The organism is Chryseobacterium lineare, assembly GCF_977014045.1.
Genome location: NZ_CDRNIQ010000001.1, coordinates 1,730,145 through 1,960,830 on the forward strand (window position 1 = coordinate 1,730,145; position 230,686 = coordinate 1,960,830).

Annotated in this window: 191 protein-coding genes and 1 CRISPR repeat array (2 of these 192 only partly in view); of the genes, 88 read left to right on the plus strand and 103 right to left on the minus strand. The window is 37.2% G+C overall.

Translation table 11 applies throughout. The annotated features are described in order from the left end of the window. The 5 genes from ACWNCI_RS07575 to gyrB form a co-directional block, all read right to left on the minus strand. On the minus strand, positions 1 to 256 hold the beginning of the coding sequence (locus ACWNCI_RS07575) for a transglutaminase-like domain-containing protein (RefSeq protein ID WP_449387829.1). Its footprint begins 1,676 nt before the window's first position; 256 of the gene's 1,932 nt are visible here — the first part of the coding sequence; the start codon lies at positions 254 to 256; its stop codon lies beyond the left edge, outside the window. Positions 257 to 259: 3 nt separating this feature from the next. Then, the gene (locus tag ACWNCI_RS07580) at positions 260 to 2,152 is read right to left on the minus strand and encodes a DUF3857 domain-containing protein (protein WP_449387830.1); all 1,893 of its coding nucleotides are present in this window, start codon (positions 2,150 to 2,152) and stop codon (positions 260 to 262) included. 104 nt (positions 2,153 to 2,256) lie between these two features. Beyond that, positions 2,257 to 4,185, minus strand: coding sequence for a transglutaminase domain-containing protein (locus ACWNCI_RS07585; RefSeq protein ID WP_449387831.1), 1,929 nt, complete (start codon positions 4,183 to 4,185; stop codon positions 2,257 to 2,259). An 18-nt stretch (positions 4,186 to 4,203) separates the two neighbouring features. Further along, positions 4,204 to 6,099 carry a DUF3857 domain-containing protein gene (locus tag ACWNCI_RS07590; protein ID WP_449387832.1) on the minus strand — a complete coding sequence of 632 codons (1,896 nt, stop codon included), beginning with the start codon at positions 6,097 to 6,099 and terminating at the stop codon, positions 4,204 to 4,206. Positions 6,100 to 6,224: 125 nt separating this feature from the next. Next, positions 6,225 to 8,159, minus strand: a complete 1,935-nt coding sequence (gene gyrB / locus ACWNCI_RS07595) for a DNA topoisomerase (ATP-hydrolyzing) subunit B (RefSeq protein WP_449387833.1) — start codon at positions 8,157 to 8,159, stop codon at positions 6,225 to 6,227. Between the two features lie 230 nt (positions 8,160 to 8,389). Here gyrB and ACWNCI_RS07600 point away from each other — a divergent pair, with 230 nt between their 5' ends. The 3 genes from ACWNCI_RS07600 to ACWNCI_RS07610 are packed head-to-tail and all read left to right on the plus strand — an operon-like array spanning position 8,390 to position 11,254. Further along, positions 8,390 to 9,733 (plus strand): cytochrome ubiquinol oxidase subunit I, encoded by a 1,344-nt coding sequence (locus ACWNCI_RS07600; protein WP_449387834.1) that lies wholly within the window; start codon positions 8,390 to 8,392, stop codon positions 9,731 to 9,733. Beyond that, positions 9,730 to 10,734, plus strand: coding sequence for a cytochrome d ubiquinol oxidase subunit II (locus ACWNCI_RS07605; protein ID WP_449387835.1), 1,005 nt, complete (start codon positions 9,730 to 9,732; stop codon positions 10,732 to 10,734). The genes ACWNCI_RS07600 and ACWNCI_RS07605 overlap by 4 nt, the downstream gene beginning before the upstream one ends. 16 nt (positions 10,735 to 10,750) lie before the next feature. Further along, positions 10,751 to 11,254: a ClbS/DfsB family four-helix bundle protein gene (locus ACWNCI_RS07610; RefSeq protein WP_449387836.1), complete on the plus strand. Its 504-nt coding sequence runs from the start codon at positions 10,751 to 10,753 to the stop codon at positions 11,252 to 11,254. Positions 11,255 to 11,320: 66 nt separating this feature from the next. On the opposite strand, the gene ACWNCI_RS07615 is transcribed toward ACWNCI_RS07610, so the two are convergent. The 5 genes from ACWNCI_RS07615 to ACWNCI_RS07635 all read right to left on the minus strand — a co-directional run bounded on the left by ACWNCI_RS07615 (position 11,321) and on the right by ACWNCI_RS07635 (position 15,602). After that, on the minus strand, positions 11,321 to 12,088 hold the full coding sequence (locus ACWNCI_RS07615; protein ID WP_449387837.1) for an OmpA family protein: 768 nt from the start codon (positions 12,086 to 12,088) through the stop codon (positions 11,321 to 11,323). A gap of 162 nt (positions 12,089 to 12,250) precedes the next feature. Then, entirely contained in the window at positions 12,251 to 13,951 is a 1,701-nt protein-coding gene (lysS, locus tag ACWNCI_RS07620) for a lysine--tRNA ligase (RefSeq protein WP_449387838.1), read from the minus strand. A 124-nt stretch (positions 13,952 to 14,075) separates the two neighbouring features. Beyond that, positions 14,076 to 15,002 carry a 23S rRNA (adenine(1618)-N(6))-methyltransferase RlmF gene (rlmF, locus tag ACWNCI_RS07625; RefSeq protein WP_449387839.1) on the minus strand — a complete coding sequence of 309 codons (927 nt, stop codon included), beginning with the start codon at positions 15,000 to 15,002 and terminating at the stop codon, positions 14,076 to 14,078. 1 nt (position 15,003) lies between these two features. After that, positions 15,004 to 15,378 (minus strand): c-type cytochrome, encoded by a 375-nt coding sequence (locus ACWNCI_RS07630; RefSeq protein WP_346984809.1) that lies wholly within the window; start codon positions 15,376 to 15,378, stop codon positions 15,004 to 15,006. After that, positions 15,378 to 15,602: a hypothetical protein gene (locus ACWNCI_RS07635; protein WP_346984808.1), complete on the minus strand. Its 225-nt coding sequence runs from the start codon at positions 15,600 to 15,602 to the stop codon at positions 15,378 to 15,380. The genes ACWNCI_RS07630 and ACWNCI_RS07635 overlap by 1 nt, the downstream gene beginning before the upstream one ends. A 339-nt stretch (positions 15,603 to 15,941) precedes the next feature. Here ACWNCI_RS07635 and ACWNCI_RS07640 point away from each other — a divergent pair, with 339 nt between their 5' ends. The 11 genes from ACWNCI_RS07640 to lipB all read left to right on the plus strand — a co-directional run bounded on the left by ACWNCI_RS07640 (position 15,942) and on the right by lipB (position 24,327). Beyond that, positions 15,942 to 17,366, plus strand: a complete 1,425-nt coding sequence (locus tag ACWNCI_RS07640; RefSeq protein ID WP_449387840.1) for an anthranilate synthase component I family protein — start codon at positions 15,942 to 15,944, stop codon at positions 17,364 to 17,366. A 56-nt stretch (positions 17,367 to 17,422) separates the two neighbouring features. Next, complete coding sequence (locus tag ACWNCI_RS07645) at positions 17,423 to 17,647, plus strand: four helix bundle protein (RefSeq protein WP_449387841.1); 225 nt, start codon at positions 17,423 to 17,425, stop codon at positions 17,645 to 17,647. Further along, positions 17,580 to 17,780, plus strand: a complete 201-nt coding sequence (locus ACWNCI_RS07650) for a four helix bundle protein (protein WP_449387842.1) — start codon at positions 17,580 to 17,582, stop codon at positions 17,778 to 17,780. Before ACWNCI_RS07645 ends, ACWNCI_RS07650 begins: the two co-directional genes overlap by 68 nt. Then, positions 17,781 to 18,413 (plus strand): anthranilate synthase component II, encoded by a 633-nt coding sequence (locus ACWNCI_RS07655; protein ID WP_449387843.1) that lies wholly within the window; start codon positions 17,781 to 17,783, stop codon positions 18,411 to 18,413. Positions 18,414 to 18,452: 39 nt separating this feature from the next. Beyond that, positions 18,453 to 19,439, plus strand: a complete 987-nt coding sequence (trpD, locus tag ACWNCI_RS07660) for an anthranilate phosphoribosyltransferase (protein ID WP_449387844.1) — start codon at positions 18,453 to 18,455, stop codon at positions 19,437 to 19,439. A 13-nt stretch (positions 19,440 to 19,452) separates the two neighbouring features. Beyond that, positions 19,453 to 20,232 carry an indole-3-glycerol phosphate synthase TrpC gene (gene trpC / locus ACWNCI_RS07665; protein WP_449387845.1) on the plus strand — a complete coding sequence of 260 codons (780 nt, stop codon included), beginning with the start codon at positions 19,453 to 19,455 and terminating at the stop codon, positions 20,230 to 20,232. Between the two features lie 17 nt (positions 20,233 to 20,249). Beyond that, positions 20,250 to 20,930, plus strand: a complete 681-nt coding sequence (locus tag ACWNCI_RS07670; protein ID WP_449387846.1) for a phosphoribosylanthranilate isomerase — start codon at positions 20,250 to 20,252, stop codon at positions 20,928 to 20,930. A gap of 70 nt (positions 20,931 to 21,000) precedes the next feature. Further along, entirely contained in the window at positions 21,001 to 21,453 is a 453-nt protein-coding gene (gene tnpA / locus ACWNCI_RS07675; RefSeq protein ID WP_346984803.1) for an IS200/IS605 family transposase, read from the plus strand. Between the two features lie 97 nt (positions 21,454 to 21,550). After that, the gene (gene trpB, locus ACWNCI_RS07680; protein WP_449387847.1) at positions 21,551 to 22,729 is read left to right on the plus strand and encodes a tryptophan synthase subunit beta; all 1,179 of its coding nucleotides are present in this window, start codon (positions 21,551 to 21,553) and stop codon (positions 22,727 to 22,729) included. 57 nt (positions 22,730 to 22,786) lie between these two features. Then, complete coding sequence (gene trpA, locus ACWNCI_RS07685; protein WP_449387848.1) at positions 22,787 to 23,566, plus strand: tryptophan synthase subunit alpha; 780 nt, start codon at positions 22,787 to 22,789, stop codon at positions 23,564 to 23,566. Between the two features lie 32 nt (positions 23,567 to 23,598). Then, positions 23,599 to 24,327 carry a lipoyl(octanoyl) transferase LipB gene (gene lipB / locus ACWNCI_RS07690; protein ID WP_449387849.1) on the plus strand — a complete coding sequence of 243 codons (729 nt, stop codon included), beginning with the start codon at positions 23,599 to 23,601 and terminating at the stop codon, positions 24,325 to 24,327. Positions 24,328 to 24,479: 152 nt separating this feature from the next. Further along, a CRISPR array of direct repeats spans positions 24,480 to 26,451; the repeat unit is 47 nt; unit sequence GTTGTGAATTGCTTTCATTTATCCGTATCTTTGGGATACACAACAAC. A 58-nt stretch (positions 26,452 to 26,509) separates the two neighbouring features. Here lipB and cas2 read toward each other — a convergent pair. From cas2 to ACWNCI_RS07715, 5 genes are all read right to left on the minus strand, one after another. Beyond that, complete coding sequence (gene cas2, locus ACWNCI_RS07695) at positions 26,510 to 26,848, minus strand: CRISPR-associated endonuclease Cas2 (protein WP_042721221.1); 339 nt, start codon at positions 26,846 to 26,848, stop codon at positions 26,510 to 26,512. Beyond that, complete coding sequence (gene cas1 / locus ACWNCI_RS07700) at positions 26,845 to 27,738, minus strand: type II CRISPR-associated endonuclease Cas1 (protein WP_449387850.1); 894 nt, start codon at positions 27,736 to 27,738, stop codon at positions 26,845 to 26,847. Before cas1 ends, cas2 begins: the two co-directional genes overlap by 4 nt. Positions 27,739 to 27,750: 12 nt before the next feature. After that, on the minus strand, positions 27,751 to 32,001 hold the full coding sequence (gene cas9, locus ACWNCI_RS07705; RefSeq protein WP_449387851.1) for a type II CRISPR RNA-guided endonuclease Cas9: 4,251 nt from the start codon (positions 31,999 to 32,001) through the stop codon (positions 27,751 to 27,753). A gap of 307 nt (positions 32,002 to 32,308) precedes the next feature. Further along, positions 32,309 to 32,950 (minus strand): DUF6266 family protein, encoded by a 642-nt coding sequence (locus ACWNCI_RS07710; protein WP_449387852.1) that lies wholly within the window; start codon positions 32,948 to 32,950, stop codon positions 32,309 to 32,311. A gap of 284 nt (positions 32,951 to 33,234) precedes the next feature. After that, on the minus strand, positions 33,235 to 33,498 hold the full coding sequence (locus ACWNCI_RS07715; protein WP_449387134.1) for a helix-turn-helix domain-containing protein: 264 nt from the start codon (positions 33,496 to 33,498) through the stop codon (positions 33,235 to 33,237). 609 nt (positions 33,499 to 34,107) lie between these two features. Here ACWNCI_RS07715 and ACWNCI_RS07720 point away from each other — a divergent pair. From ACWNCI_RS07720 to ACWNCI_RS07760, 9 genes are all read left to right on the plus strand, one after another. Beyond that, on the plus strand, positions 34,108 to 35,850 hold the full coding sequence (locus ACWNCI_RS07720; protein ID WP_449387133.1) for a T9SS type A sorting domain-containing protein: 1,743 nt from the start codon (positions 34,108 to 34,110) through the stop codon (positions 35,848 to 35,850). 6 nt (positions 35,851 to 35,856) lie between these two features. Then, entirely contained in the window at positions 35,857 to 39,225 is a 3,369-nt protein-coding gene (locus ACWNCI_RS07725) for a DUF5977 domain-containing protein (RefSeq protein WP_449387853.1), read from the plus strand. Between the two features lie 37 nt (positions 39,226 to 39,262). Beyond that, positions 39,263 to 42,991 carry a DUF6443 domain-containing protein gene (locus ACWNCI_RS07730; protein ID WP_449387854.1) on the plus strand — a complete coding sequence of 1,243 codons (3,729 nt, stop codon included), beginning with the start codon at positions 39,263 to 39,265 and terminating at the stop codon, positions 42,989 to 42,991. A gap of 362 nt (positions 42,992 to 43,353) precedes the next feature. After that, a complete protein-coding gene (locus ACWNCI_RS07735) occupies positions 43,354 to 43,614 on the plus strand; it encodes a hypothetical protein (RefSeq protein WP_449387855.1) in 261 nt (86 codons plus the stop codon). Positions 43,615 to 43,795: 181 nt separating this feature from the next. Beyond that, positions 43,796 to 44,530: a M91 family zinc metallopeptidase gene (locus ACWNCI_RS07740; protein ID WP_449387856.1), complete on the plus strand. Its 735-nt coding sequence runs from the start codon at positions 43,796 to 43,798 to the stop codon at positions 44,528 to 44,530. A 54-nt stretch (positions 44,531 to 44,584) separates the two neighbouring features. Next, positions 44,585 to 45,675, plus strand: a protein-coding gene (locus tag ACWNCI_RS07745; RefSeq protein WP_449386732.1) for an IS3 family transposase whose coding sequence is annotated in 2 segments (ribosomal slippage) — positions 44,585 to 44,837 and positions 44,837 to 45,675 — 1,092 coding nt in all. Because the reading frame shifts where the segments join, the coding sequence is not laid out codon by codon here. Positions 45,676 to 45,710: 35 nt separating this feature from the next. Continuing rightward, positions 45,711 to 46,106, plus strand: coding sequence for a hypothetical protein (locus tag ACWNCI_RS07750; RefSeq protein WP_449387857.1), 396 nt, complete (start codon positions 45,711 to 45,713; stop codon positions 46,104 to 46,106). Then, positions 46,103 to 46,501 carry a hypothetical protein gene (locus ACWNCI_RS07755; RefSeq protein WP_449387858.1) on the plus strand — a complete coding sequence of 133 codons (399 nt, stop codon included), beginning with the start codon at positions 46,103 to 46,105 and terminating at the stop codon, positions 46,499 to 46,501. The genes ACWNCI_RS07750 and ACWNCI_RS07755 overlap by 4 nt, the downstream gene beginning before the upstream one ends. A 230-nt stretch (positions 46,502 to 46,731) precedes the next feature. Continuing rightward, positions 46,732 to 47,430 carry an IS1 family transposase gene (locus ACWNCI_RS07760; protein WP_449387859.1) on the plus strand — a complete coding sequence of 233 codons (699 nt, stop codon included), beginning with the start codon at positions 46,732 to 46,734 and terminating at the stop codon, positions 47,428 to 47,430. Between the two features lie 64 nt (positions 47,431 to 47,494). Here ACWNCI_RS07760 and ACWNCI_RS07765 read toward each other — a convergent pair whose 3' ends face one another. Beyond that, complete coding sequence (locus ACWNCI_RS07765) at positions 47,495 to 48,172, minus strand: YceI family protein (protein WP_449387860.1); 678 nt, start codon at positions 48,170 to 48,172, stop codon at positions 47,495 to 47,497. 448 nt (positions 48,173 to 48,620) lie between these two features. On the opposite strand from ACWNCI_RS07765, the gene ACWNCI_RS07770 reads away from it, so the two are divergent. After that, complete coding sequence (locus tag ACWNCI_RS07770) at positions 48,621 to 50,744, plus strand: Tex family protein (RefSeq protein ID WP_449387861.1); 2,124 nt, start codon at positions 48,621 to 48,623, stop codon at positions 50,742 to 50,744. Positions 50,745 to 50,753: 9 nt separating this feature from the next. Continuing rightward, positions 50,754 to 51,332, plus strand: a complete 579-nt coding sequence (locus tag ACWNCI_RS07775; protein ID WP_449387862.1) for an RDD family protein — start codon at positions 50,754 to 50,756, stop codon at positions 51,330 to 51,332. A 68-nt stretch (positions 51,333 to 51,400) separates the two neighbouring features. On the opposite strand, the gene ACWNCI_RS07780 is transcribed toward ACWNCI_RS07775, so the two are convergent. The 5 genes from ACWNCI_RS07780 to ACWNCI_RS07800 form a co-directional block, all read right to left on the minus strand. Beyond that, positions 51,401 to 51,577 carry a histone H1 gene (locus ACWNCI_RS07780; protein ID WP_346984781.1) on the minus strand — a complete coding sequence of 59 codons (177 nt, stop codon included), beginning with the start codon at positions 51,575 to 51,577 and terminating at the stop codon, positions 51,401 to 51,403. Between the two features lie 318 nt (positions 51,578 to 51,895). Next, entirely contained in the window at positions 51,896 to 52,384 is a 489-nt protein-coding gene (locus ACWNCI_RS07785; protein ID WP_449387863.1) for a MaoC family dehydratase, read from the minus strand. Positions 52,385 to 52,446: 62 nt separating this feature from the next. Further along, a complete protein-coding gene (locus ACWNCI_RS07790; RefSeq protein WP_449387864.1) occupies positions 52,447 to 53,268 on the minus strand; it encodes an alpha/beta fold hydrolase in 822 nt (273 codons plus the stop codon). A gap of 179 nt (positions 53,269 to 53,447) precedes the next feature. Then, positions 53,448 to 54,881, minus strand: coding sequence for an SDR family oxidoreductase (locus tag ACWNCI_RS07795; protein ID WP_449387865.1), 1,434 nt, complete (start codon positions 54,879 to 54,881; stop codon positions 53,448 to 53,450). Positions 54,882 to 55,150: 269 nt separating this feature from the next. After that, on the minus strand, positions 55,151 to 55,735 hold the full coding sequence (locus ACWNCI_RS07800; protein ID WP_449387866.1) for a CinA family protein: 585 nt from the start codon (positions 55,733 to 55,735) through the stop codon (positions 55,151 to 55,153). 540 nt (positions 55,736 to 56,275) lie between these two features. Here ACWNCI_RS07800 and ACWNCI_RS07805 point away from each other — a divergent pair. The 4 genes from ACWNCI_RS07805 to ACWNCI_RS07820 all read left to right on the plus strand — a co-directional run bounded on the left by ACWNCI_RS07805 (position 56,276) and on the right by ACWNCI_RS07820 (position 59,042). Further along, positions 56,276 to 56,908, plus strand: coding sequence for an NAD(P)H-dependent oxidoreductase (locus tag ACWNCI_RS07805; protein ID WP_346984777.1), 633 nt, complete (start codon positions 56,276 to 56,278; stop codon positions 56,906 to 56,908). Positions 56,909 to 56,926: 18 nt separating this feature from the next. Next, positions 56,927 to 57,361, plus strand: coding sequence for a MarR family winged helix-turn-helix transcriptional regulator (locus ACWNCI_RS07810; RefSeq protein ID WP_449387867.1), 435 nt, complete (start codon positions 56,927 to 56,929; stop codon positions 57,359 to 57,361). Then, positions 57,361 to 57,783, plus strand: coding sequence for an organic hydroperoxide resistance protein (locus ACWNCI_RS07815; protein WP_346984775.1), 423 nt, complete (start codon positions 57,361 to 57,363; stop codon positions 57,781 to 57,783). The genes ACWNCI_RS07810 and ACWNCI_RS07815 overlap by 1 nt, the downstream gene beginning before the upstream one ends. Positions 57,784 to 57,920: 137 nt before the next feature. After that, positions 57,921 to 59,042: a lactonase family protein gene (locus ACWNCI_RS07820; protein ID WP_449387868.1), complete on the plus strand. Its 1,122-nt coding sequence runs from the start codon at positions 57,921 to 57,923 to the stop codon at positions 59,040 to 59,042. A gap of 10 nt (positions 59,043 to 59,052) precedes the next feature. On the opposite strand, the gene ACWNCI_RS07825 is transcribed toward ACWNCI_RS07820, so the two are convergent. From ACWNCI_RS07825 to ACWNCI_RS07865, 9 genes are all read right to left on the minus strand, one after another. Further along, positions 59,053 to 59,682 (minus strand): peptide deformylase, encoded by a 630-nt coding sequence (locus ACWNCI_RS07825; RefSeq protein ID WP_449387869.1) that lies wholly within the window; start codon positions 59,680 to 59,682, stop codon positions 59,053 to 59,055. A 349-nt stretch (positions 59,683 to 60,031) separates the two neighbouring features. Continuing rightward, the gene (locus ACWNCI_RS07830) at positions 60,032 to 60,904 is read right to left on the minus strand and encodes a ChaN family lipoprotein (protein WP_449387870.1); all 873 of its coding nucleotides are present in this window, start codon (positions 60,902 to 60,904) and stop codon (positions 60,032 to 60,034) included. Between the two features lie 560 nt (positions 60,905 to 61,464). Beyond that, complete coding sequence (locus ACWNCI_RS07835; protein ID WP_449387871.1) at positions 61,465 to 62,493, minus strand: hemin-degrading factor; 1,029 nt, start codon at positions 62,491 to 62,493, stop codon at positions 61,465 to 61,467. 5 nt (positions 62,494 to 62,498) lie between these two features. After that, on the minus strand, positions 62,499 to 63,149 hold the full coding sequence (locus ACWNCI_RS07840; protein ID WP_449387872.1) for a class I SAM-dependent methyltransferase: 651 nt from the start codon (positions 63,147 to 63,149) through the stop codon (positions 62,499 to 62,501). Next, entirely contained in the window at positions 63,149 to 63,919 is a 771-nt protein-coding gene (locus ACWNCI_RS07845) for a heme ABC transporter ATP-binding protein (protein ID WP_449387873.1), read from the minus strand. Before ACWNCI_RS07845 ends, ACWNCI_RS07840 begins: the two co-directional genes overlap by 1 nt. Further along, positions 63,916 to 64,959: a FecCD family ABC transporter permease gene (locus ACWNCI_RS07850; RefSeq protein WP_449387874.1), complete on the minus strand. Its 1,044-nt coding sequence runs from the start codon at positions 64,957 to 64,959 to the stop codon at positions 63,916 to 63,918. The genes ACWNCI_RS07845 and ACWNCI_RS07850 overlap by 4 nt, the downstream gene beginning before the upstream one ends. Next, complete coding sequence (locus tag ACWNCI_RS07855) at positions 64,943 to 65,821, minus strand: heme/hemin ABC transporter substrate-binding protein (RefSeq protein WP_449387875.1); 879 nt, start codon at positions 65,819 to 65,821, stop codon at positions 64,943 to 64,945. Before ACWNCI_RS07855 ends, ACWNCI_RS07850 begins: the two co-directional genes overlap by 17 nt. 131 nt (positions 65,822 to 65,952) lie before the next feature. Continuing rightward, positions 65,953 to 67,080: an HmuY family protein gene (locus tag ACWNCI_RS07860; protein ID WP_449387876.1), complete on the minus strand. Its 1,128-nt coding sequence runs from the start codon at positions 67,078 to 67,080 to the stop codon at positions 65,953 to 65,955. Positions 67,081 to 67,091: 11 nt separating this feature from the next. Next, the gene (locus ACWNCI_RS07865) at positions 67,092 to 69,227 is read right to left on the minus strand and encodes a TonB-dependent receptor plug domain-containing protein (protein WP_449387877.1); all 2,136 of its coding nucleotides are present in this window, start codon (positions 69,225 to 69,227) and stop codon (positions 67,092 to 67,094) included. A gap of 94 nt (positions 69,228 to 69,321) precedes the next feature. On the opposite strand from ACWNCI_RS07865, the gene ACWNCI_RS07870 reads away from it, so the two are divergent. Continuing rightward, complete coding sequence (locus ACWNCI_RS07870; protein ID WP_449387878.1) at positions 69,322 to 70,128, plus strand: choice-of-anchor J domain-containing protein; 807 nt, start codon at positions 69,322 to 69,324, stop codon at positions 70,126 to 70,128. 212 nt (positions 70,129 to 70,340) lie between these two features. Further along, complete coding sequence (locus ACWNCI_RS07875; RefSeq protein WP_449387879.1) at positions 70,341 to 71,648, plus strand: T9SS type A sorting domain-containing protein; 1,308 nt, start codon at positions 70,341 to 70,343, stop codon at positions 71,646 to 71,648. Between the two features lie 187 nt (positions 71,649 to 71,835). Here the strand turns inward: ACWNCI_RS07875 and ACWNCI_RS07880 are convergent, their stop codons facing one another. The 6 genes from ACWNCI_RS07880 to ACWNCI_RS07905 form a co-directional block, all read right to left on the minus strand. Beyond that, positions 71,836 to 72,126 (minus strand): putative quinol monooxygenase, encoded by a 291-nt coding sequence (locus ACWNCI_RS07880; protein WP_346984764.1) that lies wholly within the window; start codon positions 72,124 to 72,126, stop codon positions 71,836 to 71,838. Positions 72,127 to 72,216: 90 nt separating this feature from the next. Next, positions 72,217 to 73,101 carry a sulfite exporter TauE/SafE family protein gene (locus ACWNCI_RS07885; protein WP_449387880.1) on the minus strand — a complete coding sequence of 295 codons (885 nt, stop codon included), beginning with the start codon at positions 73,099 to 73,101 and terminating at the stop codon, positions 72,217 to 72,219. Between the two features lie 26 nt (positions 73,102 to 73,127). Continuing rightward, positions 73,128 to 74,372, minus strand: a complete 1,245-nt coding sequence (locus ACWNCI_RS07890) for a sulfate adenylyltransferase subunit 1 (protein ID WP_449387881.1) — start codon at positions 74,370 to 74,372, stop codon at positions 73,128 to 73,130. 75 nt (positions 74,373 to 74,447) lie between these two features. Further along, entirely contained in the window at positions 74,448 to 75,356 is a 909-nt protein-coding gene (cysD, locus tag ACWNCI_RS07895) for a sulfate adenylyltransferase subunit CysD (protein ID WP_449387882.1), read from the minus strand. A gap of 22 nt (positions 75,357 to 75,378) precedes the next feature. Further along, positions 75,379 to 76,071, minus strand: a complete 693-nt coding sequence (locus ACWNCI_RS07900; protein WP_449387883.1) for a phosphoadenylyl-sulfate reductase — start codon at positions 76,069 to 76,071, stop codon at positions 75,379 to 75,381. Positions 76,072 to 76,160: 89 nt separating this feature from the next. Then, positions 76,161 to 76,568, minus strand: a complete 408-nt coding sequence (locus ACWNCI_RS07905) for an RrF2 family transcriptional regulator (protein ID WP_346984757.1) — start codon at positions 76,566 to 76,568, stop codon at positions 76,161 to 76,163. 180 nt (positions 76,569 to 76,748) lie between these two features. On the opposite strand from ACWNCI_RS07905, the gene ACWNCI_RS07910 reads away from it, so the two are divergent. The 4 genes from ACWNCI_RS07910 to ACWNCI_RS07925 all read left to right on the plus strand — a co-directional run bounded on the left by ACWNCI_RS07910 (position 76,749) and on the right by ACWNCI_RS07925 (position 79,815). After that, the gene (locus ACWNCI_RS07910) at positions 76,749 to 77,177 is read left to right on the plus strand and encodes a DUF4268 domain-containing protein (protein WP_449387884.1); all 429 of its coding nucleotides are present in this window, start codon (positions 76,749 to 76,751) and stop codon (positions 77,175 to 77,177) included. A 71-nt stretch (positions 77,178 to 77,248) separates the two neighbouring features. Continuing rightward, positions 77,249 to 77,821, plus strand: a complete 573-nt coding sequence (locus ACWNCI_RS07915) for a Crp/Fnr family transcriptional regulator (RefSeq protein WP_449387885.1) — start codon at positions 77,249 to 77,251, stop codon at positions 77,819 to 77,821. A gap of 216 nt (positions 77,822 to 78,037) precedes the next feature. After that, positions 78,038 to 78,775 carry an SDR family oxidoreductase gene (locus ACWNCI_RS07920; protein ID WP_449387886.1) on the plus strand — a complete coding sequence of 246 codons (738 nt, stop codon included), beginning with the start codon at positions 78,038 to 78,040 and terminating at the stop codon, positions 78,773 to 78,775. 200 nt (positions 78,776 to 78,975) lie between these two features. Continuing rightward, positions 78,976 to 79,815 carry an SDR family oxidoreductase gene (locus ACWNCI_RS07925; protein ID WP_449387887.1) on the plus strand — a complete coding sequence of 280 codons (840 nt, stop codon included), beginning with the start codon at positions 78,976 to 78,978 and terminating at the stop codon, positions 79,813 to 79,815. Positions 79,816 to 79,899: 84 nt separating this feature from the next. Here ACWNCI_RS07925 and ACWNCI_RS07930 read toward each other — a convergent pair whose 3' ends face one another. Together ACWNCI_RS07930 and tpx are read right to left on the minus strand one after the other, a co-directional pair. After that, the gene (locus ACWNCI_RS07930; protein WP_449387888.1) at positions 79,900 to 81,111 is read right to left on the minus strand and encodes a DUF763 domain-containing protein; all 1,212 of its coding nucleotides are present in this window, start codon (positions 81,109 to 81,111) and stop codon (positions 79,900 to 79,902) included. Between the two features lie 320 nt (positions 81,112 to 81,431). Then, positions 81,432 to 81,932 carry a thiol peroxidase gene (gene tpx / locus ACWNCI_RS07935; RefSeq protein ID WP_449387889.1) on the minus strand — a complete coding sequence of 167 codons (501 nt, stop codon included), beginning with the start codon at positions 81,930 to 81,932 and terminating at the stop codon, positions 81,432 to 81,434. A gap of 164 nt (positions 81,933 to 82,096) precedes the next feature. Between tpx and ACWNCI_RS07940 the strand changes: the two genes are divergently transcribed. After that, positions 82,097 to 84,316, plus strand: coding sequence for an NADP-dependent isocitrate dehydrogenase (locus ACWNCI_RS07940; RefSeq protein WP_449387890.1), 2,220 nt, complete (start codon positions 82,097 to 82,099; stop codon positions 84,314 to 84,316). Between the two features lie 83 nt (positions 84,317 to 84,399). On the opposite strand, the gene ACWNCI_RS07945 is transcribed toward ACWNCI_RS07940, so the two are convergent. From ACWNCI_RS07945 to ACWNCI_RS07955, 3 genes are all read right to left on the minus strand, one after another. Continuing rightward, complete coding sequence (locus ACWNCI_RS07945) at positions 84,400 to 85,590, minus strand: MFS transporter (RefSeq protein WP_449387891.1); 1,191 nt, start codon at positions 85,588 to 85,590, stop codon at positions 84,400 to 84,402. Positions 85,591 to 85,657: 67 nt separating this feature from the next. Next, positions 85,658 to 86,659: an aldo/keto reductase gene (locus ACWNCI_RS07950; RefSeq protein ID WP_449387892.1), complete on the minus strand. Its 1,002-nt coding sequence runs from the start codon at positions 86,657 to 86,659 to the stop codon at positions 85,658 to 85,660. Between the two features lie 86 nt (positions 86,660 to 86,745). Then, positions 86,746 to 87,639 (minus strand): helix-turn-helix domain-containing protein, encoded by an 894-nt coding sequence (locus ACWNCI_RS07955; RefSeq protein ID WP_449387893.1) that lies wholly within the window; start codon positions 87,637 to 87,639, stop codon positions 86,746 to 86,748. Between the two features lie 201 nt (positions 87,640 to 87,840). Between ACWNCI_RS07955 and ACWNCI_RS07960 the strand changes: the two genes are divergently transcribed. Next, positions 87,841 to 88,128 carry a GNAT family N-acetyltransferase gene (locus ACWNCI_RS07960; RefSeq protein WP_449387894.1) on the plus strand — a complete coding sequence of 96 codons (288 nt, stop codon included), beginning with the start codon at positions 87,841 to 87,843 and terminating at the stop codon, positions 88,126 to 88,128. Here ACWNCI_RS07960 and ACWNCI_RS07965 read toward each other — a convergent pair whose 3' ends face one another. Beyond that, the gene (locus ACWNCI_RS07965; protein WP_449387895.1) at positions 88,129 to 89,229 is read right to left on the minus strand and encodes an MBL fold metallo-hydrolase; all 1,101 of its coding nucleotides are present in this window, start codon (positions 89,227 to 89,229) and stop codon (positions 88,129 to 88,131) included. Positions 89,230 to 89,369: 140 nt separating this feature from the next. Here ACWNCI_RS07965 and ACWNCI_RS07970 point away from each other — a divergent pair, with 140 nt between their 5' ends. Next, positions 89,370 to 90,923 carry a S41 family peptidase gene (locus ACWNCI_RS07970; RefSeq protein WP_449387896.1) on the plus strand — a complete coding sequence of 518 codons (1,554 nt, stop codon included), beginning with the start codon at positions 89,370 to 89,372 and terminating at the stop codon, positions 90,921 to 90,923. 128 nt (positions 90,924 to 91,051) lie between these two features. On the opposite strand, the gene ACWNCI_RS07975 is transcribed toward ACWNCI_RS07970, so the two are convergent. Further along, positions 91,052 to 91,648: a hypothetical protein gene (locus tag ACWNCI_RS07975; RefSeq protein WP_449387897.1), complete on the minus strand. Its 597-nt coding sequence runs from the start codon at positions 91,646 to 91,648 to the stop codon at positions 91,052 to 91,054. Between the two features lie 17 nt (positions 91,649 to 91,665). Beyond that, positions 91,666 to 92,175, minus strand: a complete 510-nt coding sequence (locus ACWNCI_RS07980) for an RNA polymerase sigma factor (RefSeq protein ID WP_449387898.1) — start codon at positions 92,173 to 92,175, stop codon at positions 91,666 to 91,668. A gap of 246 nt (positions 92,176 to 92,421) precedes the next feature. On the opposite strand from ACWNCI_RS07980, the gene ACWNCI_RS07985 reads away from it, so the two are divergent. After that, positions 92,422 to 93,252 carry an alpha/beta fold hydrolase gene (locus ACWNCI_RS07985; RefSeq protein WP_449387899.1) on the plus strand — a complete coding sequence of 277 codons (831 nt, stop codon included), beginning with the start codon at positions 92,422 to 92,424 and terminating at the stop codon, positions 93,250 to 93,252. Positions 93,253 to 93,832: 580 nt separating this feature from the next. Here the strand turns inward: ACWNCI_RS07985 and ACWNCI_RS07990 are convergent. After that, a complete protein-coding gene (locus ACWNCI_RS07990) occupies positions 93,833 to 95,461 on the minus strand; it encodes an NADP-dependent glyceraldehyde-3-phosphate dehydrogenase (protein WP_449387900.1) in 1,629 nt (542 codons plus the stop codon). Positions 95,462 to 96,031: 570 nt separating this feature from the next. On the opposite strand from ACWNCI_RS07990, the gene ACWNCI_RS07995 reads away from it, so the two are divergent. From ACWNCI_RS07995 to ACWNCI_RS08005, 3 genes are all read left to right on the plus strand, one after another. After that, positions 96,032 to 96,655, plus strand: coding sequence for a hypothetical protein (locus ACWNCI_RS07995; protein ID WP_449387901.1), 624 nt, complete (start codon positions 96,032 to 96,034; stop codon positions 96,653 to 96,655). 326 nt (positions 96,656 to 96,981) lie between these two features. Next, positions 96,982 to 98,574 carry a fibrinogen-like YCDxxxxGGGW domain-containing protein gene (locus ACWNCI_RS08000; RefSeq protein WP_449387902.1) on the plus strand — a complete coding sequence of 531 codons (1,593 nt, stop codon included), beginning with the start codon at positions 96,982 to 96,984 and terminating at the stop codon, positions 98,572 to 98,574. Between the two features lie 133 nt (positions 98,575 to 98,707). Next, positions 98,708 to 99,442, plus strand: coding sequence for a DNA-binding domain-containing protein (locus ACWNCI_RS08005; RefSeq protein ID WP_449387903.1), 735 nt, complete (start codon positions 98,708 to 98,710; stop codon positions 99,440 to 99,442). Between the two features lie 343 nt (positions 99,443 to 99,785). Here ACWNCI_RS08005 and ACWNCI_RS08010 read toward each other — a convergent pair whose 3' ends face one another. After that, a complete protein-coding gene (locus ACWNCI_RS08010) occupies positions 99,786 to 100,517 on the minus strand; it encodes a TonB-dependent receptor plug domain-containing protein (RefSeq protein ID WP_449387904.1) in 732 nt (243 codons plus the stop codon). Between the two features lie 329 nt (positions 100,518 to 100,846). On the opposite strand from ACWNCI_RS08010, the gene ACWNCI_RS08015 reads away from it, so the two are divergent. From ACWNCI_RS08015 to ACWNCI_RS08025, 3 genes are all read left to right on the plus strand, one after another. After that, positions 100,847 to 101,614 (plus strand): hypothetical protein, encoded by a 768-nt coding sequence (locus ACWNCI_RS08015; RefSeq protein WP_449387905.1) that lies wholly within the window; start codon positions 100,847 to 100,849, stop codon positions 101,612 to 101,614. Between the two features lie 501 nt (positions 101,615 to 102,115). Next, a complete protein-coding gene (locus ACWNCI_RS08020; RefSeq protein WP_449387906.1) occupies positions 102,116 to 102,538 on the plus strand; it encodes an endonuclease domain-containing protein in 423 nt (140 codons plus the stop codon). Positions 102,539 to 102,784: 246 nt separating this feature from the next. Further along, positions 102,785 to 103,420 carry a hypothetical protein gene (locus ACWNCI_RS08025; protein WP_449387907.1) on the plus strand — a complete coding sequence of 212 codons (636 nt, stop codon included), beginning with the start codon at positions 102,785 to 102,787 and terminating at the stop codon, positions 103,418 to 103,420. A 202-nt stretch (positions 103,421 to 103,622) separates the two neighbouring features. Here the strand turns inward: ACWNCI_RS08025 and ACWNCI_RS08030 are convergent, their stop codons facing one another. The 4 genes from ACWNCI_RS08030 to ACWNCI_RS08045 form a co-directional block, all read right to left on the minus strand. Beyond that, positions 103,623 to 105,608 carry a urocanate hydratase gene (locus ACWNCI_RS08030; protein ID WP_449387908.1) on the minus strand — a complete coding sequence of 662 codons (1,986 nt, stop codon included), beginning with the start codon at positions 105,606 to 105,608 and terminating at the stop codon, positions 103,623 to 103,625. Positions 105,609 to 105,888: 280 nt separating this feature from the next. Then, complete coding sequence (locus ACWNCI_RS08035) at positions 105,889 to 106,179, minus strand: hypothetical protein (protein WP_346984727.1); 291 nt, start codon at positions 106,177 to 106,179, stop codon at positions 105,889 to 105,891. A 52-nt stretch (positions 106,180 to 106,231) separates the two neighbouring features. Then, positions 106,232 to 107,215: a 2-hydroxyacid dehydrogenase gene (locus ACWNCI_RS08040; RefSeq protein WP_449387909.1), complete on the minus strand. Its 984-nt coding sequence runs from the start codon at positions 107,213 to 107,215 to the stop codon at positions 106,232 to 106,234. Between the two features lie 126 nt (positions 107,216 to 107,341). Then, the gene (locus tag ACWNCI_RS08045) at positions 107,342 to 107,995 is read right to left on the minus strand and encodes a protein-L-isoaspartate(D-aspartate) O-methyltransferase (RefSeq protein WP_449387910.1); all 654 of its coding nucleotides are present in this window, start codon (positions 107,993 to 107,995) and stop codon (positions 107,342 to 107,344) included. A gap of 131 nt (positions 107,996 to 108,126) precedes the next feature. Between ACWNCI_RS08045 and ACWNCI_RS08050 the strand changes: the two genes are divergently transcribed. Beyond that, positions 108,127 to 109,089, plus strand: a complete 963-nt coding sequence (locus ACWNCI_RS08050; RefSeq protein ID WP_346984724.1) for a Gfo/Idh/MocA family protein — start codon at positions 108,127 to 108,129, stop codon at positions 109,087 to 109,089. A 60-nt stretch (positions 109,090 to 109,149) separates the two neighbouring features. Here the strand turns inward: ACWNCI_RS08050 and ACWNCI_RS08055 are convergent, their stop codons facing one another. From ACWNCI_RS08055 to rpsA, 5 genes are all read right to left on the minus strand, one after another. Next, positions 109,150 to 110,142 carry an alpha/beta fold hydrolase gene (locus ACWNCI_RS08055; RefSeq protein ID WP_449387911.1) on the minus strand — a complete coding sequence of 331 codons (993 nt, stop codon included), beginning with the start codon at positions 110,140 to 110,142 and terminating at the stop codon, positions 109,150 to 109,152. A gap of 91 nt (positions 110,143 to 110,233) precedes the next feature. Next, positions 110,234 to 111,205: an EamA family transporter gene (locus ACWNCI_RS08060; protein WP_449387912.1), complete on the minus strand. Its 972-nt coding sequence runs from the start codon at positions 111,203 to 111,205 to the stop codon at positions 110,234 to 110,236. Between the two features lie 131 nt (positions 111,206 to 111,336). Next, positions 111,337 to 113,934 (minus strand): T9SS-dependent M36 family metallopeptidase, encoded by a 2,598-nt coding sequence (locus tag ACWNCI_RS08065; protein WP_449387913.1) that lies wholly within the window; start codon positions 113,932 to 113,934, stop codon positions 111,337 to 111,339. Positions 113,935 to 114,178: 244 nt separating this feature from the next. Further along, a complete protein-coding gene (locus ACWNCI_RS08070) occupies positions 114,179 to 115,678 on the minus strand; it encodes a T9SS type A sorting domain-containing protein (RefSeq protein ID WP_449387914.1) in 1,500 nt (499 codons plus the stop codon). Between the two features lie 127 nt (positions 115,679 to 115,805). Continuing rightward, entirely contained in the window at positions 115,806 to 117,605 is a 1,800-nt protein-coding gene (gene rpsA / locus ACWNCI_RS08075; RefSeq protein WP_346984719.1) for a 30S ribosomal protein S1, read from the minus strand. A gap of 348 nt (positions 117,606 to 117,953) precedes the next feature. On the opposite strand from rpsA, the gene ACWNCI_RS08080 reads away from it, so the two are divergent. The 3 genes from ACWNCI_RS08080 (at position 117,954) to ACWNCI_RS08090 (ending at position 122,655) form a co-directional block, all read left to right on the plus strand. Continuing rightward, a complete protein-coding gene (locus ACWNCI_RS08080; protein ID WP_449387915.1) occupies positions 117,954 to 120,140 on the plus strand; it encodes an alpha-N-acetylglucosaminidase in 2,187 nt (728 codons plus the stop codon). After that, positions 120,141 to 121,250: an acyltransferase family protein gene (locus ACWNCI_RS08085; RefSeq protein ID WP_449387916.1), complete on the plus strand. Its 1,110-nt coding sequence runs from the start codon at positions 120,141 to 120,143 to the stop codon at positions 121,248 to 121,250. It abuts the gene before it with no gap. Positions 121,251 to 121,347: 97 nt separating this feature from the next. Further along, complete coding sequence (locus tag ACWNCI_RS08090; RefSeq protein WP_449387917.1) at positions 121,348 to 122,655, plus strand: DEAD/DEAH box helicase; 1,308 nt, start codon at positions 121,348 to 121,350, stop codon at positions 122,653 to 122,655. 86 nt (positions 122,656 to 122,741) lie between these two features. On the opposite strand, the gene ACWNCI_RS08095 is transcribed toward ACWNCI_RS08090, so the two are convergent. Then, a complete protein-coding gene (locus tag ACWNCI_RS08095) occupies positions 122,742 to 123,635 on the minus strand; it encodes an SMP-30/gluconolactonase/LRE family protein (RefSeq protein WP_449387918.1) in 894 nt (297 codons plus the stop codon). Positions 123,636 to 123,848: 213 nt separating this feature from the next. Here ACWNCI_RS08095 and ccoG point away from each other — a divergent pair, with 213 nt between their 5' ends. Further along, on the plus strand, positions 123,849 to 125,291 hold the full coding sequence (gene ccoG, locus ACWNCI_RS08100; RefSeq protein WP_449387919.1) for a cytochrome c oxidase accessory protein CcoG: 1,443 nt from the start codon (positions 123,849 to 123,851) through the stop codon (positions 125,289 to 125,291). 4 nt (positions 125,292 to 125,295) lie between these two features. Here ccoG and ACWNCI_RS08105 read toward each other — a convergent pair whose 3' ends face one another. After that, positions 125,296 to 126,177, minus strand: coding sequence for an AraC family transcriptional regulator (locus tag ACWNCI_RS08105; RefSeq protein ID WP_449387920.1), 882 nt, complete (start codon positions 126,175 to 126,177; stop codon positions 125,296 to 125,298). Between the two features lie 160 nt (positions 126,178 to 126,337). Between ACWNCI_RS08105 and ACWNCI_RS08110 the strand changes: the two genes are divergently transcribed. Together ACWNCI_RS08110 and ACWNCI_RS08115 are read left to right on the plus strand one after the other, a co-directional pair. After that, positions 126,338 to 126,682, plus strand: a complete 345-nt coding sequence (locus tag ACWNCI_RS08110) for a MerR family transcriptional regulator (protein WP_029294276.1) — start codon at positions 126,338 to 126,340, stop codon at positions 126,680 to 126,682. A 128-nt stretch (positions 126,683 to 126,810) separates the two neighbouring features. Beyond that, positions 126,811 to 128,112, plus strand: a complete 1,302-nt coding sequence (locus tag ACWNCI_RS08115) for a helix-hairpin-helix domain-containing protein (protein WP_449387921.1) — start codon at positions 126,811 to 126,813, stop codon at positions 128,110 to 128,112. A 46-nt stretch (positions 128,113 to 128,158) separates the two neighbouring features. On the opposite strand, the gene rluF is transcribed toward ACWNCI_RS08115, so the two are convergent. The 6 genes from rluF to ACWNCI_RS08145 form a co-directional block, all read right to left on the minus strand. Beyond that, positions 128,159 to 128,881: a 23S rRNA pseudouridine(2604) synthase RluF gene (gene rluF, locus ACWNCI_RS08120; protein WP_449387922.1), complete on the minus strand. Its 723-nt coding sequence runs from the start codon at positions 128,879 to 128,881 to the stop codon at positions 128,159 to 128,161. After that, positions 128,881 to 129,453: a hypothetical protein gene (locus ACWNCI_RS08125; RefSeq protein ID WP_449387923.1), complete on the minus strand. Its 573-nt coding sequence runs from the start codon at positions 129,451 to 129,453 to the stop codon at positions 128,881 to 128,883. Before ACWNCI_RS08125 ends, rluF begins: the two co-directional genes overlap by 1 nt. Then, positions 129,450 to 130,148: a tRNA pseudouridine(55) synthase TruB gene (gene truB / locus ACWNCI_RS08130; protein WP_449387924.1), complete on the minus strand. Its 699-nt coding sequence runs from the start codon at positions 130,146 to 130,148 to the stop codon at positions 129,450 to 129,452. The genes ACWNCI_RS08125 and truB overlap by 4 nt, the downstream gene beginning before the upstream one ends. Positions 130,149 to 130,190: 42 nt before the next feature. Next, entirely contained in the window at positions 130,191 to 131,009 is an 819-nt protein-coding gene (locus ACWNCI_RS08135) for an undecaprenyl-diphosphate phosphatase (protein ID WP_346984707.1), read from the minus strand. 73 nt (positions 131,010 to 131,082) lie between these two features. Continuing rightward, positions 131,083 to 131,382 carry a DUF3098 domain-containing protein gene (locus tag ACWNCI_RS08140; protein WP_346984706.1) on the minus strand — a complete coding sequence of 100 codons (300 nt, stop codon included), beginning with the start codon at positions 131,380 to 131,382 and terminating at the stop codon, positions 131,083 to 131,085. Between the two features lies 1 nt (position 131,383). After that, positions 131,384 to 132,283 (minus strand): cell division protein FtsX, encoded by a 900-nt coding sequence (locus ACWNCI_RS08145; RefSeq protein ID WP_449387925.1) that lies wholly within the window; start codon positions 132,281 to 132,283, stop codon positions 131,384 to 131,386. A 91-nt stretch (positions 132,284 to 132,374) separates the two neighbouring features. On the opposite strand from ACWNCI_RS08145, the gene rsmA reads away from it, so the two are divergent. Further along, the gene (gene rsmA, locus ACWNCI_RS08150; RefSeq protein WP_449387926.1) at positions 132,375 to 133,145 is read left to right on the plus strand and encodes a 16S rRNA (adenine(1518)-N(6)/adenine(1519)-N(6))-dimethyltransferase RsmA; all 771 of its coding nucleotides are present in this window, start codon (positions 132,375 to 132,377) and stop codon (positions 133,143 to 133,145) included. Positions 133,146 to 133,218: 73 nt separating this feature from the next. Here rsmA and ACWNCI_RS08155 read toward each other — a convergent pair whose 3' ends face one another. Continuing rightward, complete coding sequence (locus tag ACWNCI_RS08155) at positions 133,219 to 134,379, minus strand: THUMP domain-containing class I SAM-dependent RNA methyltransferase (RefSeq protein WP_449387927.1); 1,161 nt, start codon at positions 134,377 to 134,379, stop codon at positions 133,219 to 133,221. Positions 134,380 to 134,513: 134 nt separating this feature from the next. On the opposite strand from ACWNCI_RS08155, the gene ACWNCI_RS08160 reads away from it, so the two are divergent. Both ACWNCI_RS08160 and ACWNCI_RS08165 read left to right on the plus strand, forming a co-directional pair. After that, positions 134,514 to 135,239, plus strand: a complete 726-nt coding sequence (locus ACWNCI_RS08160; RefSeq protein WP_449387928.1) for a class I SAM-dependent DNA methyltransferase — start codon at positions 134,514 to 134,516, stop codon at positions 135,237 to 135,239. Next, the gene (locus ACWNCI_RS08165; protein ID WP_449387929.1) at positions 135,236 to 135,964 is read left to right on the plus strand and encodes a ZIP family metal transporter; all 729 of its coding nucleotides are present in this window, start codon (positions 135,236 to 135,238) and stop codon (positions 135,962 to 135,964) included. Before ACWNCI_RS08160 ends, ACWNCI_RS08165 begins: the two co-directional genes overlap by 4 nt. A 70-nt stretch (positions 135,965 to 136,034) precedes the next feature. Here the strand turns inward: ACWNCI_RS08165 and ACWNCI_RS08170 are convergent, their stop codons facing one another. Continuing rightward, on the minus strand, positions 136,035 to 137,414 hold the full coding sequence (locus ACWNCI_RS08170) for an OmpP1/FadL family transporter (protein WP_449387930.1): 1,380 nt from the start codon (positions 137,412 to 137,414) through the stop codon (positions 136,035 to 136,037). 53 nt (positions 137,415 to 137,467) lie between these two features. Beyond that, complete coding sequence (locus ACWNCI_RS08175) at positions 137,468 to 138,535, minus strand: prolyl-tRNA synthetase (protein ID WP_449387931.1); 1,068 nt, start codon at positions 138,533 to 138,535, stop codon at positions 137,468 to 137,470. Between the two features lie 146 nt (positions 138,536 to 138,681). Here ACWNCI_RS08175 and proS point away from each other — a divergent pair, with 146 nt between their 5' ends. The 5 genes from proS to dnaJ all read left to right on the plus strand — a co-directional run bounded on the left by proS (position 138,682) and on the right by dnaJ (position 145,035). Beyond that, entirely contained in the window at positions 138,682 to 140,157 is a 1,476-nt protein-coding gene (gene proS, locus ACWNCI_RS08180; RefSeq protein WP_449387932.1) for a proline--tRNA ligase, read from the plus strand. A gap of 126 nt (positions 140,158 to 140,283) precedes the next feature. Beyond that, positions 140,284 to 141,579 carry a DUF937 domain-containing protein gene (locus ACWNCI_RS08185; protein ID WP_449387933.1) on the plus strand — a complete coding sequence of 432 codons (1,296 nt, stop codon included), beginning with the start codon at positions 140,284 to 140,286 and terminating at the stop codon, positions 141,577 to 141,579. A gap of 106 nt (positions 141,580 to 141,685) precedes the next feature. Next, a complete protein-coding gene (locus ACWNCI_RS08190) occupies positions 141,686 to 143,026 on the plus strand; it encodes an Nramp family divalent metal transporter (RefSeq protein WP_449387934.1) in 1,341 nt (446 codons plus the stop codon). A 273-nt stretch (positions 143,027 to 143,299) separates the two neighbouring features. Beyond that, the gene (locus tag ACWNCI_RS08195; protein ID WP_449389486.1) at positions 143,300 to 143,839 is read left to right on the plus strand and encodes a nucleotide exchange factor GrpE; all 540 of its coding nucleotides are present in this window, start codon (positions 143,300 to 143,302) and stop codon (positions 143,837 to 143,839) included. Positions 143,840 to 143,916: 77 nt separating this feature from the next. Further along, positions 143,917 to 145,035, plus strand: coding sequence for a molecular chaperone DnaJ (dnaJ, locus tag ACWNCI_RS08200; RefSeq protein ID WP_449387935.1), 1,119 nt, complete (start codon positions 143,917 to 143,919; stop codon positions 145,033 to 145,035). Positions 145,036 to 145,128: 93 nt separating this feature from the next. Here the strand turns inward: dnaJ and ACWNCI_RS08205 are convergent, their stop codons facing one another. Beyond that, positions 145,129 to 146,016, minus strand: coding sequence for a DUF808 domain-containing protein (locus ACWNCI_RS08205; RefSeq protein ID WP_449387936.1), 888 nt, complete (start codon positions 146,014 to 146,016; stop codon positions 145,129 to 145,131). Positions 146,017 to 146,563: 547 nt separating this feature from the next. Here ACWNCI_RS08205 and ACWNCI_RS08210 point away from each other — a divergent pair. Continuing rightward, complete coding sequence (locus ACWNCI_RS08210; RefSeq protein WP_449387937.1) at positions 146,564 to 147,436, plus strand: alpha/beta hydrolase; 873 nt, start codon at positions 146,564 to 146,566, stop codon at positions 147,434 to 147,436. Positions 147,437 to 147,540: 104 nt separating this feature from the next. On the opposite strand, the gene ACWNCI_RS08215 is transcribed toward ACWNCI_RS08210, so the two are convergent. The 3 genes from ACWNCI_RS08215 to ACWNCI_RS08225 all read right to left on the minus strand — a co-directional run bounded on the left by ACWNCI_RS08215 (position 147,541) and on the right by ACWNCI_RS08225 (position 150,853). Then, positions 147,541 to 148,245 (minus strand): DedA family protein, encoded by a 705-nt coding sequence (locus ACWNCI_RS08215; protein WP_042720913.1) that lies wholly within the window; start codon positions 148,243 to 148,245, stop codon positions 147,541 to 147,543. Between the two features lie 85 nt (positions 148,246 to 148,330). Then, the gene (prfB, locus tag ACWNCI_RS08220; RefSeq protein ID WP_449387938.1) at positions 148,331 to 149,443 is read right to left on the minus strand and encodes a peptide chain release factor 2; all 1,113 of its coding nucleotides are present in this window, start codon (positions 149,441 to 149,443) and stop codon (positions 148,331 to 148,333) included. 39 nt (positions 149,444 to 149,482) lie between these two features. Beyond that, entirely contained in the window at positions 149,483 to 150,853 is a 1,371-nt protein-coding gene (locus ACWNCI_RS08225) for an AAA family ATPase (RefSeq protein WP_449387939.1), read from the minus strand. Positions 150,854 to 150,971: 118 nt separating this feature from the next. Between ACWNCI_RS08225 and ACWNCI_RS08230 the strand changes: the two genes are divergently transcribed. The 4 genes from ACWNCI_RS08230 to ACWNCI_RS08245 all read left to right on the plus strand — a co-directional run bounded on the left by ACWNCI_RS08230 (position 150,972) and on the right by ACWNCI_RS08245 (position 154,133). Beyond that, a complete protein-coding gene (locus ACWNCI_RS08230; RefSeq protein ID WP_449387940.1) occupies positions 150,972 to 151,874 on the plus strand; it encodes an ABC transporter ATP-binding protein in 903 nt (300 codons plus the stop codon). A 2-nt stretch (positions 151,875 to 151,876) separates the two neighbouring features. Further along, entirely contained in the window at positions 151,877 to 152,722 is an 846-nt protein-coding gene (locus ACWNCI_RS08235) for an ABC transporter permease (RefSeq protein ID WP_449387941.1), read from the plus strand. Positions 152,723 to 152,844: 122 nt separating this feature from the next. Next, on the plus strand, positions 152,845 to 153,489 hold the full coding sequence (locus ACWNCI_RS08240) for a hypothetical protein (protein WP_449387942.1): 645 nt from the start codon (positions 152,845 to 152,847) through the stop codon (positions 153,487 to 153,489). After that, positions 153,486 to 154,133, plus strand: coding sequence for a hypothetical protein (locus ACWNCI_RS08245; RefSeq protein WP_449387943.1), 648 nt, complete (start codon positions 153,486 to 153,488; stop codon positions 154,131 to 154,133). Before ACWNCI_RS08240 ends, ACWNCI_RS08245 begins: the two co-directional genes overlap by 4 nt. Positions 154,134 to 154,211: 78 nt before the next feature. Here ACWNCI_RS08245 and msrB read toward each other — a convergent pair whose 3' ends face one another. Then, positions 154,212 to 155,315, minus strand: coding sequence for a peptide-methionine (R)-S-oxide reductase MsrB (gene msrB, locus ACWNCI_RS08250; RefSeq protein ID WP_449387944.1), 1,104 nt, complete (start codon positions 155,313 to 155,315; stop codon positions 154,212 to 154,214). Positions 155,316 to 155,976: 661 nt separating this feature from the next. On the opposite strand from msrB, the gene alaS reads away from it, so the two are divergent. Then, positions 155,977 to 158,580 carry an alanine--tRNA ligase gene (alaS, locus tag ACWNCI_RS08255; RefSeq protein ID WP_449387945.1) on the plus strand — a complete coding sequence of 868 codons (2,604 nt, stop codon included), beginning with the start codon at positions 155,977 to 155,979 and terminating at the stop codon, positions 158,578 to 158,580. Between the two features lie 248 nt (positions 158,581 to 158,828). Here alaS and ACWNCI_RS08260 read toward each other — a convergent pair whose 3' ends face one another. After that, positions 158,829 to 159,521, minus strand: coding sequence for a hypothetical protein (locus tag ACWNCI_RS08260; RefSeq protein WP_449387946.1), 693 nt, complete (start codon positions 159,519 to 159,521; stop codon positions 158,829 to 158,831). 898 nt (positions 159,522 to 160,419) lie between these two features. Between ACWNCI_RS08260 and ACWNCI_RS08265 the strand changes: the two genes are divergently transcribed. The 3 genes from ACWNCI_RS08265 to ACWNCI_RS08275 all read left to right on the plus strand — a co-directional run bounded on the left by ACWNCI_RS08265 (position 160,420) and on the right by ACWNCI_RS08275 (position 165,508). After that, positions 160,420 to 162,873, plus strand: a complete 2,454-nt coding sequence (locus ACWNCI_RS08265; protein ID WP_449387947.1) for a DUF5686 family protein — start codon at positions 160,420 to 160,422, stop codon at positions 162,871 to 162,873. 168 nt (positions 162,874 to 163,041) lie between these two features. Next, a complete protein-coding gene (locus ACWNCI_RS08270; protein ID WP_449387948.1) occupies positions 163,042 to 165,249 on the plus strand; it encodes a hypothetical protein in 2,208 nt (735 codons plus the stop codon). A gap of 22 nt (positions 165,250 to 165,271) precedes the next feature. Further along, positions 165,272 to 165,508 carry a hypothetical protein gene (locus ACWNCI_RS08275; RefSeq protein WP_346984682.1) on the plus strand — a complete coding sequence of 79 codons (237 nt, stop codon included), beginning with the start codon at positions 165,272 to 165,274 and terminating at the stop codon, positions 165,506 to 165,508. Between the two features lie 183 nt (positions 165,509 to 165,691). Here the strand turns inward: ACWNCI_RS08275 and folP are convergent, their stop codons facing one another. Beyond that, entirely contained in the window at positions 165,692 to 166,465 is a 774-nt protein-coding gene (folP, locus tag ACWNCI_RS08280) for a dihydropteroate synthase (RefSeq protein WP_449389487.1), read from the minus strand. Positions 166,466 to 166,805: 340 nt separating this feature from the next. Here folP and ACWNCI_RS08285 point away from each other — a divergent pair, with 340 nt between their 5' ends. Genes ACWNCI_RS08285 through tpiA form a run of 4 tightly spaced genes read left to right on the plus strand, consistent with a single transcriptional unit; the run spans position 166,806 to position 169,696 of the window. Then, positions 166,806 to 167,369, plus strand: a complete 564-nt coding sequence (locus tag ACWNCI_RS08285; protein ID WP_449387949.1) for a DUF1599 domain-containing protein — start codon at positions 166,806 to 166,808, stop codon at positions 167,367 to 167,369. Between the two features lie 4 nt (positions 167,370 to 167,373). Continuing rightward, complete coding sequence (locus ACWNCI_RS08290) at positions 167,374 to 168,483, plus strand: BT_3928 family protein (RefSeq protein ID WP_449387950.1); 1,110 nt, start codon at positions 167,374 to 167,376, stop codon at positions 168,481 to 168,483. Positions 168,484 to 168,529: 46 nt separating this feature from the next. Further along, positions 168,530 to 168,880, plus strand: coding sequence for a TerB family tellurite resistance protein (locus ACWNCI_RS08295; RefSeq protein ID WP_449387951.1), 351 nt, complete (start codon positions 168,530 to 168,532; stop codon positions 168,878 to 168,880). A gap of 57 nt (positions 168,881 to 168,937) precedes the next feature. Beyond that, positions 168,938 to 169,696 (plus strand): triose-phosphate isomerase, encoded by a 759-nt coding sequence (tpiA, locus tag ACWNCI_RS08300; protein WP_346984678.1) that lies wholly within the window; start codon positions 168,938 to 168,940, stop codon positions 169,694 to 169,696. Between the two features lie 180 nt (positions 169,697 to 169,876). On the opposite strand, the gene ACWNCI_RS08305 is transcribed toward tpiA, so the two are convergent. From ACWNCI_RS08305 to dnaG, 4 genes are all read right to left on the minus strand, one after another. Next, positions 169,877 to 171,142: an esterase-like activity of phytase family protein gene (locus ACWNCI_RS08305; RefSeq protein ID WP_346984677.1), complete on the minus strand. Its 1,266-nt coding sequence runs from the start codon at positions 171,140 to 171,142 to the stop codon at positions 169,877 to 169,879. Between the two features lie 131 nt (positions 171,143 to 171,273). Beyond that, positions 171,274 to 171,822: a type 1 glutamine amidotransferase domain-containing protein gene (locus tag ACWNCI_RS08310; protein WP_449387952.1), complete on the minus strand. Its 549-nt coding sequence runs from the start codon at positions 171,820 to 171,822 to the stop codon at positions 171,274 to 171,276. 676 nt (positions 171,823 to 172,498) lie between these two features. Beyond that, positions 172,499 to 173,185, minus strand: a complete 687-nt coding sequence (gene clpP, locus ACWNCI_RS08315) for an ATP-dependent Clp endopeptidase proteolytic subunit ClpP (protein ID WP_042720891.1) — start codon at positions 173,183 to 173,185, stop codon at positions 172,499 to 172,501. A gap of 111 nt (positions 173,186 to 173,296) precedes the next feature. Next, on the minus strand, positions 173,297 to 175,276 hold the full coding sequence (gene dnaG / locus ACWNCI_RS08320) for a DNA primase (RefSeq protein WP_449387953.1): 1,980 nt from the start codon (positions 175,274 to 175,276) through the stop codon (positions 173,297 to 173,299). A 124-nt stretch (positions 175,277 to 175,400) separates the two neighbouring features. On the opposite strand from dnaG, the gene tsaE reads away from it, so the two are divergent. The 8 genes from tsaE (at position 175,401) to ACWNCI_RS08360 (ending at position 184,453) form a co-directional block, all read left to right on the plus strand. Continuing rightward, positions 175,401 to 175,808 carry a tRNA (adenosine(37)-N6)-threonylcarbamoyltransferase complex ATPase subunit type 1 TsaE gene (tsaE, locus tag ACWNCI_RS08325; RefSeq protein WP_449387954.1) on the plus strand — a complete coding sequence of 136 codons (408 nt, stop codon included), beginning with the start codon at positions 175,401 to 175,403 and terminating at the stop codon, positions 175,806 to 175,808. A 67-nt stretch (positions 175,809 to 175,875) separates the two neighbouring features. Next, positions 175,876 to 177,069, plus strand: a complete 1,194-nt coding sequence (locus ACWNCI_RS08330; protein WP_042720888.1) for an alanine dehydrogenase — start codon at positions 175,876 to 175,878, stop codon at positions 177,067 to 177,069. After that, positions 177,069 to 177,440: a hypothetical protein gene (locus ACWNCI_RS08335; RefSeq protein WP_449387955.1), complete on the plus strand. Its 372-nt coding sequence runs from the start codon at positions 177,069 to 177,071 to the stop codon at positions 177,438 to 177,440. Before ACWNCI_RS08330 ends, ACWNCI_RS08335 begins: the two co-directional genes overlap by 1 nt. A gap of 67 nt (positions 177,441 to 177,507) precedes the next feature. Continuing rightward, positions 177,508 to 178,278 carry a histidine kinase gene (locus ACWNCI_RS08340; protein ID WP_449387956.1) on the plus strand — a complete coding sequence of 257 codons (771 nt, stop codon included), beginning with the start codon at positions 177,508 to 177,510 and terminating at the stop codon, positions 178,276 to 178,278. Further along, entirely contained in the window at positions 178,256 to 178,966 is a 711-nt protein-coding gene (locus tag ACWNCI_RS08345) for a LytR/AlgR family response regulator transcription factor (RefSeq protein ID WP_449387957.1), read from the plus strand. The genes ACWNCI_RS08340 and ACWNCI_RS08345 overlap by 23 nt, the downstream gene beginning before the upstream one ends. Before the next feature lie 103 nt (positions 178,967 to 179,069). Continuing rightward, positions 179,070 to 181,343, plus strand: a complete 2,274-nt coding sequence (locus tag ACWNCI_RS08350) for a cation:proton antiporter (RefSeq protein WP_346986642.1) — start codon at positions 179,070 to 179,072, stop codon at positions 181,341 to 181,343. Between the two features lie 284 nt (positions 181,344 to 181,627). Further along, positions 181,628 to 182,473, plus strand: a complete 846-nt coding sequence (locus tag ACWNCI_RS08355) for a prephenate dehydrogenase (protein ID WP_449387958.1) — start codon at positions 181,628 to 181,630, stop codon at positions 182,471 to 182,473. Between the two features lie 330 nt (positions 182,474 to 182,803). Then, complete coding sequence (locus tag ACWNCI_RS08360; RefSeq protein ID WP_449387959.1) at positions 182,804 to 184,453, plus strand: serine hydrolase domain-containing protein; 1,650 nt, start codon at positions 182,804 to 182,806, stop codon at positions 184,451 to 184,453. A 61-nt stretch (positions 184,454 to 184,514) separates the two neighbouring features. Here ACWNCI_RS08360 and ACWNCI_RS08365 read toward each other — a convergent pair whose 3' ends face one another. The 7 genes from ACWNCI_RS08365 to ACWNCI_RS08395 form a co-directional block, all read right to left on the minus strand. Next, positions 184,515 to 185,933 carry an L-serine ammonia-lyase gene (locus tag ACWNCI_RS08365; protein ID WP_449387960.1) on the minus strand — a complete coding sequence of 473 codons (1,419 nt, stop codon included), beginning with the start codon at positions 185,931 to 185,933 and terminating at the stop codon, positions 184,515 to 184,517. A 362-nt stretch (positions 185,934 to 186,295) separates the two neighbouring features. Further along, a complete protein-coding gene (locus tag ACWNCI_RS08370) occupies positions 186,296 to 187,639 on the minus strand; it encodes an ammonium transporter (RefSeq protein ID WP_346984670.1) in 1,344 nt (447 codons plus the stop codon). Between the two features lie 109 nt (positions 187,640 to 187,748). Then, on the minus strand, positions 187,749 to 188,390 hold the full coding sequence (locus tag ACWNCI_RS08375; RefSeq protein WP_346984669.1) for an alpha/beta hydrolase: 642 nt from the start codon (positions 188,388 to 188,390) through the stop codon (positions 187,749 to 187,751). A gap of 81 nt (positions 188,391 to 188,471) precedes the next feature. Continuing rightward, positions 188,472 to 189,107 (minus strand): YceI family protein, encoded by a 636-nt coding sequence (locus tag ACWNCI_RS08380; RefSeq protein WP_449387961.1) that lies wholly within the window; start codon positions 189,105 to 189,107, stop codon positions 188,472 to 188,474. Between the two features lie 78 nt (positions 189,108 to 189,185). After that, entirely contained in the window at positions 189,186 to 189,752 is a 567-nt protein-coding gene (locus ACWNCI_RS08385) for a YceI family protein (protein ID WP_346984666.1), read from the minus strand. 135 nt (positions 189,753 to 189,887) lie between these two features. Next, on the minus strand, positions 189,888 to 190,937 hold the full coding sequence (locus ACWNCI_RS08390; RefSeq protein ID WP_449387962.1) for a glucokinase: 1,050 nt from the start codon (positions 190,935 to 190,937) through the stop codon (positions 189,888 to 189,890). Between the two features lie 114 nt (positions 190,938 to 191,051). After that, positions 191,052 to 191,615: a hypothetical protein gene (locus ACWNCI_RS08395; protein ID WP_449387963.1), complete on the minus strand. Its 564-nt coding sequence runs from the start codon at positions 191,613 to 191,615 to the stop codon at positions 191,052 to 191,054. 257 nt (positions 191,616 to 191,872) lie between these two features. On the opposite strand from ACWNCI_RS08395, the gene ACWNCI_RS08400 reads away from it, so the two are divergent. Both ACWNCI_RS08400 and ACWNCI_RS08405 read left to right on the plus strand, forming a co-directional pair. Then, complete coding sequence (locus tag ACWNCI_RS08400; RefSeq protein WP_449387964.1) at positions 191,873 to 193,252, plus strand: DUF1800 domain-containing protein; 1,380 nt, start codon at positions 191,873 to 191,875, stop codon at positions 193,250 to 193,252. 46 nt (positions 193,253 to 193,298) lie between these two features. Beyond that, complete coding sequence (locus ACWNCI_RS08405; protein ID WP_449387965.1) at positions 193,299 to 194,483, plus strand: DUF1501 domain-containing protein; 1,185 nt, start codon at positions 193,299 to 193,301, stop codon at positions 194,481 to 194,483. A 62-nt stretch (positions 194,484 to 194,545) separates the two neighbouring features. Here ACWNCI_RS08405 and ACWNCI_RS08410 read toward each other — a convergent pair whose 3' ends face one another. From ACWNCI_RS08410 to ACWNCI_RS08420, 3 genes are all read right to left on the minus strand, one after another. After that, positions 194,546 to 194,680, minus strand: a complete 135-nt coding sequence (locus ACWNCI_RS08410) for a hypothetical protein (RefSeq protein ID WP_262486333.1) — start codon at positions 194,678 to 194,680, stop codon at positions 194,546 to 194,548. Between the two features lie 59 nt (positions 194,681 to 194,739). After that, positions 194,740 to 195,756, minus strand: coding sequence for a helix-turn-helix transcriptional regulator (locus ACWNCI_RS08415; protein WP_449387966.1), 1,017 nt, complete (start codon positions 195,754 to 195,756; stop codon positions 194,740 to 194,742). Between the two features lie 299 nt (positions 195,757 to 196,055). Beyond that, positions 196,056 to 196,385, minus strand: a complete 330-nt coding sequence (locus ACWNCI_RS08420; protein WP_449387967.1) for a HopJ type III effector protein — start codon at positions 196,383 to 196,385, stop codon at positions 196,056 to 196,058. 99 nt (positions 196,386 to 196,484) lie between these two features. On the opposite strand from ACWNCI_RS08420, the gene ACWNCI_RS08425 reads away from it, so the two are divergent. Next, positions 196,485 to 197,867 carry an RtcB family protein gene (locus tag ACWNCI_RS08425; RefSeq protein ID WP_449387968.1) on the plus strand — a complete coding sequence of 461 codons (1,383 nt, stop codon included), beginning with the start codon at positions 196,485 to 196,487 and terminating at the stop codon, positions 197,865 to 197,867. Positions 197,868 to 198,283: 416 nt separating this feature from the next. Here the strand turns inward: ACWNCI_RS08425 and ACWNCI_RS08430 are convergent, their stop codons facing one another. From ACWNCI_RS08430 to ACWNCI_RS08465, 8 genes are all read right to left on the minus strand, one after another. Then, positions 198,284 to 200,656, minus strand: coding sequence for a choice-of-anchor L domain-containing protein (locus ACWNCI_RS08430; RefSeq protein WP_449387969.1), 2,373 nt, complete (start codon positions 200,654 to 200,656; stop codon positions 198,284 to 198,286). 120 nt (positions 200,657 to 200,776) lie between these two features. Further along, entirely contained in the window at positions 200,777 to 204,361 is a 3,585-nt protein-coding gene (locus tag ACWNCI_RS08435; RefSeq protein ID WP_449387970.1) for a choice-of-anchor L domain-containing protein, read from the minus strand. A gap of 169 nt (positions 204,362 to 204,530) precedes the next feature. Next, entirely contained in the window at positions 204,531 to 206,906 is a 2,376-nt protein-coding gene (locus ACWNCI_RS08440; protein WP_449387971.1) for a choice-of-anchor L domain-containing protein, read from the minus strand. Between the two features lie 196 nt (positions 206,907 to 207,102). Then, positions 207,103 to 207,633, minus strand: a complete 531-nt coding sequence (locus tag ACWNCI_RS08445) for a DUF1003 domain-containing protein (RefSeq protein ID WP_449387972.1) — start codon at positions 207,631 to 207,633, stop codon at positions 207,103 to 207,105. Between the two features lie 11 nt (positions 207,634 to 207,644). After that, positions 207,645 to 208,415: a TIGR02757 family protein gene (locus tag ACWNCI_RS08450; protein WP_449387973.1), complete on the minus strand. Its 771-nt coding sequence runs from the start codon at positions 208,413 to 208,415 to the stop codon at positions 207,645 to 207,647. Between the two features lie 6 nt (positions 208,416 to 208,421). Then, a complete protein-coding gene (locus tag ACWNCI_RS08455) occupies positions 208,422 to 209,336 on the minus strand; it encodes a ribonuclease Z (RefSeq protein WP_346984654.1) in 915 nt (304 codons plus the stop codon). A 121-nt stretch (positions 209,337 to 209,457) separates the two neighbouring features. Further along, positions 209,458 to 210,030 carry an RdgB/HAM1 family non-canonical purine NTP pyrophosphatase gene (gene rdgB, locus ACWNCI_RS08460; RefSeq protein WP_449387974.1) on the minus strand — a complete coding sequence of 191 codons (573 nt, stop codon included), beginning with the start codon at positions 210,028 to 210,030 and terminating at the stop codon, positions 209,458 to 209,460. A 97-nt stretch (positions 210,031 to 210,127) separates the two neighbouring features. Continuing rightward, positions 210,128 to 210,958, minus strand: a complete 831-nt coding sequence (locus ACWNCI_RS08465) for a CPBP family intramembrane glutamic endopeptidase (protein WP_449387975.1) — start codon at positions 210,956 to 210,958, stop codon at positions 210,128 to 210,130. Positions 210,959 to 211,476: 518 nt separating this feature from the next. Here ACWNCI_RS08465 and ACWNCI_RS08470 point away from each other — a divergent pair. Next, on the plus strand, positions 211,477 to 213,072 hold the full coding sequence (locus ACWNCI_RS08470; RefSeq protein WP_449387976.1) for a peptide chain release factor 3: 1,596 nt from the start codon (positions 211,477 to 211,479) through the stop codon (positions 213,070 to 213,072). 111 nt (positions 213,073 to 213,183) lie between these two features. On the opposite strand, the gene ACWNCI_RS08475 is transcribed toward ACWNCI_RS08470, so the two are convergent. After that, positions 213,184 to 215,451, minus strand: a complete 2,268-nt coding sequence (locus ACWNCI_RS08475) for a reprolysin-like metallopeptidase (protein WP_449387977.1) — start codon at positions 215,449 to 215,451, stop codon at positions 213,184 to 213,186. A gap of 3 nt (positions 215,452 to 215,454) precedes the next feature. Continuing rightward, positions 215,455 to 215,931, minus strand: coding sequence for a hypothetical protein (locus ACWNCI_RS08480; RefSeq protein ID WP_449387978.1), 477 nt, complete (start codon positions 215,929 to 215,931; stop codon positions 215,455 to 215,457). A 322-nt stretch (positions 215,932 to 216,253) separates the two neighbouring features. Here ACWNCI_RS08480 and ACWNCI_RS08485 point away from each other — a divergent pair, with 322 nt between their 5' ends. Further along, entirely contained in the window at positions 216,254 to 217,180 is a 927-nt protein-coding gene (locus ACWNCI_RS08485; protein WP_449387979.1) for a DUF4349 domain-containing protein, read from the plus strand. A gap of 230 nt (positions 217,181 to 217,410) precedes the next feature. On the opposite strand, the gene ACWNCI_RS08490 is transcribed toward ACWNCI_RS08485, so the two are convergent. Beyond that, a complete protein-coding gene (locus ACWNCI_RS08490; RefSeq protein WP_346984649.1) occupies positions 217,411 to 218,550 on the minus strand; it encodes an acyl-CoA dehydrogenase in 1,140 nt (379 codons plus the stop codon). Between the two features lie 277 nt (positions 218,551 to 218,827). Between ACWNCI_RS08490 and ACWNCI_RS08495 the strand changes: the two genes are divergently transcribed. Further along, positions 218,828 to 220,606 carry an AMP-dependent synthetase/ligase gene (locus tag ACWNCI_RS08495; RefSeq protein ID WP_449387980.1) on the plus strand — a complete coding sequence of 593 codons (1,779 nt, stop codon included), beginning with the start codon at positions 218,828 to 218,830 and terminating at the stop codon, positions 220,604 to 220,606. Positions 220,607 to 220,830: 224 nt separating this feature from the next. Here the strand turns inward: ACWNCI_RS08495 and ACWNCI_RS08500 are convergent, their stop codons facing one another. Then, entirely contained in the window at positions 220,831 to 221,607 is a 777-nt protein-coding gene (locus tag ACWNCI_RS08500; RefSeq protein WP_042719937.1) for a zinc ribbon domain-containing protein, read from the minus strand. Between the two features lie 3 nt (positions 221,608 to 221,610). Continuing rightward, the gene (locus ACWNCI_RS08505; protein ID WP_449387981.1) at positions 221,611 to 222,708 is read right to left on the minus strand and encodes a Nif3-like dinuclear metal center hexameric protein; all 1,098 of its coding nucleotides are present in this window, start codon (positions 222,706 to 222,708) and stop codon (positions 221,611 to 221,613) included. Positions 222,709 to 222,769: 61 nt separating this feature from the next. Between ACWNCI_RS08505 and ACWNCI_RS08510 the strand changes: the two genes are divergently transcribed. Further along, positions 222,770 to 223,597, plus strand: coding sequence for an ion transporter (locus ACWNCI_RS08510; RefSeq protein ID WP_449387982.1), 828 nt, complete (start codon positions 222,770 to 222,772; stop codon positions 223,595 to 223,597). Between the two features lie 279 nt (positions 223,598 to 223,876). Here the strand turns inward: ACWNCI_RS08510 and ACWNCI_RS08515 are convergent, their stop codons facing one another. The 3 genes from ACWNCI_RS08515 to dnaE form a co-directional block, all read right to left on the minus strand. Then, positions 223,877 to 225,847, minus strand: a complete 1,971-nt coding sequence (locus tag ACWNCI_RS08515; protein WP_449387983.1) for a T9SS type A sorting domain-containing protein — start codon at positions 225,845 to 225,847, stop codon at positions 223,877 to 223,879. A gap of 315 nt (positions 225,848 to 226,162) precedes the next feature. Then, on the minus strand, positions 226,163 to 228,874 hold the full coding sequence (locus ACWNCI_RS08520) for a choice-of-anchor J domain-containing protein (RefSeq protein ID WP_449387984.1): 2,712 nt from the start codon (positions 228,872 to 228,874) through the stop codon (positions 226,163 to 226,165). Positions 228,875 to 229,181: 307 nt separating this feature from the next. Continuing rightward, positions 229,182 to 230,686: the end of a DNA polymerase III subunit alpha gene (dnaE, locus tag ACWNCI_RS08525; RefSeq protein WP_449387985.1), read on the minus strand. The gene runs 3,169 nt beyond the window's last position; only the last 1,505 of its 4,674 coding nucleotides appear in the window; its start codon lies off the right edge, out of view; it ends in the stop codon at positions 229,182 to 229,184.

Sequence of the window (230,686 nt, forward strand, 5' to 3'; positions counted from 1 at the left end):
ACCAGTCTTCAGCCTTGTCTTTATCATAAATTTTCACTCTGTAAAAAGCTTGTTTAATAAGATTTCCTGTATTATAATCAATGCTGAAATGTAAAGATTTGTAAAGAATTTCAGCCGGTGCATTTTCATCCAGAACTGATTTTTGTTTAGACAAATCTGCATCATTGAATTTTGGGGCATCAAGAAACTTATGCTTCTGGGCTTCCACAAAAATGAAATTCACAGAGCAGAAAGCGATAAATAATATTTTTTTCATGTGTCAAATTTTAGATATTAAAATTTTTGAGTTATCGATATTAATAGTTTTTTTTCTGAAATTGACGTAATCGTTGTATTTCTCCTTCGGATAAAGCCCTTTGTTGATTCTGATGGATCTGTTGACCTTTAGACCGTCACCGTTTTTCACAAAGCTCAGTTTATAAGTTCCGAATTCAGAGTTCAGAACAACGTTTTCAGGGAGCTCATCCACTTTATAATTCTGTGGCAAAGTAAAGTTGATTTCATAATCATCTTCAAACGACTGTCTCAGTTCAAAAGGCAGTTCTCTATTGTCCTCTTTTTTATATACATTATCAGAGTAAATCGGGACTGCTCTGAAAATCATACTGCTTCCGGCATTTTTAGAATAGTTGTTTGCCTTGAAGTCAAGATCATATTTGGCAACAGCATTATCCTTATCATTAAGGAAATTCTTCAGTTCGATCTTCTCAAAATGCAGAACATCCAGCATATTTTTCACTGCTTCTGTTCTTTCTTTCGGAGACAGAGTGGCAAGAATAAGATTGTTGTCATACTGAAGTCCCGTATAGGAAAAGTTACCTTCACCGAGAATGCTGTTATCTTCATTGACTTTAATTTTAAGCAATTGCTTTTCTTTGCTTTGCTCGGCAGGATAAGAAGGAGTATCCATAACTTCTATTCCGTCTTTTTTTACAACAAGAACATTTCTGTCGGTTGTCGTATAACCCAAATGATTAAAAGCAATCTGCTGAGATGTATTTTCCAGCCAGATCTTTCCTTTTTCTGTAGGTACCATTAATATGATATGATTACCTCCCATTTTCGGAAAATCTTTATCAAACGAAACCGGAGACAAACCTGAATTAATTTTACAATAATAGGAAGGAATTCCGGCTTCATCCAGCATCGTTTTCATGTACGTAGACAATCCTTTACAATCACCATAGCCTTTTTTCTGAACCTCATCCGGAAGCATCGGCTGCCAGCCGCCAATTCCCAATGCAACGAAAATATATCTCGTTTTACTCTGCATGTACTGATAGATTTTCTTAACCTTTTCTTCAGTAGTTCCTTGTAAATTCAACGAAGCAACTTCAGCCTTGATAGCCGGAGTGGATACAAATACCGGCTCCAGAATATTTTTGTAATACCAGGTGCCAAAATCTTTCCAGTCGTTAATCGTTCCTTGTTTTCCTTCAAGATTGAACTTCGTTAAAGCAAAACTTACTTTAGGTAAAATTTTTACCGGCTGAGGCGATAAAAAGACATCATCAATTGCAGGAACATTTTTATAGGTATAAATCTTTTCGCCGGCACTTTCGGATTCACTAACCGCAGTGTAATTGTATGACGAGGGATAAATTTTTGATTTCAGCTCAATTCCCGATTTATTGATGATCTTCATCTGTGCTTCTTCCAATGAAACTTTTGTAGTATTGAAAGGGATAAAATCCGGTAAAAAGACCGTATTTTCATCACTGATCTGATAAGAAAACTCAACGGTGTACGGATATTGTGTCGGCGTATAAGACAATGCCATCACACGGTTGTCTGAATAAAAAGTTCCTTGATTATTATTGGCAAAGTCCCCGAAATCTGATTTGGAATATGATTTTATTTTTTTACCGGATTCATCGTATATATTAACTTTCACATCGGAAATGCTGTTCCCTTTCTCGTAAGGAATATATACCTGCGCATCTGACTCTCCGTCTTTATTAAGAACAGTTTTTACGGTATAAAACTGATACCTGATATCATCTATCTTGTTGATCTGAATGGTAGTAAGATCTTTTCTGATGACTGCATCGGCGTTTTTTTTTAAATTTTCAGGAATTGCTGAAGCCGGAAAGCTTTGGGAGTAATATAAGGATGCCACGGAAAGGGCCACGGTACAAAGTATTTTAATCATGGTTATTAAAATTTAGCAAAAATAATAAAATCTCTGCGAGTCTTAAAATTAAATTTAATACATCAAATGTGAAAATCAAAAAAGACCTAATGAGGTCTTTTTAATTAAATTTTTACTAAGCTTATAACTTGATTTTCACTTTCCGTAATGATTCTCCAAATCTGTTTAAAAAAAGTATAATATTCTTTAGGATAATTTTGACTTGCTACTTCTACTTTGGAAACAACAAAAAGTTTATTACTTTCAAATTCTACTTTATAGGTGTAGGCAAGTTGTTTATCATCGGTTATAATTTTTTTAGGTTTAGGAAGGTCTCCGACTTTGTAACCATTCGGAATTATAATTTCAACTTTCTTTTCTCTAGTAAATGCCGAGATAAAATCTATCTGATTTTTTCTCTCTTCTTTCTGATCGAAGTTCTCATTTCCTATATTTAAAAACAAAAGGGGATTTAAAATAATTTTGTTTCCCACAATATCCATTAAGCTGTTGCTTGAAAACTTCATTTGAGATTCAAAATCGCCGTTATCCAACAATTTTGTTTCTACATCTTTCATATTGGTATTGAATTCTGTTTTAAAAGATTGATTATACTTATCTTTATTTTCATCAAATTCATCATAGGATTCAATAGCGTATAGGCCGTTTTCTTTTTGTGTTAATGTTCCTGTGATTTCAGAATTTTCAATATCTAGATTTGCTTTAATGATTAGATCTTTTTTACTGATGTTTGTATTAGAGAAGGATAAATCTGTCCCTTTAGTACCTTCAATTAGGATCCCAAAATCATTCCAGTCTCTTCTAGGAAGCATATTTACTTTCGATGCAAAAGAAGTAGCATCATAAAAATAAAGTTGATTATTGATTTTAACGGAAGCTAACACCATATTTAAATTTCCCGGATTCGGTGAAAAAATATTTAGAATACCATTATCTACAGTAGAAATCAAAAGTGGATTCGCCTGTAAACCTGCATCCCTAAGAAGAATTACCAATAAAAGATTAATATCTGCAGCACTTCCAGACTTTGTTTTGATAAGTTGTCTTAATTTTTGACTTGTAATAATTCCATCTTTTTTATTCCATTTATAATTATTTTTTACGAAATCAAAAATCTTATTGGCTCTTTCAAGAGGATCGTAGAAAGTTTTAATATTGTCGGGTAAAATATCTTTCACATTATTCTTTAAATAAGCACCAAATTCATCGTTATTATTCAACCTGTCTGCAACTTTACTCCAACTTTCAGCAGAATCATATGAAAAATATTTAGTTGAATATTTAGTAAGCTCTGGTTTCACACGCGCTCTATATCGTTCATTATCTTTTACAAATAATTCTTTAGGAACAGAAGGAGTGTTTTCGTATCCAAATCGAAAGACTTCAAAACCTCCTCCAAAGTGGTCTTCATTTTTATTTACGCTATATTTCGGCTTTAGAATATTTGTTCCTGTATTGTTGAATATATAACTCATTAAAACAGGATACTCAAAATTATACTCCTGATAAACAACAGGGATATTATACTGTAAATAATATGTTAAATTAAAAATATTATTATTTTCTAATTTGTAATTATATTCAATTACAGATCCATCCAGTATATTTGGAATTGCTAATTTGTAAATTTTTATTCCTTTTACTAAATTTTCTTTGAGCTGATCTTTCTTATTAATTATCATTTTTTCTACTTTCCCGTTTTGATAATTGTAAACTGTAAGTTGGAAATCAGCCAAACTTTCATTATCACTTACAGGGATTTCAATATTTAACCATTCTTCAGCATTTTTTTTATCATAAATTTTTATTTTAGAAAAGAATTTTTTAGTTACTAAAAACCATCCTGATGGAGCAACAACATAACTTACGCTATTATAAAGTATCTCAGCTGGAGCATTTTTTTCAATCAAAGAATTTGTTTTTTTCAAATCTGCCTCATCAAAATGCGGATAAGACATGAATTTATGTCCCTGAGAAAAGCAGAGATTAGCAAACAGTATAAAAATAAAACTCAGTGCATTTATTAGTTTCATAGTTTTTCGAAATAATTTTTAAGATTTTTTAGATATTAAAATTTTAGAATTATCTGCATTTAAGATTTTTTTTCTAAAATCTATATAGTCACCATATTTTTCCTTAGGATAAAGTCCTTTGTTGATCTGAATCTCACGTTTAACAACTAGTTTATTGTCTTGCTTTTCAAAAGATATTTTATATATTCCAAACTCAGAGATTATATTACCATTTTGAGGCATTTCTTCTACAAAATAATTTAAAGGTAAATCATATATAATTTCTGATTCATCCTGATAAGAAAATTTACTCTCAAAAGGCAGTTCTCTTGCAGGATCTTCATGATATATTCCATCTTTATAAATAGGTACTGCTCTAAAAAGTAAGCTATTTCCTACCAGTTTGGAAAAATTTAAAGCTTTAAAATCTAGATCAAAATTGATTATCGCTACATCTTTATCATTTTTAAAGTCCCTGATTTCGATATTTTCAAAATCCAATGTAGAATATACCTTTTTCATTACATCGGTTTTTTCTTTTTCTGAAAGCATTAAGTAAATAAGATTAAAATCATACTGCATTCCACGATAAGAAAACTTACCTTTTCCTGTTATCGTTTTATCTGGATTTATTTGAATATTCAAAACCTGTTTTTCTTTATTTTCTTCTGCAGAATAACTTGGAGTTTGCATAATATCAATCCCATCAGGCTTTACAGTAAGTACATTTCTATCTGTTGTACTATAACTTAAATGATTGAAGGCCATCTGTTGTGAAGTATTTTCCAACCAAATATTTCCTTTTTCGGTAGGAACTGTCAAAATAACATGATTCCCAGCCATTTTCGGAAAATCTTTATCAAAACTTATAGGCGAAGGATTAGAATTAATAATTGAGTAATATGACTTAATCCCCGCCTCATCCAATAAAGTTTTCATATAGTTTGTAAGACCCTTACAATCTCCATAACCTTTTTTCTGAACCTCATCAGGAAGCATTGGTTGCCAACCACCAATACCAAGCGCCACAAAAATATATCTTGTTTTATTTTGCATATACTGATATATCTTTTTCACTCTTTCTTCCGTTGAACCTGATAAATTTAAAGAAGCTATTTCAGCTTTAATCTGCGGAGTAGAAGCAGAAACAGGAGTAAGAAGATTTTGATAGTACCAAGTCCCAAAATCCTTCCATGTAGCAATACCTCCCTGTTTTCCTTCAAGATTGAATTTATCTAAAGAAAAACTTACTTTAGGAAGCACTTTTTGTGGAGTTGGAACCAATTGACCATTATTTATTGCAGGAATATTTTTGTATGCATAGGACTTGTTGTCTCCATTTGAAACAATAATCACTGACGAGTAATTAAAGGGCGAGTCATATACTTTCGAACGAAGATTGATTCCAGATTTATTTATTATGCTATAATTACTTTCTTCCAAAGAAATATTGTATTCATAAAACGGAACAAAGTCCGGAATAAAAATGGTATTTTCATCATTTAATTCATAACTGAATTCAACAGTATATGGAAAGCTGGATGATGTAAAAGGCAAAATAAGCATTCTGCTGTCAGAATAAAAAGTACCTTGTGGGTTTGCAGCAATATCTGTAAAATCACTTTTTGAGTAACTTTTAATTTTTGCTCCTTTTTCATCATAAACAACAACTTTTACATTAGATATATTATCTCCTTTTTCATATGAAATTCTTGGGATAGAATAAGGAATTGCATCTTTATTAAGAATTGTAACTACAGATGTTTTTTTATAAATGACATCATCAATTTTATTGATTTCTACTGCTGTATTTTCCTTTCGGATCACAACACTTGCGTTTTTCTTTAAGTTTTCAGGAATTGCTGAAGCCGGAAAGCTTTGGGAGTAATATAAGGATGCCACGGAAAGGGCCACGGTACAAAGTATTTTAATCATGGTTATTAAAATTTAGCAAAAATAATAAAATCTCTGCGAGTCTTAAAATTAAATTTAATACATCAAATGTGAAAATCAAAAAAGACCTCATTAACTGAGGCCTTTGTATATTTAGTAAGTGCTAACTATGCATCAATTTTTGCATATTTGGCATTCTTTTCGATAAATTCTCTTCTCGGAGGCACTTCATCACCCATCAACATGGAGAAAACACTATCTGCTTCCACAGCGTTGTCAATAGTTACCTGCTTAAGAATTCGGTTTTCAGGATTAAGGGTAGTTTCCCAAAGCTGCTCAGGATTCATCTCCCCAAGACCTTTATAACGCTGTACTTCTACACCTTTTCCGTCCGGAGAGATTTCCAATGTAAATTCTTCACGTTCCTTTTCGTTGTAGGCATATACCTTTTTGTTGCCTTTTTTCAATAAATATAAAGGTGGCTGAGCGATATAAATATAACCGTTCTCAATCAGTTCCTTCATATATCTGAAGAAGAAGGTTAAGATCAATGTAGAAATGTGAGATCCATCGATATCGGCATCGGTCATGATAACAATTTTGTGGTATCTTAACTTCGCCATATTCAACGCTTTACTGTCTTCTTCTGTTCCTACTGAAACCCCGAGAGCAGTATAAATATTTTTAATCTCTTCATTATCATAGACTTTATGAAGCATTGATTTTTCTACATTCAGGATCTTACCTCTTAACGGAAGAATAGCCTGAAAGAAACGGTCACGTCCCTGCTTTGCTGTTCCACCCGCGGAATCTCCCTCTACCAGGAATATTTCTGATTCTGCAGGATCTTTTGAAGAACAGTCAGACAATTTACCCGGAAGGCCGGAACCTCCCATTGGGGATTTTCTCTGAACCATTTCACGGGCTTTTTTTGCAGCCTGTCTTGCTTTTGCCGCTAAAACTACCTTTTGAACGATAATTTTTGCTTCATTGGGGTTTTCTTCCAAAAAGTTGGTCAGCATTTCACCCACAATCTTGTCTACAGCACCGGAAACTTCAGAGTTCCCCAGTTTTGTTTTAGTCTGTCCTTCAAACTGAGGTTCCATTACTTTTACGGAGATCACTGCTGTTAATCCTTCACGGAAATCATCTCCAGTAACCTCTACTTTTTCCTTTTGAGGAATACCCAGATCATCGGCATATTTCTTAAGAGTCCTCGTTAAAGCACGTCTGAAACCTGCAAGGTGAGTACCTCCTTCATGTGTATTGATATTATTAACGTAAGAGTGAAGATTTTCGGTAAACGATGTATTGTAACGCATGGCTACCTCCACCGGAATATCATCTCTTTCACCTTCCATGAAAATCACATTTTCCATAATGGATTCACGGTTTCCGTCGATATAAGCAACGAATTCCTTTAAACCTCCTTCAGAATGAAAAACTTCAGTTTTGAAAGTGCCGTCTTCAAGCTGCTCTCTTTCATCAGTTAATGTAATGGTAATTCCTTTATTAAGATAAGAAAGTTCTCTTAAGCGGCTTGCCAGAGTATCATAATTATAAACCAGTTCTGTAAAGATAGAATCATCCGGCTGGAAGAACTGTTTTGTTCCTCTCTGATCGCTGTGGCCGATTTCTTCAACTCCGGTCTGCGCTTTTCCTCTTGAATAGATCTGCTGATAAACGTTTCCGTCTCTGTAAACGGTGGTTACCATTTCGTTGGAAAGTGCATTCACACACGATACCCCCACTCCATGCAGACCTCCCGAAACCTTGTAAGAATCTTTGTCGAATTTACCTCCGGCTCCGATTTTCGTCATTACAACCTCAAGAGCAGATTTTTGTTCTTTTTCATGAAAATCTACCGGAATACCTCTACCGTTATCACTTACTTCAATTCCGTTTCCCTCTTTAATGGCAACGAAGATTGTATCGCAGTATCCTGCCAAAGCCTCGTCAATAGAATTATCCACTACTTCATAAACCAAATGATGGAGACCTCTCACTCCCACATCACCAATGTACATTGAAGGACGCATACGAACGTGTTCCATCCCTTCCAATGCCTGAATACTACTAGCTGTATATTGTTTCTGACTCATATAAAATATTAAAAATCCTGCTATATGCAAAGACCCACAAATATCGTGATTTTTTTCGAGGTATGAAAGTTAAAATACATCAAAAAAGTATTGTCTTTTCCACAGAAATAAGAGGTAATTTATTTTAAAGGGATTAAAGTTAAAACCTATTTTTCAAACTATTACTGTCGTAAATCATGCTTTATATCTCTAATTTATGCGTAAATTTATTAATTCAAAAATTGATAATTATGGACGACTTTCTTGCAGCCCGCGCCCAAATGGCAATGTCCCTCGGTTTTCATATTATTTTTTCATGTGTCGGCATGGTAATGCCTTTTCTGATGGCATTTGCGCACTGGAAATATTTAAAAACAAATAATGAAATCTATAAAGGGCTTACCAAAGCATGGAGTAAAGGTGTTGCCATACTTTTTGCAACCGGTGCCGTTTCCGGTACGATGCTTTCTTTTGAGCTTGGACTTCTCTGGCCACAATTCATGAAGCATGCCGGCCCTATTTTCGGGATGCCTTTTTCTCTGGAAGGAACAGCCTTTTTTATTGAAGCCATTGCGATAGGATTTTTTCTGTATGGCTGGGACCGGTTTAATAAATGGTTCCATTGGTTTTGCGGGTTCCTGGTGGGGGTAAGCGGACTGGTGTCCGGTATCCTTGTGGTTGCTGCGAACGCCTGGATGAATTCACCGGCGGGTTTTGATTATGTAAACGGACAGTATTTAAATATAGATCCCATAAGAGCAATGTTCAATGACGCATGGTTTCCCCAGGCACTGCACATGACGGTTGCAGCTTTTTGCGCGACAGGGTTTGCTGTTGCCGGTGTTCATGCGTATATGATTATACGGAAAAAAAATATTGAATTTCATACCAAAGCCTTCAAAATTGCTGCCGGATTTGCTTTGATCGGAGCATTTGGAGCACCTTTAAGCGGTGATGTTGCGGCCAAATCCGTAGCAGAAAGACAGCCCATAAAATTAGCCGCTATGGAAGCTCATTTTAAAACAGAAAAAGGCGCCGCTTTTGTGATTGGCGGCATTCCGGATGAACAGAAAGGAGAAATAAAATATGCCGTGAAAATCCCGAAGGTTCTAAGCTTTCTGGTAAGTAATGATTTTAACGCTGAAGTAAAAGGACTGAATGATTTTCCAAGAGATGAATGGCCTCCCGTGATAGTTGTTCACTTTGCTTTTCAGATTATGATTTTCTTTGGTGTTATCATGATAATTATAGGAATTATTTATTTGTATGCCATGTTTTTTAAAAAGGAATGGCTGAAGAAAAACTGGCTGCTGAAAACATTTTTAGTTGCCACACCTTTCGGATATATCGCACTGGAAGCAGGCTGGACAGTAACTGAAGTAGGCAGACAACCCTGGATCATCTACGGAATCATGAGAACAGTAGACGCGGTAACGCCGATGCCGGGAATACAGTATTCTTTCTATTTCTTTACGGCGGTTTTCGTTTCGCTATCTTTTGTCATTATCTTTCTTTTAACAAGACAGATCAAAATGGTTCCGAAGCTTTACGATCCTACCGATCCTCAGTTTAACGATAAACAAAAAAAATTATGATATATGTAGTCATAGGTTTTCTCTGGCTGTCGATATGCCTTTATGTGATTTTGGGCGGAGCAGATTTCGGAGCCGGAATTGTAGAACTTTTTACCAGAAAAAAGAACCGCTCTAAAACAAAGGCCATCATGTACGAATCGATAGCGCCGGTCTGGGAAGCCAACCATATGTGGTTGATTATTGCCATCGTTATTCTTTTTGTAGGCTTTCCGGAGATTTACACTACACTATCAACGTATCTCCACATTCCTTTGGTTTTAATGCTTATTGGAATTATAGCAAGAGGAACCGCATTTACGTTCAGGCATTATGACGCTGTGAAAGATGACTGGCAAAATGTATATGCACAGATCTTTTATTTTTCGAGTCTTCTGACGCCTTTTTTCTTAGGATTAATTGCAGCTGCCACAATTTCACATTCTATTAATCCTGATGCTAAAGGGTTTTTAGATTTATATATTTTCAGCTGGCTGAATTGGTTTGGGGTTGCTGTCGGACTCTTCACCATTGCGATCTGTGCCTATCTGGCTTCCATTTTTGCTTTGAGAGAAACAGCTGACCGAATGGAATTAAGTTTAATGATCAGAAAATCAAAACAGACCATGATTTTTGTAGTGATTACAGGCATATTGGTTTTCCTGACCGCTTATCTTTCTGATATCCCTTTAATTATGTGGGTGTTTTCAAAACCTTTAGGTATTATGGCAACTGTTTTTGCAACGATTTGTCTTATATTAATTCTAAGGGCTATGAATAGGCAAAAGCTTCTTCCTGTAAGAGCTTTAGCAGGATTTCAGGTGATTATGATTCTGGTTGCCGCAACCTATCAACATAACCCGAATATTATTCTTTTCGGAAACGGACAGCACCTTTCTTTACTTGAACACGTTGCTGCTCCGAAAACCATTTCTGCTTTGGGGTGGGCATTAATGCTGGGCTGTATATTTATTTTACCCTTTTTGTTTTATCTGATGGCATCATTCAGTAAGCTAAGGAAATAACTTAACAAGTTCGGAAATGCAGGAATATTCAAGTAAAAAAGAACTTACAGCATCAATACAAAAAGCATATATTCTTTATGATCAGGAGTTTGATGATATTCATGAGCATGAAAAAGATTTGCTTAAAGTAAATGTTGACAAAACCCCTTCGCAGAACTTATCTTATCAGATCGGATGGACTGGTTTGCTTTTAGGCTGGGAATCAGATGAGTTAAAAGGCATTGATGTAAAAACTCCGGCTCCTGAATACAAATGGAACAACCTGAAAGAGCTTTACCAGTCCTTTTATAAATCTTACGGCTCATACAGCCTCCAAGAGCAACGTAAAATATTATCTGATCAGGTAAAAGAAATTGTAGAATGGATAGAAAATCTTGACGACGACGTATTATTTCTTCCTGAAAAAAGGAAATGGGCAACAACACCGGCAAAATGGCCTGTCTGGAAATGGATTCATATCAATACTGTCGCACCGTTCAAAAGCTTCAGAACACAGCTTCGGAAATGGAAGAAGGGATAGAAATATTATAATATGAATAATATTAATGAGTTTCGGGCGGAAGCTTCGCTTCCGCCCGAAACTTTATCACTTTTTAAGCAAAACAATCTCAACTCTTCTGTTTTTAACAAAATCTTCTTCTGTGCGTTCAGGATATGCGACAGGATTAAGATGCCCCATTCCGGTAGCTTTTATTCGCTCGGATTTTATCCCCTGTTTTTCAAGAAATTCCTTGATAGCATTTGCTCTTGTAAACGAAAGATTAAACGTTTTCAAATCAAGATCTTCCCCATCAAAATTATCATAATCACAACAAATATGTCCCTGTAGTTCAACCTCCAACGATGGATTATTTTTCAAAACATCAGCAAGTTTTGCCAAAACTTTATTTCCTTTTGGAAGCCAGGTGTGGCGACCTCCGATAAAATTAACGTCCGGCAAAGAGAATGTATCCTTTACTTTCATTTCAGAAATTCTGCGGCTGAAGAAGCTTTCGAATGTTTTGCCTGACCTTATCTCTCCTTTTGCCATAACTCTATCAATAAAGATATCTACTCTCCTGTTTTTTTTGCGTAATTCTTCAGTACTGTTGTCATTGATCTGCTTTTCTTTTCCCAGACCGGTTACGCTTTCAAGGTTAATATTACTTTTAATTTTTGACTGTAAATATTTACCCACCGCATTGGCTCGGTTTTCAGATAATTTCTTATTGTATTCCGAACTTCCGGAAACATCACAATTCCCCAAAATTTTAAATTTTAAGTTGCTTTTTAATTGTGATAAACTGTCTAATTTTCGTTGAGAATCTTTAGTAAGCTTGTAGCTGTCATAGTCGAAATAGACAGAGGTTAGCATTTGTGCTTTACAACTTATACAACAAAAAAGCAGCAATACAAGAATTTTCACTTTAAAGTTTTTGAAAGAACGTAAAATCGGCAAAAATAGTTTGTAATATTAAAAAAGGTTAGGGCGGAAGCTTCGCTTCCGCCCTAACCAAAATTATATGAATTGATAAACTTAAACCAGTTTCATCAAAATATTTTCATCCGTCTTCTCTACTTTCACCAAATTATTTTTAGTCAAAGTTTTTGACGCCTTATCCCATTTTTTACCGGAAAGCTGACTTCTTTCTTTCACTTCGGCTAATGAAAACGGCTCTTCCTGAGAGTTTAAAATTTCAAGAATTACTTTTTCATCTTCTCCCAATTCGATCTGCGGAGTCACTTTCTCAGGCTTCATCTGAGGGAAGAACAATACTTCCTGAATGGATGCATTATTCGTTAAGAACATAATTAATCTGTCCATTCCGATTCCCAGACCTGAAGTTGGCGGCATTCCGTATTCCAAGGCTCTTAAGAAATCTTCATCGATAAACTGACCTGCTTCATCATCCCCTTTTTCAGATAATTTCAGCTGATCTTCGAATCGTTCCCTCTGATCAATCGGATCGTTTAGCTCAGAATAAGCATTGGCAATTTCTTTACCGCAAACCATTAATTCAAAACGTTCTGTAAGACCTTCTTTCGTTCTGTGCTTTTTGGTTAAAGGAGACATTTCGATAGGATAATCGGTAATAAAAGTAGGCTGGATAAAATTTCCTTCACACTTTTCACCGAAAATTTCATCAATCAGTTTTCCTTTACCCATTGTTTCATTGACATCAATACCAATAGATTTTGCAAAGTCGAACAATTCCTGTTCTGTTTTCCCTGTGATATCAAAACCTGTAAATTTCAGGATTGCATCCGTCATTGAAATTCTTTCATAAGGCGCTTTGAAATCCACTTCATATTCCCCGAAAGTAGCTTTACTGGTTCCGTTCACCTGAATGGCACAGAATTCCAATAATTTTTCTGTAAAATTCATCATCCAGTTGTAGTCTTTATAGGCTACATAGATCTCCATCGCTGTGAATTCCGGATTGTGCGTTCTGTCCATCCCTTCGTTTCTGAAGTTTTTCGAGAATTCATAAACACCGTCAAAACCACCTACGATCAATCTTTTCAGATACAATTCGTTGGCAATTCTTAAATATAAAGGAATATCCAAAGCATTATGATGGGTGATAAAAGGCCTTGCTGCCGCACCGCCAGGAATCGACTGTAAAATAGGAGTTTCCACTTCAAAATATCCGGCATCATTGAAGAAAGTTCTCATGGCATTGAACAGCTTTGTTCTCTTCACAAAAACTTCTTTCACCTGAGGATTTACCGTTAAATCTACATAACGCTGTCTGTATCTCATTTCAGGATCGTTGAAAGCGTCATGTACTACTCCGTTTTCATCTGTTTTAGCCTGAGGCAACGGTCTTAAAGCCTTTGTTAAAAGGGTAAAATTCTTTACCAAAACCGTCTTTTCACCGACCTGAGTGGTGAATAATTCCCCTTCAATACCAATAATATCTCCGATATCTAAAAGATGCTTGTAGACTTCATTATATAACGTTTTATCTTCACCGGTACAGATTTCATCCCTGTTGAAATATACCTGAATTCTTCCTGTAGAATCCTGCAGTTCAGCAAAAGAAGCTTTCCCCTGGATTCTTCTGGACATTAATCTTCCTGCAATCTTAACCTGTTTCTTATCAGCGAAATCCTGTTTTATAGATTCTGTAGTATCTGTAATTACATATTCATCTGCAGGGAACGCGTTGATTCCCATTTCAACAAGCTTGTTCAGCTTTTCTCGTCTAATGATTTCTTGTTCTGATAATTGCATTGTATTTATTTAAAATAACGTGCAAAATTAGTGATTTTTGAATTGATGGTCAACGACTTTTTCCAGAAATATAATTTATTTCCGTTAAAATTAATTCAGCTTAAAAATTTCAATCTAAATTTTATCAGAACCAATCGGTGCGATTTTGTTGAGGAATGAACGTCCAGGCTAACATTCTGCTTACTTTCTGTCCCTGAGCCATATCAATCGTTTTGAATTCTATTGCCTTCACTTTTTTCAGAAGTGTCGTTAACTTATACAGGTTCTCCTTTTTTGAAACTAAGCATGTAAACCAAAGAACCTGAGACTTATACAAACAGCTTTCATGAATCATTTTTGTGATAAAAGCCAATTCGCCGCCCTCACACCAAAGTTCAGATTGCTGTCCGCTAAAATTAAGTAAAGGTTTGCTGATTTTTGATTTGTTGAGATTTCTTGTTTTTCTGAGATTTCCTTTTATGGCAGACTCTTCAGAATCATGAAAAGGCGGATTACACATCGAGAATGTAAAGCGATCTTCAGGATTGATAACATTCTTAAATATGTATTCAGGTTGAGACTGCTGCTTTAAATGAATTTCAGATAACAACTCCGGATTATGATCTAAAATCTGTTGGGCATTCTTTAAAGAATCTTCATTAATATCCGTTCCTAACATTTCCCAACCGTAAGATTGATGGGCTATTAAAGGATATACAAGATTTGCTCCGACACCAATATCCAAACCCTTTATTTTTGAGCCTGTCGGAATTTCTCCCTGCCGTTCAGCCAATACATCAGCCATGTAATGAACATAGTCTGCCCTGCCGGGGATGGGAGGACAAAGATTATTCTCCGGAATGTCCCAGTTTTTAACATGATAAAAACTTTCTAATAAAGCTTTGTTAAGCAGTTTTACAGCTTTGGGAATACTGAAGTTTATGGTTACCGTTTGATAAGAATTGGTAAACACATATTGTTTCAGTTCTGGCACACAAGAAATAAGCCGATCAAAATCATAAGGATCACGATGCAGATTTCTTGTATGCAGACTGGATTTTTCGGCAGACATTTTATTTTTTCTGTCTTAAAATATATTCTACCATTTTTTTAGCTTCATCTTTCGACACCTGTGTATGAGGAGTCATCGGAACATTTCCCCAGACACCACTTCCACCTTCTATGATTTTTGAAGCCAAGAGTTCAATATCTTTATCAGAATATTTACCTGCGATTTCCTGGTAAGAGGGTCCTATCATTTTTTCGCTCACCGAGTGGCAACCTGAGCAATCCAGTCTTTCGATCAGCTGTTCCCCTGAAAGATTGGTCTTAGCAGATTCTTCGGCAGTTATTTTTTCAGAAGATGCCGTATCGACCGTTGTCCCTTCTTTTTTAGAACAGGAAAATATCAGCAGGCTAAAAATTCCTGTCAAAAATAATTTCTTCATTATTTGGTAAGCGTATCTGCTTTTGCATCTTTTGCAGGAACCGATACGGCAGCATTCACATCAGCTTCCGGCGTATCTCTTGTTGTTGCGCTTGAATCTACTACAGTTGGCGCATCCGGTTCTGGTAACATCGTGTTGCTGTCTTGTAAGTCATGATCCGGCTTTTTTGAACAGTTAGCCACTAATAAACCTCCGATAAATGCGATTGCTAATACTTTTTTCATTTTTCTCTATAAAATTATTAAGCAAAAATATAAAAAATAAAGTTTTAAAATCATGATAAATATTCATTTTAAGGATATTTTCTGATTGTCAGATCAATTAAAATAGAATTAAATTTTTCGTTTTCATTTTTTGTATTGAAAAAAATATATACATTTGTGGCATGTTTAATATCAGCAACAATAATTGGTGGTGGCTTTCAAACTCTTCGTCGGGTCTGAAGTTATTGTCGTGTTGTTGATTATGATACAGCGATTTTAATTTAAAATTATATAATATAAAGACTTTGACGTATGCCGTTGAAGTCTTTTTTTTGTTTAAATCATTAAAAATAAACTGTAATGTTCAGTAAAAAAATAAAAATAAAAACCGTTTCTGAAAAAACACTGGGAGATCTCCGGACTCCGATGAATATTTATCTTCAGGTACGCGACAGGTTCAGGGACACCATTCTACTGGAAAGCTCTGATTCTAAGAATATTGACAATAATCTTTCGTTCATTGCCATTAATGCAGTCGCCGGAATCGAGATTAAAAACCTCAGTGAATTTGAAATAAAACTTCCCGGACAGGAACCTGTAAAACAATTGATTACAGAGAAAAAAATCACAGATATTTTAGAAAGCTTTTCTCATGTTTTCGAATGCGAAAAGACCGATGATCCGATTGAAAAAACAGCGCAAAGCCTTTTCGGATATACAAGTTTTGAAGCGGTTCAGTTTTTTGAGAACTTAAGTTTTAAAGCGCAAAGTCCTGAAGTTGAGATTCCAATCCTTCGTTACCGTTTGTATCAGTATGTCATTGCCATAAACCACTACAATGATGAAATGCACATTATTGAAAATCAGATCGAAGGCGTAAAATCTGAACTCTATTTTTTGGAAAGCTTAATCAGGAACCATAATTCCGTTATTTATCCTTTCGAAAAAAATGGTGAGGAGACTTCAAATATTACCGATGAAGAATATATTGAACTGGTAAAAACAGCACAGAAACACTGCATGCGAGGTGATGTATTTCAGTTGGTTTTAAGCAGAAGATTCGAGCAGAAATTCAAAGGTGATGAGTTTAATGTTTATAGAGCATTAAGGAATATCAATCCTTCACCTTACCTGTTTTTCTTTGATTACGGAAATTACAAATTATTCGGATCAAGCCCTGAAAGTCAATTAATTATTAAAGAAAACAAAGCCATCATTCATCCGATTGCCGGAACTTTTAAAAGAACGGGACATCTTGAAACCGACCTGCAGTCTATTGAAGCCTTAAAAAATGACGAAAAAGAAAATGCAGAACACACAATGCTCGTCGATCTGGCGAGAAATGACTTAAGTAAGCTCGGAAAAAATGTGACGGTCACAAAATTGAAAGAAATTCAGCTTTTTTCCCACGTCATTCACATGGTAAGTGAAGTCACCGCAGATTTACAGGAACACACAAATCCTTTTGAAATGGTCGCCACCACTTTCCCTCAGGGCACTTTAAGCGGAGCGCCAAAGCATAAAGCATTACAATTAATCGATACCTATGAAAAAGATTCCCGCGGTTATTACGGTGGCTGTATCGGAATGATCGGTTTAAACGGAGATTGTAATCAAGCTATCATGATCCGGACTTTTTTGAGCAAAAACAATACTTTATACTATCAAGCCGGCGCAGGATTGGTTGCAAAATCAAACCCGGAAAGTGAATTACAGGAAGTAAACAACAAGCTGAATGCATTGAAAAAAGCAGTAGAGAAAGCAGAGAAACTGAAGGATCGTTGATTGTTGATTGTAATTAGTTGTTAGATTTAATTAGCAAAATATATAAAATACAAATTATGGAATATACCAATCTGGATGTTTGGATTGAGTCAAGAAAACTTACTAATCTTGTTTATGATTCAACTAAAAAATATCCGAAAGAAGAAATTTTTAGTCTACAAAATCAAATCAGAAGATGTACCGTTTCTATTCCCTCAAATATTGCAGAAGGTTGTGGAAGAAACAAACACCAACAAAGAAACAATACATTTTCTGTTTATTGCAAGAGGTTCCTTATATGAATTAGAGACGCAGCTTTATTTGTCTTCCGATCAAAAATATGTCAATGAAACAGAATATACAGTAATCTTAAATCAAATAATTCTTTGTAAAAAATTACTGAATGGATTTATTAATTATTATAAGAAAAAATAAATGAAACATACCATACCAACAACCGACCACCATCAACCATCAACTAATAACCAACAACCATCACCCAAAGTCCTGGTATTCGATAACTACGACAGTTTCACCTACAATCTGGTTCAGATTATCGAAAGAATTCTTGACACCAAAGTAGACGTGGTAAAAAACGACCAGATCACGTTAGAAGAAATAGATCAGTATGATAAAATTGTTCTTTCTCCAGGACCGGGAATTCCTGAAGAAGCGGGAATTTTACTGGATTTAATTAAAGAATATGCTCCTAAAAAAAGCATTCTGGGCGTTTGCCTAGGTCAGCAGGCGATTGCAGAGGCTTTTGGAGGAAGCTTAATTAACCTTTCAGAGATTTTTCACGGTGTTGCCACTCCTGCGGATATAGTGAGAAATAATACTAAAATTTTTAAAGATCTTTCAAGCGGGTTAGAAGTCGGAAGATACCACAGCTGGGTCGTGAGTCGTGAAAACTTTCCTGAAGAACTGGAAATCACGGCAGTAGATAAAGACGGAATGATCATGGCATTACAACATAAGACGTATGATGTACATGGAGTACAGTTTCACCCGGAAAGTATTTTGACGCCGCAGGGAGAAATTATTATTAAAAATTTTCTGTTTCATTAAGAACAATACCAATTTCCATTCATCATAAAACCTCATTCAATGAAAGAAATCCTTGAATATCTTTTCAACCATTATACTTTGTCAAAATCTGAGGCAAAGGCGATCATGATTGAAATTGCTCAGAATAAATTTAATGCCACAGAAGTAACGGCTTTCATTAGTGTTTTCCTGATGCGGAATATTACTCTGAAAGAACTGGAAGGCTTCCGTGAAGCACTGCTGGACATGGCAGTTCCCGTAAATATTGACTCAAAAGATGCGATTGACATCGTAGGAACCGGCGGCGACGGAAAAAACACGATCAATATTTCAACACTGGCGAGTTTTGTAGTGGCAGGAACCGGGCAAAAAGTTACCAAACACGGAAATTACGGAGCTTCAACGATTACCGGCTCATCCAATGTGCTGGAAGAACTGGGTTATGAATTTAAGAACAATTCAGAAAGGCTGCAGGAAGATCTTGAAAAGGCCAACATCTGCTTTTTGCATGCCCCCTATTTTCATCCTGCACTTCAGTCTGTCGGAGCATTGCGGAAATCTTTAGGTCTAAGGACTTTTTTCAATCTTCTCGGTCCTCTGGTAAATCCCGCAAAACCACAGTTTTCGATGATGGGCGTGTACAATCTGGAGATTGCCCGGATTTATCAGTATCTGCTCCAGAAAGATGACCGTCATTTCACGTTAGTTCACGGAATGGATGGATATGACGAGATCAGCCTGACACACGACAGCAAAATTATGACTAAAAAAGGAGAGGAAGTGTATTCACCGGAAGATTTGGGCTTCAATTCTGTAACAAGTGAAAGTATAAAAGCAGCAGATACACCAGTAGAAACAGCAAAAATATTCAGGAATATTCTCCACGGAAAAGGGACGGAACAACAAAATTCTGTCGTTCTCGCCAATGCAGCAGTTGCCTTGTATCACACCGATAAATTCGGCAGCTATGATGATTGTCTTTTAATGGCTAAAGAAAGCCTATTTGCCGGAAAAGCATTAAAAAGTCTCGAATTATTGTTGAATTAACAGAGAAATAGTTATGAATATTTTGGATAAAATCATTCGGAGAAAAAAAGAAGAGGTCACTTTCTTAAAATCGAAGATTTCCTTAGAGCAGCTGAAAGATTCCGAATTTTTTGGGAGAAAAAGTTTTTCTTTAAAACAAACTTTAAAAAGCAAAAGCGGAATTATTGCAGAGTTTAAACGAAAATCACCTTCAAAAGGCATCATCAATGATAAAGTTTCGCCTGTGGAAGTCGTTTCTGCCTATGAAAATTTCGGAGCAAGCGGAATTTCTGTTTTGACGGACCGGGATTTTTTCGGCGGAAGTTTTGAAGATATTCTGAATGTAAGAAATCATATCAATATCCCGATTCTGAGAAAGGATTTTATGATCGATGAATATCAGTTTTATGAAGCAAAAGCCATCGGAGCCGATGTGATATTGCTGATTGCAGCCTGCCTTTCCCCTCAACAGGTTCAGGAATTTACGGAGCTTTCGCATGAACTTGGATTGGAGGTTCTGCTGGAAATTCATTCCGAAGAAGAATTAAAACACATTAATAAGCACATTGATTTTGTAGGAATAAACAACAGGAATCTCAAAGACTTCAAGGTTGATTTACAACATTCCATTGATTTGAAAAACCAGCTTCCATCAGATATTTTTTCCGTTGCAGAAAGTGGAATTTATAATGAGGAAGATTTCAGGTTCCTGAAAGAAAAAGGCTTCAACGGATTTTTAATGGGTGAATATTTTATGAAAGATAAAAACCCTGGAAATAAATTTTCTGAATTTATTTCAAATGTAACAATGTAAAAGGTTATTGGTATAATATGACTGATCACAAAAAACAGATAGTAAACAGCCATAAATTAAAACTCAAGGTTTGTGGATTGACTCAGTTACAACAGATTCAGGAATTAATTTCTCTGGACATCGATTTTCTAGGTTTTATTTTCTATGAAAAATCACCGAGATATGTGCTGAATCATTTAAGTTTAGAACAAATTTCAACGATAAACCATAATGGCAAAACCGGAGTTTTTGTGAATGAAAATATTGAGAAAATTACTAAAACAGCAGAAACGGCAAAGCTGAATTTTATACAGCTTCATGGTGACGAAAACGAAAACTTCATTGTTGAATTAAGAGAAAAATTAAATCCCGAAGTCGGAATTATTAACGTCATAAGAATCGGAAATCAAAATCCGGATGAATTACAAAAAACCATCAACGATCAGCCATCTACAGTTAATCATTTACTTTTTGATACCGACTCAAAGGCCTTTGGGGGAACAGGAAAAACTTTTAACTGGAATCTATTGAATGAAATTGAAATCCCCCTTCCCTATTTTCTGAGCGGCGGAATTTCAGAGGAAAATATTCAAAATATAAGTATTCTGCATCAAAAGCCATTCGCATTGGATATTAATTCAAAATTTGAAACAGAACCTGGCATTAAAGATGTAGAAAAGATAAAAATGTTAAAAATAATATTGAATGAATTAGAGTAGTGAAGGGACGATTTACAATAGGATCGGATGTCAATCCGATTTATATCAACAATTAATAAAAACACAAAAGATGTCACAATCATTGGTAAAAAATTATGTTCACATTGTTTTCAGCACAAAGCACAGAGAAGATTTCATAGACGAAAAAATAGAAAATGAACTCTTTTCCTACATTACAGCCTTATGTAAAAATTTGGAAAGCAATGTTTTACAAATCGGAGGAACAGATAATCATATTCATATTCTTTGTTCGCTTTCGAAGAAAATTGCATTAATGAAATTAGTTCAGGAAATTAAAGCATATTCATCAAAATGGATGAAAACAAAAGGTAAAGCATATGAGAATTTCTTCTGGCAGGATGGCTACGGAGCGTTTTCAGTAACTGAAGAAAATGTATTTTCAATCAAAAACTATATTCAAAACCAAAGACAACATCATCAACAGATTCATTATAAAGATGAACTGATTGGGATTCTAAAAAAACATAAAATGAAATATGATGAAAAATACTTATGGGATTAACAGGTGATTGGATTATATCCAATCCTGATATAAAACGTCCCTTCGGGACTTAATCCATGAAGATTATTTAAAACTTTTAATAGATAAAAAACAAAATATGAATTATAGAAATCCAGATGAATTCGGATATTACGGAGAATTCGGAGGTGCTTTTATCCCTGAAATGCTTTATCCGAATGTAGAAGAGCTGCGGAAAAACTATCTTGAAATCATTGAATCTGAAGACTTTCAGCGAGAATATCAGGATTTGTTAAAAAATTATGTTGGACGTGCAACTCCGCTTTATTATGCAAAAAATTTAAGCGGAAAATATAAAACAAAAATATACCTCAAAAGAGAAGACCTCAACCATACCGGAGCACATAAAATCAACAATGCTTTGGGACAGGTTTTATTGGCAAAACGGCTTGGAAAGACAAGAATTATAGCAGAAACCGGTGCGGGACAGCACGGCGTTGCAACGGCTACAGCATGTGCTTTACTTGGTCTGGAATGCATCGTGTATATGGGAGAAATCGACATTCAAAGACAGGCTCCTAATGTGGCAAGAATGAAAATGCTCGGCGCCAGGGTAATTCCGGCAACTTCAGGTTCAAAAACCTTAAAAGATGCTGTAAATGAAGCCTTAAGAGACTGGATCAACAATCCTGTAACGACACATTATGTGATCGGAAGTGTTGTCGGACCTCACCCGTTCCCGGATTTAGTGGCGAGATTTCAGAGTGTGATTTCAAGAGAAATTAAAGAGCAGCTTTTGGCACAGACCGGCAATGAAAATCCGGATTATATTATTGCATGTGTTGGCGGTGGAAGTAATGCTGCAGGGGCTTTTTATCATTTTGTCAACGAAAAGGAAGTTAAAATCATCGCGGCCGAAGCCGGAGGTTTTGGCGTTACATCCGGAAAGTCCGCGGCCACTACATTCCTCGGAACCTTAGGCGTTCTGCATGGAAGCAAAAGCCTGGTCATGCAGACCGAGGACGGACAGGTCATCGAGCCGCATTCGATTTCCGCAGGACTTGATTATCCGGGAATTGGGCCTTTTCACGCCCATCTTTTTCAGGAAAAAAGAGCCGAATTCTTCAGTATTAATGATGAGGAAGCCTTACAATCAGCATTTGAGCTGACAAAACTTGAAGGCATTATTCCCGCTTTGGAAAGTGCGCACGCCTTGGCTGTTTTAGATAAAAAAGAATTTAATGAAAATGATACCGTGGTCATTTGCCTGAGTGGCCGTGGTGATAAGGATATGGAAACGTATCTCAAACATTTATAAATTGTTCCCTAAAAGGCGAAAATTCAATTCAGAAAGATAAATTCTTAAATCAAATTTATGAATAAAAATAATCTTGAGTCTCAAACTTCAGGCATTCAGCCTCAAAAAAAACTAAATATATACTTCACTGCTGGAATTCCCAGGCTGGAAGACACCCCTGAAATCATCAGACTAATACAAAGTTCCGGAGCAGAAATGATGGAGATCGGAATGCCATACTCGGATCCCGTTGCTGATGGTCCTGTCATTCAGGAGGCGCACGAGCTGGCCCTGAAAAACGGAATGACGATCGAAAAACTTTTCTCTCAGTTAAAGTCCATTAAAAATGAAATAAAAATCCCGGTGATTTTGATGGGCTATATCAATCCTGTTTTACGTTTCGGATTTGAAAATTTCTGCAGAGAATGTTCGGAGAGTGGTGTTTCGGGATTAATTATTCCCGATTTGCCGCCCGTTGAATTCGAAAAAAACTACCGTGAAATTTTAAAACTGTATAATTTACATTTCACCTTTCTGGTAACTCCTGAAACCTCGGACGAAAGAATTTTATACCTGGATTCTTTAAGTTCGGGATTTCTATATGCGGTAAGCTCGTCTTCCACCACAGGAAATGATAATGCTGTTTTAAAAAACGAAAACTATCTTTCGAGGTTAGCCTCACTGCCACTGAAAAATCCTGTAATGATCGGTTTCGGAATCAAATCTAAAGAAGATTTCAACAATGTCACCGAAAAGGCCGACGGCGGAATCATCGGAACGGCGTTTGTGAATATTTTATTGCAAAATAGAGATTGGAAGAAGAAAGCTATAGATTTCATCCATTCTATTAAAGCTTAAAAATCACTAAATTTGAAGAGTCAAAAAATGATATGAATACAATTCAGAATAAAGTCGTAGAATTTGAAGATCTGGGAACCCGGGAATATCAATCGGCCTGGGACTATCAGGAGTCTCTGATGAAAAATATTATTGATCTCAAAATCAAAAACCGCGATCTTCCTGCCGAACAGAACGTTATAACACCCAACCATTTTTTATTGGTAGAGCATCCTCACGTTTACACCCTGGGAAAAAGCGGCCATGAAGAAAATATGCTTGCGGGAATGGATCAATTAAAAGAAATAGACGCCACTTTTGTAAAGGTAAACCGGGGCGGGGACATTACCTATCACGGCTACGGACAAATTGTCGGTTATCCCGTTCTGGATCTTGAGAATTTCTTCACAGACATTCATAAATACATGAGAAACTTGGAGGAAGTCATCATCAGAACCATCGCCGAATATGGCCTGCAAGGAGAACGTTCTCCCGGTGAAACCGGTGTATGGCTGGATGTAGGGAAACCGTATGCGAGAAAAATCTGCGCAATGGGCGTAAAAGCTTCCCGCTGGGTAACGCTGCATGGCTTTGCTTTGAATGTAAATACCGATATGCGGTATTTCGAATACATCATTCCCTGCGGCATCAAAGACAAACAGGTAACTTCTCTGAAAAGAGAACTGGAAAGGGAACTGACTCCCGAAGAAATGGAAGATATCAAAACGAAGATCAGAAAACATTTTGAAGACGTTTTTGAAGCGGAAATTAAATTCAGTTAAGCCCTAAACTTTTCACAAGCATATTGGCATTTGCTATAAGAATTAAAAATCCAACCGTAAAGTTCAATCTACGGTTGGATTTTTATTATTATCATTTCCGTATCTTTGGGATACACAACAACAGGCAGCAGTTGCAGAAGCTATTAAAGATGGTTGTGAATTGCTTTCATTTATCCGTATCTTTGGGATACACAACAACTAACGGAAAATTCGGCAGATCTAAACGCTCGTTGTGAATTGCTTTCATTTATCCGTATCTTTGGGATACACAACAACTTCGGATTTTCGAACAAATCGGAAGAAATTGTTGTGAATTGCTTTCATTTATCCGTATCTTTGGGATACACAACAACTTCTTAATTTTTCAGCAACCTCATAGCCTTGTTGTGAATTGCTTTCATTTATCCGTATCTTTGGGATACACAACAACACTGTCGAACGCCTAGAAAAAGGATCCGTAGTTGTGAATTGCTTTCATTTATCCGTATCTTTGGGATACACAACAACGCTGCAGGTTATAGATGGTTGGCCGCTGATGTTGTGAATTGCTTTCATTTATCCGTATCTTTGGGATACACAACAACATCTCACTTATTTTGATCACTGGATTAAAGGTTGTGAATTGCTTTCATTTATCCGTATCTTTGGGATACACAACAACTTGAGCTTGTTTTATCCTCTATTAGTTCCTGTTGTGAATTGCTTTCATTTATCCGTATCTTTGGGATACACAACAACCCAGTATTGCTCTTGGCTTATAAGGAGATCGTTGTGAATTGCTTTCATTTATCCGTATCTTTGGGATACACAACAACTATTGCTTTTTCGTGATCAGTCATTTAATTGTTGTGAATTGCTTTCATTTATCCGTATCTTTGGGATACACAACAACCAAATATTGTTCCTTCATTATTCCAAAATTGTTGTGAATTGCTTTCATTTATCCGTATCTTTGGGATACACAACAACTTAATCGACGAGCGTTTAGGCTTAATCGACGTTGTGAATTGCTTTCATTTATCCGTATCTTTGGGATACACAACAACTTAACGTCGTATTTAACCTCTTTCTCGAAAGTTGTGAATTGCTTTCATTTATCCGTATCTTTGGGATACACAACAACGAATTTCGAAAAGGCCCGTAAACGTATGGTGTTGTGAATTGCTTTCATTTATCCGTATCTTTGGGATACACAACAACTATTCCCCCGAAATGGAAGAGTACGTCGATGTTGTGAATTGCTTTCATTTATCCGTATCTTTGGGATACACAACAACAAATCGGGAGGCGGGAATATCGAACCCGAGGTTGTGAATTGCTTTCATTTATCCGTATCTTTGGGATACACAACAACCATCTTCTTTCTCGTCACCTTCTCTGGCGGGTTGTGAATTGCTTTCATTTATCCGTATCTTTGGGATACACAACAACACAAGCATTAATTCATCGGAGATCTCATCAGTTGTGAATTGCTTTCATTTATCCGTATCTTTGGGATACACAACAACGTCCGGAAATAGCTATTGAACTACTTGGATGTTGTGAATTGCTTTCATTTATCCGTATCTTTGGGATACACAACAACACAATTCGCTCATAAAACTTCATTAACCTTGTTGTGAATTGCTTTCATTTATCCGTATCTTTGGGATACACAACAACAAGAGTGCCGAAAGCGATTTCCTAAATCCAGTTGTGAATTGCTTTCATTTATCCGTATCTTTGGGATACACAACAACTCCGAATCTGGCTTTCCCGTCGTTTCTATCGTTGTGAATTGCTTTCATTTATCCGTATCTTTGGGATACACAACAACCCCGCATAAAGTATCATTCTAAGCTTCCACGTTGTGAATTGCTTTCATTTATCCGTATCTTTGGGATACACAACAACGAGCCGATGTCAATTCAGCACGGGACCATTGTTGTGAATTGCTTTCATTTATCCGTATCTTTGGGATACACAACAACTTATTGGTTCTAGCCATCATTGCACCGCGGGTTGTGAATTGCTTTCATTTATCCGTATCTTTGGGATACACAACAACACACCTTTAATACTGCTGGTGGTTCATCCGGTTGTGAATTGCTTTCATTTATCCGTATCTTTGGGATACACAACAACCTCAAAATTTAACCCACTGTAATTCAGTGGGTTTATTTATTATTTAGGATTTAAAAAATCAGAATAATTCGAGTTGCTGAAAGGTCGGAGGCGGTTCTTCTTTATTCCTGGCAAAAAAGATTTCGATATCTCCAAACTGTTTATCCGTGATGCACATAATGGCTACTTTTCCTGCTTTAGGAAGCATAAATTTAACTCTTTTAATATGTACTTCCGCATTTTCACGGCTCGGACAATGGCGGACATACATTGAGAACTGAAATAAAGTAAAACCATCATCTATAAGAGCTTTCCGAAATCGGTTGGCATCTCTCATATTGGCTTTGGTCTCGGTCGGGAGATCATATAATACTAAAACCCACATAATTCGGTATGCATTAAACCTTTCGGCATTCATAGCAATTCAGGATAAGAGATCAGCCGCTTTTCTCCTGTATAACACTTATAAAGTGAAGATGCGGTAGTTTTAACAGCAACTAACAAAGGCCTGGTTTTATCATCAATGCGCACGTCCTTTGTTGCAATCTGCAGAATATGAGCCTTAAACTCTTTTGTAAGCTCCTCTTTTTCAGGATTTAGCTTCAGCCACTTCATGACCAGTATATCTACAAACGGACGGTAAGGCTCCATAAGATCGTCTGCCAGACAGTACGGATTGTACTTATTCTTATGAAAAATCCCCAGAACAGGAAGCAGTCCTGTCTCAACAATCGCCCTGGCGACGATACTTCTGAGGACCGCATATCCGAAATTGAAAAACTGATTGGGTGAATCCCCAAAACGCTGTCTCAAAAAATCCAGACTGATCAGATATTTCCAGTAATGCTGGGCGGCGATGCCTTCCATATTGGTGATATCACCTGACTTTACATTTCTTTGATATTCCAACATCGGTTCATAATAATTACCCAATTTCATCAAAACGTTTTTCTGGTTTTCGATCTTACATTCCACCGTCTGTTTCCATAATTGTTTCTTTAACGGTTCACTGGCTTCCAGCTGGTCTTTTACCCGATCCGAATGTTCGGTATGTCCATACAATGGTAACATGATTCCGTGCGGTAAATGATGGGAATCACAACTTATTACCACCACATTATTTCCCATCATTTTCTGAATGAGATGGTGTGAAATGGTAATCTGATAATGATCCAACATCAGCAAACCCAGATCTTCCACCGGAACACTCCCCTTTTCCGTTTTGGTTTCCGGACAGAGGATTTTCAATTGCTCATCTTTGAGCTTAAGATAAGCGGGATTGCCAATGTAGATGGTGCGGGTGATCATATTGTGAAAATTTTAATATTCTCCTACCTGAACTATTTTTCCCAAATGATTTAGACGAACTTTCACTATATTTCTCAAGCCTTCTAAACTCTTTAATTGGATATAAGAAATATTACGAAGTTCTTTTCTATCTTCGACTGAGGTTTCCAGATGATGTCTAAATACAAAATCTCTAACAAAAGAATTACCATATCCAACTTTTGAAATTTTTTGGACTCTGAAAAGATTTTTAGAAATATTATTTAAATTTTTATCATCAAGTAAATCGATTTCTTTTGGATTAAAATCTTCACTTGGAAATAAAAACAATTCATTTTGTTTTAAGGTAAATAAAAATTGATATCCATCACTTTGCTTGTATGATTTGTCAACTATATCTAAACCCTGATTAACTCTTTCTACTGCTTCATATAATGAAACTATTTTATCATCTAGTTCTTGATTATTATTGATATAGATTGCTAAATGATGATTGTTTCCTGTACTTACAAAATCAACGGCTATCCTTTGATCATTTTCGTCTAAAATTTCTTTTCCTAAATGATCTTTTTTATAATGTAAAGCTTCGGCATTATTAACTCCTGTAATAGTAACCGTCTTTATTGAAATTCCTTTTGATCTGTTAAGCCAAATCGGATTCTTTTCTAAATTGGAAAAGGCTTCTTTAGAGTTCCCCTTAAATTCTTTTAATCTTTCGGTTAGAATATCACGAATTCCTTTATCAATAACTTTTTCAATATTTTTAAAATCTTTAAAATTATCAGCATTAACAACTTTTCTGATGGTATAACCTGTTTCATACCAAGCTAAAGTTACGGTTTCAGGTAATTGCTCAGTTTTTTCAGCATTAAGAAATATTGGATTTTTAGAAATAACATTTTTTCCGGTGAATGCTTTTTTAGAATCTCCGCCGAACTCCTGTAATCTTTTTAGCAGAGCATTTCTATATTTGTCATTTTGAACTTTCTGAATCGTTTCTACATCAAATTTTCCAGATATTTTTTCTTCTTTTGTTTTTAAGAATTGAGCACTTCCGTAAATTGTTTCTTTATGAAGCTGTCCTCTCGGAGTCAGCTCTGTTTTCGCAATTATACTTCCTTTTTTCTTAATTTTATTGATGTTTTTGGTAACTACTTTATTTTTAGCTTTATGAGAAACCAGAACTTCTTCCAATTGTTTTTTGGCTTCAGTACGGAAATTTTTAATCGGTAATTTGAATCTTCTTTCTTTTGATCCGTTTTTCTTTTCTACAATTTCTGTAATGCTATTTTCAATATTTGTAATTATTTTATGTTCTTTATGAGCTTCATTTTTTCTTGCATTCAAATAATTCAGATATTGGATGTGATTGTGGGTGGTAAAGGCAACTGTTAAAGCATCCATTGCGTGGTGACGATGGTCATTTCTCTTCGTCCAATCAATGATTCTTTCTTTTTCCTCTCCTTTGGAATTTGCAATTAATTCCGTCAAACCTAATTTTCTATACTTTTCGAGATTAAGTTCTTTCATTGTATTAACAAGATTCCAGTCTTCCCGAAGTTTATCTGTTATTCTTCCCGAAGTGGGAACCACAGAATTAGTAATTCCAAAAAGGATTTCCTTAGATTTTTTGGCAATATATTGTGTATTTCTTAAATCTCTTTCAATGAATCCCTCTCCTATTTCAGAGCCTTTTTTCTGTAGCTTTTCATATTTCGCTTTGCTAATAATACCTTTGTCATAAAGATCTTTTATGACATTAAGAAATTTCTCCAATTTTTCTTTTCCTTCATTCTCAAGATAATCGAAAGCCGTAAAATTTCCTTTTTTAAGATTAGCAGTTCTCGGAACTAAGACTTTATTGGAGAAACTATCATCAAAGAATCTGGATTGAGGAATGATATGATCAATATCGTACTTATCTGTAAATAAATTTTCTCTTTCAATTTTTGCATCCGTATACAGATCTTTAAAGCCGTTATTTGCCAATTCCAAGTATAATTTATAACGGATAATATCATTTCTTGAAGGACTTTTTATGCCAAATTCTCTTTGCAAAACTTCTGCATATTTTTGATGTTGTATAGTGGCTTTGTTAATTTCAGAAGTCATCGTAGCTCGTTCTTCCGCATTAAGTTTGAGTTCTCGCGCCAATTCAATTCTTACTTCATCAAATTTGAAATATTTAACAATCTTCCCTTCATCATCTTTTTCACTATAATCATCAATTAATGTGTTCACAAGATTGATCATTTGATTCAAAATCTTTTCAACTACTGGATTTCGTAAAGAATTTTTTGGAAGAATATCTAATTGCTCTTTCAAAACTCGATTTTCCAATTGTTCTTTGGTCAATGAATTTTTAGAATGATTGTAACCTGCATAGTTACAGGCTACGCTGTATTTATGCTCTTTAACATAAGGATAAATTTTTCGCATCGCCTTAGAACTAAGACTTCCATAATCCTGAGGAAAACCAATATCCGCCAATATTTTGGAATGTTCTTTTTTGAAACCGAATTTCTTTTCTAAAAGTTCGTACAGTTTTTCATTTCCCGAAGGAGAATCATCGCCTTCATAGGAATACAACAAATGCCAAAGCTGATAAGAAGCCTGTTTTTCAAAATCACTCCCTTCCAATTCAGGATTAAAATCCAAAACAGAAGTATTAATTCCTAATTCTGACAGTTTTTCTTTAACAAATAATTTGATGATTTCCGCAGACGCATTTATTTTAGAAACTTTGATTTCATCATCAATCGTCAGTTTAAATTCTTTTGGAAATTCTATTCCTTCACTGGCAATTATTTTCAGGAAAGCGGTATAGAAATTCTCATTGGTATAATTTCCTTCAATATCTTTAAAGTTAGTTTTCCATTCTTTTCCTGAATATCCAATAAGATCTAAAACATCTTTTGCAGAAATTTTTCCTTTTATATTGACTTCATCAAAAATGGATTGCTTGAAATCTAAATCTATTGGGAATATTTCCTTTGTATCTACATTTTGAAACTGTAAATTATTCAGAACCTGCCAGATTTTAAATTCCTGAAACAGAGGAGAAGATTTTGGCGCAACTTTTAACCCAACTGTTTTCTTTTTTATTTTTCGATTTTCTGTAATTTCAATTTCTCGGTTTTCAAACTCACAGATACTTATTAAGCCTTTCTGTGATTTGAGCTTCCTCTGATAGAAAATGATAATATCCCGAATTTCTTCCTTTAATTCTTTCGTTAATTCTTTATAATATTTTGATTGAGTTTCCCATATCTTCTCAAATTCATCTAAGTAATCCTGTCTGTAGAAAACCTGATTTTTAAGCTTTGTATGTGGGTTCGCTTTTAACTGCTGAAATAAATATTCTCCGACCGTTTGATTATGAAAATAAAGCTCTTTACTTCGATCACTAATCGCCCCTAAATAACCGCTCGAATTATTCAGATTGCTGCTAATTTCCTGAAATACTACAGCTAAACTTTCAAAATCCAATTGTTTCTTTACCGCTTCACTTCTCCAAAAGTATTTTTCAACTTTTTTCTCCTGCATTGTTCCGGTTTGCTTAATCCCAACGAGAGAAAATGGCTCTTTCAGAATTGCCCAAGTTGCATTTTTATTTTTGCCTTGTAATTCTTTATAAAGGTCATCGGTTAAAATTTCTGAATAATATTGTTTTTGAAAATTCCATACTTTATCAAATTCAGCCTGTAAATCTGAACGGTAAAAATCAGGCAATTGTTTTTTTCCCTGCTGCAAAAGTTGATATGAATATTCTCCAGGTGTTAAGTTTTCTTCATACAATTTTTTAGCAACAGCCATTCCATCTACAATTTGACCGTCCTCTTCATTTTTAGCTTTACGGCTGCTTTTATATCCTCTTTTTTTATTGATAAGAAGCAAAACTCTCGCAAATTCTGAAAGCTCTATTTTTTCTTTTGCTGCCTTTGCTCTTAATTCCTGAGTCTGAAACGTAGAATTTCCACCAATCTCAGTAAGCAAAGCTCCTTCTTTAAGAATATTATTTTTCTTTAAAACATCAATAAGATTGGCTCTTCTTAACTTAAATCTCTGAAGATTTCTTCTCGCACTTCTGGCTAAAGTTCTTCCTGCATTGGTCGTAATCGGTTTTCCTTTTTCAAAATTCAATTGCTCATCAACTGTTAGCGGATTTACACGAACTCCAAGTTTAATGATTCTATTATTTTCAGGATTTTTATAATCTTCCTGAACATAAGCCCAACCAATTGAGTTTGTCCCCAAGTCTAATCCAAGTATATTTTTTGTCATATCTATTAGTTTTTTGAAATTGTATAAAAATAAAGAGAAAAAAAATAAGTATTTTGTGGAAAACCATAAAATAATTAAAAAAATAATTTTTAGATTTGTATTCGAAAGCAATTCACAATAAGGATTATTCCGTTGTGAAAACATTTAGCGCCTCGCCTATCTGCGGGGTATTTTTATTTCTAACAATAATCAAGAGATCTATAGTGTAAATAACCTGCGCAAGCATTCAAGCCAGCGCAACTCCCATTCATTGATTTAACCTACATAAACAAAAAAGCCGCCTCACTCTTGAGGCAGCTCATCATTTCTAGATCAGGGTAACAGCACCAATATGCACACTGTTAGAAGCCGAAGTCCCTTTGGCATTGTGAAGGTAACTCCAGACCTGAACCTCTTTCCCGGTATACGCTGTGGGAAGCGTGACCTCTTTCGTCAGATCGGTGCGAACGGCTACGGATTCAAAGATTTCAAAACGGTCCAGTTCCTCGCAGTAGCAGATCACGTTGACAGTGTCGGTTTCCGAAGCGTTGCCCTGGGTGGAATTATTCTCCCACGTCAGCCGGATGACATGGCCTGTTTGCGGCTGGGCGGTGATGTTCTGAAAACCGGTAAGGTCGCCTTTGGTGATCAGCACCTTGTTGTACACCAGTTCGGGAACATCGCCTGCCATCTGTACCGCCTCACTGATGGTGTAGGATACCGCCATATTCACTCTGGATTTTGATCCGCTCCCCGATCCGAAATATTTCGTCTGAATACTTTTGAGCGGCTGGAGAAAGGCGATGACCATTTTGAATTTCTCCTGCTGAAGCTGCTGCTTCTCACTCGGTGGTCTGTTGCTGGGTTTGGGGATACTCCTGATGATATCCTGTCCGCGCCAGTTAGCGCCTACAATTGTTCCTACTTTGCCTGAAAATCCTCCCAGGATTCCTTTGGTTATTCTTGCCATCTTTTTGTATTTTTAAGATTAGTGAAACGAAGATAGAACGGAATTTCACATTTTCAAGCACTTGTGAAAGCGATGACCGGTTTTGACGCTTTTTGACCGGTTTTGACCGGTTTCCGAGGTACTTTCTTCGGGTCTTCTTCGGATCACCTTCGGGTCGGCTTCGGAAAAACGGTACTTTTTCCGAAGAGCTTCCGAAGAACGCCCGAAGGATTGCAGGAAAATATGACGGGTTTTGACCGGTGACTTACGAACCCTCACCTGCCATTCAAATAAAAAAAATACCCTCATTTTTTGAGGGCACTGTTGAAAAACGATTTCGGATAAAATATTTTCCGTCCGATCCGGACATGTGGAATACTCTGTGATTTCCTGATCCGGAACAAAGTACTGTCGCTGATATTCAGCATTCTTTTGACATCCGCACTGTCGTAATACAAGGAATCCTTCCCATGCGGTTTTTGAAGATTGACCAGAATTTCTGAAAAAACATCCAAAACAAAACGCATCAGATGGTCGTCATACAACGGAACATTGGGTTTATTTCTCATGTTGTGTTTTTTAAAATTAAACAAGAATAATGATCGTTATTTTTTAACTCAAACGTAAGGGATATAAAATTATTGTTCAGGTTTTACTACAAAAAATACCGGCATTAAAGTTTCATTTTTTTCATTTAACCGCTTCTGCTTTATGGTAGAATATTATTCGTTACAACGCCCCTATTTCATCTCAAAATCATCTCAATAACTGAAGTAATAAAATTTTATTCAACGTCATTTTTTAAAGTTTTTTACCAAGATTAATTTTTAACAATGTATCATTGTTTTATGATTTTTTTTCTCTAATTTCGCCCCGGATTTAAAGAATAAGATTTTCACTTCTGAACAAAGAACTGAATATTCATGATCATACGACACGGCTTGTCGTCTCTGAGGAATAGTTTTGTATATCTGATTGAAAAATGATGTTTTTGAATCTAAAATAATAAACAAAAAACCATGATAACAACCATTCATCACAGGGCCATTCTTCCTTATTACAAAAGTATTCTTGCAAACAATTATTCTTTAAGGATGAGGTTTTCCTTATTTTCTTAAGAAAAAACCTTTCTAATTTCGCCAAAAAGATCATAACAGTTTAACCATTCAACACTACGTATGAAAAGACTCTATTCCAGTGCGTTCATCTTATGCACATTCCTGAGCGTTTCTGCTCAGGAAGTCATCTGGCAGAAAGACATCCAATCTTCAACACAGGATTTTCTTTCCCAGATCACCACAACCATCGATCAGCAGTATCTGATAACCGGGAGTTCTATCCCTTCGACAGGCTCAGGGACCACTCCTTCGAGAGCCGCAGGCAAAAGCCAGCTGCCAGCAGCCAACAGCCAGCAACAAAATAACGGTTACGATTTTCATTTGATAAAACTGAATCAGCAGGGAGAAGAAGTCTGGGAAAAGTATTTCTCGGGACAGAATCATGATTTTCTCTCTGCTACGGTGAATACGCAGGAAGGAGGGTTTCTTCTTGCTGGAACGAGTTTCAGTTCGAAAGGCCTGGATAAAAAAGACGATTCCAAGGGCGGATCTGATATCTGGCTGATTCGGATCAATGAATTCGGCGATGAATTGTGGCAGAAAACGATTGGCGGCGCTTCAGATGAAGAAGCCAGAGCGGTGATTCAGACCACGGATATGGGATTTTTTGTGGCGGGGAATGTTGCCTTCGGCTCTGCTCAGGCAACGGGAAAAAATTCCCTTCGAGAGCCTCAGGGAACGGTTGGTTATGGTTCTAAAGATGTTCTGGTGGTACGGTTGGATAAAAACGGAAAAGAATTATCACAATTGGTGTTAGGCGGAAAAGGATTGGATGAGGTGGAGAAAATGATTCCGACGAAAGATGGCGGGGCGTTGTTAGGCGTGTATTCGAGAAGTGCATCCTCCCCCAGCCCCTCCAAAGGAGGGGAGCAAGACGCTTCAACCCAAAATTCAAAATCACTTTCCGGTTATGCAAAGTCTACCGAAAATTTCGGTGAAGGCGATTATTGGATCATTAAGCTTTCCAAAGACGGAAAAGTAGAATGGGAAAAGAACTTTGGAGGTAAAGGAGATGATCATTTGAGAACATTGGCTTTAACTTCTACAGGATATTTGATCGGGGGTGAATCGAGATCGGAAAGATCAGGCAATAAAACCGTCGGCATTGAAGAAGGAACGGATCTGTGGTTGATTTCACTGAATGAAAGAGGAGAAGAGATCTGGCAGAAATCATACAACTTTAAAAACAGGGATGTGCTGATGGGAATGAGTGTGATATCCTCCCCTAACCCCTCCAAAGGAGGGGAACCCGGCAACCTGACTAAAGGCATTTTGCTGGGCGGCTACACCCAGGCTGAAGGACGGATCGAAAGTGATGATGAAACGTTCTGGATGCTGTACCTGGACCAGAACGGAAATGAGCAGTGGAGAAAGCATGTCATTGGAGACAAGAGACAAAGAGAAGAGAGACTTTCGGATATTAAGCTGAATCGGGACGGTTCGATTGTACTAGCCGGAACAAGCGCAGAGGAATTAGGAAAAGAGAACTGGAAAATTGTGAAGCTTGGAGATAAGCAGATTGACCAGCTGATTGAGAAACAGGATATTAAGATCTATCCGAATCCGGTGAGTGAGTATGCTTATGTGGAGATTGGAACCTCCCCCAGCCCCTCCAAAGGAGGGGAGCCTCCGTTCGAAGCGGAAATCACGGTGTATGATATGGGTGGAAGGCAGCTGCAAAGCCTGAAAACCAAAAATAAAGTGACCAAAATTAATACGCAGGCGCTGGTGCAGGGGGCGTATCTGGTAACCGTGAAAACTAATGATAATAAAACAGCAAGTGCTAAACTGATTAAGAAATAAACTAAGATGAAGAAGAATATTTATAAAATTTTATTTGTGGCAAGTGTGCTATCATCCGGCACATACAAAGGCCAGACAGAAACAGCGGAGTTTCAAAAAAATACTTTTCTGACTAATGCAGAGAGTAATATCCATACCGGGGTTCCTAATATAAACCTGCCATTAACCAATATAGCCGTAGCTTCTGATAATATCAATATCGGTGTATCATTGGCCTATTCTACCGAAGGGATATCTGCTTTTAAAATGATCAGTGATGTGGGAAAAGGATGGAGCCTTCAATATGGCGGAAGCATCTTTAGAGGTACCAGCATATATGATAAAGATTATATCGTTGAAAGTGCTTATCCAACAGAGACCATATCACTGATATATAGTTACAATTTTTTAGGAAATTCGGGAAAGTTTTACATTAGTAAAGATGAAAATACAGGGCAGTTAATTGCTGTGCAGTCGCAGCCGTCGAATAATAAGATAACGCTTGTCAAAGACACCAGTAATCCGGGTAAGATTTTATCATTCACCATTACTGATGACAATGGAAATACCTATCTTTTTGATAAGATCAATATAGATTATATGAAGTTCCTTGATATGTCTGGTAATAATTCAAGTCAGGAGAAACTTTATAACAGCGAATTTTTATTAACCCAAATCAGAAATAGCAAAAACCAGCAGGTCGCGACATTTGAATACGAAACAACAACTGAACTGGTAAATCAGGCGGTAGGAACTATACAGGAACATAAGATTAAAAAAATTAATGTTAATAATTATGGAAGCATCAATTTTTCATATGTTCCTAATAATATGCCTCATTCTCTAAAAAATAAAGGAGATAAGGACTGGTATCAGATGGATAAATTGATATTAAAAGATAAAAGCGATAATATCATCAGTCAATATTCATTCTCAATGGGCTTAAATAGTTTATTAGATGTGCTTTCCAGTTTGGATAAAAGTAATAATGTTCTTCAGAAATATTCTTTTAACTATACCCCCAATAATGGTTCCGGAACAGATGCTGCCGGATACGTGAATGGTTTTACTCCATGCAATATAAGCGGAGGCGTTTTAATGACTCCGGATATTACCACTCCGAGTACAGTCGCTTCCAATTCCCTGAAAAGTATTACTCTGCCAAGCGGGGGGAGAATAGAATATGAATTTGAGAGCAATTCTGTAGCTGTAAACCCTACTCCATGTACAAACGGCAACTGCTACAATTATTATGATCTGGATAAAATATATACATGGACATTTGATAGTTCGCAATCGGCTTCCAGTGAAGTTTTTAACTTTCCAAGCGGATACCAGGGCGATGTGTATGTAGTCCCTCATATCTCATCTTATCCGCCGCTTCACGCACCGCCTCCCGGGGTGACCTATTCGGTAGATGTGAATCTGCAGAATTTAAGTGGAAGCATTTTACCTTATGTTCCCTTCGTTAATGCCAACAATTCATTCAATTGCTCTTCATCGATAAGGGTTTATAAAGTTCCTTTGGCTCAAATCAATAAAGGTCTTGTGACGGGAAATATTCAGGGATATGGTACAGTAGATTTTTATTCAACTAAACAAACAAGACAACATAATAATGCGTTCGGTAGTGGCTTGAGAATAAAAAGTATCAAAAACTTTGATGCAGGCGCAACAACTCCGGCTAAGTGGGTACAATATGAGTATAATAAATTTTCAGATCCTTCTGTTTCCAGCGGATTAACTTTAGAACCTGACAATTTGGGCGAAATGGCAATTCTGGGAGGGAATAATGATATTAATGTCATGCAGTATGCCAATGTAAAAGTTACCAACATGCTGGATAACAGCTTTACGAAATATACCTATTATGATGAAACAGATTTGAATAATTTAACAGGATTAAACAACACCTTAATTGATCTTGGGAGTTATTTAAAAAGAGATGGATTATTAAAAAAACAGGAAGTCTATGGCATTACTAATAATCTCTTGCAGGAAACAGTATTTTCATTTGAATTGGGTGTCACCCCGGTGGCTAATGTAAAGTATCACGGAGAGCCTGTAAAGAGAGTTTTTATTATAAAAGAAAGTAAAACGATAAAAGATTATGTAAACGGAAGTACACAGGCATTGACAAGCTCCGGTGAAAAAACATATGAAAGCCAGTACAACAACCTGGTGTACAGTAAGGAAAATCTGTATGATGGTACTGTTGTTGAAAAAAGCCTGAAGTATGCCTTAGAGAAAAATAATCAGAAGCTTCTGAATGCCAATATAGTAAGCACTCCTTTGGAAACCGAAATTAAAAATGACGGAAAGGTGATCAGCAAAGCAGAAACCAAGCTTGATGATGCTGCGACATTATACCCTACTTCTGCACTCAGCTATGATATTACCAACCAAAGCTCATCAAAGAAAATTACTTTTGATAATTATGACGATAAAGGTAATTTACGCGAATTTAAGTCGGAAAACGGGATCCCTACTGCGACGATCTGGGGCTATCACGGAACACAGCCTATTGCTAAAATAACAGGAGCAACCTATGCTGCTGTTTCAAATCTAAGTTCAGTAACAGCTGCTGTTTCCGCATCAGATGCAGATGATACTAATCCGGCGAACGAGCCTGCTTTAATTCAGGCACTGGATAATGTGAGAAAAGATGAAGCTTTAAAAGGGTATCAGATTGAAACATACACCTATGATCCTCTCATAGGGATTACCAGCAAAACCGCAGCAAATGGATTAAAGGAAACCTATCTGTATGATTCATCCCACAGAATATCCAAAGTTTTGGATAAAGATGGGAAAACAATCAAAACGTATGATTACCATTATTCTCCGCAGATTTTTGCTAATGACGCTATGAGTGGTGATTATGTTGTTACCAATTGCGGAGCCGGGCATTTACCCAATACTTATACATATACCGTTCCTGCCAATACCTATTTCTCCTATATCAGTAAAGCAGATGCCAATCAGAAAGCAGGTCAGGATATTGAGACGAACGGTCAGAATGTAGCCAACCAACAAGGAGGATGCACACCGGTATCATGTACGATTACCAAAGGGTATGACATTGCGACTTTACTTAGTGGCTCTATTACCATGCCGGATTCTTCTCATTACAGACTACAGATGAGCTTTCCTTACGACAGCAGTATCAGCTGGATTGCAGAAAAATCGATCGGAAAACTGGACGTAAATTGTCTTACTGCAACAGGCGGAACTGTGACAAGAAGTATAACCTCCGGAGATTGGAAAATCACCATCTATCCCAACGGAAATATCAGAGCAAAACGTCCTTCGACCACTGCCATCCCTAATGGTACCATCATTACGATAGACAGTACCACCCCGGTAGACTATATTCCTGATATTGATGTCCCTTAAAATAGAACCTCTGCTTAAAATATTAAATTAAAGAATTATGAAAAACATACTAATAATCGGAGGTTTGTTACTGTCCCTGGGGCAATTATCAGCCCAAAGCACCTCGCCTACCGATACTAAAAATTATATCTATACCAAAAACTGCCTTGATGCTGATTGCGTAAAAAAAGCGGAAACGGTTCAGTACTTTGATGGCCTGGGAAGGCCTAATCAAATTGTTGCCATCAAAGCATCTCCTTCACAGAAAGATGTGGTCAGCCATATCGAATATGATCAATATGGAAGACAGTCTAAATCTTTTCTTCCGGTTCCTCAGACAGGAACACAAAACGGAGCATTCTATGAAAACGCTTTGGCTAATGCGACCAATCCTGATATTTACGGAACAGAAAAAATATATGCTGAGCAGATTATAGAGAATGCTCCATTAACGAGGGTAAAGAAAAGCTACAATGTCGGAAACGCATGGGCAGACAAACCCGTTACCTACAACTACAACACCAATACTTCAGCCACTGAAGTAAAAAAGTTTGCGATTTCAACAACATGGGCAGAAAGCAGGACTGACTCTCAGCTAAGTTTCCCAGGAACCTACTACCCTGTTAATTCCTTAATGAAAACCGCTGTTACCGATGAAGATAATAATACAACAACAGAATACCGGAACGGAAAAGGACAGACGGTACTCATCAGAAAGAATGACGGAACACAGAATGTTGATACGTATTATATTTACAATGAGTACAACCAATTGGCTTTTGTGATCCCGCCTCTGGCAGCAGCGAAGACAACCATTGATGAAACCACGCGAAACAGCCTGTGCTACCAGTACCGTTACGATGAATTTGGAAGATTGGTTGAAAAGAGAATACCGGGGAAAGGTTGGGAATACTTAGTCTACGACAAGCAGGACAGAGTTGTACTGACGCAGGATGCGATGCTCGGAACAACCACCAATACCTTTACCAAAAAGGGTTGGCTCTTTACCAAATATGACAAATTCGGAAGAGTGGTCTATACAGGATTCTTTGCCAGTACCGCTACCAGAGCAGCCATGCAGACGGCTGTTAACAGTGTGACTGCCAATCCCTCAAACAATGAAGAAAGAAGCACGACTCCGTTTACCTTAAATGGGATGGATGTGTATTACACAAAAAATGCTTTCCCGACAGTAAGCATGACGATTCTAAGTATAAATTATTATGACACCTATCCGCCACTTCCGGCTGATGTAAGTATTCCGGCTCAGGTACTGGGGCAGACTGTTTTAAGCCAGGATGCGCAAAATGCTGCTGTGAGTACCAAAACATTACCCACCGCTTCTTATGTGAAGAATATAGAAAATAATAGCTGGACGAAAGATTTTATCTGGTATGACGAGAAAGGAAGAGCAATTGGCTCACACTCCATCAACCATTTAAGTGGATATACCAAAACCGAATCCCTGCTGGATTTTGCAGGAACTATTCAGAAAACCGATACCTATCATCTGAGAAAGCAGGGTGAAAGCGGAGTGACCGTAAAACAAAGGTTTGTGTATGATTCCCAGAACAGACTGCTCAAACATTTTCACCAGGTGGATAGCATGCCTGAGGAATTACTCACTGAAAATACCTATAATGAGCTCTCGGAACTTACAAACAAAAAAGTAGGAAATAATCTTCAGAGCATCGACTATGCTTACAATATCAGAGGCTGGCTTACGGAGGTAAACAGGGATCAGATGGGAGCTGCCGACCTGGGAGGAAAACTCTTTGCCTACAAAGTAAAATATACCCAGAGAGAAGGTATTAATAATCCTGATCCGGTTTTATTTCCCAACAAAAATGTAACGGCCAAATACAACGGGAATATTGCGGAAGTAGACTGGAGATCAGTAGAAACGATAGGGGTAAATGCTTCGTTAACGCCAAAAAGATACGGATATGCATATGATCAACTAAACCGTTTGTCTGCAGGATATTATCAAAACCCGGGCAATCCGTACAGCAAAGAAAATACGGAAGCCCTGAATTATGACCTGAACGGCAATATCAGTAATCTGTACAGAACTTCTGTGATGGAGTACGGAAATACAACGGCTAAAGTAATTGACAACCTTACTTATACCTATTCAGGTAACCAGGCGACAAACATTACCGATGCCACACAAAACTCCACGGGATATGAAGGCGGTGGAAATACCATTGTATATGACGGCAATGGAAATATGACCAAAATGCAGGATAAAGGGATCAGCTCCATTAAATACAATTTTCTTAATCTCCAAAATTCAATTGAACTAAGCAGAGTTGGGAATGAATACCTTTCTGTTAAAACAATGTACGGTGCCGATGGGACAAAACTTAAAAAAGAAAGTACAACCACTATTGTGGGAATTGCGGGATCTACAGTTTCTAAGCAAACAACAGATTATCTTGACGGTTTTCAGTATTTAACGGTTGAAAACTCAGGAGGAGGCTCTGAAACATTGATGCTGGCTTCAGAATCCCGCAGAGCCATGGAGCCGGAGGCATTTTCCCCGGATTTTTCGGAGCCCGTTGGAACCCTTGCGCTAAAGACCGAAGATCTTCAGTTTTTGCCAACCGCAGAAGGATTTTACGATTACGTAAATGATCAGTATATTTACCAGTACAAAGACCATTTAGGAAATGTAAGAATAAGTTTCGCAAGAAACAGCGCAGGCGCTCTTGAAATAACAGATGCCAATGATTATTATCCGTTTGGGATGAATCATTTAAAGACCGGGAATACCTACTTTGCACAGGGAAGTTATAAAAGTTATAAGTTCAATGGTGTAGAACTTCAGGAAACTGGGATGTATGCTATGGATTGGAGGAATTATCTAGCAGATATAGCAAGATTTTCCGGAATTGATGAGCTGTCTGAATCTTACCTTGATTTTTCTCCATACCATTTTGCGATGAATAATCCTGTTTCTTTTGCAGATCCTACAGGAATGTATTCTACAGATCACAATGGAAATTATAGCACAACCAATACAGGAGAAATAAGAAAGTTGCAAGATTATTTTGGCAGCGGAGGAAGTGTAGATGCTGTTGGAGACTTTATAAGTGAAAATGAAACATTTAAAAAGGACATTCCTGAGCTTGTAATAAATGTTTCCAAATGGCATTATGCTTTTACGGGTGACTATTTAACCAATGGAGATAAAAAAACTATTTTTGATCATTTAAATAAGCATATTGGAGCAATGGAAACTATAACTCAATGGGATGGAGATAGAGGATTCAAAGGCAATTGGGCTAATTCTGATAATTTTTTTGCTAGCTTATCTTATAGTATGGTAAACAATTTTTATTTAGCATTACAAACGATAGATACTTTTAATTGGTTAGGAGCTAAACGAATGTCAGGTTATACAGGACGAGAAGCATTTAGTAATTTGGATGGGACTTCGCAATTTGATTCAGGCAATAGATTAATGGCTTTTATAACAACATTTAATCCTTTTGGACCTAAAATAACCTTAAATGTACCAGCTACATTTGGAGCTATTGGAAAAAGTGTACTACCACAAGCTGCTTTTAGAATGAGTGAGGATTTAGCCCCTCTAAGTGCATCTCAGTTTTCAATGCTATTTAAAGGAACATCTATCGCCAGAGCAGCACCCGCAACAAGAGGATTATTAAATACATATTTAAATAAAGGATTAAATGGAGTAAATAGTATAGGATTATTCCGAACTGTTTATCCAACCACTGCAAAAGCAGTTTTACCACATAATGATCATAACAATAGATAATGGGAATTTTTGAAGTTATTTTTCAGCTTATTTTCACTCATCTCATAGGAAATAATATTTATTATCTTATAAGGAAATTGGTGGGTGATAAACGTAATTACAAAGAAATAGTTAATAATGAAAAAGAAAGCGGGTTAAGATATTTCACAGGAATTCTTGTAATATTAGCATTTATTATTTTTTTAGTCAAGTGTACTTCTTAGCTTAAACAGCGCAGGTGCTCTTGAAATAACAGATGCCAATGATTATTATCCGTTTGGGATGAATCATTTAAAGACCGGGAATACTGGAGTACCTAAAACAATGTTTAGACCTAGTGAAGATATGCAATATTGGTTAAAACAATAATAAAATATAAAATAATGAGTGAACATAATTGTAGAGTATGTGGGTTATTCATTGATGATCTTCCTTGGGGAGAAGATGGAAAAAGTCCAACATATGAAATCTGCCCATGTTGTGGAGTTGAATTTGGTTATGAAGATTATACAGTAGAATCCACGAAAAAGTATAGAAAAGAATGGCTTATAAAAGGAGCTAAATGGTTTGATAAAAGCGAACAACCTGAAAAATGGGATAAAGAACAGCAATTTAAAAATATTCCAGCTCTGTATCAAAGTTAATGATCACAGTTTTTGGTCATGTTTCAGATGTGTTGGTTTTCTCTATTGATCGACATTAATGAAGAAATTTTAAATAAAATTAATAGAAAGCAGATGGTCATTTTGATCATCTGTTTTATTTGTCCAAAAATAATAATACCGGGCAGAAACTGAATGAAATGATTACAAGGTAATAATGTGTATGTCTAATATCGGAACATGGACAGGAATAGATGCTTTTGCTGAAGCTTCCAGAAGATTAAGTCCTTACAATTATGCATTCAATAACCCAATAAGGTTTATTGATCCAGACGGGAACCTAATCACAATTAATGACGGGCAGAATGAATATAGGTATGAAAATGGAAAAACAGAGGTCTACAATCCCGAAACTAAAAGCTGGGAAAGTATGGCAAACAGCAAAATAAAGATGTCACCATTTGTTATTTCAATAATAAGTTCTTTATTTTTACTCGAAAATGGAGATGGAACAGGAAGTAAATTAGTCGGTTACTTCGAAGGTAAACAACATGATATAAAAATTGAATCAACAAAGGATGAGAATAAACATGCAAATGGAACAGCTTATATCAATACATCTTTAAATGTTGAAACGAGTACTGTAGATGGTTTACAAGGTGCTCCCTTATTTATTAAATTAGCCCATGAGATGGCTCACGGAATGGATCCCATAAAAAATTATACCTTAATGGGGGCTTGGAGCGATAATGGTACTCCAGATTATCCTGAAGATGATATAAGTAAAGGGGAGATTTATGCCTCTCATATTGAAAATAAAATAAGGGCAGAATGGGGATTATCTCTTAGGAGTTCTTATGCTTTACTTCAGTCAAACGTGTCAATGGGAAAAATGGATTTAACAACTCTTCTTATGGATCGTAAAGGAAATAGCTTATGGTATTGTAAACTTCCCTGAAAATGTATCCATTTAAAGATAGAGTTTTTGCTTTAAAAAACTTTAAATTTAAATATGAAAAAGAGTAAGTATTCAGAGAGTCAGGTTTTTGGAATTTTGAAAGAACAAGAACTTGGGAAGAGTGTGATAGAAATATGCCGTACTCATGGTATTACACAAGGTACATTTTATCGTTGGAAGAGTAAATATTCTGGGATGGAAAGTTCGGATATTCAAAAGATGCGGGATCTGGAATCCGAAAATTCTAAACTTAAAAAACTTTATGCAGAAAGATGTTTAGAGATTGAAGCTTTAAAAGATGTTCTGTCAAAAAAGTGGTAAAGCCTTCTGGACGGCGTGAAATTGTCAACTTTATCCGGGAGAAATATAATTTCAGTGAGAGGAAAAGTTGTTTAACAATTGGTATCAGCAGGCGCAGCTATCGGTACAAAAGCAGAAAGAACGACGATGAATTAATTGATGCTCTGACCAGACTTTCGCAAGAGCATCCAGGTTATGGTTTTTGGAAGCTATATCATAAACTTAGGAATTTGGGATATATTTGGAATCATAAACGGGTTCATAGGGTTTATGTGGCCTTAAAAATGAGCATTCGCAGAAGGGTAAGAAAAAGACTTCCCACCAGAATCAAAGAAAACATCAATATTCCTCTGGAGCCTGATGAATGTTGGAGTATGGATTTTATGAGCGACAGTTTATATGACGGGAGAAGATTCAGAATATTAAATATTGCTGATGATTATAACCGGGAATTACTGTCTATGGAAATTGATACAAGTATCTGTTCTGCAAGAGTAGTGAGAGTTTTAGAACAGTTAAAACAACAAGGGCGTAAGCCTAAACGCATAAGAGTTGACAATGGCCCTGAGTTTATATCTAAAAATCTTCAGCTATGGGCTCAGGAAAATAAAATAGAGATCCATTATATACAACCAGGGAAACCTACACAAAACAGCCTTATTGAAAGACTGAATAAAAGCTGTAGAAATGAGCTTCTCAATATGTATGTCTTTAAAAATCTACAGGATGCCGAAGAAAAAGCAAATCAGTGGTGGATAGAATATAATTACAACAGACCGCACGAAGCATTAGGAAATATAAGCCCTAAAAAATATAAACAAAAAATGAAAGAATCTATCATTTAGAATGGTCACAAAATTGGGTAGCTTACATAAAAATTTTGGCAGCTGAAAAGGGATTACTAAAGAATACACTACCAGTAAGTACTGAAGGAAAATTATTGGGATCAATAACTAATGGACAAGTAATAATGAATGGTAATACGCAAGCTTCAGGAATGTTTGATTTTGTAATAACTCAATCAGGAGAAACACTACTAGGCAGAAAACATACATTTTTATCAAAAGGAGCCGACGTCTTTGCAGCAGGGGAATTAAAAATGAGAAATGGTAATATTGTAGGTATTAATAATTTATCTGGTCATTACATTCCTAGCCCCAATGTAGCAAATACGTATTTAGATATTTTTAAAGCTGTACATATAAATGTTTCCAAGGCTCATTTGAAAGTCTATAACTCTCAAGAACAAATAATTAATCATATATTACCAAAATGAAAAAAATAATTTTAAAAAATAAGAATTCGGAAATAATTGTTGATTCTACCTTTTCGTATTATTTATTTTCAATTTTTTTTATGTTTTTTATTAAAGATGAAAATGCATTTGAAAAATATACACTTTCAAAAGATACAATAAAAGATTTACATAATGTTTTAGAGAACTATTTAAATAAAATACTGGAAAAATGGTATAAAGAACCTAGTGAGAAAGAACTTCAAAAATATTCGACTCGATATGAAAAAATTAAATTAAATACGAAAGTTTATAGAGTCAATTATAGAATGTCTGAAATAGGACGGTTAGCATTTTTATTAAATGAGATCTTAAAAATGCTTAACGAATCATACGCTAATAATGAAGAATTAGATATTACAATTAATAATATATAAATATTGGTCATGTTCCAAATGTGTTGGTCTTCTTTATTGATCGACATTAAAGAAGAAAATTTTAAATAAAATTAATAGAAGACAGATGGGGTCGTGTATCAAAGTTAGTGATGCCATAACTCCTAATCATTAACTCGCTTAAAATCAATAAAAATCAAAAGTAGATTAATAGAAAATAAGAGTAGGTATTCCCTACTCTTGTTTATTTTTGTCGATAAAAACATATGCAAATGATTGAGAATCATTCCTCGTGTATCAGAGTTAGTGATAAAGAAATCTGTAAAAACTGTTTCTCCTATAATATTATTAAAAACGGAACTACAAAAACGGGAAAACAACAATATTTCTGCAAGAACTGCCATAAAAGGTTTTTACCGTTTTACAGTTACAAAGCCTACGAGAAGCATATTAATTCCCAAATTATCAGGCTTACCAAAGAAGGTTTAGGAATAAGGAGTATTTCAAGAATATTATACATTTCTACAACTACCTTGCTTAAAAGAATTATCAATATTTCCGCTTTTATAGTACAGCCTGGAATTCCTTTCTATCAATCCTACGAATTAGATGAAATGAGATTTTATATTGGTAATAAATCAAACCAGATGTGGTTGGCTTATGCCATTGATAAAATAACTAAAAAAATTGTAAGTTTTCATGTAGGAAAAAGAACTAATAAAACTTTAAAGACAATTATTAAAACTTTAATTAATTCACAAGCAGAAAAAATATGTACGGACAAACTTAGAAATTACCAATATTTAATTCCCAAAGAAATCCATTCTAGCAAACGATTCGGGACAAATTCTATTGAAAGAATGAACCTTACCATAAGAACAAATCTCAAGAGATTCAACAGAAGAAGTATTTGTTTCAGCAAAAGTATAATTATTCTTAATGCTATTCTTAAAATCTATTTCTGGGCATAAAACTAAAATGTATAAAAAAAGCTACCTTAAAAAGGTAGCTCCCAAGATTTTATATCTAACAATATTATTTTTTTGCTTTTACGTCAACAGCGATTTCGATGTCTTTGCTGATCATCCATTCTGCCGGGTCGGCTTCGGAAGTTCCGAACTTGATCCCCCAGTCGGCTCTGTTTACCGTGAACTTAGCCTGGATGGAAGCAGAAGTTTCCGTTACGTCGACCTTTGCAGGGAACGTTACATTCATTGTTTTTCCTGATAAAGTCAAATTTCCGCTAACGGTTTTATTGGCTCCGGCAATGGCATCTGCAGGGGCTTGTTTAAGATCCGCTACATTCGTGATTTTAAATTCTGAAGTAGGATTTTTTGTTGTATCAAAGAAATCAGGGTTTTTAAGATGTGCTTCAAGATCTGCCGGCTTTTTATCTTTTTCGGTTACTGAAGCCGGATCTACTTTAAGAGAATTCATATCGATCACGAAATTTCCCGCTGCAACATTTCCGTTTTCAATGTTTAGATCACCGGATTTCACCATCAAAGTTCCCCAACGTGGCGCCATTCCTCCTTTGTGGAAGGCTTTCCAGTTTACGACAGATGCTACTGTATCGACAGCCAATACTTCCCCTTTGCTTTCCGCAACTTTCTGTTCTGTAGATGTTGCTGCGTTTTCCGCAGATTTTTCCTTATTACAAGATGCTGCAAGCAATCCTACTCCTACTAATGCAATGATGCTTAATTTTTTCATATTATCTAATTTGTTTTAAAAGTTTATTATTTATAACCGAAGAATCCTAATTTAACTTCTCCTGTTCTGATATCCAAAAATAGAAAACTCCATTTCGGAACTTCTTATCATACATCAATAAATTAAATTTCATTGAATATTTCCGGTAAAAAGCTAAAATAATAAAAAGATGCTTAATCCGAAATACTTTAGCCCATAAGCTGTTTAAACTTTTTATATAACCACAAAAGTGACAAAAGATGAGCTCAATTTTATCTAAAGTTGATGACTATAAATGAAAAAAAGGGCACAATAGTTTTAAAAATCTTCGATTTTTATTCTTTTGAGAACTTTGATTGTTCTAATCATTGCGTTAAGATTATCTTTTGTGACTTTTGCGGTTAATTCTGAAATTAGTTTAAACAAGTTTCATATTAAAAATGATTATTTTAGCCGTTTAAATTTTAAGATGAACGCGACTCTTTATATACAGCAATCTCTCAATATATCCGAAAAAAGCATCTCCTCTACCCTTCAGCTGCTTGCAGAAGACTGCACGATCCCTTTTATCGCCCGATACAGGAAAGATAAAACAGGAAATCTCGATGAAACACAGATCGAGCAGATCTCAAAAATCAATAAGCAGTTTGAAGAGATTGTCAAAAGAAAAGAATCTATTCTGAAATCTATTGACGAACAAAATGCCCTGACACCGGAATTAAAACAAAGAATTCAAGAAAGCTTTGATCTGCAGGAGCTTGAAGATCTGTATTTGCCTTTTAAGAAAAGAAAAAAAACAAAAGCAGATGCTGCCAAAGAAAAAGGACTGGAACCTTTAGCTAAAATCATCATGAGCCAGAAAGCCCAGAACTTGGATTCTTTAGCTTCCAGATACCTCAACGATCAGGTCGGGACGGAAGAAGAAGCCCTTCAGGGGGCAAGAGATATTATGGCAGAATGGATCAATGAAAATATGTATGTCCGCAAAAATCTCAGAAGGCTATTCCAAAGGAAAGCGGTAATCACATCAAAAGTGGTCAAAGCGAAAAAAGATGAAGAAGACGCCCAGAAATTCTCACAGTATTTCGAATGGGAAGAAAGCCTGAACAGAACGCCGTCACACCGTCTTTTGGCTATGCTAAGGGCTGAAGCAGAGGGTTTCGTCAAAACCAATATCGGAATCGATAAAGATGAAGCCATCGAATTCATTGAAAATGCCATTATTAAATCAAACAACGAAACAGCCGGACACATTTCACTTGCTATAAAAGACAGCTACAAAAGATTACTGGAACCCGCCATCTCCAATGAAACACTGCAGGAGGCCAAAGAAAAAGCAGATAAAAAAGCCATCGAGATTTTTTCTGAAAACCTTACGCAGCTGCTTTTAGCACCTCCTCTCGGGGAGAAAAGAATTCTGGCGATCGATCCCGGTTACAGAAGCGGATGTAAAATAGTCTGCATGGACGAAAAAGGCGATCTTCTGCATAATGAGACTATTTATCCGCACGCTCCACAGAATGAATCCGGAATGGCGATGAAGAAAATACGGTCGATGGTGAATGCCTATCATATCGAAGCCATCTCCATCGGAAACGGAACCGCAAGCCGCGAGACAGAGTTTTTCATTAAAAAAATTGCATTCGATAAACCGCTGCAGGTTTTCGTAGTTTCGGAGGCCGGCGCTTCAGTATATTCCGCAAGTAAAATTGCGAGAGAGGAATTTCCAACGTATGATGTAACGGTTCGTGGAGCCGTTTCCATCGGAAGACGATTATCAGATCCCCTGGCAGAACTTGTGAAGATCGATCCGAAGTCTATCGGTGTCGGACAATACCAGCATGACGTAGATCAGACCCAGCTGAAGAACGAACTGGATTCCACGGTGATGAAATGTGTAAATTCTGTAGGAATTAATTTAAATACTGCCAGCAAGTCTTTATTAAGCTACGTCTCCGGGATCGGTGAAAAGATGGCAGAAAATATCGTGAATTACCGCGCAGAGCATGGCGCTTTTGAAGACCGCAAACAACTGAAAAAAGTTCCGAGACTGGGCAAGAAAGCGTTTCAGCAGGCGGCCGCTTTCGTAAGAATCAGCAATCCTAAAAACCCTTTGGATAATTCTGCAGTACATCCTGAAGCTTATGGAATCGTTGAAAAAATGGCAAAAGATCTAAATATTACCACTCATGAACTAATTGCCAACAAAGAGAAAATTTCTCAGATCAATCCTGAAAAATACATCACGGAAGATATTGGAATTTTGGGAATCAAAGATATTTTAAAAGAACTGGAAAAGCCCGGATTAGATCCCAGAAAAGCTGCCAAAGTTTTTGAATTTGATCCGAACGTTAAAAAAATCACTGATCTCAAAATCGGTATGATTTTACCGGGAATCGTTAATAACATAACTGCTTTTGGATGCTTTGTAGATCTGGGTATTAAAGAAAGCGGACTCGTACACATTTCCCAACTGAAAGACGGATTTGTTTCTGATGTGAATGAAGTAGTAAAGCTTCATCAGCATGTTCAGGTAAAAGTAACTGAGGTAGATGAGGCACGAAAAAGAATTCAGCTGAGTATGATTCTGTAAAAAATTGTTGTGAAAATATCAGAAATTAAAGAAAGAAAAGTGATTCACAGACCGACTCCTGATTTTGACAGGTATGGAAAAAGAATCTATCATGCTTATGAGTATTATTTGCCTTATAATCCTGGATTTAAAGGAAATGAGACGATAAGGCTATTTGCAAAATGGATAGATATGGCAATATTCGCTATCATTTTCTTTTATCTGTTTAATAAAAATCCTGTTGTAGCCGTTCTGCTATCAATTCCCTGTGTGATTGTTTCGGGTGCAATAACCGAATATTATTACGGAACAACATTAGGTAAGAAAATATTCAGAATAAGAGTAATTGACGATGAAGGAAACAATCCTTCGCTTCTTACCTCATTAAAAAGAAATTTTCTGTGCCTGGCAAACTTTTATCCTGTTTTTTCTGAGTACACATCAAAAACCGTTGCCATGGGGTGGAGAAGAGGACCACAGGTTAATTTTAGCATGCACCTCAACAATAAAATCTGTACAACCTATATTGTAAAAGAAAGCAGGATGGAGGAAATCAGAAGTCTATTGGATAGCGAACAGCCTGAAAATAAAAAACAGATAGAATCTTAACGTAATTGCAATACAAATGCAATATTCATATTAAAAAACAAAGCCGGCTTCGTGAGCCGGCTTTATTATTATTTTTTAGATTCTTCAACAGAAACTTTTCTGAATTCTTTGAAAAGTTTGCTTAGCTCTAAAGCTGATTTACGAGCTCTTGTTCCAGCTGCTTTGTTTCCTTTTTCTGCTTGTTGGTGTGCTTCAGCTGCAAAAGCTTCAAATTCCGCGTTGATTTTTTCAATTAATTCTTTCATTATTTTTAAAATTTAGGCTGCAAATATATGTTTTATGGTAATTCCAGCCTAATACAGAAGAAAAAATTTATGATAATTAATTAAATTTAATAGTTATCCCCTCCTTTCAGTTTAATTTTTAAATGAAATACTTATTTTTAATGGTTTTTTTACAGCATTCACCGAGCCATTTTGCCCCATTCATCGAAATTTTATCATTCCGCCGATTTCCTACATTTTAACTATAAAACAATCGATTCCCGCAGTCTGTTTCGAATCAAAAAAATAAAGCCTTTAAAACTTAATTTAAAGACTTTAATCATTTTTACTTTTCAGGATTTATCTCTTCAGTAAGTATTTGTGCTGACCTTCCAGTACAAGTTCTGATTTTTGGTTATACACCGTCACCTTTGTTGTTACCACTCCTTTATCTCCCTGAGGTTCCAGATTGGTAATCGCAATAGACGAATAGAGCGTATCTCCGGAATGAACTTCTTTCAGAAAGTGGCAGGAAAGCTCTAAAAAACTGATAAAGACATTTCCAAAATAATGCGGAAGCAATGTTGCACCCGGCGCAGTGAATGAAAGAACCTGCAAACCGTGTACTACCGGCGCCTCATGGCCATATCGTCTGGCATACTCCGCATCATAATGAATAGGATGATTGTCGCAGGATACCGTCTGAAAGGCTGAGGCATGAGCATCCGTAAGCGTTCTGCTCGGCGCTCTGAACACCTCTCCTACCTCCAGCTCGTCGAAACCACGTTGCGGAACAATAGAGAAATCTTCAGGATCAAAATTTGAATTTTCAATATTTAAATTTTCCATAAAACCTGGGTGTTTGAATAAACAATTGTCTTACATATGACCAATCGCCATAATCTTAAGAATTACTTTTTAATAAACTCCAAAATATCTTTGTTGATTGTTTCGTGCTCTGTAGTCGGCATTCCGTGGGGAAATCCCGGATATGTAATCAATTCGCCGTTCTTTAATAATTTAGCTGATTTTATCGCAGAATTTTCAATCGGCACGATCTGATCATCTTCACCGTGTAAAACAAGAACCGGAATATCAACAGCTTTCAGATCTTCAGTAAGATCAGTTTCAGAAAACGCTTTTATACCGTCATAATGCGCTACGATTCCGCCCATCAGTCCCTGTCTCCACCAGTTTCTCTGAACACCGTCTTTTACATTCGCACCTTCTCTGTTGTATCCGTAGAAAGGGAAAGTAAGATCATAGTAAAACTGATTTCTGTTATTTAAGGTCTGATCTCTGATATTATCGAAAACCGACATTGGTACGCCATCAGGATTGTTTTCACTTTGTACCATTACCGGAGGAATAGCACTGATCAAGACTGCTTTTTTAGCTCTTCCGTTTGCATATTTGTTTACATAACGGATCACTTCGCCACCACCTGTAGAGTGCCCGATGTGTACTACGTCTTTCAAATCTAGGAATTCAACCAGTTCAGCGGCATCGGAAGCATATTGTTCAATCGTGTGATTGTAGATATTCTGACTTGAACGTCCGTGACCTCTTCTGTCGTGTGTTACGACTCTGTACCCTCTCTGCAGGAAGAAAATAACCTGTGCATCCCAATCGTCAGCAGATAAGGGCCAGCCGTGGTGAAACATCAATACTGGTCCTTCTCCCTGGTCTTTGTAAAAAATCTCTGTTCCGTCTTTTAATTTTAGTGTACTCATTGTTGTAATTTGTTTTTGATTAATAATTCAACTCAAACTCATAATTACAAAAACTGGCACTAAGGAAATAAAATACTTAAAACCAACAATTTAAGCAAATACACAATAGAATTAAAATACGAAATACCGTAATATTATGATGCTATTATTTTAATATGGTAAATTTCATTTAAAAATCATCAGGAATTGCTGGTAAGGCTTTTAAGCATCCCTTTAAAAATAATTCCATGGAATGGAAGGACTGCGTACCAATATAATCTTCCGGAAATTCCGTGAGGACGAAAAACGGCTTTCTGCCAAAGCTTTCCCCTGTATATTTTGAACATAAGCCAGGCTTCTCCCGGCAGTTTCATTTCGGCAAAAAGAATTAATTTTCCTTCTTCACGGTCGGCATACAATACTCTCCAGAAATCCAGCGCGTCGCCTTCATGAAGCCTGTCAGGATGAGTACGTCCGCGCCTTAATCCAGGTCCGCCAACCATAAGATCCATAAAACCCCGGATTTTCCATAAGCCCTGTCCGTACCAGCCATTATTTCCGCCGATCCTGAAAATTCTTTCAATACATTTTTCACGGTCGTCATACACTGCGCTTCTCAGATCCGTAAAGCATCCGTAATGGGGAACTTCCATAAAATCTTTCAGGCTGGTATCTCTCCGACTGCTGATAAAGCTGTCTTTCCAGCTGGAAACAATCTCATTTGCCTGAATTTTTGCTAAGGTTCTTTCTAAAGCTGTCTCATAAGAAAAAGGCTGTACACCGGTAATTCGTTTTATTTCAGCAAGGCTTTCGGGTCTGCAGATCACCTCGATCTTCATACTTCCGACCAGGGCTGTTGCGAGATTGTATGAAGTGGAAGTAATAAAGTAAAGCCAATATGATGAAAGTTTAGGAGTCATCACCGGCAAGGTAAAAATCTTTCTTTTTAGATGCCTTATCCTGGCAAATTCCAGAAGCATTTCTTTATACGTCAGGACATCATCGCATCCGATATCAAAACTTTTCTGATAGCTTTCTTCTTTAAAGAGAACAAAAATCAGGAAATCAAGAACGTTCGCAATCCCAATGGGCTGACATTTGGTATCGAGCCATCTTGGAGCCACCATTACCGGCAACTTTTCGACAAGATCTCTGATAATTTCAAAAGAAGCACTTCCTGATCCTATAATGATGCCCGCCCGCAAAACCGTAACCGGTACTTTAGATTTCATCAATGTTTTTTCAACCTGAAAACGTGAATTGAGATGCCTGGAAAGTTCTTTTTCATTCACAAGTCCTGAAAGATATACGACATGCCGGCATTCCGTGGTTTCAATAAAATTGGCAAAGTTCTGTGCGCATTCTCTTTCGGAATCTTCATAATCGTTTGAATTGCTCATAGAATGCATCAGATAATAAGCTCCTGAAATATCTTCAGGGATGTTTTTAAGCGTTTCGGGCCGCAAAAAGTCTACCTCCACAACTTCTATGAGCGATTCATCTATATTCACATCTTTCGAAAAACGGCTCGCATCTCTACAGCAGCAAACGACCTTATATCCCTGCGCAGCAATTACGCTTATCATTCTTTTGCCAATATATCCGGTGGCTCCTGTGAGTAGTATTTTTTTCATAGTAAGTTGCGTAGATTAGTTTAAATGCTTTTTGAAAACGTTTAATTTCAACAGATTAAAAGTATTATAAAAACCGAGCCAAGTGTACAGAAGTAACAACTTTTATAAAAATAAAACAATACAGCATATAAAAAGCCCCTCATTAAACGAGGAGCTTATAAATGACTGCAAAAATGAAGTTATAGACAGATCAAATTTATCTGATATGTCATTAGCAGTTTATGATTTTTGTCATAATAACGCGCATTTCATTAGTTTTTTCAGCAGGATTAATTCATGGATTCAGATCGTCTTTCAGCATGCTTATCCAGCTCAAGCTTAAAACATCCGAGTATAAATTCAGTATAGTACAGCTGAGCGTTTACCTGTTTTGTTCTGGAATTAAGATCAAGCTTCTCCGACAGAATAACCCGGCCTTTGTACACAATGGAAAAATAGGCAAACAACCTTTGCTTTGATTCGGGAACCGGCGTTGCATAGCCTGTAACAGCAATTGACCAATCGGTTTTAAAAAGCTTTGCAACATTGAGTGCCATCGTTTCTGAAATATGGGGCGATACACAATTGCAGGTGTCTGCTTCAGCCTCGTCGACATTCAACAGTCTTACTTTTTCATCCAGTGTATAAGCGGTGACCCCTCCTTTGAAAAATTTTGAGGCTTCTTTCATCTGTGAAAACGAAAACTGCAGAAACCCAGAGGTCACACTTTCAGCTACGGTTATTGTTTCGTCTACCGAAAGTAAATATTTGCCGATGTAATCAAAAAGGTTCTGCAGTTCTATAATAAAATTTATAAGAGATCTCACGGAGAGTTCTTCTGAACTTACCCCGATGCGTGATGGTTTTAAAATCATTAATTCTTTTTATTTGTAACATTTTTATTTAAAATAAAGAGCTTTTCATCTTCATTTTTCTGCAAGTAGTCTTAATTTTCATAAAAATTATCCATCTGCTCCAACGCTTGTATTAATTTATGCTAATACATTCTGACCAATCAAACATGAGGCCAGCAACGATGTAAATAACATTAAAATAGCCTGCTTAGACACAGCAGTATAACAAGATTGAAAAATATATGAGCCGGTTTAAAGCTCAATTGCAGATTGTAGAATTGCTCTTATATAATGGAATATGGATCAGATTAATCGAAATTACTCAATATCACATATAACTTTTATGATCTTAATCAACCGGAAAAATGTTTTAATTATTTATTTTAAAAGAAGGATGAAAGTATTACAAAAAATAAACCTGTTTCCACACACAGAAATAAAGTAGAAATTGAATAAGTTTTGGCACTAATTATTTAAATAAAATTTAACAAAATTAAATTGCACACAATTTAATTTGGCAGTATTTTTGCAATGTAGAATTCAAATAAAATAATTAATAAAATGTCATTAATAGAAGATTTAAACTGGAGACATGCTGTAAAAGCGTATGATCCGTCAAAAAAAGTTTCAGAAGAAGATTTAAATAAAATTTTAGAAGCAGCAAGGCTTGCTCCTACGTCATCAGGTTTACAGCCATTCCGCGTGATTGTTGTGGAAAATCAGGAGCTCAAAGAAAGAATGGTTCAGGGAGCATTGAATCCTGAAGTGATGAGAGATTCTTCCCACGTGCTGGTTTTTGCTGCCTGGGACAGCTATTCTGATGAAAAAATTGACAAAGTTTACGATCATCACACCGATGTAAGAGATTTACCAAGAGGCCGTTTCTCCAGCTATACCGATAAAATTAAAGAAATCTATGGAGCGCAGACTCCTGAACAACATTTTATCCATACGGCAAGACAAACTTATATTGCTCTGGGTCTTGCCATGGCCCAAGCTGCAGAGCTGAAAATCGACAGTACGCCAGCGGAAGGTTTCAGCAATGAAGTGGTAGACGAGATTCTTGGACTCAGAGAATTGGGACTAAAAAGTGTAAGCTTATTATACCTCGGCTACAGAGACGAGAAAAACGACTGGCTTTCCCACATGAAAAAAGTGAGGATTCCAATGGAGGAATTTATCATTAAAAAATAGTAAACATTTAATTCGATTATGGAAAATCAGGAATCTTTAAAACTGGAAAATCAGCTCTGCTTTCCTTTATATGTGATTGCAAAAGAGATTACGGGATTGTACCGCCCGTTTCTTGACGAGCTTGATCTTACGTATCCTCAATACCTCGTGATGATGGTATTATGGGAGAATGACGGGCTTCCTGTAAATCATATCGGAGAAAAGCTTTACCTGGACAGCGGTACACTGACACCACTTCTGAAAAGGCTTGAAGCCAAAGGTCTTATCCTTAGAAAACGAAAAAAAGAGGATGAAAGAGTCGTTGAAGTATTCATCACGGAATCCGGAAAAGCTCTTCAGTCAAGGGCCTGCGAAATTCCTGAAAAAATGTACAGAAAACTGGATCTGTCTCAGGAAGAGTGGCTTGATCTGAAAAAAAGCGTCCAGAAAATATTAACCAAAATAGGAAAATAATGAAAACCTTATATACAACAAAAGTAACAGCAACCGGCGGAAGAAACGGCCATGTAAAAAGCGACAACGGAGTTCTTGATCTTGAAGTAAAAATGCCAAAAGCACTCGGCGGAGCTAATGATGATTTCGCTAACCCTGAAATGCTTTTTGCTGCTGGATATTCAGCATGTTTTGACAGTGCATTGAGCAGAGTGATCTCTTTATCGAAAATCAAAACAGGAGAAACAACGGTAACAGCAGAGGTAAGTATTGGCCAGCTGGAAAACGGAGGTTTCGGTCTGGCTGTTCAGCTTGACGTAAATATTCCGGGAGTTTCCATTGAAGAAGCGCAGTCTTTAACCGAAAAAGCCCATGAGATTTGTCCTTATTCTAATGCTACTAGAAATAATATTGAGGTAAAACTTTCGGTAACTAATAATTAGAATTATTTCTTATCCCTATAATAAAATCTGCTTCCTTGGAAGCAGATTTTGTTTTTTAAACCAATATTGGCTGAAGCCATTATTTGTATTCTACGGAAATCATTTATATGTTTGCGCTTTTAAATAGTATTAAAAAGTTGAAAAATATTTTAGCCTTATTTATTACCGCCTGCAGCTGGGTTACTTTGTATTCTCAACATACATACGCTTTTTTTGGTTCATTTAATTGGGACAAGGATACAGAAGGAATTTACGTTTATGAATTGGATATTATTAAAGGAAATTTATCAAAAATTACTTCTTTTAAAGGTATAGCAAATCCTTCTTTTCTTACAATATCGCCGGATGGAAAGTACATTTTCGCCTGCACAGAAAGCAAAACCGAGAATGGAGGAAGTGTAAGCAGTTTTGAATTCAGTCCTGAAAAAAAAACGTTGACATTCATTAGTACACAAAAAAGTGGTGGTGAAAATCCTGTATACCTTACAGTACATAGAAATGGAAAATGGCTTATCAACGGAAATTATTCGGAAGGAAGTGTTTCAGTTTATCCTATTTCAGACAACGGAAAGATTGAACCTTATGTCCAAAATTTTCAATTTTCAGAGGGAAGTATAAATCATGACAGACAAGATCGTGCACACATCCACTCCACTGTTTTTTCTCCGGATTTTAAATACATTTTTATGCCGGATTTAGGCGCTGATAAAATAAGAGCTTATCAATTTCAAGATGAAAAAGAAAAACCGTTACAGAAAGCAGAAACTCCTTTTGTACAAACTTTTCCTGGAAGCGGACCGAGGCATTTGACCTTTCATCCGAATGGAAAATTTGCCTATTGCATTGAAGAAATGGGTGGAGCAGTAAGTGTATATTTCTATGAAAATGGAAAACTTGAAAATATTCAACGGATTGATACTCATTCAGCAAAATATAAAGATGGCTTTGAAAGTTCAGATATTCATATCTCGCCGGACGGCAGATTCCTGTATGCTTCCAATCGCGGAAATGAAAATAACATCGCCATATTTTCCATTCAAAACAACGGGACATTAAAAACCATAGGCTATCAATCTGTTAAAGGAAAACATCCGAGAACATTTAATATTGATCCCAGTGGAAATTTTTTGATTACGGCCAATACGGGAACTAATGAAGTAGTCGTTTTTAAAAGAAATCCTGAAACAGGTTTATTGAAAAAAGTTGGAAAGAAGATTAAAATTAAAAATGTGTCTAACGTTCAAATTGGGAAATATTAATTTTTAGAAGCTACCTTGTCACAGAATCACTTTTCTTAAAAGCGTCCACCTTCTGATATGAGTCGTTTCTCTCTTTCTCTTTTTTATCAGAAATTAAAACACCGAAAAGATGGTCAATTTCATGCTGGAAAATGACAGCGGTAAAGCCTTCTACCATTTCTGAATATTTCTGCCCTTTTAAGTCAACATATTCCAACTGGATAACTTTGCTTCTGTAAAACTGATCTCTGAAATCAGGAATCGACAAATCGCCTTCCGGCCCCAGATTCTGTAATTCTGATCTCCAGACAATCACAGGATTGATAAAATATCCCAATGGTTCGCCCGGCTTGTCAAAACGCTGAACCCAAATCACTTTCCTGTTGATGCCGACCTGAGGGGCTGCAATTCCTACCCCGCCATCGGTTGACAGTAAAGATTCTTTCATTCTTTTAACTAAAATTTCCGTGTTTTTATCCAACGGATCGATTTCTGCGGAAAGACTCAATAAAGTTCTATGCTGATGTTCATCAGTGGTCTGGTAGATCGGTAAAGCAGTACTAATGTCTCCCCGATTGATAAGAGAAATTTCTGATGGCGTGAGCTTTTGAGCATTGATGACACTGATGAAAAGTATGAATATGAAAGAAAGTTGTTTCATTGTAATGGAATAAGTAACAAAGATAAAGGATGTTTTCAGGTTTTGGCTAAAGCCTATTGAACTTTTTCAAGAAAAAACGGGCTAAAGCCCGTTCCTATCGATAAACCCCTGCATTTTATTGGAGAATTGTACGTAAAGATTTGCGTCTGGATTCTTTCAGAATGACAAAATTTGTTGATAATTGTGTTCGGTTATTTACTTTGCGATAAAGAATTCAGTAATGATCTATCTCAAACTATTGCAGTTATCTTAAGAGATTCTTCACTTCGCTTCGCTTTGTTCAGAATAACAAAATGTTGGCAATTTTGTTCGGTTATAATTCTTACTTTTAACTTTTAATTTAGCTCTTCTAATACGTTTTCGTCATATCCTCGGGAATCACAAGATTAAAATCTGTTGGTACATAATCTTTTTCAGGGATTTTAAGCTCAGGGTTTTCAGATTCAAAAACAGAGATCACAGCCATTTTCAGGTTAGGGTTTTTCTGTTTGATGTACCAGTAAATACCGCCGAATTCTTTGCTGTGGTAATTTCCGTTGTAATGGATGAATGTTTTTCCGGATTGAAAATTTTTCAGGATCGATTCTGCCATGGTGGCGTCTTTAATGGCCTGGGCGGAAATGAAATTCATCACTTTCATCTCTTCCGCATGGTCGCCCATCATCTTTTTCATTTCAGGATAGCCGGGCGTTTCGAGGGTCACTTTAATTGGCAGTTGGGCGATGTAGATTTTGTCTTTCGCCGGTAAATTTTTCAACGATTCCAGTCCTTCTTTTGAAGTTTGAGAAGCGTATCTCCTGGGAACATTGGTAGCAATGAAAGGTATTTTCTTATCTTTTGCAAAATCAACCAACGGTTTATAATCGGTTGAGAAGTTATTCCATAATCGTGCAGAGTCTTTTAATGTTTTAGCATTGAATTTCCCGCTCAGATAATCATTTAACTGAGATTGATTATCTCTTTCAAACATTTCGGCCCCAAGGATAAGCTGCCCGCTTTTCTTTTCAAATAAAGCTTCTGTAACTTTTAGCTGCAGCCAGTGGTTGATGGAACTGTTGTGGTTTTCTCCAAAGAAAACGATATCGTAATCAGCGAGGGCTTTGACTAATTTTTCGGTGTTGATTTCTTTTCCTTTCTGGTTATAGAATTGATAGGCCTTAAAATCCTGAGCATTGAATGAACAGAAAAGGGCAAGCAATAGTATTGAGAGAATATTTTTCATTCTTAATTAGGTTATTTAATGTATCGCAAAGGTCGGAAAGATTATTCTAAATTCACTTTCATAACCAATACCTTTTTTTGAAATATTTGATATATGATTCGTCAATTCGAGTGTTTTTTCGTAACAAAGTGAAGAAAAAATGTATCGAGAATTATCTCAAAAAACACGAACTTCTCGATACGACTTCTTCAAAGTCTACTCGAAGTGGCGTGTGCGGTAATTACACAATACGAATGTTCGTCCGTCTGTTCGAGTAAAATTCTGAAAGAATTTTTTATCGAGAACCTATAAGTACGAAAACTCGCAGTATAACTTCTCGATACGATTTTTTTCAAAAATCTACTCGAAGTGACGAAAAGCACAACAAGTGACAAATTGCATTGTGTTATATACTTCGGACAAGGCTTTATATAATTTGGACAATTCTTCATTTATTTCAGACGAAGCCTTATCTATTCCAGACATTGTCTTATATACTTTGGACGGTTTTATTATTTCTTCTTATTAAAAAAAGCCGCCCTGCACTATACAAAACGGCTTTAAGAAAATGATCTAACTATTTATTTTTCAAGATCTGCTACAAGATCTTTCCATTCCTGCAATTCAGGGATTCCGGGTTTTCTTTTTCCGAAGAGCTGAACGATGAAATCTCCTTCTTTGTTGAATACTTCAATTGCCGTTACTTCACCGTCTTCTGTAGGTTTTTTCACGATCCATGCTTCAGCGATTTTTGTTACATCAAGGTGTAAGTTGAAATCAGGATCCATTACATTGAACCACTGCTGGTGCCACAACGTTTTCTTTACATTCCCGGTGTGGATCTGGATAATTCCCCTGTTTCCAACGAAGATCATGATCGGAAGCTCTTTTTCAGAGGCATCTTCCAGCACGTTTACCACTTTAGAACTATCGATTTTTTTGGTAAAACCTTCCGGAGCTAATCTTAATGCCTGCGTTCTGCTTACCCCGAATTTTCTGGTCATCATGAAAAAATCGTGGGTATCTTTCAGTGATCTCCATGCATTTTGAAAACCTTCCACATCAATTTCGGCATCCGGTTTTTCTTCTGCTTTCGGGGCAACCGTTTCAGATTCGAAAGCGGAATTCTGATCATCAGCTTTAAATTTATCAACTAATGCATCGAAAGCAACTTCATTGCTGTCTTTTGTTAAATAGATTTTATGTAACGCCAAACCGTCTTTTCCGAAGAACTGTAAGCTTTTTTTATCGCCTTCCACCACAGCAAAAGCGAATTTCCAGTGGTTTAAGAAAATTCTGAGATCGATATCTTCTCCCACGAAAAGCTGTGCGTGGGGACTGCTGAAATCGCCGTTTAAGTAAGTTCCTTTTCTTTCGTGAACGCACTCGTCGTTACGCGTAAGAGCCATCACTTTCCCCAACTGCTCAGCTTCTGTTAAAATATTCTGAAATTCAGGCTTTAAAACCGTTACGCTTTCGCCTACATTTGTTGCTAATAATTCTGCTTCACTCACACCAAGTTCTGCAGCTGCATTTCTGATTCTCAAATGTGGATTTTCAGCTTTAAGAGCTTCCCATTTTTCTTTAAGATCGTTTACTAATGTGCTCATTATTTTTATTTTTTAATGGTTAAAATCGTATAATTCCTAGTTATTGTTTCGTCTCCTGTTTTGCTTTTCACCTGTTCTTGCCTTCCGGAAATTTTCATTCTTTTAAAATGGCTTTGGGAAACCGTTTCTTCCATTTCATCCGTATTATATAAGGTGAAGCCAAATGGGGTAAACGGCAGTTTTTCCATGAAATCCCGCTGTCCGAAAGTCAGAACAAACGTCCCGGTGTTTTTCAAAACCCTGTAAATTTCATTTAAATATTCTACAGGATTTTTCCAGAAATAAACTGTATTTACAGTGAATATTTTGTCAAAAACTTTATCTTCAAAAGGAAGTTTTTCCCCCTCATACAAAACAAAACCGGCCTTATCTTTAAAAGATTCATTTAATTTCCGGGCTTCGTTATGCATGGTTTCGGAAATGTCAATTCCTGTATATTTTATATGTTGGGCTTTATTTAAAATGTTTTCAACATGGCCTGCATTGCCGTGACCGATTTCCAGAATACTTTCATTGTCTTCTATCAGGAGTGCCTGAATACTTTCCAGCGTCATTCCGATGTTGGTATCGTTCATCATCTCACCGATCTCGATGCCTTTTTCGCCTTGGGGATTGGCAAGATGCTGTGCTAATATTTTTAAATTTTCTTTGTCCATTATCCAAAAATGATCATTGGGTTATGAGTGATCGGATGGTCACAAACGGTACACGGAAAATTGTATGCTTCACTGATTTTTTCGGCGGTAAAAACTTCTTCCGGCGTTCCGTAAGCCGCCACTCTGCCTGATTTCATTAGCAATATTTTATCGGCATACTGTGCTGCAAGATTCAGATCATGGAGAACGACTATTGCAGAGTTTGCCTTTTTGGTAAAATTTTTAATGATTTCAAGTGCCTTGTACTGATGCTTTACATCCAGATTATTCAATGGTTCGTCGAGGAAAAGAAGTTTGTGAGCAATTTCATTCTGGAGCTGCGCCATTACTCTCGAAAGATGTACCCGTTGTTTTTCCCCTCCCGATAAGGTATTATATTCTCTTCCTTTCAGATGAAATACATCTGTTTCGTACATCATTTTATTCATGGCTTCGTGGTCTTCCTGTCTGGGCTGTGCATCGAAGTACGGATACCGTCCCATCATCACGACATCTTTCACTTCAAGCGGAATATCATTGCTGTTGTGCTGAGAAAATTTCGCTTTGTGTTTAGACAATTCTTTCACAGACCAGTCGCCGATATTTTTATCTTTAAATAAAATCTGCTGTTTCGATTTTACTTCATTGGCCAGAACACTCAGGAGACTGGATTTTCCGGCACCATTCGGACCAACGATCGCTAAAAATTCTCCATACTCCAGCTGAACATCAACCGAATCAAGAATGTGAAATTCTTTATGTTTATATGTGATCTGATGCGCCTTAATCATGACATTGATTTTTTGAATTTAACTAAAATCGCGATGAAGATTGGGCCTCCCATCAATGCGGTCAGAATCCCGATCGGGAGTTCCGAAGGTTCTACGATGCTTCTGCTGAAGGTGTCTGCAGTCAGCAATAAAATACTCCCACAAACTGCTGATAATGGCAAAATGAAGGCATAATTGGATTTAAATAAAAGCCTTAAAATATAGGGTACGATAAGCCCTACAAAACCGATAGTTCCCGAGAACGCCACACAACTTCCGATCATCAGCGCTGTGATGATGATGATCTGTTTTTTTAATTTTTCTACATTAATTCCTAAATGCTGTGCATCTTTTTCACCGAGCATCATGGCATTTAATGCTTTTCCTTTCGGCAATAGAATGATGTAGGAAATAAGTAAAACAACGGCTAAAATGATATTCTTGGTCCACGTTGCCGCTGCTAAGCTTCCTAAATTCCAGAACGTTAAATCTCTCAGCTGATCGTCTTTTGAGATATAAATTAAAAAGCCGGTGATCGAGAATCCGATGGCTGTAATAGCTACTCCGCTTAATAACATCATGACGACATTGGTTTTTCCTCCGCTTGTGGAGATTCTGTACACCAGCAGCATGGATAAAAAAGAACCGATGAAAGCAGCAATACCTACCAGTGAAAACTGTACTGCTTCAGGAAGATACTGCTTGAAGTGTCCACCTAAAACAATCGTAATAGCAGCAAGTAAGGTTGCTCCCGAGGTAAGTCCTATTAAATCTCCTGTTGCTAAAGGGTTTTTAAACAATCCCTGCAAACTTGTTCCTGAAACGGCCAGCATGCTCCCGATCAGAATAGCCATCATAATTCTGGCTGCACGTACATCCCAGACCACATATTTATCGCTCATTGATAAATCAGCATCTCCGTTGAGAACTTTTCCTAAGACTTCAAACGCAGACTGCCCGCCGAAATCATAGACTCCGGTATTAAGAGACCATACTGCTATGACGATGAGCAGTATGGCACTTATTGTAATGTAAACGTATAATTTACTTTGTGTTTTCAACTAAAAGTTTATTTAATGCAACAGCAGCTTCTCCTAATCTTGGTCCGAATCCGGAAACTAAACCTCCGTCCATCGCGATAATTTTTTTGTTTTTACCGGCGTTGGTCTGAGATACGCCCGGCATTTTCAGTGCGCCTTCATTTCCTCCGGCACCCTGTAATCCGCTGGTGAAGAAAAATAAAACGTCAGGATTTGCTTTTACTACAGCTTCCGGTGTTAAAGGTTTAAAATCTTCAAAATCATTGACGGCATTTTCTCCTCCGGCCAATTCAATTAAAGAAGCCATTGGTGTATTTTTACCCGATACCATCAGCATATTCCCTCTTGCATAGATGAACAGGACTTTTGGTTTTTGGGCAATGGGCTGGATCTGCTTTAAGTCGGCATCAATTTTATCATTAAGTTTTTGGTAATCTGTGTTTCCGATTGCTTTTGCGACGTCGGCGATCAGCTTTTTGGTTCCTTCTACGGTAAATTCCTGTTTGAAAACTTCAGTTTTTATTCCTGAGGCTTTGATTTTCCCCATTAATTCAGGATTGATGTCTTTATCTGAAGCTAAAATCAAAGTTGGAGACACGGCCATGATCGGCTCGATCGTCATTGATCTTACGTGTCCCAAGTCTTTCGCCGTAGCTTTCAAAGATTCGGGATACGTACTGGTAACGTCGGTTCCTACGATTTCTTTTTCGTGGCCTAAGGCAGCAACGATTTCCGTTATTCCTCCGTTAAGCGTTACAATTTTATTGTTAGATTTTGGTGTTTCGGCAGTTACTTCTGTTTTATTTTCTGTTTTTGCGCCTTCTTCTTTTTTACAGGAATATACGGCTACCAACACAGAAGCGGCAAGAATGAATTTTTTCATGATCTACTTATTATTTGATTTATTTGATTTGATTTCTTGATTATCGTTTATTAATCAATTCTTAATTTTTAAGAACTGACTGCTTTTTAAAGCTCGCAAAGGCGTTTGCGCTTATATAAGATATTATTAATTTACAATGGTTTATACTCAAATGAAGGAAAGCCTCTTTCGCCTTTCACGCCGAAACTGTCGGTCTCGGCTTTAGTGAGCCTGGTAAACCTCAGCTTGAAATAAAAACCGTTGGCATCTTTAATAATATAGAAACGGTCTCCGTACACTTCCAGTCCATTAACGCCCACAGGATTTCTCCAGTTTGCCCCAATTATACGCTGATCATTATAAACGAATTTTGCCTGATCGATATCGGATGTTTTGAAATTATTATAGGCTTCCACTCCCGATGTTCCGGCAGGTACAATTACTTCGTAAGCACCTGTTCCGCCCATGTTATTGGTGGTCACAAAGTCTGCATAGATATAACTTCCGGCGCCTGAAATGATATTTGTGAATATGGTAAAGCACAGATCCCATTTTTTCTTTTCAGGCTGAATGAAGACTTCCTTTTTATTTCCCAAACTGATAAAATTGTAATTGTAAACTGTATTTTTAGTGACGGTAACCTCATAATAATTTTGCCCATCAATGTCTGCAGATTTTACTTTATACCCTTCCCCGGCTCTCAGTATCTGTATTTTTTTCCAGCCTCTGCTGTCACCTCCCGTCGCAACGGAACCAACAGGAACATTCCCTGTCGCAATCTTCTTGCCCATATTGACCAGGTAAATTGCGTTTTGGGAATCCACGGCTTTTATTTCTTCAATAGCCGTATAACCGGAAGGAAAATCTCCCTTCACATCGTCAATATATATTTCATTGGCGGGATTGAAATTGGCTACTTGTACCTGAGTTTTTAATGTTGCTACTGAAGTTTCATTGACCTGATTGAAGTCTGTAACGTTGGGAATTTTAGCGGCTGCCATCATGATTGATGAATTTAAGACCACTTTAAAAGCAGATCCTGAATAAAGAGCAAGATCCCAATCTGTTCTATTATTAAAGGTTTGACCGGAGAGTTTTGTAACCGGATCTATTTCGCTTAAATCGATCCAGACCTGGTTAGGCTGCGTCGCCCCACCGACAGAAAGATCAACTACCGAACCTTCTATACGGGACACCGCCACAGGATCTTCATTATCATTGATACATGACTGGAAAATAAGTGAAGTCCCTATCAGTAAGCAAAAAAGTATTTTTTTCATTTCCAAAGTATTTAAAAATTATAATTGAGTCTCGCGAAATAGCTTCTTCCGTAGAACAAATTCTGCTGACTGGCAGCGGCATTATGACTGTTTCCTGCCTGAATGGTATTTCGTACACTCGTTACATCGAATATGTTTTTAACCCCCGCACTGATTTCAAAGTGATTTTTAAAGAAAGGCTGACTGACCGTAAAGTTGAGCATATTGAAATCTCCGATCTCTCCCAAAATGTACTGCCCGGGATCGGTAGGATTATTCTGGTCTCCCACATGCGTGTATCTTCTCTGGGTTCCGGTATATTTATAATAAAGGGCAAATAATGTTTTTGATGAAGGCAATGTATAATTGGCGGCAAAATTGGCTTCTGCATAATAATTGTAATCATCAGGTGAAGTAATGTTTCCTGTATTTAAAACCTGGGAAACGCCCATGACGGAAACTCCTGCATTTAACGTTAGATCTCCTTTTCTGACATTTATGCCCCCTCCAAACAATAGGGATTTGTAGTCATCTACATTCAGGTAGGTGATTTGTAGCGGACTGTTGTTGATGATCACATCTTCAATCCTGTTTTTTACATCGAGGTACATTCCTGAAACACTGAAATTGAATTTCCAGTCATTGCTGCTGGTAAAGGCATAGTCCCAGAACGCTGCTGCAGAATACCCTGTTTCGGGCTTCAGGTTTTCATTTCCTCTGATATCGTGATTATTATCTACTACAAAAGTATAAAGTTCATCATACGTCGGAAACCTGTTTGCAGATCCGAAGACTGCCCGGATATCTGAATTTTCGGTGGTTTTAAATCGTAAAGTTCCGGAATAATTATATTGTGAATTAAATTTATCACTTAAAGCCAGCCTCACTCCCGGACGGAATGACAGCCATTCATTGATCTTCCATTCTGCGGACAGGAAATTGGCATAATTAAAAATTGTACGTTCGATACTCTTTCCGTTGTTGTTGCTTTCAAAAGTGGTAGCATCGGCAAAACCTTTCGTTCTGTCTAATTCGTACCCAAGCTGAAAATTGATTTTTTCACTATCTAAAAAATTACTGAACATTCCTCTTGAATAAAGGACATCCGATTTGTAAAAAGTGATCTCAGAGTCTCTCGACAATTCTTTCCTGTTGGGAACATCGTAGGTATAGATCTGAGATTTTCGATCCTGGCTCTGATAAGAAAAATCTCCGTTGTAGTTTATTCTTCCCAATTTGCTCTGTATATTGAACTGATGGATCCATCGGTTTGTGCGATAATCCTTATCATTGGCGGTATAGGTGCGTTCACCACCACCCAATGGAAGTTCACTTAGGACAGGATTGTAAAAATTTATTTTCTCGGTAAGGAAATTCAGCTTGTAGAAGAAGCTTGTATTATTCCTGCTGTAGCGGATTGTTCCGTTTGTAGTGATCTGATCTTTAGGGAGCCAGTCGTAACCACGCTGCCCGTCATTGCTCTCACTGAAATATTTATATCCGTTAAGAGAACCTTTATATCCCTGAAAATCATTATGATTAATATCTGCGGAAACCGACCAGCTGTCGTTAATTCTATATCCAAGATTCAACGACTGTATATGTCGGCCGTTTCCTTTTTTCATCCAGTCGTAGTCTTTTCCAACGGTTTCTTCCTGTACAGAAGCTAATGCCGTGAATTTTTTCCCATAACTTTTTTTGGTAATGATATTGATGACTCCGGCAACAGCATTATTTCCGTATTCAACACCCATTGAACCTTTTACTACCTCTATTCTTTCAATGTTATTGACATTGATTTTTGTGAGATCAACAAGATTTCCCATTCCTTCATCGCTTACCACAGGAATATTATCAATAAGGATCTTTGTATAAGCACCACTGAGCCCCATGATATTTGCGCTGGAATTTCCGGAGCTTTTGCTCGGTTCTATTAAAATATTAAGATTCTGATTCAGAACTTCGGCAACATTGGTTACTGCCATATTTTTAATCTGCTGCGCATCAATCACTTCAACTTTATAAATGGATTTGTTAATGGATTGCTGCATGTATTGTCCTGTAATGACAACCTCATCGATCGCTTTTTGCTTTAAAGAATCTTTTTCCTGTGCATTCACCCATAAAATAGTGGATAATGATAGTATGGAAAGCACTTTCTTCTTCATAGATGGAAAATTTTCGACAAATATATAACTTTATTTAGAACAGTTAAAAATAAATTATTAATTTTGTGGAATAATTCTAAATAAAAATAACGTTATGAAATTAAAACTACTTTTAGGAACTTTGATGTTTGCAGCCCTTACGGCCCATGCACAAGTAGCGACAATTAATGAGAATTTTAATAGTTTTACACAAGGTCAGGGACAATCTGTTTTTCCGCAAAATCAATGGACGGCCATTTATCCTGCACCTGTCGGCAATCCGCCTCCAATGATGAATATTGTAGCCAATAATGCTACTGATAATTTTGTACAGGCTTATTCAGGAGCCAATCAAAATAGCCCGGAATATTTGATTTCACCACAAATCGTAGCTCCGGCAGGTGATAAAACGCTAACGTTTAAAGCAAGAAGAAATACAGGTTCTGCTCCAGGGTCAGTACAGGTAGGTCTGGCTTCAAGTCCTACTGATATGACTACATTCGTAGCTTTGGCCAATGCAACAACTTTAACGAGTGATACGTTCCAGACTATTACCATACCTGTAACAGCTTCAACTTCACAGTATATTGTGTTTAAATTTGTGGGAGCATTTGCTCCGCATACAGTACTGGAAATTGATGATGTTGTTTACAATCAGGCTTCAAGCCTCGCGGTTTCCGACCAGGTAAAATCAAAAGAAGAAGTTCAATTTGCAGTAAATACTGATCATACAGCTTTAGATTTTATTGCTAAAAAAGACCCGAAAAACATTCAGATATATTCTGCAGCAGGACAAAAAGTTGCCGAAGGCAAATTATCCGGAAGATCTTTTGATATCAGCACCCTTCATACTGGTGTTTATTACATCATCATTGAAACGTCAGAAGGTTCTGCTCTAAAATCCAAGTTTATTAAGAAATAAGATTTATTAGACCTCATAATTTTTGAAGGCTGATTATGATTTTCATAGTCAGTTTTTTTTATATTCTATATCATCTTGCACTACTGTTAAACATTTGTATGCAAACATAATTTAATATAAAACACGACAAAAATCATATTTTATTTAGAATAATTAAAAATAATTTATATAGTTTTGTAGAATAATTCTAAATAATAATTTACATTAATATTATGAAAACAAGATTACTTTTTGCTGCGATGCTTTCAGTGGGAGTGCAGCAGTCTGTCCTGTCTCAGGTTGATGCCAACGGATATACAACGGTAAATATGTCTATGGGCGCAAGCTATCAAAACCGTGTTTTTTTTGATCTGAGTGCCAACAATATGGTTTCTCAAACTGCCAATTCATGGGATATTGCTTTCTACAGAAACTCCAGCATGAATTTCGGAACAAGAATTAATGATGCGCAGAACATCGAAGTGTATCAGGCTTCAAATAATCCTGCCGACTGGAATACCATCACTACAAATAGTGTTGCATCCTACGGATCACCTTTATACAATCTTGACAATACAACAACGATTCAGGAAGGTGCTTTTGAGCAGGGTACGGCGACATATGGCTGGGGAGAATATAATCCCGCAAACCATCACATCGAAGGAAAAGTAATTTTTATCCTGAAATATGTTTCGACAAATACCTATTATAAATTCATGATCGACGATTATTTCGGAGGTTATACTTTTAAATACGCCAAATGGAATGCAGCAAATTCATCATGGGATGCCACCGTTTCCAAAACAATTGCCAACGGTACCGATGATGCTTATTTTAACTACTTTTCATTTACTACCGGTGATAAAGTAGCTAATCTTGAGCCTTCAAAAGCCAACTGGGACTTTATGTTTACAAGATACTGGACAGATTACCCATATGTTGATCCCAATACAGGGCAGCCTGCAACGATGAAATACAGAATGTCCGGTGTGATCCAGAATACGAATATCACTGTAGCAAAAGTTCAGCCTGAAACGCAGGCTACATCTAATGCTACTATTCCAGCTTCTACAGCTTTTTCAGGTAATATTACTGCAATAGGACACACTTGGAAACCGACTTCAGGAGTTTACAGCGACGTGGTATATTATATCAAACAGGGATCTGAGTATTACAGGATGTACTTTATCTCCAATGAAGGATCTCAGACCGGAAATATGTATTTTAAATATAAAAATATTACGTCAACTTTGGGAACATCCGAGACTGCCGGCAAAAAAGCATCTTTCGGAATTTACCCGAACCCTACTACTGCAGACAAACAGGTGACGGTTTTATTTGATGTTAAAGAAAAGCTTAGCAGCAAAGGAAATGTAGAAGTTTTCGATCTGTCTGGGAAAAAAGTATATTCTGCTGAACTGACCAATCAAACAGGTTTCTACAAACAGGATCTGAATCTTTCTCATCTTTCTTCAGGAAATTATCTGGTAAAAATTACTTTCGGAGGAAGTACTGAAACAAAAAAACTTATCGTAAAATAAGAAAAGTCAATAGTGAATGGTGAATGGTCTAATTCTGAATTCTGAACAGTGAATTTTAAAAATTAACTATTGACTATTCACAATTCACTTTCAAAATAATACTTTCTATTTTTTCTAACGAAAGGCTGCTCGCGATGGTGAGCAGCCTTTTATACTTTATAACGAAGTAATGATTTTAAAGATAAGCTTAAAGCGTTTTAAATCCTTTGTAAACTACGGTAGAACTTTCCAGCATTTTTGAAACATCCTTCCTGAAATTCAACAAATGATCCTGTCCGCTGTGACGGTTCAGGTGTTCTTCGGTTTCCCATAATTCAATCATAAAGAATGTTCCTTTTGTGTTTTTGTCTTCAATGAGATCATATTTCAGACAACCTTCCTCTTTTCGGGTTTCCTTTACCAGTGCCTGAAAAAGTTCAACAGCTTCCATCAAGTAGTTTTCATTAAACTTAAAAACGGCAACGACGTGTATATTCATAATATTTTTTTAATGATGTAAAAGTAAAATATTTTCAAAACGGAAGATATTTTTAATCCTTTTATTTTTCCACACTCAAGTAGATTTTCATTAAAAAACAGATTTATAGATCGTTATAGAACTCATTATAATGACTAACAGTCCAATAACAATAAACATACTTTTTACAGGCAGTTTTGCCGTCAGCATAGCAGAAAAAGGTGCGGTAAAAATTCCGCCAATGAGGAGACCTAGAATGATGTTCCAATGTTGAATTCCCAGTGTAAAAATAAAAGTGATTGCAGCAGTAAGCGTTAGAATAAATTTGGCAACCGTAGAACTTCCCACTGCAAATCTCGGCGTGAAGGAATTTTTAATTAAAGTTCCCGTTACCAATGGTCCCCAGCCACCGCCGGCAAAAGAATCAATAAATCCCCCGGCAAGCCCAAGTCTTGTAAGGTTGGTTTTCTTTTTTAATTTTTTATCCTGCTTATTTTTAAATGCATTGGAGAGGATCTGAATTCCTAAATATAATGTGTAGAAAGAGATAATCGTTTTGGTTATTTTGGAATAATATTCACCCAGATACGTGAGTGATACAGCGCCGAGAATCGCTCCGAAAACCGCAGGCACCGCCAGCTTCTTTACCAGACTTTTACTTACATTCTTCAGCCTGATATGACTGATGCTTCCTGCTGCCGTCGTAAAACTCTCCGCCGAATGAATACTGGCACTCACCGCATGAGGTGGAATTCCGAGAAATAGTAAGGTTGTCGTACAGATTACACCATATCCCATTCCCATAGAACCCGCTACGACCTCTGCTAAAACCCCCACCAGCATCATCCAGTAAAAAATATAGTTGTCTTTAGCAAGAATTATGAAAAGCTCATCCAGATAACCCAGTTCGTACATGGAAAAAACGATAACGGACAATATAGCGACCGTTACAAAAAAAACGTTGAGTCTGAACTGAACTTTCCGGGAAATAATCATTGCGCTTATTTTAAAATGTATAAATATTATAAGATCATGACAGCTCCTACCGTTGAATTGCTTGTTTCATCAACCAAAATTGCATTTCCCGTAGCTTTACTCTCCTCAAAACTGTCAAATACAAGCGGGGAAGCAGTTTTCAGACGCACTTTTACTACCTCATTAAGCCTGATACTTTCCGTCACAGGAATTTTTTCTAAAGTATTGACATCAATTTTATATTCAATTTCTTTGACAAGTGCTTTCAGTAATTTGCTTTTATGCTGAATAAAATATTTATTACCTTCATTAAGTTCTTTTTTATCAAGCCAGCAGACAACTGCTTCTATTTCATTTTCCACTTTCGGAAGGCTCCCGGATTTTACAATAAAGTCGCCGCGACTGATATCAATATCATCTTCTACATGGATAACGGCGGGCTGATTGGCAAAAACAACCTCCACTTCTTTTCCTCCGGTTTCTACTTTGGAAATTTTGGTTTGAATATGTTGAGGCAGCACGGTGATTTCATCCCCTTTTTTGTAAGTTCCTGAAATTACTTCCCCGGCATATCCTCTGTAATCGTGCAGCTCATCAGTCTGCGGACGGATCACATACTGCACCTGAAATCTCGGATTCTCAAAGTCTTTTTTATTATGATCAACTTCAACGTTTTCCAGAAAATCGAGCAGTGTAGGGCCTTGGTACCAAATCATATTTTCAGATTCGGAAACGACATTATCACCGTGAAATGCCGAAATAGGAAAATAATTCACATTATCCAATCCTAATTTTTTTGCCACCAGCTCGTATTGCGCCTTGATGTCATTAAAAACTTCCTGAGAATATTCTATGAGATCCATTTTATTAATGGCTACTACAACATTTTTTATCTTCAGCAGGGAAGCAATGATCGAATGTCTTCTTGTCTGCTCGATTACGCCTTGTCTGGCATCAATAAGAATCACGATAAGTTGTGAATTCGAAGCTCCCGTAATCATATTTCTTGTGTACTGAATATGTCCCGGCGCGTCTGCTATAATAAACTTTCGTTTTGGTGTTGAGAAGTATCGGTAAGCTACGTCAATGGTAATTCCCTGCTCTCTTTCAGCTCTTAAGCCATCTGTTAAAATGGCAAGGTCCACTCCATTTTCATTCTTGTTCTTCGACTGTTTTTCCAGCGCTTCCAGCTGGTCGATCAATATATTTTTGCTGTCATAGAGAAGTCTTCCGATGAGGGTACTTTTCCCGTCATCTACACTTCCGGCAGTGATAAATCTTAGTATGTCCACGTTTATTGTAGTTATAAGTGATAAATTATGGGTGATTAAAGCTTACAGCTTTCTGCTTATTGCCTAAGGCCTTGCTTAAAAATATCCTCCTTTTTTCCGGTCTTCCATGGCGGCTTCCGTCACTTTATCATCAATTCGGGTTTCGCCACGCTCGGAGATTCTTGAAGCGGTGATTTCATTTACGACCTCATCTAACGTTTCAGCAGTGCTTTCTATAGCTGCGGTGCATGTCATATCTCCTACCGTTCTGTATCTTACTTGTTTATTAACGATCGTATCATTTTCATCAATTTCTATAAAATCTGAAACCGCAATCAATTGTCCGTCATACTCGATCACATCACGGTTGTGGGCAAAATAGATTGAAGGCAGCTGGATATTTTCTTTTTTGATATAGCTCCATACGTCCAATTCGGTCCAGTTGGAAATCGGGAAAATCCTTACATTTTCACCTTTATTGATTCTTCCGTTGTAAATATTCCAGAGTTCAGGGCGCTGAAGTTTCGGGTCCCATTGCCCGAATTCGTCGCGAACAGAGAAAAAGCGTTCCTTTGCCCTCGCCTTTTCCTCATCTCTTCTCGCACCGCCGATGCACGCATCAAAACCGAATTCTTCAATGGTATCGAGTAAAGTATGGGTCTGAAGCCAGTTTCTGGAAGCAAATTTACCTTTGGGTTCTGCTAATTTTTTAGCTTTAATGGTATCTTCCACTTTTCTTACGATCAGTTCGGCTCCTATATTTTCTGCCATATAATCCCTGAACTGAAGTGCTTCCGGAAAATTATGACCGGTATCAATATGCACCAAAGGAAAAGGAATCTTCATGGGCGCAAAGGCTTTCATGGCCAGATGAACCAATGTAATTGAATCTTTTCCTCCGCTGAAAAGCAGTGCCGGTTTTTCAAACTGGGCTGCAATTTCGCGCATTATATAAATACTTTCAGCCTCCAGCTGTTCCAGATAATCTAATTGATATGTATTCATTTTGAATATAAAAGATTTTGAATTAATGCGTATGAAGTCCGCATTCTTTTTGTGAATTTTCCCACCACCAGCGCCCCGCACGCGGATTTTCTCCTTCCACGATAGGCCTTGTACATGGCTGACAGCCAACACTGATATATCCTTTTTTGTGTAAAGGCAGTTCCTGAACATTGTTTTGCTGAAGATAAACCAGAACCTGCTGATAATTCCAGTTGATCAATGGGTTATATTTATAGAGCCCGCGTTCTTCATCCCACTCGATCACCGGCATATTCTCCCGGTTTTCCGACTGTTCTGCCCGTAAGCCGGTAATCCATATTTCTGCATTTTCCAAGGCACGATTTAAAGGTTTAACCTTTCTGATAAAACAGCATTCTTTTCTGTTTTCCACGGAATGATAAAAGGCATTAATCCCCTTTTCATTTACAAATTTTTCAACATCTGAAGGATCCGGAAAATAGATTTCCGTTTTTATTTTGTACCTCGCATTATTTTGTGAAAGCAATTCGTAGTGTTCGTAAAAAAGTCTGCCCGTATCCAGTGTAAAAACCCTGATCGGCAAATTATTTCTGAAAATGATATCGGTGATCACCTGATCTTCCTGGCCAAGTGATGTTGAGAAAACAGCGGTTTCCGAAAATTTTGATGAAATAAATTTCAATCCCTCCTCTGCTGAAAGCTGTTTCAGGGTCTCTGCATCTTCTTTTGAAATCATAATTTATTCATTTGAAGTAATGCAAATATCCAATAAAATTATTATCCCACCAAAAAAGTAGACTAATAATTCAAAAAAAAGGATCTAAGTCAGTCGACCAGATCCATTAAAGTTTTTCTTTCAAGAATATTCAGCGATGCATCCCGAACCTCGATCAGCACGTCGTGCAGACTACAGTGGTCTTCATTACAGTCTTCACACTTTTCATAAAAATTCAGGCTTACGCATGGAAGCAGGGCAATCGGCCCGTTTACCAGTCGGATGATTTTTGCCAGCTTTACGTTTTCAGGATTTTCTTTAAAGAAATATCCTCCTCCTTTTCCTTTTTTGCTATCAAGAATATCCGCCTTTTTCAGTTCAAGAAGAATATTTTCCAAAAACTTCAGAGGAATTTTCTTGTGCGCTGCAATTTCGGAAATGAGAATAGGGCCATCGTTCCTCTTTTCTACCAGATACGACAGCGCCTTAAAAGCATATTGAGATTTTTTAGACAGCATTTAAACAAAAATAAGAAAAAAAGTGGAATGTGATCAAAAGAGCCAAGGTAAAAGTATGAAGAGCCAAGTAAAAAGGTAAAAGTAAGATGCTAAAAGACTTTCAATGTTATATTAAGTTTTTATATACTTGATTCTTTAGCCTTTTACCTTGGCTCTTATTTTTTCTTTACCTTTGTATCTATGTTTAGCAAACAGGAAGCACAACAGTTAAAGAAAGAATTCTGGACGGCTTTTGGAAAGTCATTCCCGAGAAAATGGATTTTGTATGATACCAAGATCAAGGATATGTCGTTCAAGTTTTATGCAGATAATAAAAAAGCTGAAGTCTCTTTGGATATCGAAATGAAAGATGAGATATTCAGGAATGCTTATTATGAAAAAATCTGGTCTTTAGAAGATATCCTGAAAGATTTTATCGGTGATTTTCACAAAGAAGAATATTTTACGCTTGAGAACGGAAAAGTCATCAGCAGAATCTGGACAGAAAAACATGGTGTTTCCATTTTCAATAAAAATACATGGCAGCAGACTTTTGAATTTTTTGTCGATAAGATGGATGGCTTTGAGCGATTCTATTATGAGTATGAAGATTTTATAAAAGATGTTTAATCGTAAAAGACACCGTTTGCTTTTTGTCAAATGACAAATTTTGTGGAGATTCCTTTTTTTACCTTGCATTCATGAAAGAATTATTTGATTTTATCCTGAGATTCGGAAATCTCAATCAGCAGCAGATCGATTTTATTACAGAGAAAGCGACAGAGATCAGCATCCCCAAAGAGGAGTACTTTTCGGAAGCCGGAAAGATCGCCAAACAGGTAGGTTTTATTGTAGACGGTATTCTCCGGGTCTGTTATTATAACAACAAAAGTGAAGAAATCACGAAATATTTTATCGAAGAAAACAATCTGGTCGTAGATCTTGAAAGTTTTGATAATCAAATCTGTTCAAGCGCTTATGTTCAGGCAGTGACGGATTGCAAAATCATTATTTTTGAAAGAAAAGACTGGCTGGAGCTTTTACAGACAATTGTAGGGTTTGATGCCATCGTTCACAAAATCATTTCAAGAGCTTTGATACAAAAAGTGGAAAGAAGAAGTCCGCTTGTTACAGAAGATGCTACGACCCGTTATCTGAAGTTCCTGGAGATCTATCCCACGGCAGTCAACAAAATCCCGCTTTCGTATGTTGCTTCTTATCTGGGCGTTACCCAATCTTCTCTGAGTAGGATAAGAAAGAACATTAGGCTTTAAAATTGTATCCTTAAATTATTTCAGCTAAATCTCTTGTGAGATTTCTCCCAATTTAAACCACCCCATCAAAAATTCTTTGAATTTTCGTGTCCCTCCAAAGTGGAATAATCTTTCATCATCCAGCATCCTTTTCTCCCGCTTTTCTCTTTTTGCCAAATGGCAAATGTCATCCTGTTTTATTGTCAGAATTTTACACCATCAATTTAAATATAAAAAATGAAAACAGTATTAATTACAGGAGCCAACAGAAGCATTGGCCTTGAAACCGCAAAACAGCTTTCAGAAAAAGGATTATTTGTTTATTTAGGAAGCCGTAACCTTGAAAATGGTGAAAAAGTAGTAAAAGAACTCACAGAAAAAGGATTTCAGAATATCAAAGCTATTGAAATCGATGTTACCAATCCTGAATCAATTGCAAATGTAAAAAAAGCTATTGAAAACGAACAGGGAAAACTGGATATCCTTATTAACAATGCCGGAATTTTGGGAGTGAATCCTCAGACCGCAGCGGAAACATCAGTAAATGATATACGCGAAGTTTTTGACACCAATTTCTTTGGCGTGATTAATGTTACTCAGGCCCTTTTAGATTTGCTTAAAAAGTCGGACAGCCCGCGTATCAGCAATATTACTTCGGGATTAGGTTCGCTCACCTTGCACAGCGATCCGGAATGGAAATATTATCATGTGAAAACTGCCGCTTATGGTCCTTCAAAATCTGCATTAAATGCTTACACCATTACGCTGGCGTATGAATTAAAAGATCAACCATTCAAAGTAAACGTGATTGATCCAGGTTATACAGCAACAGATTTTAATGGTCATAGCGGACCAGGTTCCGTAGAAAGCGCAGCGTCATTTATTGTTAAACATACACTGACAGATGAAAACGGACCGACCGGACAATATTTCAGCAATGATATTGAAGATGAAAACGGCATCAGCCCGTGGTAATTTTCAAGATGATTTAATAAAGAGAAGTCTTCGGGTTTCTCTTTTTACTATTAATAGAACTTTTGTTGCAATACAAACGAGAGCAAATACCTTAAATAATATTCACGATTTGGATACATCATTCGTGGATCAGGCTACTTTTAAAAACCATCTTCTTTCCATCTTTGTACCATCATTTAAAATAAAAAAATATTAAAGAAATGGAAACAAAAAAAGTATGGTTCGTAACAGGAGCGTCAAAGGGGCTTGGATTTGAACTGGTGAAAAAATTATTGTCTGAAGGATTTCAGGTAGCGGCAACAAGTCGTACGGTGGAAGCTTTAACGTCGGGATTCGGAGAACCTTCAGAAAATTTCCTGCCGTTGAGCATGAATATTACAGATAACAATGATGTAAAATCTGCCATAGACAAGACGATTGAACATTTCGGAAAAATAGATGTAATCGTTAACAATGCCGGATATGGGCAGCTAGGTACCCTGGAAGAGTTGAGTGATGAAGAAGCAAGAGCGAATTTTGATGTCAACGTTTTCGGAACATTAAATGTGATCAGAAATGCAATGCCTTACTTGCGCGAGCAGAAATCAGGGAATATCTTCAATATTTCGTCTGTCGGAGGCTATTATGGAGGCTTTCCGGGTTGGGGTGTTTATTGTTCAACAAAATTTGCCGTAGCAGGATTCACCGAGGCCCTGGCTGAAGAAGCAAGAGACTTTGGAGTTCATGCCACCGTTATTTATCCTGCCTATTTCCGTACGGATTTCCTGACGAAAGATTCTGTAAGAACTCCTGAAAATTCTATTGAAGCTTACGAAGCGGCGAGAAACTCTGAGAAAGCCCACCTTGATGAGATCAACGGCAACCAGCCCAACGATCCTGAAAAAGCAGCTGATGTGCTGATACAGATCAGTAAAGAAGAGAATCCGCCGGTACATTTGCTGCTTGGTGTAGGCGCTACGGAATTTCTGAACAATAAGATCGATGCTATCACAAAAGATGCAAAAGACTGGGAAGATCTGACGTTGTCAACGGCCATTTAACAATTGAAAATTCAGTTAAAGAATTTTAATCTAAGGCTTTATATTTTTAGATCAGCTAAAAGTATAAAGCTTTTTTATTGTCTATCAGAACAGGGAAAGCTGGATAGGTTTTGGAGGTGAAGGTTTCTGTGCATCTCCAAAAACAGTTTTTCCACCAAAACGCCACGAATTTTGCTTTTCATCTTCAATTACTTCCTGAATATCAAAATCCGGGGTAAAGTCCTTTTCGGTTTTTACGACAATATCATGAAGTTTATTGATGGTCCTCAATTTATCGGAATTTCCAAGCTTGGATTTTTCAATTCCTTTTCTGATAAGACTGATGCTTTCGTCATAAACTTTAGTAGGCACAGGAAACGGATGACCGTCTTTTCCGCCGTGGGCAAAAGAAAACCTGGCGGGATCCGTAAATCTTGATGGGGCGCCGTGAATCACTTCACTTACCAATGCCAGCGAATGCATCGTTCTGGGTCCTACTCCTTCCAGCATCAGCAAGTCTTCAAAGTTTTGCGGTTGCTGTTCGCGGGTAATGTATAAAAGCGCTCCCAAACGCTTTAGATCGACGTCAGAAGCCTGCACATCATGATGTGCAGGAAGAATCAGTCTTGCAAAATCACTCATGATCTTCGCAGAATCCGTGTGGGAGATCTCGAGAATTCCTTTTCTGTTGTCTGAAGCTTCAGAATCGGTAAGGTTTAAAATTTTTCCTCTTGAAATTCCATTAATCCCCGTATGAGGTTCTTCTACAAACGATTTAATATTCTCAGAATGCCAGTGATAACGTCTTGCGGTACTGTCGGATTCATGCATTCCTTGCTGAACCACGCTCCAATTTCCGTTATCAGCCAGGATAAAATTATGAAGATACAGCTGGTAGCCGTCCTGCACCGCCGTGTTATCAACTTTTGCCGAAAGCTTGCTGGCTCTTACCAATTCTGTTCCGTTCAGACCGGTTTTATCGGCAATTTGTATCAATTCGGAAGGTGTTTCTCTTGAAAATTTTCCTTTTCCACCACAAATGTAGAGTCCGAGCGATTGGGAATTTGGGTTTATCGAACGTTTTAAAGCGCCCATCACGGAAGTGGTAATCCCCGAAGAATGCCAGTCCATTCCCATAACTGCTCCAAAACTCTGAAACCAAAACGGATCTGCCAATCTTCTCAATACCTCATCTTTTCCGTAGTCAGCCAGGATAACTTCAATAATGGAAAGACCCAGCAGAGACATACGCTCATACAACCAAGGCGGTACTTTGCCGTAGTGAAGAGGTAGATCTGCTGTTCCTGAACGTTTCATGATGTAAAGGTAGGATTATTGTAATTAAATTTTAATGATTGAGGTCAGTATTTCAAACACCAATTTTTTCCACAAATGAAACAAATTAAAATATGCACTCCGTTTGTCATTCTGACGAAGGAGGAATCTATGCTTAGTATTAGCGAAGTATTTTAAAGTTTAGCTAAAGCTAATTTGAATTGCCGTTTAATTAAGCTGACTTAAGTCCTTATCCCTTGGTGCAGGTTATGTTATTCGTGTAAATATTCGTATAAATTGCGTTTAAACTGACAAAAAAAGCCCTGCAAAATTCACAAGGCTTTAGAAGTATGATTTTTTAATTATTTCAATGCGGCTAAAGCGGCTTCATAATTTGGTTCGTGTGCTATTTCTGACACCTGTTCTGTATATACCACTTTATCGTTTTCATCGGTAACAATCACGGCACGGCTCAGAAGCCCTTTCATCGGAGAGTCGGTGATGGTCACTTCATAATCGTCTCCAAAGCTGCTTCTGAAATCCGAAAGCGTTTCTACATTGTCAAGACCCTCAGCGGCACAGAATCTTCCCAAAGCAAAAGGTAAGTCTTTAGAAACATTGATTACAACCGTATTATGCAGCGCAGAAGCCTCTTCATTGAATTTTCTTGCTGAAGATGCGCATGTAGGGGTGTCAATGCTCGGAAAAATATTAAAAACCTTCTTCTTTCCGTGGAAGTTCTCAAGTGTTTTTACATGTAAATGTGAATCTACCAGTGCAAAATCCCGAATGGTAGTCCCCACTTCCGGTAATTTGCCTATGGTGTGCACTTCATTTCCTTTTAAAGTAATTGTTGTTGACATAATTCTTTTTTTGTTTCTCAAATTTAATTAAAAGAAAAAACTATTTCTTGAATTAAAGGTTAAATTAATCTTAAAGTCGAAAATCTTGATGAGTATTCATTTAAAAAATTAATTTTTAACTAAATTTGTGAGTCTTAAAAAATCAAATAATAAATAACAGTATAATGTCAGACAAATCAAAAATCTATTACACCCTTACGGATGAGGCTCCAATGCTGGCTACACATTCGTTTTTACCGATTGTGAAAGCTTTTACCAAATCAGCAGATATTGAGATCGCGGTACCGGATATTTCCCTGGCAGGGAGAATTTTAGCCAACTTCCCGGAATTTCTGAAAGAAGATCAGAAAATCGGTGATGCACTGGCAGAATTAGGTCAGCTGGCTACTCAGCCGGATGCAAACATTATCAAATTACCTAACATTTCGGCTTCTGCACCTCAGCTGGATGCTGCTATCGCTGAACTTCAGGCTAAAGGTTTTGCGGTTCCGAATTATCCTGCCGAACCTAAAAATGATGACGAAAAAGCTATTAAAGCTAAATATGCAAAAGTTTTGGGAAGTGCGGTAAATCCTGTGTTAAGAGAAGGAAATTCTGACAGACGTGCTCCTAAAGCTGTTAAAAACTATGCAAAAGCAAATCCTCACAGAATGGGCGATTGGGCTTCTGACAGTAAAACAGATGTTGCCCACATGGAAAGCGGAGATTTCTACGGAACAGAAACTTCAACAACGTTAGAAAATGCAACAAAATACAGAATCGTATTTAAAGGAAACGATGGCTCTGAAACTCAGCTGAAAGACTATGCTAATCTTCAGGCGGGAGAAGTAATCGATTCTTCTGTGATGAATTTAAATGCATTGAAAGCTTTCGTTCAGCAGGCAATTAATGAGGCAAAAGACAGAAACATACTTCTTTCTGCTCACCTGAAAGCTACGATGATGAAAATCTCTGATCCTGTTATTTTTGGGGCTATCGTAGAAACTTTCTTTAAAGATGTTTTCACTAAATATGCTGAAACGTTCAAGTCTTTAGATGTCAATCCAAATAATGGTCTTGCCGATCTTTTCGATAAAATTAAAGGAAATGCTCAGGAAGCTGAAATCAAAGCTGATATTGAAGCAACTCTTGCAAAAGGGCCAAGAGTAGCAATGGTAAATTCTGACAAAGGAATTACCAACTTCCACGTTCCTTCCGATATTATTGTTGATGCATCTATGGCTGCTTTGGTAAGAGGCGGAGGTAAAATGTGGAACAAAGACGGAAAAGAGGAAGATACAGTTTGTATCATTCCTGACCGCTCTTACGCAGGTTTCTACCAATCGGTAATCGATGATATGAAAGCGCACGGAAAATTAGATCCTACTACAATGGGTTCTGTTCCAAACGTTGGTTTGATGGCTCAAAAGGCTGAAGAATATGGTTCTCACGACAAAACATTCCAGGCTGTTGCAGACGGAACTATCGAAGTTCAGGACGAAAACGGAAATGTTCTTCTTTCTCAAAAAGTAGAAAAAGGTGATATTTTCAGAATGTGTCAGACGAAAGATGCTCCAATTCAGGATTGGGTAAAACTGGCCGTAAACAGATCAAGATTATCAGATACACCTGCTATTTTCTGGCTGGACAAAGGAAGAGCCCACGACAGAGAAATTATCAAAAAGGTTGAAAAATATCTTAAAGATTACGATACAAACGGTCTTGACATCAGAATTATGGATGTAAAAGATGCCATGACGGAAACATTAAAAAGAGCAAGAGAAGGAAAAGATACGATTTCTGTTTCAGGAAATGTATTGAGAGATTATTTAACAGATCTTTTCCCTATCCTTGAACTTGGAACTTCTGCTAAAATGCTTTCTATTGTTCCATTAATGAACGGTGGTGGTTTATTTGAAACAGGAGCAGGAGGTTCTGCACCGAAACACGTGGAACAGTTTGTAGAAGAAGGCTATTTAAGATGGGATTCCTTAGGAGAATTTTTGGCTTTACAGGCTTCTTTAGAGCATTTGGCACAAACTCAGAACAATGCAAAAGCTCAGGTTTTAGCTGATGCACTGGATGAAGCTAATGCTAAATTCCTGGCTACGGATAAATCTCCTGCAAGAAAAGTGGGACAGATCGACAACAGAGGTTCTCATTTCTATCTCGCTATGTATTGGGCTGAAGCCTTGGCAAATCAGACAGCTGATGCAGAATTAGCAGCACAGTTTGCTCCGATTGCACAGACAATGAAAGAGAATGAAGAAGTAATCAATGCTGAATTGATTGGTGCTCAGGGGAAACCTCAGGATATCGGTGGATATTACAAAACAGATAAGTACAAAACGTACTCTGCTATGAGACCAAGTACTGTTTTAAATGAAATCATTGACGGAATTTAATTCCCGATTTTTGATATAAAAATGAAAGCTCCTTTTTTAAAGGGAGCTTTTTGTTTTAAAACTTAAGAATGAGTTCAATCTTTTTAAATATGTGCTTTCCGAAATTTAATCATACTTAAAATAAATAATCCTAAAATTCCCAACACAAAATATCCTTCCGCAACTTCAAGCTGAATTTGAGGTTTGATTACGGCTACAATTCCATAGCTGATGGCGGATGTAATGATAAAAGCAACTCCGCCGGTAAGACCGCCTGCAATTCCTGCTGAATTCGGGAATCTTCCGATACAGTAAGAGAAATAATTGTTGAAAATAAATCCGGCCGTAACGTGGATCAAAAATGCAAAAGCAACCAAACTGTAGATGTCATTGGAGAAATAAGAAGCAATAAACATCAGGATAATTAAAAGCAGCTGTATGAAGTTGGCATTACGGATTTTAGGCAAGAACGCTTTATTGATTAATGCTTTACCCAAAAAGCCACCGGACATCCAGGCAAATCCCAGAATCAGGGAAACGTAGCCCGCCACCACTTCAGAATAGCCCATTTTATGTTCAATAATAAAAGATCCGCAGAGATTGAAAAACATAATCATTGAATAGCTCAGTCCACACATGATCATTCCGTAAAAGAAATCTTTGGCTTTAAACATTGAATTATATTCTTTAATGAGAAACTCAATGTGAAAAGGATTTCTTTTTTTAAGCGTTTCACCGGAAAATATTAACTCTAAGAATAAAAGAAGTAAACTGTATCCGGCAAGGACATAAAAATTCGACTGCCATCCAAAATTTTTCTGTAAATATCCCCCGATAAAAGGTGCAATAATAGGACCTACCGACCAGACAATCGTCATGATGCTGAGATAATGCTTCCGCTCTTCCCCCTCATAAACATCGACAAAAAATGCTCTTTTGGCAACTACCGCAAAACCCGAAAGAATACCTTGTAATACACGCATAGCATAAATCACAAAGATATTCTGTGTTGTCGCAGTAATTAAAAAAGACAACACAAACAAAGCAAGAGACATCATCGTAATTCTGTATCTCCCGAAAGAATCTACAATACTACCGGCAAAAAACTGGGTCAGTCCGTAACTGATCAGAAATATCGATAACGTAAGCTGAATGTTGCTTTCCGGCTGTTGAAGCTCTATCGCCATACTCGGCATTGAAGGTAAGTAGATATCTGTTGCCAGACCCGACATCGGAATGACTGCAAATGCCAAAACCGTAGCAATAAATTTATTTTTTTCTTTAAGTGTAACCATGCTCTATAAAACGTTTCAAAAAAAATCAGATCCTGCTGACACAACGGGAATGATTAGAATAATATCTTTAGTTATTTACCAATTTCATAGCTCCTTCGCTGTATCTTTCTCCAATATTCGGATATTTTTTAAGAATAGAATCTATGGTTTCCAAATCTGATGAAGAAAGTTCAACATTCGTAGCTTCAATGTTTTCTTCTAAATATTTAATGCGTTTTGTTCCGGGAATAGGAATGACATCGTCTCCCTGATTTAAAACCCAGGCCAAAGCAAGCTGAGTCCCTTTAATTCCTTTAGATTCAGCAAACTCATTAATTTCTTTTGCCAGGTTTCTGTTATTTTCCAAAAATTCATTCTGATAACGTGGCAAAGATTTTCTGAAATCATCATCACCCAAATTCTGAGCATCATTGATATTGGAAAAAAGCCCTCTGGCCAACGGAGAATAAGGAACTAAAGTAATTCCGAGTTCCCTGATCGTAGGTAAAATCTCTTTCTCAATATCTCTGGTTAACAATGAATATTCTGACTGTAAAGCCGTAATCGGATGAATTTTATTCGCTTTTCTTATGGATTCTGCGGAAGCTTCTGACAATCCTAAATACTTTACTTTCCCTGCTTTTACAAGATCTGCCATTGCGCCTACTGTTTCTTCAACAGGAACATTCGGATCTACTCTGTGAGCGTAATATAAATCGATCTCATCAATTTTTAGTCGTTGAAGGCTCAAGTCAACTGCCTTTTTGATCCATTCCGGAGATCCGTCAAAATATGTCCCGGGAGATCCACTGTGACCGGCATTTCCATCTTTGAAACGAAAGCCGAATTTAGTGGCGATAAAAATTTTATCACGGTTCGGAACTAAAACTTTTGAAATCAGTTTTTCATTATCACCATTGGCATACATATCGGCCGTATCCCAAAAGTTAATTCCCAGATCCAGCGCTTTATGCAGAGTGTTGATATTTTCCTGCTCATTCGTCGGTCCGTAGGCAAAACTCATTCCCATACATCCCAAACCAATGGCTGATAATTGCTCTCCTGTGTTTCCTAATTTTCTAAATTTCATGATAATTGTGATTTAAATTAACAAGACAAAATTATAACAGCCACTCATTGATTTAAATATAGAATTCAAACGAAGAATTATAAAATTCAAACAACAGCAGTTCTTACGGTATTGGGCGACATTCCTGTCTGCTTTTTGAAATAGTTAGTGAAATAAGCAGGCTCCTCAAAGCCCAGACCATAAGCTATTTCAGAGATATTCCAGTCAGTGTGTTTTAATAATGCATTGGCTTCCTGAATAATTCTTGCTGAAATCTGCTGGCTCGTGGTTTTTCCGGTAATTTCTTTTACCGAACGGTTTAAAGAGTTGACATGAATGGACAAGCTTTCGGCATAATCAACCGGGCTTTTCAGCTGTAGGGATCTTTCAGGGCTGTCAATCGGGAACTGTCTCTCAAGAAGCTCCATAAATAAAGATGCTACTCTCTGGGAAGCATTCTGATACGGCTCAAAATTTTCTGCAGGCTGCATTTTCATTGTTTCATGGATCAGAAGATGAAGATAAGCCCGCAACATATCATATTTATGCAGATAATCTGACTGAATTTCAGTCATCATTTTAAGAAAAATATCCGCAACTATTTTCTGCTGTTCTTCATCAATAAAGAATACGGGAGTTCCGCCAATCTTAAAAAGCTGAGACTCCTGAATATTTCCCAGCCGGCTTCCATCATGGACAAACTGATCGGTAAAGAGGCAGAAAAATCCTTTCTGATCATTATTTTCCGCTTCCCAGGAGTATGGAACAAGCGGATTTGAAAACAATAGTGCGGGTCTATCTACTGAAATCCATTTATCAGCATAATGGAGTTTCCCCTTTCCTATGATCAGGCAAATTTTGTAATAATCTCTTCTGCTGTAAGGGGTGATAAGGGAGCAATTTTCCCTTGAAAAAACATTAAAATGCCCTAATCCCGATGTTTTTACACACTCCAGACCGATTCGCTTATAAAAACCTTTTACTGTTTCGTTTGATTCCATGATTCAAAATTATAAAATTCAAACAAAACAATTTCAAAAAACAATAGATAAAATAAACTATTAAGATTAATCAATCTCAATAATACTATCTCCCATACCTCTTAAAAACAAATAAAAAATTACTTATCTCATTTTTAATTTGTAATTTTAAAAGGAGAAAACTCTCAGAATCATTTTATTAACATCAAAAATCCGGGAATCATGGAAAGTATAAAATTTGAAATATCTCCATATCAGGATGAGTTGCAGATATTAATTGATGAAAAAAAGGCGGGCTATATGTCTATCGAAGTTGATGGCAGACTGCTGATCGTGTACTACACCAAACTGGATGAAGAATGCGAGGGCAAAGGCTACGCGAAAATGTTGCTTGACGAACTGGTGCGTTACGCGGAAGAAAAAGATCTGCTGGTAGATCCTGAATGTGATTTTGTACGACAGCAGTTTGAAAATCATCCTTCAAGATATAAAAATATCTGGCATGCCTAATTATTCAGTATCCCACCACTTACCGAAATGATTGTCTTGTGCATTAAGATCTACAGGCTCACCGATCATCGGGGTTAAAAGATGTAAATCTTTGTCTTTAGCAAGGTTTGTGATTTTCTGTAAAGGTTCATTCCACGGATGAAGCGCAAGAGCGAACTTTGAAGAATGTACAGGAATTACATTTTTGGCCTTTACATCAATACTTGCCTGAATAACGTCGTCCGGCAACGCATGAATATATTTCCAGGCTTCATTATACTGTCCGTTTTCGATGATGGCAAAATCAAACGGCCCATATTGTTCACCAATCATTTTAAAATGAGTATCATACCCGCTGTCACCGCCCAGAAATAATCTTTTCTCAGGCGTTATCAGAACATAAGAAGTCCATAGAGTAACATTTCTTTTCATTTTTCTTCCCGAAAAATGTCTTGCAGGAGTGAATATAATTTTGATATTATTCTTTAAATTCACCTCTGCACCCCAATCTTCTTCAATCAGCTGATCGGCTTTGTAGCCCCATTTTTCGAGATGCGCACCCACTCCGAGCGGAAGAATTACCTGTCCTACTCTATCTTTAATTGCCTTTACAGTGGGATAATCCAGGTGATCGTAATGGTCGTGTGTAATAACCAGATAGTCAATGGCAGGAATATCTTCAGGCTTAAAAATATCTGCTCCCGAAAATGCCTTGTTAAAAAACCTGAAAGGCGAACCGTACGAACTGAGCACCGGATCAATCAGAAAAGAAACACCTCTCGTCTGAATATAATATGAAGAATGCCCCAGCCAGACAAAAACGTCCTGTTCTTTTGGAAGATTTCTCAAATCCGTATGCATTGACGGGATTTTATGCAAAGGCTTAATAAGAGGATCCTTTTTATCGAAAAGAAAACTGAACATTACTTTCGGCATTGAATATCCTTCTGCCAGCGCAGGAGTGTATGTCAGATTCCGGAACTGCTTATTCTTATAATTCCCTGAACGCTGCATTTTAAGAAGCCTTTCTCCTTTAGCTTCAGAACCGAAAACTTCCTGACGCGTAATAATAAAATAGAGTAAAACTATTGCTATAGCTATGGTAATAAAGGTGTAAATCATTTTTTTAAATACATATAAATGGGTAACATTATATCATATGACGATTGATGAGTACATAAACCTTTAATTTAAATGAAAAAATTACGCCTTTTTTCTAAACTTAATGGTTAAAATTTTAATTTTGAAATAAAAAACAAAAAGTGCAGAAAAATTATTTCTTCCTGCTCGTCCTTTTACTGGTAACCGCCTGCGGATCTGTACGTAAACATAACGAACGGCAGAAAATCTGTATTCCGGCTGAAAAGCTTAAGGAAGATGTTGATTTTGCCTATTCAAAAATCAAAGAGATGCATCCTGATCTTTTCTGGTATATCTCAAAACGGGATCTGGACAATAAGTTTGACAGTATAAAAAATACTATTCACGAACCACTTACGCCTCTTCAGTTTTATTTTAAACTGCAGCCTGTGATTTCCGACATCCGCGAAGGACATCTTTCTCTCAGAATTCCCTCTAAAAGAATTACAAAAAAAGAGGTTAAAGCCCTGGAGAATAAAAAAGGAATGTTCAGCCGGTTTGAATATTATGTTAAAGGCGACCGGCTTTTCATCATTGGGAACAAAGATTCCATAGAAAATATACCGCCGGGAACTGAGATTATTTCTATTGACCACACTCCGGTTTCCTATTATATCAAACGATACCGAAGGCTCATCAGCAGTGATGGCTTCAATACTACTTTTACCCCTTACTTTCTGAAAGATCTCTTTTTCAGCTATTACGTTGCTGAAAAAGGCTATGAAAACAAAGCAACCATAGAAACGCTCTACAACGGAAAGAAAAAAGAATATAACCTCACGAGGGAATCGAAATCGGAAGCCGATCTTAAAAAAGATAAGGATAATAAAAAGCTGACGAAAGAGAAAAAAATCAATGATTACATCGCTTTTAGCGATTCCTATAACAGGAATTTCAAGTTTCTGGATAAAGACAGCTCAATAGCCTATATTAAGGTGAAAAGTTTTTCGGGAGATTATTCGGAAAAGTTTTATAAAAATGCATTTGAGAAAATTAAAAATGCCGAATCCCCCTACCTGATTATTGATGTGAGAAATAACTATGGTGGTTCGCTGGAAGAAATCCATAAATTATATTCTTATCTTACGACCGAGCCTTACATTCTGATCAAACCTTCTCAGGTAAATTCAGCGACAACGCCTCTGAAAACCAATTATTTCAGAAAAGGTAATCTCTTGCAATACACCTTTAAAACCTTTACTTATCCTGCTTTTTTCTTTGCACAAACTTTCAGCACGTACAAAAAAGACGGTAAGTTTTACTATAAAATAAAAGCCGATAAACCTGCTAAGCCTGATAAAAATGCTTTTAAAGGAAAAATTTTCGTCCTGATTAACGGCTCAAGTTTCTCTGCATCATCCATTCTGACGGCAAAGCTTAAAAATGATAAAAGAGCCATACTCGTCGGGGAAGAAACAGGCGGAGCAAACGATGGTACAGTTGCAGGCTTTTATTCTTACCAGGTTCTGCCCAACTCCAAGATAGATCTTCCGATCGGACTGGTACTCGTGCAGCCGGATATCACTCCTACCCAAACTAAAAAAGGCGTGCTGCCGGATATTCCCGTAAAAGAAACCATGGAGGATATTATCCATCAGCGAGATCCTCAGCTGAACTGGATTCTGACCGATATCAAAAATGAAAAAGCAAAAAATAAGAAATATCTGATGAAATGAGGATGAAAGATATTTGAACTAAAGATACTCGCTACTGCATGCAATCTTTAATTTGAAGCGCTTATACCAATAGTTTCGACTAGCTTAGCTTTCAGCCCGCCGAAACTATTTCCTCAATCAATCAGAAACTATTTCTTCAGTTCACTAACAAGATTTTCGATCTGAAGAATGTACTTTCCGTAGAATTTATTAAACCACCATTTTCCTAGAACAAACAGCAATGGCATGGTGATAACCATAGTGCCGATAAGAACACTCGCTATATTCAGATTCGATAAGGGTACAGGCCGTGGAATAAACTCCAGGACTATAATAATTTCACACACTAAAAAAGGCACGAAAGACAGGTAAAAAGACAGATAATACTGCTTATTAAGCTGAAACTGATGCAGAAGATCTTTCAGGCTGTCATATGTTTTCATGACCGGATTACTCATATTTTTATAGAGTTTAAAAAACTGGCTGAAAAAAAAGAAAGTCACAAAAACCATGGAAGCAATCAAAATGGTAATATAAAATTTAAACTTAAACGGGCCGGGAGAAACAGCGATCACAGCAAAGGCAAAAACAAAAATCCCAACGGTAGACCAAAACTCCATGCGCATATTCTTGCGCATCTTTTCAAGTGGAAGATTGATTCTGTTCTTGTGTTCCATGCTTATTTCCGGGGTTTCTTCATAGGAATCATCCTGATTCCAGGTATTTTTCAGTTCATCTATATTCATGACGGTTGATTTAAAAATTAATATGTATTTGAGCTTAAGATATCTAAGATATCTTTAAGTTTATTTTTGGCGCGGTTCATTTTCACCCTTACATTACCTTCGGAAATTCCCATTTGTTCGGCAATTTCTTTTCCGGAAAAATCTTCAAGGTAATAGAAAATAAAAGCCTTGTCTATAGGATTCAGCTGGTGAATGGCATTATACATCACATTCAGTTTTTCTTCCTTTTCATCGTTAAATTCTTCATGAGCGATCTTATATTCTTCATATTCTCCGCTGGTGATGAAGCTTCTTTTCTTTTCATTTTTAAGGAAAATAATGGCCGTGTTCAGGGCAATGCGGTAGAGCCAGGTAGAAAATTCGCTCTTTCCTTTGAAATTAGGATATGCCTTCCAGACCTGGTATGTGATTTCCTGAAAAAGATCATCACGGTCGTCTTTATCATCCATGTACATTTTAGAAATCTTGAAAATGATTCCTTTATGCTTTTCAATTTGATCTAAAAATTCCTGTTCTGTTGAGGCCATAATTTCTTACTCTCTACGAGGTTAGTAATCTTCTTACAAAAATGTTACAACGGATGATGAAAAAATTTTAAAGTGATTTAATATAATAATTAATACCAATAAGAATGGAATTTATAATAGCAAACATCCCTTTTGATTAATTAATATTAAAAATAACTGTTCCAAATTTGCAAAATTCTATTAAGAGCTCTGATATTTATGGCTTAATATTTGTGATCCAAAGACTAACACCAAATACAAATCAATATGCCTTTTATTACAAAACAGGACAACGAAAATGTCCAGCTTTACTATGAAGACTTCGGATCGGGTCAGCCGATTGTTTTAATCCACGGATGGCCGTTGAGTGGTAAATCATGGGAAATGCAGATTCCCTTACTTCTTAATCTCGGATATCGTGTCATTACCTATGATCGAAAAGGTTTCGGGAAATCATCACCTTCAGCAGACGGATACGATTACGATGGACTTTCAAAAGACCTCCACGAAATCATTACCCAACTTGATCTCCAAAATGTTATTCTTTTCGGATTCTCAATGGGTGGCGGTGAAGTGGTACGTTATCTTACCAATTACGGGAACCAGAATGTAGATAAAATCGCGTTAATTTCATCCATTATTCCAATAGTGAAGCAGAAAGAAGATAATCCGGACGGTGTTCCCCAGGAAAAGCTTGATGAAATTATGCAGGCTTTAAAAACGGATAGAATCACCTTTCTTGAATCCTTCCATAAAGACTTCTATAATGTCGGGCTCCTTTCAAAAACCGTGAGCCAGAAACAGCTGGATTACGACTGGGCTATTGCTTCATTTGCCAATCCGATTGCAACGATCAAATGTGCAGAAAGCTGGGCCAATACCGATTTCCGTCCGGAACTTAAGAATGTCACGGTAAAAACATTGATCGTACACGGAGATTCCGATAATATTGTGCCAATTGATACGGCGGGAAAACAAGCGGCTCAGGGAATCCTCAATAATGATTTTATGATTATCGAAGGAGCACCGCACGGACTGAATGTGACCCATGCCGAAGAACTGAACAGCATTATCAGCAGATTCCTCACTTCGCAATAAATCTTCAATATATAAGTTTTGATTTCATCAATGAAAGGAGCTGTCCTAAAAGTCTGGATAGCCCTTCTTATAATCGCCACGACTTTATCTGATTTAAATAATGATTTTATAGCACAGCGTAGGATTTGCTCCCTCGGAGCAATATCTGTGTAAATCAATATCAGCAGCTTGTACCAGAACTCCTTCGGAGTTCTATCTTATCATAGCACACCTACGGCGTGCCTGCGATATTCTATTGTTTTTTTATACTACTACACAGATATTGCTCCTCCGGAGCATAAAAAATTACTTGTTCATTTTAGGACGAAAAAAGAGGCCACCCAAACTTTTAGGACAGCCTCTTATTATATTATTTAAACTATTGAATTTAAACCTGTTTAAAATAAATTCAAAATTAAACCACAAAAGCCACAAAAGATAATCTTAACGCAATGATTAAAATAATCATGGTTCTCAAAAGATAAAAATCGGAGATTTTTTAAAGCTAGTGTTATCTTTTTCATTTGTAGACATAAACTTAATAAAAGTTGAACTAACCTTTTAAATCTTTTGTGGTTAAATAGCAGAATTCCAATATAATCTAAAAAATATAATCCGTGCTCAGGAAATTAGAATCATGATCTCTTACAATCGTGTTCAGAAGGTTTTTATTAGAATCCGTAACCTTCGCCGCCACAAGCGAGCGTATTGAAAACGAACGAAGCGCATCAAAAACAGACAAAGTCCCTTCCGCACTGTCTTTTCTTCCGGTGAAAGGGAAAACATCCGGACCACGCTGTGCCTGACAGTTGATGTTGACACGGCTCACAAGATTCACGAACGGATCAATCAACTTAGAAACTTCCAGCGGATCTTCACTGAAAATACTTACCTGCATTCCATGATCGGCATTCACCTGGTATTCGATCGGTTCCTCGATATCATCAAACGGAACTACCGGAATTACCGGACCAAACTGCTCCTCATGATACAGCTTCATATCAGCGTTCACGGGATATACTACGGCCGGAAAGAAGAATGATTCTTCGGTAAATCCTCCATTTTCATTCAGGACTTTTGCGCCTTTGCCCATAGCATCTTCGATACATTCCTTTAAATAGGGAGGTTTATTGACTTCCGGAAGCGGCGTAATCTTCACATCTTTTTCCCACGGAAGTCCGGGCTTCATGGCGGCCACGGCAGCCGTCAGTTTTTGGGTAAACTCCTCGACCACTTCTTTCTGAACGAAGATCAACTTCAATGCCGTGCATCGCTGACCATTGAATGAAAGCGATCCTAAAATACATTCGCTCACCGCTACATCGAGATTGGCATTCTTAGTAACGATCGCTGCGTTTTTAGCATCTAAGCTTAAAATCGCACGTAAACGATTAACCTTCGGATGAAGCTTTTTCAGGCCGTTAGCCACTTTACTCGAACCGATAAATGCCAGCACATTCACCTTCCCGCTCTCCATGATCGGGGTGATAATCTCCGCTCCTTTACCGTATAAAGTATTCACTGTTCCTTTCGGGAATGCTTCTTTAAATGCTTTCAATAATGGATAATGTGCCAGCACCCCATGCTTCGGAAGCTTGAAGAGAATCGTATTTCCCATAATCAATGCAGGGATGAGCGTCGTGAATATTTCGTTTAACGGATAATTGAACGGTCCCATGCTGAGAACCACTCCCAACGGTGCTCTCCTGATCTGTGCAATGGTACCTTCAGCCTGCTGGAAACGGGACGATTCACGGTCGAGATCCTTCAGCGCATCGATCGTCTGGTTGATATAATCTACCGTTCTGTCGAATTCTTTGGTAGAATCTGCCAAGGTTTTTCCGATTTCCCACATCAACAGCCTGATAATAACGTCGCGCTCCTTAATCATCAGGTAGACAAACTTCTGCATACACTTGATTCTCCCTTCCACAGACATGGTAGGCCACTCTCCCAGCCCGTTGTCGTAGGCTTTTACGCAGGCATCAAGAACATCCATTGCTTCTTTCGGTCCGATATTCGGGACACTGCCCAGCAGTTTACGCTCCAGTCCGTTTGCTGTACGAATGCAAACCGGTGAATAAATCTCCTGGACTTCGCCTTCCCATACGACGAGTTCTCCGTTGAGCAGGTATTCGCGCTGGTGGATTTCGGGAACTTTATATTCCTGAGGAATTTCATTTTCAGATTTAAATATTTCGTAAAATAACGGGTTGTTTACTGATTCCATAGATCTTTTTATTGTATTAATATTGTAGCGTTTTTATTTGAATAGAATAAAGGTAGACCTAAAATTTGATTTTAAAAAGAGCGGAGTAATAGATTTGTTCTATTTGGAAGAAAAATTAACATAAGCTATGAAGGAGATTGATCTATGATCGTCACTGAAATTCTGTAGGAGAATTTGAACCCATTTTGTTTAGCAATAAACGAGAAACATTTTTTCTTTTTCTCTACAATCCTTTATTAATCGACATTTCCGGGAGTATGTCAATCCCATAAAAAAAGTAGTCTAACCTAGACTACTTTTTTCAGCTACAAATGTAAACAAATTCTTTTTACTTTCAAACACAACAAATTGTTTTCTAATTTCTTAGTTTTGTTCATCATTAAGTCTTGAAAGAAAAATTTGGCGCAAAACAGTTGGAATCTTACACCCCGTTTTTCACCTGTTTTTTAAGAAGCTTCGCAATGGAGAGGCTTGTGTGTAAAAAAGTAGTCTAGGTTAGACTACTTTTTTACACACAACATGAGACTAAAAATGATTCCCTCTAAAGCCCTCTCCCTCACACGCTTTTGCGTGGTATTGCTGTGCTTTTTGGTGGTCTTGGGATCATCATTGTTGAGCGCTCGAACCTTTGTACCCTCCGATTCTGTAGTCTTCGTATCCGAAGGCTCTTATCTGTATGCAGAATCGCCAGTATATATTTCCGGTCAGAACCTGAGAAAAGGCTCTTTTAAGAAGTGGCCTAAAACTAACATCAAGAGATCTTCTTCAAGAAGTTACGATCAGAAGTCCACAAGCAGTCCAACGGATAATTTGTGTTATAAAATCAGTCCAACAGGCAAGCACAGTCTTGGACTGTTTTCTAATTCATCTTCAATGGCTGTTATCGGAAACTCATCTCCGGCAAAGCTTCAGCATAAAACAATACCATCTTCTTTTTTTCTATTTCTAAGCGCAAGAAGGGATCAAGAAAAGCGTATTCGTTTTATTTCTCATTCTTTTCAAATGATACGCATTACCATCAATCATTTCGGCCGCCCTCCGCCTGTGCTTTCGTCAATTCGAGTGTTTTTTCGTAACAAGGTGAAGAAAAAATGTATCGAGAATGAATTTATCCTCAAACTCACAAACTTCTCGATACGATTTTTTCAAAATCTACTCGAAGTGACGAAATGGAATCAAAATGCACACGAATAAGAATCTTAATGTACTTCGTGTTCACAGTGTCAGGCTGAGCCTGTCGAAGCCATCATTGTGTCGGAGTGTTTGAGAGTCGGAGTGAAATATGGGATGGTTTGAGAGGGGAAATAGTGGCTTCGAGTCACCTCAGCCACCAGGACTCTCCCACGCTCAAACTCTAAAACCCTAAAACACTCCCACCCTCCAACTCTAAAAACTCAGCAAGCTCTTATAAGTGCAACGCCTTTGTGAAACTAAAAGCACATCATATAAAAAAAAACTCTGTGCACTTAGTGTTCAAATAAACAAAGTATTAAAACATAAACAAACATAAATACAAAACAATGAAACATTTAATTACAATGGCTATTCTATTTATAAGTTTAGCTCTTAATGCTCAAGTGGGGATTAATAACACATCCCCAAAAGTAACCCTCGATATTACCGGAAAGACGACAGACGGTAGTAAAGCAGAAGGATTAATTATTCCTCAATTAGAAGGTGATAAGATCAAGACAGCTGACACAAAATATACTCCTGATCTCAAAGGAGCAATCATTTATGCTCTTTCAGCAGTTGCTTCTCCAAGTACCAAGACTGCGAATATTACCGCAGAAGGATATTATTATTTTGACGGAAGCGTATGGCAGAAGCTTTCAAACTCTTCTGTTCCGGCAGTGGTCGTGACATCATCGGCTCTCAACGGAACATATAAGGTAGGAACTGCCATGACGGCTTCCAATACATTCACCGTTACTATAACCAATAATTCTTTCAGTACGGCTACGATTGCTTTCAGCACATCAGACCTTGCACTTTCCGGAGTTACTGGTCTTTCGGTAGCTTCGGTAAGTCCTGCTTCCAGTACTTTGATTGCAGGAGCGAGTGTGACGGTAACTTATACTTTATCAGGAACTGCGGCTGCCTGCGGAACACTTACGGCGACGTGGAGCAAACTTACGCTGATCTCTACAAAAATAGCAACCGTTATTCCTAACTTTAATTGTAGTGCAGGATCGTGGTCAAGTGTATTACCGGAATACAGACTTAATGGTCTCATGAACGGAACAGCATATTCCGGTACTTACACATTACCATATACTGCTGGAGGAAGTGGATGTGCATATGCTGGTGAAACGCTTACCCAAAGCGGACTCACTCTTACTCTCACAGCGGGAAACTACAGTACCAGCGGAAATTTAACTTATACTTTATCCGGAACATATACAGGAAGTAATAATGGTTCAATAAGCTTTACAACAGCGGGAGGATGTACCATCTACCTTGGACCTTGTGCAAGCTGTAAGGAAATTCTGAATAAAGGACTGACAACCGCTGACGGTGTTTATTATGTAGATATTGATCAGGCAGGAACTACATATGTTCCTATGAAAGCGCAATGTGATATGACCACTGATGGCGGTGGATGGACTTTGGTCGGTAATTATGTATCTACTATTGGGGCCGTTGCTGTGAACCGTACTACATTACCATTAATTGCTTCTTCTACTTTAGGAAATAATGAAAGTAGTAATACTCTTACTTATGGAACCGCTTCTCTAAATATAATTACTTGGTTAAATCCTGATCAGGTTAGATTTTATGGAGTTTCTAATGTTGAACCAACTGTCATTTTTCATGACAAAGTCATACTTACTTCCGCACAAAAGGCATCTTTATTCAATGGAAATAGTACTGCAAATTGGGGATCTGGTACATGGTCTACACTTCCAGGATCTGTAAGAACAATCTTATCTTGCCCTACAGGATTTTGTCAGACATTTAATATTTCCAATATAGACTATTTACATAGTGAGAATAACAATTTTGTAGGTTATACACAGTGGAACGATTTAGTAGGAAAAACCTGCGGTAATGGAAATGCTAATTGTGGAGGAGCAGGATTAACTTTATTAAAAAGAACTTGGGTTAGATAGCTAGCTCCTCCGTTGGCGCGAGCGTCTCGCCAGCAATCCGACAATAACTACATTATTAATCCTAATCCTCACAGGTTTCAAAGCCTGTGAGGTTTTAAATAACAATATTTAAAAACCATTTAAAAGCAAAACAATGGCAACAATTCTTCACAGAATCAAAGCGTATCTCTACGATAACGTTTTAACGAAAGACAATCCTAATGATTTCACGGCTCGCACGGCAAGTGAACGTAGTCTCAATGTACAGCAGATCTGCCAGTCAGCCGTAGGTCGTGGTGGGGCAGATATTTCTGCTTCGGCAATGGAGCATGCCACAGAGCTTTTCCTGAAAGAAATGGCGTATCAGTTGTGTGATGGATATTCCATCAATACCGGTTACTTTACGGCCAATACCACCATCAGAGGGGTATTCGACAGTCCGTCGGAGACTTTTAACAAAGACAAGCACAGCATTATTTTCCAGTTCAACCAGGGAGAAAAACTAAGGGCTGAAATCCCGAATATTGAAGTCAATATTCTGGGTATAGCAGAAGCTTCTGCGGTGATCTTACAGGTAACGGATGTGAAGAGCGGTTCAGTGAATGACCTTCTTACTCCGGGCAGAAACCTGAAAATTGTGGGCAGCAAGATTAAAGTCACCGGTGATGATGCTTCGGTAGGAGTCTATTTTGTAGACGCTACAACACAGGAAAAAACCAAAGTAGAGCAAAGTGATATTGTCACGAATAATCCTTCGGAGGTTATGGTGGTGATTCCTGACCTAGCAGCAGGAACTTATACTATTGAAGTGCTGACGCAGTATTCGGGCAGCCAATCTTTAAAAGAGCCACGTACTGCTACCCTGGATAAGCAACTGACGGTAGCGTAAGAACAAGAGGATTGCTTCGGTGCAAGCAAGGTGATTGTTAGGTAGCAAGCAAGGGTCTTGCTACGAGGCTAACAAGACGCTTGTCAGGGAGCAAGCAATCACCTTGTTCTAAAAACAAACATACATTCCATCATAAAGATGGGTATTTTCATCAATGTGTTACTCCGGTTTGGGAAAGATCTCCCGGCCGGAGTTTTTTGTGGGAGAGGTGGCTTCGGCTCAGCTCAGCCACCATTTACGCCCACTGTCATTCTGATGAAGGAAGAATCTCATTTAATTAGAGATTCTTCATGCTACTTCGTTATGTTTGGAACGAGTGCTATTACTGATTTTTTTTCAGCTATTACAACCTTTTACGCAGTTTCCTGTGATTTTTGGTGGTTACGATGATGACACCGTTTTTTGCCTGTGCACCATATAAAGCAGTTGCATCATTTCCTTTTAGAATACTTACTGTTGCGATGGATTGGGGATCTATTTCTTCGAGTACCTTTAAAGGGACGATCTTCTGGTCGACGACCACAAGGGGTTTCTGAGAATCATCGGTAACCCGGTGAGCGCCACCAATTCTGATCGCATTTGATGAATTTGTTGAAGGTGGATTCACCGTAACGCCCCTCGTTTTTTCAGCTAGCGTACTGCTTTTATCTTCTTGCTTTCCATTAATAATATCTTCCGAAACAATTGTCCCCAATCCGGTGACCATGGATTTTTTAACTGATTTGTAACCGGTTACCACCACTTCCTGCAGGCCTTCTACCCTCGTGGAATCTTGAGCGGTAGTTTGTTGTCCATGAACAGAGATCAAGCCTCCCGCCGTAAGCATAAATCCCACCGCAAACTTCACAAAAACGGAATTGATCTCAGAATACTGAAGATTCCTGTTGAGCTGAGACGCATTGAAACGGCCGCAGATATGATCTTCCGGACGGGAAAAGGCTTTCATCACTTCCTGATCTGAAGAGTCCGTAAAATTCCTCACGGTTTTTGAACATACGGAACAGAATCTTCCTTTTTCATCAGGGGTCATAGTATCCCAGTTTTCATGGCATGGTGCCGGTATGGTAAGTTTCATAGAATATCTTTTACAGTAAAGATGCAGTTTTGGCGATAAGGGTTGGAAAGGCATTGATTTCCGCAATAGAAAACAGAATGAAATGTGGTATGGGTTTTTATTTTTGAAACTTATTTTTCTCAGTGAACGTGAGCTTCCAAGCTCATGCTTCTCAATAAATATTTTAGTAATAGGTTTTATATTTACTTATTAATCTGAATAATAATTATGAATTGATCTAAAAACTATGAATATAAGCAAAAAGCTCTTGCAATAGAACGGATAATTATGGATAACCGTAATTATTAACGAAATTGGTTTTTACATTTGAAAATTCTAAATACTAAACCATGCAAAAAACCTTATTATTAATTTTAAGCTTTTCTTTATTTATAAGTTGTCAAAAAACTAAGAAAGATATCAATAATAAATTAGATGCTTTCCATTTAAATTCAAAAAGTAATTCATTAGAAAATAATGATTCTGATTCTAGAAATACAGTTTATGATATAAAAGGCGAAAATATTTTTCTTAGAGATGGACCAGGAAAAAACTACAAAAAAATAGTAAATCAAAAGGCCACTGATATAATCGGAGAAACCCAATATATTCAAATAGATTATACTTGTACTGTTTCTGTGGAGGAAGAAAAAAATGATTGGGCTAAAGTAAGAGTTGTAGATCCCTCTTATTTATCAGAAACACATTATGGCTGGATTCCGGTAAAGAATATTGTAAAAAGCAGAGATCAAAATCCCATTGTAGATGTATCAAAATTACAATATGATATAATTTCTACAACTGAAAATAATGTAAGCAAGAATTATAATATCTATATTAATATAAAGAATTTATCAAAAGATGAAATAATAAGCTTTATAAAACAATTCAGAGAAAAAAATTGCACAACTTGTAGTATAAGTATTTTTGACACTAAATCAATAAAAGAGCTGATAGATATTTACCCTTTAAGTAAAACTGAATATCTAAAATTTGCGGATCATTTTGTGGCTTGGTCTACATTTGATGCCCCGAAATTAGTTAGCTTCTATCCATTCCAAGACTCAAAATATAAGGAATATGGTGGTAAAAACTTTAAAGAACAAAAAATGAAATAAATTATTCTGTTGATAAAAAAACTGCCTCACAGCATGTTTTTATCATCTGTCATTGCGAGCAAAGCGAAGCAATCTCAGGAAATCGACCAACAAATTACTACTTGAAAACATTTTCAACTCCTTATAATGAAATGCTATAGGTCAGGTTTTGTTATCTGGAAACTTGTCAAAGATTGCAACTTTGACAAAGTGTAGGTATTTCATGAGTACAGTAAGTACGGGAATTCCCCTCCCATGGAGGGGTGGCAGAAATTCAGAGAATTTATGACGGGGTGGTTTTATTGCGAAAGATAAAGTTTCTGTAGTTCCTTTTTAGAAGCTGATCTGAAAGAAGTCTGCGCATTGTTTATAAACCACCCCGTCTTAATTTTCCCTGAAAATTAATCCACCCCTCCAAGGGAGGGGAATTTTTATTAGCGTGAATTTTTCATCCATGAAATTCAGGCGTTATACTTTTTCCACTTCCCCAAAAAAACTTAAATTAGTCCAAACTTAACACAAATGCAAGAAAAACAAATACTCACCCATATACAGGGCATCATTATTTACCGCAATTTTGTCGAAAACTTACCTTACAACCCTCATCTCAAACCTTTAATAAAGGAAAAAAGAAAATTAGGTATTTTGTCAGAAGTCTTATTTTGGAAACAGGTTAAGAATAAAAACTTTCATAATATTGATTTTGATAGACAAAGAATAATTGGTAATTATATTGTTGATTTTTATGTAAAACCATTAGGTCTGGTTGTTGAAATTGATGGTATTAGTCACGATTTTAAGCAGGACTATGATTTGGAAAGGGCAAAGTTTCTGGAGAGTCTGGGGCTGAAAATTTTTAGAATTACCGATTTTGATGTGAAACAAAATCTTTCAGTAGCAATGAATGGTCTTGAGAACTTTATTATTGAACATTACAGTTCTTAATCGTAGTTTTTAGAAAATAGAAAGTGGTTTGTATGAATATTTATGCAGATTTCATATAAACCACCCGTCAAAATTTTTCAAATTTTGCCACCCCTGCACGGGAGGGGAATTTTTATTGGGTGCGAATTTTCCAAACTGATACTGGTTTCAAAGCTCATATTTATAAACCCCGCAGGCAACCATCTTCTATTTTCCGTGTCTATGATATAGAGAGAGTCATTATCTATTTAACAGTAAATATTTAGTATGAAAAAAGCAATCTATATTTTAGGGTTCTTCATGAGTTGCAATCTGTTTTTTGCACAAAAAGATCATATCGCATTTTTTGCAGGATTAGAATTACAGCCGGCGTTAAAGGGATATGCACCGGCACTTCAAATGAATGGCAGGCTGTATGTCAATGACCGGATTTCATTGGGTGGCGCATTGGCCTATACCCAGCAGAATCATTCGGATAATTTCGGGTATCTGGCTGACCGAACAAGATCTTACCATACCACATTCAACGTACTTGCCCAAAATGATCTTATACAAAAGGAAAACTTTTCTTTAGGTGTTTATATTTCTACAGGAATGTATTTTTTAAGCCTTGTGAATCCCGATGAGACATATACCGAAATGACTTATAATCAAATTGAGGGAGTATGGTTTGTTAGTCAACATGAAGTGCCGAGAAGATTAAGCCGTGACCTGTTTTACAATATACAACCGGGTTTAGACCTCTCTTATAAGCTGGGAACGATCACCAAAGAAAAAGTAGGAATCTATCTTACTTCACGGATCGGCTATCAGTTTGTGCTGGGAAATGGGGATATTACCAATGGAACGCAACTGACCAAACCTGTTGTATCCCTGGGCATCACTTTCAATGGACCTAAATAAAAACCATGCTTACGGATTTGTGAGATCTTAAACAAAATAACCTGCCTGATGGCAGGTTTTGCTATTCTTTTTAAATGTTCCTCCGTCAATTCGAGTGTTTTTTGCAGCGCAGCGGAGAAAAATGTATCGAGAACCGGTGAATGCTGTCGACTCAGCTTCTCGATACGCTTTTTTTAAAAGCTACTCGAAGTGACGGGATGCTCTAAAACAAACTTTCATCCACAAAATTCGGTAATGTTACTTTCAGTTTCGGTTCTGCTTCCATGGCTCTTTTGATGGCGAATACAGCGCCTTCATTTCTGGCCCAGCTGCGTCGGGAAATTCCGTTGTTGACATCCCAGAAGAGCATGGATTTTAATCTTCGGTCGGCATCATCGCTGCCATCCAGCAACATTCCGAAACCGCCGTTGATCACTTCTCCCCAACCTACTCCGCCACCGTTATGAATACTCACCCAGGTTGCCCCACGGAAGCTGTCGCCAATCACATTATGGATCGCCATGTCCGCCGTAAATCTGGAACCGTCATAGATATTAGAAGTCTCCCGATACGGCGAATCGGTTCCTGATACATCGTGGTGATCACGTCCCAGCACGACAGGTCCGATCTCTCCATTCTTAATGGCTTTATTGAACGCTTCGGCGATTTTCATTCTTCCTTCAGCATCAGCATAAAGGATTCTGGCCTGTGAGCCAACCACCAGCTTATTTTCCTGCGCTCCCTTAATCCACTGGATATTGTCCTTCATTTGCTGCTGGATCTCCTCAGGAGAATTCTGCTGGATTTCTTCCAGGATCTGGCAGGCAATTTCATCGGTTTTCTGAAGATCTTCTGGCTTTCCGCTGGTACACACCCAACGGAATGGACCAAAACCGTAATCGAAACACATCGGCCCCATGATATCCTGAACATAAGAAGGGAATTTGAACTCTCTTCCCAACGTAGGATTTTCCGCCATGACATCAGCTCCGGCTCTGGAAGCTTCCAGCAGAAAGGCATTTCCATAATCGAAAAAATACGTTCCTTTAGCTGTATGCTTGTTGATTGCTTCCGCATGTCTTCTTAAGCTTTCCTGAACTTTATCTTTAAACAATTCAGGATCTTCCGCCATCATTCTGTTGGATTCTTCAAAGCTTTGTCCGACCGGATAATAGCCTCCTGCCCAAGGATTGTGAAGCGAAGTCTGATCTGAACCGATATCAATTCGTACATTTTCCTGGTCAAACTTTTCCCAAACCTCAACGATATTTCCCAGGTAAGCCAGTGAAACACTTTCCTTATTATCCTGAGCTTTTCTTACTCTTTCTACCAGTTCATCAAGATCTTCATGAATTTCATTCACCCATTTCTGGTCGTGACGAATTTTGGTGATCTTCGGATTGACTTCTGCGCAGACCGTCACACAGCCTGCGATATTTCCTGCTTTTGGCTGAGCACCGCTCATTCCGCCTAAACCTGAAGTCACGAACAATCCGCCTTTTGGTTCTTTATTGATCTTTCTGAAAGCATTCAGCACGGTGATGGTTGTCCCGTGAACGATTCCCTGCGGCCCGATATACATATAGCTTCCCGCCGTCATCTGTCCGTACTGCGTTACGCCTAGGGCATTGAATTTCTCCCAGTCATCCGGTTTGGAATAGTTAGGGATCATAATTCCATTGGTTACCACTACTCTCGGCGCATCTTTATGAGAGGGGAATAATCCCATCGGGTGTCCCGAATACATCACCAACGTCTGCTCATCGGTCATTTCTGAAAGATATTTCATTGTCAGCAGGTATTGCGCCCAGTTGGAAAACACGGCTCCGTTTCCTCCATAAGTAATCAGTTCATGAGGGTGCTGCGCCACGGCATAATCCAGGTTATTCTGAATCATCAGCATGATGGCTTTCGCCTGCTCGGATTTTCCGGGATATTCTGAGATCGGTCTTGCCTTCATCTCATAATCCGGACGGAATCGATACATATAGATTCTTCCATACTTATCAAGCTCTTCTCTAAATTCAGGCAATAATTCTGCATGAAACTGAGGCTCGAAATAACGTAAAGCATTCTTCAGTGCTAGTTTTTTTTCTTCTTCCCCTAAAATCTCTTTTCGTTTCGGAGCGTGGTTGATATTGGTTTCGTATGGTTTCGGCTGTGGCAAACGACTCGGAATGCCCTGCTGTATCTGTTCCTGGAAAGTCATATAGTGTTGATCGTTATTAATTGATGATTGATGGATTTTTTGTGGTTTTAAAGATATTCAAATTCAAAAATTCCTGCAACTAATGTTTGAAAATTCGCGATACGGTAGAATTTTCCTTTTTTGAAGATAGCGAGAACTTTTTCCACAGATACCGTACGCTTATCATAAAGCATGGAGATAAAATTTAATAAAATTTATTATGCTGTTAAGCTTTAGAATTTTTTCTATAGTTTTATTTATGGGTACATTAAAATAAAAAACCTTACCGGTTAAGGTAAGGTTATCGTATCAAGTCGTCATTTTGTTCTTCGTGATCGTCTTCATTGTCACTCAGTCCCCAATAGCTGTTTTCTTCATCTTCTCCGATGTCATCGGTTCCGGCTTCCTCATCAACCCCGGGAATATCGAGTCCTTTATCTAAAGTATCATCATCGGTATTTTCATCATAGACAGGTTTTCCGTCTCCGTCTAATGAAATATGTTCTTCCTGGCTGAATATATCTTCACTGGGTTTATAGTCTCTCTGTTCCAGTCTTCTTTCCTGTTCTTGCTCGCTGTTTTCGGGTATCATAATGTTGATTTTTTAATGTTGATTTGATGTAAACAAAAATAATTCCAAGTTTTTACGAATTGTCAGAATATATTTCAGGATTGGCGCAGGCCGGCATTTTCTGCCCTTTTGAGAAAGCGATAAGATTTTCCGCAGCAATTTTAGCCATTCCGTTTCTGGCTTCTACCGTTGCTGAACCAATGTGCGGAAGAACACAAACATTTGAAAGTTCTAAAATAGGATCATCTTTATAGATCGGTTCAGGATTGGTAACATCCAGTCCGGCGCCCCAGATTTTATGTTCAGCAAGCGCGTCATATAAGTCTTTTTGGTTATGAAAACCTCCTCTTGCTGTGTTTATGAATATTGCGTTTTTTTTCATCTTTTCAAAAACAGAGGCATTAAAAAGCTCTTTCTGCTCAGGCTTGAAATTCGCATGAATACTCAGGACATCAGATGTTGAAATTAATTCTTCAAAAGAAACATATTTTGCTCCCAGCTTATTTTCTGCTTCTTCGTTTTGGTGACGATTGTGGTAAATGATCTCCATATCAAAAGCGGCTTTTGATTTCTTCGCCATCTCAAAACCTATTCTTCCAAGTCCGAAAATTCCCAGCGTTTTCCCGTAAAGTTCCTGTCCCAAAGCATGAAGCGGATCAAAATCGCCCCAGTTTCCTGATTTTACCTTTTCAAAATTGTAGCTGGCTCTTCTCGAAACCGACTGCATTAAAAGAAAAGCAACATCTGAAGTGGCTTTGCTTAGAACATCAGGCGTATTTCCTACAGGAATTTTCCTGCTGCTGGCCTCCTGGATATCCACATGATCAAAACCTACAGAATAGAGAGCAATTGCTTTAACATTCGGACAGTCATTAAAAAAGTCCTTATTATATTTAAATTCGGTTCCTACGCTTAAAATCATGTCGTGACTTTTGCAGTAGCTTAACCATTCTTCACTCGACAAATTATCATGATCCGGAATAAAAACTTCCATCCCTGCTTCCTGCAGCATATTGATTCCTATTTCAGGAATTCTTTTGTTGATAAATACTTTCATTGTTTAATTATTTGAAATTTTCGGATGTTGATAATTCATCAAAAAACAAACCACCAAAGAAAAAGTCTCATTAGTTTATAATGAGACCTGATATTTTTAACATTAAATTTTAAAAATTACAATGATTTATAAGTTCGTTTTTCCAAGCATCGGAACGAATTTGTAAGCCCCGAATTCTTCTTTTTCAAATTCGGTCGGAGAAACTTTAGTGAACCTAAATAAAACCTGCTCATCCATAGGCCCCAAAGGAATCACCATTTTACCACCTACTTTAAGTTGTTTAAGCAATTCTGTCGGCAAAACCGAAGCTCCGCACGTTACGATAATCTTATCAAACGGAGCAAAAGTAGGAAGTCCTGCAAAGCCGTCACCAAAGCTCTGAAATTTCGGATAAAGACCCATTTCACGAAACTTTTTTTTAGAAAAATCAAAAAGATCTTTCTGCCTCTCTACTGTGTAAACTAAAGCTTTCATCGCGAGTAAGACAGCAGTCTGATAACCGCAACCTGTACCGATTTCCAGTATTTTCTCCCCTTCTTTCACCTGTAAAAGTTCGGACTGTTCTGCCACTGTTGAAGGATGAGAAATCGTCTGATGAGCGAGAATAGGAAAAGCTCTGTCCTCATAAGCGAAATCTTCAAAAATACTTTCTATAAAAAGATGTCTCGGAACTTCATTCATTGCCGAAAGTACATTTTCATCCGATATTCCGATTCTGTTCCTGAGATAATCAACCAAAATCTTTCTTTTCCCTTTGTGTACAAATGAGTCTTGCGCCATCTAAATTCAGTTTAAATTTCAGGTAGTAATTTTTACAAAAGTAAAAAAACATTCAGTAATTATCAACCTAAAACCTATCATCTGTCTACCATTCTTTAAAATTCTTATCTTTACGGAAATTTAATACAGCTATGTTAAAAGCAGGTTTGGTAGGTGCCGGACATTTAGGTAAAATACATTTACGACTTCTGAATCAGTCGGATCAATATGAATTTATAGGTTTTCACGATAAAGATGCTGAAAATGGTAAAAAATTAGAAGCAGAATTCGGGTACAAATATTTTAAAAACTTTGATGAATTGCTTGAGCAGATTGATATGCTCGATATCGTAACACCGACAGTTTATCATTACGATTATGCCTTGAAAGCAATAGATAAAGGACTTCATTTTTTCATAGAAAAACCTGTAACACAAACGCTTGAGCAAGCTGAAGAAATTCTGAAGCAGTGTCTGGAAAAAGGAATTAAAGCGCAGGTAGGACATGTGGAAAGGTATAATCCTGCTTTTATCGCGACGAAAGAATATATTAAAAATCCGATGTTCATTGAGATCCACAGGCTGGCAGAATTTAATCCGCGTGGAACGGATGTTTCTGTTGTGCTGGATTTAATGATCCATGATCTTGATATTCTGTTAAGCATTGTGAAATCTAAGGTTAAAAACATACATGCCAGCGGTGTCTGCGTGGTGAGTAAAACGCCGGATATTGCCAATGCAAGAATTGAATTTGAAAACGGATGCGTGGCTAATCTTACCACTTCGAGAATTTCTATGAAAGCAATGAGAAAGAGTCGTTTTTTCCAGAAAGATGCGTACATTTCCGTTGATTTCCTTGAGAAAAAAGCTGAAGTTATCCGAATGAAAGATGCCCCGGAAACGCCGACTCCGTTTGATATGATTATTGAAAATGCTGATGGTGAGAAAAACCAGATCTTATTTGAATATCCTGATATCCAACCTAATAATGCAATTCTTGACGAATTGAATTCTTTCGCGGCTTCTATTAAAGAAAACAAAAATGTTGAAGTTTCTATAGCTGATGGAACAGAGGCACTAAAGATTGCTTTACAGATTATGGAACTTATTTCCTGATCTTCGTTAAAATAAAAAAACTACGGCTGCCAAAGATTGGCAGCCGTAGTTTTTAATGATTCATTTAATAAAACCGTATAAAGCATTCCAGAATTTATCATAGACTTCAATATGCGGAAGATGTCCTACATTTTCGAGTTCCACCAGTTGTGAACCTTTAATCTCGTTTTGCGTTTTTTTACCCAACAGCTGATATTGCCCCATTTTCGGTTGAAGTTCTTTCGGAGCTCTGTCTTTTCCAATGGCCGTTCTGTCTCTTGTTCCGATGATTAAAAGTGTAGGAACTCTGATATTCTTAAATTCGTAGCAAACCGGCTGATTGTAAATCATATCCGATGTCAGGGCCGCATCCCAAGCCACTTTAGGATAATCCGGGTGAAGTGTCCAACCGGCTATCAAATCCAGCCATGGCTGATATTCAGGTTTCCATTTATTGTCGTAATAGAATTTTAACTGGTAGTTTTTATACGATTCTGCCGTGTTTTTTAATTCCGATTGGTAGGCCTGATCAATGGTCTGATAGGATGCAAATGTTTTATAATCTTCCAATCCGATCGGGTTTTCCAGAATTAGTTTCTCTACTTTTTCAGGGTATAAAAGTGTGAATCTAGTCGCTACCATTCCGCCCATTGAATGTCCTAAAACTATTGTTTTGTCAATATTCAATTTATCGAGAATTGCTTTTGTATTTTCCGCCAACTGCGAAAAGGAGAACTGGTAATATTGTGGTTTTGATGATTTTCCAAATCCGATCTGGTCGGGAATAATTACTCTGAAACCTTTATCTGAAAGATCTTTTGCCGTTTTTCCCCAATATGCTCCGTTAAAATTTTTCCCATGAAGCAGCATAATGGTTTTTCCGTTTGGTTGCTTCGGCTGTACATCCATATAAGCCATTTTCAGGTCATTATTCTGAGATTTAAAATCCAGAAAATATACTTCAAATGGATATTGATAATTGGTTAGCTCGGCGTCAAGAGGTTTAACCTGAGAAAAAAGCATACCGGAAATTGTCAATACTATTACATTTACAATACTTTTAAAATATTTCATAAAGATTTATTTTGATATTAAAATTAAAAAAAACTGTCTCAAAAGAAACAGTTTTCATTGTTTTATTTCGGAGCTAATGTTATTTCAAATATTACACCACAGCAAGTTCTTTTTTAGAAGGAAGATTCATTAAAACGATAGCGAAGAGAATTAATACAATTCCAATCCATTGTATCAAAACCACTTTTTCTCCCAACATTACGAAAGCCATCGTCACGGAAACGGGCAGTTCTAATGATGAAACAATGCTTCCCAAACCCAATCCCGCATTGGGAAAACCTATATTAAATAAGATCGGCGGAATAATTGTTCCGAACAAAGCCAACACAAAACCGTACTTCCATAGAATTGAATATCTGAAAGCATGAATATGGGTTGTATTATCTGTAAAATGCAGATAAAAACTTCTTAAACTATCACTTTGAAGCGGTCCTATCTGCGCAAAAAACAGGAATAAAAATACCACAACCGAACCGCCGGTAAGCATAATAATACTTTTTCTGAACACCGGAAGGTGTGTAGCGAGTTTATTTGATGAGAACATTGTCAGCGTATATGAAGCGGCCGCCATCAGTCCCCAAAAAATTCCCTTTATATCAAGTTTAATTTCTGCATTGATCAGATTTGTCGCCAAGACTGTTCCCAATAAAACTATCATAACTGAGATAATTTTTCTTGCATTTGGTAACTTTTTAGTAACAAAACTTTCTACAACTACACTGAACCAAACGGATTGCATCAGCAAAACAATAGCAATAGACACATTAATATACTGAACTGCAATATAATAAAACAAACTTGTACAGCCTAAAGATGTTCCTGCCAAAAGCAGATTTCTTATTTCTCCCTGACTTGGTGACGGCAGTGTTTTTTTTGAAGTAATGGTCTGGAGAAAATTCAATAGTAAAAGCCCGACCAATCCTAATACAAACTGAGAGGTAGTAACTTCTGAAGTGGTGTAACCGTCCTCATAAGCTAGTTTTACAAAGGTTGCCAGCATTCCGTATATACTTGCACCGACCCCTACAAACAGTACTCCTTTTAGTACATTTTTCTTCTGCATGATTCATTTTTTTTAAAAGCCTGCAAAGTTACGGTTATTAAATTAAATATCTTATATGATGATTATAGGTAAAAATATTCGGCGCGAGCAAAGCTCGCGCCGAATCTAAATCTAATTGAATATTTTAAGTATTATTTTTTAACTATCAATTTTGATGACGCATCAATACCGATACCTTTTACTTTTACTACATAAGTACCATTAATCAATCTGTCAGTAGAAATTGATTTCTTAGCATCCGGAGAAATTTTGTCCTCAGATGATACTAATTTACCGGACATATCATAAATTTCAACACTTACCTTCCCTAAAGTTTTGTTTGGGAAATTGATAAAGAATTCATTTTTAGCAGGATTTGGATAAATAGAAATTGTATTTTTTACGGCCTGTACTTCATCAGTAGCCAATACACAATCTGCAGGTACTGTAAAATCTGCTATCTGATCATTAATATCATCTAAAAATCCTGCTGATGCATTAACCCCCAAACCTCTTTTTGCAAAAGTTCTCCATATCATACAACGATCTGATCCCTGTGTAGTCGCTTGATCAGCAGCCAAAATAGCATCTCTGCCATCAATAAAAGTAGGATAACAAGTCTGAAGTTTCAAAGCATCTGTTACCAGCTGTAATACTCTTGTACTACCATTGGTTGTGTTCGCTGTTACATCTGAAGAATAACCATACTTTGCTACGTATTGCCAATGAAGATCCCACAGCATTGTTGCCCATACAAAACCAATAGAATGCACGTCCGGAACTATTGCACTTCCGTTATTGTATTCCATACCATTTGTATCATCGTATGTGAAATCATTAATTGTAAAATTGGGTGAATATTTAGCAGGTCTTATTCCTGTCCCTGATATTGTTTGTCCGGTAGGATATGTTCCTATTCCTCTTGGCACAGATGCATTATCTCCAGCTTTATTGGTAAGCATTAAAGCAAAAAAGTCTGACCATCCTTCACCCATCTGTTCATTATCATCATTTGAGTTGAGACAACCTGAACCACTACCCGTTAATCTATTTGAAATACCGTGTCCGTATTCATGAGTTACAATACCGTTATCAAAACTTCCGTCATATTTTGTATCTGCCCTCAGATCTACATTTACTACTGTATTGGCAGCAAGCTTGGTTTTCATATACTCTCCTTCAGCATTAGTAATAAGTACGGAAGGGATCGTAATAGTTGAGTTTGTTCCTCCCATATTAATTAAGGTAGAGCCATTCGCTGTATTATTATAAATAATCACGCCAATTGCGCCGGCATTTTGTGCATTTTTTACTTTAACGGCAAAGGTACATGTTGACGGACCTCCTCTTTCCACTAAACCAATCTTTCCACTCATCTCTCCCGCAGGTAATGCAGTACAAGCATTAATAACACTTGCCAATTTAATGTTTCCGCTTACTCCTACATCATTTAGTGTAGGACCAAACTCTGCGGCTCCGGCATTTACTATTCTTCCCACTGCATCCGATGGTGCATTATAGAATACTTTACGGTTTGATCCCAACCACAGATACATCTGCATGATTGGATTGTAGCTGTCGGGATAAGGTGCAAAATTAGCATTATTGAAGCCTCCTCCATCTTGTGATTGAGCAAATACTTCATCATCATCCAAACCTCCATTTCCGAAATTATTGTTTTGAAAGTTTTTTGCAGATTCGGTAAATCCTAATTTATAAAAGATATCATGAACCATGTTACTTACATAAAAAAGGTTTGTGGTCGCAGCTGACAGATTTGTATAAGTCAACGCTGCCGGATTATACGGAAAATCAAAATTTCTTGTACTCCCTCCATTTGGTGAAGCTCCAAAAGTATTTTCATTATCATCTTTATCATCATAAGCATAAACATTATTGCCTCTGGTGATTGTATAATGAGTGGATCCGTTTGAATGCCATCCTTCAGGTGACGAAGCCAAAATCCAAGGATTGCTTACTATAGATCTTGATCCGAATGTAGGAGCTTCGATAGGGAGTGGAAAAACATTGTAGGTGGCATTATCCGGAGACAGCATTACCAAATTATTTTGGCTCGTTTGAAGAGAATTATTTTCAGGCAATGAAACCATATGGCTTTCATCATGAGAATAAGAATCATCTGCAAAATTACATGATACATTAATATTAAATTTATTCAGAATACTGCCTGTATTCGCATCAATCAGATAACTCCAATGATTATTTGTTTTAGGCTCATGTAATAAGTATTCATAGGCTAGTTTTAAACTTCCGGCCTTATCATTAGTATATACAAGACGCTGTTTTGCAGCCGTCATTTTATTAGCTCCTTTTTCAAAAAAAGCCATAATAGGTAAATCTGAAATTTCAGGTTTACCAAGGTCTTCAGCAATTTTATGTAATGCTGCGTCTTTAGTAATGCCTGCAGCTTTAGGTTCTGAGCTTTTATAATCTTTAATGAAATTATCTTTATAATAAACAATTTTATTGTCTTTAATTAAGACTGTTCCAACAGAATTATAAACAGGAAGACCATTATAAGTTTGCTGAAACTTGACAATATTTCCATTCATCGACTTTGAAGTGTCGACATTATCAATGACAAAGCTGTTAAGATCAGACTTTTTATAGTCACGTAGTTTATTTTGAGAAATATAATCTTTTATTAATCTTTCATTGTCTTGTGCGAATAACACGGAAGGAAAGATTGTAGAGACTACAAATAAAAGGGGTAAAGCTACTTTTTTCATATTTACAAATAAAGCCGCTAATCTACAAATAATTACTATTAAAACAATGATATATTTGAAATTATTTAATCCTATCGATATACAAAACTTCTCTTATTTTAAAATTCAGAATTAACAAATAAATAAAACTTAAAAATCCGAGTTATAATTTAATCGGTTGTAAATTAATACAAAATCCTCTTACATAAACTGCCCCAAAAAGTTAAAACTTTCCGGGGCAGTGTAATGAAAGACTGTTAATTAATTATTTCTTAATAATCTTTTCAGTCATTATTTTATTATTATCAGAAATTATCTTTATTAAATACACCCCTTGTTTTTGAGAGCTTATATCAATATTTAATTCTTTCGAATTTCTGAATACTTTATTATAAACCACATTTCCAGTCAGATCAACAATCTGCATTGAACCGTTTTCAGGCTCTTTATTCAGAATAACCTTAAAAATACCATTTGTAGGATTTGGAGTAATCTGAAATTGTTGAGCAGATTCAGCGACAATATTTTTCTTAAAGTGGTTCGGGTCTGCATTTCTGTCAACCTTATATTCTTTTTTCTCCTGTGGTGCTTTTTGAGGAGCAGACTTATTACAGCTTATAAAATCGATATCATAACTAAAGAACGGATAGTTGTTCCAACTGGATGTATGGTAAATCGTTCCTCCGACTTCATAGGTCAACATAAGAAGAAACTTAAACTGTCCGACCATAGCACTTCCCGGAACGCTGCTGAAATCAGCAGGAACCATCCATTGCCAGAATTCCGTAGGTGATGTGTAGGTTGGATTATATGAGACTGGATATTGATCTCCCGTCGTAAGGCTTACTATAGACAGATCCAAGCTTACAAAATTCGCTCCCGGAGGTAAGTTATAGCTTCCGAAGACAGATTGCACCGAATTCAGGCCACCACAATTATTAGGCTCGTAAAACATTTCCAGAGATCCGCCTCCTGAATTATCACAAACATTTTGAGTAATTTCAAGAATTTCATTGGCATCTAATATGAAATCTGATTTTCCGAAATAAAGCCTTGGCAAAATACCAAAATCAATATCATCCGTATTGCTTTCTACAGGTCCGGTATAAGAGCCTCCTGCACTCGCAATAGAAGCTCCTGCTTGCGTAGAATAGCTATCCGGACTCATATGCACAACCGCAAATCTTGCTTTTCTTTCTTTTTTAAAGATCGATACATTTTTAAATGCTCCGGGATCTGCCAAAGTAGAATTGTAATAATTTACCAAATAAGACCCGCTTACCAGATCTCCTGCTGATCGTTGTGCATCTGTAAAAAGAATAATTACTAAATTAGAATCAGGATTTTTGTTCAATGTGGTCTGCGGGCTTACAATATCCGGGCTGAAGTTATTATCCAAAGCCATTCCGATAAGTCCTAAAGCTTCATGAAAATGGTCACCCACATCTAATCTTCTGATGAAGCTCTGTGCCGTCACAATATTATTGGTAAAATCAGATTCTATATAAATTCTTGGATTGTAACTTGAATTGGACTGACCATACAGCCCAGTACCATAATGGGTGACAGCGACTCTATTTTTAGGGTGACATGCAAGAATATTCTCTATTAGTTTCTTAGCACTTACGCTTATTTCGTTATACCGTTGGCTGCTTATAGAGCCACTATTATCGATACAAATAATAAAGTCAGTACTGGTTTGAGCATTAAGAAAATTCATGGATGTTAAAAATGCCATGAGCATGAGTAGAAAAAGTTTTTTCATAGTTAAAAAGTTTTGTTATTTGGTTAAGCTAAAGATAATAAATTTTCTTACATCGGTGACATATTTAAATTAAAAAATAAAAAAGCCACTCAATTGAGTGGCTCATATTTTAAAATGGGTTTAAAGATTATTTACCTTCTTCCATTTTTCTTTTTAATTCTGCTAATGCATCGATATCACCTAAAGTTGATCTTTCTTCGTTGTTTGAAGAAGACGATGTATTATTAGATCTGTTGTTAGAGTTATCTCTTACATTTTTCTTCTCTTCATCTCTGAAGATTCCTGTGTGAGAAACTACTACTCTCTTGAATTCCTTGTTGAATTCAATCACTTTGAAATCAGCTTCTTCACCTTTTTTGATTTTAGATCCGTCTTCCTTCTCTAATAATCTTGATGGGCAGAAAGCTTCAACCTCAGCATCTTCAAACTGTACAGAAGCACCTTTATCGTGTACTTCTACCGCTTTACCAGCGTGGATCGTTCCTTCAGCATATTTAGTTTCGAATGCATCCCAAGGGTTTTCAGTCAATTGCTTGTGACCTAGAGATAATCTTCTAGCCTGGATGTCAAGTTCAAGAACTACAACATCTAGCTTATCACCAACTGCACAGAATTCAGATGGGTGCTTGATTTTCTTAGTCCAAGAAAGATCAGAGATGTAGATTAAACCGTCGATACCTTCTTCTAATTCTACGAATACTCCGAAGTTAGTGAAGTTTCTTACAGTTCCTACATGCTTAGATCCTACAGGATATTTAGCTTCGATATTTTCCCATGGATCTTTGCTTAATTGCTTGATACCCAAAGAAATTTTTCTGTCTTCTCTGTCTAAAGTTAATACTTCAGCTTCTACTTCATCACCTACTTTCACGAAGTCACCGGCAGATCTCAAGTGAGTAGACCAAGACATTTCAGAAACGTGGATTAATCCTTCAACACCAGGAGCGATTTCTACAAATGCACCATAGTCAGCAAGAACAACTACTTTTCCTTTTACTTTATCTCCAACTTTTAAGTCAGCAGAAAGAGCATCCCAAGGGTGAGCTTCTAATTGCTTCATACCCAATTGGATTCTTGTTTTCTCATCATCAAAGTCAAGGATAACCACTTTTACAGTCTGTCCGTCCTCAAGAATTTCAGATGGATGGTTCACTCTAGACCAAGAAAGATCTGTGATGTGGATCAATCCATCAACACCTCCAAGGTCGATGAATACACCGTAAGAAGTAATATTCTTAACAGTACCTTCAAGAACTTGTCCTTTTTCAAGCTGAGCGATGATTTCTTTTTTCTGACCTTCGATATCTGCTTCGATCAATGCTTTGTGAGATACAACTACGTTTTTGAACTCAGGGTTGATTTTCACAACTTTGAACTCCATAGTTTTACCTACGAACTGATCGTAATCTTTGATTGGCTTAACGTCGATCTGAGAACCAGGTAAGAATGCTTCGATTCCGTGTACGTCAACGATCATACCTCCTTTAGTTCTAGACTTAACAAAACCGTTTACGATTTCACCTGTTTCGTGAAGTTCGTTTACTTTATCCCAAGCTTTAAGCGTTCTTGCTTTTCTGTGAGATAACTGTAACTGACCAGTTTTGTCTTCTCTTCTGTCAACCATTACTTCTACCTCGTCACCTACTTTAAGGCCTTGGTTGTAACGGAATTCGTTAAGAGAAATAACACCTTCAGATTTGAAGTTGATGTCTACGATAGCTTCCTTGTCAGTTAATCTTACAACTTTCCCAACTAAAACGTCGTTATCGCTTAGGTTGTTAAGAGATCCGTTGTAGATTTCCTCAAGATCGCTTTTCTCTTTTCTAGCATCAGCATCAAGACCAGATTCGAAAGAATCCCAGTCAAATTGTTCAGGTGCTACGTTTTGATTTAATAATAATTCTGCTGAATTTGTCTCTTTTGACATAATTCTAATAAAATTTGTATTCCTTCTCTTTCAACGGTTTGAATAAATGTGAATTGAAAAATACGGAAGTAATTAATTTTTAGTTATTTACTTTTCAAACCTTTTCGCCACAAAAGTGGGTGCAAAGATAGTAATTTTATTTAAGATAAACAACAATTCAGAATTTTGATTTTTAACCTGTAATTAATTGATTTTCAGATTTAATTAAATAGTATTTTGCAGTTTTGACTTATACAATTCAAGAATTTCATGCTACCTTTCAATGGATGAGTTGATGACTCAATAGCTAATTATTAAAATATCAAAATGAGACAATATTTTTTTTTATCTTTAACCTTAAATTTTTGAATGATGAAAAAGCTCGCTTCTTTACTGCTAATTCTGATTATCCGTTTATTGTATGCACAAAATGATACCGAAGCGGCCAAAGCACTTCTGATGCGAATAGCCCCGGCATATAAAGATAAAATAATATTCAAAAAAGAAATGGGTCCCGGAAAGGATTTCTACCAGCTTGAGTACAAAAAAGACCACCTTATCATCACAGCGAATTCCGCAAATTCTATGGCGGTAGGATTAAATTTTTTCCTTATAACTTATTGCAAAACCTCTGTTTCATGGTATGCCGATAACCGGATAGAAGTTCCCGCAGAATTTCCTAAACTCTCAGGAACTGTAAAAAACGAATCTCGCGTTAATAACCGTTTTTTTCTGAATTACTGCACATTCGGCTACACAATGCCCTGGTGGAAATGGAAAGACTGGGAACGCTTCATCGACTGGATGGCAATGAATGGCGTTAATCTCCCTCTTGCCATAACCGGACAGGAAAAAATATGGCTGAATGTATGGAAGAAATTCGGATTTTCAGAAGAGGGAATCAGAAGTTATTTCACCGGTCCAGCTTATCTCCCATGGCACAGAATGGCCAATATTGATCACTGGGAAGGGCCGCTGCCCATGTCATGGATTGACGGACAGGCCGAACTGCAACAAAAGATTTTGAAAAGAGAGCGTGAACTGAACATGAAACCGGTCTTGCCGGCCTTTGCAGGACACGTACCAAAGATTCTCAAAGATAAATTTCCGAATGCAAAGATTACTTCGCTGGGAGAATGGGGAGATTTTGACCGGAAATATGAAAGCTATTTTCTCGATTCCTTTGACCCTCTTTTTGAAAAAATTCAGGAAGAATTTCTTAAAGAGCAGACTAAATTATTCGGAACAGATCACATCTACGGAACAGATCCTTTCAATGAAGTCACGCCGCCAAGCTGGGAACCACAAGATCTTGCCAATGTATCACAACACATTTATACATCAATGGCTAAAGTAGATGAAAAAGCACAATGGCTACAAATGGGATGGATATTTTATTTTCAAAAAGATAAATGGACCACCGAAAGGATAAAGGCTTTCCTACAGGCAGTTCCACAAGACAAAATGATTCTTTTGGATTATTATTGCGATCACACTGAAATATGGAAAACTACCGATTCCTTTTTTGGTCAGCCTTATATCTGGTGCTATCTCGGAAACTTTGGAGGAAATACCTCTATTAAAGGAAACCTGGCTGAAATTGATAAAAGAATTGAAAATACATATCAAAACGGGGGTAAAAACCTCTGGGGACTAGGAGCCACGCTGGAAGGCTTTGGAAACAATCCGATGATGTATGAATTTGTTTTAAATAAGGCCTGGACGCATTCAAAATCAAAAGAAGAATTTATATTAAATTATGCTCATTCCAGATCAGGAAGCACAGATTCTCAAACATCCGAAGCCTGGAAAATTTTATCAGAAAAAATCTATACCGAATCCGCAGATTTGGGAAATGCAGATCTTACCAATTCCAAACCGGTTTTTGAAAAATCAGGCAGCTGGACGACCAATTTCACCATCAATTACAGCAACAAAGATCTGCTGCAAGCCTGGAAACTTCTGATTGATAGTAAATCAGATACCGATAATTATAAGGACGATCTTGTAGTCGTGGGAAAACAAGTCATAGGAAATTATTTTCCGGTGCTGAGAGATTCATTTACCCTAGCCTATCGTAAAAAAGACATTCCAGCGATGAAAGAATCAGGAAAAAAAATGCTGGATCTTATTAGTGATATAGATCTGTTATTATCTGCCAACAAGAATTTTCTGGTTGGAAAATGGATTAATGATGCTAAGGCAATGACAGATATTCCCGGTGAAAAGGCTTATTATGAAAAGGATGCGAGAAAAATCATTACCGTTTGGGGAGAAAAAGGGAAAGGATTGAATGACTACGGCAACCGTTCTATTTCCGGACTCATGAAAGATTATTATGGTGAAAGATGGCGGATCTTTATTAATGCTTCAATCAAAAGTGCTGAACGAAACATTCCGGTCGATGAAAAAGAAATCCTGAAAAAAGTAGATGATTTCTCCTGGGAGTGGAGCGAAAAACAAAATGCTTATCCGGACCAGCCTCATGGTGACGCAAAAAAGATCAGCAAATTATTATATCAGAAATATGCACTTTTAATATTAAATACCAAATAGATGGAAAAAAGTAAACGTTCTCTTTCGCTTGACGTTTTCCGTGGAATGACCGTATGTTTTATGATTATCGTCAATACATCAGGAAACTGGGCAACCACTTACGTACCTCTATTACACGCCAACTGGAACGGATTTACACCCACCGATCTCGTTTTCCCGTCATTCCTTTTTGCTGTCGGAAACTCAATGAGTTTTGTCATGGATAAATGGAAAACCATGTCTCAGCGTGAAGTCCTGTACAAAATTTTTAAAAGAACTTTCATCATTTTTCTTCTGGGATTTCTGATGTATTGGTTCCCTTTCTATAAATTGGATCCGGATTTCAACAAACTGCCCTTTCCATTTTCAGAAACAAGAATTTTTGGGGTTTTGCAGCGTATTGCTATTTGCTATGGACTTGCTTCGCTCTTATTATATTATTTTAAACCAAAGATTTCGCTATACATTAGCGCAGTAATTTTAATGGTTTACTGGATTATTTTTATTTTATATGGCCCATATGATATTCATAAAAACCCGGTTCTCGATTTAGATTTAAGTCTTTTTGGAGAAAATCACCTGTACAAAGGTGAAGGATTTGCGTTTGATCCGGAAGGTTTACTAAGTACTTTTCCAGCTTTGGTCAATGTATTTGCAGGATACTTTGCCGGAAAATACATCCGGGAAAAAGGCATAAATTATGAAATGCTTTCGAAGCTATTCCTTACCGGGTTTGTTCTTTTAGCTGCAGGATTTATGTGGAATTATGAATTTCCGATCAATAAAAAGCTCTGGACAAGCTCGTATGTGTTTCTTACCATTGGATTGGACCTTATGATTCTGGGAATAATTATCTATTATTCAGATTTTCTAAAAAAATCCAATGGCATTTACTTTTTTCAGGTTTTCGGAAAAAATACACTGGCTATTTATCTGTTCTCAGAGATTTTACCTATTGTTCTTTATTATATTCCGGTCGGAAAAATCAGCAGTTATTCATGGATTTATAAAAATATTTTCGCAAAATTCGGAGATTACAACGGAGCATTTTTATTTGCTTTTTCTATAATGATGATTTGCTGGGGTGTAGGATACTGGCTCGATAAAAAAAGAATATATATCAAAATTTAAATAACTCTCTCTGTGAATCAACGTTGACTATATTAATGTTTAATTTCAAAATAAACCATCCCACGGCAACCAACACCAAATTCATTACCTTTGCACCATGGAATTAGAATCGATCTACAAAAAACTGCAGATTCAGGAGATGAATCAGATGCAGAAATCTGCATATAAAGCTACGGAAAATAATCAAGATGTTGTTTTGCTCTCTCCTACCGGTTCAGGGAAAACACTTGCTTTTCTGTTTCCTGTTCTCAGAAATCTTAAGAAGAATACGCCCGGAATTCAGACTTTGATCTTAATTCCTTCAAGAGAATTGGGATTACAGATCGAGCAGGTTTTCAAATCGATGGGAACCGATTTTAAAGTTTCGGTCTGCTACGGCGGTCACGACAAAAAGATTGAAGTTAATAATTTAATTCAGGCTCCGGCGGTTTTGATAGGAACACCGGGAAGGATTGTTTATCATTTAAGAAACAATAATTTCGATCCGAAAACAATTCAGACGTTGGTTTTGGATGAATTCGACAAAGCGCTCGAACTGGGTTTCCATAAAGATATGGAATTCATTTCCAATTCTTTAAAAAATGTTTCACAAAGGATTCTGACTTCCGCAACAGCAATGGATGAAATTCCTGAGTTTACAGGATTGAAAAATGAAAAAGTGGTTGATTTTTTAAAATTAGCCGAAGCAAAGCCGGATATTCAGTTAAAAAAAGTAATGACCATTTCCGAAGAAAAATTAGATACTCTGTTTAATCTGATCTGCAAGATCGGCAATAAAAGAACATTGATTTTTTGTAACCACAGAGAAGCGGTGGACCGTATTTCTGAACTTTTGCGTGAAAAAGGTATCGACCGGGAAACTTTCCACGGCGGAATGGAACAGGACGAAAGAGAACGTGCTTTGCTGAAATTCAAAAACGATTCGGCGAGGATTTTAATCACTACCGATCTGGCCTCAAGAGGATTGGATGTACCTGAGGTTGAATCGATTGTACATTACCAGTTACCGTATCAGGAAGATGCTTTCATTCACAGGAACGGCCGTACCGCAAGGATGAATACAAAAGGCTTCGTCTATCTGATCATGACTGCGGAGGAAAATTTCCCTTTCATTAAAAATGATACTCCGGAGGAAAGTGTTGCAGGATTTACTAAAGTTCCGGAAAAGCCGCATTTCCAGACCATTTATATCAGCGCCGGAAAAAAAGATAAAGTCAACAAAGTGGACATTGTAGGCTACCTGCTTAAGAAAGGCGAACTCCAGAAAGAAGATGTAGGACTGATCGAAGTGAAAGATTCGACTTCTTATGTTGCGGTTTCAAGAAACAAAATAAATATCCTTCTGAAAAAACTCGCCAATGAAAAACTCAAAGGCAAAAAAGTGAAAATGGAAGTGGCTTATTGAGATTGAGTTTAAGGTTGAGGTTGAGGCTAGGGTAAAGTATTAGAAAATTATTGAATTTTAATCTTAACCTTAGCCTCAACCTTTAATTATTTTACTCCCTTCACTTTTGTTGGTAAGGTATAAACAGATTTACTAGCAGTGATAAACAATACATTATGGTCTTTTCCACCGAATGTAACATTTGCCGTCCAATCCTCATCGATAGGGATGTGGTAGATTTTTTTACCTTCATTATTAAAAACGTGCACGCCTTTTCCGGTAAGGTAAAGATTTCCGTGTTTATCTATTGTCATTCCGTCTGAGCCCATTTCGCAAAACAGTTTCTTTTCAGAAAGCTTTCCTTCTCCCAAAATGTCATAAACGTAGGTTTTTCCGGCATCGATATCAGAAACATAAAGCTTCTTAAATTTTTCACTTCCTACAATGCCGTTAGGTTGTGCAAATGTTTCAATTTTTGAAACATTTCCGTCTTTGCTCCTGTAATAAAGGCTTTTATGTGGAAGCTCCTGTTTAAAATCGATCCAGTAATCCCTTTCATACAAAGGATCTGTAAAATACATTCCGCCGAATTTATCATTCCAAATATCATTCGGACCGTTCAATCTTTTGCCTTCAAATCCTTTCAGTAAAACCTGAATTTTTTTGTCTTTTGAAATTTTCCAGATTTCGCCGTTATCATCAGAGCAGGTGATCAGATTATCATCTTTGTCGAAATGTGTACCGTTGGCTCTGCCTGTTTTGTCTAAAAATTCAACCACTTTATTGGTTTTCCAGTCCCAGTAATAAATTTTGTCATTGGGCTGATCGGTAAAATAAACGTTTCCTTCTTTATCCGAAGAAGGGCCTTCTGTAAAAGTAAACTGATCCGAAATTCTTTCCGGCTTTACATCTTCATAAAACATATTATTAGTATTTACTGATTTGCAGTTAAGTAATACTAAAACCAAACCAACCGGAGCGAGCCGCAGGATATTTTTCATACAACATTAAATTTTTAAGGGTACAATTTACGATTTGTTGAAAGAGATTCAAAGATTATTTTCTCATTTATGAACATTAGAAATAATTTTTAAGATGTCCTAATTATCCTATTTAAAGCGAAGATCATATTAGTATTGAAAGGCATTATTCATGAGCTTTGCAAAGACCGGGGACAACAATGCTCTTTTCGGCCTGAAATTAATATTAAAACGATGAATACACAATCCAACAGCTTTCAGACGCTGGAAAAAGACGATCAGGATTTCAGAAATTCAGTCGGCACCATGGATGAAACCGGAAAAAGAAAATGGGTCTATCCCCGAAAGCCAAAGGGAAAATTCACCAATTACAGAAATTATACAAGCTATCTCCTGCTCGCGCTTTTTTTTGGATTGCCTTTTGTGAAAATCAATAACAATCCGTTTTTTATGTTTAATGTGATCGACAGGAAATTTTTCTTCTTCGGACAACCTTTCTATCTTCAGGACTTTTTTATTCTTGCTTTGGGGGCGGTGACTTCGGTAATATTCGTCATGCTTTTCACTGTGGTTTTCGGAAGAATTTTCTGTGGCTGGCTTTGCCCTCAGACCATTTTTATGGAAAGTGTTTTCAGAAAAATAGAATTTTGGATCGAAGGCGACCGTAACAAGCAGATAAAACTCGACCGACAGGAATGGGACAACGAAAAAATCAGGAAAAGGATTTTAAAATGGTCTGTTTTTGCAGTAATTTCTATTATTATTACCAACTTTATGTTCATGTATATTGTTGGTTACGAAGAAGTCTTCAGAATTATTTCTCATGGGCCGGCAGATAATCCATTCAAATTTATTGCAATGGTTGCTTTTACTGCTATTTTCTATTTTGTTTTCACATGGCTTCGTGAGCAGGTTTGTACATTGGTCTGCCCTTACGGAAGGCTGCAGGGCGTTTTGATTGATAAAAATACCATCAATGTGTATTACGATTTCAGAAGAGGTGAAAACCGTTCAAAATGGAGAAATAATGAAGACAGAAAAACTGCCGGAAAAGGAGATTGTATCGACTGTAATCAATGCGTGATCGTATGTCCTACGGGAATAGACATCCGGAACGGCCAACAACTGGAATGTGTAAATTGCACGGCTTGCATTGATGCCTGTAATGAAGTAATGGAAAAAGTAGGCCTTCCGAAAGGACTCATCCGATACGCCACAGAAGCCGAAATTGAAAATCAGGAAAAATTTACATTTACTTCCAGAATGAAAGCGACGGCTGTTTTCTTAGCTTTGTTAATAGGATTTTTAGGATTTCTAATGTACGACAGAGGTTCGATGGAAGCCAAGTTCATTAAACCGGCAGGATCAACATTTTTCGTTAAAAACGGAAAAATAACGAATACTTTTATTTATACTCTTTTAAATAAGTCCAATGAAAAGAAAACATTAACCATAAAAGTTTTGAATCCTAAAAATGCAGAAATAGAATTCTTTGGCAATGAAAAAATTACGTTAAAAGGAGATCAGATCTTAAAAGGAAATATCAATATTTCTTTCCCTGAAAAAGAGATTAAATTTTCAAAGCAAAATATGACGATCGGAGTTTTTGATGAAAAAGGAAATCTTGTCGATTCTTTCGATACCATTTTTGAAGGGCCTTTCCAGTTGGTATTATAATGTTTTATGATTTATACATTTTAATAAACTGCGTCGGAGTCATCCCGGAAGATTTTCTAAAAACTCTTACAAAATAAGAATATTCTTCATATCCAAGACGGAAAGCGATCTCTCCAAGGCTTTCATCAAGGTAGATCAGCATTCTTTTGGCTTCAAGAACTACTCTTTCCGTGATGAGATCTGTTGCCGTTTTCCTGACAACCGTCTGCATGATCCGGTTCAGATGCTTGGGGGAAATATCCATCAGAGAGGCATAAAATGCAACAGATTTTTCTTTGGTAAAATGTTCCTCAACAAGATCTTCAAAATCCTGATAATGTTTAAAGTAGGAAAGACCGACGGATGAAGAAAGATGGTCAAAATCTTTTGAAAACAACCTTGTAGAATGAATAAAAACCTGTGACAGTAGTGATAATATCAAGCCGTTTTTCATGAAGTTTTGAGAATGATATTCATTTTCAAGTTTATGGATAATATAGATGTATTCTTTTAAATAATCATCATCCAGCTGAAGTTTTCGCGGAAAATGCACTGATCCGAAAAAAGGAAAAGTCCTGAGCTTCTGGTTCACATAATGTATTTCATAAAAATCCTGAGAGCAAAAGAAAATATAACCGTCGATATCCGCAGAAAGCTCCCAGCTATGGATCTGTCCGGGAGACATAAAAAAGAGACTCCCCGGAGAAACGTCATATTTCTGAAAATCGATTTCGTGAATACCTTTTCCCTGTGTAAAAAGAATGGTGGCATAAAAATCGTGACGGTGAGGTTTTTCCAAATGCCGGTGACCCACGATCAAATGCTTTTTCAGGGTACTGAAATAAAATTCAGAGGTATTTTTCCCTCCCTGAAACAAATCCATATTGAGTACCGAAATAGAATTCACGTTGGTTTTATTTTAGTCCAAAAATACTGAAAAACAACAATAATGTTATCAAGTCCGAAAATGAATTTTACCGTAATAATACGTAAAGATCAACTTTTCAGGCGTTATATTGCTGAAGAAAATTAAAAAATTTTTATCTTTGAGAATTACGATTTCAAAAATGAAGATAAATTTACCAGATAAGCTGTATTATTCTATAGGAGAAGTTGCGAAAGCATTTGATGTAAATACTTCATTGATACGCTATTGGGAGCAGGAATTCCCTATTATCAAACCTAAAAAGAATAAAAAAGGTAACCGATATTTCACTCCGGAAGACATAAAAAATCTTCAGATCATTTATCATTTGGTTAAAGAAAAGGGTTATACCCTTGACGGGGCGAAAATTGCACTTACTACCAACAGCAAAATCTCGGAAACCATTACCCTGATCGACAGACTTGAATTTGTAAAAGCTGAATTGCTGAAACTTAAAGATTCTCTTGTTGAAAAAGACAGCGAGTAAATAAAATTTTAAGTTTATTCTTTAAATAGATTTATTTTTTTAATCATTTATCTGAATTTATATTCTAAACTCAATCAATCGTAACTTGCTCATTGCTAATAACTGAAAGAATCATTAAGTTTACGGCAATGAAAAAAAGTTATTACCAAAGATTAGCAGGTATTGGAATCCTCTTGATTATTTTATTTGCTTTTCAAAAATACAGAAGTAAGGGAAAAGAGGATTTTTCTGAGGTCCATTTTATCACCAATAATTCCACCGTATTAAAATTAGCAGAATTTGATCCTAATGAGCTGGATGAAAAGCAATGGCAGAACTTAGGCTTCACTACGAAGCAGGTTAAAACAATTCTCAACTATAAAAAAGTGGTTGGGGGAGAGTTTTCATCCAAAGAACAATTCAGAAAATGCTTTGCCATTTCGAGTGAAAAATTTTCTGAACTTGAACCGTATATTCTTTTACCGGAAAATAGTCGTGAAGCTAAATTCTCTCATTTTAAAAATTTTGAGAAAAAATTAATTACAGTTTCCGGTAAATTTAATCCTGATCTTTATTCAGTAAATGATTGGATAAGAATGGGATTTTCTGAACGACAGGCAGAAGCTATTATAAAATATAAAAGCTATCTGGGAGGCAGTTTTGTGAGCAAAGAGAAATTCAAAGAATGTTTTATCATCAGTGAAGAAAACTTTGAAAAGATCAATCCTTACCTGCTTTTGCCTGAAAAGACGCCTGCGAATTATAATAAGTATGCTAAAAATTTAAGTGCTAATAACACCAAAATCCAATATCATGCTTTCGATCCGAATACTTTGAAATTAGAGGACTGGAAATCATTTGGTTTTTCCGAAAAACAGGCACAAACGATTGTCAATTACCGCAATAGAAATTTAAAAGGGAGCTTTAAAAGTATAGAAGACATTCAGAAATGCTTTGTGATTTCCGTTGAAAAATTCGAGGAAATGAAGCCTTTTATCAGATTAAATCCGGCAACAATAGCAAATAATGGAATTCAAAAATCCGAAATCAAACAACAGGAAAAAACTGATTTCTCAAAAGTTGATTTAAATTCTATTACTTTTAAACAGCTCATGGAATTTGGGTTCGATGAAAAAGCGGCCGGTTCCATGCTTGGTTTCAGAAAAAAATTAGGAGGATTTGTTAGTAAAGAGCAAATTTTAACCACTTACAACATCGATCCGGAACTAATGAAGAAATTACTTTCTGTAGCTCAGCTAAACACCTCAAACGTTCCTAAATATACATTAATGGATGCTCCGGAAGAATGGCTGAAAAATCATCCTTATTTCAAATATTCTGCAGAAAAAATCATCTTTTACCGACTCAGTGAAAAAGATGAAAAGAAAATTTGGAAACTACTGAGAACTAAACCAGAATATGAAGCGAGAATGAAGCTTTACCTTAAATAATATAATTGATGGATCGAAATACTTAATGATTTACGATTAATGCAACTTAATCAAATGTTTTACTTGAATCTTCAACAAGTCTTTGCAACGTTGAAAGTTCGTCTTCCGTAAGATCTCTCCATTTTCCGATAGGAAGGTCTAATTTTATATTTAAAACCCTGATGCGTTTCAGCTTTTTAACTTCATAGCCCAGATATTCGCACATTCTGCGAATCTGGCGGTTTAATCCTTGTGTTAAAACGATGCGGAAATTCATTTCGTCAATTTTTTCTACCTCGCACTTCTTGGTGACGGTATCTAAAATCGGTACTCCGTTTCGCATTTTATCGAGGAATTTTGGGGTAATCGGCTTGTCAACCCGCACAATATATTCTTTGCCGTGATTATTTCTCGACCGTAGAATTTTATTCACAATATCACCATCACTGGTCAGAAGAATTAGTCCTTCACTTGGCTTATCCAAACGTCCTATAGGAAAAATCCTTTTTGGATGGTTAATATAGTCGATGATGTTATTTTGTTCTCGTTTGGTGTCCGTTGTACAAACAATACCTACAGGTTTATTAAATGCTATATAAACATGATCTTCTTCCAGTTCGCGAATGGGTTTACCGTCGACCTCAATTACATCTTCATCGGAAACTTTAGTTCCCATTTCCGGAATTTTTCCGTTGATCTTAATTCTTCCCTCCTCCAAAAGCTTGTCTGCCGTTCTTCTGGAGCAGTAGCCAACTTCTGAAAGATATTTGTTAATACGTGTTTTTTCCATTAATCTTCTCCGTAACCTGTATAATTTTTATTACTGAAAATAGTCACACCATAGCTCAAACCAACAAAAAACGGACTGGAATTCCCCAGTTTATGACTTTCCAGAAAAATACCTCCTTCCTGACTTAATCTCTTTGAATAGGAAACCTGCATTCCCAGTCTTCCTCCCCAAAATTCAGCATCAGAAACGACTGCGTTATTCAGCTGTTTACCATAATTTAATTCGATATAAAAAGACCTGTCGCCCGGATCAAAAATAAATTTAGGCTGTACCATCAGGTAGATCAGATGATAATTATCCTGAATAAAACTATATCTGAATCCTGCGCCTAAGGCAAAGTTAGGAAGGAAATTGTAACCGCCAATAGCAGTAATTCCGTATGTGAATTTCCTTGGAGGCTCGGAATTGATGTATTGTGTATTGTTGGGAACTTCTTTTTCTTTATTTAATTTAAACCCAAGATTAAGTGACGGATTAAAATAAAATCCCATCGTCTTTGAAACCTTCGTTTCCTGAGCAAAAATGACTGAGAAAGAAATCAAAGCCAACAGCAAAAGTAATTTTTTTTTCATGGTTTATTAAATTTAAAATCATTATCCAAAAAATCAGACGTTGCCTCTTCAATGTTATATTCTCCGATTTTGGTTCTCCTCAATTGTGTAAGATACGCTCCTACTCCCAGTTCCTGTCCGATATCATAGGCAAGACTTCGGATATAGGTTCCTTTTGAACAGCCCACCGTGAAACTTACGAATGGAAGATCAATTTTAACGTCATTCAGATAAAAAATAGTTGTCTTTCGGGATTTCATTTCCACTTCCTCTCCTGCTCTTGCCAGATCATACGCTCTTTTTCCGTCAATCTTTATGGCAGAAAACACCGGCGGCGTCTGATCTATTTCACCAATAAATTTTTGCAAGGCATTGCTAATCTGATCTTCCGTAACATCCGAAATATCCTGATGAAGAATTTCAGGTTTTTCGGTATCGTAAGATTCGGTCTGCACTCCAATTTTTATTTCTGTCCAGTATTCTTTGGGCGCGTCCTGAATTTCAGGAATTTTTTTCGTGAATTTTCCACAGCAGACGATCAGAAGTCCGGTTGCTCTCGGATCCAAAGTTCCGGCGTGACCAATTTTGAATTTTTTAGGAAGATTAAACTCTTTTTTGAGTTTATATTTCATTTTATTGACAGCCTGAAATGATGTCCAATCCAAAGGTTTGTCCAGTAAAAATAGGTGTCCTGATTGTAAATCTTCAGCAGTCATTAGCTTATGAGTAATAAGTAATTTAATATTTATTTTTAAAACTTATTTAAAAAAATAGAAATATATCAATAAAGCTACTCCGACAAAAATACGGTACCAGCCCCAAGGTTTAAAACCATATTTATTTAAAACGCCGATGAATGCTTTAATGGCGATTAATGCAACAACAAAAGCAACGATATTTCCTACAATAAAAATAGTAATATGATCCTGTGAAGCCATAATCATTTCGTAGCCCTTCTGTGGATTTGCCGTTTCTTTACCCCAGGTTTTTACAAAAATGGAATAAACCGTTACGGCCAGCATCGTAGGAACTGCGAGAAAGAATGAAAATTCTGCCGCCGCTTTTCTGGTTAATCCCTGCGTCATCCCACCGATAATGGAAGCTGCACTTCGGCTGGTTCCGGGCATCATTGCCAAACATTGCCAAAAACCGATCGTAACAGCTTTTTTTATAGTAATCCCCTTTTCGTCGTCAATTTTAGGATTTTTAAACCATTCATCCGCAAATAACAAAATCACACCCCCCAATACCAAAACCGATGATATAGCGATCTGATTTCCCAAAACCGCTTCAATTTTATCATCAAAAAGATATCCCAAAACCAAAGCAGGAATTACGGCGAAAGCGAGTTTAAAATAAAACTGTAAATTTTTAAGATCAAAGAATTTCTTCCAGTATGCCACTACAACAGAAAGAATCGCCCCAAACTGAATAGAAACCTGAAACATTTTTAAAAACTCGTCTTCCGGCAGCCCCATCAGGCTTGCTGTAAACCCCATATGTGCGGTTGAGGAGATTGGAAGGTATTCCGTTAACCCCTCAACGATAGCAATGATTATTGCTTTGATTAAATCCATAAATTTTGTATTTATCAAAAAAAACTTTGTCAAAGTTCAGAACCTTGACAAAGTTGTACCTTATAAAATGTATTTATTTTCTTTTCAAAATCGCGTAAACTTCAATAACAAAACCGATTACAACGAATAAAGGTGCAATTCTGATTCTGCGAATAGAAAAAATATCTTCGTTCCAGGAATTCGGATCAAATTTTCCGTCTACGGTATTGGCATCGTGTCCCATCATCAGTAAAAAACCTACTACAATAAATGCAAGACCGATAAGCATCCATTTGAAGTTCTGCTTTCCGAAATAGAATGTATTTTCCTGAGGTGCTTCAGTTATTTCTTTTCCAAAGCTGTCTGCGGAAAATTTATTTGTTTTTTTGCTCATTTTAAGAATAATATAAATCGTCTACGTTTGATCTTAAGAATCTCCAGGTGGCAATCACCGTACTTAAGACCGTAATAAAAATTCCAACTCCGAATACCAGTAATACCAGCCAGAAATATTGATTGTTGTCCTGTACAAAGGCAGAGCCTATTTGACTTGTAAAGTAATACCAGAGTCCAAACAGAGCCAAAAGCCCTATTACAGAGCCAATTGTACCCAAAACCACAGCTTCAATAATAAAAGGCTTAAGAATAAATCTTCTTTTCGCCCCCACCAGCTGCATGGTCTTAATGATAAATCTTTTGGAGAATATTTTCAGGCGGATCGAGTTGTTGATCAGCACGACCGCCAGTATTAAAAATAGTATGGAGAAACCTAAAATCCACTTAAGGATTCGGCTTAAATTATTGTAAACATCAACCATTAAGGTACTGTCATTTTTCACATCAATAATCCCCGGAACTGCTTTAATAGCCTTTAAAGCCTGATCGATTTTTGCAGGATCCACATATTCCGGTTTAAGGGCAATTTCTATGGATGAAGGGAATATATTTTCTTCAAAAAGTGCGTCTGTATCGATTCCCATGCTTTTTTTAGCTTCTTGAGACGCCATTTCTCTCGTAATGTAAGTCGCTTTTTTTACAGGGGCCAGTGTCTGAATTTCTTTAAAAACCTCAGCTTCCATTTTTGCAATCTTCAGAGAATCTTTAGCATTATAGTTTTCATCAAAATAAGCATTTACGACAAGCTGTTCTTTGATATAATCGGAATATTTCTGGGCATTAATTAAAATAAGTCCCATTAATCCTAGTAAAAATAACACTAAGGCGATACTTATTACTACAGTAATATTGCTAGACCTAAGCCTTTTCTTATTAAATTCCTCTACAGATTTAGCCATTAATATTAAAATTTTTGGCTAAAATAGAAAAAAACTTCCGAAATTTGGGAACGAAAAAGAGAAAATCACTGTTAATAAAATCATAAAAACTTTGAGTGTAAAAGCAAAAAAGCATCTTGGTCAGCACTTTCTGACAGATGAAAACATCGCGAGGAAAATCGTGGAAGGTCTGAGTTTTGAAGGCTATAAAAACATCATGGAAGTAGGTCCAGGAATGGGTGTTCTTACCAAATATCTGCTGGAAAAAGACCAGAATATTTACCTTGCGGAAATTGATAAAGAATCAATCGAATATCTAAAAAATAATTACGATAAAGTATCGGAAGAGACTTTTGTGGGTGATTTTCTAAAACAGGATTTTCAGTTTACCAATAGTGAGCAGATCGCTGTTATCGGCAATTTTCCTTACAATATTTCCTCGCAGATTTTGTTTAAGATTATTGATCACTATGAGCTGATTCCCGAGATGGTCGGAATGTTCCAGAAAGAAGTTGCTGAAAGAACGGCCGCCGTTCCCCGAACAAAAGATTACGGAATACTTTCTGTGTTGATCCAGGCTTATTATGATACGTCTTACCTGTTTACCGTTCATGAAAATGTATTTAACCCGCCTCCGAAAGTAAAATCTGGTGTCATCAGAATAACACGAAATCCGAAAGAAGGACTTGCCGGAAATGAAGTTTTATTTAAACAGATCGTCAAAGCAGGGTTTAACCAGAGAAGAAAAAAACTCTCAAATGCATTGAAAATTCTCAATATTCCCGAAGCTTTAAAAACTCACGAATTTATGGATAAAAGAGCTGAAGAATTGAGTGTAACAGATTTTATTTCCTTCACACAGCTCTGGAAAAACAATCAATAAAAATTTTAGTTTAAATGATAAAAACCTCCCAGAATATCAATTTCCGGGAGGTTTTTATCATTTAAAAGTAAATTCAATTTTCCAGTTTGTGAACTTTTTTGGTACCTTCATACATTTCATATTGCAGGAATCTTGTCTCCAATTTTCCATTGAAAAGTTTGATTTTTCTGGAAGGGCGAAGTCCTATTTTCTTTACTGCTTCAAGATCCGATGAGATCAACCATGCTAAAGTATTAGGATAATTTGTTTTGAAAGTATCTCCTATTTTTCTGTAAAAATCTTCGTCATTAATCGAAATTCTCTCATCATAAGGCGGATTGAAAACCATTAATAACGGGAAAAGCTCTTTTTTGGAATCAAAGAAGTTCTGCTTTCTTACTTCTATAACATCTTCCATTTCAGCAGCTTCAATATTGATTCTGGCAGCGTTGAGCATTCTTGCATCAATATCGTATCCTACAATTTTTCCGGTAAATTCTTTAACCCTGTTGATTCTGAATTCTTTAATTTTAGAAAACAAATCAGCATCATAATTTTTCCAGTTCTGAAAAGCAAATCTCTTTCTGAAAATCTGTGGCGGAAGATCCATGGCGATCATTGCCGCTTCGATCAAAAGTGTTCCGGAACCGCACATAGGATCCAGGAAATTGCCTTTTCCGTCCCAGCCGGCCAAGTGAAGCATTCCGCTTGCCAGAACTTCATTAATCGGCGCCTCACCCTGCTCTCTTCTGTATCCTCTTTTAAATAACGGATCACCGGAAGAATCAAGAGAAATCGTGATTAATTCCCGATCAATATGAAGGTGAAATTTAATATCCGGACTTCTGGTTTCAACGTTGGGACGTCGTTTGAATTTCTCCTGAAAATAATCAACAATCGCATCTTTCATTTTCAGAGTGACAAATTGTGAATGCTTGAAAGTCTCGGAATTTACCGTTGCATCGATGGCAAAAGACTGTTCAACATCCATGAATTCTTCCCAATTAAAATTAAAAAGCCTGTCGTAAAACTGATGCTGATTAAAGGCTTTGAACTCATGTATCGGAACTAAAATTTTTAGGGCCGTTCTTGCAGAATAGTTTATTTTGTATAAAAAACCAAGGTCACCTTCACAATTTACTGCACGGTTTTTTACCTCAACGTTTCTTCCTCCCAGCTTTTTTATCTCATTTTCCAAAATCTGTTCGAGTCCGAAGAATGTTTTTATCTGAATCTTTATATTTTCTGTATCCATAATCAATTATTAAAGGTTTAAATATTTAAAAATGAGTAATTTGCAAAATAAAACAATTGCTTCATTGAATATTTCAATCTTCCAATATTAAATACTTTTTCCTTTTACCGCACAAATTTAGTTATTTTTGCATTATGGAATGGTTTGAATCTTGGTTTGATACCCCTTATTATCATTTGCTTTATAGTAACAGAGATTATACAGAAGCAGAAAACTTTATTACAAAACTTACAACAGACCTTCAGCTGGAGCCAAATTCTAAGATCATTGACCTGGCCTGCGGAAAAGGCAGACACTCTGTTTTTCTCAATAAATTGGGATATGACGTTCTTGGATTAGACCTTTCCAGACAAAGTATAGAATTTGACAGGCAGTTTGAAAATCAGACTTTAGTTTTTAACGTTCACGATATGAGAAACAAGATTGATGCAGATCCTATGGATGCCGTATTTAATCTTTTCACAAGTTTTGGGTACTTTGACAATGAAAGTGATGATAAGAAAGTTTTTCAGTCAGTTTATGATGTTTTAAAACCGGGAGGTTTTTTTGTTCTGGATTATCTGAATGAAGAATTCGTGCGAAAAAATATGATCCCTGAATCTACTATTACAAGAGGAGATATTGAGTTTAAAGTTACCAAAAAAATAGAAGGAAGACATATCATCAAAGATATCAGATTTGAAGACAAAGGGAAACCTTACCATTTTTTTGAAAAGGTAAAACTTCACACACGGGAAGCCATTAATTCGTATGCCGAAGAATGTGGTTTTGAAAGAATTAAAATCTGGGGAGATTATCAACTGAATGGATTTGATAAAGAAAATTCGCCCCGCTGTATTAATTTATTTAAGAAAAAATGACAACAGTTATTTTACTGATTTTAAGTGTTATTTCAGGAGTATTTCTGGGCAAGCATTTCGGTAAGAAAGAAAAACTGGCAAAAAATTTATTGATTTTAAGTGCCGGATTTCTTATCACCATTTGTCTTAATGAAGTGTTTCCACAAGTATATACTGCGCAAACAGGAAGCAGTCTCGGAATCTTTGTGATTGTGGGAGTTCTCTTACAAATGGTCCTGGAAGCTCTTACCAAAGGCTTTGAACACGGACATTTCCATCATCATAACGAGCATAATATTCTTCCGGTCGCCTTAATGGTTGGGCTATTTATTCATGCCTTTATTGAAGGGATTCCATTAGCAAACGAGGAACATCAGCTTTCGCCTTATCTTTGGGGAATTGTTTTTCATAATCTACCGATATCATTTATATTGGGCGCATTTTTATTTAACAGAAAGGAAGGATCAAAAAGCAGTTCTTATCCGTCGTTGCTAATTGTTGCTTTATTCGCGCTTGCATCGCCGATGGGAATGTTATTGGGTAATTATTTTAATCCGGATTTACAGCCTTATTTTCTGGCTATTGTAGGAGGAATATTTCTGCATATCTCTTCTGTTATCATCTTTGAAAGCAACAAAAGCCACAATATAGACTGGATAAAAATAGGACTCGTTATTCTGGGTGTTTCATTAGCATTAATCATGCACCTGTTCCATGATCATTCTCATTTGGAACATCATCATTAAAATTAATTTATAATAAATAAAAAGCTCCGAAAATACTTCGGAGCTTCTATTATATGATATTTATTGCAGCTTAAAATTTCCAACCAAATGTAATAAAGAAATTATTTCTTACATTTTTTACATCTGACACTGCATAAGCATCACTCGAAATTAAATTTGAAGGAGAATAGTATCCTGCTTCATAATTGCCATTAACCACACCATAAAGGAAAGGATTAGCATATTTAGAAGTTACATTCTGATAAGAGGCATCAATATAGAAAGATCTGAAATCATATCCTAAACCAAGCGATAAAGCATTTCTGTCATTCAGAATCAGATTATTATAAGACTGTCCCTGTGAAACACCTCCGTTATCAGTGTATCTGTCGATAGTAAGGGCATCGAACGGACTTGAAGCATATGAATATCCTCCTCTTAATCTGAACTGTTTCAATCGATATTCAGCCCCGATTTTCACTTCCGAAAGATTTTTATAATTATCCTTAAAGAAATCATTTAATTCAGTTTCGGCACCTCCATACACTTTATACTTAGGTTTTGTTAATCCCAGGGTGTAATCAACGTTTAAAGCAAAGCTTTTACTGGCAATAAATGCAGCACTCACGGTTGCCTTCATCGGAGAAGTTAGTTTTCTGTCTTCAACAGCATAATCATCACCGTAAACAGGATCATTATAGAAATTGTAACTTCTGTTGATGTTCCAGAAAGTAGGAGTTTCCAAAGCGGCACCCAGTCTGAAATTCTGACCAAATTTTCCGATTACCCCTAATGAAGCAGAAAAACCATTTCCTTTTTCATAAAAAGGGGTGTTTTGCTTACTGAAATATTCTGAACTTCCGTTAGCCAGAGAATTGAAAATAGCCGTATCAGACTGATCAATTGATGAATTAAAGAAATTAAGACCCGCTCCTAAATAAAAACTATTGTTATAATTTGCTCCTACCCCAAAACTTGTTTTTGATAAATAACCGTATCTGTCATAAGCATGTCTGCCAAAAGAAGAACTGGTATTATTGGGAAAATCATAAATTAAATTAGAATTTCCTGGCGTTTCGATATAATTGTCTATAGTCTGATTGGAATAATTAACACCGACATTTATAAATTTCCACGCACTTTCGGTCATGAGCTGGAAAGTCATCACTGCTCCCAAATTCCCAAGATCTCCTTTATTAATATTATATCCGTATGATGATCCTGCGAAAGAAGATGTATTTTTATTGCTGGTAATAGACAATGTTCCGGAAACTTCCCCAGAAATAGCAACTCCTAAACCGGCAGGGTTGGTAAGCAAAGAATTTGCATCGCCTCCCAAAGCCCCGTTTGATCCGGCCATGGCATTGAATTTTGCCGACCCTACATTAGGAGCATTTGAATAAACATCCACTGTATTTCTTATCACAGAAACATCTTGAGCCTGCGCAAAAAATGCAGCAGAAATACTCATTATTGCTAAAGATTTTTTTAACATTATTTTTTTGAATAGTTATTAATTTAAAATTATCTGCCACCTCGGAAGCCGCCGCCTCCACCGCCACTGGATCTGAAGCCACCACCGCCGCTTCCGCCACCGAAGCCACCGCCTCCTGATCTGAAGCCGCCGCTGCTGTTGGAATTATTAAAACCTCCGTTATTTCTAAAACCTCCATCATTTCTTGGCTGAGGCTGAGATTGCTGTTGATAATTATAGTTTGGTCTTGGCTGTCCCTGATTACGGAAACCACCTTGTGGTCTTACCCCATTTTGATTTCTGAAACCTCCATTCATACTTCCTGGTCTGAAACCACCACTGTTACCAGAATTTCTGAAACCACCGTTATTACCACTATTTCTAAAACCTCCTGTATTTGTAGTACTTCTTCTGAAACCTCCTGAATTGGAAGTCACCCCATATTTATTGGCAAAGCTTCCGTTATAAGTATTGAATCCTCTTCCATTGGCTCCGCTTCTTCTGTAAGGAGCATAGTAACCTCCTCCCCAGTATCCGCCTCCATATCCCCAGTAAGGGTTTCCGTAGTATCCGCCCCAACCCCAATACGGATTGTAGCCCCAATACGGTGAGTATCCCCAGCCCATATTCCAGCCGCCGCCCCAGCCCCATGAGCCACCCCATGAAAGACCGATTCCCCAGCCGCCATAACCTCCGTAGCCCCAGTAAGGGCTATAACCTCCATACCAGCCCCAAGGGTATCCCCAGCCCCACGAATTATCGTAGTAATTGGTCTGGCTTCCGGCATACATTCCCCAGTCGGAGTCTGTAGCAGTTGTATTCCAGTTGTAGTTATTCCAGTCATTATACCTTCCTTCTCTTGAGTTGGCTTCCGCATTCTGGATAACGCTTGCATCATCCTGATAGTAATCGTAATCTTCTCCTACTCTGTTTCCTCTGTCATTGATAACAACACCTTCAGGAAGTGTATCTTTATTCGGGTCGTAATAAACGCCATCTGTCTCGCTGTAACCTCCCATCTGGGCGCCGCAAGACACAAGTAACAATCCGCCTGATATCGCTAAAATCCCTTTAGATTTTATGATACCAAGCAAATTTTTATGTATATTTCTTTTCATGATAACGTAAAAATTTTTAATTTAAATTATATTTGCAGTCTGTACCAAAAATGTACCATTAACAGGGTACAAAAATCTATCAAAAATAGATTTTTATTTTTAGATAACAATAATAGAAAAAAGTTAAAAAAATTAAAAAAAAATTAATGGCAAAATTAACCTCAAGAAGCGAAGATTACAGCAAATGGTATAATGAGTTGGTGGTAAAAGCCGACTTAGCTGAAAACTCAGGAGTAAGAGGATGCATGGTCATCAAACCATACGGCTATGCAATCTGGGAGAAAATGCGTGATGAAATGGATAAAAAATTCAAGGAAACAGGTCACGTAAACGCATATTTCCCGCTTTTTGTGCCCAAGAGCTTATTTGAGGCTGAAGAAAAAAATGCAGAAGGTTTTGCTAAAGAATGTGCCGTTGTTACCCATTACCGGTTAAAAACAGATCCGGACAATCCTTCCAAGCTTATTGTGGATCCTGATGCCAAGCTTGAGGAAGAACTTATCGTAAGACCTACTTCAGAAGCCATTATCTGGAATACTTATAAAAACTGGATCCAATCGTACAGAGATTTACCGATATTGATTAACCAATGGGCGAATGTTGTACGTTGGGAAATGAGAACACGTCTTTTCCTGAGAACAGCCGAATTCCTTTGGCAGGAAGGGCATACCGCTCACGCTACTAAAGAAGAAGCTGTTGAAGAAGCTGAAAAAATGAATAAAGTCTATGCAGATTTTGCTGAAAATTTTATGGCAATGCCTGTCATTCAGGGATTAAAAACTCCGTCAGAAAGATTTGCCGGAGCTGACGAGACGTATTGTATTGAAGCATTAATGCAAGATGGCAAAGCACTTCAGGCAGGAACGTCTCACTTTTTAGGACAGAATTTCGCCAAAGCTTTTGACGTAAAATTCACCAATAAAGAAGGTAAAATTGAACATGCCTGGGCTACATCATGGGGAACATCAACCCGTTTGATGGGAGCATTAATCATGACCCATTCCGATGATTTCGGATTGGTGCTGCCTCCTACGCTGGCTCCTATTCAGGTAGTTATTGTTCCGATCTTTAAAGGAGAAGAGCAATTGGAACAGATCAGTGAGGTGGCTCTGGATATTCAGGCTAAATTAAGAGCAAAAGGAATTTCCGTGAAATTTGATAATGACACTCAAAATAAACCGGGCTGGAAATTTGCCGAATATGAACTGAAAGGCGTTCCTGTAAGAATTGCGATGGGACCAAGAGATCTGGAAAACAAATCAGTAGAGATTGCAAGAAGAGATAACTTAACAAAAGAAGTTCGTTCTATTGACGGTTTGGATTCTTATATTGAAGAATTATTAAAAACCATTCAAAAAGATCTTTACACTAAAGCCGTCAACTTCAGAAAAGACAATATTACCAGAGTTGATTCTTATGATGAATTTAAAAAAGTTCTGGAAGAGAAAGGAGGATTCATTTATGCCCATTGGGATGGAACTGCAGAAGAAGAAGAGCAAATCAAGGAAGAAACCAAAGCAACCATCAGATGTATTCCCTTAGATGATGATGTTGAAGAAGGAATTTCTCTGATTTCCGGAAAACCATCCAAAAGAAGGGTTTTATTTGCCAAGGCATATTAAAATCAATTATAAAAACTTTATTAAATCTGCAAAAATCGAATCGATTTTTGCAGATTTTTTTTAAATATAATGTTTTGGACAAGTTTTTGATTGCATTACACAACATTAATCTCAAAATATTTTATTATGTCTCTAAACATTATTGATCTTATTAAAGGACAGCTTGGTCCGGCTTTGGTATCTCAGGCTGCCTCACAGTACGGAGAAAGTGAATCTGATATCTCCAAAGCAATTGGTGGATTACTACCCGCCGTTGTAGGAGGTCTTGCTAATAACTCCGATAATCCTCTCGTTTTGGATGCTATTATGAATTCCTCTTCCAGTGGAATTTTAGGGAATGTTATAGGTAATTCTGCGGACAACTCTTCTATAGCCAGCGTATTGACTCATATTTTTGGGGATAAGCTGAATGGATTAATTAATTCTGTTGCGACTTATGCGGGAATCAGCAATAATTCTTCAGGTTCTCTTTTAAATTTGGTAACAGGGGCTGCTGTAGGATCGATTGGAAAATATGCTGCCGATAATAATCTGGATAAAGCAGGAATTTCAAATCTCCTTAGTGATCAGAAGGGTATTGTTTCTAGTTTATTACCTGCAGGTTTATCATTTGCCTCTTTAAGTATGGGTGACTGGGATGCAAGATATAAGTTTGATAATGATAAAGACGCCATCAAAATGCCGGCTGAAGAAGAGCCAAAAGTTGAGGTAACAAGAAGTACTACACTTAACGGAACTTTTCCGGACAGAAATACAAATACCGGAGGCGGATCAATCTGGAAATGGCTTTTACCATTACTGCTTCTAATTGCCGCTGCATATTTTATCTGGAGGCAGTGTGAGCAAAAAGAAACAACAGTTACTTCAACAATGACCGATTCTGGTGAAGTCGTTACAGATACCGTAAACACCACTACTGACACTGCAGCAGGAATCTCAGCAACACAGGTAGATGAAAATATTGATTTAAACGGAACTTCGTTAAAAGGATATAAGGGAGGTATGGAAGACCGCATGATTGCTTTCCTGAAATCAGACGGTTATAAAAATGCAAAAGATGATAATGCTTTAAAAGACACATGGTACAACTTTGACCACGTTAATTTCAAAATGGGAAGCGCTACTGAACTTGAATCAGGTTCTGAAGGACAGCTGCAAAATTTAGTGGCAATTTTAAAAGCATATCCTGAAGCCAAAATAAAAATCGGAGGATACACAGATAAAACAGGAGATGAAGTTAAAAATCAAAAATTATCTGCTGACAGGGCCAGCTTCATCAGATCATGGCTGGATAAACAAGGCGTAGGATCGCAGATTACAGGAGCGGATGGCTACGGAAGTCAATTCGCAACCGTTGATGCTTCTGCTTCTGATGCAGAAAGAGCCGTTGACCGTAAGATGGCAGTACGATTCACAAAATAATTCAAATTTATATATCTAAAGATCCCGGAATGTTTTTCGGGATCTTTATTTATGATTTTGTAGTTTTCATTTATTTAATTACATTTGTTAGTCATTCCTAACATTTATGAACCTGAATTTAAAAAACGCCTGGCGAAAAGATAAAACATCCAATTCATTATCTGAAGTTTACTCCTCAGTGAAAGTTCCCCAGAATGGCAGTTTCTGGAGGAAATATCTGGCTTTTGCAGGACCGGGACTTATGGTTGCGGTAGGCTATATGGATCCCGGAAACTGGGCAACAGATATTGCCGGCGGTGCACAATTCGGATATACATTACTTTCGGTGATATTGATCTCCAATATTTTTGCCATGGTTTTGCAGCATCTTTCCGTAAAACTGGGAGTTGTGGCGGAAAGAGATCTTGCTCAGGCTTGCAGAGATCATTTCGGTCCGACAACCAATTTTATATTATGGATATTCTGTGAGATTGCCATTGCAGCCTGTGATCTTGCGGAAGTAATAGGATCTGCCATTGCTTTAAATCTTCTTTTTCAGATTCCTCTAACCTGGGGAATTGTCATCACCACTGTTGATGTATTGTTTATTTTGCTTTTACAGGCCAAAGGCTTCCGGTGGATAGAAAGTATTGTAGGAGGACTTATTTTTATTATTCTCGCCTGCTTTATCTATGAACTGGTAATTTCAAAACCTGCAATCAATGAGCTGATGGGAGGTTTGGTTCCTAAAGCTGAAATCATAAAAAATCCGGCAATGCTTTATATTGCAATAGGAATATTAGGGGCTACCGTCATGCCTCACAACCTTTATTTACACAGCAGCATAGTGCAGACAAGAGATTATCCGCGTAATGCTAAAGGCAAGAAAGAGGCTATCAAATTTGCAACATTAGACAGTACAGTTTCTCTCATGCTGGCCTTTTTTATTAACGGAGCTATTCTTATTTTGGCTGCTGCTACTTTCCATGTTTCCGGGAATCATGATGTCGCGGATATTCATGATGCTTATAAAATGCTGACTCCTATTTTGGGAGCATCGATGGCAAGTATTGTTTTTGCCATCGCCTTATTGGCTTCGGGGCAGAATTCTACCTTAACAGGCACTCTGGCCGGACAAATCGTCATGGAAGGTTTTTTAAATATTAAATTAAAACCCTGGTTGCGACGTCTGATTACAAGATTAATCGCTGTAATTCCGGCACTGATTGTAGCCATTTTATATGGTGAAGAAGGGACTACGGAACTTTTGGTTTTAAGTCAGGTTATTTTATCGATGCAGCTCAGTTTTGCGGTTGTTCCTTTGGTAATGTTTACGAGTGATAAGGCTAAAATGGGAGAATTTGTGAACAAACCTTTCTTAAAAGTCTGTGTCTGGATTATTTCTTTTATTATCATTGTTTTAAATGTTTATCTTCTTTATCAGACATTTTTTGGTCAGGGAGTTTAGTCCGGAAAATCCTATTTATAATGATGCAGGCTACCCTAGCCGCGATAGTAACGGATACCCCACAGCACGCGTTGGCTCTGAAAGATGGCGGTTGCGCGAGGAGTATGAGTGGATAGCGCGATAAAGCTCCTAAAAAATGATTGATGAATGATGATTGATGGTCTCGCGCCAACTTCCAACTTCTAACTTCCTGCTCCCAGCCTTTATCTGCCTTATTGTCACCCTTTATCTTTTGGCAGAATCTTTGTCAATCATAATGCAAATAAATATTGAATTATGGAAAATCAGGATATCAACGAAGAAAGCATCAATAATCAGGAAGAAACGAATATTCAGAATGAAGCTACAACACAAGACAATGTGACAGCAAAACCTACTGCCGAAGAACTTTTGGCAGAAGAAAAAGACCGTTACATCAGACTGTACGCCGAATTTGAAAACTATAAAAAAAGAACATCCAAGGAAAAAATGGAATTTTTCCAATATGCCAATCAGGATATGATGGTGTCTATGCTGGGGGTTCTGGATGACTTTGAAAGAGCATTAAAGGAAATTGCTAAAAATGGTAATCCTTCGGATCTTCAGGGTGTTGAACTGATCTACAACAAATTCAAAAGCAAGCTGACGGAAAAAGGGCTGAAAGCGATGGAAGTGAACGCAGGCGACAGTTTCAATGTAGATTTCCATGAAGCGATTACGCAGATTCCTGCACCATCGGAAGATCTTAAAGGTAAAATCGTAGATGTTATTGAAACAGGTTACACTTTGGGAGATAAAGTGATTCGTTTTGCAAAAGTAGTAACAGGAAATTAACATAAGCAATAAGTAATGGGTAATAAGAAATTTTGATTATTACCCATTGCTGATTACTAATTACTCATAGAAAAGACATGTCAAAAAGAGATTATTACGAGGTTCTTGAGATCAGTAAATCTGCATCAGCCGACGAAATAAAGAAAGCATACCGAAAAATGGCCATCAAATTTCACCCTGATAAAAATCCCGGTGATAAAGATGCTGAAGAAAAATTCAAAGAAGCTGCAGAAGCATATGAAGTGCTGAGTGACGAACAGAAACGTGCAAGATACGATCAGTTTGGTCATGCCGGCGTGGGAGGAAACGGTGGCTTCGGTGGCGGCTTTGGCGGTGGAGGAATGAACATGGAAGATATTTTCAGTCAGTTCGGTGATATTTTCGGTGGTGGTTTCGGAGGATTTGGCGGCGGCGGAGGTGGCCGTCAGCAGGTGAAAGGTTCCAATTTAAGGATCAGAATCAAGCTGAACCTTGACGAAATGGTGAACGGAACACAGAAAACCATCAAAGTCAAAAAAATGAAGATGGCAGCCGGCGCTACTTCAAAAGTCTGCCCTACCTGCGGCGGTTCGGGAGTTCAGCTGAAGGTAATGAACACGATGTTTGGCCAGATGCAGACACAGACTACCTGCGGAACCTGTCAGGGAATTGGTAAAGTCGCCGATAAAATTCCGGCGGGCGCCAATGCACAGGGCCTTATCAAAGATGAAGAGGAAGTGACCATCAATATTCCTGCGGGAGCAAGAGACGGAATTCAGCTTAATGTAAGAGGAAAAGGTAATGATGCTCCTTTCGGAGGAATTCCTGGAGATCTTTTGGTAATCATCGAGGAGGAAGTAGATAAAACCATCAAAAGAGAAGGAGATAATCTTCACCAGGAACTATATATCTCATTTGCCGAAGCAGCATTAGGAACAAAAAGAGAAGTACCAACCGTTGGCGGAAAAGTAAAGATCACGGTAGATGCCGGAACCCAGTCGGGAAAAATACTGAGACTTGCAGGCAAGGGACTTCCAAGTATCGACAGCTACGGAACAGGAGATATGTTCATCCACATTAATGTATGGACGCCTCAGAAGCTAACGAAAGAACAGAAAGATTTCTTTGAGAAGCAGATGAGCAGTGGCGAAATGGTTGCTGAACCATCCGGAAAGGAAAAAACTTTTTTTGATAAAGTGAAAGACTTATTCAACTAATATTTAAAGAGGCTTTAGCCTCTTTTTTATACGATTAGGGGCGGCTTCTTCGAAGCCGCCCCTAATCGTATAATCATTTATTTATCAAAAATTCTATTTCTTTTTAACCAGAGAAATCAATCCTTTCCCTGCCGTGAAAACTGCAACTGCAAAAAGTCCGCCTCCTATTCCAAAAACAAGCTCTTTCAGGATAAACGGCCAGGTGGGAAGCAAATGATGAAAATAATCTATTCTGTGTGCAAAAATGCCTCCGGCTACCAGAATCAGCGCAACAGTCCCGATGATGCCCAGGGCTTTGATAACTATAGGTAAAGCTTTTACAAGAAAATGTCCCAGCATTCCGAAGAATCCTTTATCATTACTCTTTTTAATTAATTTAAATCCGGCATCATCCATTCTTACGATCAGCGCAACAATTCCATAGACCCCTACCGTAGCAATAAATGCCACTAAGCTCGTTACCAGAATCTGTGTAATAAAGGGATGACTTTCTTCAAGTACCGTTCCCAAAGCGATGATTACAATCTCAATAGATAAAATAAAATCTGTGGTAATGGCTGATTTTACTTTAGCCTTTTCTATTTCTTCAGGACTCTGATCTTTTGTTTCCTCGATTTCCTCCTCTACTTCATGCCCTTTTTTGTCGCGGTGAAACAGATATTCAATAATCTTTTCCATCCCTTCAAATGCCAGGTATAAGCCACCCAGAATCAGTACATAATTGATCGCCGGGGAATATAGCCAGTTTAGCAAAAATACAACAGGCAGAATAATCAGTTTATTAAGAAAAGATCCTTTTGTGATGGCCCACAATACCGGAAGCTCGCGGGACGAAAGAAACCCCGTTGCCTTCTCGGCATTTACAGCCAGATCATCTCCCAGAATTCCTGCTGTTTTTTGAGTTGCAATCTTACTTGTAACTGCCACATCATCCATCAGCGCTGCGATATCATCCAAAATAGCAAAAAAACCAGATGCCATAAATTTAATATTTTTTTAATAATTGTTAAGAACAAAAATAATTATTTAATTCGACTTGCTCTATGATTTCATAGAGGTTTTAAAAGAATTAATATCAAAACTCTGTGTAATTAATATTAATTCATTCAGAATAAAGTTTAGTTATGACTATTAACGAATAAGCATAGTCAAATTTCATGCGAAAAAGAGTTATTACGACCCTAAAGGTTAAAAAAATCGTTCTTTTGTATTCAACGGTGAATCTGAAAAACTCAAATTCCAGGCTAAAAGGGTTATTAATGAACCTGAAAGCATGAAAAACCACTCTTTTATACTCAACGGCGAGCCTAAAAGGCTCAAATTCCAGGCAAAAAGGGTCATTCACCAGCCTAAAAGCATGAAAAACCACCCTTTTACCTTCAACGGTGAATCTAAAAGGCTCAAATTTGAGGCAAAAAGGCTCGTTCATAAGCTTAAGAGGCTCAATTTATACATGAATAGAGTCATCAATTGATTTAAAATTTTTGTGCCGCTTTCTATTTAATTCAAATATTCGTAGATTTATTTCATGAAAAAGCTGGTTTTAAAGTATCATTTTTTCGTTCTGGGACTGATCAGCTTTGTATTGAATTCCTGTAATACAAAATTCAGAGTCTGGGTTGGAACAAATAACGCACAGAAAATATACAATCTGAAATATGGTGAAGACAAAAGGCAGAAAATGGATATTTTTCTTCCGTCAGATTATCCGGAAAATTCTCCGGTAGTGCTGATCGTTCATGGCGGTGCCTGGAAATACGGACGAAAGGAGCATATGATCCAGATTCAGAAAATGCTTTTTAGCCATAACATTCCCAGCATTAATATGAATTACCGCCCGGTTTCCAGATCAAAGAAGGTCACTTATCGAGAGCAGCTGGAAGACATAGATACGGTCATTAGAAAATTCAATGAACTGGCAGAAAAAGCAGAGCTTCAACCTGACAATTATATTCTTCTGGGCGAAAGCGCCGGTGGGCACCTTACGTTATTGTATGGATATCAACATCCAGAGCAGATCAAAAAGATTATTGCTTTGAGTGCACCTACTGATTTTTATTCCCCGGAATACCTGAACTCATTTTATTCTAAATATTCTTCCCCAACAATTCAAAAAGTTGTGGGGACGAAGTTTCACCGGAAAAATTTATCTGAAGAGTTCAGAGAAGCCAGCCCGATTTCCAATGTTTCCAGCGTTCCCACTCTGATATTCCAGGGAAATCAGGATTTTCTGGTGAATAAAAAACAGGGATTGGCTCTGGATTCAGTTCTGCAGTCTCAAAATATTCCGCATAAACTTGTTTTCATGAAAAATACAGGACATGCGCCAAGATTCTTCAACAAGAAAAAAAGGGACAGCATTATTTATCCGAATATTCTGGAATGGATAAATCATGATTGATGGGTAATGAGTGATAAATGATAATTGATGATTGTTGATGGTTTTGGATCTTAATAAAAAAGCCTGTTCTAAATTGAGCAGGCTGTATTATTTAAATTAAATTCCTATTCTTCGTCGTCGAATTTGTGGTTTTCATATTTTGAGAAATCCTGTTTTTTCCCAAATAAAAACTTAAGAATTACCGGTACGGTTGTTATTAAAACAATAACGATGATAATCAGTTCGAGCTTTTTCTTCAGATCGATCCCGAATTGGTCTATGAAGAGTTTATCCAGATAATGTCCCGCGAAGATCAGTAAAAACGACCAAAGTACAGCACCGATGACATTGTCTCTCAAGAAATCTTTCTTATCCATTTTTACGATCCCGGCAACGATGGGCGCAAAAGTTCTTACCACCGGCAGGAATCTCGCCATAATGATAGCCAGCGCTCCATTCTTTTCAAAGAAATCGTGAGCCTGATACAGATATTTCTTCTTAAATAACCAGGTATCCGGTCTCTTGTATAGGGCAGAACCTGCCCTTCTTCCGAAATAGTAGCCAACTTCATTTCCTATGATTGCCGCTATGGCAACAGCCGAGGCCAAAATAAACGTGTCGAAGAAGTCACTTCCTGTAGATCCGAAAGTTTCTCTCATAATGTCAATCGAATAAATCCCCGAAACAAAAAGCAGTGAGTCTCCCGGTAAAAAAAATCCTACAAAAAGACCTGTTTCAGCAAAAATAATAAACAGAATAAGCCAAAATCCTCCAAGTTTTATATAGAACTCAGGATTTAATAAATCTTTCCAATTAGTGAAATCTTCCATACATTTTGATAAGTAACAAAAATAGGATTAATAAACGTCATTCCGAAATTTATTCTCAGATTTTAACGAAATTTAAATATGAGTTTTATAAGTCCATATCATCGTCTGAAACCGCGGTTCCATCGGCCATAAGAAACGCTTTGAGAAACGGCGTAAGATTTCCGTTCATTACAGAATCCACATCGGAGGTTTCGTATCCGGAACGCACATCTTTTACCAGTTTGTAAGGATGCATCACATAATTCCTGATCTGGCTTCCCCACTCGATTTTCATCTTGTTGGCTTCGATCTCGTTACGGGCTTTCATTCTTTCTTCCAATTCCATTTCATACAATCTGGAACGAAGCAACTGCATGGCTTTTTCTTTATTCTGAAGCTGTGAACGGGATTCCGAGTTTTCAATGATAATTCCTGTCGGCGCGTGACGAAGACGAACGGCTGTTTCCACTTTGTTTACGTTCTGTCCACCTGCTCCGGAAGACCTCATCGTTTCAAAGGAAATATCGGCCGGATTGATATTGATTTCAATCGTATCATCAACCAAAGGATATACATATACCGAAACAAAACTTGTATGTCTCTTGGCATTGGAATCGAAAGGTGAAATTCTCACTAATCTGTGTACGCCGTTTTCACCACGAAGATATCCGAACGCAAATTCTCCTTCAATTTCCAGGGTTACAGTTTTTACACCAGCAACATCCCCTTCCTGAAAGTTCAGTTCACGGATCTTGTAGCCTTGTTTTTCGGCCCACATCGTGTACATTCTCATCAGCATGGAAGCCCAGTCGCAGCTTTCGGTTCCTCCGGCTCCGGCTGTGATCTGCAATACCGCGGAAAGTTCGTCTCCTTCATTGGAAAGCATATTTTTAAATTCCAGATCTTCGATTTTTTCTACCAATTGAGGAAAAGTTTCATCAAGCTCTTTTTCGGAATCGGGATCTTCTTTAGCAAAATCTACCAAAACCTGAATATCTTCAAACTGAGTATGAATTTCTTCATAAGCTTCCACCCATTTTTTCTTGGAACGGAGCTGCTTCAGGAATGCCTCAGCCTCTTTCGGGTTATCCCAAAATTCAGGAGCTGCTGTTTTTTCATCATCATTGGCTATTTCAATCTTCTTTTTATCAATCTGAAGATATTTATGGAGATCATCAATTCTTGACTGAATTTCTTTTATCTGGTCGCTGTTTATCACGATTTTTTATTTTTGCAAAAATAAGAAATTTTATTCCTTTTATCCCTTATCTGCACCTCGAGTTTTATCTTCCTCTTCATTGTGAGAAAAACCGATTACTCTTCTTGGTTCTTCTACAGTTCTGTAGGAGTCGAGCTCGGTTTTAAGATCTTTTACCCTGTTTTGAAACTGGTCGAAATTATTAATAATAACATCACTTAAAAATCTGGCGATCTGATCCAGATATTCTTCTGTCAGTTTTCCCGCAGCGTCTCTTAAAGCGCCTTTCAGAAGGTTTTGATCGATCCTGAGGTTTTCGTCCTTTGTTTTCTGATAAAGATTCTTAATTCTTTTTTTAAGGCTTTGTGTAAAATCGATCAGCATAGTGTTGCTGAAAACTTTCATTTGGGCAGAAATTCCGTGCCAGAAAGGAATTTTATCGGCTTTGTTATTTTTTAAAATTTTAAATAAAAGAGAGTCTTTTTCCAGATTTCTGGTCATCGCATACAAAATGATTTCTGATCTTTCGGCAAGATTGGGCGGAAAAATAGGAATCATCACATCAAATCTTCCGGGAGCCAGAATTTCTTCGTCTATTTCTGCCACGGAATTGGCAGAACCTACCATTAAAAGCTCTTCCTGTTCAAATTTTGAAATGTAGTGTAGAATAATTTCCTGCGTTTCAAGATTACAGGAGGCGACATTATTTTCCGCTTTTCGGGCCATCATAATATCATCAAAATCTTCAATAAACAGCAATACTTTATCTTCTTTCATCATGGTTACCAGAAAATCGTTGAAGTTGGTCTGATTTCCGTCAACAAAAGAAGTTCCGAGATAATGTTTTTTAACTTCTTTAAATTGATAGCCGATAATTTCAGCAATTTTGGTGGCCCAGAAAATCTTCCCGCTTCCCGGAGGTCCGTACAAAATAATCCCTGCCGGTTTATTGATTCCCCAGTCTTTAATCTGCTGAGGATTCAGGAAAGGTTCCAAAATACCGGAAATATGGAAAAACAGATCCCTGTATCCGATAAAATCTCTTTTCTGCAAACTCGTTTTATGTCCGAAATAATTATATACAAATTGATAATTTCCGCCAAGCCTGTTATCTATTCCGTAGCTGGAAATTGAAGATTTAAAAAAACCGTTATCAAAAATATTGGAATCCGATTCTTTAATTACTTTTTCAACCTTTTCTTTAGGCTGATTGATTTTTTCTGCGATCTGCTCGAGCGTTTTCGTCTTGTCGAGATCTTTCTCATAAAGCCTTAAAAATTCGATATTTTCACGGGCAAATTTTTCAAAGTCTTTTTGTATTTCAAAATTGGTGCTGATACAATCCACAAGATCGAGATCAAAATCCTGGATGAACTGTTTTATGGCTTCTGCAGAAACATTCAGTTCTTTTGCTAAATCGACTAATTTCATAAACTATCCATTAATACGATCAAAAATAACATATTTGAAATTAAATTTAAATTGATTTAACATAAAAACTGTAACAATTCAATATTACCATAGACTACTACTATGTAAAACAAATTACATGGAAAAAATTTTATCAGTAAAGAATCTTACTAAAAAGTTCAAAAGAATTGTGGTCAACAATATTTCTTTTGACGTCGAAAAAGGGAATGTTTATGGTTTATTGGGACCCAACGGGAGCGGAAAATCAACAACGTTCGGGATGTTGCTTTCCACCATTAATCCTACAAGTGGAGACTGGTACTGGTTTGGAAAGAAGGGAACGGATCCGGATACGCTGAAGAGAATCGGGGCTATTATTGAGCAACCTAATTTTTATCCTTATCTGAGCGCTGAAACAAATCTGAAAATCGTTGCAGAAATAAAAGGTACACCATATTACAGGATTAATGAAGTTCTTCAGACGGTAGGTCTTCTGGAGAGAAAAAAAGACGCCTTTAAAACCTATTCTTTAGGAATGAAGCAACGTCTGGCTATTGCATCTGCCATGCTGAACAATCCGGAGGTTTTGATTCTGGATGAACCGACGAATGGCCTCGATCCTGAAGGAATTATCCAGATTCGGGAGATCATCAGCAATATTGCCAAACAGGGAATCACTATTATTATTGCCAGCCATCTTTTGGATGAGATCGAAAAGATTTGCAGTCACGTGATTGTCCTGAAAGAAGGAAATTCAATCTACTGCGGAAGGGTGGATGAAATGACCGCAAACAACGGCTATTTCGAATTGAAAGCAGACAACAATACATTGCTTTTAAATGCTTTGAATGAACTTCAATGGTTTACGGCGGTTAATCAGGACGGTGACATTCTGAAAGCGCAGATCCGTGATGATGCTTCTATTTCTGCATCGGCTCTGAATCAGAAACTTGCTGAACAGGGAATTTTCGTTTCTCATTTAACGAAGAAAAAAATGTCCCTTGAATCTCAATTCCTTGAACTTGTAAAAAACACAAAATAATTATGATAAAACTATTAAAACTAGAATATTACAAAAATCTGAACTACAAGCCATTCAAGATTTTTACGATCCTGTATTTTGCGATTCTGATTGCTTTGCTTTTTATCGGACTGATCGATTTTGATCTTTTCGGAGGAACCATCAACCTTAAGGAACAGGGCATTTATAATTTCCCCGAAATATGGAATTTTACAACCTGGATTGTTGCTTTGCTGAAGATTTTCCTTGGACTAATCATTGTTTTTTCCATTTCACAGGAATTCAGCAACCGGATGTTTAAACAAAATACCATCGACGGACTGAGCAGAAAAGAATTTATTTCTTCTAAATTACTTACGATCAGTGTTTTTACCATAGTTTCTACAGTCATTGTTTTTGCGATCACTATGTTTCTTGGATACAAATATTCAAATACAACGGAATCTGCGAAGGTTTTTGAGGAAATTTTCTTTATCGGAAATTATTTTGTGAAACTGTTTACTTTCTTCTGTTTCCTGATGTTTCTTTCAATCTTGTTGAGGAAATCGGTTTTTGTTTTTCTTGCCCTTTTTATCTTTTGGATTGGAGAAGGTATTTTATCCGGCATTGAAGTTTTTATGAAAGTGAAAGGAATGCAGGGACCTCAAAGAAATGAAGTTCTTCAGAATGATTTCTTTATCACTCACCTTTTACCTCTGGAAAGTATGTCCAGCCTTATTCCTAATCCTATGATGAGACTGAATATGGCAAAAATGATGGGCATGAAATACGAATTCCACTATCCTACAGAAAGCATGATTGCCTGCCTGGTTTGGTGCGCTATTTTCATTTTCGGATCGTACTGGATTTTAAGAAAAAGAGACTGGTAATTTTTACTATAACATCAGAAAAACAAAATATTTAGATTATTTTTGAAAGTGATTCGTTCTTCGGGTCACTTTTTTATTTTTATGAAAAGTTTTTATTTATATTTAATAAAAGAATTGATGTCGTGAAAAGGATTTACTATGTTCCGGGATTGATCAGTGCTTTACTGATCCCTGTTTTATTTTGGTTTTATGGAAGCCAAAGGGTTCATGAACCTTACACGGTAATGGATTTAGGACTTCCCGCAAAAATAAGAGCTGGAGCAACGGATTCTCTCGAAACATTTGAGCATTACAGAAACTGGAATTACAAAAAAATCATTGTACAGCCTAATACTGCTCTACAAAATCAACAATACTATGTTTCGGAATTAAAAAAACTTCAGGCAAGAAATGAGAAGGAAACGGGAATTGAATTTGTGATCGGGGATAAAAACAACTATCAGGATTTTATCGCCCTGATTGATGCCATGAAGCTGGCAAAACAGGAAGCCTACGGCGTAGACGTGGAGAAAACCAATCATTTCTTTGCGGTCCATATGTACAAAGATCCGAACGCCACCAGGAGAGATTATAATAGTGGCGGAACTTGTGTGGTTGATAACGAATATTATAAAGAAAAATTAGTATTAAATCTCATCAAACCTGAAACCTTCATCGATCACGTTCCCAATCAAACTTATTACATCATCTTTGGGTTTTTGCTGTTTTTAAATATTTCAATGTTCAGCATTAAAGAAAATCTTCAACTCAAAAGAACTTATGCATGAAAAAGATATATTATTTTCCAGGAATCATCAGCGCTCTTATTGTACCCATTCTATTTTGGTATTATATTAATCCATACGTTGATAAAACGAAGTATAATGTCATTGATATCGGAATTCCTGCCAAATTAAGGAAAGATAATAGCAATGATATATACAGTTTTGAATCCGTACGAAACTGGGATTATAAAAAAATAAAAGTTGATCCTTCAAAAGCAAAAGAATATTCAAAATTTTATGTTTCGGAAATTAAGTCTCTCCAAAAACGTAATGAAAAAAATACCGGAATAGAATTTATTTTAGATAAAAATAATACATACGGTGATTTTGTTTCTTTATTAAATGACATGGCAATTGCAAAACACGAAACGTATGCGTTGGATTTGGAAAAAACAGGAAATGTATTTGCAACTGTGAATTATAAAAGTCCAAAAACTGAAGGAGAAGAAATAGACTGCCTTTTATGCCATGACACGATTTATACTTTTGTTGAGGTAAAGCCCGATTTTAAACAATATTATCTTAATATTTTTCAAAATCTCTCAAAACTTCCAAACGGAGCTTATTATATCTTTTTCGGATTTCTTTTATTTTTAAATATTTCGATGTTCAGCATTAAAGAAAGGTTGCAAATACATCCAAGGTAGATTCGTCACCAAAAACTTGCGGATATAAAAAGAAAAGACTGCCTTTCGGCAGCCTCCTCAATCACTTCACTTAAATACTTACTTTTTATCTTTCTCCAGCAGAGCAATATACTCTCCGTAACCTTTGTCTTTCATTTCCGCTTTCGGGATAAACTTCAGGGAAGCACTGTTGATACAGTAACGAAGTCCGCCTTTATCCGCAGGTCCGTCGTTGAAAACGTGTCCCAAATGGGCGTCTCCTGTTTTACTTCTCACCTCTACCCTTGTCATTCCGTGTGAACGGTCCAGCTTTTCATCAATCAGTTGTTTTGTGATTGGTTTTGAGAAACTTGGCCATCCGCAACCGGATTCAAACTTGTCGGTAGAGATAAACAATGGCTCTCCGGTGGTAATGTCTACATAAATCCCTTCACGGGTTTCATCCCAGTATTCATTTTGGAAAGCTCTTTCCGTACCGTTTTCCTGCGTTACGTTATATTGTTCGGCAGTCAGTTTTTCCTTTAAAACTTTTTTATCCTGTTTCTGATATTTCACTTCTTTTTTCTTTGGAGGGTTGGCATTTCTCGCCATTTCAAATAATCCCGGTTCAATGTGGCAGTACCCTCCCGGATTTTTATCCAGATAATCCTGGTGATAATCTTCTGCTTTATAAAAGTTTTTTAACGGAATAGTTTCCACCAATACAGGTTTGCTATAATTTTTAGCCAGTCTTGCCACTTCGGCTTTTACAATAGCTTCGGTTTCTTTATCGGTTGAATAAATTCCAGTCCTGTATTGATCACCTCTGTCATTTCCTTGTTTGTTTAAACTCGTAGGATCAATGGTTTTGAAATAAAGATCGATTAAAAGTTTAAGGTCAACTTCTTCCGGGTCGTATTTTACTTTTACCGTTTCGGCAAAACCGGTTGTGTGGCTGACTACTTCTTCATACGTAGGATTTTGCTTATTTCCGTTGGCATATCCCACTTCCGTTCCTACGACTCCTCGTATTTGTTGAAAGAAATGTTCTGTTCCCCAAAAACATCCTCCTGCAAAATAAACTTCTTTTACATTTTTATTGTCCATAATGGTCTCATTTTCTTTTTTTGATTCGGAGGATTTCATTTTTTTTGAATCTCCGCAGCTCGTTGCAAATACTGCTATTCCCAGAATCACTCCGAGAAATATTAATATGTTTTTCATTTTAACTTTTTTATTCATTTCAAATATTTTGCCTTTCAAATCCGCAACTTCTTATTTACAAATTTCGGACTAATTTTAATAGCAGATCAGTGATAATGTCTATAACAATCATAGCACATGGAATCTGATTTTCTACATAATGATATACGAAAAATACTGGGAAACGGATTTCGCAAATCAAATATTTTATCATGCTTATTGATCATCGAAAAGAATTAACAAATTCCATTTGATTCATTTATTATTTAACGCAAGGATAGCAAAGAATTTATTAATAGTAGGACCAGATTTTCCGTTCGCAAGGGCGTTCTGCTCAGCAAATGAGTATTAAATCAAAAAGTAATACAATTGACTGCGCATAACTGGCGCTTTAGCTAAAGTAATTTTAAATTAATTGGAATTGATATTTACCATATTTTAGTGAAGTTTTATAAGCATTAAATTTTATTTTAATTACTAAAGCATGTTGTTTTTAATAAAGCATGGTTGCGAAAATTTGCTGAGCAGAACGCCCTTGCGAACGAAAAACACATCTATATTTAAAATAAACTTTTGCGAGCATAGCATATATATAGATTTGTATCACATTTTAGAAGAAAATCGCTTAAAAAAACTAAATTTGCATCTTATCAAAATTGTAAAAAGCAAAGCAATATAAATTATGACATCACAAGAGATCCGTCAAAAATTTTTAGATTATTTTAAAAGCAAAGATCACCTCATCGTTCCTTCAGCGCCTATTGTGCTGAAAGATGATCCTACTCTAATGTTTTCCAATTCGGGAATGACTCAGTTCAAGGATTTTTTCCTGGGCTACAAAACACCTACTGCCCCGAGAATTGCAGATACACAGAAGTGTCTGAGAGTATCCGGAAAGCATAATGACCTGGATGATGTAGGCCGCGACACTTATCACCACACCATGTTTGAAATGTTGGGAAACTGGTCTTTCGGCGATTATTTTAAAAAAGATGCTATTGCTTTTGCCTGGGAATTGCTGACGGAAGTGTATGGAATTCCTAAAGAAAACTTATATGTAACAATTTTTGAAGGAGATGCTTCAGAAAACCTGGAAAGGGACCAGGATGCCTATAATTTCTGGAAATCACACATTTCTGAAGACAGAATCATCAACGGAAATAAAAAAGATAATTTCTGGGAAATGGGCGAAAGCGGACCTTGCGGACCGTGCTCAGAAATTCATGTTGATCTTAGAACGCCTGAAGAAAAAGCAAAAGTTTCGGGTCTTGAACTGGTCAACAACGACCATCCTCAGGTAGTGGAAGTCTGGAACCTCGTTTTCATGGAATTCAACAGAAAAGCCGACAGAACTTTAGAAAAACTTCCTGCACAACATGTGGACACGGGAATGGGCTTCGAGCGTCTGTGCATGGCCCTTCAGGGAAAATCATCCAATTATGATACTGACGTTTTTACGCCGCTTATTGCTAAAGTAGAAGAACTTTCAGGGAAAAAATACACCGGAATTTTAGAAGACGAAAAGGACATTGCCATCCGTGTGGTGGTAGACCATATAAGAGCAGTTTCTTTTGCAATTGCTGACGGACAGCTGCCTTCAAACGGAGGTGCCGGATATGTGATCAGAAGGATTTTAAGAAGAGGAATTTCTTATTCTTACCGATTCTTGGGGATGAAAGAACCTTTCCTTTATAAATTAGTCGCTGTTTTACAGGAGCAGATGGGAACCTTCTTCCCTGAGCTTGAAAAACAAGGAAAATTGGTTTCAGAGGTTATTAAAAGTGAAGAAGAATCGTTCCTCAGAACTATTGAAAACGGATTGATCAGAGTTGAAAAACTAATCCAGCAGACGATTGCCAGCAATTCTAAAGTATTGCCTACTGAAGAAGTTTTTGAATTATATGATACCTATGGTTTCCCGGATGATCTTACCAGAATTATCGCGGAGGAAAAAGGATTAACCATTGACGAAAAAGGATTTGAACAAGCTTTAAATGAACAGAAACAACGTTCAAAAGCTGATTCTGCACAAAAAGTCTATGATTGGGTAACTTTAGAAGAAGAACCTGAAAACTTCGTAGGTTACGACAAATTTGAATCTGAAACTTACATTACAAGATACCGAAAAGTAGAAAATAAAGACGGAGAGTTTTACCAGGTTGTTCTCAGCGAATCTCCTTTCTACCCTGAAGGCGGTGGCCAGGTGGGAGATAAAGGAATCCTTGAAAATGCAGTGGAAAGCTTCGAAGTTCTCGAGACGAAAAAGGAAAACGGATTGATCATTTCTTTAATCAACGGTCTTCCAAAAGATGCAGGCGCTGTTTTCTATGCGAAAGTGAATATTTCAGAAAGAAGAAATTCACAGGCTAACCACTCAGTAACCCACTTGTTGCATGAAGCCTTAAGAGAAGTTCTGGGAACTCATGTGGAACAGAAAGGTTCATTTGTTGGTCCTGACTATCTTCGTTTTGATTTCTCCCATTTCAATAAAATGACCGAGGAAGAATTGACTTTGGTGGAAGATAAAGTAAATGCTAAGATCAAGGAAAGCATTGCCTTACAGGAATTCAGAAACATTCCGATTCAGGAAGCACTGGAAAGAGGAGCGATGGCTTTATTCGGGGAAAAATATGGTGACAGTGTAAGAATGATCCAGTTTGGAACTTCTATGGAACTTTGCGGAGGAACCCACGTGAAAAACACCAGCGAAATCGGTCATTTTAAAATCGTTTCCGAGAGTTCTGCCGCGGCAGGAATCAGGAGGATCGAAGCTATTTCGGGAGATAAAGCCGAAGAATATTTCAAAAATCTTGAAAAACAGATTGCCGAGCTTTCTCAATTGTTAAAATCTAAAGATGTCGTACGTTCTATAGAGAAATTAATCGAAGAAAATGCTGCATTAAAATCTGAAGTCGATACTTTGAAAAAAGAAAAAGCCAAAGGAGAGATCGGCAACTGGAAAGGAGCTTACGAGCAAAAAGGCGATAAATTACTTCTGGTAAAAAGAACTTCTTTGGATGCCGGTTCGGTAAAAGATATCGTCTTCCAGTTAAAGAAAGAAATCCCGACTTCCATTACGGTTATTCTATCCGACGCAGATGGAAAACCAATGATTACCGTTGGCGTTTCTGATGATTTAGCTGGAATTTATCAGGCGGGAGCATTGATTAAAGATTTGGCAAAAGAAATCCAGGGCGGCGGCGGAGGAAATCCTGGCTTTGCCACAGCAGGAGGAAAAAATCTTGATGGATTGGAAAATGCTTATCAGAAAGCTTTGAATCTTTAAGCTTCAATAAAATATAGAGGTAAAAAAGCAACTGTCGTCGTGGCAGTTGCTTTTATTTTTTCTGAACTTTTCTTATCAATAGAAATGGGCTTCAGCCCATTTACCAGATTAAATAATGCAATTGGCTTTAGCCAAAATGATTTTAAGTTAGGCTAAAGCCATTATTGTAAAATTATTTTAAAGTCGGGCTAAAGCCCGACCCTATTGAACAGATACTTTTACAAATTATAAAACGGTTACCACATCATTTACAACGGATCTACCGGTGGAGTTTCCGGCAGTCCGCTTGGGGTGTCGTAGATGATGTAATCGTTGTATTTGGCTTCGTTGGTTTCGTAGAAAATATCTTTACCGATGCCTGTATATTTTGTGAGCAGTTGATAAAGTTTGTTGAGTGCTTCTATCCGACCTTCTGCGGCGACATCCCGATCAGAAACACCTTGGGCTTGTGCGTCTATAGCGACATCCAGAGCATTGCGTTGGGCAATAAGCGTTGCGATTTTCTCTGAAGTAAGACCTTCGTCCGAAAGTTCGGTAAGGTATTTCTCTGCCGTAAGGCTCATGATCTTGGCAACACGCACAATCTCTGCATCGCTATGCTGACTGAGCCCGGCGTCACCAAACTCCTTGTATTTGGCACTGTAGAGCCCGAAAACATTTTCAGCCCTATTAAAAATACTGCGCATGGTTTTTTCAAGGGCGTTTCTGGCGGCATCTTTTTTTTCGGTAAGATTCATTTTGATGGCTTCCAGCTGTTCATCGTTTGGGAAATTGTCTACCGTGTTTCTTGCGGTTGTCAGTTCAGCCTTTTTGGCGGCGTTGTAGCCACGGTCTGTAAATTCGGCGATGTCTCTGTCGATTAAAGCGATCAATTCATCTGCTTTTTGTTTCAGAACAGCATCTGACATATTGAAGTCACGTATTACCTGATTTTTTTTCATAATGGTATTGATTTTTTGTGTTAAAAATATAATTGAAGTCTAATGTATATGGATTGTTGAATAAATTCATTTTTCTCAAAAGGCTGTAAAGTATTGTAAAATAACAAATTGTACTTGATCGGCTCTTCGGACTAGTTGATTGCTTCTTCGGACTGGTTGATCGCTTCTTCGGAACGGTTGATTCTCTCTTCGGACGGGTTGACGGACTCAACGGAACGGTTGATTGCCCTTACAAAACACTTAAACGCCCTCACAAAGTGGTTGCTGATCTCAACTGAATGCTTGAATGCCGTTTCTAAACGGTTGAAGCTATCTTCAAACTCCTTGAACGATCTAACGTAATACTTTACCGGCTTTTGAGTTCAGTACGTTGTGGATTACAATTGAGGTTTTTATGGAAACCGGTAGTGCCGGAAGCCTGCGCATGAACTGCGGGATTATTTTTATAGATCATCATTTTGTTTTTTTGTTGTTCTTACAGCAAATATAAAAATATTTTTTAACAGGATGGGATTGAGATCTCTATTTCTTTATATGGAAAAATGAGAATGAAGAAATTAATGCCTGAACATATTATTTACTTAAGAATTACATGCGAGATGCTTTTTGCATAAGGCTAAAAAATAACTTCTCAAGTTCTCAATACAAAATTATTCTTCTAATAATTTTTACTCGAACAGACGGAGTTTAAAATGCAGTCATATTATTTACCTTTTGGGAAGCCTTAAAATTTCTTAAATAAAATTCTTTTTTTAATTAAATTAAATTTGATTGAGTCAAATATCCAGTACACTTCTTTGATATACAGATGATTTAATTTTTAACAAAAGATTATATTTTATGTTGTGGTTTTGTAACCTTCTTATCAATAGTTTTGTCATACTATTAAAAAAGACTAATGACAAAATTTCTATTCCCGCTGTTTTTGTTCTGTACAGCAATCGTTTTTGGACAAACCCAGTTGAAGGTTTTCAATAAAGCCGACAAGCAACCGGTTTACAATGCCGCCGTTTATTGTGATGATGCCCTCTTGGGAAAAACGGATCTCAATGGAGCTTTATCTTTTAAAACGAAATGTAAAAAAGTTGAAATCCTGGCCAGTAATTTTGAAGATGTAACGGCAGATGTAAGGAAAAACATGGAAATTGCTATGCAGCCTTTATCAGAGAAAAGGGGAAATATTGACCGCGTGGTGATCAACGATAAAAGTGATCCCAGAGCACTGAAAATTCTCGACGAGCTTAATAAAAGGGCCAAAGAAAACTCTCCCAAGTCCCTGGAATCTTACAATTTTAAGTCGTACGCCAAATATTCCATTGATCTGGACAAAGATTCCATTGATATTTATAAAAACTTTTTAGCCACAAGAAAAGACTCGCTATCGAAGGTCGATCATAAAGATTTTAAGCAAAAAGACAGTGATAAAAAGGATTCCTTGATTGCGGAAGATTTTGTAGAAGCATCGACGGAAGGCCAGATGTTCCTTTGGGAAAAAGCCACAGAATACAAATATTCTAAAAAATACGGTGAGAAAACCAATATCATCGACAATAGAATGTCAGGTTTTAAAAATCCGATCTATGAAGCGCTGGCGCTCAATGTTTCGAATCTCGACAGAACACCGAGACAGCTGAGACCGGAAAACAGAAAGCTGTTTAATTATTACCTTACCGACACGATACAGCTTGACGGAAGAAAAACATACGTCATCAAGTTTAAAGAGATCACCGATAAAAAGAAGCAGAACCCAAGAAAATTCAACGGGAAAATCTATGTGGATGCCGACAGCTATGCCCTGAAAAAATTTGAAAGCACCAGCAAAAAAAGGAATGAAGGCAATATTGTCTCGGTCTGGAAGCCCATCAACAACAAATGGTTCCTGGATTATGAAGACCTGAGACTTAAAATGGGTGACACAAGCTTCGACACGTCAAAAAAAGACAGTATAAAAACAGGTGAGCCAAAATACAACAAAAAGAAATTCGGCAATTACCTGTATGTAAAAAACAGGTTCTTCGATTTTGAAATCGACCAGCCTCAGAAAGCCTCTGACTTTAAAGGCTATTCCCTGGAAATGAAAAACTCCGACGGAAGCCTGCTGCAGCAATACAGAACCGACAGCCTTACCACAAGAGAAAGCAATACCTACACGAAGATCGACAGTTTTGTGCAAAAACATGATTTTGAGAAAAAACTCAATACTTTGACCCAGCTTTTAAGAGGAAACCTTCGTTATAAAATGATTGATTTCGACCTTACTAAATTCATCAGCTATGATAAATACCAGGGAATACGCTTGGGAGCAGGGGTAAAGCTTAATGAAAAATTCAGCAAAACATTTTCTCCTGACGGATATTTCGGGTACGGATTTAAAGACCACCGCTGGAAATACGGACTTGGGCTGGATGTAAAACTGTCTGACAAAAGAACTTCCGTCTTCCGTGTTGAATATGTGGATGATGTGTTTGCTGCCGGAAGATTCAGCAACCATATGTGGGATATGATGATGAAATTATCGGATATGAACCTCGATCTTCATAATTCAACGTTTTACAGAAATCAGCGGTACGGAGCCTCTTTCCTGTATGATATTTCCAATTCATTAAGTATGAAAATTGCGGTGAACAAAGAGAAACAAAATGCTCTTTTTGATTACCAGTATAAAAATATGGGAAGCAGTTTTGACAATACGAATGCCATTTTATCTTTAAAATTTGCGCCTAACGATAAAAATATCATGACCCCTTCCGGGAAATATACGTATGAAAAAGGATATCCACAGGTGTTTTTAAATTATGAAAAAGGATTTAAAACCTTAGGCGGAGATTTAGATTATAACAGACTTGATGCATTAATCATTCATCAGTTCAGATCAAAACTGGGTTATACCAACATTAAGCTTTTCGGTGGAATCTCATCGGGAACTGCACCAATCTGGAAGAACTTTGAAATTGCCGGACAGAATGATGCAAATATCGACCACTGGTATTCGAATATAAGTACCCCTTCCAATTTCGGATTTGCCACCATGCCTTCGGGAACTTTCTTTGCCGATAAATTTGCAGGTTTTAAAATTTCGCAGAGCCTTCCTTTCCGGTTTAAAACGTTGGGTAAAAGATATTCAGATATCGAATTGGAATATCAGTCGGCCATCGGTGATTTTAAAAATGCAGGAGATCATCAGTTTCAATTCCGTGCGTTGGATCACTACTATCAGGAGGCCGGTGTGATGTGGAACAGATTTTTAGGAACCAGATTCGGTGTAGGCTTTTCCTACAGGCTGGGATATTACCAGACCTCAGAATTCAAAGAAAATATGGGGATCAAGATAAAGTTTAATCTTTTGAACTAATTGAGTGACATTAAGAATTTAATATTAAAAAAATTAAAAGACGAAATACCAGATCCCGGAAATTCCGGGATTTTTTTGTGATTGATAATTCTTATGAAAAATGCAGTGAATATCAATGGGTAAAAACTTTTCCAGGACAATAAATATCATTAATTTTGGCAAGTTTCTATGAATAGGATTGTCGTGTTTATATGTTTCTGGATGTACATTTTTGGTTTCTCACAATCGAAAGTAACTTCTATTGAAGCAGTCGTAATTGAAGACAAAAGCGATCCCAGAGCCCTTGAAATCCTGAAAAAAGTCAATCAGCTGTTCCGGGAAAACTCTCCAAAAACCCTGGATTCCTATTCTTATAAATCTTATGAGAAAATCTCTCTGGACATTGATGAAGACAGCATTACCCAATACCAACAGTTTTTTGAGAATTCCGCTTTTTTCAGGAAAAAAAGAGAAAAGGATTCACTGAATAATGTATCTGCCAGAAAGATATTTTCAAAGAGTAAATTATTTTTATGGGAAAGAGCGCAGGAATTTTTATACTCAAAAAACTATGGTGAAAAAATCAATATTCTGGACAACAGAATTTCCGGACTGAAGCAGCCGATCTATGAATTGATTGCCCTTCAGCAAAGTAATCGTGATCAGCTTCCCGCCCAGCTAAGACAGGAAAACAGAGGATTATACAGATTCTTTTTAACCGACACTATTGAAATGGACGGAAGAAAAAATTTTGTGATCCGCTTCAGGGAAGTCAACTATAAAAAACCGGATAAAAAGCGAAAATATAACGGTGCGATTTATATTGACACTGATACTTACGGCATAAAGAAAATCGAAAATTTCAGCAAAAACAAAAACGACGGTATTATTACAAGCACCTGGATCTATTTCAACGGCAAATGGTTTCTCGCTCATGAAACCGTAAAGCTCAAGATGAGTAATATGGTGATGGAAGAAGATAATAAAGAATACCCTGACGAAAAACACGAGAAAAATAAGAGACAGAGTTTCGGCACTTATGCTTTTCTGACTTCGCACTATTTTGATTATAAGTCGCCTGCTGAAAATGATAAAAATGACTTTAAAGGATATACTTTTTCCGTAAAAAATATTGGGGGAAAAACACTGGATCAGTACAGGACAGATCCTTTAACAGAAAGAGAAAGGAACACCTATAAAACCATTGACAGCCTTGGAAAAATATACAATATCGACCGGAAAGCAAGAGTGTTAGGAGGCTTGTTATTAAACGGGCAGATAAAAGTTGGCGTTGTGGATTTTGCGGTGGATGAAATTATTAATTACAATTTATATGAAGGTTTCCGGGTCGGTTTGAAAGCTAAACTTAATGAAAGTTTCAATCCGTATTTTTCTCCTGATTATACTTTTGCCTATGGTTTTAAAGATGATAAGTGGAAATACAGAATCGGACTTGATATTAAAACAACGTTGGAAAAAGATTCCTATTTCAGGGTTGATTATTATGATGATGTGACCGCTTCCGGAGAATTTTACAGAAGACTTTGGAATTTCAAGATGAGAATGGCAAACTATGGGAATAATTTGAATAACGACCGTTATTATCATTACAGGGGTGGTTCCATTTCTTATTTAAATGATGTAACGAATGGATTAACATTGGTATTTGCGGCGAGAAAAAACCTTGAAGAAGCAATGTTTGATTATTCTTTCCGTGGGAAAGGCTCCTCTTTTGACAATTTCAACACATTATTTACTTTAAAATATTCTCCGAATTCTACCAACATCATGACGCCTCAGGGGAAATCCCTGATCGACCAAAAATATCCTGAACTGTATTTTAATTATGAGCAGAGCTATAAATTGATTGGCGGAGATTTTAATTATACGAGATTTGATGCGCTCATTGTACACAATTTTAAAACGATGCTGGGAACCACGGGCTTCCGGCTCTACGGAGGAATGGTCTTTGGGGATGCACCGATCTGGAAAAATTTCACTATGAACGGACTGGCGTCACCGAGAAGGGATTTTAATTTTAACCTGACTTCATTTCTCGGCTTTGCCACGTTGGAGGGCGGGAAATATTACAATGACCGCTTCGTCGCCTACTATTTCACGCACAAGCTTCCTTTATATTTTAAAAGTTTCGGGCAGAATATCTCAAGTTTTGATTTTGTGTTGAGGGGAACTATCGGAAATATGGCGCATCCTGAATATCACCAGTTTAAGTTCAGGCCGCTGGACCATCTGTACCAGGAAGTTGGCCTTGAATGGAACAATTTTCTTTCAACCTATTTTAATCTTGGACTATTTTACAGGGTAGGCTATTATACCACCCGGAATTTTAAGCAGAATTTTGCGGTTCAGTTTAAATTAAAACTTTTGGAATTTTAATCAAAAAAACAATACAACCGATATGCAAAAAATCGAAATAAAAGCAGAGCAGTTTTTTGAACTATTAAAGTTGAAAGATACTTCGATGTGGGAAATTTTCGCACAGATGATCAGCGAAAACGAGAAGGAAATTATTTTTTTAGATAACGAAGGCAAAATACTTTTCAACTATATTCTTCCGCAGAATCAGGAAAAGCTGGAAGAAGACAGAAAAGAATTCTCGAAGCAGTTTGCGGATAAGCTTTCGAATCTTAATTGAGCTTGAGCGTGGGAGGGTCTGAGGGTTGGAGAGTAGGAGTGTTTTAGCGTGAGAGAGTATTAGAGTTTTAGAGTTTAGTGTAGAAGCGTTTAATCTATTATTTAAAAATTTTATTATAGATACCACAACTGTCTGACTCTTTCGCATACGCTAAAATCCTGTCACACTAAAACACTCCCACGCTCAAACTCTATTACTTCTAAAAAAATCAACCGTTTTCCTGGCTTCTGCCGCATCATGAACGCGTAAAATCTTCGCGCCTTGCTGTAGAACTTTCAGATGAAGTTTCTGGGTTTCTTCATTAATGTCGAGAGGAGATTTCCCCAAAGGTTTATATATAAAAGATTTCCTTGAAATTCCAATCAATAAAGGAAATTTACCAAACCCAAGATATTTTATTTCATCAATCATTTTCATCTGATCTTCCACAGTTTTTCCAAAGCCGAAACCGGGATCAAGAATAATATCAGTAACACCTTTACTTAATAATTCGTTGGTTTTTTCAGAAAAATATTTGTTAACAGAAAGAACAATATCATCAAATTTTATTTTATCATGCATGGTTTCATACGTAGAATTTACATGCATCAGAATATAGGGAAGTTTTGTTTTGGCAACGGTATCAAACATTTTATCATCATAATGCCCTCCGGAAATATCGTTAATGATATCAATTCCTTCATTAAAACCATATTTTACCGTTTCTGAGTAGAACGTATCCAGAGAAATCAATGCTTCGGGAAATTCTTTTTTAATTAAAGAAATGATATTGCCTATTCTTTTGATTTCTTCTTCTGCACTCAGAAATTCAGCGTGAGGACGTGTCGACTGTGCACCAATGTCTATAATTCCCGCTCCTTCTTTCAGCATTTCATGGGTTTGTTCTAACGCCGATTTCTCGGTATTGAATTTTCCACCGTCAGAAAATGAATCCGGTGTAAGATTGAGAATTCCCATAATCTTCGGTTCCGAAAGATCTACCAGCCTTCCGTTACAATTGATTGAATGGAAAGATTGAGGGTTTAAAGAACCTGAGAGTGAAGATACTTGCAAGCCTGATAAATTCTGATTGGACATAACGACAATTAAACTGAAAATTTATTGTACAAAAATAAAACAAAAGAATAAAAATGCTCTTATTCAAATGCGTTATTCAAAAAAATCCAATCTTCCTTGTGTTCGGCTCCGCTTTAAACCACTTCCACCCTTTTACAATCAAACTCTCCAAACAAAAAACTAGGCCCTGATTTCTGCTACCTAAAACCTAATTCGTATATTTGAAAGATTAAGAGAATTTATGTCAGAAACATCAGTACAGTTTGAGAAAATTATCAGTCAGTGCCGTGAGCTTTTCAGTAAAAAATTACAGGATTACGGCCCGGCGTGGAGGGTTTTACGACCAAGCTCTATTACAGATCAGATTTATATTAAAGTTAACAGAATCCGTACCCTGCAGATGACCGATAAGAAAATGGTGGATGAAAGTGAAGAGGATGAATTTGTGGCGATTATCAATTATTCGATTATTGGCCTTATCCAGCTTGAAAAGGGCTTTTCAAATGATTTTAATGAAAATAACGAAGAGATCCTCAAACTTTATGATCAATATTCTACTGAAGCCAGACAATTGATGGAGCGAAAGAACCATGATTACGGAGAAGCCTGGAGAGATATGAGGATTTCGTCGATCACGGATCTGATTTATCAAAAAGTTTTAAGAACAAAACAAATTGAAGACAATCAGGGCGTAACGGTTGTTTCTGAAGGTCTGGATGCCAATTATTTTGATATGCTGAATTATTCCGTTTTCTGCCTCATCAAATTCTCTGAAAAAGAAAACAAGCTTGAATCTAAAAACTAATTATATGATCAAAGGTTTATTACGTTTCGTTGTTGCAGTGATTTTCATCCTTTCGGGATTTGTAAAAGCGGTAGATCTGGTCGGTTTTTCTTTTAAAATGGAAGAATACTTCTCTCCTGCGGTCTTCAATATGCCTTTCTTTGAAAAATTTGCGCTGCTATTTTCAGTGATTGTTGTAATTCTGGAACTTCTGCTCGGATTCATGCTTTTGCTAAAACTCAGGCTTAAATTTACCCTTTCAGCACTGATTGCACTTTGTGTTTTTTTTGGTTTTCTCACTTTCTATTCTGCTTACTTCAATGTGGTGACGGATTGCGGGTGCTTTGGAGATGCTATTAAATTTACGCCTTGGCAAAGTTTCATTAAAGATATTGTACTTCTGTTCGCTTTAATTCTTCTGTTTACCCTTTACAGGAAAGAATTTAAGAAAAAAGACACGTACACTTATAACGAGAAAAAAGAGTCTAACAAATTCAGATATATACTTTTAGCTATATTTTCCCTGGTAATGATAGGTATTGGCACTTATGGGATTTTATACGAACCTGTAATTGATTTCCGCGATTATAAAACCGGAACAGATCTAAAATCGGAGAAAGAAAAAATCAATAAAACCCCGTCTGAATATAAAACTTTTTATTCCCTTAAAAACCAGAAGACAGGAGAAATACTGAAAGTAAATCAGGATGATTACATTAAAGAAACAAAATACTGGGCAGAAGGATCGCCATGGAAAATTGAAGAAGGAAAAAATGAATCTGTTTTGGTAAAAGAAGGCTATAAGTCGGAAATTGTTAAATTTAAAATTGAAGATCCTACCGGGATGGATGTGACTGAAGAAGTGATCAACGCGCCAAAAGCAATTCTTGTATTTTCTTATCATCCAAAAGAGGTTTCCCCGGAGTTACTGAAGCAGGTAGAAGCTAAAGTAAAAGCACAGAAAGCCAATGTTGTGTACGGTGTATCAACAGATCCGAACACCTTTAAAACCATTAAAAATATGATGATGGACGGTACTGCCATTAAGACGATCGCAAGAAGTAATCCATTTGTTCTTGTTTTACAGAACGGAAAAATTGTTGATAAGCAGCCGGCAAAGGAATACATTAAATAATTCTTTAGCTAAAATTTAAACACTAACTTTTATTATATATTTACTCATGCAGAAATCAAATAAACCGATTGCCGGATACCATTTATTGATGATATTATCTTCGGTAGACGGAGAATTTGCTCCGGAAGAAGGAATGCTTGTACAACAATATCTGGCAGACGAATTTCCTTTTAAAATGGATCTTGATAATGAGCTTGAAACCATCGCTTTGCTGAAGCCCGAAGAATGGAAAGGACATTTCGAGTTCCACGCTAACTGTTTTTACGATGATTCTACGGAAGAAGAACGCTTGAATTTTATTCAGTTTGCTAAAACTTTAATCAAAGCCGACAACAAGGTAACCGACGAAGAGCATACATTCTATACTCTTTTGAAAAACATCTGGAATATTAATTAACTAGGAAATTATTTTTTTTTAATTTCTAACTTACACTTTCTAAAATAATAAGAAACTATGAGAAGAAAAATAGTTGCAGGAAACTGGAAAATGAACAAAAATGTAATTGATGCACAACAGTTGATGGTTCAGTTACTAAGCTATAAAAACAACAATACGACCAACTGCGAAGTATGGATTGCACCACCGTCTTTGTATTTAATGATGGCGAAAGATATCTTCGAGAAAGATGAAATTGGTGTCCTTGCACAGGATATGAGCGAGCATGAAAGCGGAGCTTATACAGGCGAAATTTCTGCCGATATGCTGGAGTCTATCGATGCTGCAGGTTCTCTGATCGGGCATTCCGAGAGAAGACAATATCACGGTGAAACAGATTCTCATTGCAATAAAAAAATAAAACTGGCTTTGGATAAAGGTCTTATCCCGGTGTATTGTAATGGTGAAACGCTGGAGCAGAGAAAAGCAGGACAGCATTTTGAAGTGGTTAAAAACCAGACTGAAGTTGCCCTTTTCACTCTTTCTGCTGAAGAAATCAAAAAAGTAGTGATCGCTTACGAACCGGTTTGGGCTATCGGAACAGGTGAAACAGCAACTCCTGAGCAGGCACAGGAAATCCACGCCCATATCAGAAGCATTATCGCTGCAAAGTACGGACAGGAAATTGCGGATGAAGTTTCTATTCTTTACGGAGGTTCCGTAAAACCTGATAACGCGAAAGAAATCTTTTCACAGCCTGATATAGACGGAGGATTGATCGGAGGAGCTGCTTTGAAACTGGAGGATTTTTCTAAGATTATTGAAGCTTTTAATTAATTTAGATTTAAAATATTTTTATAGAGATCGTCTTTTGGACGGTCTTTTTTGTTTTTTAAATTCCCACGGATTTCGCAGATTTTCACAGATGATTATAATAATATTTTTTTGCGGATTGGGACAGGAGATAAAAACAAAAGGGGCGGCATCTTCGATGCCGCCCCTTTTTACAAAATCTAATTATTGAATATCGACTACATACATAGTTCCTTTATCCTGTTTTCCTGTTTTAGGAAGGATTTTCGTTTTCGGATTTCCGTTTCCGTCGTCGGTAACACCAAAATCATCGTCATTAAAAACCGCCAGCTTGTTATTTCCGAGATAAACAATCCCTTCAAATTTATCATGTTCATACCCTATTTTGGCAACAAGATCTACGGCTAATGTTTTGGTGACAGGCTGATATCCTGCCGTGGCAATTTCAGCCCAGGTACATTCCTCAAGCGCTTTTCCATTAATTTTCATTCCGTCTACAGCAGCAGGATCTGTTCCTGATACATCGGAAGCATTGGTTATATTAATCCTGTAGACCTTCTTCAATCCGCCTGCAGAACCAAAGTTTCCATCTCTTTCGATCACCAGAAATTCAGTATTGCTGATCGGCGTAATTTCACATACAGAGTCTGAAGCACCGCCATCCTGCTTGTATAAAAATTGTTTGGTTTTTCCTGTTGCAAGGTCGAAGGTCACAATTCTCGTGAGTGTTTTATTGGTCGCCAGAGTTTTAGTCGGAACATACATAGTAGACTGCATCGTTCCTACCAGTATTTTTCCGTCGGGTGTCATGCACATTCCCTCCATTCCGCGGTTCGGGCGTCTTTTTGCAAAAACGGCCGGAAGCTTTCTGGTACCGGTATTTACACCGATAGGGCTGATTCTCTCCAGTTCTACTCCATCTGCATTGTAATGAACGATATGAGGACCATATTCATCAGAAACCCAAAACGTTCCGTCTGCAGCCGCTACGATACTTTCGCTATCCAGTCCGTAATTATCCGTTCCCAGCACGCTTCCATCTACAGCATAAGCGATTTCTCCCGTACTTCCCATTCCTGCGGGATTTGGAAGACCGGTGATAGGTTGGCCGGAAGGATTTTTAAGTTTAATATATTTAATGACTTCAATATTTCCGTCTGCATTGATTTTAAAATGCATAATGGTGGGTGTAAAGTTCGGAGTCAAAATCTTGATGCCATTAGAATACGCGACATTCGGGCCACGATCGGTGATCAAATAGAATTCACCTTTTCTCGTAGGATGCGCTGTTGCACCCGAACCGAAACCTCCGCTAATTACATTCACGCCATTAAGAGTTGCCAATGTGGTGAACGGAAATTCCTGTGGAAGTTTAGAATAATTAATATCCTGATTGTTTACATTATCCTCATTATTGTTACACGCTGTAAGAGCGGCAATTGTCAACAGAGGTAATAAGAATTTTTTCATGCTTACTTTTATTGTACGCGAAAGTAGCTATTGATTGTAAACTTATCTTGAATGTAATAATAATTGTATTTTAAATATAAAAAAGACCCGGATCATTTTCCGGGTCTTGATAAGTTTAATGATGTTTCATTTTATATGGTCTGTTCTTCATGTTTTCCTTCCTTGATCTCTTCTACCATTTTGGCATTGAACGCAGGAAGATCTTTAGGGGTACGGCTGGTTACAAGCCCATTGTCTACCACTACTTCGCTGTCTTCCCATTGGGCCCCAGCGTTTTTAAGATCTTTGCTGATGGAATTAACGGAAGTCATATTTCTTCCCTCTACCACCTCAGCATTGATCAGAATCTGAGGACCATGACAAATAGCTGCCACAGGTTTCTGCTGCTGAAAGAAATCTCTTACGAAAGACAAAGCACTTTCATTTGTTCTCAGTTGATCTGGGTTAATTACACCGCCAGGCAGTACCAGCGCGTCGTAATCTAAAGCATTGGCTTCGTCTAATGTTTTATCAACCGGATATTCTTGTCCCCAGTCTTTTTCAGCCCACGCTTTGATTGCTCCCGATTCCGGACTGATGATGTGTGCTGTCCAGCCTTGCTGTTCTAAATATTCTTTTGGAGATTTTAATTCGCTTTCTTCAAAACCGTGTGTTGCTAAAATTGCAATTTTCTTTGACATAATTTTTATGATTTAAGTGTTATGCCATTTTAAGTGTAAAAATGGTGCCGTTAATGTCTGTTCAACTGATAAAAATTGTTAAAATATGCTTTAATGGCTCTGTAGATTTTACTTTTGAAAACTTTGGGTAGACACTAAAGGAGCTAAGGTGATGCCACTTAGGCAGCTAAGCGGATAATCCTTAGGTAGAGGAACAGTAAAATCATAAACATGTATTTATCTGAGCTATAGCATTAGAATATAAATAGCGTCGGGCTTCAGTCATATTCAAATAAGAATCAGCATATGAGCTTTTAGCCGAAATTTACAGTAAGTTTTGGCTAAAGCCTGGCTTTTTCTTAATTCATCCCTATTGAATACAAACTTCTCTTACCTGAACTAAGATTTATAACGATAATGGCTACCCTAGCCCGGATTGCAGCAATTGTCTGAGCTCATTTGATTATTTTCGGGTTGCGGCGGCTTTGCCGCCGCAACCCGAAAATAATCAAATAGCGAGTGCGGAAAGCCGGAAAAAGCTTCAAATAGAAAATAAATATTGCTTTTCGATGTAATCAAATTGCTCCTTAAAAAAAATACAATATACAATTCGACGAAGTTAAAAAAGCTGCTGATAAAAAATAAAAAACCGCACCAAAAACTGATGCGGTCTATTTCATTTCTCCACGAGAAGAAATTATTTTTTGTCTTTTGATCTCTGTAAAACTTCGTCTACCATTCCGAAACCTTTGGCTTCTTCGGAGGTCATCCAATAATCTCTGTCTGACGCTTTTTCTACCCATTCAAATGTCTGGCCGGAATGCTCGGAGATGATTTCGTACAATTCTTTTTTAAGCTTTAACATCTCTCTCAGGTTGATTTCCATATCGGAAGCTACCCCTTGTGCCCCTCCTGACGGCTGGTGAATCATCACTCTTGAGTGTTTCAGGGCTGAACGCTTTCCTTTTTCACCGGCAACCAGCAGAACAGCTCCCATGGAAGCAGCAATTCCAGTACAGATCGTAGCAACATCCGGCTTGATAATCTGCATCGTGTCATAAATTCCTAATCCAGCATACACGCTACCCCCCGGAGAGTTGATATAGATCTGAATGTCCTTTGAAGGATCCGCACTTTCCAGGAACAGAAGCTGTGCGGTTACAATATTGGCAACCTGATCGTCGATCCCTGTTCCAAGGAAGATGATTCTGTCCATCATCAGACGAGAAAATACGTCCATCTGTGCCACGTTTAATCTTCTTTCTTCCATGATGTATGGCGTAAGATTCGTAGGACCATACATTCCCATATACTGATCGGTAGCCAGACCGCTGTTTCCTAAATGCTTTACAGAGAAATCTCTGAATTCTTTTTTAATGTCCATATTTCTATTATGTATTATTAAATTTTACGAAGTTTAAATTACAACTTTTATTCCTAAAATATTATAGGACTTTTTGTCACAGACTTTTTTTAAACAGAAAATAATTGAACGTTATCTGTCAGAATAAATTCCTGTAATTGCTGAATAATTCAGAATTTTGGATAATTCGACTGATACAAGGGTAAGCATCTGGATTTTTTTGATCAGCTCAAAATATTTCCCTTCATCAGAATCTGCATGGTCTGCGAGTTCTTTTTTAGTTTTTAAAATTAAAAAATTAACGTATCGGAATTTATGGATGAGGATATCACCGGCAACCTGTTCGGGAATTTTATCTCCATAATTGGGTGAAAAGATATTCCGGGTTGCCCAGTCATTCAGTTCGCTGTATATATTCATGGAGTTGACTGCCGCTTTGCTGAGCTCCTCATCCATCAGTCCGAAAAAGAAATTCCCCTTCCTAAGCTCTTCCTTTTCAATTCCTTCTTTAATGTAATCTACAATTTTTTTATTGAGCTCCACCTGAAATTCATAACCGTCTTCTTCGAAATGATGAAGGATTTCTTCTATGACAGTGATTTCGTAATTCTGTTCATCAGGAGTTGTTCGCTGTAAAATCACATCACCATAATTCAGCATATGATTGATAAGTTCATTCTCCAGCTTTGTGACATTAAAAATAATAGGATCTACCTGATCTCGCGGCTCTTCAACGATCTGAAGTTTTGCAGGCTGCTGTGCATCAGTTCTGGCCTGGGTTTTCTGGGTCTGATTCTGAGTGATCTGCTTCTGAACATCCAGTTCATTAAAAAGACTCTGCTCTGACAATCCGAACTTGTTGGAAACTTCTTTAAGATAAACTTCCCTTTTCAAAGCATTCTGAACAAATGATACCGATTTTACGATATCGCGAATCGCTTCAGCTTTTTTGATAGGATCATTTCCGACTTCTTTCAGGAGAATTTCTGCCTTAAAGTCGATAAAATCCATTGCCTGATTTTCAATGAATTTTTCAACATATTCCTGCGGATGCTTTTTGGCAAATGAATCGGGGTCATCACCATCCGGAAACAGCAATACCCGGATGTTCATTCCTTCGGTCAGTAACATATCAATACTCCTGAAGCTTGCTTTGATTCCCGCATTATCGCCATCGAAAAGAATAGTAACGTTTTCCGTAAGTCTTTTGATCAGCTTGATCTGCTCGGTAGTAAGTGAAGTTCCGGAACTTGCGACAACATTCTCGATTCCCGACATGTGAAGCGAGATCACGTCCATATAACCTTCCACCAAAAGGCATATATTTTTTCTTGAAATCGCCTGCTTACCTTGGTTTAATCCATAAAGGACATTGGATTTATGATAAATTTCAGTTTCGGGAGAATTGAGGTACTTAGCCGTTTTTACATTATTCTTAAGAATTCTGGCTCCAAAACCTAACACTCTTCCGGAAAAGCTGTGAATCGGGAAAATCACCCTTTCACGAAAACGGTCAACCCCGGAAGGTATATTTTCCGGGAAAATGGAAAGTCCTGACTTTTCGAGAATTTCCTTTGCATAACCTTTTTCCAATGCATATTCTGTGAATGCATTTTTCTTTTCAGGAGAATATCCGAGCTGGAATTTTTTAATGATATCATCCCTCAGTTCCCGTTCTTTAAAATAGGAAAGACCGATGGATCTGCCTTCATCCGAATCCCAGAGTATTTCCTGGAAATAATTATTGGCCACTTCATGGATCTTGTAAAGGATATCTCTTTCGGTGTTTGCCTGTTTGGCTTCTTCTGAAAACTCGCGCTGATCTTCCTCAATCTCGATTCCGTATTTTTTTGCGGCATGGCGAAGCGCTTCGGGATACGTGAAATTTTCAATTTCCATGAGAAAGGAAATCGCAGTCCCTCCTTTTCCTGTCGAAAAATCTTTCCAGATCTGCTTACTTGCAGACACCACAAAACTCGGTGTTTTCTCGTCATGAAACGGACTGAGTCCTTTATAATTAGACCCTGCCCTTTTCAACTGCACATATTCTCCCACGATCTCTTCTACCCTGATCGTGGAAAATATCTTGTCTATGGTCTGTTTGGAAATCATGATGTAAAAATAGGTATTTTAAGAAGAATTTCGACACCTATCATGAAACGTATTAGAAAGAATATTGCTAAAATTTTGATTACTAAATCACTTACATTATCTATTTTTGCATTAAAATAAAGGTATGCAGTTTACAATAAAAGATATCGACGACTGGCAGGAGATTGTTGACAAGATCGCTCCCGAACTCAAATATAATATTCTACTTTTAAAAGGTAATCTCGGGGCAGGAAAAACAACTTTCACTCAGTTTCTTATGAAAAAGCTGGGAAGCGGAGACGAAGTCAACTCGCCTACCTATTCTATTGTTAACGAATACAGTACACCCAAAGGAAAAGTGTATCATTTTGATCTTTACCGTTTAAAAAACATCGATGAAGTGTATGATATAGGCATTGAAGAATACCTTGATAACGCTTTTTTATGTATTATCGAATGGCCGGAAGTGTACGAAGATGAACTTTATGGACTTAAATTCCACGAAATGAACATCATAAATACCGGTGAAGATAGAGAAATCTCATTCGACTAAATATTATGTATCTTTGTTTCTGAAATTGAATGTAAATAACAGTCTGTAAGAATTTAATTATTTAAGGATGAGTACTACAAATATTTTTACTCCTTTTACCGAAGAGGAACTGATGCCGAAAGAAGAAAAGCTTGAAGTCATCAAAAAAGGAAAACAGTTCAGCATAGGAATCCCCAAGGAAACTTCTCTGAACGAAAGAAGAGCTTGTATTACACCGGATGCTGTACAGGTTCTGGTAGAAAGTGGTCATGAAATCATTATAGAATCCGGAGCTGGTGAAGGCTCTTTTTTTACAGATCTGCAATACTCTGAGTCGGGAGCAAAGATTACCAATGATCCGAAAGAAGCATTTTCACAGGACCTTATTCTGAAAGTTAATCCGCCTACGGATGAAGAAATCGACTATATGCGTCCCAATACGTATCTTGTATCCGCGCTTCAAATCAATCTGAGAGATAAAGATTACTTCCTTAAACTGGCCGAGAAAAAAGTAAATGCCATTGCTTTTGAATTTATCGTCGATGAATACAAACAACTGGCTTTAGTAAGGTTGGTGGGCGAAATTGCGGGAACAGTTTCCATTCTTTATGCTTCGGAACTCTTAGCTTTATCAAACGGACTGATGCTTGGGGGAATCACTGGAGTAAGACCTGCCGAGGTCGTTATTCTGGGAGCGGGAATCGTAGGAGAATTTGCTACTAAAGCAGCCATTGGCCTTGGTGCAAGTGTAAGGGTTTTCGACAATTCATTATCCAAGCTGAGGAGGCTTCACACTTTAGTAGACAGCCGAGTCCCTACTTCCATTATTGATCCTAAAGAGCTTAAGAAAGCATTACGAAGAGCCGATGTAGTAATCGGAGCCTTACCAAGACTCAATATGACACCGATCGTGACCGAAGATATGGTCATGAAAATGAAAAAAGGCAGTGTAATCATCGATATCACCATCGATAACGGAAAAGTGATCGAAACTTCTGAGCTTACCACGATGGAAGATCCTTACATTATTAAACATGGCGTGATCCATTGCGGACTTCCGAACCTTACTTCAAGAATGCCGAGAACAACCACAAAAGCCATTTCAAACTTCTTTCTTTCCTATATTTTGCACTATGACGAAGAAGGCGGTTTTGAAAACATGCTGGTCCGCAAAAATGAAATGAAACAAAGTCTTTACATGTACAAAGGCCGACACACAAAGAAAATCATCTGCGACCGTTTCGGGCTTACTTACCATGATATCAATCTTTTAATCTTCTAATGAAAAAACTGAAATTCTATATGATAGGTCTTATTCCGGGACTTATTATCGTATTTTTTATCTTAAACAAAAAAGGCGCTAGCTGCAGCGGATATCTTCCCAACAGCCGTGTCATCGCAGAAACATTATCGAAAGATTTTACCTATTCTGACCAGTTTAAAGCTGAAATGTCCGCATTGAATGTTAATGAAAAATTTCTGAAAGACAGCATTATCACCAAAGGAACCATCGATTTCGACAGAAGTCACGCCCAGAAGAAACCTTGTCCTGATTATCTTTTGATATACCCGAAAAAAAATCCCGCTTATGAAATTACATTTGAGAAATGTGAAGAAAAGGCAACAATGATATCCTTGAAGAAGATGAAATAATACATCGAAGGCCCAGCATGACTTTTTGCTGATACTAAACGATTGAAAGAAAATACGTTCTGAAACTATGGAAGGCAATTACTACATGATTCATGATTATCTGATATTCATCGGGGTTTTTGCCATTTTCTTTTTTCTGACGGTAAGTATCTATTTGTTTAGTCAGAACCAAAATTTTAAACTCAGAAATGCCAGACTTTCGGAAGCTAATAAAATGATCGAGCAACGGCTGAATGAAGTTCAGCTGGAGCATATCGGCACAAAGCTTAATCCGCATCTTTTTAAAAATATTTTAAATTCTGTTCAGTCGCATGCCTATCAGACGTATATGTCACTCGATAAGCTGGCGAATGTTTTAGACTATATTTTATACGAAAGCAACAACAAATTTGTAAGTCCAAAAGAAGAACTGAATTTTGCCTTAAGTCTTATAGAAATCAACAAAATAAAGGTCAATCCACTTTTTGATTTCAGAATTAAATCTAAAATTGATAAGTCTGATATTCTTTTTGAAGAGAAAGTTTTCGCACCGCTCATTTCTGTTGATCTGATTGAGAATGCTTTTAAACACACAGACTTTCTCGCTGAAGATTCGTTTATTTCCATTCAGCTGGAACTGCAGCAGGGTATTTTTTCAATGAAAGTAAGTAATAAAGCTTCGCTTAAAAATGTTCTTGAGAAAGAAAAAAGCGGATTCGGAAGTCAGTCTCTGGATCAACGGCTGAAAATGATCTATAATAATTACTATTCCCTTCACAAAAGTTCAAAAAACGGTATTTTTATAGCAGAACTAACCATTAATCTCGGAGATTTTTATGATAAAATGCGTTATTCTTGACGATGAATTACTGGCCATCAGTTATCTGAAACTTCTTTGTGAACAAATAGAAGGTGTAGAAGTAATAAAGGCATTCAATGATCCTAAGGTCTTCTTAAAAGAAATCGGAAATATCGACTGTAATGTCTGCATTCTTGATATTGAAATGCCGGGAATGAATGGTCTTCAGGTTGCCGAACTGATTTCAGATACTAAGAAAATCATCTTTACAACGGCTTACAAAGAATATGCTGCCGAAGCATTCGACCTCAATGTAGCAGATTATGTGAGAAAGCCAATTAAAAAGGAAAGACTGATTCAGGCATTTGAAAAAGCTAAAGAACTCGTTCAGCATACACCCAAAAAAGATTTTATCGAATGGAATACTAATATTGGTAAAACAGTAATATTTACAGACCAGATCGCTTATATCAAAACTTCCGAAATAGATAGCCGTGATAAAGATATTATCCTGAAAGACGGCAGCAATCTTGTTTTAAAAAATCTCAACTTTAAAAGCTTATTGGAGATGCTCCCTGCAAAGAATTTTGCGCAGATAAATAAAAAAGAGATTATTGCATTATCTGCTGTTAAAGTATTTTCAGCTAACGAAATTATCACAACAATTTCCATAGAACACGACGGCTTTCTGAAGCTTCAGATCGGAGAAACTTATAGAAAAGTACTTTCGGATCTATTAAGCAGATAGGTTTCGCTGCATAATTTATTGCTTTCATTACATTTGAGGAAGAATAGTATTTATCATAACTATATTCTTATCAATTTTGCATAAAATACCGGAATTTATGAACTTGGGCAAATACAGAAATATTATTTTCTACATCGCTACCATTGCTGCGTTTTCTTTTTTGATATACATTTTCATCATCGAAGGGCAAACGCTGGAAGCCGGAGAGAATATTATCATCAAAACAAATAACAGCTCTACGTGGGATAATTTTTTAGAATCTTTCAAAACAAATTTACATCATCCCCTGGCATTGCTGCTGGCTCAGATTGTGACCATTATTCTTGTCGCAAGACTCTTTGGATGGATCTGTATAAAAATAAAACAACCTTCGGTAATCGGTGAAATGATTGCGGGGATCGTATTGGGTCCTTCTTTATTAGGAATGTATTTTCCGGAATTCTCAGCTTTTCTTTTTCCGAAAGAATCATTAGGAAATTTACAGTTTCTGAGCCAGATCGGTCTTATTCTTTTCATGTATATCGTAGGAATGGAGCTGGATTTAAGCGTATTGAGAAAAAAGGCACATGACGCTGTGGTCATCAGCCACGCCAGTATTATCATTCCTTTTGCGTTGGGAATAGGTTTATCGTACTTCATTTACAAGGAATTTGCTCCGGACGGAATTCAGTTTACCTCGTTTGCCTTATTCATTGCGATTGCGATGAGTATTACTGCATTTCCTGTACTGGCAAGAATCGTTCAGGAAAGGAATCTTCAGAAAACGAAACTCGGCACTGTCGTTATCACTTGTGCCGCAGCCGATGATATTACAGCATGGTGTATTCTGGCAGCGGTAATCGCTATTGTAAAAGCCGGATCTTTTGCCAGTTCGATTTATGTGATTATAATGGCAATAGGCTATGTATTTTTAATGATAAAGATCGTAAGGCCTTTCTTAAAAAGAATCGGAGATCTTCAGGCGGGAAAAAACACGATCAACAAACCGATGGTCGCTATCTTTTTTTTAACATTAATACTTTCAGCGTACACTACAGAGGTTATCGGTATTCATGCGCTTTTCGGAGCTTTTATGGCCGGAGCCATCATGCCTGAAAATGCAAAATTCCGGACTATGTTTATTGATAAAGTAGAAGACGTTGCGTTGGTGCTTTTACTTCCTTTATTCTTCGTATTTACCGGGCTTCGTACACAGATAGGGCTGTTGAATGACGAACACCTCTGGATCACGGCAGGATTTATTATCCTTACCGCTGTAGTGGGAAAGTTTGCAGGAAGTGCATTAACCGCTAAATTTTTAGGCATCAACTGGAAAGAAAGCCTTACCATCGGAGCATTGATGAATACAAGAGGTTTAATGGAATTAATCGTTTTAAATATTGGCTATGATCTGGGAGTTTTAAGCCCGGAAATCTTTGCAATGATGGTTATTATGGCGCTATTTACAACGTTTATGACAGGGCCGGCACTCGATTTCATCAACTTTATTTTTAAATCTAAAAAAGCGGAGGAAGAGAATAAAGACCACAACGACGCTAAATACAGGGTTTTACTTTCTTTTGATAATCCCGAATCCGGAAGTACACTGCTGAAGCTTGCTCATGACTTCACCAAAAAAATGAATGCCAATAAAAGCATCACCGCAATGAATATTGCCCCGGTAAACGAAATGCATGCGTATGATATTAATGAATATGAAAACGAACAGTTCAGAAATGTAATCGATACTTCTCAGGAACTGCAATTGAAAATCACGACTCTTTTTAAAGCATCAACAGATATCGAAAGTGATCTTACGAATATTTCAAACAAAGGAAACTATGATCTTCTGCTCATCATGCTTGGAAAATCAATGTACGAAGGAAGTTTACTCGGAAGACTTTTAGGTTTCACCACCAAAATAATCAATCCTGAAAAACTTCTGAATACCGTAAAAGGAAAAGGAAATATATTTAACAACTCTCCTTTTGACGATTTTACCCTGCAGATTTTAGATAAAACTAATATTCCGGTCGGTATTATGGTGGATAAGAGCTTTACTTCTGCCGACAAAGTATTCGTTCCGATTTTTAATCTGAGTGATTTTTATCTTCTTGAATATGCCAAAAGACTGATCAACAACAACAATTCTCAAATCATTATTCTTGATGTGGCCGGACAGATCAGGAGCAATATTGAAGTGAAAGAACTCATCAGAAGCATCGAACAGGTAGCACCCAATCACATCACTTTATACAACGAGAAGAAAATTGAGAAAGATTTTCTGACTTCTCAGGACCTTATGCTCATCAGCAGTAAAAGCTGGAAAAACCTGATCGACACCAAAAGTCTTTGGCTTTCGGATATTCCTTCAACGCTGATCATCAGTAATCCGTAATAATGTGAATGGTGAATTTTAAAAGTCAATTAACTTCGTTGTCAATTAGCTTTGCAGTGAATAATTTCATGTGAATTTGAAGAATTGACAATTGACTTGCGAAGCAAAATTCACCATTCACTTTTTAAACCAATTAAAAAAAATTCTCTATCTTCGCTCTGTGATTATAAACATCGGAACATATTATTACGGAATTTTTAGCTCAAACATGGGATAAGGATTTCGTTGTACAGATACACATAACCTCGTCCTTGGGCGGGGTTTTTTATTTTAAAATTTAAAAGATGAGAATAAGTATTATAGGCGTAGGATTAATCGGAGGTTCGATTGCTTTAAAACTAAAACAAAAAGGCATCGCCGAATTTATTTACGGGATAGACAATAGCACGGAACATCTGAACGAAGCTTTAGAGCTCAAGATCATTGATGCTAAAGCAGACCTTGAATATGGGATCAGCAATTCCGACTTAATTATTCTTGCGATCCCGGTGGATGCAGCTAGAAAAATCTTGCCCAAAGTGTTGGATCTCATCTCGGAAAACCAGACCGTAATGGATACCGGCTCTACCAAAGCAGGAATCGTAAACACCGTAAAAGGTCATTCCAAAAGATCACGGTTTGTAGCGTTTCACCCCATGTGGGGAACGGAAAACAGCGGTCCGAAGTCTGCCGTTTCAGAGAGTTTTTCAGGAAAAGCGGGCGTGATCTGTAACCGCGAAGATTCTGCTGAGGATGCCCTGAAATCAGTTGAGAAAATTGCAGAAAGCCTGGATATGCACCTCATCTACATGAATGCGGAAGATCATGATGTACACACCGCATATATTTCCCATATTTCACACATTACCTCGTATGCACTGGCGAATACCGTTTTAGAAAAAGAACGTGAGGAAGAAACGATTTTCCAGCTGGCAAGTTCGGGGTTTTCAAGTACGGTGCGTCTCGCGAAATCGCATCCCGAAATGTGGGTGCCTATTTTTAAACAAAACAAAGAAAATGTTCTCGATGTTTTGAATGAGCATATTTCACAGTTAAGAAAGTTCAAATCAGCCTTAGAAAAAGAAAATTATGATTATCTGGAAGAGCTGATCTCCAATGCCAATAAGATCAGAGGAATCCTGGATAAATAAATATAAACAACCAAAGTACAACAAAACCCGAAAGCAGTAGAGCAATACTCGAGGGAAGTAAGACTTTACCCAAGGTAAGTACGATTATACTCAAGGTAAGTAGGCTTTTACCCGAGCGCAGTAAGCTTCTACTCAAGGTCAGTGAAGCAAAACCCAAAGGAAGTAAAGCAATACCCGGCAGCATTAAAATAAAATGTAAAGCCAATACATCTGCAAAAGACGGGAAGCAACTACAGATTATAGCATAAGTACTGAAAAAAAATTATCTTTACTTCAATTTTTAGGAGCATATACTACCCTATTGCCCCATTTTAAATTTATATATTAACTATGAAAACTAAATTTTTACTCTTTTTAAGCTTCCTGATAACTATTTCACAGTCTCTTTTTTCTCAGAATATTGCCGGATCATGGAAAGGAGATCTTGATATTCAGGGGAGCAAGCTTCCTCTTATTTTTAATATTTATCAGGAAAACAATACTTATAAAGCCACTCTTGACAGCCCGCTGCAAGGTGCTGAAGGTATTCCTGTAGATAAAGTAGTTTTTACCAATAACGATTTGTCTTTGGATATATCCAGCATAGGTGCCACCTATAAAGGGAAGTTTGAAAACGGAAAATTCTCAGGAAATTTTGTTCAGATGGGAAAAACGTATTCATTGATTCTTGAAGTGTATGATAAAAAAAACAGTAAGGATTTACTGCCTGAAGGCCTGAAACTATCCGAAAATATAAACGAAAGCTTACAAAAAATCGACAGCTTTCTTTCTTATCTTGAAAATAATAATGCAGAAGCAGGCGAAATCTCAATTTTTAAAGACGGAAAAGAAATTTACAAAAGAAATTTCGGCGAAACCAAGCTTCCTCAATCTCAGAAAGGAAAAGAAACTTTCCAGATCGGCTCTATTACTAAATCAATGACGGCCATGATGATCTTTAAACTGATCGAAAAAAACAAACTTGACCTTAATGATAAGCTGTCAAAATTTTATCCTAAAATCCCGAACGCAGAAAAAATAACCATCTCCCAAATGCTGAGCCACACCTCAGGACTTGGCGATTACGTTACCGGCAAAGATACCATGAAATGGCTTACGGAGAAAGTTTCAGAAGAACAGATCATGAATCATATTATTGAGCAGGGATTTTTGTTTGAACCCGGAACAAAAACACAATATTCCAATTCCGGCTATTATCTTCTGGCTAAAATTTTAGAAAAAATAAGCAAAAAGTCGTATGCGGAAAACCTGAAAGAAACTTTCGCTACTCCATTACAGCTTACCAATTTTTATACGGCCAGCCAGAAACCTACCAATGTTTTTCTTCCATACAACTATGCCAACCGATGGGAAGCGGTAAAAGATTTTGACTTTAATAATGTTGTTGGTGTGGGTGATATCGCAACAACACCGACCAATCTGAATATTATCATCAATGCATTATTCGAAGGCAAACTTGTTTCCAAAGAAAGCCTTTCTGCAATGATGCCAAGAGATGATAAATTCGGAAGAGGACTTGCTATTGTACCGTTTAACACCAAAATTTTCGTGGGTCACAGCGGCGGAACGTACGGAACCAATTCGCTGATGATCTACAACGGTGAAGATGATTTGTCAATTTCCTATTCATTGAATGCGGATCGTGTAGGAGCCAATACTTTCGTTATTGATATTCTGAGTATTTTGTATAATAAGCCATTTGAGATGCCGTCTTTCGGTCCGGAAATCAGCGCCGCAGATTTGCAGAAATATGTTGGTGAATACACCTCGAAAGCACATCCTCTGGGACTTAAAATTTTTATAAAAAACGACGGATTATTTGCTCAGGGAACCGATCAGCCCGAATTCCCCCTGGAATATGCAGGAGATCATCAGTTTAAATTCGATAACTACGGCGTGAAAATCAGGTTTTATCCTGAAAAGCAGCAGATGGAACTGCAACAAAATGGCGGTACGTTTTTATTTGATAAGAAGAAATAAAAGAACAAATCCTTAGAAAACAGTTATTCTAAGGATTTATTATTATAATTTCATTTTAATCTTAACATTCTGCGACATTCACAGCAATCGCAAGGCCTCCTTCGGAAGTTTCCTTGAATCGGTCATTCATGGAAAGAGCGGTTTCCCACATGGTCTGAATGACCTGATCCAAGCTTACTTTTGCTTTGGCGGGATCACTTTCCAAGGCGATATTTGCGGCGGTAATTGCTTTTATAGCGCCCATCGTATTTCTTTCAATACATGGAATTTGCACCAAGCCTTTTATGGGATCGCACGTCATTCCTAAATGATGCTCCATTGCAATTTCTGCTGCCATAAGCACCTGCCCCACACTTCCGCCGAGAATTTCCGTAAGACCTGCCGCAGCCATTGCTGAGGAAACCCCAACTTCTGCCTGACAGCCGCCCATCGCTGCAGAAATGGTAGCATTTTTTTTGAATAAAGTTCCGATCTCTCCGGCTACCAGCAAGAAACGGATTATATCATCATCGCTGGTGAAAGGGGTAAATGCCTGCGCATACATCAGCACTGCCGGAATGACACCACTCGCCCCATTAGTTGGCGCTGTAATGATTCTCCCAAAGCTTGCATTCTCCTCATTCACAGCCAATGCAAAACAGGAAATCCATTTGTTGATATTGGTAAAGTTTTCTTCTGCATCGACAACCTGCTGAAACCATTCATTTTTATTTTTATAAATCTTATCACCGAGCAGTTTTCTGTTGATTCCGGCCGCACGGCGGGAAACATTGAGTCCCCCAGGAAGCACCCCTTCTTTATTGACGCCTTTATAAATACATTCTTTGATCTGTTGCCAGATATAGAGTGCTTCCTGTTTCGTTTCTTCCTGAGATCTCCAGCTTTCTTCATTCATTAAAATAAGATCTGAAATTTTTTCAAGTCCCAGCTTTTCACAGTATTTTACGATGTCAGAAGATTTGTGACAAGGATATAAAGTACGGATACAGTGCTTTTCGATGGACTTTTTTTCCTGGCTCATGATAAATCCTCCGCCAACAGAGTAGAAATCCTGAACGAGTTCAGTTCCGTCTTCAAAAATTGCCTTGAAAATCATTCCGTTGGGATGATACTCAAGAGATTTCTGCATATTTAAAACCAGATGATGTCCGTAGATAAAAGGAATTTCTTTTTCGCCCCCGAGATTGATCGTCTGAGAGCTTTTTATGTTCTCGATTTTCTCGTCAATCTTTGTTGTATCAATGGTTTTAAAATCTTCACCATTTAATCCAAGCATTCCTGCAATATCGGTTCCATGTCCGATTCCTGTTTTGGCAAGAGAACCAAAAAATTCAAGGAAGACTTCTTTCACCTCAGCAATTGACCTTTCCCTTTTTATAATCCTGATAAATGCTGAAGCCGCATTCCATGGACCCATTGTATGCGAACTGGATGGGCCAATTCCTACTTTTATAATTTCAAAAACCGATATTGATTCCATATAGAAATTCTTCCTTTTTTTCCTTAACACAAAGATACACGATAAATCCAAACACAAAAGCCGGAGTTGAAAAATCAGCTCCGGCTTTCTAATTAAAACTATATGAACACTTGTAGATTTTTTATATCAATGGTGAATGGTCAGTTCGCTTTGCTTGTCAATTTAAATTATGGCTTAATAAAAATTCACTATTGACCATTGACGATTCACTTGGCATTTTGGCTTGATAAAATTGACAATTGACAATTCACTCAGTATTTATATCAATGGCGAATGGTCAATTTACTGCGTAGTCAATTTTAAATTTGGGTTAAAAAAACTCACTATTGACAATTGACAATTGACAATTCACCAATCCCTTCTCAGCACAGTCTTTCTTCGTGTTGGGAAATGTCTAACCCAAGCTCTTCTGATTCTTCAGAAACTCTTAAGGTGATGATCTTATCTGTGATTTTATATAACAATAACGATCCGAAAAAAGTAAAAACAGATACAAGAAGCAATGCAGCCATGTGATGCGCAAAAACTTCCAGTCCGCCATGAAGAAGGCTTGCATTTTCACCGTGTGCAAAAATAGCCGTGAGAATCATTCCCATAATTCCACCAACACCGTGACAGGCAAAAACATCCAGGGTGTCGTCAATCTTCTTCAATGCTTTCCAGTTGACCATCAGATTTGATACAATAGCGGAAATAAATCCGATGAACAGACTTTCCGAAATGGAAACAAAGCCGCAAGCGGGAGTAATGGCCACCAAACCCACAACAGCACCGATGCATGCTCCCATAGCAGATACTTTTCTTCTGTTGATTCTGTCAAAAAATATCCAGGTCATCATCGCTGAAGCAGAGGCGATGGTCGTCGTTCCAAAAGCTGTAGCAGCTGTAGCATTGGCACTGAGTGCCGAGCCGGCATTAAAACCGAACCATCCGAACCACAGCATTCCGGTTCCCAATAGCACGTAAGAAATATTGGACGGATCATGATGAGGCTTTTTTCTGTTTCCCACTACCATAGCACCTGCCAATGCAGCAAAACCTGCACTCATGTGGACAACTGTTCCACCCGCAAAGTCTTTTACCCCGAAATATTTATTTAAAAGCCCATCCGGATGCCACACCATATGACAAAGCGGTGTATAGATAAAGATGCTGAAAAGTACCATAAATAAGAGGTACGAAATAAAACGTACACGTTCTGCAAATGATCCGGTGATCAAGGCAGGTGTGATCACGGCAAATTTCATCTGAAATAAAGCAAAAAGGACAAACGGAATGGTAGATGCCATATATTTATGTGGTAATACTCCTACCCGATTAAAGAACGGATAGCTCAGGGGATTTCCGATAATCCCGTAATGTACGCCATTCATGGTAAAGCCAATGGAGTCGCCAAATGATAAGGAAAAACCAACCACCACCCATAACATAGAAATAACTCCTAGAGCAATAAAACTCTGAAGCATGGTGGAAATTACATTTTTCTTTCCTACCATTCCTCCGTAGAAAAAAGAAAGCCCGGGAGTCATCAACAATACCAGACCTGCAGCAGCGAGGATCCAGGCAACATCTGCACCTACAATTTTATCTTCGCTCAAAAATTCTCCTGTATTTGGAAAATCTGCCATAGGACTCCAGAATAATCCGCCAACGGCAACAAGCGTAATGATACTGAAGGAAACGATCCATTTTAAACCGACTGTCATAAAAATTTATATATTACCCCCACAAAAGTAAGTATAAATTTTATAAAAATCAATAAATTTAATTTTAACCCTATTAAATTTAATACTAAAATAAAATTTAATATAAATTTTATTCAAACACCCCCTTTAAAATACCGGACACTTCTTTAAATTTTGTTGCCGGAAATAAATGAGTCCCTCCTTTTATAATATAATCCGGTCGGGAATTTTTGATAGGAAAAACGATATCTTTATCTCCAAGGATCTGTACGACCTCCGGATTTTCATCAAATTTCCAATCTGATATTTTTTCGATCGCCCATTTCAGGTAATAAGGATCTTTCACCTGAAAATATTGCAGAACTCTGGGGTTTTTAGGATCAAAAAACTTCCTGAACATGGAGTAAATATTGGTTGTCTTTTCATTGAAGAACCTCACCGGCAAAACTTTGGGAATTCTTGTGATCTGCCCCGTTTTTATTAATCTTGATTTTTCTCTGTCTGATTTTATGCTGCCCATGATTACGACTTTCTTTGCAGGTTTGAGTTTATGTATTTCCTGAACGATTATTCCCCCGAAAGAATATCCCAGCAGATAAAAAGGCTCTGTATCATCAATTTTTTCAGCCATTCTCTGTACGTAATGCAGAAAGTCTTCGTTTTGCTCAGGGATCAGCCAGTCAATAAAAACAACTTCATGATGCTCCGGAAATTTAATCTTTTCCAGCACTTTAAAATCTGCGCCAAGTCCGCTTACAACATATATTTTCATACTACTAAAATAAAAAAATCAGACAAAAAAATGAGCGGCTTCAAAAGAAATCGCTCATTTGTTTATTGAAAGACCTAGGTCTTATTTTTTCTTTTTAACAGGTGTTCTGTTTTCGTTATCCAATTTCTCAGTAGAAAGCTTAAACTGGATATCCATTTCGTTTTTGATGAAATAATCTTTTAGAGAAGACTGGTAGAACACTTTGAAATCTCTTCTGTTCAGTGAGAATTTAGCAGATTCTATGACTACCGTAAATTGAGTGATATAAACGTTTGCAGGGAAAGTGATTGTTTTTCTCACCCCTTTGATCGTAATATCTCCATAAACTGTAGAGTTGTAATCGCTGTTTGCCAGAGGAATAATCTTCGTTAAATGGAATTTTGCCAACGGAAACTTTTTAACTTCAAAGAAATTTGTACTTTTTAGATCGTTGGTCAATTTTACCATATCTTCATCCTGGCTTGACACATCACCTGCCATGATGGACTTCATATCAACCACGAATTCTCCGTCTACTAAAACCGTTTTATCAAAAGTAAACTTTCCGCTTTTCAGTTTTACTGTTCCGGAGTGTGTTGTAGGAACTGTTTTCACTACTTTATATCCCCACCATCTGATCTCAGACGATGTTACTTTTACCACTTTATCTCCTTTCTTCTGACCGAAAACAAATGACATGCTTACACACATCATAGCAAACAATAGTAATCTTTTCATTCTTTTTTATTTACAATTCAACAAAAATAAAAAAAAGTGTAGAACTTCTACACTTTTAACAATCTTTTTTTGATTAAATTATTTTGCTGTTACTTTTACCTGCAAATCCATGTCATCTTTCACAAGAACATCTTGCATCGTAGATTTGTAAGCAACATCAAATTTTTGTCTGTCGATAGAGAATTTGTTTGACATTAAGCTTACTGTTCCGTTAGCATACGTAATTTTTGCAGGGAAAGAAATTGCGTTGGTTTTTCCTTTTACCGTTAAGTTACCTGTCACTAAAGAATTGTACACTTTGTCGTTGTTTTTCTTCACCCCTGTAATTTTGAAAGTTGCCGTAGGATATTTTTCAACTTCGAAGAAATCTCCGTTTTTAAGGTGTCCGTTAAGCTTTTGCTGATATTCACCGGAAAGGTCTGTAGCGTTGATAGAAGTCATATCTAAAACGAAACTACCACCAACCAACTGGTTTCCTTTCATAATCATATCACCTGATTTCACCTTTACCGTTCCGTTGTGAGAACTTGCTTCAGATTTTGCGATTTTATAACCCCACCACTGAACATCAGAGCTTACTACTTTTTTTGCCTGTCCGAATGCTAAACCACTAGCTAAAACTGCTAATAAGAATATTTTTTTCATTTGAATAAAAATTATTTGCTTGTTTATTATTTACTGATGCAAATGTAGTCAACAGAAGTGATAGATTTCATTGATGTATATCAATTAATGCAATAATTTTTATAAATAAAAAACTCCGGAAATCCGGAGCTTCAGTTAGTCTTGATAATAAGCAGTATAAAGGGCTGCGCCATTCAGAGCTGTGTTTTCATTTTTATTCAGATAAATAGGAATGTTTCTGAGCATTTCCTCCATTTTATCACTGATCTTAAATTTCTCGTAGAATTTATCTTTATCAATATATTCTCTGATCACCTGAGGAATATCTCCTGAAATCAGTAAGCCTCCGGTTGCCTTTAACTTTAAAGTAAGGTTATTGGCTTCTCTCGCCAGGAATTCAAGGAAAGTGTCTAAAGCTATTTTGCAGATTAAGACATCGTCTTCCACAGCTGCTTTAAATAATTCCTGAACAAAATTTTCTCCTGTCAGTCTTTCTGCAAGCCCTTCAGGTTCCGGATGTCTTTTTACGTCTCTTAAGAAACGGTAGATATTGAAAAGGCCTCCTTTAGATAAAACATTTTCCCAGCTTACAATTCCGTAGATATTATTTAAGAACTGATAAAATTCTACTTCTACGTTCGTTCGTGGAGAAAATTCTGAGTGACCGCCTTCTGTTGCAAAAGGTCTTAAATATTTCCCGTCAAAAAAATATCCGGCTTCCCCAAGACCATTTCCCGGTGCCAGAATAGCTACATTTCCTTTTTCAAGATGTCCGCTGGTGTAGATTGCGTCAAGATCACTGTCTTCCAGAATGGCCATTCCGTAGGCTGATGCCTCCTGGTCATTCAGCATATCTACTCTTTCAAAATCAAAATCTCTTTTAAAATCTTCAACATCAAGATTCCATCCAAGTCTGGCAGGATTACTTTTCCCATTGATGACAGGTCCCGGAACAGCTATCCCGAGTCTTTTCACGTTCTCCAACTGATTATCCTGAATAAACTTTCTTAAAATATCTGCAAAAGAAGCATAGTCTTTGGTTGGATAATTATGTTGGATTTTAACTTCTACGCCTTCGTTTTCAGAAACGAAATAGCCTAAAGTTGTCATATCTTCACGAAGGTTGGCGCCAATGATAGAAACATTATCATTACCCGCGTTTTTTACTCCTGGTAAATAAAGTGGAAATTTCGGATTCAAAATCATAACCTCAAATTTTATCAAATATAATAATAGTTTTCGTAAATTTTCGTTAGAAATAAAAAACCTTCTCAAAAATTCGAAAAGGTTTGGCTAATAATTGCTTATATTTAAATCTAACTACTTTCCTAATGGAATATTGTAAGAAAATCCTACTCCAATGTTACCCACATTGTAGTCCTGATTTGGCAAATCTCCTTTGCTTCCTACAAATACTTTCTGATACTGCACAAAGAAATTCCAGTCCTGGTTGTGATAACCGATCTCCGGCTTGATATAAAAACCACCATCGGGTCTGTCAAGACCTGCATTAGAAGCGACCTTATCATCACCAACCAAAAATCCGTATCCTAAGTCAGTCCCGAAATAAAAACCTGTTTGTTTCGGATAAATTCTGATCAATGCACCTACCGGTACAACCCCTACGTCATTGTTGCTATATCCATTGTTATCTTTTCCAAAATAATGTGTATATCCTGTAGCAATACCCAATCCGAACCCCGGAGTAATCAAATTCTGATAAGCTACATCCACACCAACTGCCATAGAAGTATTATCAGAAGGAACTGCTAAACCTACATTTGCTCCCACTTTGATCATATTATTCATTTGTGCACTTTGTGCACTCAACGCTCCAGCAGTAAAAATTCCGGCAAATAAAATTGCATGTTTTAACATTTTCATAACTCTGATTTTAAATTTACTAAGCAGAAAACTGTAAAAACCGTGCCAACTAAGGACATTTTATTATAATTAATCTCTTCTACAATTATAAAACAATGATTTTCAATACATTAATTTAAGCTAAAATTAAATGAGCGTTTAATTAAAAATAATAATACTTATATAATTAATGTCTTTTCGGGTAATATTAACAATTCTTAACCGTTATCAAGTTTAACCTTATCATGACAACTCTATCCAAATTACAAAATACAACTATGACAACTTCGTCATTACTTAATAATAAACATCTTCTCTGGCGAGCCGGCTTCGGCGCGGGAATCAACCAGCTTGATGACCTTAAAAATATAAACAGCAAAACTTTATTAAATGATTTGCTTAAAGAAGAGGTTTTCACCTACATCAATTATCAGACGCCTGATACAGATTCGATCGACTATATGAACGACAAATCTCCGGCCGAGAAGAAAAAGGAAATACAGAAGATCAACCGTCAGCAAAATGAAGAACTTAATCTTAATTTCCTGCACAAAATGGTGACCAGCAATGAGCAGCTGAGAGAAAAAATGGCATTTTTCTGGCACGGACATTTTGCTTCTAGAGTGCAGAACCCGAAATTCAACAGACAAATCCTGAATGTGATTAGAAAAAATGCTCTGGGAAACTTCCGGGAATTGTTGTTTGAAGTCAGTAAAGCGCCGGCTATGCTGGGTTTTCTAAACAATCAGCAGAATAAAAAAGACCATCCTAACGAAAATTTTGCACGGGAAGTGATGGAACTTTTTACGATGGGCAGAGGAAATTATACCGAAAAAGATATCAGGGAAGGCGCGAGAGCTTTTACAGGATGGGGATACGATAAAGAAGGAAATTTTCTGGAAAGAAAAAAACTTCATGATGAAGGAAGTAAAACCTTTCTTGGTAAAACAGGAAATTTTACTGGTAATGATGTTTTAGAGATAATTCTCGAACAAAAAGCAACCTCCAGATTTATTACCACAAAAATTTATAAGTTTTTTGTAAATGAAAATATAAATGAAGCTATTATCGATCAGCTTTCTGATAATTTCTACCAATCCGGGTACGATATCAAAAAACTGATGAAAAATATCTTCTCCAGCTCATGGTTTTATGATAAAAAAAATATCGGGAATAGGATAAAATCACCGATCGAACTGATGGCCGGAATAATGCGTACACTGCCTATGAACATTCAAAATCCGGAAAATCTTATTGTTTATCAGAAATTGCTTGGACAAATGCTTCTTTATCCACCGAATGTTGCCGGCTGGCCCAACGGAAAATCCTGGATTGACAGTTCGACGTTGATGCTAAGGCTTCAGATTCCACAGATCTGGTCGGGATTGCGGCCGCTTGATTATCGCCCAAAAGCCGATGATGATCTTGATATGGGATTGAAAAACAGCACCAACACTTTGACAAAAAGTTTCAAGAATCCCAACATTATAATTGACTGGGCAAAGGTAGAAAAGATCTTTAACGGAAAAAACATTGAAGAATACCTGATACAAAACACAGAATCGCTAGATATGAACTCTGTGAAAAGCTTTTCGGATAATAGTGTAAAAATGAACGTCATTAATTTAATGTCTACCCCCGAATATCAGTTAATGTAGTTTTTAAAATCCATCATCTGCAATCTTTAACCCAATACCTAATCGTATGTTAATCAAAAGAAGAGAATTCCTCAAAATAAGTTCACTGGCAACCGCTTCATTATTGATGCCTAACTTTCTCAAAGCCATGACATTTGACGAAGCGCTGAATCCCGATCAGAAGATTTTAATTGTTCTGCAGTTTACAGGCGGAAATGATGGACTGAATACAATAATTCCTATACGGAATGATATTTATTTTAAAGAAAGAAACAATATCGCAATTAAAGATTCTTTGCAACTGAATGATGAAGCCGGCATCAATCCCGCTTTATCCTACTTTAAGGAGCTTTATGACAATGGCGAACTTTCCGTAATGAACAATGTAGGATATCCCAATCCCGATAAGTCCCATTTCCGAAGTATGGATATCTGGCATTCCGCGAGCAAAAGCGATGAATATCTGGAAACAGGCTGGCTGGGGAGATTTCTGGATGAAGAATGTTACCGTTGCGAACACCCGACACAGGCACTGGAAGTTGACGATATGCTGAGTTTAGCCTTAAAAGGTGAGAAAAATAAAGCTTTTGCTTTCAAAGATCCGAAAAGACTGTATCAGACGAGCCAGGAGAAATATTTCAAATCTTTATATGACCATCATCACGATGATGAAACGGTTTCCTATTTATATCAGACATTAGGTTCCACGATCAACAATGCCGATTATATCTTTGAAAAAAGTAAAGCAAAAAAAAGTACGGAATCCTACCCTAATTCTCAATTGGGAAAAGATTTTAGAACGGTCGCTTCTCTCATTAAATCTGATATCAACACCCGGGTATATTACCTTTCTATAGGAAGCTTTGATACCCATGTCAATCAAAATGAAAGACAGCAAAAACTTTTCAATGACATTAATGAAGCGGTAAAGTCATTTGTAGCAGACATGAAAAGCAATGGCCTTTTCGACAATATTCTTCTGATGACATTTTCTGAATTTGGGCGTCGTGTAGCCCAAAATGCCAGCAACGGAACCGATCATGGAACCGCCAATCAAATGTTTTTTATCAGTGGAGGACTGAAGAAAAAAGGAATCTTAAACCCGCTTCCCGATCTTACAAAATTGGACGACGGAGATCTTATTTATACCGAAGATTTCAGAAAAATCTATGCAACAGTTTTAAAAAACTGGCTGAAAGCGGATTCATCCAAAGTATTGGGATGGAAAAATGGAATTTATGATTTTGTATAAATAAAAAGAGGAATTTTGCTTAACAATTCCTCTTTTTTTCATAAAATTAAATCTAACTGCTTCTAGTTTTGTACAGGAAGCTGTTTTTTATCTTCCGCCGGTTTTTCATCAAACTTTTCAGCGATTTTTTTAATAATAAATTCTATCACCAACGGTGCTACCACTGCTACCACAGCTTTTAGTATTCTTGATTTCATAATAGTATTTTTTGTATTTCGGGTAATACAATTTCCAAGCCATAAAGACACTCATACTTCTAAACTCCGCCTTCTATATTCAGATTTTGATAGTTTTTGAAACCCAATCTGAATTTCTCTTCCAGCCTCAGTCTCAGTTTTCTAGGCTGATAAACAATCAGACAATTGCCAAACCCAAGTAACAAACGCTCAAGCTCATAGTTGATCTGCACACAGATTTTAAATACAGTTCCTTCTTCCGTTTCGCCGATAATTTCCTGACTTTTGTGAAATGGTTTTGTTTTTACATAAGGTGCATTGGAAGAATCTACAAAGAAAACAACATTTCTGGGCTTCGTTTCCGAAACCGTTACACCGACAATATCTTTAAAATATTCATCTCCGTCCAGATGCTTATCGATATATTGTATTTTGTCCTCATGTTCTATCCGTTCCATACGATCCAACGCCAGATTATACATTTTACCTTTATAAAGGCAGATCAAAAACCAGCGGTTGTTGTATTCTTTTAGAAGTTGAGGATGAACTGCAAAGCTGCTCGATTCACGTGCTGTAAAACTTTTGTAAAGAATACGGATTACTTTTTTACTGATAATACTTTCATAAAGGAAATCAATATGCTCAAGACCTTTCAATTGCTCATTCTTATCAAGATGGATGATTGATTTCTGATGTGTAGCCTGTATGGAATCTTCCAGCTTCTGAATCACACCATTCATCTCTTTAAACATCGAAAAATCCTTGAACTGCTTTAAAATCTGAATGGCATTATTCATCGCTTTCAGATCACTTTCATTCACGGAAATATTATGGATGCTGTAATCGGGATCGCTGTAACGGTAATATTTCCGCTCATACACTTCAATCGGCGCTTCATATCCGAATTTTTCGCTCCGCATATTCTGCAGATCGAGCTGAACGGTTCGTTTGCTTACGAAAGATTCTTTGCCTTCAAATTCAAACAATGCTTCCGAACATTCATTGATCAGATCTTCCAGTGTATATTTCCGGTATTTGTTTTTAAGGCATTTATCCAGGGTTTTATAGCGGATCAGGGCGTTTTTGTTGGATGACATGATTTATATTTTTATTTGGGCGTGTCCCTCTGCCTTCGCTAATTCTTTTCATCGGGCCGGGCTGCTGCGGGCTTCACTTCGTTTCGGTTTCGGCTCGGGGCTTCGCCCCGAGCCGAAACTCCTCCTTTCAGTCGGACCCTCCGTATCCCTCACGCGAAAGAAGGAAATACTTACATTTACTTTCGACAGCAAAAAAGAGATTCTTCATTGCACTTCGTTTCATTCAGAATGACAATTTCAGACATCATTGACAGTCTCGAGATTCCTTCATCACTATGTTTCTCACAATGGTTTAAACATTACTTTCGACTCAAAGACTTCCCTTCAAAAGAAATTCCTTCCCAACCAAACTCCATAAAGTTTCTGATATTCTGATGATCCGTTCCTTCAGGGTTTTTCAGCACATCTCTGTAAAATTCCCCAAAAAGATGGAGCGTTTCCTGTTTCGATAGACCATTCAATGAAGCAAAACTGAAAACTTTACACGATCCGTTATTCTGGTTCGCTTCATTAACTGTATTTCCATTGGTAAATTTTGTCGGGGTAAAATCATAATGTTCATCGATGAATGCAATGACATCTTTAAACTGAATTTCCTCCGACGATTTCTCTAACTGCTCAAATAACATAGTGTCTAAATTTTTTCAAAAATAATCAAAATAATTTCATCTGCGCAAAAACATTGCACACTTGCATTCTTACTTTGCATCAACAAAAAGAATAAAGACATGGAATTTAACGGAAACAATTTAATCGAATTAGGATACCGTCCGGCAAAATGGTTTAAGGAAGCCATCGAATTCATTAATGAAAATAACTTAGACGAAAATCAAATCAAAATATATCTGGAGCAATTTAAGCAACCGGAGATCATTTCGCTTCATGAAACGGCAAAAGATTTTATCATCAATATCAGAGCAGAACATGAAAGCGAAAATGACAATGTGGAAAAAGTAATCAACACCATGAAAGTTTTGATGAAAACGCCTACGCTAATTGACGGAGCGATCATGCCAGATGCCTGTCCTACAGGTCCTGCAGGCCATATTCCTGTTGGCGGGGTGGTTGTAGCAAAGAATGCCATTCATCCCGGATTTCATTCTGCAGATATCTGCTGTTCGGTAATGCTGACAGATTTTGGAAAAGTTGATCCTAAAGAAGTGTTGGACACAGCTCATTCTGTCACGCATTTCGGATACGGAGGAAGACCCAGAGGTGAACAGATGCCGATGTCACAGGAACTGATGGATGCTTTCAGGGAAAATGATTTCCTGAATGATGAAAAACTTATCAGCATTGCCCGTTCGCATATGGGAACACAGGGAGACGGAAATCATTTCCTGTTCGTAGGAATTTCCAAAAACACAGGAAATACGATGCTCGTAACGCATCACGGATCAAGGTCTCCGGGAGCTGCTCTTTACGATAAAGGAATGAAGGTTGCCAACAGGTTCAGAATGGAAATCTCACCGGAGACATTAAAAGAAAATGCGTGGATTCCCTACGATACCGAAGAAGGAAAATCCTACTGGGAAGCTCTTCAGCTTATCAGAAAATGGACAAAAGAAAATCATGTTTCCATTCACGATGCTGTTTTAAATAAACTGGAAATTGAGATGGAAGACAGATATTGGAATGAACATAATTTTGTTTTCAGAGACGGAGATCTGTTCTACCATGCAAAAGGAGCAACGCCACTGGATGATAAATTCTTACCCGATATTACAGGACCAAGACTAATTCCGCTGAATATGGCAGAACCTGTTTTGATCGTAAAAGGAACAACCAATGAAAGAAACCTTGGTTTTGCACCTCATGGAGCAGGAAGAAACTTCAGCAGGACACAGCATAAAAAGTCACTGGCTCATAAAAGCATTGAAGAAGTCTTTGCGGAGGAAACCAAAGGACTTGATATTCGTTTCTTCGCCAATGAAATTGATATTTCTGAACTTCCAACCGCTTATAAAAGTGCTAAAAATGTCCGTGCACAGATTGAAGAATACGGATTATGTGAAGTGATGGATGAAGTGATGCCTTACGGTTGCATTATGGCCGGTGATGTTCAGAAGAATGCACCATGGAAGAAAAAGAAGAAGTTTAGAAAAGTGTAGTATTTTACTTAATCAGCATTATTAAGGAAGAATTACAACATTAAAATCAGATTTCATTTTTTTTATTGTACTGTAAACAATTTTATTCTAGTGAAATTGATTTTATTCATGAAAAATAGGTTTTATCCTGGTGCAAAACATTTTTATCCTAGTGAAAATTGATATTAGCGTTGAAAAATAGGTTTTATCCTATTGAAGTAAGCCTTTATCCTAGTGTAAAACACTTTTACACTAGTGAAAATCGATTTTATTCTTGAAAAATCGATTTCATTCTGGTGAAGTAAGCTTTTAACCTAGCATAAAACCATTTTATCGACATTATTCAATTTCATATTCCTCTTATTAAAAAATCCCCCCAAGGCATTTACCATTGGGGGATTTTATTTGAATTAAATTTATTGTATTACTGATTGAGGCTATTCTCTGTTTTTAAGCATAATCCAACCAGACTGGCTCATATTTGTTTTTGACTTCGGATACTGGAAGTTAAACTTGTACCAATAGGTAGCCGTTGGTAATCTCTTACCTCCTACTGTTCCGTCCCAGATCAGGTTTTGTTTTGAGAACCTGAACATTTCAGAACCGTATCGGTCATAGATTGATCCTGTAAAGTTGTTGAATCCGCCAAGAGCAGTAAGATCCAAAGTATCATTAATACCATCCTGATTCGGAGTGATAATATTGGCCACGTGGAATGTAAAGAATTCTAAAGCGCCCACACAATGTGTACCCACTGTTCTTACCTGAATCTGATAAGCTGCATTATTCTGAAGTCCGGTAAATACATTAGACTGCTGCCATGTAATCCCTCCATCTACAGAATATTCAGCCGTTTGCGGAATATTATTAATCATTGGAACCTCTGCCGTAATAGTTAACGTATTATTACTGTAATCAATACTTGAAACAAATGGAGAAGCAGCTCCCAATACCTGTGCAGTAAAGGTTTTTTTACAATATCCGTTATCGATCGTCACAGTATAAATTCCCCACTGATCTACATTAATAGTCTGGCTTACTGCACCTGTACTCCAAAGATAAGTATAGTTGGGCCCGGCACCTGCATCAAGAGTTATTCTGTCACCCTGACACATTTCCACATCTGCAAGAGGAGATGTAAGCTCCGGTACTACTTCTACGATAACTTTAGCAGGCAATAATGATTTACAGCCTTTTGCTCCTAAAGCATATACCTGGAAGGTTGTCGTATTGTAAACCGTTGCTGTTTGTGTGCCTCCTGTTCCGGAGAAATTTGCCCATTCATAAGTAACTCCTCCTGTTGCCGTAAGATCAACCGTTGTTCCAGGACAAACTTTAAGCTTGGATGCAACCAAAGTTGCCGTAGGAGTTGCTTCTTTTGATAAGGTTAATTTAACCATCTTACTACAGAAACCTCCATTCGAAACGACAACATACAAAATCTGTCCGTCGTTACCATTAAAATGCAGAACATCCTGAATATAGTTGTTATTCTGAGCTATAGCATCCGCTTGATTTACATAAAAATGGAATACTGCACCAGTCGTTGTACTGATTGACGGCATTGCATTGGTAAGATCAAACCACGTAACATCAGGGGTTGTACAAAGCAATAATGACGCATCAACCGCGGAAGGTGTTGTTCCTCCGTTAATTTTAATATTGGCTTTTCCCGGACAAGGATTACCAGGGAATGTTACCTGAATTTCATAATTACCCGGCTGAGTAGCCGTAATGGTAGGTGTTGTAGCTCCCTGAACAGCTACTCCGTTGTAGAACCACTGATAAGTCATATTCGGATCACTTACCGAAGCTGTGATTACCTGGGGAACGTTATCACAAACATTGATCTCTTCAGGCAAAGTACCACCGGAAGGGTCTAATAATTCAACCCCGATATTGAAGGATCCGCCTTCCAGGAATACCGCAGAGTCAAAACTTGTATCCAGCGCATCTCCCAATACCATTTTAAAATGATAGGACTGTCCCGGAGTTACTGTTGCCGTAGCTTGTAAAGGCACTGTTCTACCGTTGAAGTTTGTTTCAATATTAGATGTATTATACCCTCCGAAAAAAGCAACATTTGGTGCTCCGCATCCCATATCAGTTCCTGCAAAACTGTTCTGAGGATGAATATTGGTAACACTTACAGGGCCGGAACCCGGTGCCGGCAAAACAGCCATATTCACGTAAGGTCCCCCGGCTGTCGGTTTCAACAATAATGCAAAAGCATCAGAGTATCCACAAGGGAAAGTACCTGTATATTCTTCAGAGGCAAAAAGATAATTAAATTTAACCTGACTTGAAGTAGGCACGAAATCAAATTCTAAAATAACAGCATCATTAATACTTCCTGATGGGTTAGTCGCCGCCACAAGATCAGGATCACTTCCTGACTGCAATGCATCACCCAGCGTACTGCTGATATAAGTATTCCCCGCTTTATTTACATAGCCTGTAGAAAGCACGATCCCATCTTTAAAAGGGAAATTGGTCGTTCCTTTATGAAAATATCCCCAAGATCTGTTGGCACTGGTTGCCGGTAAATTCGGATTTACCTGAACATTGGATACATTCGGGGTAACACATGAATTGGTACCGGATGAAATTAAAACATCTTTTACCAACTGCAAAGGAGAATAATCGGTTGGTGCATATCCAACTGCGTTTACATCAATAAAAGCACCTGCTTTCATTGTAAGATTGGACGCCTTTTCCTGTTGAGGCTTTCTTGGAGTAATGTTTTGTGAATAAAAGAGACTCGACGACGAGACCATAAATAAAGAAAACAATAGTAGATATCTCTTCATAAGAATTTTGTTTCAACAAATTTAATTTTTTTTTACAAATACTGCATATACATTTAACTTTTTTATATTAAAAAAGCAAATTAACCTCCCAAATTGAGAGGTTAATATAATTTATAATTGTTAATTTCTATTTTTCAATAAAATCCATCCACTCCGCTGCTCCAGTTTCTTGCTGGCAGGATTTTCCCATTGTACACGATACCAGTACGTGGCAGTAGGAAGCACAAGGCTGCCTCGTAGCATACCGTTCCAGCTGGTTTCATTTTTACTTGCTTTAAATACTTCCTGTCCGTATCTGTCGAATATGGAAGCTGCAAAATTGTTATACATACTGATTCCTGTAAAATCTACTTTGTCATTTTTACCATCCAGATTAGGAGTGATTGCATTGATAACTATAAAAGTAAAATAGGCTAATGTTGTTCCGCACTTGGCATCTTTTACCCGCACCATCAGATTGTAGTTTGTATTATCAAGAATATTGTAAAAAATATTCGAACCCTGCCATGTAACTCCTCCGTTTACCGAATATTCTAAAGTTCCGCCTGTAGGATTTGTTGCCGACAATGTTAAAACATGATTATCATAGGTAACATTAGTAAATTGGGGAAGTGTAGGATTTATCAGCTGTGCACTGAATACTTTAGAGCAAGTTCCGTTGCTGATGGTCACCGAATATATTCCCGGAGTATTTACAGATATCGTCTGCGTAGTGGCGCCATTACTCCATAAATAAGTATAGTTTGGCCCTGAACCCGCATCCAGAATTCCCGAATCGCCGACACATGCATAAACATCCTTCAATGTAGATTCAATAGCCGGAACTACCTGAATAGTAATTGACGTAGGGGTCTCAACCTTACAGCCGTTTCCACCTAAAGCATAGACAGAATATATCGTAGTAGCCGTTGGAGACACTACCTGAGTATTTCCATTACCCGGTAAACCGACCCATTCGTAAGTAACCCCACCCGAAGCAGTTAATGTAACCGATTCACCAACACATATTTTGGATTTTGATGCAGCCAGTATCGCCACAGGCGGACCAACCACAATCGTGATCGTTGCAGTATTTGATGATACACAGCCATTCGCTCCTACCGCAGTAACTGTATATATCGTAGTACTTGACGGAGAAACCACCTGAGTATTTCCATTCCCCGGAAGAGTTCCCCAGTTATAGGTAGCTCCGCCGGAAGCCGTTAATGTAACAGATTCTCCCGGACAAATTTGCAGTACAGGTGCTGTTACAGTGACTACCGGAGGTGTCGTGTTTTGAGTGACAGTAACACTTGCAGTATATGAACAATTTAAATTACCCGGCTGATTAACATTGGTTACCGTTAAAGTATAAACACCACCCGAGTTCACAACAGGAGTCAATGTATTTGCCCCCGAAACAATGTTTCCCCCACCTGATGTCGTCCATGCAATCGTAGAACCTGCCGGGATTACGGAAGATGAAGCATTTAAAGTTGTTTGTGATGTTGTACAGGTAATCTGTTGAGGAGTTGCAATAGTCAATGTTGTTTGAGGAGTTGCCAATAGCTGTAAATTCACCACATATTTGCAGCCTCCGTTTACTACCAATACATAGATTGTCTGGTTTCCTGCACTGTTGAATAACGCAGGATTGTTGATCGTATTGCCATTTCCCGCATTGGCATCAGCAGCATTTAAATAATATGAGAAAGTAACACCATTTGCAGAAGTAATCTGAGATTGAGCCTCTGTTAAATTATAATTATTTCCTCCGTTCTGATAGCATTTTAATAAAGTAGCATTCTGCACCGTAATCGGTTGTGAAACTTCGATGGTAATTGTTGCAGGAGTCTGGGACACGCAACCATTAGCACCAACCGCCGTTACGGTATATGTAGTTGTTGCTGTAGGTGAAACGGTCTGTGTATTTCCGTTTCCCGTAAGCCCTACCCAATTGTAGGTCGCACCTCCCGAGGCTGTTAAAGTAACCGATTCTCCGGAACATATTAATATTTTGGAAGCCGTTAAACTCGTTGTTGGCGGAGCACTATCCCCTGTTACGGTAACGTTTGCGGTTCCGGTACATGTTAAATTTCCAGGCTGATAGGTATTAGAAATAGTTAATGTATAAGTTCCGGCCGTATTGACCATAGGATTCAGCGTATTTGCTCCTGAAACGATATTTCCGTTCGTGGTTGTCCAGGCGAAGGTGGAACCTGCAGGATAAGTTGATCCGGAAGCATTCAGTGTGATCTGCGAGTTGGTACAGGTTAATGTTGTCGGTGCGGCAATTGCAGCGGTTATCTGTGGTGCTTTTACGAGCTGTAACTGGGCAACTTTTGAGCAGAATCCGCTTTTTACCAGCACATAAACCGTTTGTCCGGAACTCTGGAATGACGTAGGAGCCGGGATTGTATTTGCATTTCCTGCTAAAGCGTCCGCCTGATTAAGATAATAGGCAAAAGTAGCTCCGGGTGTTGTACTTATTGATGTTTGTGCTGAATTAAGATTAAATGTTGCATTTCCCGGAACATAACAGGCAGTCAGCGTTGCATTCTGTACAGTCGGCGAAGTTCCGCCAACGATCGTTACGGATGCTGTTCCCGGGCATGTATTTCCCGGTAAAAATACCTGAACAGTATAGACTCCCGGTTGCGTTGCAGTATAAGAGGCACTGGTAGCCCCAGGGATAGGATTAGTTCCCAATAACCACTGATAGGTAGCTCCGCCACCCTGAACTGATGCAGTAAGTGTCTGAGGTGCATTATCACAAACATTAATGGATGCAGGAAGCGCAACACCGGCAGGATTTAAAAGCTGAACACCAATATCGAAAGATCCTGCTTCAAGGAAAACCCCGGAATCGAAATTTGAATCCTGATAATCAGCCAAAACCATTTTAAAATGATAAGTCTGTCCAGGAATTACCGTTGCCGTTGCTGTTAAAGGAACAGTACGTCCGTCAAAATTAGTTTCAATCTGAGGGTTATTAATTCCTGCAAAATACTGGACATTCTTGGGTCCACAAGGTAAGCTGGCCGGAATAATATTGGTAACACTTACCGGGCCGGCTCCTCCGGGAAGAACTGCAAGATTTGTGTAAGTAGGATCTCCCACTTTTTTCAATAATAATGCAAAACCATCTGAAATAGTACACGTAAAATTACTCTGATATTCTTTGGATGCAAATAGATATCTGAACGAAACGGTGGTAGACGCAGGTACAAAATCAAATTCTATGTATGTTGCATCTCTTAAATTGACGTTATTGACATTTAAAGCAGTTGCCAAATCTGCATCTCCGGAAGAAGGAAGCGGATCACTTAAAGTCCCCTGAAAATTATTTCCTGCTTTTCTTGCATATCCTGTTGTGAGAACAATACCCTTGGCAAAAGGAAAATTGGTTGTTGCTTTATTAAAGTAGCCCCAGCTTCTGTTCTGGTCACTGACTGCTAAATTCGGAGAGACCACCACATTACTTACATTGGCCGCGGAACACGTAGAACCACCACTGATAAGCACATCTTTTACTAATTGGGTAACACTGTAGTTTGATTCCGGATATCCGGCAGCATTTATATCGATAAAAGCACCTGCCTTCATACTTTGAGCTGTGGGCTTTTTAACAATGCCTTTACTCTGTCTGTCCTGAGCAAAAACAAAGCTTCCCGCAAAAACTAAAAATAAAGCCAAAAGTAAATTTCCTGTCCTCCTATTTAACATTTTTATATTATTTAAAACAAAAATACTATTTTTTTTGATTGAATATCAATTCAGCACAAATTACGTTATCATTAATATAATCCAGCGGATTTTAGAATATCAATTTAATTATATAGAAACGAAAAAAAGACCAACAAATTGTCAGTCTTTTTTTAAATATGATATATTTTTATTCTATGTTTTTGAGTAGTATCCATCCTGTTTTAAGGGCAGGTTTTTTACTTGCGGGATCTTCAAAACTTACCTGATACCAGTACGATGAAGTAGGAAGACGTTTCCCCTGGAAGTATCCGTCCCAGTAAGGCTGTAAGCCACTCGCTTTATACACTTCTTTTCCATAACGGTCGAAAATAGATGCTTTGAAATCTTTATTTTGATTCACTCCTCTGAAATCGATGATATCATTGATATTGTCGCCGTTCGGTGTAATTACATTCTGCATTACAAATGTGAAATACTCAAGGGTACCTACACAGCTTGTCTTTTTCACACGCACTCTGATCGAGATCACTGAATTTCTCGGAACATTTGAGAATACATTAGAATTCTGCCATGTAAGGCCATTGTCGATAGAATACTCCAAAGGTCCGTTGCTCGGATTGCTTGCCGTAAGGATCATTGTTCCGTTGTCATTATAATTTACATTAATGATCTCAGGAATAATTGCCTGAATAACCTGCGTAGTAAATATTTTAGAACAAACACCATTATTAATCGTTACAGAATAAGTACCCGGTGTTCCTACTGAAATAGTCTGAGATGTATCTCCTGTACTCCATAGATAGTTATAGTTCGGTCCTGCTCCTGCGTCCAGTGTAATCACATCTCCCTGACAGATCATTCCTCCGGAAAGGTTTGATGTAATTGCAGGAACAACTTCTATCGTAATAGATGCCGGCTGTAAAGATTTACATCCCTGCGCACCTATGGCGTACACAGAATATGTTGTTGTCTGAGTCGGAGAAACAGTATGTGTAGCCCCTGTTCCGGATACTCCTGTCCATTCGTAAGTTGCTCCGTTAGCAGCTGTAAGGGTTGTAGATTCTCCTAAACATAATCTTACTTTTGTAGCAGTAAGCTGAGCAACAGGTGTAGCCTCCTTTTTTAATGTTAAAGTAACCATTTTGCTACAGAAAGCACCGTTTGAAACGACAACGTAAAGAACCTGTCCGTCGGTACCAGCATAGCTGCTTGCCGCTGCAGTACTGAGATAATTACTGTTTTGCGCAACAGCATCAGCCTGATTAACATAATAATGTACAACAGCTGTTGTAGACGTTGTAATCATCGGTGTTGCATCATTTAAATTAAATGCAGAAACTGAAGGGGTCGTACAAAGCTTTAAGGTTGCATTCTGAGCCGGCGGGGTTGTTCCTCCCACAATGGTAATCACTGCAGAAGCAGGACACTGATTCCCCGGAACCGTAACTTTTACCTCATAAGCACCGGGAGAAGTTGCCGTATAAGAAATATTGGTAGCACCATTAATAGCAACTCCATCTTTATACCATTGGAATGTCATTCCCGGCGCTGCAGTAAGTAATGCTGTCAGTACTTGTGGTGTATTGTCACACATATTTACCGTATCCGGTAAAATAACTCCGTTTTGATCTACAATTTTAATCCCGATATCAAAAGAACCTCCTTCAAGAAAAACGGCAGAATCAAGAGTCTGGTCGTTGTAATCTGCCAATACCATTTTAAAATGATAAGCTACTCCGGGAGTTACATCGGCAATTGCCGTTAAAGGAACTACTCTTCCGTTGTAATTGGTTTCAATACTGGAGGTATTGTAACCTGCAAAATAGGTAGGATTTAATGCTCCGCATGATAACGTGGATCCATCAAATTCTGTAGAAGGGCGAATATTAGTAACACTTACCGGACCAGCGGTACCGGGAAGAATAGCCACATTGGTGTAAGGGCCACCCGCTACCGGCTTGATAAGTAAAGCAAAGGCATCTGAGTAATTACAAGGAAAACTTCCGGTATATTCTTCGGAAGCAAAGATATAATTAAATTTTACCTGATTCGAGTTCGGTACAAAATCAAACTCTAAAGCGACAGCATCGCGCTGATTATTAATATTAGTATTAGTCGCCGCAGCGAGATCTGAATCTCCATTAATAGAAATTGACCCGTGAAGGTTTTCAGAAATTGCAGCATTACCAGCCTCTCTGGCATACCCTGTCGTCAAAACAATTCCGTCTTCAAATGGGAAATTGGTTGTCCCTTTATGAAAATATCCCCAAAATCTGTCAGTATTGGTGACCGGATGATTGGGAGACACTGTCACATTACTTACATTCGGTGTTGCACAGCTGGATGCCCCGTTGATAAGAACCTGCTGAACAAGCTGCTGAGGCGTATAAGATGAGGGCGTATAAGATGCCACATTAACATCAATAAAAGCACCCGCTTTCATACTTTCAGAAGTCAGTTTCACTTTACCGTTCTTTCTGGATGCATGTTGAGCAACAGCAGACCCCGAAACCAAAAGCAACATTAAAAATAAGAAGTAGTTTTTTAGTCTATAATATAACATTTTGTTGTTGTTTGTTCAAAAATAGTAATTTTTAGTTTAAACTTTATTAATAAAAAAGATTATTTATATCAAAAATTCAATCTATTCAACAAATTGATACATACCAGATAATATATCTGTAATAACAAAAAAAAAGACTAAATTTTTTATTAGTCTTTTTGTAGAGTTATTTAATATTGATATTAAAAAATATTAATTATTCATTCTTCAGTTCATCAATTTTATCCTGAAGTTCCTGAATTTTATCTTTTAATGATTTAATTTCATTTTTGTTTGAGCTTACATTACTTTTCAGCATGACATTTTTTGCTCTTTCGCTGTGGTCTTCATCATCTTCGTCCTCATTGATTTCCTCGATATCTTCCTGAATATCTTCAATATCTTCATTAATCTCCTCAATATCCTCACTGATCTCCTCGATATCTTCGCTGATCTCTTCAATATCTTCCTGGATATCCTCAATGTCTTCCTGGATATCTTCAATCTTTTCATGACTTTTATTTACCGACATCTGAATAAAAATGGCAAGATAAATCGCTTCTAAGGAAACAACTGTAGTAAGAATCAGCAACATTTTATCAAATTCGACGAGACCTAACAGTGGCAGTAAAAAAGAGATGGCAAAAAATAATGTATGTGCGATAAGCGACGGTATAGAACCTATCCACCACGTAATTCCGTTGGCGATTTTTTCTAAAACCTCAGTTTTTTCTTCGTACTTTTTCATTGTGCTGCTTTTTATAATAGTTCTTTTGTTACGCCTAATCCGAACAGTGCAAAATCATATTTTGCAGGATCTTTATTATCGAATTTCCTGATCACAAGATCCAGCTCTTCTACTGCTTTCCAGTCGTTCTGCGTTCTTGAAATCAATCCTAATTTTCGTGAAATATTTCCCGTATGCACATCCAGCGGAATAGAAAGATGCTTCTGGTCGATATTTTCCCAGATACCGAAATCTACGCCTCGCTTATCTTTGCGAACCATCCAGCGCAGGAACATAATTATTCGCTTCGTAGATGAATTTTTGTAGGGCGAACTTACATGCTTATGGCTTCTGTGCTTTTCCGTTCCCAGAAAACGATTTCTGAATCTTTCAATAGCATGCAGAAAACTCGTTTCCGAATCATTGATTTTAAATAGACTCTCAAGGCTTTCATTTTCCTGATAAATTCTGTTGAACTGTTCTATAAAATAAGTAAAATCTTCTCCGTTGAAAGTCCGGTGCATGCTTCTATCCTTAATCTGCCGAAGATCATTTTCCGAATGATTCATGACAAAATCATAAGGAGAATTCCCCATAATATCGAGCATTTTTTCTGCTGACTGTATGATCGCCTTCCTGTTTCCCCAGGAAATCGTTGCCGCCAGAAAGCCGGCAATTTCTATATCCTGCTTCAGGCTGAAACGGTGCGGAATCTGGATCGGATCATTCTCAATAAAGCCCGGATTATTGTACTGATCTGCCTTTTCATCTAAGAAGCTTTTTAATTCTTCAAACTTCAACATATCTTTTTAAATTTTCACAGGCTCAAGCGCCTTTGGTAAAAAAGTATTGGGAAAAACGGCTCTTGCTTCGTCAGTAAAAACTGTCAAATCACCATATCTATTCGAAAAATGTCCTAATATCAATTTCCCGACTTCTGCTTTTCTGGCAATGGTCGCCGCTTCAAGCGCCGTTGTATGTCCTGTATAATCTGCCATTTCCTTTAAATCATGTAAAAATGTAGACTCGTGATAAAGAACTGTTGCATTTTTAATGATAGGAATAACGTTTTCCAAATATCTTGTATCACTACAGAAAGCATAAGAAACGGGAGGAACCGGATCTGTGGTGAGAATTTCATTTTTAAGGACATATCCGTCACTCAGAACAAAATCTTTTCCGGCTTTGATATTATGATAATCACAGGTTTCTATCTCTTTGTACTTGGATATTTCCTGCATATTCAAATGTCTTTCTTTCGGCTTTTCCTTAAAAAGATACCCATTGCAGTAAATCCTGTGATCCAAAGGAATCGTATAGACCTCTACCCTGTTGTCTTCATAAATTTTCTCGGAATAATCTTTATCCAGCTCATGATAAACCACTTCAAAACCACGATGGGTTTCGGTGATCGTAAAGATGGTTTCCAGCATTTTTTTAATTCCTTTCGGACCATAAACATGAAGCGGCGTTTCCCTTCCCAATAATCTGAATGACGCGATAAGTCCCGGTAAACCAAAACAGTGATCTCCATGAAGATGGGAAATAAAAATATGATTGATCCTTGAAAATTTTGCTTTTGCTTTCCTCAGCTGAACCTGCGTTCCTTCTCCGCAATCGATCAGGAAAGATCTTTCTTCCATTTCCAGAAGCTGTGCGGTAGGAGAAGAATTAATCGTCGGAATTGCTGAATTAAAGCCTAATATCGTTAAATAAGTACTCAAATCTATCGTTTATTATGTAAACAAATGTACGGAATTTAGGTTAAGATTAGGATAAGGTTGAGCTAAGGATAAGATTTATGCAGAACCTGCTTAATCTGAATCTCAGCCTCAACCTCAGCCTTTATTGTTGTTTCAGAAAATCCAAAAAAAGATCCAACGCCTGTTTTCTGTGACTTATTTTATTTTTATCCTGCGGTTCCATTTCGGCAAAAGTTTTATCATATCCTTCGGGAACGAAAATCGGATCATACCCAAAGCCTTTGAAACCTTTGTTTTCATTCAGAAGATTTCCGTGTACCCTACCATCGAAATACTTTGGTCCGTTTTCATCATAGTAGCATAAAACGGTAATGAAATACGCTTTTCTGTTTTCGATGTCTTTCATTTCATTCAATACTTTTTCAATATTTTTGGCAAAATCGTGATCTCCGGCGTATCGTGCAGAAAATATTCCGGGTCTTCCGTTTAAAGATTCAACGACCAGACCGCTGTCGTCCCCAAGGCTTGGAATTCCTGTTTTTTCGTAGCAATATTTCGCTTTAATTAAAGCATTAGCGTTAAAAGAATCACCATCTTCCACAATTTCTTCATGAATATCATAATCGGTAAGACTTTTTACGACAAATCTGTCGCCCAAAATCTGCTGAATTTCTTCTTTTTTATGTACGTTGTGGGTAGCGACCAGTAGTTCCATTTCTTTTTTATTTTAAATTTTATTTAATGCCCTATTTAAGAATACAAGTTTTTATATTCATCTTTATTTACGATTATTGTACCAGAATAAGTATTTGTTAGATTTCAGAATAATGCACCTTATATTTTCTTGTGAAAAGATAATAGAATAATGAAAAAAATACAATTCCTATCGCAAGTATCATCCATTCCGAAATTTTGAAAGCGTCTGAGAAACTTTCATTTTTAGTATATATAATGAGTATGGTGGAACACAAATTATTAAAACCATGCAACAGCATTGGCAGAAGCAGGGATTTTGTTTTATAGTAAACAAGCCCAAGCACGCATCCCAGTAAAACAGCACCTACCAACTGCCACGGGTTTCCATGCACCAATCCGAAAATAATTGAAGCAAAAATAATAGCTTTCCATGGTTTTACACCTTTATTCATTAATCCTTTCTGGATAATTCCTCTGAAGATAATTTCCTCAAATATCGGGGCACAGATGACTGCGGTAATGATCATCACGACAGGATTTAAGGTAAGCTGATCCATCAATCTATTGAAAAATTCATAATATTTTCCGAAAAACGGTCCGGTAGTCGGGATCTGCGAGGTGATGAATTCTGAGATAAACATCATCCCGATCATCATGGGAAATATAAGCAGATAGGTATAAAAATTAGTGGGTGAAAAATTGAAGTTGAGTTTTTTTCCGGTGGTTCTTCTTACGATTAAAAAATCAAAAAATGCGATTGCTGTAAGAAACCCCGCTGCGTTGGTAAGCATGAAGAACCAATCTTTGTACTGGAGATTTTCTTTAAAGACAAACATCCAGAAAACATTAAAAAATGAAACCGCCATCGTGCCTGCTACAAGTCCTGCCAAAAGGACAAGCCCCCCTATCCATGTAAATGTAAACTGTGGATATCTGCTGTTTTCCATGCTTTATATTAAGATTATTTTAACAAAGATAAACGTTTTTGATAAGTTTATTTTATGTTTCAGATAATATGGCATGAAAAGGGAGCGCTCATCATGGAGATAAGGACTCATGATTATCATAATTGATAAGAATAACTTAGTGAAATATTTTATTTTTACATTAAATGTTATAGATAATTGATTCTGATTATTTTTAGCGCAAAGTAAAACAAAGATATTTTTTAATTTATTATGCCGTACATTTTAAAGATCAACAAAGATGTAAACTTATTGATGAAATACTGAGTTGTGTATATAAACTTCGGACCATGCTTTATACATTCTGGACAATGCTTTATATACTTTAGACGATGCCTTTTACATTTTGGCGGATGTCTTATATATTTTTTAACATTATATGATATAATTCGCGAGGTGGTTATAAGAAGGTTGTTTTAAAACTTATAAGCAGGCCGTTGTATGAAATTGATTTTCACATTCCATTAAAAATTACGATTTTTGCAACTTCAAAATACGATATGTCAGACTTAATCAAAGAAATAGAGAAAAGAAAAACTTTCGGGATTATTTCTCACCCCGATGCTGGAAAGACGACTCTTACGGAGAAGCTGCTGCTTTTCGGAGGGGCGATCCAAGAAGCGGGTGCGGTAAAATCCAACAAGATAAAAAAAGGGGCTACCTCCGACTTCATGGAAATTGAAAGACAGAGGGGAATCTCGGTGGCGACATCCGTGCTGGCTTTTGAGTACAGGGATCACAAAATCAATATTCTGGATACTCCGGGACACAAGGATTTTGCGGAAGACACCTACAGAACTTTAACGGCGGTAGATTCTGTGATCGTGGTGATTGACGTAGCAAAAGGGGTTGAGGAACAGACCGAAAAACTGGTACAGGTTTGCAGAATGAGAAACATCCCGATGCTGGTTTTTATTAATAAGCTTGACCGTGAGGGTAAGGATGCTTTTGATCTGTTGGATGAGGTAGAGCAGAAATTGGGGTTAACGGTTTGTCCGCTTTCTTTGCCGATCGGTATGGGAGCCGATTTTCAGGGCATCTATAATATCTGGGAAAACAACATCCAGTTGTTTTTGGAGGAAAAGAAACAAAAGGTTGGAGACTCTATTAGGTTTGATGACATTAATGATGCTTCTATTGATGAGGTGATCGGTGAAAAAGCAGCGGCTACTTTAAGGGAAGAACTGGATTTAGTTCAGTCTGTTTATCCTGAATTTAACCGTGAGGATTATATGAAAGGGGATCTTCAGCCTGTTTTCTTCGGATCGGCTTTAAATAATTTCGGGGTTCGTGAATTGCTGGATGCTTTCATTGATATTGCGCCGATGCCGCAGCCGAAAGAAAGTGATATTCGTCTGGTAAAGCCTGAAGAAAATACTTTTACAGGGTTTGTTTTCAAAATTCACGCGAATATGGATCCTAAGCACAGAGACCGTCTTGCTTTCGTAAAAATTGTTTCTGGAACTTTTAAAAGAAACGAGAATTATTTGCTGGTAAGAGAAGGTAAAAAAATGAAGTTCTCCTCTCCTAACGCTTTCTTTGCTGATAAAAAAGAGGTGGTGGACGAGAGTTTTCCGGGAGACATTGTAGGACTTCATGATACGGGAAGCTTCCGAATCGGGGATACTTTGACCGGTGGTGAAAAGCTGAATTTCAAAGGGGTTCCTAGTTTCTCTCCTGAGCATTTCAGATATATCAACAATACAGATCCTTTAAAGGCCAAGCAACTGGCGAAAGGAATTGACCAGCTGATGGATGAAGGGGTAGCGCAATTATTTACCCTCGAAATGAACGGAAGGAAGATCATCGGAACGGTGGGAGCTCTTCAGTATGAGGTGATCCAGTACCGTCTGGAACATGAATACGGCGCAAAATGTTCTTATGAAACGTTGTCTATGCATAAAGCGTGTTGGGTGGAAGCGGATGAGAAGTCGGAAGAGTTTAAAGAATTTGCAAGGCTGAAACAGAGATTCCTCGCCAGGGATAAATACAATCAACTGGTATTCCTTGCCGATTCATCTTTTACGATTCATATGACCCAAGAGAAGTTTCCGAATGTGAAACTGCATTTTATCAGTGAGTTCAGAAATAATTAATTACATGAATTTAAGATAGATTTGAATAACTTATAATCAATACTTCTGTTTAATATAAAACAAAAGCCGTTCAGCAAATCTCTGAACGGCTTTTTGTTTATTGAATGAATTTTATTTATTAATAATTAATTTTTTAGAAATTTTTTGTCCGTCTTTATCCACCTGAATGATATAAACTCCGGTTGGCAAATCTGATAAATTTACTTTTTCAGAGATTTTTCCACCTGTATTTTTTACTTCTTTTTTAGGATTAATCAATTTACCGTCCATTGCAAAAACAGTATATGAAATTCCATTTTTTGCATTGGTTTCAATGGTGAAAATGCCTTTTGAAGGATTAGGATAGATTACAAAGCCATCTTTAGATTTTTCAATATCGTTCACACCTAACGTTGAATTGATTGTAAAGTTTGTTGTATTTACATTTAAGAATACATTATCAATAGCTTTAACCATAATCCTTGCATTTGAAGTAATTCCCAGACCATTCGGCACCGTAAAGGTATAAGAGCCATTATTAGGAGTACTTGCAACAAGTGTATGAGGGAAAGTAACACCACCGTCAGTTGAGACCAAAATAGTAACGTTGGCAGTACTTACAGGAGCAACATTGGTATTGGCAACATTCCATGTAATTGTCTGTGACTGCCCCAAATTCCAGACAACCCCTGAAGTATTTTGAGAAGTTACTGTGAATGGCCCTGCAGCCGTTGTGACGGTAAGCTGAATATCATCACGTCCTGTTTGTCCTCCGGCAGGATTGTTATCTCTTACCAGTAAAGAAAATGCTAATGTTCTTGCAACTGAAGATAACTTTTCCCATGCTCGCGGATTGGATGCTGTGATAATTGTAGGATCATATCCTTCAATAATTGTTGATAATTTCGGGAAATATCTTGTAGGTGAAGCTGTTGCCCATAAACTTCTGAACATCGGACCCGTAGTATTGGTAGGCCTAGGAGGCATTGTCGCATTACCCGTACTGATCTGTTCCCAGCTATATGTAATGGCATCTCCATCAGGGTCGGTAGCTATTCCCGTTAAAGCAAACGGTGTACTTATCGGGATTGTTCTGTCTGGACCGGCATTTGCTGTCGGTTCATTATTTCCCGTTGAGGTATTCACACTACAATTTCCTCCGGAACTTGTAATTCTTGTGTACATTTCTTTAATACTTACCGAATGAAAATATGCATCACTATTACTTTGAACGTTTGGCGAGCAAATTCCTGCATATCCCATGATAGAACTTGCACTTCCGGGTTCTATTGCCGTGGCACTGTTTCTATTACAGTTATTATTCTGTGTATGATTGGCCCCGAACTGATGCCCCATCTCATGGGCGACATAATCTATAACGAACGGATCTCCTACAGGCACTGCCGATCCTGTAACCCCGCCCGCTTTTACGGAAGAGTTACAAACTGCCGGTGTATATGCCAGTCCGTTGTCATTTCCTGCCTGGGCCTGGAAAAACACATGTCCTATATCATAATTTGCTGAACCTATGATATTATCTGTCACTGTTTGGTTTTCATCAATCATTTGTTCGGCATCAAGTGCATCATACGTATCTGAGCTGATGAAAAATAATAAGTCTGTATTTGCTATCAACTGTAGCGTTACTGATACATCATTTTCATAAACATCATTAAGACGTGTTACCACTAAATTAACTGCTGCCAGTACCGCAGCTTTTTTCTGAGCATCTGTACCGGCTCCCACACCAGCCTGCTGTGAAATATAATCTGTGTATTCCGTGGTGGTAGAAATTGCAAGCCTGTATTTTCTCAAAAGACCGTCTACCACCGTTTTTTCAGTAGATTCTAAAGCAGATTTTAATGCACTTTCATCATCTTTGAATAAACAATTGAATCTGCTGGAAGACTGAGCATTTTTTCTGTTATAAACAATATAGGTCTTATTATCAAAAGCATAAGAATCAATATAATAGATTCCTTTTGGACTTCTTATCATGGCATTAAGACCAAAATACGGATCGTATGTAAATCTGATTTTCGTTGTCTTATCACCTGCTTTGTAACCAACAAATGATTTAATAGCAGAATATCTCGCTTGTAAGTCGGGGTGCATGGCGGAAGCACCCCAAATTTCGTACGTGTCAAAAGTCCCATCCTCATTTGGGAATTTTACTAAAGTACCTTTTTCATATATTCCCAGATTCCTTTCTTTAACACTTTCAAGTTGCTGTTCAAGATTATCAGTATTCAAACTTAACAACTGATAATTGGAAACTTTTATTGACATTTCTCTCTGATTACGAATGTTTTTTTGAGAAGTTTTGCTCCACTGATTTTGTTGAGCAAAAACTGCCGTAGAAAACACCAAAAAACTGGATAAAAATAATAGTTTTCTCATGCATTAATTGATTTGAGTTAATTTTATTGATTTAGGCTGTTTGTGTAAAATTTTAAGAATAAGAATAGGATTGGTTTCTTTCTTTTTAACATACTCATTATTAATTTCCTTATAATTAATATATATTGTAACACCGTCCGACATTATATTTTCTACTTCTATGTCACCATTTTTTATTTTCCTGAGTTTTGGTTTTAGAAAGAGAAAAAAATTATTATCACCCTCAATAACGGGAATTGGTGCCGATTTTGAATACGTTGAAGCATTTATTTTTTTATAAAAATCCTTAATTTCTTTTGTGTTCTTTAAAATAGTATAAGGCTTTAGTTTACAATTATAATTCTCTTTTCTTATTTCTATAAATTCAACATTTTTCTTATCTCTATATTGTTGTTCAAAAACCCAATAATTTTTCAAATTACCAAAATTAATTAGTAAAACACAGTACAAAAACAACAAAAATATAATTTCTTTTATCATATCTATAATTACAAATATAAGAATTATTAGTTTTCAAAAATCATTTTAGTGATTCAGCATTTATATAGTAAATTTTGGGTTATTAATCAAAATCTGAATTTTTAACAGTTTGATTATGTCTGAGTTATTATTTACTTGCAAAAATTTAATGTAAAACAAACAATACATTAATTTAATCATTAAAAAAATTGTAAATAATTTGTAAATAAATTTTACATTACTGATTAACACCACTTTACTTTTTACCAAAATATTTCCATCCATTTACAAAAGCTCCGCTGCCTTTTCTGCTAGTTTTACCTCAACGAAAAAAATTAATGTTATGAAAAAATTCATCTTACTTGTTGCCGTATCGGGAACGTTCATTATGTGTAAAAAAGGAGAATCTGTATCATCACAACTTGAGAACACTGTAAATTCGGCCGACAGTACAGTAACTGAAGTGTCCGAGAAAATCAGTAATATGAATAATCAGGCCAATGCTGCGATTGATTCTGCAAATGTTAAAATCAAAGATTTTCAGGATACAGGAAATGAAGTGAAAGAAAATATCAAAAACACATCAAAAATTATTGATTCTTTATCTGAAAAAATTTCATCCGTAAAACTGGAATCAAAAAGCGAAAAGAAAGATTCTGCTAACAAAGAAGGAAAGATCATTGTACAGGTAGCCGCTCCGAAAGTGATCCGGGAAACAAAAATTGTTTATAAAAATCAACCGAAAAAGGAAAATGATGAACTGAATATTCAGAGAAACAAACTTATCAAGAAAGGAACTATTGATCTTACCGTTAATGATGCCGAAACGGCAAAAGAAATTGTAAAAGAGGAAGTTGCCAAATATGACGGATTTGTAAGAAGCGAGAATATTTCGGTACAAAATGATGATAAGAAAACCGCTTATCTGAAAGTAAAGGTTCCGGTTCAGAAATTTGATTATCTGATGTCTGATCTTAGCTATAACCTCGGAAAAGTGGAGAACAAGAGCATTGAAGTTTCAGGAATCAATGCTGTTGAAAACAGTCTTTGTGAAATCGACATCACATTGTATGGGCAAGAAAGTGAAATGATTGCCGATAAAAAAAATGAGAGTTTTGGAGATCAGTCCTTTGCAGCCATTTCATCAGGATGGAATGTGATTACCTCTATTTTCCTATTTGTTTTGCCGTTGTGGCCATTGTTTTTACTTGCGGGTATCGGGTATTATTTTTACAAAAAAAGAAAAGAAACGGATAAGCATTCTGAATAATCTGAAATGAAATTTTATTTTTAATAATATTTTAATCAATATTCCGTTTTTCCAACAGTTAGTATTCCTAATTTTGTTGTGTTAATTTACATTAAGAATTTAACTTCAATTAAAAAATTGAATCAAAATAAAAGTTAAAACAAATATATTATTAATATTTTGTGGTTCGTGTGAAAGTAAAAAGGCTCCCAAATCTGAGAGCCTTTTACTATTTCATTTATCGTAAGCAATTACTTTGCAATACTTCTTGAGATAACGATCTTCTGAATTTCAGAAGTTCCTTCATAGATCTGAGTGATTTTTGCATCGCGCATCATTCTTTCCACATGATATTCTTTCACATATCCATATCCACCGTGGATCTGCACCGCTTCAATGGTGGTATCCATTGCTACCTGAGATGCGTAAAGTTTTGCCATCGCACCACTTTCTGAAATATCTTTTCCGGCATCTTTTTCTACTGCAGCTTTAAAGCAAAGCATTCTCGCCGCTGTAATCTGAGTCGCCATATCAGCAAGTTTGAAAGCGATTGCCTGATGATTGATGATTTCGGTTTTAAAAGCTTTTCTTGTTTTGGCATATTTCAGAGCCAGTTCATAAGCTCCCGCAGCAATTCCTAATGCCTGAGAAGCAATTCCGATTCTTCCTCCGTTGAGAACGGCCATCGCAAAATTGAATCCGAAACCGTCTTCCCCGATTCTGTTTTCTTTAGGAACTTTTACGTTATTGAAGATCAAAGAATGTGTGTCGCTTCCTCTGATTCCCAATTTATCTTCTTTAGGTCCGATTTCAAATCCTTCCCAGCCTCTTTCAACGATGAAAGCATTGATTCCTTTATGTTTTTTCTCAGGATCGGTTTGTGCAATGACGATATAGTAAGTCGCCGTACCACCATTGGTGATCCAGTTTTTGATTCCGTTTAACAAATAATAATCTCCTTTATCTTCTGCCGTAGTTTTCTGTGAAGTGGCATCAGAACCGGCTTCAGGTTCAGACAAAGCAAATGCTCCGAGTACCTGGCCGCTGGCAAGAGGGGTAAGATATTTCACTTTCTGCTCTTCGGAAGCGAATTTTTCAAGTCCGGCACATACAAGAGAATTGTTTACGGACATTACCACAGCTGCAGAAGCATCTATTTTTGCAATCTCCTCCATCGCCAGAACATAAGAAACGCTGTCCATCCCGGCACCACCGTATTGAGGATCTACCATCATTCCCAAAAGTCCCATTTCACCCATTTTCTTTACCTGTTCTGTAGGGAATTTCTGATCACGGTCCCTTTCGATTACTTCAGGGAATAATTCGTTCTGTGCAAAATCCCTTGCTGCCTGCTGAATCATCAGCTGTTCTTCCGATAAATTAAAGTCCATAAAAATTGAATAATTAGATGGTCGCTAATTTACACTTTTTGAGCAAATCTGAAAACAGAATTAAAACTTAGCCACTACATTCTGATAATCAGCAATTAAACACATTTCAACAAATCAATAAATCAGTTAAATTATTATTAAAATTTTTCTGCAACATTAAAAGATCATTTAATATATAATGCCATACATTTCATTTATTGTTAATTTAAAATTCAAAATTTCGCCAATTAAAAAAAATGCTTATATTTAAAATCCTTTAACTATTTACTTTAAAATCATGACCATCAAAAGATTATTCGATATACCACATTATGCTTTAGAGACATACCCGAAAACGGATATGTTTGTGACAAAATATCAGGGAGAATGGAAAAAGACCTCTACTGTAGAATTTATCAATGAAGCGAATAAAATATCACGTGGGCTTCTGAAACTGGGTATAAAACCCGGAGACAAAATCGCTCTGATCACAACAAATTCACGCACAGAATGGGCAATTATGGATCTTGGGCTTTCACAAATCGGTGTGGTTTCCGTACCTGTATATCCAAGTATTTCTCCGGAAGATTATGAATTTATCTTTACAAATGCCGAAATCAAATATTGCTTTTTATCTGATAAGGACCTTTTGAATAAAGTAACCAAAGTAAAGCATAATATCCCGTCGCTACAGGGAATTTTCACATTCGACAATGTAAGCGGTGCCGCCAACTGGAAAGAAGTGCTGGATCTTGGTGAAGATGATTCTACCCAGATAGAAGTTGAGGATCTTTCCAACACTATTAATTCGGAGGATCTGGCGACTATCATTTACACTTCCGGGACTACAGGAAGGCCAAAAGGTGTAATGCTGACACATCAAAACATTGTTTCTAACGTGCTGGGTTCGATTCCCAGAATTCCGAAAAAGAAAGGCCTTGATTATAAAGATACACGGGTACTCAGTTTTTTGCCGATCTGTCATATTTTTGAAAGAATGCTTTTTTATCTTTTCCAATACAATGGTTTTTCTATATATTTCGCAGAGAGCATCGAAAAAATGGGAGAAAACGTGAAGGAAGTCAAGCCTCACTATATGAGCGTTGTTCCAAGGCTTGTAGAAAAGGTTTATGATAAAATATATGCAACAGGCTCATCTGCAGGCGGTCTGAAGCAGAAAATATTCTTCTGGGCTCTGAATCTTATTTCCAAAAAGAAAACCGTTTCCAAACCATCGGGACTACAGGAAATTATTGCTGATAAACTTGTTTTCAAAAAATGGCGTGAAGGTCTTGGTGGCGAAATCATTACTTTAGTTTCCGGTTCAGCAGCTTTATCAACAAGATTAAATTTAATGTTCCAAAACGCAGGGATTCCTATTCTTGAAGGCTATGGCTTAACAGAAACTTCACCTGTGATTTCCGTAAATGCTTTCGGAAAGATGAAAATAGGAACTGTAGGCCTTCCCTTAGACAATCTTCAGGTGAAAATTCAGGAAGACGGAGAAATTACCGTAAAAGGACCTTCTATCTTTAAAGGTTATTTTAAAAATGAGGAAATGACGAAAGAAGTGTTTACAGAAGATGGGTACTTTAAAACCGGAGATATCGGACATATCGACAGTGACGGTTTTCTTCAGATTACCGACCGTAAGAAAGAAATGTTTAAAACTTCCGGCGGAAAATATATTGCTCCTCAAACTATTGAAAATCTGGCCAAAGCATCCAAATTCATCGAGCAGATCATGGTTGTTGGTGACGGCGAAAAAATGCCAACTGCTCTTGTACAACCTGATTTTGAATTTGCCAAAAGCTGGGCCATGCGAAACAACCTGAATATAGGCTCAACACCTCAGGAAATTGCGAAAAGTAAAGAATTGAAGGAAAGAATCGAAAAAGAAATAGAAAATACTAACGAACATCTGGGAAATTGGGAAAAGATCAAGAAAATTGAACTGACACCTGAAATCTGGAGTATTGAAACCGGGCTTTTAACACCCACCTTAAAACTTAAAAGAAAAGCCATTAAAGAAAAATTTATCGATCTGTACAATAATATGTATGACCGCCATGAATAAATGAAAACCGCTTCTGTTGAGGCGGTTTTTTGTTGTCTTAAAAATCATTTTTATAACTGCATTTATCATTTCAGAGCAAAAACGAAATGACAAGCTTTGTAATCATCATTAATTAAAGATTGCTTCGTCGCTTCGCTCCTCGCAATGACAAAAGCAAACTCAAATACAAAAAAAAGCTGCCTCCAATGAGGCAGCTTTCATATTTTAAAAATTTGGAATTAAAATTAAAACTTAATTACAGATTTCATTTTTTCGTTTTCTTCCATTACTAACTCGTCGTCAACAAGGATTTTCCCAGAATGCTCATCAATGATGATTTTCTTTCTCTGAGCGATTTCCATTTGTTTTTGTGGCGGGATTGTAAAGAATGATCCTTTCGGAGCTCCTCTTTCTAATCCTACTACCGCAAGACCGTTCGGTGAATTCGTTCTGATTCTGTTATAAGAAGCCAATAATCTTTCGTCGATTTTTGCAGCGAATTCTTTAGATTGCTCAATTAGATAGTCTTCTTCTTTCTGAGTTTCAGAAACCAGACCTTCTAATTCTTCTTTTTTAAATTTCAGGTGATTTTTAAGATCATCAATCTTCGCATTCAGCTCATCCAGCGTTTCGTTTTTATGACCGATCTTAGCTCCGAATTCTTTAATTCTTTTTTCAGCAAGTTGAATTTCAAGTTCCTGATATTCAATTTCTTTACCTAATGCTTCAAACTCTTTATTGTTTCTTACATTATCCTGCTGAGATCTGTATTTTTCAATTAAAGTTTTTGCATGGTTTATTACTTCATGCTTTGTTTTGATCTGATCGTCCTGATCCTTAATATCTGCATGAAATTTTTCAGCTCTCTTTTCAAGACCTTCGATTTCAATCTCAAGATCCTCTACTTCGATTGGCAATTCTCCTCTTGTATTTCGGATTTCGTCCAATCTAGAATCAATGATCTGCAAATCGTATAAAGCTCTTAACTTCTCTTCAACTGAAATATCGTTGGTTTTTGCCATATTTTAAATGAAATAATTTACCGGGTTCGTTTTCTCAATAGATTTTGAGATTGCAAATGTACTAAATTTTTGTGATAAAATTTCAAATAATTGTTGAGTCACAAATTGTTCTGATTCAAAATGTCCTATATCACAAATCATCATTTTAGATTCTGCCAGAAAAAAATCGTGATACTTCACATCTCCTGTGAGATAAGCATCACATTTTTTGGAAATTGCAGATTTTATTCCGCTTGCACCAGAGCCGCCTAGAACACCTACTCTTTTTATTTTTTTACCATTATAATCAGAATGTCTGATGATTTCAAGATTGAATTTTTCTTTTACAAATTTCAAAAAATCCTTTTCATCCATAGGCTCTTCGAAATCTCCATACATTCCCAATCCTGTGTAATGATTAGCATTATCAAGATTGTAAATCTGATGAGCAACTTCCTCGTAAGGATGTGCAGACTTCATTGCTGCAATAATCTGCCCCTGCTTATATCCTTCAAAAATAACGGAAACCATATCTTCATCTGCATTTTCCCTGATATCCTGTTGACCTGAAAAAGGATCTGAACCTTCTTTAGGACGAAAAGTTCCGTTTCCGTTTACTGTAAAACTACATTCGTCGTAGAATCCTATACTACCCGCTCCTGCAGCAAAAAGTGCTTCTTTTAATTTTCCGGAATAGTCTTTAGGCACGAAAACCGTCAGTTGCTTCAGATCATTTTTTTTAGGCTGAAGAATTTTAAGATTTTTAAGTCCAAGCTTTTGACATATTCCGGCATTTACTCCAAAAAAATCATTATCAAAAGCAGTATGGATCGCATAAATGGCGACTTTATTCTCAATAGCCTTTATAACAGCTTTTTCTACGTAGTTCTTGCCTGTTAAAGATTTTAGCCCTGAAAAAATAATAGGGTGAAAACATACGATGAGATTACAATTTTTTAGGATCGCTTCCTCAACTACATTTTCAAGAGCATCATGACATATCAATATTCCACTGACATCGCGATCCCAGGATCCGCACAGCAGTCCTACATTATCAAAATCTTCCGCCTGCTGTAGTGGAATTCGTTTTTCAATCTTAGAAATAACATCTCTGATTTTCATTTTATTCTGTATGTTTGTCACGAAAATAAGGATAATTTATTATATTTAAAAAAACATTAAAATGGAAAGAGAACATAATCTTGTTCCGGAAGATGCATGGTGGAAGCGATATCTTTACAGAATCATTTACCGCTCCGACACAAAACTTGGAAAGCTGTTTGACATCATTTTACTGTCGCTGATTCTGATAAGCACGGCCATTATTATGATGGAAAGCATTCCCAGACTCGACAAGAGATTTCATTACACTTTTATTATTCTGGAATGGATTATTTCTATCTTTTTTTCAGCAGAATACTTTTCCCGTATTGCTGTGGTAAAAAATAAGCGTCATTATATTTTCAGCTTTTTCGGAATTATTGATTTTCTGGCGCTTGTTCCTTTTTATCTGAGTTTTTTCTTTCCGGTAACCAAATATTTCCTGATTTTCAGAATGCTGAGAATGCTTAGAGTTTTCAGGGTTTTTAATCTTATGGACTTCATGAATGATGGTTCTGTGATTGTAAGAGCCTTAAAAAACAGCTCGAGAAAAATTTATATTTTCCTTTTATTCCTGATTATTTTTTCAGTAATTGTCGGTTCGTTGATGTTTATGGTCGAGGGCGGAAGACCTGGTTTTGAAACTATTCCGCAATCAATTTACTGGGCTGTGGTTACGGTAACGACTGTTGGCTACGGCGATGTTTCTCCAATTACGCCTATGGGGAAATTTTTTGCGGTGATTCTGATGCTGGCCGGTTATTCAATTATCGCTGTTCCCACCGGAATTGTAACCGCCGAAATGCGCAACAAAAGACAAAATCTGGAAAAAATTTGCGACCGTTGCGGAAATGAAGACATTGATGATGATGCAAGATATTGTAAGCAGTGTGGCAAGAAATTGGCTTAGTATAGAATATTCTAATTATATCTATTAACCAAATACCACACATCATGGAACCAAAAAAGAAAAATAAGCCCAACTCTTTAGTAATTATACTATTTTCGTTAATCGTATTAATGGTCATTATTTATTTCATTCTTGTTACTTTCTTTCCGGCTGTTTTCGAAAGTCTTAATACCGGGAATTTACAACCTGTTGACAATAAATGATATGGTTAAAAATTTACACCCAATGAAAAAGGCGATCTTAAAAAGACCGCCTTTCATTTTGCTATAATTCTTACAGTTATTTTTTAATAGTTTTAACGGTTTGTTTTGAACCATCTTTCATGGTAAGTGTCAAGAAATACATGCCTTGTTTCAATTCTCCTAAATTAACTGAAGATCCAGGATTATCAATTACTTTTAACAGTCTTCCTGAAACATCAGAAACAGAAACTGATTTTACATTGGCTGCATCTGAAATATTCACTACGTCTGTGAAAGGATTCGGATATACTTTAATATTTTTCTTTTCAGATTTCACGTCAGAAGTTCCTAATGTACCTTTTGTAATATCGATAGTAAAGGCTCCTTCCGGCATATCATCCCAGCCATCATAATGGCCAACATTTACATAATAAGTATTTCCGGCAAGCGTTGAGATAGAAAGTGTTTCCGTACCACCTGATCCCCCACTGTCAACTGTATCTTCACATGATAAAGCTGAGCAGGTTCCGCTGTAAACGCCAATCTGTGGATCAAAATTGCTTCCTGCCGGCATTGTAACTGTAATATTGAATGTATCACCGTCTCCAACAAAAGTGAACCATGTTCCATCATTCATCTCATTGTCGCAAACATCTATTATCCCTGCGTTATTTGTAACTCCGTCACTATCGTTTTGAACATAGGTATATGGGAAAACACTTGCTACAAGAGCCCCAGCACAATCATCGTTAGCAGGTGGCGGCGGGAATGTACCCACACAGATATCAAAGCTTTGATTGCTGCCAGTACCATAATAGCTGTAAACTCTTACAAGATAAGTTTCTCCAGGCGTAAGATTAGAAACAGTACTTGATTCACCATCTGAACAATGAATACTTGATAAAGCTCCACATCCTCCGCTGAATACCTGGAAGTAAGTATCTGTATCGTCTGGTTCACTTCCTACAGACTGAATATTCAAAAGTGATATTTTATGCCTTGTATCTGTTGCAACGAATTTGAACCAAACATCGTCGTCCGCCTCTCCATAGCAAGGGTCAGGCGCAGTACCGGAATCTGTAGCTCCAATAGTATAACCTGCCGTTACAGTACCGCAGCTCAGATCCGGATTTACCGTTAATGTAGTTGCCGTAAGGCATTCATCATTTACCGGTGCCGGCGGCGCTGTTGTAAACATGACTTCAGAACATCCTGCAGATTCTCCTGCCGCGCTTACTGCAATAACTTTCAGATATAGAACAGTGTTGGGCGCAAAAGGAGTTGCCGGAGTAAAGCTATTGGTGCTAACAGAAACCTGATCGGCAATATCTGTTCCGCCTGAAGTTGTACCGATTGAAACCTTATAGCTTGTAGCACCAAATGAATTATTCCAAGTTATAACCGGAGATAATGGAACAAAAGAAGAATTATTTACAGGATAGGTAACAATAGGACATGCAGCTGTAGAGCTCATCGTTAACCCATCAAAAGTAATAACAGATTTATAATCTCTGCGAATTCCATCTGAAGGAGGAGAAGCAGGATCCGGATTTACACTATCATCCCTGTAAGTGATCGTGGAGTTCGCAACTCCCGGATACACATACATCGCTTCATCAAAATCATTATTATCATAGCCTGCCGAATTCTCTTCCGCAGCTACCACCAAATTATCCACATTGTTGTAAGCATAAGGTGTTGCAAAGGTAATTTCAATTACTCCATTTGCATTGGTTACTGTTCCGGAAAAGACTTGCGTAAGTTGCGCAAGAGGAATCCAATCTGAATCCGAAGTAAAGTCAGTTTTGGTAGTTTGTCCTAAATATACAACCCATTCCGATGAACTTGCGATTGACATTGAAGGATCCAGGTAAAATTTTAATCCTGTAATGTTTCCCGCCGCATTTGCATTGATTTCCTGTTTTGTGAAAATCTGCTGCACATATGAATATCCGAAATAGGTGCTTATCGGAGCAACTCCGACATCTGTGCTTCCCGCGCCCAAATTTATCTGCGCATTAAGCATCATACTTAAAAACAATAAGCATGAAAGTAGAAATTTTGTCATAATTTATTTTTGCTAATTAATATAACGAAATTAATAATTATTTATTAACCCATCACGCTTAGCAGTATTTTTTTTAAAAAAATTTAAAAATAAATCATTACACCAGTAAATACAATAACATATTATACAAAATATTACATATTTCACTTTTATCATCTATTAGAGAAATAAATTTATACTTCGACATCTGTTCGTTTTATTGATTATAATTTAATCCAAACTATTATATCTATAAATTTTATCCAGCTTAAATTCTATAAATGTGCATAAAAAAAGCGGCTGAAACCAGCCGCTAAATTTTAAATAAAGCAATAATTACTTTTTAATAGCTTTAATTGATTGTCTAGAACCATCTTTCATTTCTAAAGTCACTAAATACATTCCCTGTTTCAATTCTCCAAGTTGAAGCTGAGATCCCGGATTTGCAATGGTTTTCACTAGTCTGCCTGCAATATCCATAATCAAAACATTCTTAACATTAGAAGCATCAGAAATATTCAATACATCATTGAATGGGTTTGGATATACTTTGATGTTATTTTTAGCGTCTTTTACTTCATTTGTCGCTAAAACAGTAGTATCATATGCTGAAACCTGAAATGCGTCATCTGTCGCTGTTGAGAATTTCCAAACACTCACAAACAATATTGTACCCGGAGTCTGTCCTGTCAACACAACTTTAGAGAAGTTACCATTACCAGCGTCATCATCACAAGCTATAGAAGTCATCGTGCCACAATCAGTGTACACTGACAATACAGTATCTGTTAATAAAGAACCAGCCACTGCATCTGTTTCAATTGTTACATTACCGGAAGCCGGAACTGTAACCTTGTACCATACATTACCACCAACGTTTGTAGGTGTGAAAAGACAGCTAGCTGTTAGAGCAGGTGTATTGGTAGAACTTAATGTTGTACCTGAAATAGCATATTGAGCAAATGTTGAACCTAAAGTTAATGACACAGCATTTGAACAGTTATCATTTGCAGGCGGCGGTGGCAAAGTTCCTACACATATATCAAAGGTTGCTGTCGTTGTTACTGTAGAAGATAAAGTCCACACTCTTACCTTATATTCCTGACCAACGGTTAATCCTGTCAATTCCATAGTATTAGGATCACTACACAGTACTTGTACTAAACTTCCGCAAGCACCGCTATAAGCAGCCATTGCCATGTCTGTAGATCCGGATACATTAGAAAGTGTAATTCTGTGGGAAGTATTAGTAGCTGTAAACTTGAACCAAACATCATCATTTGTACCCGTTGCACCGCATGTTGGTGCAGTTTCTGTGGAAGGAGTTGCACTTTGTGTTGTTCCCGAAGTTGTAGCAACACAAACAAGATCCGGATTTACAGTTAATGTAACCGCACCTGCACAATCATCATTAGCTGGCGGTGGCGGTGGCGTTCCTATACAAATATTGAAACTTGTATTATATCCGGCTCCTGAAAAAGTATAAACTCTTACATAATATGTCTGACCAGGAGTTAATCCGGTTAATGTAGAAGAATTTGGATCTGAACACAATACACTTGTCAATGATCCACAAGTACCGCTCAATACTTGAAAATACATATCTGAAGCAGTAGATGTTCCGGTAGATACAACATTGGATAATGTTACAACATGTGAAGTACCCGTAGCAACAAAACTAAACCAAACATCATCATCCGGATTACCAGAACATGGAGTTGCTGCCATAGATGTAGTTGCCGACAAAGTGTTTCCTGATCCTACAGACGTGCAGTTAAGGTCAGGATTTACAGTAAGCGCAATAGCCCCTGTACATTCATCGTTTGCAGGCGGCGGCGGCGGGGTTCCTACACATATATCAAAGGTTGCTGTCGTTGTTACTGTAGAAGATAAAGTCCATACTCTTACCTTATATTCCTGACCAACGGTTAATCCTGTCAATTCCATAGTATTAGGATCACTACACAATACTTGTACTAAACTTCCGCAAGCACCGCTATAAGCAGCCATTGCCATGTCTGTAGATCCGGATACATTAGAAAGTGTAATTCTGTGGGAAGTATTAGTAGCTGTAAACTTGAACCAAACATCATCATTTGTACCCGTTGCACCGCATGTTGGTGCAGTTTCCGTAGAAGAAGTTGCAGCAATTGTTGTTCCTGAAGATATAGCACCACACAATAAATCAGGATTTACAGTTAATGAAATTGCACCTGCACAATCATTATTGGAAGGTGAAGCAACTGTTGTAAAGGAGATCTCGGAACACCCTGTCGCATCGCCAATCGAATTATAAGGTATTACTGTAGCATAATACATGGTATTTGTATTTAAATTACCCGTGATATTATAAGTAAGTACATTTCCGGCGTCAACATTATTTACAATGTCATTTCCTCCGGGAGTCGTCCCTACTCTAACTTTGTAGCCATTTGCAGCCGGAATCATATTCCAGTTTAAAATTCCGTCCGGATTTACTCCAATAGCTCCGTTTGTTGGCGAAGTAATAGTTGTACAAGATGGAGGTGCAGTTGGAGCCGAGTCTACCACAAATGTATCTGCGTACAATTGCCATTGATCTGTATCGGTTGCATGAATAGCAACATACACCGTCTGACCTACATAAGCCGACAGACTAAATGTATTCTTTGTCCAAGTCGCTGGTGCATTTTGCGAAGCCTGAAGCACGGTAGTGAAAGCTCCTGCAGTCTGATCTGTCGTAGAGAGCAGAACCTCATAATCTTCTAGAAAAGTAGAACTTCTTGACTTTATATAAAAAGAAATTCTGTCACTCAATCCAGCTGTTACCGTAACAGCTTTCGTAATCAAATAATCATTATGAGCTGTATCATTAAACGTAAGAGACGCAACATTAGCTCCTGATTGCGCCGTCCCCGAAGCAGGAGTTCCGAATACCCATCCATTTGCTCCACCGTTATTGATTACAGCCCAACCAGATGGCATGGTGGTAGCTGCATCAAAATTTTCCGTCCATTGCCCAAAGCTTAAAGCAGGCAATCCCAAAAGAAAAAATAATAGTTTTTTCATTCCTTAGTAAATTAAAATTAGGGGATAAAAATATTAATAAATTACATTATATCAAACACAATGTTAATTTTTATATAAAAAAATTAATCAAAATTTAAAATTATTATATAAAACTAAACGTTCATTTGATTTAAATACAAACATCACAATTTAATGAATTGAAACAAGATATTGATTTTAAGATACTTAAGTAATGTAATTATTATTAAAAATCAAATCAATAATTTCCATTTAACATAAATAAAATTTAAAATTAAAAAGCCGTCCCAAGTTTGAGACGGCTTCTTCAGATTATGATAAGTCTGTATTAATTTAAATAAAATTCATACTTATTAAGCAACTGAATTTCTTTGATTAGTTCACCACTGAGATTCACCGAATGCTTCATCGACTGCACTTCAAGATGCTCTGTCCCGGAATCATCATTGGTATTTTTAATATAAAACTTAAGCTTCTGATTCCCTTGATTTCTTTCAAGAACTGTTCTGAAAAATATGAGATCTTCCGGCCTGAAATCCATCACATCCATTACAAGAGAGATACTTTTCGCAAATTTTTCAAATGCTTCCTGAAGCTCAATAACCTCATTGACATTTACAAAAACCCTTCCGTCTTTTACCTGCGCAAACTTAATCTTAAAAATCACAAAACGCTGCACTTCGAGCTTTTCTTTAAGACGCATATAATCACGATCGCCAAGTCTGAAAGAATAAGATCCGGAATAATCTTCGAGTGTCACAAAAGCGACTTTTTCACCGCTTCTGAAACCATCCTGCACGCGATATTCGGTAATAAGACCCGCAACGGTATATTCTTTTCCACCGCCACCATTTTCTCTTTCTTTCTGCAACGTTTTCCAGTCTTTTTTCTTCTCTTCAAACAATTCTTCCTGTTTATTGGCAAAAGCCTGCTCTTTGTACGCATCTACTTCATCAAGATTAAGAAAGTGAAAAACTCCCTTAGGTTCTGCTTTTTTAGTAACCTCTTCAATAATCTCTTCTTCACCAGCCACCAATTCATCGGAAACGATTTCTACAAGATCAGCAACATCCGGCACATCCTGTTCGAGAATAGGGGGCTCGTCAATAACTATTTTTACTTCGTCTTCTTTTTCCAACACTGCCTTTTTAGACAACTGACCCTGCATAAACTGGTACTGATATTTAAATTCATCCAGCGGATGTGCAGAAAGATAGAACCCTATGGTTTCCTTTTCTTTATTCAGCTTATGCATATTCGGCCATTCGGGACACGGCGGGAGTTTCGGCTGCTCGATCTGCACTTCTTCTGCAAAATCCGCAAACAGCGAATTTTCCATTTCATTTTTACTTTCCTGGAAGCTCTGCCCGTATCTGATCAACCTTTCCAGATTTGTTCTGCCAGCCATGTCAATATCGAAATACTGACCTCTATGGAAAGAATCCAGTTCGTCAAAAGCACCGGCCAGCACTAAACTTTCAGCAACTCTTTTATTCATCTGAGAAGGAAGAATCCTTTCAAAAAAATCATAGATATTCTTAAATCTGCCGTTTGCTCTTTCTCTTGTGATGGCTTCACTTGGTCCTTCCCCAATACCTTTGATAGCTCCCAATCCAAAACGGATCTGTCCTTTTTCGTTTACAGAGAATTTATATTGAGATTCATTAACATCAGGCCCCAGAACATCTACGCCCATACTTTTGCAGTCCTCCATGAACATGGTTATAGAGTCCGTGTTGTTGATGTTGTTACTCATCACACTCGCCATATATTCAGCAGGATAATTGGCTTTTAAAAATGCGGTTTGGTAAGCAATAAACGCATAGCACGTTG

What these genes read in the sequence shown, in the direction of transcription:
- tpiA (WP_346984678.1), top strand. Translation starts at nt 168,938, where the DNA reads ATGAGAAGAAAAATAGTTGCAGGAAACTGGAAAATGAACAAAAATGTA.
- ACWNCI_RS07855 (WP_449387875.1), bottom strand. Translation starts at nt 65,821, where the DNA reads ATGAAAAAATTCATTCTTGCCGCTTCTGTGTTGGTAGCCGTATATTCC.
- ACWNCI_RS08085 (WP_449387916.1), top strand. Translation starts at nt 120,141, where the DNA reads ATGGAAAAAAGTAAACGTTCTCTTTCGCTTGACGTTTTCCGTGGAATG.
- ACWNCI_RS07880 (WP_346984764.1), bottom strand. Translation starts at nt 72,126, where the DNA reads ATGAATATACACGTCGTTGCCGTTTTTAAGTTTAATGAAAACTACTTG.
- ACWNCI_RS08080 (WP_449387915.1), top strand. Translation starts at nt 117,954, where the DNA reads ATGATGAAAAAGCTCGCTTCTTTACTGCTAATTCTGATTATCCGTTTA.
- ACWNCI_RS08335 (WP_449387955.1), top strand. Translation starts at nt 177,069, where the DNA reads ATGAAAAAACTGAAATTCTATATGATAGGTCTTATTCCGGGACTTATT.
- ACWNCI_RS08070 (WP_449387914.1), bottom strand. Translation starts at nt 115,678, where the DNA reads ATGAAAAAACTTTTTCTACTCATGCTCATGGCATTTTTAACATCCATG.
- ACWNCI_RS08450 (WP_449387973.1), bottom strand. Translation starts at nt 208,415, where the DNA reads ATGTTGAAGTTTGAAGAATTAAAAAGCTTCTTAGATGAAAAGGCAGAT.
- ACWNCI_RS07840 (WP_449387872.1), bottom strand. Translation starts at nt 63,149, where the DNA reads ATGGACAAAGAAAATTTAAAAATATTAGCACAGCATCTTGCCAATCCC.
- cas9 (WP_449387851.1), bottom strand. Translation starts at nt 32,001, where the DNA reads ATGACAAAAAATATACTTGGATTAGACTTGGGGACAAACTCAATTGGT.
- ACWNCI_RS08440 (WP_449387971.1), bottom strand. Translation starts at nt 206,906, where the DNA reads ATGTTATATTATAGACTAAAAAACTACTTCTTATTTTTAATGTTGCTT.
- ACWNCI_RS08095 (WP_449387918.1), bottom strand. Translation starts at nt 123,635, where the DNA reads ATGAAAAATATCCTGCGGCTCGCTCCGGTTGGTTTGGTTTTAGTATTA.
- ACWNCI_RS08410 (WP_262486333.1), bottom strand. Translation starts at nt 194,680, where the DNA reads ATGAAATCAAGAATACTAAAAGCTGTGGTAGCAGTGGTAGCACCGTTG.
- ACWNCI_RS07940 (WP_449387890.1), top strand. Translation starts at nt 82,097, where the DNA reads ATGTCAGACAAATCAAAAATCTATTACACCCTTACGGATGAGGCTCCA.
- ACWNCI_RS07730 (WP_449387854.1), top strand. Translation starts at nt 39,263, where the DNA reads ATGAAAAACATACTAATAATCGGAGGTTTGTTACTGTCCCTGGGGCAA.
- ACWNCI_RS08235 (WP_449387941.1), top strand. Translation starts at nt 151,877, where the DNA reads ATGATAAAACTATTAAAACTAGAATATTACAAAAATCTGAACTACAAG.
- ACWNCI_RS07845 (WP_449387873.1), bottom strand. Translation starts at nt 63,919, where the DNA reads ATGATTAAGGCGCATCAGATCACATATAAACATAAAGAATTTCACATT.
- ACWNCI_RS08020 (WP_449387906.1), top strand. Translation starts at nt 102,116, where the DNA reads ATGCAAGAAAAACAAATACTCACCCATATACAGGGCATCATTATTTAC.
- ACWNCI_RS07825 (WP_449387869.1), bottom strand. Translation starts at nt 59,682, where the DNA reads ATGAAACAACTTTCTTTCATATTCATACTTTTCATCAGTGTCATCAAT.
- ACWNCI_RS08190 (WP_449387934.1), top strand. Translation starts at nt 141,686, where the DNA reads ATGAACCTGAATTTAAAAAACGCCTGGCGAAAAGATAAAACATCCAAT.
- ACWNCI_RS07955 (WP_449387893.1), bottom strand. Translation starts at nt 87,639, where the DNA reads ATGGAATCAAACGAAACAGTAAAAGGTTTTTATAAGCGAATCGGTCTG.
- ACWNCI_RS08040 (WP_449387909.1), bottom strand. Translation starts at nt 107,215, where the DNA reads ATGAAAGTATTTATCAACAAAAGAATTCCTGAAATAGGAATCAATATG.
- ACWNCI_RS08270 (WP_449387948.1), top strand. Translation starts at nt 163,042, where the DNA reads ATGAATAGGATTGTCGTGTTTATATGTTTCTGGATGTACATTTTTGGT.
- ACWNCI_RS08290 (WP_449387950.1), top strand. Translation starts at nt 167,374, where the DNA reads ATGATCAAAGGTTTATTACGTTTCGTTGTTGCAGTGATTTTCATCCTT.
- ACWNCI_RS08385 (WP_346984666.1), bottom strand. Translation starts at nt 189,752, where the DNA reads ATGAAAAAAATATTCTTATTAGCAGTTTTAGCTAGTGGTTTAGCATTC.
- ACWNCI_RS07815 (WP_346984775.1), top strand. Translation starts at nt 57,361, where the DNA reads ATGAAAACCTTATATACAACAAAAGTAACAGCAACCGGCGGAAGAAAC.
- ACWNCI_RS08050 (WP_346984724.1), top strand. Translation starts at nt 108,127, where the DNA reads ATGTTAAAAGCAGGTTTGGTAGGTGCCGGACATTTAGGTAAAATACAT.
- ACWNCI_RS07600 (WP_449387834.1), top strand. Translation starts at nt 8,390, where the DNA reads ATGGACGACTTTCTTGCAGCCCGCGCCCAAATGGCAATGTCCCTCGGT.
- ACWNCI_RS08035 (WP_346984727.1), bottom strand. Translation starts at nt 106,179, where the DNA reads ATGATACCCGAAAACAGCGAGCAAGAACAGGAAAGAAGACTGGAACAG.
- ACWNCI_RS07985 (WP_449387899.1), top strand. Translation starts at nt 92,422, where the DNA reads ATGCCTTTTATTACAAAACAGGACAACGAAAATGTCCAGCTTTACTAT.
- ACWNCI_RS07790 (WP_449387864.1), bottom strand. Translation starts at nt 53,268, where the DNA reads ATGAGTACACTAAAATTAAAAGACGGAACAGAGATTTTTTACAAAGAC.
- ACWNCI_RS08125 (WP_449387923.1), bottom strand. Translation starts at nt 129,453, where the DNA reads ATGAAAAAAAAATTACTTTTGCTGTTGGCTTTGATTTCTTTCTCAGTC.
- ACWNCI_RS07990 (WP_449387900.1), bottom strand. Translation starts at nt 95,461, where the DNA reads ATGGAATCAGTAAACAACCCGTTATTTTACGAAATATTTAAATCTGAA.
- ACWNCI_RS08395 (WP_449387963.1), bottom strand. Translation starts at nt 191,615, where the DNA reads ATGAAAATGTTAAAACATGCAATTTTATTTGCCGGAATTTTTACTGCT.
- ACWNCI_RS08345 (WP_449387957.1), top strand. Translation starts at nt 178,256, where the DNA reads ATGATAAAATGCGTTATTCTTGACGATGAATTACTGGCCATCAGTTAT.
- ACWNCI_RS08520 (WP_449387984.1), bottom strand. Translation starts at nt 228,874, where the DNA reads ATGAAAAAACTATTATTTTTTCTTTTGGGATTGCCTGCTTTAAGCTTT.
- ACWNCI_RS07610 (WP_449387836.1), top strand. Translation starts at nt 10,751, where the DNA reads ATGCAGGAATATTCAAGTAAAAAAGAACTTACAGCATCAATACAAAAA.
- ACWNCI_RS08135 (WP_346984707.1), bottom strand. Translation starts at nt 131,009, where the DNA reads ATGGATTTAATCAAAGCAATAATCATTGCTATCGTTGAGGGGTTAACG.
- ACWNCI_RS08340 (WP_449387956.1), top strand. Translation starts at nt 177,508, where the DNA reads ATGGAAGGCAATTACTACATGATTCATGATTATCTGATATTCATCGGG.
- ccoG (WP_449387919.1), top strand. Translation starts at nt 123,849, where the DNA reads ATGAATACACAATCCAACAGCTTTCAGACGCTGGAAAAAGACGATCAG.
- ACWNCI_RS08015 (WP_449387905.1), top strand. Translation starts at nt 100,847, where the DNA reads ATGCAAAAAACCTTATTATTAATTTTAAGCTTTTCTTTATTTATAAGT.
- ACWNCI_RS07860 (WP_449387876.1), bottom strand. Translation starts at nt 67,080, where the DNA reads ATGAAAAAAATACTTTTTTGCTTACTGATAGGGACTTCACTTATTTTC.
- ACWNCI_RS07920 (WP_449387886.1), top strand. Translation starts at nt 78,038, where the DNA reads ATGAAAACAGTATTAATTACAGGAGCCAACAGAAGCATTGGCCTTGAA.
- ACWNCI_RS08110 (WP_029294276.1), top strand. Translation starts at nt 126,338, where the DNA reads ATGAAGATAAATTTACCAGATAAGCTGTATTATTCTATAGGAGAAGTT.
- ACWNCI_RS08010 (WP_449387904.1), bottom strand. Translation starts at nt 100,517, where the DNA reads ATGAAACTTACCATACCGGCACCATGCCATGAAAACTGGGATACTATG.
- truB (WP_449387924.1), bottom strand. Translation starts at nt 130,148, where the DNA reads ATGACTGCTGAAGATTTACAATCAGGACACCTATTTTTACTGGACAAA.
- ACWNCI_RS07630 (WP_346984809.1), bottom strand. Translation starts at nt 15,378, where the DNA reads ATGAAGAAATTATTTTTGACAGGAATTTTTAGCCTGCTGATATTTTCC.
- ACWNCI_RS08405 (WP_449387965.1), top strand. Translation starts at nt 193,299, where the DNA reads ATGTTAATCAAAAGAAGAGAATTCCTCAAAATAAGTTCACTGGCAACC.
- ACWNCI_RS08475 (WP_449387977.1), bottom strand. Translation starts at nt 215,451, where the DNA reads ATGAGAAAACTATTATTTTTATCCAGTTTTTTGGTGTTTTCTACGGCA.
- ACWNCI_RS08205 (WP_449387936.1), bottom strand. Translation starts at nt 146,016, where the DNA reads ATGGCATCTGGTTTTTTTGCTATTTTGGATGATATCGCAGCGCTGATG.
- ACWNCI_RS08310 (WP_449387952.1), bottom strand. Translation starts at nt 171,822, where the DNA reads ATGTCAAAGAAAATTGCAATTTTAGCAACACACGGTTTTGAAGAAAGC.
- rdgB (WP_449387974.1), bottom strand. Translation starts at nt 210,030, where the DNA reads ATGGAACTACTGGTCGCTACCCACAACGTACATAAAAAAGAAGAAATT.
- ACWNCI_RS07635 (WP_346984808.1), bottom strand. Translation starts at nt 15,602, where the DNA reads ATGAAAAAAGTATTAGCAATCGCATTTATCGGAGGTTTATTAGTGGCT.
- ACWNCI_RS08175 (WP_449387931.1), bottom strand. Translation starts at nt 138,535, where the DNA reads ATGAAAAGAAATATACATAAAAATTTGCTTGGTATCATAAAATCTAAA.
- gyrB (WP_449387833.1), bottom strand. Translation starts at nt 8,159, where the DNA reads ATGAGTCAGAAACAATATACAGCTAGTAGTATTCAGGCATTGGAAGGG.
- ACWNCI_RS07655 (WP_449387843.1), top strand. Translation starts at nt 17,781, where the DNA reads ATGAAACATACCATACCAACAACCGACCACCATCAACCATCAACTAAT.
- ACWNCI_RS08265 (WP_449387947.1), top strand. Translation starts at nt 160,420, where the DNA reads ATGACAAAATTTCTATTCCCGCTGTTTTTGTTCTGTACAGCAATCGTT.
- ACWNCI_RS08275 (WP_346984682.1), top strand. Translation starts at nt 165,272, where the DNA reads ATGCAAAAAATCGAAATAAAAGCAGAGCAGTTTTTTGAACTATTAAAG.
- rluF (WP_449387922.1), bottom strand. Translation starts at nt 128,881, where the DNA reads ATGGAAAAAACACGTATTAACAAATATCTTTCAGAAGTTGGCTACTGC.
- ACWNCI_RS07810 (WP_449387867.1), top strand. Translation starts at nt 56,927, where the DNA reads ATGGAAAATCAGGAATCTTTAAAACTGGAAAATCAGCTCTGCTTTCCT.
- alaS (WP_449387945.1), top strand. Translation starts at nt 155,977, where the DNA reads ATGACATCACAAGAGATCCGTCAAAAATTTTTAGATTATTTTAAAAGC.
- tsaE (WP_449387954.1), top strand. Translation starts at nt 175,401, where the DNA reads ATGCAGTTTACAATAAAAGATATCGACGACTGGCAGGAGATTGTTGAC.
- ACWNCI_RS08445 (WP_449387972.1), bottom strand. Translation starts at nt 207,633, where the DNA reads ATGAAAAAGTACGAAGAAAAAACTGAGGTTTTAGAAAAAATCGCCAAC.
- ACWNCI_RS08370 (WP_346984670.1), bottom strand. Translation starts at nt 187,639, where the DNA reads ATGACAGTCGGTTTAAAATGGATCGTTTCCTTCAGTATCATTACGCTT.
- ACWNCI_RS08425 (WP_449387968.1), top strand. Translation starts at nt 196,485, where the DNA reads ATGGAATTTAACGGAAACAATTTAATCGAATTAGGATACCGTCCGGCA.
- ACWNCI_RS08145 (WP_449387925.1), bottom strand. Translation starts at nt 132,283, where the DNA reads ATGGCTAAATCTGTAGAGGAATTTAATAAGAAAAGGCTTAGGTCTAGC.
- ACWNCI_RS07945 (WP_449387891.1), bottom strand. Translation starts at nt 85,590, where the DNA reads ATGGTTACACTTAAAGAAAAAAATAAATTTATTGCTACGGTTTTGGCA.
- ACWNCI_RS07795 (WP_449387865.1), bottom strand. Translation starts at nt 54,881, where the DNA reads ATGAAAAAAATACTACTCACAGGAGCCACCGGATATATTGGCAAAAGA.
- ACWNCI_RS08365 (WP_449387960.1), bottom strand. Translation starts at nt 185,933, where the DNA reads ATGGAATCAATATCGGTTTTTGAAATTATAAAAGTAGGAATTGGCCCA.
- ACWNCI_RS08245 (WP_449387943.1), top strand. Translation starts at nt 153,486, where the DNA reads ATGAAAAAGATATATTATTTTCCAGGAATCATCAGCGCTCTTATTGTA.
- ACWNCI_RS08375 (WP_346984669.1), bottom strand. Translation starts at nt 188,390, where the DNA reads ATGAAAATATATGTTGTAAGCGGACTTGGCGCAGATTTTAAAGTGCTG.
- ACWNCI_RS08285 (WP_449387949.1), top strand. Translation starts at nt 166,806, where the DNA reads ATGTCAGAAACATCAGTACAGTTTGAGAAAATTATCAGTCAGTGCCGT.
- ACWNCI_RS07710 (WP_449387852.1), bottom strand. Translation starts at nt 32,950, where the DNA reads ATGGCAAGAATAACCAAAGGAATCCTGGGAGGATTTTCAGGCAAAGTA.
- rlmF (WP_449387839.1), bottom strand. Translation starts at nt 15,002, where the DNA reads ATGTCTGCCGAAAAATCCAGTCTGCATACAAGAAATCTGCATCGTGAT.
- ACWNCI_RS08435 (WP_449387970.1), bottom strand. Translation starts at nt 204,361, where the DNA reads ATGTTAAATAGGAGGACAGGAAATTTACTTTTGGCTTTATTTTTAGTT.
- ACWNCI_RS08260 (WP_449387946.1), bottom strand. Translation starts at nt 159,521, where the DNA reads ATGAAAAAAAATCAGGTAATACGTGACTTCAATATGTCAGATGCTGTT.
- ACWNCI_RS07910 (WP_449387884.1), top strand. Translation starts at nt 76,749, where the DNA reads ATGTTTAGCAAACAGGAAGCACAACAGTTAAAGAAAGAATTCTGGACG.
- ACWNCI_RS07585 (WP_449387831.1), bottom strand. Translation starts at nt 4,185, where the DNA reads ATGAAACTAATAAATGCACTGAGTTTTATTTTTATACTGTTTGCTAAT.
- cas1 (WP_449387850.1), bottom strand. Translation starts at nt 27,738, where the DNA reads ATGATCACCCGCACCATCTACATTGGCAATCCCGCTTATCTTAAGCTC.
- ACWNCI_RS08505 (WP_449387981.1), bottom strand. Translation starts at nt 222,708, where the DNA reads ATGAAAATCAGAGATGTTATTTCTAAGATTGAAAAACGAATTCCACTA.
- ACWNCI_RS08225 (WP_449387939.1), bottom strand. Translation starts at nt 150,853, where the DNA reads ATGAAATTAGTCGATTTAGCAAAAGAACTGAATGTTTCTGCAGAAGCC.
- ACWNCI_RS08030 (WP_449387908.1), bottom strand. Translation starts at nt 105,608, where the DNA reads ATGACTTTCCAGGAACAGATACAGCAGGGCATTCCGAGTCGTTTGCCA.
- ACWNCI_RS07725 (WP_449387853.1), top strand. Translation starts at nt 35,857, where the DNA reads ATGAAGAAGAATATTTATAAAATTTTATTTGTGGCAAGTGTGCTATCA.
- cysD (WP_449387882.1), bottom strand. Translation starts at nt 75,356, where the DNA reads ATGAATACATATCAATTAGATTATCTGGAACAGCTGGAGGCTGAAAGT.
- ACWNCI_RS08000 (WP_449387902.1), top strand. Translation starts at nt 96,982, where the DNA reads ATGAAACATTTAATTACAATGGCTATTCTATTTATAAGTTTAGCTCTT.
- tnpA (WP_346984803.1), top strand. Translation starts at nt 21,001, where the DNA reads ATGTCACAATCATTGGTAAAAAATTATGTTCACATTGTTTTCAGCACA.
- ACWNCI_RS08215 (WP_042720913.1), bottom strand. Translation starts at nt 148,245, where the DNA reads ATGGAAGATTTCACTAATTGGAAAGATTTATTAAATCCTGAGTTCTAT.
- ACWNCI_RS08515 (WP_449387983.1), bottom strand. Translation starts at nt 225,847, where the DNA reads ATGACAAAATTTCTACTTTCATGCTTATTGTTTTTAAGTATGATGCTT.
- ACWNCI_RS07870 (WP_449387878.1), top strand. Translation starts at nt 69,322, where the DNA reads ATGAAATTAAAACTACTTTTAGGAACTTTGATGTTTGCAGCCCTTACG.
- ACWNCI_RS07900 (WP_449387883.1), bottom strand. Translation starts at nt 76,071, where the DNA reads ATGATTTCAAAAGAAGATGCAGAGACCCTGAAACAGCTTTCAGCAGAG.
- ACWNCI_RS08470 (WP_449387976.1), top strand. Translation starts at nt 211,477, where the DNA reads ATGTCAGACTTAATCAAAGAAATAGAGAAAAGAAAAACTTTCGGGATT.
- ACWNCI_RS07930 (WP_449387888.1), bottom strand. Translation starts at nt 81,111, where the DNA reads ATGAAACGTTCAGGAACAGCAGATCTACCTCTTCACTACGGCAAAGTA.
- ACWNCI_RS08400 (WP_449387964.1), top strand. Translation starts at nt 191,873, where the DNA reads ATGACAACTTCGTCATTACTTAATAATAAACATCTTCTCTGGCGAGCC.
- ACWNCI_RS08005 (WP_449387903.1), top strand. Translation starts at nt 98,708, where the DNA reads ATGGCAACAATTCTTCACAGAATCAAAGCGTATCTCTACGATAACGTT.
- ACWNCI_RS07590 (WP_449387832.1), bottom strand. Translation starts at nt 6,099, where the DNA reads ATGATTAAAATACTTTGTACCGTGGCCCTTTCCGTGGCATCCTTATAT.
- ACWNCI_RS08465 (WP_449387975.1), bottom strand. Translation starts at nt 210,958, where the DNA reads ATGGAAAACAGCAGATATCCACAGTTTACATTTACATGGATAGGGGGG.
- ACWNCI_RS07640 (WP_449387840.1), top strand. Translation starts at nt 15,942, where the DNA reads ATGTTCAGTAAAAAAATAAAAATAAAAACCGTTTCTGAAAAAACACTG.
- ACWNCI_RS08155 (WP_449387927.1), bottom strand. Translation starts at nt 134,379, where the DNA reads ATGGATACAGAAAATATAAAGATTCAGATAAAAACATTCTTCGGACTC.
- ACWNCI_RS07980 (WP_449387898.1), bottom strand. Translation starts at nt 92,175, where the DNA reads ATGGCCTCAACAGAACAGGAATTTTTAGATCAAATTGAAAAGCATAAA.
- ACWNCI_RS07645 (WP_449387841.1), top strand. Translation starts at nt 17,423, where the DNA reads ATGGAATATACCAATCTGGATGTTTGGATTGAGTCAAGAAAACTTACT.
- ACWNCI_RS07835 (WP_449387871.1), bottom strand. Translation starts at nt 62,493, where the DNA reads ATGAGCACATTAGTAAACGATCTTAAAGAAAAATGGGAAGCTCTTAAA.
- ACWNCI_RS08115 (WP_449387921.1), top strand. Translation starts at nt 126,811, where the DNA reads ATGAAAAAAAGTTATTACCAAAGATTAGCAGGTATTGGAATCCTCTTG.
- ACWNCI_RS08390 (WP_449387962.1), bottom strand. Translation starts at nt 190,937, where the DNA reads ATGATTTTGAATCCGAAATTTCCACTTTATTTACCAGGAGTAAAAAAC.
- ACWNCI_RS07580 (WP_449387830.1), bottom strand. Translation starts at nt 2,152, where the DNA reads ATGATTAAAATACTTTGTACCGTGGCCCTTTCCGTGGCATCCTTATAT.
- ACWNCI_RS08485 (WP_449387979.1), top strand. Translation starts at nt 216,254, where the DNA reads ATGAAAAAATTCATCTTACTTGTTGCCGTATCGGGAACGTTCATTATG.
- ACWNCI_RS08430 (WP_449387969.1), bottom strand. Translation starts at nt 200,656, where the DNA reads ATGAAGAGATATCTACTATTGTTTTCTTTATTTATGGTCTCGTCGTCG.
- ACWNCI_RS07760 (WP_449387859.1), top strand. Translation starts at nt 46,732, where the DNA reads ATGATTGAGAATCATTCCTCGTGTATCAGAGTTAGTGATAAAGAAATC.
- ACWNCI_RS07765 (WP_449387860.1), bottom strand. Translation starts at nt 48,172, where the DNA reads ATGAAAAAATTAAGCATCATTGCATTAGTAGGAGTAGGATTGCTTGCA.
- ACWNCI_RS08295 (WP_449387951.1), top strand. Translation starts at nt 168,530, where the DNA reads ATGCAGAAATCAAATAAACCGATTGCCGGATACCATTTATTGATGATA.
- trpA (WP_449387848.1), top strand. Translation starts at nt 22,787, where the DNA reads ATGAATAAAAATAATCTTGAGTCTCAAACTTCAGGCATTCAGCCTCAA.
- ACWNCI_RS07715 (WP_449387134.1), bottom strand. Translation starts at nt 33,498, where the DNA reads ATGAGAAATAAACCCAATGTTCCGTTGTATGACGACCATCTGATGCGT.
- ACWNCI_RS07865 (WP_449387877.1), bottom strand. Translation starts at nt 69,227, where the DNA reads ATGAAGAAGAAAGTGCTTTCCATACTATCATTATCCACTATTTTATGG.
- ACWNCI_RS07735 (WP_449387855.1), top strand. Translation starts at nt 43,354, where the DNA reads ATGAGTGAACATAATTGTAGAGTATGTGGGTTATTCATTGATGATCTT.
- ACWNCI_RS07615 (WP_449387837.1), bottom strand. Translation starts at nt 12,088, where the DNA reads ATGCTAACCTCTGTCTATTTCGACTATGACAGCTACAAGCTTACTAAA.
- ACWNCI_RS08495 (WP_449387980.1), top strand. Translation starts at nt 218,828, where the DNA reads ATGACCATCAAAAGATTATTCGATATACCACATTATGCTTTAGAGACA.
- ACWNCI_RS07950 (WP_449387892.1), bottom strand. Translation starts at nt 86,659, where the DNA reads ATGAAATTTAGAAAATTAGGAAACACAGGAGAGCAATTATCAGCCATT.
- ACWNCI_RS08045 (WP_449387910.1), bottom strand. Translation starts at nt 107,995, where the DNA reads ATGGCGCAAGACTCATTTGTACACAAAGGGAAAAGAAAGATTTTGGTT.
- ACWNCI_RS08415 (WP_449387966.1), bottom strand. Translation starts at nt 195,756, where the DNA reads ATGTCATCCAACAAAAACGCCCTGATCCGCTATAAAACCCTGGATAAA.
- dnaG (WP_449387953.1), bottom strand. Translation starts at nt 175,276, where the DNA reads ATGATTTCCAAACAGACCATAGACAAGATATTTTCCACGATCAGGGTA.
- ACWNCI_RS07805 (WP_346984777.1), top strand. Translation starts at nt 56,276, where the DNA reads ATGTCATTAATAGAAGATTTAAACTGGAGACATGCTGTAAAAGCGTAT.
- ACWNCI_RS07960 (WP_449387894.1), top strand. Translation starts at nt 87,841, where the DNA reads ATGGAAAGTATAAAATTTGAAATATCTCCATATCAGGATGAGTTGCAG.
- ACWNCI_RS08160 (WP_449387928.1), top strand. Translation starts at nt 134,514, where the DNA reads ATGGAATGGTTTGAATCTTGGTTTGATACCCCTTATTATCATTTGCTT.
- ACWNCI_RS08055 (WP_449387911.1), bottom strand. Translation starts at nt 110,142, where the DNA reads ATGAAATATTTTAAAAGTATTGTAAATGTAATAGTATTGACAATTTCC.
- ACWNCI_RS08420 (WP_449387967.1), bottom strand. Translation starts at nt 196,385, where the DNA reads ATGTTATTTGAGCAGTTAGAGAAATCGTCGGAGGAAATTCAGTTTAAA.
- ACWNCI_RS08360 (WP_449387959.1), top strand. Translation starts at nt 182,804, where the DNA reads ATGAAAACTAAATTTTTACTCTTTTTAAGCTTCCTGATAACTATTTCA.
- ACWNCI_RS07670 (WP_449387846.1), top strand. Translation starts at nt 20,250, where the DNA reads ATGACTGATCACAAAAAACAGATAGTAAACAGCCATAAATTAAAACTC.
- ACWNCI_RS07925 (WP_449387887.1), top strand. Translation starts at nt 78,976, where the DNA reads ATGGAAACAAAAAAAGTATGGTTCGTAACAGGAGCGTCAAAGGGGCTT.
- ACWNCI_RS07975 (WP_449387897.1), bottom strand. Translation starts at nt 91,648, where the DNA reads ATGAATATAGATGAACTGAAAAATACCTGGAATCAGGATGATTCCTAT.
- lysS (WP_449387838.1), bottom strand. Translation starts at nt 13,951, where the DNA reads ATGCAATTATCAGAACAAGAAATCATTAGACGAGAAAAGCTGAACAAG.
- ACWNCI_RS07905 (WP_346984757.1), bottom strand. Translation starts at nt 76,568, where the DNA reads ATGCTGTCTAAAAAATCTCAATATGCTTTTAAGGCGCTGTCGTATCTG.
- ACWNCI_RS07875 (WP_449387879.1), top strand. Translation starts at nt 70,341, where the DNA reads ATGAAAACAAGATTACTTTTTGCTGCGATGCTTTCAGTGGGAGTGCAG.
- ACWNCI_RS07780 (WP_346984781.1), bottom strand. Translation starts at nt 51,577, where the DNA reads ATGAAAGAATTAATTGAAAAAATCAACGCGGAATTTGAAGCTTTTGCA.
- ACWNCI_RS07785 (WP_449387863.1), bottom strand. Translation starts at nt 52,384, where the DNA reads ATGGAAAATTTAAATATTGAAAATTCAAATTTTGATCCTGAAGATTTC.
- ACWNCI_RS08025 (WP_449387907.1), top strand. Translation starts at nt 102,785, where the DNA reads ATGAAAAAAGCAATCTATATTTTAGGGTTCTTCATGAGTTGCAATCTG.
- cas2 (WP_042721221.1), bottom strand. Translation starts at nt 26,848, where the DNA reads ATGAATGCCGAAAGGTTTAATGCATACCGAATTATGTGGGTTTTAGTA.
- ACWNCI_RS08500 (WP_042719937.1), bottom strand. Translation starts at nt 221,607, where the DNA reads ATGGCAAAAACCAACGATATTTCAGTTGAAGAGAAGTTAAGAGCTTTA.
- ACWNCI_RS07720 (WP_449387133.1), top strand. Translation starts at nt 34,108, where the DNA reads ATGAAAAGACTCTATTCCAGTGCGTTCATCTTATGCACATTCCTGAGC.
- clpP (WP_042720891.1), bottom strand. Translation starts at nt 173,185, where the DNA reads ATGGACATTAAAAAAGAATTCAGAGATTTCTCTGTAAAGCATTTAGGA.
- ACWNCI_RS08480 (WP_449387978.1), bottom strand. Translation starts at nt 215,931, where the DNA reads ATGATAAAAGAAATTATATTTTTGTTGTTTTTGTACTGTGTTTTACTA.
- rpsA (WP_346984719.1), bottom strand. Translation starts at nt 117,605, where the DNA reads ATGTCAAAAGAGACAAATTCAGCAGAATTATTATTAAATCAAAACGTA.
- ACWNCI_RS07800 (WP_449387866.1), bottom strand. Translation starts at nt 55,735, where the DNA reads ATGATTTTAAAACCATCACGCATCGGGGTAAGTTCAGAAGAACTCTCC.
- ACWNCI_RS08490 (WP_346984649.1), bottom strand. Translation starts at nt 218,550, where the DNA reads ATGGACTTTAATTTATCGGAAGAACAGCTGATGATTCAGCAGGCAGCA.
- ACWNCI_RS08065 (WP_449387913.1), bottom strand. Translation starts at nt 113,934, where the DNA reads ATGAAAAAAGTAGCTTTACCCCTTTTATTTGTAGTCTCTACAATCTTT.
- ACWNCI_RS08090 (WP_449387917.1), top strand. Translation starts at nt 121,348, where the DNA reads ATGGAATTAGAATCGATCTACAAAAAACTGCAGATTCAGGAGATGAAT.
- trpC (WP_449387845.1), top strand. Translation starts at nt 19,453, where the DNA reads ATGAATATTTTGGATAAAATCATTCGGAGAAAAAAAGAAGAGGTCACT.
- ACWNCI_RS07830 (WP_449387870.1), bottom strand. Translation starts at nt 60,904, where the DNA reads ATGAAAAATATTCTCTCAATACTATTGCTTGCCCTTTTCTGTTCATTC.
- trpB (WP_449387847.1), top strand. Translation starts at nt 21,551, where the DNA reads ATGAATTATAGAAATCCAGATGAATTCGGATATTACGGAGAATTCGGA.
- ACWNCI_RS08210 (WP_449387937.1), top strand. Translation starts at nt 146,564, where the DNA reads ATGAAAAAGCTGGTTTTAAAGTATCATTTTTTCGTTCTGGGACTGATC.
- tpx (WP_449387889.1), bottom strand. Translation starts at nt 81,932, where the DNA reads ATGTCAACAACAATTACTTTAAAAGGAAATGAAGTGCACACCATAGGC.
- ACWNCI_RS08330 (WP_042720888.1), top strand. Translation starts at nt 175,876, where the DNA reads ATGAGTACTACAAATATTTTTACTCCTTTTACCGAAGAGGAACTGATG.
- ACWNCI_RS08060 (WP_449387912.1), bottom strand. Translation starts at nt 111,205, where the DNA reads ATGCAGAAGAAAAATGTACTAAAAGGAGTACTGTTTGTAGGGGTCGGT.
- ACWNCI_RS07965 (WP_449387895.1), bottom strand. Translation starts at nt 89,229, where the DNA reads ATGATTTACACCTTTATTACCATAGCTATAGCAATAGTTTTACTCTAT.
- ACWNCI_RS08355 (WP_449387958.1), top strand. Translation starts at nt 181,628, where the DNA reads ATGAGAATAAGTATTATAGGCGTAGGATTAATCGGAGGTTCGATTGCT.
- proS (WP_449387932.1), top strand. Translation starts at nt 138,682, where the DNA reads ATGGCAAAATTAACCTCAAGAAGCGAAGATTACAGCAAATGGTATAAT.
- ACWNCI_RS08380 (WP_449387961.1), bottom strand. Translation starts at nt 189,107, where the DNA reads ATGAAAAGATTACTATTGTTTGCTATGATGTGTGTAAGCATGTCATTT.
- msrB (WP_449387944.1), bottom strand. Translation starts at nt 155,315, where the DNA reads ATGAAAAACATATTAATATTTCTCGGAGTGATTCTGGGAATAGCAGTA.
- ACWNCI_RS07915 (WP_449387885.1), top strand. Translation starts at nt 77,249, where the DNA reads ATGAAAGAATTATTTGATTTTATCCTGAGATTCGGAAATCTCAATCAG.
- ACWNCI_RS07770 (WP_449387861.1), top strand. Translation starts at nt 48,621, where the DNA reads ATGAACGCGACTCTTTATATACAGCAATCTCTCAATATATCCGAAAAA.
- ACWNCI_RS08305 (WP_346984677.1), bottom strand. Translation starts at nt 171,142, where the DNA reads ATGAAAAAATTCTTATTACCTCTGTTGACAATTGCCGCTCTTACAGCG.
- ACWNCI_RS08165 (WP_449387929.1), top strand. Translation starts at nt 135,236, where the DNA reads ATGACAACAGTTATTTTACTGATTTTAAGTGTTATTTCAGGAGTATTT.
- ACWNCI_RS08170 (WP_449387930.1), bottom strand. Translation starts at nt 137,414, where the DNA reads ATGAGTATTTCTGCTGCATTTTTTGCGCAGGCTCAAGATGTTTCTGTG.
- ACWNCI_RS08510 (WP_449387982.1), top strand. Translation starts at nt 222,770, where the DNA reads ATGGAAAGAGAACATAATCTTGTTCCGGAAGATGCATGGTGGAAGCGA.
- ACWNCI_RS07755 (WP_449387858.1), top strand. Translation starts at nt 46,103, where the DNA reads ATGAAAAAAATAATTTTAAAAAATAAGAATTCGGAAATAATTGTTGAT.
- ACWNCI_RS07605 (WP_449387835.1), top strand. Translation starts at nt 9,730, where the DNA reads ATGATATATGTAGTCATAGGTTTTCTCTGGCTGTCGATATGCCTTTAT.
- folP (WP_449389487.1), bottom strand. Translation starts at nt 166,465, where the DNA reads ATGGGAATTCTCAATCTTACACCGGATTCATTTTCTGACGGTGGAAAA.
- ACWNCI_RS07740 (WP_449387856.1), top strand. Translation starts at nt 43,796, where the DNA reads ATGTCTAATATCGGAACATGGACAGGAATAGATGCTTTTGCTGAAGCT.
- trpD (WP_449387844.1), top strand. Translation starts at nt 18,453, where the DNA reads ATGAAAGAAATCCTTGAATATCTTTTCAACCATTATACTTTGTCAAAA.
- lipB (WP_449387849.1), top strand. Translation starts at nt 23,599, where the DNA reads ATGAATACAATTCAGAATAAAGTCGTAGAATTTGAAGATCTGGGAACC.
- ACWNCI_RS08230 (WP_449387940.1), top strand. Translation starts at nt 150,972, where the DNA reads ATGGAAAAAATTTTATCAGTAAAGAATCTTACTAAAAAGTTCAAAAGA.
- dnaJ (WP_449387935.1), top strand. Translation starts at nt 143,917, where the DNA reads ATGTCAAAAAGAGATTATTACGAGGTTCTTGAGATCAGTAAATCTGCA.
- ACWNCI_RS08185 (WP_449387933.1), top strand. Translation starts at nt 140,284, where the DNA reads ATGTCTCTAAACATTATTGATCTTATTAAAGGACAGCTTGGTCCGGCT.
- ACWNCI_RS08140 (WP_346984706.1), bottom strand. Translation starts at nt 131,382, where the DNA reads ATGAGCAAAAAAACAAATAAATTTTCCGCAGACAGCTTTGGAAAAGAA.
- ACWNCI_RS07885 (WP_449387880.1), bottom strand. Translation starts at nt 73,101, where the DNA reads ATGATTATTTCCCGGAAAGTTCAGTTCAGACTCAACGTTTTTTTTGTA.